A 230,686-nucleotide genomic window follows, 5' to 3' on the forward strand; every position below is an offset into this window, starting at 1 on the left:
CAGGAAGCCGGGCACGTCCACGAAAGTGAGGATCGGGATGTTGAAGGCGTCGCAGTTGCGCACGAAGCGCGCGGCCTTTTCCGAAGCCGCGATGTCCAATGTGCCGGCGAACTGCATTGGCTGGTTGGCCACGATGCCCACGGTACGTCCTTCGACACGGGCATAGCCGATCATGACGTTGGGTGCATACAGGGACTGCATCTCGAAGAAGTGCGCGTCATCCACAATGGATTCGATAATAGTGCGCATGTCATAAGGCTGGTTGGCCGAATCCGGGATCAGCGTATCGAGTTCCAGATCATCTGCGGTGATCTCCAGCTCTTCGTCGAACTCAGCGATCAGCGGATCGGCGAGGTTCGAGGAAGGCAGGAAGTCCAGCAAGTCCTTGCAGAAATCGATGGCGTCTTCTTCATCGGAAGCCAGGTAGGTAGCGGTACCGGTGTTGGCGTTGTGCTGGCGCGCGCCGCCCAAGGTTTCCATGTCGATTTCTTCGCCGGTGACGGTCTTGATGACGTCCGGTCCGGTGATGAACATGTGGCTGGTTTTGTCCACCATGATCACGTAATCGGTCAGTGCAGGGGAGTACGCCGCACCGCCGGCCGAAGGGCCCATGATCAGCGAGATCTGCGGGACTACACCGGAGGCGTGCACGTTGTTCCGGAAGATATCGGCGAACATGGCAAGCGAAGCCACGCCCTCCTGGATGCGGGCGCCGCCGCCATCCAAGATGCCGACTACCGGGCAGCCGTTGCGCAGCGCGAATTCCTGGACCTTGACGATTTTCTCGCCGTTGACCTGGGACAGGGAGCCGCCGTAGACGGTGAAGTCCTGCGAGTAGACGGCCACCAGGCGGCCATCGACGGTGCCGTAGCCGGAGACCAGGCCGTCGCCCAGCGGCTTCTTCTTCTCCATGCCGAAAGCGGTGGAGCGGTGGACTGCGAGGGCATCGAACTCGACGAAGGAGTCCTCGTCCATGAGCATTTCAATGCGTTCGCGGGCAGTGTGCTTGCCGCGGGAGTGCTGCTTTTCAATCGCTGCTTCGCCACTTGGTGCTTCGGAGAGCTTCTGGCGGCGGCGGAACTCAGCAAGCTTTCCGGCGGTGGTGGACAGGTCGATTGACTCGGCTGCCTCGGTTCTGCCCTGCGTCATGCCTTCGACTCCCTCGAGTTGTCTTCAATGTGTAGGAATGGCACAAAGAAAAATGCCATCCAAGCCAGTCTAGCTGGGCAAACAGCTCCAATGTTTGTAGGAACCTTACAAAGTGGCCCAGAATCTGGTGCGAGGCACGCCAGAATAAGTTACTGAACGGTAGCTTAGTGGCGGATCATCGCGTAATCTATATCACATGACTAGTGAATCGCGTACTCATATCGCACCTGAACCTGGAAACCTTAAAGGCCGCACTATTTTGATGAGCGGCGGCAGCCGCGGCATCGGCTTGGCCATTGCTCTTGCTGCTGCCAAGCAGGGCGCCAATCTGGTGCTGCTCTCCAAGACCGATACACCTCATCCGACTTTGGAAGGGACCATCCACACCGCTGTGGAGCAGATCAACGCCGCTGGCGGCAAAGGGATGGCCGTAGTTGGAGACGTTCGCGAGGACGCAGACGTGCAGCGCGCGGTTCAAGAAGCGGTAGTGAAATTCGGTGGCATCGATATCGTCGTCAACAATGCCTCGGCCATCAATCTGGCCAAGACCGACCAGGTAGACATGAAACGCTATGACCTGATGCAGGACATCAATGTCCGCGGTACGTTCCTGCTGTCCAAGACGGCACTGCCATACCTGCGCGACTCTGCGCACGCTCATATCCTCACTCTCTCGCCTCCCTTGAACCTCGATCCAAAATGGGCCGGGCAGCACCTTGCCTACACCATGGCCAAGTACGGCATGTCGCTCACTACCCTCGGCCTGGCTGAAGAACTGAAAGACGAGGGTGTTGGCGTGAATTCGCTCTGGCCAGAAACCCTGATTGATACAGCCGCCATCCGAAACCTGCCCGGCGGGCAGCAGATGGTCCAGGGAGCCCGCGACGCCTCGGTGGTCGCAGATGCTGCCATGGCCATTCTTGCAAGCCCACCAGCAGGCGTCAGCGGCAACTTCTTCACCGACGGCCAGGTGCTTACCCTGGCCGGTGAAACGAACCTGGAAAAGTACACCCTGAATCCAGAAGTCCCACTGGTCCAGGACATCTTCCTCTAAGTCGGAAGCCAGATCCGCCACGCGTAATATACGGTCGGTGCCATAGGGTTGGAAGCATGGAAAACCCGCATGGCACCGACCGCGCAGTGATCGATTCCCAACTTTTCACCAAGCTCACCGCTGAGTTGGGATTGGGATTGGTGGCGCTCAAGAAAACTTCCGGCTCCACCAACACCGAGCTGGCGCAGCTGGCCAGCACCGGAGAAGCCGGGCACCTGAGCGTGTACTTCACCGAGCACCAGCAAGCGGGCAAAGGCCGGCTGGGTCGAGAATGGGTGACTCCGGAGGGATCCTCGCTCACCCTCAGCGTCCTCGTCGCGCCCGGGGCGGGTTTCCCTGCCCAATCCTTGTCCTGGTACACCATGTTGGCAGCACTCGCATGGAGCCGGGCCGCTGAAAATATCTCCGGCGTTAAGCTGGGCATCAAGTGGCCCAATGATCTGTTGGCCGGTGAGCAGAAAGTCTGCGGCATCCTGGCCCAGATGGTTCCCACCGGAGATAGCTACGCAGTGGTGGTGGGCACCGGCGTAAATGTGAACCAAGAGCGAAAAGAGCTTCCGGTCCCTACCGCAACCTCTTTGCGCCTGGCCGGCGCCAAGGACCTCAACCGGACCGTGCTGCTTGCTGAGTATTTAAAGCAATTTGCCGCCTTGGATCAGAGTTTCCGCCAAGTTGCGGGCGTTGCACAGATGCCGTTGCCGGGAAATGGCGGCAAATCCTTGCTTGAGCTCGTAAGTGAAAAACTGGTCACACTGGGGCATGAAGTACGCGTGGAATTCCCTGATGGTTCCACGCTCGTTGGCAACGCGGTGCAATTGGGTTCCGATGGCTCGTTGGTTTTGGAGTACGGTGCCGGAGAGCGAAAGCACGTGCTTGCCGGAGATGTGCACCATGTGCGGCGCGCCGACGGAAAGTATGCCTAAGCGGTCTTGGGCATTGACCCGGGACTATTATTGAAAATGCTGACCGAAGCATGGAGCCTAGAACAGGAGGGGCGAGGAACACCGCGATGAAGTTGCCGTTGCATGAGAGGGAACGAGTGATTATCAAAACTCGCGAACATTCCCGAGTGTTGCGGCAGCCTGTGGGCGCATTCCTCTTCCTGACCGCCCTGTGCGCTTTCTGCCTGGGATATCTTTCGCGTGATGATCTCTCCGAATGGCTAGCAGCCAATGCTGATGTGTGGATGATCGTTTCAGTAGTCCTATGGGCCGCACTGGTGCTCATTTGGAGTGTCATTCCGTGGGCGCGGTGGTTGCGCAGCCAAATTGTGCTGACCACCGAACGAATCATGTTCCGACCCACGTACAACGATGGCAAGCTGCAATCTGTAGGATTATTTACAGTTCGAGACTTGGTTGCACATACCAAGGCGAAAAACGCGATGACGCGTGCAGGAACCTTGGACATTGTGCTCAATCAGGGATACGTGAGATTGGCACATGTTCCATCGGTACCGTATTTCCGTTCGCTGGCAATGGATGCGATGACGAACCTGCGCAGCAACCAGCATGTGGCGTACACCGAAACGACGAACAGTGAGGGCATGGGGGCATGAGCACCGAGCACACCAATACACCCCGAGCAGACTCTCCGCAGTCAGCCGCGGAGGCTGTCCGTGGCGCCAGGCAGCACCCTCCCGTAGCGACCCCTGCCGAATCGGACCCTATTCTGGAACTGGCCCAGGCCATGGAAGGCCCGCTGCGCATTCCAGCTCACACACCAGATGCCGTGCGCGATACCGTCGCTTCGCTGGAACGGCGGCTGATCGGTGGCCAACGCGAATTCCGCCGTCGCGAGGTAGCCTCCGAAGCCGGAGTCTCCTTGCACTCGGCACGCAAGCTGTGGCGCGCCATCGGCTTCCCGGAGCTGAGCGACGATGAAGTGTTCTTCACCCAGGCAGACAAGGAAGCGCTGGGAACCATGGTGGGCATGGTCCGTGAGGGCAAGCTGACCGAGGAAACCGCGATCTCATTGATGCGTTCGGTCGGCCAGATGACTGACCGCATGGTGGTCTGGCAGATTGAAGCCCTGGTCGAGGACATGATCGCCAACCAGAACATGTCGGACCGGCAAGCACGCCGCCAGCTGTTCAGCTTGCTTCCAGAAATCATTCCAGCCATTGAAGACCTGTTGCTCTACTCGTGGCGACGTCAGCTGAACTCTGCAGTGCACCGCATGGCCTTGCGCGTGGAAACTGGTGTGGCCGCCTACCAGCAAGACAGTGGCGAATCAGATGGCGGCACCCCGCTGCCATTGGCCCGTGCAGTGGGCTTTGCTGATTTGGTCTCCTACACCTCGCTTTCGCGCCGGATGAACGAACGCACCCTGGCTCAGCTGGTGCAGCGCTTTGAGGCCAAGTGCGCAGAAATCATCTCGGTTGGCGGTGGACGGCTGGTCAAGACCATCGGCGATGAAGTGCTCTATGTGGCAGAAACTCCGCAGGCCGGTGCCCAGATTGCGTTGTCGCTCTCGCGCGAACTGGCAAAGGATGAAATGTTCCCGCAGACTCGCGGCGCCGTGGTCTGGGGACGTCTGCTTTCCCGTCTTGGCGACATCTACGGCCCAACGGTGAATATGGCCGCTCGCCTGACATCCTTGGCAGAACCGGGTAGTGTGCTTACCGATGCGATTACCGCAAATACCCTGCGCAATGATGCACGCTTTGTGCTCACCGCCCAGGAAATTACCGCGGTACGCGGCTTTGGAGACATTCAACCCTATGAACTCTCCGCAGGTGAAGGAGAAGGGTTGGTGATCGACTAGTGAGCAAAGAACCAGCGCCGGTTCCATTCATTCTGGCCGCGGCAGGACTCACGGATGTGGGCCGGAAGCGAACAGAAAACCAGGACCGAATCCTGATGCATGACATCGTGTACGCGGTGGCTGACGGCATGGGCGGACACGAAGCAGGTGAAGTGGCCAGCCAGCTCGCAGTTGAAACCATGCAGGAGATCTGCGTTTTCGCCAATAAGACCTCGGTGCGGAAACTACCCACCGTGCCAGACGTCCAGCGCCAGGTGCAGCTGGCCGATGACCGAATCCGCGAAGCCCTTGAATCCCGGGGTGGAACCACCCTGTGCGCCCTGGTGCAGATCAAAACCCCAGGCAAGAGCCGTGACAGCGTCACAGCTCCCTTGGCCGCGGTACCGCCATGGACCTCAAGCTTCGCGATGACTCAGAACACCGATGTCATTTCCAAGATCACTCCGCAAATGCTGGAGCACCACCGTGCCAATCTGGCCCCGGCTACCGAGCCGATCACGGTGGTCACCGAAGAAATCCCGAGCTTGCTTCTGGTCAATGTGGGTGACTCGCGCGGATACCGCCTGCGTGATGGCGCACTGCAGCAGCTGACTCGGGACCACTCCGCCGTGCAGGAAATGGTTGACGCCGGACAGATCACCGAGTTGGAAGCCCGCAACCACCCGCATCGGAACCTGATTACCCGCGCACTTGGCGCAGGCGCTGAAAGCCAGCCCGATGTCACCGTCCTGCATCCACGCATTGGCGACCGCTACATGCTGTGCAGCGACGGATTATCTGGCGAGCTGACCGAAGATATTCTGCAGACCTTGCTGGTGAACTACAAGGACCGCGCTGACGCGGCCCGGGTTTTGACCGGGGCAGCACTGGAAGCAGGCGGCCGTGACAATATTGCGGTGATCGTCATCGACGTGCTGGCAACGCCGAGCGTGGAAACTGACGCACCGGAGAACTAGTAGTGCAAGCCAGCTAATCAGTGCTCCGGTGGGGCACAATTGAATACGTGAGTGAAAAAGACGTAGCACCAGTTGAGACCACCAACGTTCCGCCAGAGGCTGATAAGACCCGCTATGATCAGCTGGTCGAGCAGATCCGTGCGCACCGCGATGCGTACTATCAAAACGATGCTCCGCTGGTCTCTGACGTGGAATACGACGCGCTATTCCACGAGCTGCAACTGCTTGAAGCAACCTATCCCATCCTGGCCGGCCAGGACTCACCCACTCAAGAAGTCGGCGGTGAAGTTTCTGCAGCCTTCGCCTCGGTGACCCATGCCAGCCGCATGTATTCGCTGGAAGATGTTTTCTCGCTTGATGAACTCGAAGCTTGGCTAGAACGTGCCCAGGCCAATGCCGAACGACTGCACCCGCAGACACCGGTCAGGTGGCTGTGCGAGGTCAAGATCGATGGACTGGCGCTGAACCTGACCTATCGAGATGGCAAGCTGGTTCGCGCAGCGACCCGTGGCGATGGAACCACCGGTGAAGATGTCACCCACAATGCGCTGACCATCAGCGATATCCCGCAGCAGCTGGAAGGTTCGGGATGGCCCGCAGAATTCGAGGTCCGCGGCGAAGTTTTCATCGCCACCGAGGACTTCAACAAGTTCAACGAAGCTTTGATTGCCCAGGGCAAGGCACCACTGGCCAACCCGCGCAATGCCGCCGCAGGATCCCTGCGCCAGAAAGATCCAGCACAGACCGCCAAGCGTCCCTTGCGCATGTTCGTACATGGCCTAGGACGCAGCCGCGACTTCAAGCTGACTGAGCAATCGCAGGCCTATGAACTGATGCGTGGCTGGGGGCTGCCTGTTTCGCCTTACGGACGCGTTGTGGACAGCCGTCAGGCAGCCAAGGACTACATCGCCGAACACGGCGAGAAACGCCACGATCTGATCCACGATATCGACGGTATCGTGATCAAGGTCGATGACCTGGCTACCCAGGAACAGCTGGGCTACACCTCGCGTGTTCCACGCTGGGCCGTGGCCTACAAGTACCCGCCAGAGGAAGTGCACACCAAGCTGCTGGACATCCAGGTCCAGGTCGGACGTACCGGCCGTGTCACGCCCTTCGGCGTGATGGAACCGGTCCTTGTTGCCGGCTCAACCGTTGCCCGTGCGACCTTGCACAATCAGGAAGTCGTCAAGGCCAAGAACGTGAAAATCGGTGACACCATCATCCTGCGCAAGGCTGGTGACGTGATCCCGGAAATCGTGGGCCCGGTACTTCCATTGCGTGAAGGCAACGATGAGCTGCGCGATTTCATCATGCCTACCGAATGCCCTTCTTGCGGCCAGCCTTTGGCTCCGGCCAAGGAAGGCGACGTGGATATCCGTTGCCTCAATGCGGAGTCCTGCCCGGCACAGCTGACCGAGCGCGTGGCGTACCTTGGCGGACGCAGCGCCCTGGATATCGAGGCGTTGGGATATGAGGCCGCCGCTGCACTGACCAGTGGCCCTGGCGAAGACCCTGCGACGCTGGGCGGAATCATCTTGCCTGCCGGACCTGGACCGCTGAAGAATGAAGCAGAGCTGTTCAACCTCAAGGACAAGCTCGAAGAGCTCGGCGAGGTGAAGGTCTGGCGCGAAAAGCGGGTCAAGGGCGAAGGCACAGGAAAATTCGAGCTGGTCCCGTACTTCTATTCCAAGGCCACCGCTAAGAAGCCATCGGCACCGACCAAGAGCACCATGAAGCTGCTCGATGAGTTGGAAAAGGCCAAGGACAACCCGCTGTGGCGAGTCTTGGTAGCCCTGTCCATACGCCATGTCGGCCCCAATGCCTCGCGGGCCATCGCTACTCGGTACGGTTCCATGGACGCCTTGCTCGAGGTGCTGGACTCGGGCAATGCCGAAGCTGAACTCAGCGAAATCGACTCAGTCGGGTCGATTATCGCTGAAGCACTGGTGGACTGGTTCAAGGTGGATTGGCACCGTGAAATTGTCGCTTCGTGGCAGGCCGCCGGGGTCAAGATGCAAGACGAGCAAGACGAGAACATCACCAAGAACCTCGAAGGCTTGGCTATCGTGGTGACCGGAACGTTGGAAAATTACTCGCGTGATACCGCTAAAGAAGCCATTATTGTGCGCGGAGGCAAGGCGACCGGTAGTGTCTCGAAGAAGACCGATTTCTTGGTCGCTGGCGAAGCAGCCGGCTCAAAACTTGATAAGGCGCAGTCCCTGGGCGTTCCAGTATTGGATGAAGCTGGTTTCGGCGTCCTGCTGGAACAAGGTCCTGACGCAGCGCGCGAGGTAGCACTCGCCGCACCAACGGAAGGGTAGAAATGGAACGTGCAGTAACTCATGATCCGCTGGTATTGGTTGCCCGTCGGGCTGCTGCAGCCGGCGCTGAGGTGCTCGGCCGCCGCGATGAATCGCAGTTCAACCTCACAGACAAGTCCGCGGCCGGGGACTGGGTAACGGACTTCGACCGTGCTTCGGAAGAAGCCATTCGTGCCACCATCCTGACTTCCCGTCCCAACGATGAGTTGACCGGAGAAGAATACCCCAGTGCGAAGCCAGCGAACCCCAGCGGCTTTCGCTGGAGCATTGACCCGCTGGACGGCACCACCAACTTCGTTCGCAATATTGCCTATTACTGCTCCTCGGTGGGCGTCTGCCAGCGCAACGCTGATGGCAGCGAAACCTGGGTAGCGGCGGGAATCGTCGCACCGGCCTTGCAAGTTGAGTACTTCGCGGGGAAGGGGCTGGGAGCGTGGAAGCAGGACCTGCGCACCGGAAAGCTCACCCAGCTCGCCGGCCCAGCAGAATCGGAAGCCAAGATCCTGGCAACCGGCTTTGGCTATGATGCCCAACGCCGCCAATTCCAGGCCAACGTCCTGGGGCAGATGCTTGAGGACTACGTCAATGTGCGCAGGCTGGGTTCAGCTGCATTGGACTTGTGCCTGGTCGCTGAGGGGTCCTTGGATGCCTACGCAGAATACGGCACGCAGGAATACGACTGGGCTGCCGGCGCCTTGATTGCCGAGGAAGCCGGGTGCCTGGTAGGACGCCCCTCGACCAACCCCGGCTGGCAGTACGCCGGACTGGTAGATCCAGCCAAGCTCACCGAACCGGAAGCTTAACCAAGTACGGTTGCCAGCCCTTGATGGGCATAGTGGATCACCACGCCAACAGCCACACCGCCGCACACCTGTGTGGCGGTGTGCTGGAAGCTGCGGATGCGAGCCCAGGAAAGCACCGCGATGAAGCACAAGATAAGCGGCATCAAGGCGGACTGCGCCCCGGCGATCTGCAAAATTACGTAGGTGCCCACCGCCAGGTGCACCGAAACCTTCCACCGGAAGTTGATCACCGCCACCACTGCCAACCCCAGCAGGATGCTGAGGACCTCGATGAAAATCCCGGCACCGGCATCCATCAGCTGGAGCACGAGCAACCCGCAGAGGATCAAACCTGCGGTGTAGGCGTAGATGCGGTGCCTCTGATGGCGCACGGTCACGTGCATGTCGGTGACCTTGCCACGCAGTTTTGCCCCGGCCAGGATCAGCCACGGAATAATCGTGGTGAACAGGGCGGCAACAACCGATTCGCTCCAGCGCACCGAAGAATCGCGCCAGGGGGTTACCAGCAGCAAGATGGTCGCCAGGATAATGGGGGAGAGCAGGTGCGAAACCAGTAAGGCAATTTTTCGCACTGTGCTGGTCGAGCTGGCTGCCGTTCTCTGCTGCATTGAGGACTCAGGCCTTGGGTGTGGGGAGCGGTTATCAGTCGCCTATGCGACTTATCCACTGTACATGCGCGAAGATAGTTTCAAACCGCCTTGCCTGCATCCTTCCCCGCAGGTCCTTTCATGTTCCTACTGCGCTTCTGCTGCGGGGAAGGTGAATATACGCTGAACAGAACGACCCGAAAATTGGTCTCTGGAGGGTAGGTAGCATGCGCAGCGTTTCATCGCTGATCATCAGAAACAGCATGATTTCAGCGGTGCTTGTTGCCGTGGCTGCGACCGGGATCTTGCTAGTCATTGCCACACCGAAGAGCGTCGCAGACAAATATTGTGAAGCTGAGCAGCCGCAGCTGATCTATGAAGAAGGCAAGCAGGGAACCAAAGCCACTGTCATGGCCGTGGCTCCGGCCTGCGAGCTGGACCTGCCCGAGGGAACCGAATATCCGCTGGCCCTGGGGCCGAGCGAAACCGTCTCGCGGCACAGAGCGGATCTGATGATTCCCGTTAATTCCGATGGATCCTTCAGCCACGAACTTCCGCTGGATGCCAGTGATTTGACCGGATAGCTCACCGGACTGATCGAGATGGAATCATCTGGCGGTGAATGCGCTGGCTTCAACTCATGCGCGGTACGCCAGTGGACTGTGCTCATCGAGCAGCAGGACCGCTAGCCGGCAGGCTCAGCCTTGCATCTTGACCAAATACTCGTTGCGGATCCGAATGAGCTTGGGCATGTACCAGCCAAGTACGAGGCGTTCTGCCAGCCATCCCAACGGACCCAACGGGGCGCTGAAATGGATCTTGTCCACCATCAATGTTCCATGCTCCAGCTCATGGAAATCATGGACGTGGTGGAAGGACTTGAATGGCCCGCGCACCTGCTGGTCGGTGAAGGTGCGCGGGGCCTGCAGATCAGAAATCCGTGAAGTCATCCTGAATGGAATGCCGAAATGCTTGGCACGCCAGGTGACTTGTTCGCCCAAGCCGATGCTTCCGCTGGTAACCCCGGCCACGGCTTGTTCTCCAGACTCGGCCATGGAGCCGGTATGCGCGTCGATGCTCAACGATTTTTCAAAGAGCTCGGCGCAGGGGGCGTCTGCGTGCGTAACGCATTCAAAGTAAACGGCCATAGCTAAAGTATGCCAGTGACTTGGTGGTTAGTGGACGGCGAGGTCTACAATGGTCAGCTCTTCGGCCGCGTCATCGTAGTATTCACGCAGCTTCAGCCCTGCGGCTGCTGCTTCGTCGACAACCACCACGGCGTCCTGGTGCAGCTGCAGCACCGAACCTGGGCAAGAAGCCGAGATCGGTCCCTCTACCGCTGCTGCGATAGCATTGGCTTTGCCCGCTCCGATGGCAACCAGAACCAAGCGGCCGGCATCCAAAATGGTGCCCAGCCCCTGGGTGACGCAGTGGGTCGGGACGTGCTCGACGCTCGAAGAAGCGGGCATTGTCTTCACGCGTGTTCGCAGCCAGCCGCTTGATGCGGGTACGGCTGCGCAGGGCGCTGCCGGGTTCGTTGAATCCCAGATGCCCATTGGATCCGATGCCAAGGATCTGCACCTGGATGCCTCCGGCCTGGGCGATGGACGCATCATAGTTGCGGGCCGCTTCCTCAATGGCCTCCACCGATTCAGCCATGCCTTGCGGAACGTGCAGGGACTGGGCGGGCAGGCCGATGGTATTGCAGACCTCGTTGACCAGGGTCTGGCGGTAGGACTGTTCGTGGGTATCGGGAATGCCGATGTATTCGTCCAGGGCGAATCCCTGGGCCTGGCTGAAATCAGCCCGTTCTTCCTGAACCGCACGAGCAAGCTCGCGGTACAGTCCCAGCGGGGATGAGCCCGTGGCGAGCCCCAGAACCGGATCTGCTCCAGCGCCGTGACGGGCTAAACCAGCCAGCACGTTTTCGGCCGCGATTCGTGCAACTTCGTCAGGGGTGGAACCTATGAGTACGCGCATGGTGTGCACTCTCCGATCTGTGGCAGTGATGATTTTTGGAAAATAAGGGCAAAATGGCGGGGCGGCCGGGGAACTAGGCAATTCCCAACTCGTGGAACAGCACGTTTACTGCGCTGCCGCGAAGGACCAGATGCTCTGGATCTTCGCTGAGCACGAGGCGGAAGTCGGAAGCGCGCGCCGTATGCGATCGCAAGGCCAGGGCCTCGTGCAGTGCTTGGGCCAGCGCCTGGTCGACGACATCGCGGGGGCCGGTGAAAATGACATTGCGTATGTCCAGGACCGACAACAGCGGAGCGACAGCGCTGGCAAGGTAGGCCGCGACCTGCTGGTCCAGCTGGTTTTTCGGCTGTCCCTCGGAGAGCGCCTTCCAGATGGCAGGCAGCGAAATGCAGGTTTCCAAGCAGCCGATATTCCCGCAGCTGCATTCGGCGGTGTCTTGGGCGTGCAGCCGCACATGGCCCAGCTCGCCGGCGGCGAATCCGGCTCCTCGCACCAAGGTGTTATGGGTGATGACACCGCAACCCACGCCACGGCCCAGGCGCAGCAGGATCATATGGCCGCTGCCCTGGCCGAAAGTGTGCTCGGCGAGAATTGCGCAGTCCGCGTCATTGAGTACATGGGTGCTGATGCCGGTCGCCTGCTCGACTGCAGAACGCAGGTCGTAATCGCGCCAACCGAACTTTTCGGCTGAGAGGACAATGCCCTTATCGGTCACGACTCCGGGGGAGCCGATGCCGATGCCCAGTACGGGGACCTGGCATTGCGCTAATGCGGTGTCGAGCAATTCCAAGAGCTGGTCTGCCGCGTCCTGGCCGGTTGCTCCGCGTCCCTGGGACGAGAAGCTTTGCAGGATGACCCCGTCCAGATCCATGATGGCTGCCCTGAAGGGGATTATCCCGGAGAGGTCTACGCCGATAATCCGCAGTCCAGGGCGGTTCAGATCGACCAGGGTGGATGGCTTGCCCGGGCGCTTGCCTTCTTGCGTCCCGGTCTCGATGACGTGGGACCGGTGGAGCAGTTCGGCTACCAGCTCTGAGACGGTGACACGGGTCAGCCCGGTGGCGCGTGCTAGATCTGCACGGCTCAGGGCGCCTTGGTCTGCCAGGGTTTGCAGGACCAGCGAGAGATTGTGTTCCCGTCCATGGGAGGGCAAAATGGCGCTGCCGTGTGACAGCACATTCCAGTCCTTGCGTGGGGAAGTCACAGGGTTAGTTAACTCTATTAACAAACTTCTGGGCAAGTTTCCGCCTCCGGAAATTGCACAGTATTTTTCTCCCAGCTCACTTCACTACAGATCAGCGGGGTATCGACGGGCAAAAAAAGGTAAAAATCATCGACTGCGTCCGCTGCGTCCGCTGCGTCCGCTGCGGCAGAACGCGGAAAAGCGTGTGAAGCCGTGGCAAAATTAGAGCATCATGACTGACGCGCAAACCTTTTCATTCAGCACTGGCGATTTGTCGATCGAGCTGGCGGCTCCCGAGCACTACCAGCGTGTGGGGGAGCTGACCGCAGAATCCTATTTTGCTGCCGGTCATTTCGACAGCCCGGATAACCAATACCTGCAATTCGTGCGCAAGGTGGCCGAGCGTGCAGCCCAGACAGAAATCTATGTGGTGCGCAGGGCCGGCGAGATCATCGGTTCCATGACCTTGATCCGTGCAGGCAGCGAGTATGCGGACATCGCCAGAGCGGACGAGCTGGAAATCCGCATGCTCAGTGTAGATCCGGCAGTGCAGCGCAGCGGTGTCGGACGGTTCATGGTGCAGGCCTCCATCGAACGAGCCCGGCTTCTTCCCGGAATCAACGCAGTCTCCTTGACCACCGGCAGCAGCTGGAAAACTGCCCGCAACCTGTATGAGTCGATGGGTTTCACGCACTTTCCAGAACGCGACTGGGTCGTGCCCAACACCGAGATCAAATTGGTTGTCTACGCCTACAGCCTGTAGGCACTGAATCAATCCCGAATATTTAAGATCAGTTGATGTCATCGGCGGACATGCGTTGTTCTGGCTCACGGCGCATGAATAGAATGGCGCCATGAGTGCTATTCGCCGAAGTGTTGTTGCCCTTTCCGTAGCGTCCCTTGTCATGGGTTCGCTCAGCGCCTGCAGCGCAGGTGCTCCCGATCCGGCACCTTCGGCTGATGCTTTGGCCTCGGCTATGAACAGCGGTGATTTCAGCGGCGTGCAATTCGCCGGTTCCAACGCTGAAGAAGCAGCCAAGGCATTGGAGACCGCCTTTGGCTCCATGGGCGAGATCAAGCATACGAGCACCGTGAGCTCGGCGGCCGAGGATGAAGAAGAGCAAGACGGCGTCAAGACAGCGACGGTCAATATCACCACGGTGTGGGATGTCGACAAGTCAGACAAGGACCTGAGCTACGACACCCAAGCCGTATGGGAATTCGATTCAGAGGCGGAAGCCTGGAAACTGCGCTTGGATCCAGCGATCTTCGCCCCGGAGTTTGAAAGCGGGGACTACCTCAAGGCAAGCTTCGAACCAGCTGCACGAGGCAACATCACCGATGCAGAAGGTGCAAGCATTGTCACCAACCGACCGGTGATTCGTGTTGGCATGGATAAGACCCACACCGAAAAAGAGAACTGGGAAAGCTCGGCAAAGAAGCTGGCCAAGCTCGTGGACATCGATGAAAAGGCCTATGCGCAACGAGTGATGGCAGCCGGTGAGAAAGCCTGGGTGGAAGCGATCGTCTTGCGCGATGACGCAACCCGGGAAGTCACCGACGCTGAAATCAAGGATATTCCCGGTGCCAACTTCCACAACGATGAGCTGCCGTTGGCTCCGACTCGTTCCTTCGCACGCCCGCTGCTGGGCAGCGTCGGAAAGGCTACTGCGGAGAATATTGAGAAATCAGAAGGAAAGGTCAAGGCCGGGGAGCAGATCGGCCAATCAGGTCTGCAAGCCGCCTACAACGACACCCTCGCGGGAACTGCCGGAGTTTCCGTCTCGCAGTACACCGCTGAGCATGATGCCGTAGCGGAACTGTTCACCACCGCTGCAGCAGCCGGTGAGGATGTAAAGACCACCCTGGATGTGAAACTGCAAGACGCCGCCGATGATCTGCTGGCCGAAGCTGACTCGAACTCGGCCATTGTGGTTATCCGCCCTTCTGATGGCAGCGTCCTGGCCGCCTCCTCGGGCCCGGTTTCTTCGGGGTTGAATACGTCCTTGCAAGGCTCCTATGCCCCGGGATCTTCCTTCAAGGTCGTCAGTGCCTTGGCGATGCTGCGTGATGGCGCAACACCGAGCACCAAGGTCAAATGCCCAGCGACCGCAGTGGTCGATGGCAAGAGCTTCAAGAACTATGACGGCTATCCTGCCTCGGCAGTTGGCACCATCCCGCTGGCCGAAGCCATCGCCCAGTCCTGCAACACCATCTTCGTGAATCAGGGGCAGGATATCGGCGGCAAGAAACTGGCTGAGGCAGCTGCGGCCCTCGGCCTGTTGGCAGAAGACGGAACCGGTACCGGCGCTGTCTTCGGTTCGGTGCCCGAAGACTCTGAAGGCACCACCCAAGCGGCGAACATGATTGGCCAGGGCGTGGTGGAATCATCGCCGCTGGGCATGGCCACCGTGATGGCCTCGATCCAGGCAAAGTCCACGGTGCAGCCCAAGCTCGTGCTGGAACCGGCACCACAAGCACCAGCCAAGCCGGCCTCCACGCTGACTGAAGAGGAAGCTGAGCAGCTGTCCACCATGATGGCCGAGGTCGTGGACCACGGAACCTTGAAGGACTTGAAGTCAGCAGGCAGCGGCAAGATCATCGGCAAGAGCGGCACCGCTGAATACGACAGTGAGAAGAACGCGCACGCGTGGGCTATCGCAGCCCAAGGCGATCTGGCGATTGCCGCGTTTGTTGAGGACGGAGATGGCGGCGCCCAGTCCGCCGGACCGCTGGTGAAGTCCATGCTGGAAGAAGCCGCCAAGTAGCGCAACGAAGTGCTGCCTCAACCCTGCCGAGCGAAATATTCGTGGGACAGCAGGCTGAGCAACACCTGGTCATGGAATTGGCCGTTGTGGAAGTACACCTCGCGTTGGCGCCCTTCGAGGGTGAACCCGGCCTTTTCGTATGACCGGATAGCTCGGGGATTGAACACTGCCACGCACAGGCTGATCCGGTGCAGCCCCAGTTCGCGGAAACCGTATCCGGTCATGAGCTTGATCGCGCGGGTGCCGAACCCCTGGCCTACGAAGTCCGGGCCGATCATCACCGCCAGTTCGGCGGCACGATGCGGAAGCACGCCGCCGTGCAAGGTGATGTGCCCGATGAAGGTTCCGGTGCCGCGCTCGAAAATGCTGAACCCGGCATCACCTGAATAGGGGATGTTGCGGCTCCACTGAGCGAACATTTCCGCCAGCGGAGCTTCGGGGCGTGGCTTGATGGTGCGTTGCTGGAGCACTGCCCAAGCCGGGGCGTTCCACCAACCGGCCATGTGCGCGAAGTCTTCCTGCTCAGATTCGCGTAAATCAATGACGGCATCGCGCAAGAGATTTTCGCCGTACTGCTGGGCCTGATCAATGCTGTTCCATCCCTGGGATGTCTCCATGGGCCCATCTTAGGAGCAATCAGCAGGCCAAAGAACTATTGCGCCAACTCTTGTGCCTAATCTGCGCAATTGAGAGACTATGCTCATGGGAATCGTCTACAACACCACTATGTCTCCAACCAAGGTCGAACTTGTGACCCAGTGGCTTAAGGAGCAAGATTTCTATGCCGGCCAAGGCGCACCGGAACTGGAGAATATCGGGGGATTCCGACTAGAAGATCCCCGCGGAGAAGTGGGAATCGAACTGCTGATTTTTGCAGATCATTCCGACACCTCCGATGTGGTCTACCACGTGCCGTTGACCTATCGCGATGCGCCTTTGGAAGGTGCCGAGACATATCTTCTGGGCACCAGCGATCACGCGATCTTGGGGGAGCGTTTCATTTATGATGCTGCCGGAGATCCGGTCTTCGCCGCCCAAGCCCGTGAACTGCTCGCCGGCAAGGTCAGTGCGCAGCACCGCCACGAATCGTTCACCGAAGATCCGCGGATCACGCTGTGCGCCGACACCGCAGGGAAAGACGCTGTGATTATCCGCCGTCCCGTTGCCAGCAAACCTGCCCAAGCAGGGGTGCTGGGGATCTGGGAGAACGCACTGGGCCAGGAACTGAGCGGTTTGGTATTGCGCACAGCATAACTAATGCATCGCATATAGGCTTTGGGGTGCTCGGGTAAGGGATAGACTTGTCTATGAAACCCAACCGCAATTCTAGGGAGATATATGTCTGCCATCAGCCGTGAGGACATTGTGCATCTGGCACACCTTGCCCACATCGAGATGAGCGACGCAGAGCTGGACAAAATGACCGGTGAACTCGACGCTATCGTCGGTGCCATCGCGTCCGTCAGCGAAGTCGCCGCCTCCGACGTCCCAGCCACCAGCCACCCGATCCCGCTGACCAACGTGTTGCGTGAAGACACGGTGGGGCAGACGCTGAGCATTGAAGAAGTTCTGCTCAACGCGCCGGATTCGGACTCGGACCGCTTCAAGGTCCCGGCAATTCTGGATGGTGAATAATCCCGTGAATGAACTGATTAAGCTTTCCGCCACTGAGCTGGCCGCCAAGCTGCGCGCTGGCGAAACCACTTCCGTCGAAGCAGTCCAGGCCCACCTGGACCGCATCACCGAGGTTGATGGCACCCTGAACGCCTTCTTGCACGTGAACGCCGAAGAAGCGCTGGCGGTAGCCGCAGAAGTTGACGCCATCCGTGCCGCCGGCGGCTCCGAAGCCGAAGCACTGCACCCGCTGGCCGGCGTGCCCATCGCCATCAAGGACCTGATCGTCACCAAGGGACAGCCAACCACCGCGGCATCGAAGATGCTCGAAGGCTGGATGAGCCCTTACGACGCGACCGTGATCGAGAAGATCCGCGCGGCCAAGCTGCCAATGCTGGGCAAGACTAACTTGGATGAATTCGCCATGGGTTCCTCCACCGAGCACTCCGCCTACGGCGTGACCCGCAACCCGTGGGACCTGAACCGCATTCCCGGTGGTTCCGGCGGCGGTTCGGCCGCCGCGGTGGCTTCCTTCGAGGCTCCGCTGGCGCTGGGCACCGACACCGGCGGCTCCATCCGCCAGCCAGGGGCGGTCACCGGCACCGTGGGCGTGAAGCCTACCTACGGTGCGGTTTCGCGCTACGGTGCCATCGCCATGGCCTCTTCGCTGGACCAGATCGGCCCGGTCTCCCGTACCGTGCTGGACTCGGCCTACCTGCAGGAACTGATCGGCGGGCACGACCCGAAGGATTCCACCTCGCTGCCCAAGGACCTCGAAGGCCTGGTGTCCGCCGCTGAATCCGGTGCCGCTGGCGACCTGACCGGCCTGCGCATCGGCGTGGTCAAGGAATTGCAGGGAGAGGGCTACCAGGATGGCGTGCAGGCACGCTTCGACGAGTCCCTGGAACTGCTCAAGGCAGCCGGCGCTCAAATTGTCGAGGTTTCCTGCCCTAACCTGAAGTACGCACTGGGTGCCTACTACCTGATCATGCCTTCGGAAGTCTCCTCCAACCTGGCCAAGTTCGACGGTGTGCGCTTTGGGCACCGCGTGCTTCCAGAAGAAGGCCCGATGACCATCGAGCGCGTCATGGGTTCCACCCGTGCCGCCGGCTTCGGCGACGAAGTCAAGCGCCGCATCATCTTGGGCACCTACGCCCTGTCGGCCGGCTACTACGATGCCTACTACGGCTCGGCGCAGAAGGTCCGCACCCTGATCCAGCGCGACTTCGACGCCGCTTTCGAGCAGGCTGACGTGCTGGTTTCCCCGACCACGCCAACCGTGGCTTTCGAGCTGGGCGCGAACGACAACGACCCGCTGGCCATGTACCTCAACGACGTGGCCACCATTCCGGCCAACCTCGCTGGCATCCCGGGCATCACCGTGCCTGGCGGCCTGTCCGAGAACCTGCCGGTGGGCATCCAGTTCCTGGCTCCGGCCTACGAAGATGCCCGCCTGTACCGTGCCGGCGCAGCACTGGAAACGCTGCTGGAAAAGCAGTGGGGCCACTCGCTGATTTCGCAGGCACCAGCCATTGACACCGCTTCGATCGCGCAGGAGGCCTAGGCACCATGAGCAACTACACCGATGAACTGGTCGACTTCGATACGGCACTGGATCGCTACGATCCGGTCCTGGGCTTCGAAGTCCACGTTGAGCTGAACACCAAGACCAAGATGTTCTCCGATGCGCCCAACGCTTTCGGCGATGCCCCGAACACCAACGTCACCCCGGTGGACCTGGGCCTGCCCGGTGTCCTGCCGGTGGTCAACAAGACCGCCGTGGAGTACTCCATCCTGATCGGCCTGGCACTGAACTGCCAGATCGCGCAGAAGTGCGGCTTTGCCCGCAAGAACTACTTCTACCCGGATACCCCGAAGAACTTCCAGACCTCCCAGTACGATGATCCGATTGCCTTCGACGGCTACCTGGACATCGAACTGGAAGACGGCGAAGTCTTCCGCGTCGAGATCGAACGCGCCCACATGGAAGAAGACGCTGGCAAGCTGACCCACATGGGCGGCGCCACCGGACGCATCCAGGGTGCGGACTACTCGCTGGTGGACTACAACCGCGCTGGTGTTCCCCTGGTGGAAATCGTGACCAAGCCAATCGTGGGCGCCGGCAAGCGCGCCCCCGAGCTGGCCAAGGCCTACGTGGCCGCAGTGCGCGAAATCGTGAAGAACCTTGGCGTTTCCGACGCCAAGATGGAACGCGGCAACGTGCGTTGCGATGCCAACGTTTCGCTGATGCCAAAGGGCGCAGACAAGTTCGGTACCCGTACCGAAACCAAGAACGTGAACTCCCTGCGCGCGGTGGAGCACGCGGTGCACTTCGAGATCGAGCGCCACGCGGCAGTACTGGATTCCGGGGCGAAGATCGTCCAGGAAACCCGCCACTGGCATGAGGACACCCGTTCCACCACTTCGGGTCGCCCGAAGTCGGATGCCGATGACTACCGCTACTTCCCGGAGCCGGACCTGGTGCCTATCGTCACCACCGCCGAATGGGTTGAAGAGCTGCGCGGCCGTCTGCCGGAGCCTCCTGCTGAGCGCCGCAAGCGCCTGAAGGCCGAGTGGGGCTACGCGGACAAGGAATTCCGCGACGTGGTCAACGCTGGTGTGCTCGACGAGATCGAGCAGACCATTGCCGCTGGCGCCAGCGCCGCGGTGGCCCGCAAGTGGTGGATGGGCGAGATCGCCCGCCTGGCCAAGGCCGCGGACAAGGACATCGCCGATCTGGGCGTAACTCCTGCGACCATCGTTGAGCTGAACTCGCTGATCGAAGCGAAGAAGATCAACGACAAGATCGCCCGCCAGGTCCTGGAATTCGTCATCGCTGGCGAAGGCACCCCGAGCGAAATCGTCGAGAAGCGCAGCTTGGCTGTTGTGAACGACGATGGCGCCTTGGGCAAGGCCGTGGATGATGCCATGGCTGCCATGCCTGATGTGGTCGAGAAGATCAAGGGCGGCAAGATGCAGGCCATCGGTGCGCTGATGGGCCCTGTCATGAAGGCTACCCGCGGACAGGCCGACGCCGGCCGCGTGCGCGAAATCGTGATGGAGAAGCTGGGCCTCTAAGCCACAAACTCCAAAGCTCTGACGCCAGCCCCCGGGCCTTCCCAACAGAGGAAGTCCGGGGGCTGTCGCATTTCGAACCTTGGTTCCACTACTGGACCAAGGAAGCGGCCTCGAAGACCGCTAAGAAATAGAAATACGTATCTCTTTGTAGATGCGTACGTCCGATGATGACTTTCGAAAAACGATCCTCGTAAAAACGGAACTTCAGGCCGGTCTAGATGTACAGCCCGATAATGCCGCCCACACAGCTGAATGCGCCGGCAATGCCGATCCTGCGAATCACGAATTTGACCGCGTTCGCCGGGGTCGCGAGATAACGGACCAGGGCTTCGAATCCCATGCCGCCAGCGCCGCCAAAACCGAGGCAAGCACCAATGATTTTCTCGACTTGAGGGTGAAGCCATCCCGCAGGCTGAGCGACATTCAGCCCAGTTCACGGTTGAACGGTGATGGCGTTGGCCGTGCCCAGAGCGCGAACGGATTCTCCCGCAGCGTTCAGGGTGTGAATTCCAAACTGGTGATACATCAGGCATTTGAGGCTACCTGCATGTCATCAAACTGATTTCGCAATTCTCCTAGCGATCTACAATTTAGCGGGGTTTACCATTGGCATCAATAAACTGTATGTGAGATTTATGTATTATTAACTTTTCGCCGGAAGGTGAATAAAAAAACCCGACAGATGGCTGTCGGGAATTTTTCTACGAAGTTAGCGTAAATTGTCAGTCTCCCTCATTGCTCTTCTCATCTGGGGTTACTCTGGTGAGCGACCGCTCAGCAATTAGGGTGCTGATAAGTAGAGTGCCAGCGCTGATCAGGAGCGCAAGATAGGTGGGAGCGCTGGAAGTGCCTTCAAGGAGCCAATTCGTGATCAGAAAAGCGACAAAGGCAATGCCCATGCAGACGAGCAGAGAGCCCCATTTCGTTTTCTCGTCGACACCGTGCCAAAGCGGCAATGACTCATTGTTCTGCCTGTTTCCGAGTCCAAGCCAAGTTAGCATGCGTCCCACTGCTCCTTCATTGTGATTCGGTCAGTCCGCCACGAGGTTGCAATTTATCGGTAAGCCTCAAGACAATATCGGGCTCTTCAGGATTGAGGGTGTAAACGCCGTCTAAACCCACCGGTCTCCAACAACGACCGGGCGATATAGTGCGCCAGATTCTTGAACCCCAACGCGATACCTCGCAGATGCTCCAACCTGCCATTCAAAGCCTCGGTAGGACCATTCGAACTACCAATATGATCAAAGTACGCGAGAATGTCCGTCTTCCTCCTGCGCAGGGTGCCGCCGAGCTTTTTCAGCTCCGGCAACCCTTTCGGTACCTTCGTGCCAACTTCGTTGATCAGTTGCTCCAAGGCCCACCGTCCGACCTCGGGCTTCGGTTGCCGGTAGGCATCCACCATCTTCTGATACACGCTCCAGACCAATTGAACCGGCTCATACTCCGGCTCCTTGAACAGGTCTTCAAGCTTGGTCTTCTGCTTTTCCGTAGCCAAGGATAGTCCCGTGGTCAGCGTTCGCCTGCACTTGTAAAGCGGGTCATCCTTGCGTCCTCGACGCCCATGTTGCTCACGTTGAATCCGTTGCCGGGTCTGGTCCAGCGCCTCGGAACCTAGTTTGACTACATGGAATGGATCCAACACCTCCACCGCGTGGGGTAGCTCCTCGACGGCAGCTGTTTTGAAGCCGGTGAAACCGTCCATTGCGACGACTTCAATGCCCTGTTTCCATTGTTCTTCTTGATCAGCCAGCCAGGTTTTGAATACAGCTTTGGATCTTCCAGGGACCATGTCGATCAGTCGTGCGGTACCGGTGCCGTCACGCACCGCGGTGAGGTCCACAATCACGGTGACGTATTTGTCGCCGGTTCGGGTATGCCGCCAAACATGTTCATCGACTCCCAGCACTTTGACCCCGTCGAAGCGGGTTGGATCATCAATCAGTAAGCGTTGACCTTCAGCCAGCACAGCCTCATTGGCGGTATTCCAGGTGACGCCGAGGCCTTCGGCAATTCGGGAGACTGACAAGTGGTGGCAGACCAGTCCAACCAGCGCCCAGCGTAGCCCGGTCCTGCTGATTTTCTGGCGTGGCGCTACTGCTTGGGACAGCTCTTCACGCCAGACTCGTTGGCAATTGGCGCAACGGTAGCGGCGGTGTTTGATGACTAGGACAGTGGGACGCCAGCCCAATGGTTCGTGGGCGAGGCGGCGAGTGACGGTATCGCGTGGAATGCCTGCTGCTCCGCAGGTTTGGCACCAAGGGATCGGGTTGGTGACGTGGCAGAGGATTTCGGCTTTCGCTGCGCTCAGGTGTTGCCCGATTGCGGTCAGTCCCAAGCCGTCAAGATTGGTGAAAGTGGTGAGGTCTGGTGCGGTGAAGGTAGGATTGAGCAACGTCGAGGTCTTTCGAAAATGGCTAGTGTAGTAACTTCCATTCTTCTGGAAGACCTCGACTTTTTCGTGCTCGGCGACATGCCCGGGAATCGGGGTGTTGGTTTCAGGTGGTTACACTCTTATTCCTGAAGAGCCCAATATCGATGCTACATAGTTGGTCGAATGATGACTATGATCCATTCGGATGATCCTACTGACTAAAGTTTATTTAACCCTTTTCCGTAACTGGTAGATACTGCTACGGGATTCCTGAGCTTCTTCTCGCAAAGCTTCACGGTGCGGGGTCGATCAGCCATTGGTTAGAAACTTCGAACTCGTCGAGGCTGGAGGAATCGCAATGATCGAAATCAAACGGGTTGATGCACTGGGCCGCTTTGAGCCATCGGGCATTGCCTCGGTTCTCTTTGGCAGCATTGCATAGGACTCCGCCTACTTCACGAAAGATCAGGGAACTTTGGCGCCGACGTTTGCTCACATGATCATCCCGGAACGTTTCTACGTGGCGTTGTTGGACGGAGTTCAAGCCGCCATTGCAAGTCTCACCGAAGCTGTTCAGAAGGGCTTCGCACCAGGTCGAGTCGAATTCAAGAGCTATTTCGGAACATGGCACGGGCTGGTTTAGACGATCGCATACGCTGATTCGAATCTAGACTGGGACAAGTGCGTTGAGGGGGGGAAAATTAGCCTGTCTTGGATTCGACGTCATTGTCCCTCTCGACGCCACACGAACTTTCGATCTGGCGGGGCCCGATGGCACAGTCATTCCGGCAGCTACTCTGATGCAGGTGACAGCTACAAATCTTCACGGTGATGGCTTCGCGCAGGTGATTTCGACGCAAGACGTTTTGGAGTCATTGAAGGAAACCTGAAAGGTCAGCAGGTAGATGGCCGGGTACGGTCGCAATGGGATTCATATCGATGCTGACTAAGTCCGATTTATATTCCGTAGGCTTGCCCCCGAACATCTCGTTCAGGTAGATGCGCCCGGAAGGCAGCAGTGCAATTCTCGCGTTTTACCCAGCGCCGGCTTGCAGTTCCCGAATCGCCGGGGCTATGTCCGGGCACTTTCATGCTGTGGTAAATAAGTACCAAGGTCTTAGTGGCAGCCTGTAGATTATGCGCTTCGAGTGGCAAACCAGGGAAGGCAACATTGCGATGCGCAAGACCCTTCTCCGAGCTGGATTCATCATGGAGACACATTGTCGGATGGGATGGCCTTCAGGGGGCAGGCGGTATCTCTCATTGGTTGCCCATGCAATACTGCGCCAGGACTGGGCATCTGGAACCACAACCCGGTTCGACTGGGAAGACGTAAGATTCTAACCCCAATAATACCCACGCAGGTGGACGAATTTATTCCGCTGTCTCTATGAAAGAATTTTCTCCGATGCTATCCTGAGCAGACTTGCGTAGATGGTTACGCGGGAATCTGACAGTTGGAGTTGCGCTATGAAGTCATGGCCTAAAGTTGCGGCACTAGCCTTGTTGCTGGCAGCAATGCTCGCGCTGCTAATTTTCCAGTGGGTACCGGCCATAGGTTTCCTTCCTGCTGCTGGGGCTTTGCTCATGTGGGAGCGTAACTCGACGATGAATCCTGCGACAGCTAAGGGCGGCATGAAGCCGCCGCCCACAAATTGGCCCAAGTAATTCACCAAGGAGTTTTGCGTAGCAATTTCCGTACGCCGAGCAGATGAAGCAGATATCCCTGCTATCCAGGGAATCGGATTACTGACGTGGCCGGCAACTTATCTCCCTTTTACTTCGCCGGGATTTGTCCTAGCTAATCTGAATTCCTGGTGGACGGAAGAAGCGGTACGGCAGACCGTTGAAGAAGACCTGACCTTCGTGGCATGCGTCGGCGAAAAGGTATTGGGTACTTTGACTTTGGGGGAGTTTGAAGGCGAAGCAGTGATTTGGAAGATCTACGTTCTTCCTGAAGCGCAAGGCAAGCGAATTGGTCTTGCACTCATGAACACCGCGTTGCAACATGTCGGCGATCGTCACGATGTACGTCTTGAATTCGTCAAGGGCAACGAACATGCACAGGGATTCTATGAATCCGCGGGCTTCACTTTTGACTTCGAAGAAGACCCCGGGGACGGGAGCACGACAGTTTGGATGCGCAGGAAGGCTCCAGCCCCAGTCTCCTAAATCTCTCAGATACCAGCTCGGCGGATGGTCGAGCAATCAATACGGGATTAGGATTAAACGATGAGCAGGACATCCGCCAACAAGCCGGCAATGCCTGAAGCTGAAATCGCTATCGGCAGCGATCTGGTCCGCGACCTCATCAGCACCCAGGCCCCACAATGGGCTAGTGAAGAAATCACTTACCTGGCCACGGGCTGGGATAACGAAGTGTTCAGGCTTGGTTCGGAACTGATCATCCGGCTGCCTCGTCGAGTGCTGGGCGAAACCATTGGAGCGAAAGAACGCAAATGGCTCCCAGAACTCGCCTCGGCATCCGGACTTGAGATTGGAGTCCCGCTCTTTGAGGGCAAGCCGACTTCGGACTACCCATTCACGTTTTCTATTTGTCCTTTTGCGCACGGGAGTAGCGCCGCAGAAATGAAGCGTCGCCAAAGGGACGCGTACGCCAAAGAATTTTCCGGGCTTCTCAAAATGCTTCACCAACCAGCTCAGCCGGATGCTCCTGCCAGCGAATTCCGAGGCTGCCCGCTGGACACGGTCGATGCCCGAACACGCCTGCAAATCACACAGCTGGCAACAGAGTTGCAAGCACCGGCATCCAAGCTTTGGGACGAAGCTCTGGCAGCAGAAGTATATGCGGGGCAACCGGTCTGGCTGCATGGTGACCCACATCCGCACAACACGATCGTTGATGACTCGGGAAGTCAAGATTCCACGGTGACACTGGTTGATTTCGGAGATCTCTGCATTGGAGATCCGGCCAGCGATCTTGGCATGTTCTGGATGCACTTCAGCCCTGCCGGAATTTCGGAGGCATTCGACCAGTACGGAGCAGAACCATACAGCCCGATCTGGCGTCGTTCTCGTGGTTGGGGACTGCGATATGCAATGCTGACCGCCGGCCTCGGCCCTAATGACCTTTTGGGCATCGTTGGCCGAGAAACATTGGGAATCCTGCTAGCCGACTCCGATTCGCCTGCGATTGCCGGATAGAGAAGCTACTCTGTTACTGTCCCTCGACCAGTTCAGGTCCGGAGCACTAAGAAGCATACGACTGGATCATCGCGGGAATCGCAGCTAAAGTCGCGAACAGCCCAAGTAACCCAATTCCGTACCCCACTATCAGGGCGCTAATAGCTAGCCAACGGCCCCTCTGACCTGAGTGCGCAATCCGGTTCAATGCAACATGACCAGCGCCCACCGCAAAGACTGCCAACCCTGAAGTTGTAAAAAACCAAAGACCTGCCACAGCCATCACGGCGAATACGAGGGACATGACCGACAGCCTGTTCAGGGTGGTTGCTTCTGAACCAAGCACGTTCTCATGGGCAGGCATGGTGTTCCTCCGTGTTTCCGTGCAAAGTTCGTATTCTTTTAATTGAGCCTAGCCTTGACCTTCAGCTCAAAATTGTGACTATTGGTTTGCCAAGATCTTTCGTGCGGCTTTGGTTCCTTTGACTGTTCCATAGAGGATGCCGGCTAACAGCAATAAGCAACCGAGGATAATAGCCAATGATTGCGATTCTAGATTCGGTAGGAAAACTGCAACAATGGTGAGCACGATGGCTCCAATGGTACCGGCTAGAGACGGATTTCTGGCTGCTTTATGGCCAGCTAGCCAGGTCTGTTCGTCGGTCATGATCGTCGGCGTTCTGATTCCCGCTATGCTGTTGATGCCGATGCGTCCATCCGCGCAACGTACGATGACGAAGACGAGGAAAACGTAGCTGGCAACAAGTAGCAGTACGGCAAATATCATCTTTCCAGTCTAGATTGAGGATTGCCTGAGTAGGGAATTCGGCATTAGCTTGGCTCTTGGCTTGTCCGGCCATCCTTGGATTCTTCCGTGAGTTAGGCGGACGAGAGCATGCAACACGACAGCAAATTGCCTGGTTGGTCCGTAGGCCATGTGCTGACGCATCTTGCGAGAAATGCCGATGCACATGCACGGCGTTTGGAAGGAGCCTTGAACGGCGAGGACGTTCCCAAATACGCCAACGGTGCAGAGCAGCGTCGCCAAGAAATTGAGGTTGGTGCGCGGAATGCAGCATCTGAAATCTTGGCGGATCTTGAATCGAGCGTTCGTCGTTTAGACGGTCTTCTTGAGCAAAGCGAACAGGCTCACTGGCCTAACGTCGGTTTCATGGGCGGCGGGCACTACGGAGTTGGTGGTTGTCCAGCTCATCGCCTGCGCGAAGTCCAGATGCATCTTGTAGATCTTGGGCTGGGATACTCGCCAAGCCAGTGGCCCGAAGAATACGCAACGTGGGATCTGGACAACCTGCTGGCCACGGTTCCCGAACGCTTGGCGAGCTCGGAAGCGCGCACCATGATGGTTGTGTGGCTGGCCGGGCGTGGTCCGCGAGGCGAGGAATTCACCTTGGGCCCTGAGGCTGATCTGCATTGCTTGTGGCATCCAAATGGCCCTGGCCTCAGCTATTTTTGCGTGAGAAGCCCGGGTAGCTGATCCATGTTGGTAAATACTTCAGCAGCGCCCGCAGCCAAGAGCTTTTCCTCGGTGCTGCTGATGGGTCCACCCGGGCAGTAGCCGAAGACCGTAGCTCCTGCCGCAACACCGGCGGTCACTCCGGTGACTGTATCTTCGACAACTGCTGCTTGGCTCGGATCAATATGCAGGCCAGAAGCAGCTGCCAGATAGACATCGGGCGCAGGCTTGCTCTGGGCATACTCCATGCCGCTATAGACCCGGTTGCCGAAAAAGGGCGCCATCCGAGTTATCGATAGCTGCATCTCGACCTTGGCCCGGTCGGCTCCCGTGGCGCAGGCGATCTTTTCGCAGTAGGCGGCAGATATCTGCTTGACGGCTTCCAAGGCACCGGGCACGGCTTGCAAGTTTTCGCGCAAGGCCACATCGCGGCGTTGCCTGAACCCGGTAATCCACTGCTCATCAATCCGCACACCGGTATGCGCAAGGATGGGCTCCCACTGGTCCTTGAGGGCCTTGCCGATGAAGATACTGATGCATTCTTCCTGGCTGATGTCCCATCCCAATTCAATGAGCATCTCTCGGAGCACTGCGTTTGTGATGGACTCGGAATCCACCAGTACGCCATCGCAATCAAAGAGCACAGCGGAGAATTTTGGACGCGGCAAGTTTGATCCTTCCTGCGGAATCATCGATTGGCTAAGCGGCAGAGAACTCGTGGAGAATGCGGGCCAGCGGCGCCAGCTCGGGCTGCTCCTCGGCCTGCTTCAACACGCGTTCCAGCGTGGCATCGTGGATGGGCTTGGCCTTCTGGTACAGCTCGTGCCCAGCGGCGGTGAGTTCGGTGTAAATGCCGCGGCGGTCATCAGCGCACAGCACGCGCGAGAGCAGATTGCGATCTTCGAGCCGAGTGACCAGGCGCGTCGTTGCGCTGGGGCTCAGGGCTGTGGCGCGGGCCAGCTGCGCCATGCGCATATGCCAGCCATCCTGCCGGTTCAAGGCGTCCAATAATGTGTACTCGACCACAGAAAGTCCAGCCTGGGAGGTTAGGTCTTTTTCAAGTGCGGCATCGATTAATCCGTGTAATGACGCCAAAGTACGCCATCCGCGGGCACGGATTTCGACAGCATCATCTGCGATTCCCATGGGTTCCTCCAAAAATACTTGCTTGCGCTGGTTAGTTGCGCATGCAACGATAGTATTCTTCGCGCAATAACAAGCGTGTGCAACTAATTTATCTAGTCTATCAGGAGTAACGCTATGCCGCTCGGTCTTATTGCGTTAGCCATCATGGGACTCTTGCCGGACGTCGCAGCAGACTTTGCTGTCAGCGAGGCCGCAGCTGGCTGGCTCATTTCCGGATATGCTCTCAGCGTCGTGGTTGGTGCACTAGGCCTGACCGCAGCCACCGTCCGCTTGCCGCGCAAGCCGGTGCTCGTGGGCTTGCTGGTGCTCTTCATTCTCGGCAACTCGCTCACCGCCATGGCCTCGACCTACGAAGTGGCCATGATCGGCCGCGTCATTGCCGCCCTGTGCCACGGTGCGTTCTTCGGCATCGGCGCGGTCGTGGCAGCTGACCTGGTCCCAGCCAACAAGAAGGCCGGCGCCATCGCGATCATGTTCACGGGCCTGACCGCCGCCAACGTGCTGGGTGTTCCCTTTGGAACCCTGCTGGGGCAGCACTCCGGCTGGCGCTCGACCTTCTGGGCCATCTCCGGCATCGGCGTAATTGCCTTGATTGGCATCCTCGTCCTGGTGCCAGCCATCAAGCACGCTGCTGAAGGCATCTCGCTTCGCAAAGAACTTGGCGCCTTCACCTCACTGCAGGTTTGGCTCTCCTTGGCGATCACCGTCCTGGGCTACGGCGGAATGTTCGGCGCTTTCACCTACATCGCCTACACCTTGACCGAGGTCACCGGATTCAATGAGACCAGCGTTCCCTGGCTGCTGATGCTCTTCGGCATTGGCCTGTTTGCCGGCAACTGGATCGGTGGCCGCATGGCTGACAAGAGCATCGACCGCACCTTGCTGTTCTTCATTGCCGCCTTGCTCGCGGTACTGATCGCCTTCGCTGCATTGGCAAGCAACCCGGTGGCCACCATGGTGGCCCTGTTCCTGATGGGCGGCTTCGGCTTCGGCACCGTTCCAGGACTGCAGAGCCGCATCATGCAGTTCGCCGGATCGGCTCCGACCTTGGCCTCTGGTGCCAATATTGGTGCCTTCAACCTCGGCAACGCACTCGGCGCGTGGGCTGGAGGCCTAGGCATCGCCGCAGGACTGGGCTACACCTCGCCGATCTGGATTGGTGCCGCAATTACGGTCGCCGCACTGCTCGTGGTTTTGGTCGCCATGTCACTGGCCAAGAAGTCTGCAAAGACGCCCGAGTTGGTTCCCGCCTGCTAGGCCCAAAGATTTTCCACACCGTCAACAATTTCAAGGAGTTAAATATGACTACCGCCATCCCCACCATCACACTGAACAATGGCGTTGAAATGCCGCAGGTAGGTTTCGGAGTATTCCAGGTTCCCAACGAAGAAACCACCGCAGCGGTTAGTGCCGCGTTGAAGGCCGGGTATCGCAGTATCGACACCGCATCCATCTACGGCAACGAAGAAGGCGTGGGTGCAGCACTGGCTCAGTCCGGCATTGCCCGCGAAGACTTGTTCATCACCTCCAAGGTCTGGATCTCGGACATGGGCTACGAGCAGACCTTGGAAGCCTTCGAAGCCAGCTTGCAGCGATTGGGTCTGGACTTCCTGGATCTGTTCCTGATTCACTGGCCAGCACCGGAGAAGGATCTTTATGTTGAGACCTGGAAGGCGATGGAGAAGCTGTACACCGATAAGAAGATCCGAGCCATCGGGGTTTCAAACTTCCAGCCAGCGCACCTTGCCAAGGTGATCGCCGAGGGAAGCGTCATTCCGGCCGTGAACCAGGTGGAACTCCATCCGGCCCTTCAGAATCGCGAAGTGATTGCAGCCAACGCGCAGCACGGTATCGTCACCGAAGCATGGAGCCCGCTGGCTCAGGGCGCAATGCTCACCGATGAAACCATCGTGGGCATCGCTCAGGCGCATGAGGTGTCCGCGGCTCAGGTCATCCTGCGCTGGCATCTGCAGCAGGGCCGGGTGATCATCCCGAAGTCTGTCACTGAATCACGCATCATCGCCAACTTGGACCTATTCGGCTTCGAATTGACCAGCGACGAACTGGCAAGCATTGATGCCCTTGATCGCGATGGACGCACCGGCCCAAACCCGGACGCCTTCAACGGCTGATTTGATGACAACAACCTAGATGCTGCCCGTGCCCTCAACCGGCCACGGGCAGCAACTCTGGCTTGGATGGTCCGGGGCGTTGCGAACGCCGCGTTCTAGGCATCATCCCCATGTGGATCGGAATGACCGTCTAGTCGGCATCGGCACGAGCGGCCGGGTATGCCAGAACCTGGTTCGCCAAGTCGCCCCAGCCGATGGCCAGCATCGAACGCATTAGCGGCGACTACCTCATTGGCGAGGGCGATCATCAAATAAGGAGACCATCGACAGGGCCTGAGTAACAAAGTTGTTGCCTAGACCAATTTGCCCGGACTAGGCAACAACTGTAGCGGTCCTCCTATGGGACTCTGAACGTGTCATGTCCTACATGTCAGTCAGCCGCTGCGTGACTACTGCCTGAAGTAGGGGTCATTGGCAGAAGACGATCCTGCCTCTGTTGGTATCCAGCCGTGGAGTCGAGTCATGCCGATCCCGCCTTCATAGGTGTATTCGACCCAGATCACGGCGTAGCGGTCGTGGCGATTCGCTTCTGTCCACGCGAGGACGTCAACAATGCTTTCTGCGTCTTCAATTCGGTTCTCGTAGCAGACACGGTCCTCGTCCCAGAAGTCCACCCGATACACGGGATTCGGGTTTTCCTGACTGACGTATCGAGGATCAACGAGAGTTGCCCTGATCTTTTCTGCACTCATGCACACAATCTATCGCGCTCGAGCGTAATCAAGCAGGCGTTCTAGAGCCGTCCCAAAAAGGGAATCTCCTGTGGGACACTCGCCACAATGTATATGGGCTGTCCTGCATTGGTCACTCTCAGTATCGCCGGGGCGTCCACCCCGATGGCAGCATGCCAGTGATCTTTCCCCGTTCAGAATCAACCTCGGCTGACCAGCCTTACGCTGCCTGTTCCTCATCGAAGGCACCCCGGGCCATGCGCAGACCAAGGTCTGGGTGGCTCATCCCAGGCGCACCACCGCGACGCGTCGAAGCCCGCACGCTCCACGACTTATCAGCAAAACCTCCCCCACGGAAGACTCGGTAATCGTCGTAGCGGGCCGGATCGAGTAGATCCCAGCACCATTCCCAGACGTTTCCAAGGGTGTCGTGGAGTCCGAAGGCATTGGGTAGTTTTTGACCAACTTCCTTCGGGTTCTCTAGCTTGTCATCCGCTGTCCACCCAATGGCATCGAGGGAGCCATAATGTGGCCCCACGGTGCCAGCGCGGCACGCGTATTCCCATTCGGCTTCGGTAGGCAGGCGGTACCCGGAGGCGTTGGTCTGCCAACTTACCTCGCCTGCCTCGAAGATGTATGCAGGGGCAAGCCCTTCATTGATTGACGCTGCATTGCAAAACTTGATGGCTTCCAACCAATTGATATCTACCAGAGGTGCTTGGGAACCTGTTTCGCTAGTACCCATCAGTTGCCCGTACTGCGCCGTGGTGACGGAGATAGCCCCAATTTCGAAAGGTTCTAGATCGACGGTCCAGCGGCGTTTCCGCCGAGCGTCGTGCAATTCTACTTGTCCGGCCGTTAACGGACGGAGGTCAAAGGTAGGCATTCCATAATGTTCCCATACCGTCCCATAAGCCGAACCTCCAACGGGACAGAGTGTGGCGTCAAGCGCTGAATGGATGCTCGGGTCGCAAGTGGTGCCCTTCTTTGACGTGTGAGTAGTCTCGCGCCGTTGTTACTAAGCCTGAATCGTCGAATGAAAGCACTGTGCATCCTGAAACGGTCATTGGTTGGTCCTCGATGAACATGACGACCCAGTACTCGACTGAAGCAGAACTTCCATTGACGATTGGTTCGCTGAACCATGTTTCTGCCGGTTTGGTTTCCGCCGCGAAGCATTCCTCCAGATAAGCACGCAGACCGCTACGCCCACGCAATGGTCTGAACATTGAGGCCCAGTGCTCGCCGTCATCAGCTTGCAGCCCAACAATTGCATCCACGTTCTTGAATGGCCAAGCATTGGCCCATGTTGTCGCCCAGCGTTGCGCGGCTTCGATGGTTTGCATGTTGAATTCCTTTTGACGTAGATGATTGGTGACTGCCGGTTGCTCGGGCTGCGCGAGCAACCGGTTTCCATAAGACTTGCAATTGCTTGCAACACTACTATCGGCCGAGCAGATTCACGTTTTAGGTTCGTTCAGTGTTGCTCCGTACTGACTTTTCAAACCGTCCCGCAAGCGGGTCCCCGAGAGGAACGCCCGTAAGAGGAACGCTAACTGGGAAGCTGACGCCGCCAATCTGGCGCGTAGGATGACTAACTTTCGTAGGCGTTGAGTCTTTCGGCAAGCCCGAATTTCACGGTTGGCCATTCGGCTTCGACTATGGAGAACACCACGGTGTCCCTGACGGTGCCATTCTCGAAGATCGTGTGGTTGCGAAGAACGCCGTCTTGCTTGGCACCGAGTCGCTCGATTGCGTGCCGGGATTGGTGATTGTGCCAATGCGCCCGGAACTCCACAGCGATGCATCCCAGTTCCTCAAACGCTCGCTGGAGCAACAGCATCTTGGCTGCGGCGTTGATTCCCGTTCCTTGAGCTCTCGACCCGATCCAGGTTGACCCGATTTCAAGACGACGGTTGGCGGGTTCGAGGTTCAAATACGTGGTCATTCCCACCGCACGAGAAGTCCGTGGATCGATGATGGCCCAGGGAACAATCCGACCCTCGGTGTGCAAGGAAACCCGACGTTTGATTTCCTTTTCCATGGTCGCAGGAGACGGGATATGCGTGTACCACGTCCGCCAAAGCTCATCGGTTTCAACTGCTGTAACGAGGTCGTCATGGTGCGTCTCGGAAAGCGGTTCGAGTCGAACGAACGGGCTTTCAAGCACGGCTACGTCTGTAAAGTCCACCTCTTGAGTCTAGCGTCGCTCAACATCAAGACGTTTTTCGGAGTGAAGGCTGGATATGTCCCGTATGACGGTCCCCGAGAGGAACGCCCGTAAGAGGAACCCTCACCGGGACAGTTTCACTCAGATGCAGAATGACGAGCCAATCCATGTCATACGATGTCCTGATGACGACAAATATGGAACTCGCTTGGGATGGTTACGTCAATGCCCGGGATCTGGGCGGATTGCCAACCAGTCTCTCCCGCACGGGGACGACCGTACCGGGCCGGATCGCTAGGGGGCCACGTCGCGAGCGCCTCACTCCGGCAGGTTGGGAAGCCGCACGCGCTTGGGGCCTCACGTCGATTGTGGATCTACGCTGCTCCTATGAGGTGGGGAAACAAGACGGGGATCCAAGCACTTTGACCGAAATCCTTGCAGAACTGGCAATCACAAGCGCCCCGACAGAAGACCATAGTGATCGCGAGTTTCAAAAAGTCTGCTTTCCGATACTCGACTCTCCCGAGTATTGGAGCCACAACTGGCGGCTCCAACCTCACCTTGTGCGGGCTGCTCTGGAAGCCATCGCATCCGCAAATCCGGGGGTGCTGGTGCATTGCAGTGCAGGGCGGGACCGCACCGGAATGATCAGCGCATTGATTCTTGGGAATGCGGGTGTTGAGCCCCAGGCTGTCGCCAACGACTATGCCGCGTCAGTCCGCGCAATGGCGGGCATTGCCAGTCATGCCCCGACGGTTGATGACCAAGCGAAGTGGTCCCAAAAAACCGCAAATGAGTGGCTGAACGACAAGCTTCCTATCGTTCGTGATGTGGCAGTCAATGCACAGGACATTCTTGACTCACTCAATGTATCTGCTGCAACTCGGGAGTCATTACGGGCGAAACTTATTGACTGCTAGTGTCATTTTTCTCTAAGGCGAATGCACTGACAATCCAAAGCCCTCTACACTGCGCTGGGTCGTCCGCAGGGGGACCCTTCACCGGGCATTTTGTCGGGCAGGGTATACGGGAATTCAAAATATTTGAAAACTCGGAATTTCGTGCCAGTATCCGAAGCCGTCAGCACTTCTGCCCGTAGTCCTCCGCAACGCGTCGCACCGTCCGCTGTGGAATGTTCAACAGAACGGTGCTGCACTACTTGGGATTAAAATTTGGTGTTTAGGCCGTTCCTTCACTTTTGGTATTCTTCGCTAGCACGTCCGGTACAGGAGAGTCTTCTCCTGTACCGGACGGCCCATAAGCTAATTGTCCAAGGCGCAATTGACGAATGGAAGGCAGTAAAAGTGGCACCAATGCAGCGACCACTAGGATCCCGGACATGAGGCTTACCATCACGGTGTTGCTGAAGTATCTGCTGAGTAGCCCAAACAGCAGATAACCGATTGGAACGGGGAGCAGCTGCCCAAAAGTGCTAATCGAGGAGAGCCGAGACTGCAATCCTTCCGGTATCTGCTCTTGGAAGAATGCCGACCAGGAAACGATCGAAATATCCAGCGCGATGCCCGCCAATACGGTCGCCACGACAATCAGCCAAATCGGGGCGATAAAAGCCAGCACCACGAGTGGTAACGCCTGCGCCGCCAGACAGAGGGATACCGTAATTCCCACTCGCTGGGGACGAACTGCCACTGCGACCAGTGAGCCTCCGACCAGTCCGAAGGCAAATCCACCACTAATCAAACCCCAAGCGAAAGCTCCACCAAGAGACGAGTGAGAAACCACGGGGCCGAATAATTGGAAACCTACGAGCCACATGAGAACAACGATGGCTGATTGGACCACCATGATGACGTACCAACGTCTAGCGCTGAATTCTTTCCACCCAATACGGAAATCTAAGAGAGCAGAAGACTTGTTCTTGATCGGTTGCGGCAACCGAACGGAAGCGAGAAAGAATACGGATATCAGGAAGGTTAAGGCGTTAAAGGCCAGTGCCCATCCCGGACCAACCAGGGCGACCACTAGACCGCCAAGTGCCTGACCTAATACTTTTGCGACGTTCAGGGGTAGGCGGAGTACCGCGTTAGCGGCGACACGAAGTTCAGCTGGAACAAGCTGGACGATTGATCCTTGGGAAGCAGGCTGGAAGAACACCGATGCCACGCCAAGAAGGAATACGGAGGTGGCCAGCATCCAAAGTTCGGCTACGCCTGTCAGTATCAAGATGGCTATAGTCACTTGAACGGCGCCAGAGACGGCGTTCGAAGTAACCATCACTCGATCGCGGCGGACCCTGTCGCCCAACACGCCCCCCGATAAGCAGGAGAAGTACCTGCGGAGCGACGCTTAGCGCGAGGATAAAGCCCAACCACTCGACCCCGCCGCCTGATTCTAGGGCAGCAAATGCAATTGCTACCGGGGCAGCGGCAGAACCGAGGGATGAAACTACTCGTCCGGGCCAGAAGCTTCGAAACTGTCGGTGAAGTAGGACGGTAGTAGCTTCTTTGAGGCTGTTCATGTTTCGGGCGACTCCGCTTGTCGTTGCGTGTGACAGATCACTTAGTATCTCAGCTCGTGAATGACGAGAGTGCCTTTGACACTCGGTGCTGCAATAAACCAAATGCAGAGTTGAAACAGACTGTTGTTGCACGACCGCAAGAAGGGCCAAAGGAAGATTCGTCTTGACCAAGTCTCCGTACTCAGGTCCTATGGATGAACGCCCGTTAGGGGAACCTTGACTGGGACACCGGGCCTGACTGAGGGCAGTCGGACCAACTATCAAATTTGCTTGAGCAGGCGTCGTTCGATTTGGTCGGAAAATTCGTCGAGTTTCACCTGTTTCGTATCCGCAAATCCTGCCCTCTCGTAGACACCGAGGGCACGGTCGTTGTCATTGATGACCCAGAGTTCGAGAGCGGCCCGACCTAGGCTCCGGGCATGCTCTTCCGCGCCGACGAGCAAGGCGCTTGCCACGCCGCTGCCCCACGAATCTGGGCCCACTGCCAGGTAAAAGATTTCCAGATTTTCTGCCTGTGGTGCGAATAGCGTGAAACCCACGTACGTGTCGGCTTGCCTTGCAAGGAGTAGCCGGGATCCTTCCAAACTCAGGCGCCTTTGGATCCCTGGCATTTTTTCCTCGCCAGTTGCCGGCTCTGGAAGCCCGTCACGCAGTGCCGTGGCGCGAGCCCAAATCAATGCGGCACTCCTGACCGCATGTGGCTCAAGACTCACGGCCAGCTGTAATTCATCATTCAATTCCATCACCCCAACATCCTGCCACAACGCCCGCTTCCTAGTCAGGAACCTACTGCGGTACAGCCACAGTTAAGGTGCGCCTGCTGCTCAGTTAAGAATCTTGCGAATGAAGAAACAGTCGGGGAACCGGGTCGAAGCCGCTTCCCATCCGTCACTTGCAGCAGGCAGGGGGCGCAATGAGAAGATCGATACTCGCGTGACTTCCCAGGTGTCGTCATCGAGTTCGAGTGCGTGTTCGCCGTGTAGCGAACGGATTAGCTTCCAGCCTTGTCTTCCGGCCGCATTGATCTGCTCCACTTCTTCATTGCGCGAAACAGGACCCACGATCCGCATGGTCTCCATGGCTTGGATTGCCTCGGTTCGGCGGGTGTCGAAACGCTGCTGGGCAGCCTGGCGGGAAATCCCAAGCACTTTGCCGATTTTTGCCCAACTCAATCCAGAAGCTTGAGCAGTCGCAACCGCCTGCGATTGAAGCTGTGTGGATACACGGGCTATGTCGCCAAAAGCGGCTACGGATCGAAGGACGGCCTCTGGTGATTGCATGGAGTCCTCGTCCGAGGGGCTTGGCCCCAGGTCGGCCGCGAGTTTCGATAGTCGTACGGAAAGGGAGACGTCGGCTTCGTTGCTCATAGCTCTTCCTTGTCCGCTGGACGCCAAGGGTTTGCACGTGAAGCCGCGGTGGATTTCTGAACGAAAACCACTGCGAAGCCGATCAAGCTGGCTATCAGGGCAATCCACCCAGCCACGCTGATGATGAAACCCGGGAGTCCGAAGCCTACAAAAGCCGCGAACACTACCATGCAGATGCCGAGCACTAGGGCGACCAGAAAGACTTTTCTTGCAGTGCGAATTCTTGTTGATGTAGTCATGTGTCAAGGATAGATTGACGCACCGATGATGTCAATGAGTTGTTGACACTCTCGGGTCTCGCCCACTTGGCGACGAAAGGGAACCCCTGCACTCAGGTACAGGTTGCCATAAGCAGGCTGTCCCGTAAGCCGGTCCCCGAGAGGAGCGCCCGTAAGGGGAACGCTCTACGGGACGAAACCATCACCACGGCGTATCCCGAAGATAGATAGCACCTTTGCGGACACCGGCCCGGCACGTTGTTGTTGGGCAAAGCGTCATGCCTGATGTCGCGCTGGCTTCCTCGCCTGGAATGCTCCTGAGGAAACAAGACATAGACTGAGTCACTATGAGAGAGACCGATCAAGAAGTTGGTTACGTCCGGTTCGAGCATGTTGCCCCGGACGAGATTTGGGCTGAAGTCACAAGTCTCTTCGTCTTGTGTTTCGCAGCCCATCCTTACAATGAATCAGCAGATGAGCTACAAAGTATTGTTCAATGGGGCCCAGAGAAACTTGCTAGTCCTGGTGGGCGGCTTGTCGTGACGAGGCACGATGGTCAACTGGTCGGCTTTGCTTTATCTCAGAGGCTTGACCAGGACAGCTCTTGGTTGCAACGACTCAATGGGATGCCGCCAATGCTAGATTTGGACATCTTGCCTTCGAGAACCTTGGTTGTCCAGGAACTCGCTGTCAACAAAAACTTTCGAGGCCGTGGGATAGCCAAACAATGCATCCGTGAACTTCTCTCTAACCGAGCCGAACAAGATGCCGTCCTAGGTGTTTTTGGCCAAGCCACCCAAGTCCGAGAAATGTATAGGCACTGGGGTTTTTCGGAGCTCGGCACCTCTCCCATTTACGGCGGAACCGTGACCCTGCATGCCTTGCATCACAAACTTCCATGGACGGCCTAGGTTTCCAGCTTCAGACCAGTCCGTATGCGGGAACCCGCAAGCAATCATCTTCACCTCTGCAACAGTCGCATCGTCCCACAGGGGTATGTTGGGACTATCGTTCGGGACCGTCCCGCAAGACGGTCCCCGAGCGGAACGCCCGTAAGAGGAACCTCCTGCGGGCAGTCGAAGGGCTATGCCTCGAGAATAACGCTGGTTTGGGTTCCTACGTATTCGAATCCTGCGCGGAGTGCCGTGCGAATCGAAGCGGTATTGTCCGTGCGGGCGCGCCACTGCGGAATGAGACCGCAGTTCATTGCTTGTTCCATTGCGATTGCAACAGCATTAGAACCGAACCCACTTTGCCGTTTCTCGGGTGCTGTGAGGACTCCGAGGTGAGCCAGTTTTCCTTCCCAAATATCGTAACCGGCACCCGCCAGTGGTTGTGGCCCATTGTTGCAATCGCTGAGTAGGACAAAGGTACTCTCCATCTCGCTCAAGCCTACTTCCGCCGAATCGTCGGGCAGGCAGATGTTCTCCAGTGCAATAGCGTGCTCTTGCTGGCGGCTCGCTGTCGGTCGGAGACTTGGGGCCGGTGGTGCTGTGTCGCAGTAATACAGTTCCGCTTCGCCGAGAGCTTGGCCGCCATATGGAGCGCTGATTTCCATCAGTTTCGCATGACTGGCAAGTTCGGTGTCGGTCAAGTTTTGGGCAGCTTCTTTCGCCCAGGAAGGGCCTACCAGAATCCCAGTTCCGAACAAGGAAACAAACATGAGCAGGGCACTATCGTCCTTTTCGCGATACACCCGATTGCCTTCGATTTCCAGAGCTTCCGGGGGGACGCCAAGGATCTGCGCCCAAGCCAATTGAATACTTGTGATGGTGCTGGATTCTAGCTTCATCCAGAAAGACTATCCGATTCGAGAAGTAAGGATTGCTTAACTAATTTCAAGGAAAGAATATGAATAATGAATCCGGCCAAATATCAATGAACCCCAATTTAGTTTCCTAGCAGTCGACCTGAATTTGGGTGACATGCTCCTATAAGCCTCATGGCCAGCCAAGGATTTTTACATTCCCGTAAGACGGTCCCCGAGAGGAACGCCCGTAAGAGGAACCTTCTGCGGGACAACCACGACGACACCGGCATAGTTCCTGTCACGAAACGTCCCGAGCGCCGGACGGGTGCCCTGAGGTGCTTGCCTCAGTCCGTGTGGCGTACTGAGAGATGGGAAGTGAAGAACTCGACGGTCTCGGCTGCGACATGTGGTCGCACACCGGTGGCGTCCTCTCGGTCGCCAAGGAATACGTAGTGCCCGACATCCGAGCCAAGGCTCTCTCCATGAGCATGAGGAATAAGGTCCCGGTAAAGGTGAGCGTTGTCCTCTGGCGGTGTGTTGCTGTCGTCGTCGCCCCAGCGCACCAACACCGGGACAGAAATCTGCTGCAAGGACCGGGGGAGCAGGAGCCTCCCGATGGCGGGCGCCAGAAGGATACCGACCCGCACGCGCGTGTCGCTCATCGACCGCGCACCGGATTCCGCCAACGAGGTCAACTCGGCATCGGAGTACTTGCTCCGCAACGCCTTGATCAAGTCAGGGAACTCCGGAACCTCGGGCGCTGGGATTAAGCCGCGGAACATCGCACCCATGATGTCTACATCAATCCTGCCGCCGAGCAGCGCCGCGACGGTGTAGCCCCCGAACGAGAATCCAGCCGCCCCGATCCGGTCAACATCTATGTCATGCTCCGCCACAAGGTAGTCGAGTAGGAGGCTGATGTCCCGCGCTCGCTCCCACGCGAAGGAGAATCCTTCGACGAGGTATTCGTCGTTGTAGCTGTTGCCGGGATGGTCGACCGACGCCACGAGGAATCCCGCGTCGTTCAACGGCTTGGCGAGCCAGTCCAGGTCCTCTCCCGCGCCACCGGTGCCGTGCGAAAGTACGACAACCGGCGCGGGCGTTGGCCCATTTGTGGGCCAGATGCGCGCCTGCAGCAAACGATGCTGGGCCGGCGTTGACCAGCTTGGACGCGAGCGATCTCGAAGTTGTACCGTCTCTGGGCTCATTCTCACAGCCTAGTGCAACGGCTTCTGACGCTGTCCGCAAGCCGAACCTTCTGCGGGACGCCAGTGCGTCAACCCACGAAAAATAGAGTCAGTATCTAGATCGCAGCCAACGTAGAGCCGTGAAACTGGTAGATATTTTCGTGCTTATAACCGTACTCGCCGTCAGGTCGCTTAATATGCGGTTCGAAAGTGAAAAGTTCAGTTTCACCGAGTCGTCGTGTGTTCCCAGGCTCGATGTATACCCTGTCGGCACTATTCCGTTCAATTGAATGCCCGAGATTACCCAAGAAATCAATGTTCTCAAATCCAAGTTCAACGACATAGGCGTTCATCCGTGCATGTAGCTCCTCGAAAGTCATTTCTGGTCTGGCCACGCTGACGAGGATTGTGTGCAGTTGTTCTTCAGCAAGGATCCCTTCGCGCCACTCCGCGTTCTGGGTTGACTTCGAATTTTGTAGCGGTTCGCCGCCCTCAATGATGATGGTGCGAGCAAAATCTCCCCATATGCCGTCTTTCTGTGGACTGAGATCGATGGTGATAATGTCGTCCGACGCGATGGTTCGGTCTGCAGTTTCGTAGTTCTTACCCGGTACAGAAAGGGTCGTATCTTTTCCGCAGAAGACAAAGGCGCCTATTCCCCAATACCAAAATGAATCAGCACCCAGGGACAACATCGTCTCTTCGCAGAGGTCGCGAACTGCAGTTAGATGCTGCCCCGGATAAATGCTTTGCTGGGCAACGTTCATTGTTTCCCGAGCGATTGATTGAACTTTTCGATGAGACACGCTGATCCTGCTCTTTCCGCGACAATTGCACATACAGAATGGTTGTGTCGATCCTATCCGTCATGCCTGCGACGGCTTGGGAAGGCACTACATTAATCCCTCCGTAGGAGGAAGGTCTATCGAACAGTCCGGATCGCTTCGAGCCAAAGGGACTCGTTGTTCCTCACGAACTGGGTCACGGTGTTCCAGTGATCACCGTGGCCAGTCGTGAACATCGTCCCCCACGGTTCGATTCCCCTGGCATGGGAATTTTTGAGCAGTTCGTGCATAGCTGTTGTCCGTTGCCACATCGTGGAGGGCAGCGCTGCCCGGAGCTCTTCGTCGGCGTCGTAGCCGTCAATGAAGGCTGCCAGTGCTTGTGCGGCCATATGAGGGTCGGCCGATGCGTCGTTTAGCGTGAAGGACTGCGCGGCGTATGCGAGATCCCATAGGCGTGTACTAGGTGCGGCCGCGTCCCAATCGATGAACACCCATCGGTCTCCGATGAGGAGATTCCACGGGGCCAGATCGTTGTGGCAGATCAGGTCGGCCCCGGGCGCCGGAATGTGTGTGATCCAAGTTGAGCCGAAGTCCGTCTCATAGGCCGCACTGGCATCATGGATAGTGCGCACCAGGCGACCTACCCGGGAAAGCTCTGAGAGCGATAATGGCCCCGAGTCCATGGCAAGGCAACCGGGGACAAACTCTGTCACTTGTCGTCCCTGGGCGTCTTGCCCATATACCGCGGGCACATCGACGCCTGCGTTGCGCACAGCCCTCATATATGCGAGCACACTCGGAGTGGCTGCCGACCACGGTTTACGTACCGTGGAGCCGACGCGCACCACGCCATCGGTGGCGTTGCCTCCAGCCAGGTGAACCTCTTCCATCCCACAAGCCTAGCGCTCACGCCTTGCCGCTCCGCAGAGGGAAGCTCCACGGGGACGTCCCGCAAGCCGGTCGTCATACGGGACATACGTGTTCTTGACTCGGCTAATTTTTGAAACTCCGAGTTTTCAAACATTCCAGATTCCCATATACTCCGCCCGAGAAAATGCCCGGTGAAGGAGCCTTATGCGGGACATGGGAAATGAGCGAAAGGCGCCACATCGGTTCTGGGGAAGGAAACTTCTGTTGTTGCTCGATCGTGCGCTGGTGCTCGTGCGCTATTCGTGGGAAATGTTGATTCTTGGACACTCTCTTTTACGGAGACTAGCCCTCTGTTCATTTGGCCTGAAGCCCCGGTCCTGATGAAAACGTTCGCCAGGCTGTTGCCTGTTTCCACTGTTTGGAAGATGCATTGCCGACGGCCGACCAGCCGGTATATGCCAACAGCCGAGGCTATGAACGAAATAGATTAAAGAGGGTTCCGCTTGTTCGGCAATTCACTTCCAGAGTAGCCAGCCACTTCCGTTCGCAGGGCTTGGAAAGTGAAACGAAGCAGCGAACTGGCCGGCTTGCAGAACCCGAATTCCAAGGGTGGCCGTCGGTACGGAGCCGGAGACCGTCAGCCGCACGGTCTAGAACAAAATTGATGCAAGGCATGCTGAGCGAGGGCTTAGCTGTTCAAGGTGCAGCAGTTGGAGAGCGCGAGTTTCTCGATCAAGGGAGCTTGGTAGCCGCGTACTCGGAACGGTTGAAACCGCGTGTTGCCCGAGGTGCTGAATCAGTTGATGACCAAGCGTTTCACGGTGCTCCTGATCGCCTCGATGACATCATTGATAGTAATTCGATGCAGGTGCTCGGCTCTCAATAAAAGGTCGATTTGTCTCCCTGAATTCAATCCCTTGATTGGTCGTAAAGTCACCGTTTCATCCAAAGTCTTTCGTGCTGTGAAACGTGGGAGGATTCCCAGACAACCACTGGCTTCAACTAAGGCGCCGGCGGTGGCGTAATCGTTGACCCGGTGCTCGATCCGCGGGGCTTTACCGGCAAGCGCGGCGATGGTTTCCAGAACGTCAGCCGGTGAGAATCCTGAGCGGGAAACGACCCAGGGTTCGTCGATCACCTGCTCGGGGGAGAGCTCTCCGAATTTGGCCAGTGGATGATCTCGGTGGATCGCCACGTCCAGCGGTTCGAAAGCCAGAGGTATAACACTGATTCGGTCTTCGGGCCATGGGTCCGTGTGCGGCATCCGGTGCGCCAGCACCAAATCGTACGTCGAGGTCAGCGCCGGAAAATCCTGCTGCGAGACATCTTCGTCGGAAAAGTGCAGCGGGGGCAATTGGCCTTCCGGGTAGGTTAGCAACGGGGCGAAAATGGTCTGCCCAATGGAATGGAATCCCGCGATGCGAATGGGTGTGTCCCGCTCTTGCTCCTGGGTGCGGATCCTCGCCGACGCCTCGGCCAGGGTCGAAGCGACTGACGTCGCGGCGGAGGCCAGCAGTTTTCCCTCGGTTGTCAGGACCAGCCTGCGTCCGTCCTTCTGTGTCAGTGGCACAGGGAAATTGCGCTGCAGTTGGGCCAAATGCTGCGAGACCGCCGAGGGCGAGACAAAAAGGGCCTTCGCCACGGCGTTGACGCTGCCCAAATCCGCGAGTTCACGCAGAATCCTCAACTGATGTAATTCCATGAAGTAAATTCTAAATCGTTGGATCAGTAAATCAGTGATCTTCTAAGGTGTTGTACCGTGCTGTCGGGTGCGACACTTGAAGCGACCCCATGTCTGTGTTGCGCGCACCCAGGTGCCCAATCCAAAGGAACCCGCATGAAAGCACTGTACAAGTCCGGCCCGCACGCGGGGCTGGAACTCGTTGATCGCCCAGAACCAGAGACCGGCGCCCACGAGGTCAAGATCCGCGTCATGACCGCGGGTATCTGCGGTACCGATCTGCACATCGAAGCCTACGACGATGCAGCCAAGGCCATGATCAACACCCCGCTGGTTCCGGGCCACGAGTTCTACGGCGAAGTCGTGGAAATCGGCGATTTCGTGCACGGGGTCAAGGTTGGCGACCGTGTTTCCGGTGAAGGCCACGTAGTGTGCGGCCTGTGCCGCAACTGCCGCGCCGGACGCAAGCAGATGTGCATCAATGTCGACTCGGTCGGTGTGCAGCGCGACGGCGCCTTCGCAGAATTCGTCGTCATTCCCGAAAGCAATGTCTACATCCACCGCGATGAGCGCATCACCCCGCTGCTTGGCGCGATCTTCGATCCGTTCGGCAATGCCGTGCACACCGCACTGCAGTTCCCCATGGTTGGCGAAGACGTGCTGATTACCGGTGCTGGTCCTATCGGCCTGATGGCCGCGGCAGTTGCCCGCCATGTAGGTGCACGCAACATCGCCATCACCGATGTTTCCGAGCAGCGCTTGGAACTGGCAAAGACCATGGGCATCGACCTGGCCGTGAATGTAGCGAACACGCGCATCAAGGAAGCCCAGCAGAAGCTGGGCATGGTTGAAGGCTTCGACTACGGCATGGAAATGTCCGGCCACAAGACTGCCCTGCCGGAAATGATCGAGAACATGAACCATGGCGGCAAGATCTGCATGCTGGGCCTGCCAAGCACCTCGATCGATATCAACTGGGGCAAGGTTGTCACCCACATGCTCACCCTGAAGGGCATCTACGGCCGCGAAATGTTCGAGACCTGGTACGCCATGAGCGCCATGCTGACCTCTTCAGAGGTCATGCGCGAACGCATTTCCTCGGTGGTCACCGACTTCCTTCCAGCTACCGAGTGGCAGCAAGGCTTTGAAGCGGCCCGCAGCGGCCACGGCGGCAAGGTCGTGCTCGACTGGACTGTTTTCTCAGGCTAAGAATTTCCCGCATCAACAAGGAGCATTTGCAATGTACACGGATCTAAAAGGCCAGCTTGCCGCCGAACTCGAAGAGTTGAAGACCTCTGGCCTGTTCAAGGCAGAACGCCACATCGATTCCGCCCAGTCGGCCTCCATCATGGCCGGCTCGCTGGGCGATGACGCCCGTCAGGTGCTGAACTTCTGCGCCAACAACTACCTTGGCCTGGCTGACAACCAGCAGATCATCGATGCGGCCAAGAACGCCATGGATGAGCGCGGCTTCGGCATGGCCTCGGTCCGCTTCATCTGCGGCACCCAGGACCTGCACCTGGAATTGGAAGCCAAGCTCTCCGAGTTCCTGGGCACCGAGGACACCATCTTGTTCTCCAGCTGCTTCGATGCCAACGGCGGCGTTTTCGAATCGCTGTTCGGCAAGGAAGATGCCATCATTTCCGATGCGTTGAACCACGCTTCGATCATCGACGGCATCCGCTTGTCCAAGGCAGCGCGCTTCCGCTACGCCAACCAGGACATGGCGGATCTGGAAACCCAGCTGCAGGCCGCCGCGCAGCTAAATGACGGGGCTGGTGCACGCCGCACCATCATCGTCACCGATGGCGTGTTCTCCATGGACGGCTACCTGGCCCCACTGGAAGCCATCTGCGATTTGGCCGACAAGTACAACGCACTGGTCATGGTCGATGACTCCCACGCAGTGGGCTTCATGGGCGCAACCGGCGCCGGCACCCCGGAGCACGCAGGGGTTTCGGACCGGGTGGACATCTACACCGGCACCTTCGGCAAGGCCTTGGGCGGCGCTTCGGGCGGCTACGTATCCGGCCGCGGGGAAATTGTTGCGATGCTGCGCCAGAAGGCCCGCCCGTACCTGTTCTCCAACTCGCTGGCGCCATCGATCGTGGCTGCTACGTTGAAGGCGCTGGATCTGGTTGTTGATTCCGGGGACCTGCGCGAGAAGCTCTTCGAGAACGCAGCGCACTTCCGCCGCCGCATGAGCGAAGAAGGCTTTGAATTGCTCGAAGGCGAGCATGCCATCATTCCAGTGATGTTCGGCGATGCGGTCAAGGCCGCAGAAGTTGCAGGCAAGATGCTGGAGCGGGGCGTCTTCGTGACCGCCTTCAGCTTCCCTGTGGTGCCAAAGGGTGCCGCGCGTATCCGAGTCCAGCTTTCTGCTGCGCATTCGGCTGAGGATATCGAAGCCTGCGTGCAGGCATTCGTAGCCAGCCGGTAGCCGGCATTTGCACAGCTGTTGACAGTGCGCCCGTTCACTGACGTGTTTCAATAGAAGCTACGTAACTGCATGTTGAAGCGGAGGACAAATGGCTACAAGGGATGATGTTGCACGCCTTGCCGGCGTATCTCCCAGTACCGTTTCCTACGTGATCAGTGGACGGCGCACCATCTCAGATGCGACCAAGACCAGGGTTTTGGCCGCCATGCGGGACTTGAATTACACCCCGAACGCTTTTGCTCAGGGGCTGGCGGGTGCACGTCGCGGCATCCTTGCATTGCATTTTCCAACCAGTGTTGACGGCTACTCATCCACTGAGTTCGAGTATGTCACTGCGGCCATGGAGCGGGCTCGTGCCCTGGGCTATCACATGCTGCTCTGGTCCAACCCGATGACCGACGTCATGGGCATGGAAAGCCTTGTTGCCCAGAAATTAGTGGCCGGAGTGCTGCTCATGGAGGTTTCAGTTTCTGATCCGCGCTTTGATGTTCTGCGTCGCGCCAAAATTCCTTTCGCTTCCATTGGCCGGCCCGATGACAGCGATGACGTGATTTATGTTGACAATGATTTCGCTGAAGCAGGACGCCTAGCAATAGAGCATCTGGCCGGATTGGGTCACCGATCCATCATGTACATCAATGTTTCCCAACAAGATCAGGCCGCTGGCAATGGCCCGGCAATCCGTACCGCACGAGCCATCACCGAATCAGCGCAGGCACAGAATATGTCAATTGTTGAGATGCCCGTGGAGAATAACGCCCGCGGTGGCCGGCAAGCCTTGGACGGCTACCTGAAATTCAACCCGCGCCCGAGTGCGGTGGTAGGACTCAAAGAGTTCGCCACTGCTGGTTTCCTGAATGCTGCAGGAATGGCTGGCTTGTCGATTCCAGCGGACGTCTCGGTTGTCGCTTTGGGAATCGGTGACCGTTCGGCAGAAATGGTTTCGCCTGCGCTGACCACGGTGGCACCTTCCGGTGAAGTTATTGCCCACACCGCGGTTGACGCGCTGGTGGAACAGATCGAAGGCCGATCCAGCGACGTCATTCAACAGCTCTTCACTCCCGTCATGGTGATCAGGGAAAGTTCTGGAATAGCTCCCGTTTAGCCCCCTCTTGAGGATTTTCTCCGGGTCTCGTGCGCTCGGCAGTTGACGCGCGTCGATGATCTGCGTCACTATGGAGGGGATCACTCGTGCCAAGCTGGAACTTCCCGCAGGGTACAACTCAAAAGTGGAAGGCATCATGAAGAAAACAAAACGTGGGTTGAAGCTCGTTCCCGCTCTTTCCGTGGCCTCAATCGGTTTGCTGCTGGCCGGTTGCTCCGGGGGAGCAGATCCCAATGATCCCAATGCCCAAGGCGGGGAGACCCAGGTTGCCGAATCCGACGGCGTGGTGGATGTCTACGGACCAGTCACTGGCACCGAAGCTGAGCTGCTCGAGAAGTCCTGGGCCGACTGGTCTGAAGAGAACGGCATCAAGATCCGCTACACCGGCGACAAGAACTTCGAATCCCAGTTGGGCATCAAGGTCCAGGGCGGAGATACGCCTGACCTAGCAGTCTTCCCTCAGCCAGGTTTGCTGGAAGCTACCGTAGCTTCGGGCAAGGTGCAGAAACTTCCTGAAGGCGCCCAAGCTGAAGTGGGGAAGAACTGGTCTGAGGACTGGCAGAACTACGGCAAGGTGGACGGCGTCCAGTATGGTGCTCCGCTGATGGCCAGCGTCAAGGGCTACATCTGGTATTCGCCCAAGCAGTTCGAGGAATGGGGCGTCAGCGTTCCCAAGACTTGGGACGAAATGACCGCGCTGGGAACCGAAATTACCAAGAAGACCGATGAGCCTGCCTGGTGTGCAGGATTTGCCTCGGGCGAAGCATCGGGTTGGCCAGGCACTGACTGGATTGAGGACGCTGTCCTGCGCCAGTCGGGCACCGAAGCCTATGACAAATGGGTGTCCGGAGAACTGGAATTCACCTCGCCAGAAATCACCAGCGCATTTGATTCAGTTGGCGAGATCTTGCTGGATCCAAAGCAGGTCAACGCAGGCTATGGAGATGTAAAGTCCATTAATGCCACCGCGTTTGGTGACATCGGCACCGCAGTTGCCAAGGGCACTTGCCCGCTGACCCACCAGGCTTCATTCCTCGAAGGCTTCATCCTTGATGCCAAGAACGCAGACGGTGAAACACCTACGGTAGCTCCTGACGGAGATGTCTGGGCATTCATCGCACCACAATTCAACGAGGGTGATCCAACTTCGGTTGTCGGCGGTGGCGAATTCGTCGCGGCCTTCTCGAACGACGAAGACACTGCGAAGGTGCAGGAATACCTGGCCAGTGCAGACTGGGCCAATAGCCGAGTTAAGCTCGGTGGCGTGATCTCGGCAAACTCCGGCCTTGATCCAGAAAATGCCAGCAGTGATCTGCTGCGCTCTGCGGTGGAACTGCTGCAGGATCCAAGCACCACTTTCCGTTTCGACGGATCTGACCTGATGCCAAAGAGCGTCGGTGCCGATTCCTTCTGGAAGGGAATTGTGGACTGGATCGATGGGAAGCCCACCAAGGAAGTTCTAGAGAACATCCAAGCCGGTTACGACTCTTAGTCACCAGTGAATAAGTGGGGGAGGCCGGTTCAACCGGCCTTCTCCAGCTTTAAAGGAGATATGACTCTTGTCTGATTTTTTCCAGTGGCTTGCCGGCTTGTCACCGCTTCTTCAAATACCGGTAACTTTGCTTTCCTTTGCCGTGGTGATCGGCCTGGTACTTGCGTTCGTTGAGGTTTCTACGAACCGTGGACGTGGCTTCGCAATTCTTCGTTTGCTCGCCTCCGTGCTCGTTCCTGTAGTAATACTCTTATTGCTCGGGCTATATGCCTCGGTCATGTGGGTCGCCGCAGTGGCTGCCGTTCTCGGTCTTGCCGTGTATTTCTATGACCGCCGCTCACGGTCGGGGGCCGGCACTTTTCTTCAGCTAACAGGATTCCTGGCCCCGGCCATGATCTTGCTGGCAATAGGGCTGATTTACCCAACCATCCGAACAGCAATTAGTGCTTTCATGACCAACGACGGCTCCGGATTTGCCGGGCTGGCGAACTTCGCCTGGGTCTTTACCAGCCCCGATGGCTTGACCGCCCTGCTCAATACGCTGGTCTGGGTCTTGGTAGCCCCGGTGGTTTCAACGATTATCGGCTTGGCCTACGCCGCCTTCATCGACAAGAGCCGTGGTGAGAAGTTCTTCAAGCTGCTCGTTTTCATGCCGATGGCAATTTCATTTGTTGGCGCGTCGATCATCTTCAAATTCTTCTATGATGCGCGGCAAGGCGAACAAATTGGCGTATTGAACGCAATCATCACCGCCTTCGGGGCGAAACCGGTGGACTGGCTAGGACTGGAACCATGGAACACCCTGTTCCTGGTCATCATCCTGATCTGGACCCAAGCTGGCTTCGCCATGGTGATTCTGTCCGCGGCAATTAAAGCGGTCCCTGCCGAACAGCTTGAAGCAGCTGCCTTGGACGGTACCACCCCGTGGCAGAGCTTCATGAATGTCACGCTGCCGGGAATCCGCTCATCGGTCATCGTTGTGCTGACCACCATTTCCATTGCTTCGCTGAAGGTCTATGACATCGTGTCCTCCATGACCGGTGGACGCTCCGAGACCACGGTTCTGGCCTACGAAATGGTCCGGCAGTTCCAGCTGGGCAGCCGCACCGGTTACAGCTCCGCATTGGCAGTAGTCCTGTTTGTCCTGGTGCTTCCGATCATCATCTACAACGTTCGCCAGCAAAAGAAACAAGGAGGCACTCGATGAGTACGGTCAGTGATTCCTCGCGCCGCTTGCTTAAAGCCACCGAAAAAACCGGCGGGAAACTGCGCAAGGCCAGTTCGTCTCGAATTGCCACGGCCGCTGCGTTCCTTATCGCCGCGATCTGGACCATCCCGACATTTGGGCTTTTTGTCTCCTCATTCCGTGAAGCCAACGACATCAAAACCACTGGTTGGTGGACGGCCCTGTCCAACCCGTCATTTACGCTGGAGAACTACGCGCAAGCGTTCGTCTCGGGCGACAGCTTGCCGCTGTCCAAGGCGTTCTTGAACTCCTTGGTCATTACGATCCCGGCTGCCATCATCCCGATCATCATTGCCAGCTTGGCGGCCTACGCTTTTGCCTGGATCAATTTCAAAGGGCGCAACACTCTATTCATCTTGGTCTTTGCATTGCAGATTGTCCCGATCCAGATGGCGCTGGTTCCACTGCTGCAGATGTTTTCCGATGGCGTGAAAATCGGTGAGTTGTATATCCTTCCCGGGCTAGGCGTTAATGGGCTCGACGGCGCCTATGCCAAGGTTTGGATTGCCCATACGATTTTCGCCTTGCCTCTGGCGATCTTCATGCTGCATAACTTCATTTCGGAAATCCCGGAAGAAGTCATTGAAGCTGCACGAGTAGACGGTGCCGGGCACGGAACTATATTCACTCGTATCGTCCTTCCGCTGGCGACTCCTGCCATCGCGTCGTTTGGAATTTTCCAATTCCTCTGGGTATGGAATGATTTGCTGGTGGCCACGGTCTTCACCTCCGGTGGGGAACTTCCGATTACCAAGGCGCTTCAAGACCTCTCAGGTTCTTATGGCCAATCGTGGGAGCTGCTCACAGCCGGAGCGTTCATCTCGATGATCATTCCGCTGGTTGTCTTCTTCGCACTGCAACGATTCTTCGTGCGAGGTTTGCTGGCAGGAGCCAGCAAGGGCTAAGTCGAGCTCGTTCCAGAACCAGAGGGTGTCCGTCTGAAATCTCAGACGGACACCCTCTGGTTCTCTGTTCCCAAGCCATGGATCCTAGGTAGGCTCATGCCTAAAGGACCAGCAACACCACGAAGGCGGAATTCTCATGGCAACCCTGTTGCTTACCAACATTGGACAGCTGACTACGGTTGACCAAAACGCCCGGGTGCTGGAACACGCCGCGGTGCTGATCCAAGACAGCCTGATCGCATGGGTCGGTGACATGGGCCAGGCACCGCAAGCCGATGAATCGATTGATCTCGGCGGGCGTGCGGTTTTGCCCGGCTGGGTTGACTCCCACAGCCACCTGATTTTCGGGGGCGACCGGGCCGAAGAATTCGTGGCACGCATGGCCGGGCAGTCGTATGCCGCCGGCGGCATCGCGGTCACCACTTCAGCTACCAGCCAGCTTTCCGATAACGAGCTGAGCGAAGCTGTGGCTGCACGCCGGGCGGAAGCTCTGGCAATGGGCACCACATGGATGGAAACCAAGACCGGTTATGGCCTGGCAGTGGATGAAGAGACCCGGCATTCGGTGCTGGGCAAACCGCTGGTTGATTCCTTGACCTTCCTCGGTGCGCACTTGGTACCTGCAGGATGGGATGCCGATGAGTACACGGAGTTGGTAACTGGCCCGATGCTGGATGCCGTGGCAGATAACGTTGACTTCGTCGATGTCTTCTGCGAACGCGGAGCTTTCACTGAAGAACAATCGCGCCGGGTCCTGGAAGCGGCAAGGGCAAAGGGACTGGCGACCAAGGTCCACGGAAACCAGCTGGGTCCTGGCCCAGGAGTGCAGCTGGCAGTGGAGTTCGGCAGCCACTCTGTAGACCACGTGAATTATCTGGAGGAAGAGGACATCCAGGCGCTCGCCGGAAGTTGGGCCGGCTGGGACTCAGCCACACGGACAGGAACTCCGGGCACGGTAGCAACCTGCTTGCCCGCCTGCGACCTGTCTACGCGACAGCCGCTTGCCCCGGGCCGCGAACTGCTTGATGCAGGTGTGCGAATTGCTTTGGCCAGCAACTGCAATCCGGGTACCAGCTACACGAGCAATATGAACTTCTGCGTGGCTACCGCAGTGCTCCAAATGAACCTGTCGCTGGCTGAGGCAATCGAAGCGGCAACCTACGGCGGCGCCTTGGCCCTCGGAGTTGCCGGCCAAACCGGTTCCATCGAGGTAGGCAAACGTGCTGATCTGCATGTGCTTGACGCTCCGGTTGCTGCGCATCTGGCATACCGTCCCGGAATGAACCTGACCCACAGCGTATATCGGGCCGGCAAAGCAATCTAGCGGTTTGCCGCAGGCCACCGAGAACCGTGCTGCACCGGACACTATGCTCGGGGATTCCCGCCGGCGAGTGAGGAAGCCGATGAAATGGTAGCCGCCATTTCGACTCTCACTGTCCATGAGACTAGGACGGCAATACGAATATTCCGTCTGGGATCGGGAACCCGGAACGCTGCTTGATGTGCGCGTAGACGCTGACCGACCACGGGGAATCTGACTGGTAGGGAGATAAATGCCAGTCGGAGAATCGTTGCATCAGTTGCAGCGAAGTACCTTGGCGAAGCTCGTCCTGGTCTGCTGACCCGCCTTTGGTATGGCTGGTGGTGCCGATAATGAGCACGCCCGAAGAACTGAGCACCTGATCGGCCAAACTGAAAATTCCCCGTAGCTGTTCGCGTGGGATGAATGCCGGAACATTGCCGGCCAGCAAAATGGCGTCGTACTGTTCGGGCAGGCCATGGCTGCGCAAAGAGGCGCTCTCCAGCTGATTCGCTGACAGCTGCCTGAACCAGGTCCCGTCGAATAGCTCTGCAGCTACTTCCAGGACTTGGGGTGTGGGGTCTATGCCGTAGGCATGGTGTCCCATGCGGCGCAGCGCATTGACCGTATTGCCCACGCCGCAGCCGATGTCCAGAACCTGTGATTCACGGTGGCATAGCATGTCAGTGAATCGGGCGACTACTTCCAAATCAGTACCGTCCAGAGTCAGCGCTCGCATCTTGGCCGCATATGCATCGTAGTTCGTGCCCATCTCCACAGTCTTGCATGAGCACAAGGCGTGAGCGACTTGTTTGCGCTTGTTGGCTGAAAATATGGCTCCGGATTAGGCATCCATGATAAACAAGACCTATGGCTAATACTGCTTTTAAGGGAACTCCCGTACAGACCATTGGTGAACTGCCAGCCGTAGGCTCGCAGGCTCCAGCATTCACCCTCACCGACACCGGCCTTGCAGATGTCACCAGCGAGTCGCTGGCTGGCCGCCGCGTAGTCCTGAACATCTTCCCATCAGTTGATACCGGTGTCTGCGCTGCCAGCGTTCGCCGTTTCAACGAACTGGCTGCCGGCCTGGAGAACACCACAGTAGTGTGCGTTTCCGCTGACCTGCCATTCGCATTGGGCCGCTTCTGCGGTGCCGAAGACATCGAGAACGTCACCGCTGCTTCGGTCTTCCGCTCGGACTTCGGTTCGGACTACGGCGTGACCCAGATCGACGGTCCACTGGCTGGCCTGCTGGCGCGCTCGGTCATCGTCTTGGATGAGACCGGAAAGGTGACCTACACCCAGGTAGTCCCTGAGATCACCACCGAGCCAGACTACGATGCAACCATCGCAGCCTTGAGCTAAAGCTTTATTGCATCGGCGACGATGCACCGAAATGCCCACGCGAGCCGCGAACTCGGGTGGGCATTTTGCGTTTTCAACGCGTTGGAACAAAATAATGTTTCGCTAAAGCCTGATATACGAAGACAACGGGAAGGACCATCATCAAGTGCTAATTCGCAGTTGAGGCAATTGATACCGTAAGTTCGTATCCTTGCAACTCGCTGGTGACGAAAGTCAGCGAACTTGAGTAGCCGTTAAGAGAAATCTGTTCGCGGACATTTACGCCTTCAAATGTGCAAGGCACGCTGATTTCTCCGTTCTCCTTTTTATCATCGCTTTGCCATGCGATGGTGGACAACGTATCTTTGCCCGAGCATTCGAGCGCAACCGCGTAATCGCCGCCGCGGAGCGGAATCGCAAGGGAGATATTCTGGTCCTTCTGGTCAACTACCGTGGTGAGGGCAGCTAGCTCGTGGCCTTGCAACGGCATCATCGATTCGGTAGCTGGCGTAGCCGGGCTGCTGGAATCGCTGGCAGAACAACCGGTGAACGCCATTGAAGTTCCTACGATGATTGTGAGCGCGAATGCATTTTTCAGTGTCATAATTTCTCCTCGCCTAGGAAGCTACGACTCGAAACTGGATTCCGGTTGGGGAGAACACGGTTCCTGAGCCGCTCGAGGTTTTAATTTCCGCGGTGTACTTACGCCATTTGAAGACATAAAAAGTTCCTTGAGGGCGCACGACGTACATCTGACGCGAATTCATTTTAGGTACCAACTCTAAGCATAACCCTGCGGCAAAGCCTCCTGTGCCTGCGTGAAGCCTATAGAGCCTGCAGCAGGATCCGAACCCTATTGAGGAATACACTGGCAAGTTCTTCGTTCGGGCTCACCGAGGTGAAAACACCGGCCAGCATGAGAGCAGCATCCAGACGCAGCACCGCCCAAGCGGTCGTGGACTCATCGATGGTTCCGCCATAAGCACGGTAGCCGGCAAGGATGTCCATGTAGTCCAGAGCGTTTTCTGGTATCTGAGCGTATTCGCGAATACGCGCCATCTCGAGTTCTGGAGCAGCAGTGAGTGCGTTGCTCCAATCAAACAATGCCCGCGGTTCACCGGCAGCCACACGAATGTTCTGCCGGCGAATATCCAGATGCAGCTGGCTGACCCGGTGCAACGAACGTTGGAGCACCTTGGCCAGATGAGTTGGTTTAGGCAAGGCTGGCAGCTGATGATCGGTACTAATTCTCGAATGACGATCACCGATGCGCTGAGCCAGATAATCATAGATATCCGGGCATCGGGCTACTTCACTAGCTAGTGGCTCAACCTGGTGCATCTTGGCCAGGACAGCCCCCAACGCCTGCTGGTTTACCGGCGTCTGGTCGTCGTCGATAACTTCGGTGACCAGCACCGAATACCCGCCTTGATCCACCAGCTCCGTCGGATTCGCAGAAGGCACACCATGCCCCAAGGCCCAGGCGCTGAGCCGCAGTTCTTTGCGTTGGAGCTCCAAAGCCTGAATCCCTGGATTATTCACGGTGTCAAAAACACGTGCGCGAGGTACGCGGTAGCCTTCACGCCGTGTCCCTGCCCGCGTGCTGAAAAACAGGAACTCCACGCCTGCACCCAATAGCCTCAGCTCGTGCGCTCCACGATTCAGCGCAAGCTCTTCCGCTGCTTGCTGCGGGGAAGTGATCTGGGAATTGAACGTCAAACCAGAACAGCTTCCGCCGCATTCAGGATCCGCGGACCAATCTTGCGCATGAGCTTGCCCATCTTCGGGTTGTCGGTGCGCGAGAGGGTATCCGAAAGCCGTTCCAAACTCATCAACCCCAGCCAGATCTTCGCACGGCAGGCCTCATCCGGACTCGGCGCAATCAAGTCCACCATTTCCAGTCCATGCCACAGGCTCAGGTATGCGGTGTTAAGCGCAGGATCCCACGCCGCGGCCAGATCCCAGTCCAGAATGCCAATCAGTTCTTCGCCAACCCAGTGCATATTGTGCCCGGCCAGATCTCCGTGTACTAGTGCCGCGGGCACCTGTGCCAACTCATCAAGCTGTGCCCACAGGCTTCTGGCCGCCGGGCGCAGTTCATCGGGCAGGGCGTCGTAGCACTGCTGCTGGCGTTCTTCGGTCCATGGGCCGCGGAAGGCAAATGGCGTGGCCAGGTGATCGCTGATGGGTTCCAACGGAATCTCGGCCAAGTCCTTCACTACCTTGCCCAGAACTTGCGGATCTCCATAGTGCGGTTCGTGGGCACTGCCTGGAATGAATGACATCGCCACCGTACTCAAGCCATCAACGCTCAGGATCTGAGAGGTGGCCACCGGGATCTGGTAATCCAACTGGCTTTCGAGACGGTCCAGAAGGTCCAAGGTGCGGGGCATCTGCTCGGTGGCTTGCGGCGTGCGTGCCATGCGAATGGCTGCCTGCGGGTTGGCAATGATCACCTTGTGGAACTGTCCGCCCTCGTTTACTGCCGCGTCATCCCATGAGAGATCGGGGCAAAGCTGGCGGGCAATCTGCAATTCTTCTTTGGTGGCAGGTCGGCTCACTGGCACTCTTCTCATGTAGCTCGCTGGCGGTCTTGATCTCAGGCTATCGCAGGTTTGCCACGCGCTTCCTCAGTACGCGCACAGCCAGATCAGCCTATGATCGAAAACGTGAACGCTGAACAAATTGAGCAGAAGGCAACCCGCAAGACCTTCGGGTTTGAGATCGTCTTGGTACTTGCGCTGTCCTTGGGGCAAAGCGCGGTCTACTCGCTGCTCAGCTTTGCGGACAAAGTCACCCGGGCTCCATTGCGCGAGCAGACAACGTCGCTGAATAACCAGCTGAGCACCCGGGAATTCTTTGACTTCTCCTACCAGCTGCTGGACATCATCTTTGCCCTGGTTCCAGTGGTGCTGGCGTTGTATCTGATGAAGCGCACTACCGGGAGAACCATCCGCGATATCGGTTTCGATATACGCAAGCCGGGCAAGGACGCGCTGCTTGGAGCAGGACTGTTCTTGGCCATGGGCGTAGGCACGCTGGGAGTCTATGCCGCGGGGCGGGCTTTGGGCATCACGACGGCACTGTCTGCAGCGAACTTGGGAGATTATTGGTGGAGCGTGCCGGTGCTTCTGCTCTCGGCCGTACGCCATGCGGTGCTCGAAGAAGTCCTGATGCTCGGATTCCTGTTCACCTATACCAGGAAATTGAAAATGGGCCCGTGGTCCATCATCATCCTTTCCGCTGTCATCCGCGGCAGCTACCACCTGTACCAAGGTGCAGGTCCGATGATCGGCAACATGCTCATGGGCGTGGTGTTCGGCTGGATCTACCAGAAGTACGGGCGGGTCATGCCGCTGGTCATTGCGCACTTCCTGCTCGATGCCATCGGGTTCGTCGGCTATGCATTGATTGGGCCGGCCATCGGAATCGGCCAATAGTGCCGTTATGCTGGGCTGATGCAGATTACCGAGCTGAGCGAGAAATACCTCCACCAAGCTGTTGACTTGTGGGAAACCACCGGGCTGACTCGTCCGTGGAATGATCCGCTCGCTGACGCTCGACGGGCTTTGCGCGAACCCACCTCTACGGTGCTGGCCATGATCGAAAATGATCAGGTTGTGGGCACTGCGATGACTGGCCATGACGGGCACCGCGGTTGGCTCTACTACGTTGCGGTGGATCCGCGCAGGCAGGGCAATGGCCTGGGCAGGTCCTTGGTGGATGCGGCCAGCCGGTGGCTGCGAGAACGGGCAGTGCCCAAGGTGCAGCTCATGGTCCGCAGCGAAAACGCTAGCGTCATCGATTTCTATGAACCCCTGGGCTTTGAAGACCAGCAGGTCGTTGTCTTGGGCCGGCGTCTGGACCAGTCTGAGGCAAGAGCCGGAAAAGAATGAAGGCGGGGACGCCATTGTCCCCGCCTTCGTGAGTTCATTTTTGAACTTCTTACAGCACCACGGTGCCGGACTCGGTTTCAAAGGTTACCGACATGATGCCCGGAGTGCCATTCGGAGCTTCATATTGCATGGTGACAGCTCCCAAATTGACGTTCTGCGGCTGGCCGAGCCAATCCAGCACCCGTTCGCGCGAACCGGCGATGGCTATCTCGCTGATGGCACCAACCGGTTCAAGCGACTTGGACGGATGCAGGTCCTCAGTACCGTCATCCCATGAGATCAGGTATGGGCACTGCGGGTCGGCGATCAGGCCCTTGATGCCAATTTGCTGCCAGGTCAGTTCGCGGCCATCAGGGAACTTGCGGTTGCCAGGCACTGACTTGCGGCCCAGGCGGTCTTCGGCGCTGGATAGATCCTCCACCGAGACGCACCAGCCCATCCAGCCACCGCCGAGTTCCGAGCGGGCGCGAACAGCCTGTCCGAAGGGTGCCTTGTCGCTGGCCGGGTGGTTCAGCACCTCGACTACTTCCAAGTACTGGCCGTGCTTGAGCGGGAAGATGACATTGCGTGTTCCGAATCGTGGATGCACGCCACCCTTGACGAACTCCAAGCCGAGCGACTCGGAGATTCTTTGCGCGGTTGGCATCAGCCCATCAGGGCCGCATGCATAACTTACGTGATCTAGCCTCATCATGTGCCCATCATGGCAACATGTGATGACAGTCTCTACTTAGGCAACCCTAAGCGGGGTGAATGCTATCGAATAGTCTGCGGAAAAGTCCTCAAAAATACGGAATATGACCGATTGAGTCCAAGATCAAGCGCCTGCATTGCAAAGATCTTCGGTTCTCGGGCAAACTGGATGCAGGTCATGAGTCCCAGTAACAAGCCCCGGCTTACTGGGCGGCAACCCTCCACCGCGGTGGGGTGCCCCGGGTGAAGACCTGGCCCTTGAATGCGCAAGGCATCAAGGACAAGCGCGGGTTACCCCTGGAAGTTCTCTCGATACGGTGCTTCCTGTCGGTGTCTTTTCAGTGGCGTACCCCCATAGTCATGAAACGCTATTTGGAGGAAACCATGAGCAGCAACTGGTCATTTGAAACCCGTCAGATCCACTCCGGCCAGACCCCGGATCCGACAACTGGAGCACGAGCTCTCCCTATTTTCCAGACCACTTCTTTCGTCTTCCCTAGCGCCAAGAGCGCTGCTGCGCGATTCGCGCTGCAAGAATTGGAGCCGATCTACACGCGTATCGGAAACCCGACGACCGACGCAGTGGAAACCCGCATTGCCGACCTTGAAGGCGGTGTCGGAGCACTGCTGCTCTCATCGGGACAGGCAGCAACCACCTTCGCCATCTTGAACTTGGCCGAAGCCGGCGACCACCTGGTTGCCAGCCCAAGCCTTTACGGCGGAACGCAGAACCTGCTCAAGCACACCCTGAAACGCCTGGGCATCGAGGTCACCTTCGTCTCTGATCCGGATAACCTCGATGAATGGCGTGCCGCCGTCCGCCCGAACACCAAGGCATTCTTCGGAGAGAGCATCTCCAATCCGCGTCAGGATGTCCTGAATATCGAGGACATTTCGGCCATCGCCCACGAAGCCGGCGTGCCGCTGCTGGTGGACAACACCCTGGCCACCCCGTACCTGATCCGCCCGATTGAGTGGGGCGCGGATATCGTGATCCACTCGGCTACCAAATTCCTTGGCGGCCACGGAAATGCCATCGCAGGCGTCATCGTGGATTCGGGCAAATTCGACTTCGGCAAGGATGCGGAACGCTTCCCAGGATTCAACACCCCGGATGAGTCCTACAACGGCCTGGTCTTCGCCCGCGACCTGGGTGTCAATGGCATCCTGGGCGCGAATCTGGCCTACATCCTCAAGGCCCGTGTGCAGCTGCTGCGCGACTTGGGCGCCTCGGTTGCACCGTTCAATGCTTTCCTGATCGCCCAGGGGCTGGAAACCTTGTCGCTGCGCATTGAGCGCCACGGCCAGAACGCCGTCGAGGTTGCCAACTGGCTCGAAGCCCGCGGCGAAGTGCGCAAGGTTGCTTACGCAGGCCTGAAGTCCTCGCCTTGGTACGAGCGTGCGCAGAAGTACAGCGACCAGGGCGCTGGCTCGGTCATCGCCTTCGAATTGGAAGGCGGCTCAGAAGCAGGCCAGGCCTTCGTCGACGCGCTGGTGCTGCACTCCAACGTGGCGAATATCGGCGACGTGCGCTCCTTGGTCATCCACCCGGCCTCCACGACCCACGCGCAGCTTTCCGAGGCCGAGCAGGTTGCCGCTGGCGTCAGCCCGGGACTGGTGCGCCTGAGCGTTGGGCTGGAGAACATCAAGGACATTCTGGCCGATTTGGAACTGGGCTTCGCAGCTGTCGGCGCCCTTGAGAACAAGGAACTGCAGGAAACTCTCTAGGCATGGCATCCATTGTGACTACTGAAGATACTCTTCGCGCCGAAGAGCTCGCTGGCGGACAAGACGGCATTTTGCGTCGTAGTTCCGTGGGGGAGCACCGCTTTGAATTTGGCGGATACCTTCCCGAGGTGGAGCTGGGCTTTGAAACCTGGGGAACCCTTGCTGCCGACGGTTCCAACGCGGTACTGGTGATGCATGCACTGACCGGTGACGCGCACGTTGCCCAAGGCGATTCGCAAAGCGACGGCTGGTGGGAAGGTTTCGTGGGCCCTGGCGCCACGATTGACACCAATGAGTACTTCGTCGTGTCCATCAACATGGTGGGCGGTTGCAATGGATCCACCGGCCCGGCGTCCCTGGATGAGCAAGCCGTGCCCTACGGTTCGCGCTTCCCGTTCGTGACCATCAAGGACTCGGTGCGCCTCGAAGCGCGTCTGGCCAAGCAGCTGGGAATTGATTCCTGGCATGCGGTCATCGGTGGTTCGATGGGCGGGGCGCGTGCTCTGGAGTACGCGGTGCAGTTCCCGCAGCAGGTGAAGAATCTGGTGGTGATGGCATCCAGCGCGCAGGCAACTGCCGAGCAAATCGCCTTCGCCCAGGTGCAGACCCAGTCCATCCGCTTGGATCCGCACTTCTGCAATGGCGATTACTACGGCAATGAGGCCCGCCCGGACGCTGGTCTGGGTTTGGCCCGCCGCCTGGCCCACATCACCTATCGTTCTGAAGCCGAGCTCGAAACCCGTTTCTCGCGCAACCCGCAAGAAGGCGAGAAGCCAACGGGCCAGCTCGACGGAGCGCGTGGGCGTTACCAGGTGGAAAGCTATTTGGATCACCAAGCCAGCAAGCTGGTGAATCGCTTTGATGCCAACAGCTATCTCGTGCTCACCGAAGCGCTGATGAGCCACGATGTGGCTCGCGGCCATGAATCCTTGGAAGCTGCGTTGGCCCGCTTGGCGAAAGTCAACGTGGTAGTTGCAGCGGTGACCAGTGACCGCCTGTACTTCCCAGTGCAGTCGGTGAAACTGGCTTCGTCGCTGGCCAAGCCGAAGCCTGTGCACTACATTGATTCGCCCATCGGACATGATGGCTTCCTGACCGATGCCAAGCAGCTCGATGGAGTCCTTCGGACGTTGGTATTCGGAGACTGATCATCGGCCGCGTAGCCGTATCGCTTGTAAAGCCAGAAGCAGTTCCACCAGTTATCGGTGGAACTGCTTCTGGCTTTTACTAGCTAATTTGCGCTGTCGCCTGCACCGAGGGAATCATTGGGCATGGTGTTCGCAAATGGTGCAGCCGAAGGACGTTTCGCGGTGATGCCATCGCCGGAGGACTGGTGGCGCAAACGGCGCAATACCCACGGCGCCAGATGCTCGCGTGCCCACTGCAGATCTTCCTTGCGGGCTTCTCGCCAGCTGCGCTGCTCGACAACCGGGGCGATTTCGGTATCCAGCTGATGCGGGACATTCAGCGAGTCCAAGGCCATGGCGGCAATGCGCTGGTGGCCGATAGGGGAGAAGTGCAGGCGGTCCGGTGCCCACATCTGGGACTGGTGCAGCTCCTGCAGAGCCCACATATCCGCAACGATGGCGTCATGGCGTGCGGCTACGGTGCGCACGTTTTCGTTGTAGATTGCCACCTTGCCGCGGATGCTTCCAAGGACCGGGGTATCGCGGATATCGGGTCCGGTGAACAGCAGGAGCGTGGCGCCGGTGGAGGTGAGCTTGGCTACCGCGTTATCGAGGATGTCGGCAATCTTGTCGGGGTCGCCGCCAGGGCGCAGTACGTCGTTGCCGCCGGCGCAGAGGGAGATCAGATCAGGCTTCAGCTCAATGCAAGGATCAAGCTGCTCGGAAACGATTTGCCCGATGAGCCGCCCACGAATCGCGAGATTGGCATATGCGAAGTCCGGAACCGTGCTGCTCAGTTCATGTGCCAAGCGATCGGCCCAGCCAAGATGCCGGCCAACGTTTGCGGGATCCGGGTCCCCAATGCCTTCGGTGAAGGAGTCTCCGATGGCGACATAGCGGCGCCATGGATGGGCTGGGGTTTCTAGGGATTCTGTTGATTCAGGAGAAAATTCGTTTGGCACGAATCTATTGTTACCAATGGGTAACTTCTAGTCAATCATTCTCAAGGATGATTCCTGGGGCTGCTGCGCTACTCACTCAGCGCGTCCCGGCGAGCCTGCAAGTACTCATCGCGGGTAATGACTCCACGCGAGTGCAGGGATTCAAGTTCGGATAGCTTATCTTCAAGGGATTTTTTCGGTGCAAGCATGGCTGAATTGGCCGCCCTTGCCATCAGTTCGGTTTCCATCGTGAGTGGATCGAAGCCGGCACTCTTGGCCTTGCGGTAGTTTCGGACGCTGACGAAGATGATGAATCCGAGGACGGCCACAAAAAGGATGCCAAACAGGGGAAGTCCGATGGAAAATACAGTGTCTGCGCTCTCGTAGGGCGACGACGTGTTTCCAAGGTCGGATTCGATATATCCGAATTCTTCGATATACCCGAAGTCTTCGAGATCCTCGGGTGCAAGCCCGGGCAGTGCGATGCGGTATTCAATTTTTCCCATGGAGCTTTTCTCTCAATCGGACTTCGTCGCGTCCGGTGCGGGCGCGTTTCCAGTGGCCGTGATGCCATGGGATTAGCTAAGCATGAAAAGTTCAAAAAACTAGGGAATTTTTGAAGATTTATTATTTTGTAACATGTCACCTTATAAATGTGTGATCCTCCAACAAATTTTGTGACGAGGAGTGAATACTACATCGCGCCCGCTTGTGTCACCCTATTGACACAAGTCGGTGATATTGCTTGTATTGGTCTAGTGGTACAAGCGGAAAGCTGCCTGCCTTCCCAATCTCGAAGGGAACGACGATGAGTAATCTATTGCCGATTATCGTGATCGTTGGAATCGGAATTGTCCTTGTCGCGTTGACTCGACGCGGAGTGCTTTCGCAACGACGCGCACACCTCACGCTGCAATCCAGGGAAGCCTCGGGACCTGATAGGGAATTGGTGCTTCGAATACTCCGGGCAATCAGGACCCGCAATCTCACTGCAGTCGGAGCAGCAGTTCTTGGCGTTGTCCTGGCAGTTGTCGTGCATCAGGGTTTCACCAAAGCAGCGGGATTGCCCTTGGTTCTCGCGCCTGGGGCGGCGGGGGTCCTTTCTACGCTGGTATTTCTGTGGTGGCCGCTTCCCCATGAAGCCAGAAGCACCTCGCAGCTGAAGCATGACCAAATCTGTGCAGACCTGACGCCGCGAACCAAGGGGATGTTTGGCCCCGGCTGGGGAGTTGCTCTTCCAAGCGTGCTTTCGGCAATAACCGTCGTGGGGTTGCTTCTCGGTGGCATTTTTTCGTCGCCGGACGAGCGAGGACTCTACCGCCAGTTGCACTACGTCACGCATAGCGGAGCGTCAATAGATGCGAATTCGGTGGTTACCGAAAACTTGGTTGGATACGGAAGCAGTGGGCCATTCCCGGGCTGGTACTACGGGATCCCGGTGGGAGCGGTAGTGGTGCTCGGGTACATGCTGACGATGTGGGCGCTCAATAGCAACGTCCGGCGGCCCAGCCTGCGCAGCTTGGAGCTGCGCGAATTCGACAAGGCGGTTCGTACCCATAACGGATACGTGCTCAGTACCGGATTCAGCGCACTACTCTGTTTCCAATTGGTTCCACTGCTGGCCATGGCCGCCATCTCGACCTATGGGGCTTCCTATAACGCCATTTACGAGGTGGGGCAGAGGTTTGACGCGGGTGCCGACATATTCCGCGATCCCTGGCTAGCGACGCTCGGATGGACCATGGGTGGCCTGTGCATGTTGCTTTTGATTATTGGCGTCCTGCTTCTTGGGCATCTCGTTGGGTGGATGGCAGCTGCCTACGGAACCGAAGTCCAGCACCAATCCAAGGGTAGGGAGATGCCGGCATGATCACGCTGGAATCGGCTCACCCAGCGGGGCCTTCAGAACAGATCAGAGCTCAGCTTGCTGCCATGATTCGTAGCGGTGAACTGGCAGAAGACGCGAAGTTGCCTACAGTGCGACAGTTGGCCGGCGATCTTCGAGTGGCGGTCGGCACGGTGGCTAAGGCCTACAAGGAACTGGAAGCCGCCGGACTGGTTCGCACCGGCCGTGCCAATGGCACCCGAGTGAACGCCGGACACATGCTGGCACCAAGGCTGCTATCGGATGCCAGGGTATTGGCATCCAGCGCGAAGGAATCGGGAATGGGCCTGGAAGAACTGCAGAATCTCGTCGAGGCGGCATGGAAGTCAGCCCAGGCAACTTAGCGGGCGGAACCAGCGCTCAGTGCTTTTCAGGGCACTTATCCAATTACGCGGTCTTCGATAGTCTTGGGTCACTATGACTAACCAAGAACATGCGCCGGTGGCCATCATCTCCCGTAACGACGAAACCCGCCTGGGAACTCCGCTGCTGGTGTTCCTGCACGGCTATGGTTCGAACGAGCAAGACCTCATGGGGCTCTCGCAGCACTTGCCTGAAGAATTCACTTACCTCTCGGTCCGTGCACCGCTGCAGGCAGGCCCGGGCTACAGCTGGTTCCCGCTGACCCAGGAAATCGACTACTCCATCGACGCGGTGGCGCACAGCGTCCAAGCGCTCTGGGTCCTGCTAGAGCCTTTGGCCCAGCAGCATTCCTCGGTGACCTTGCTTGGTTTCTCCCAAGGCATGGCGATGGCCACCTCGCTGGCCCGCTACCAGCGCGATTCCATTGACGCTGTGGTGGGACTTTCGGGATTCGCGGTGGATCCGCAGCCATTGGAGATTTTTGACGATGCGAAGCTGGAGGAATATCCACTGCCGATGTTCTGGGGCCGGGACTTGGCAGATCCGGTGATCACCCAGGACAAGATCGAGTACACCTTGGCTTGGGTTCCGAAGCACACCGAACTGACCAGCGAAACTTATCCGCAGATTGGCCATTCGGTGTGCATGGAAGAACTGCAGGACGTTGCCGAATTCCTCAACACGGTCGTCCTGAAGAAAAACTAGCTACTGCTGGGCGGTGACTTTCACGCATTCACCGTTCACGCACACCACGTCGCCGGGGCGGATCTGCGCCCCGCGGCGGGTATCCACCTGGCCATTGACGGTGACAATTCCGTCGGAAATCATTTCCTTGGCGTGGATGCCGTCCTCAGCCAGGGAAGCAAGCTTGAGCAGCTGGCCCAAGCGAATGGACTCGTCACGGATTTCTAGGTCAAAAGCTTCATTGGCACTCATGGCTTCCATTCTTCCCTAAATATGCTGCTTTCAACGCGAATATCGGCCAAAGGCGTGGAAGTTCACGTCAGCGTTACCTGATTTCGCTTCGTTTGCAGGCCATGGAACCGATACCCTTGAAAGGTATGTATTTTTCTACGGACCGCAACCAGCGGCCTCGTAATTTCCATTGGAGTTGATATGGCGCCACAGTCCAAGCTAGACCAGGTTATTTCCCTCGCAAAACGTCGAGGATTCGTATTCCAGGCTGGTGAAATCTACGGTGGTTCCCGTTCCGCGTGGGATTACGGTCCCCTGGGTACCGAACTGAAAGAAAACATCAAGCGCGAATGGTGGCAGAGCTTCGTCCGCGGCCGTGAAGACATGGTTGGCCTGGACTCCTCGATCATCCTGCCAAAGGCTGTGTGGGAAGCCTCCGGACACGTGGCAACCTTCACCGACCCGCTGGTCGAGTGCATCCAGTGCCACAAGCGCCACCGCCAGGATCACCTCATCGAGGCCTTCGAAGCCAAGAAGGGCCGCGCACCCAAGGATGGCATGAGCGAGATCGCCTGCCCTGACTGCGGCACCAAGGGCCAGTTCACCGAACCACAGATGTTCTCCGGTCTGATGAAGACTTTCCTGGGCCCAGTGGATTCCGAGGCAGGTCTGGCATTCATGCGTCCAGAAACCGCACAGGGCATCTTCGTGAACTTCGCCAACGTGCTCACCGCCAGCCGCAAGAAGCCGCCATTTGGCATCGGCCAGATCGGCAAGGCCTTCCGCAACGAAATCACCCCGGGCAACTTCATCTTCCGCACCCGCGAATTCGAACAGATGGAAATCGAGTTCTTCACCGCTCCAGAAGATGCCCCGGCATTCTTCGACCAGTGGGTCAAGGACTGCTGGGCATGGTTCCTTGACCTTGGAATCAAGGAAGAGAACCTGCGCCAGTTCGACGTGCCAGAAGACGAGCGAGCACACTACTCGGCCGGCACCATCGACTTCGAGTACCGCTTCGGCTTCCAGGGCTCCGAATGGGGCGAGCTGATGGGCGTTGCCAACCGCACCGACTACGACCTGTCGTCCCACGCGAAGGCTTCGGGCGCCGAGCTGTCCTACTTCAACCAGGCCACCGGCGAACGCTACACCCCATACGTGATCGAGCCTTCCTTCGGCCTGACCCGTTCCATGATGGCCTTCCTGGTCGATGCCTACACCGAGGACGAGGCACCGAACACCAAGGGCGGCGTGGACAAGCGCACCGTGCTGAAGATGGATCCGCGTCTGGCACCAGTCAAGGCCGCCGTGCTGCCGCTGAGCCGCAACGAGAACCTCTCGCCAAAGGCCAAGGACTTGGCTGCCGAGCTGCGCAAACGCTGGAACATCGACTTCGATGACGCCGGTGCCATTGGCCGCCGCTACCGCCGCCAGGATGAGATCGGCACCCCATTCTGCATCACCGTGGACTTCGACACCCTCGATGACCAGGCCGTGACCATCCGCGAACGCGACACCATGGCCCAGGAACGCGTCTCCCTGGACCAGGTCACCGCCTACCTTTCCGAGCGTCTGAACGGAGCCTAGAGCCCGATGAACGAACTGGAATTCCGCCCATGGCGCTCCGGGGATGACCTGCAGCTGCTGCAGATCTTCGGTGACCCGCGCTCGCCGCAGGCCCACCAGGACCGCACCATGCTGCGGGAGAACAGCGATGCGCCGTTCTCCCGCACGCTGGTAGCCACCATTGATGAAGTGGCTATCGGCGCCGGCGTGGTGTTCGCCTCTTCGCTGCACCCGCAGCGGCTATGGCTCTATGTCGAGGTGGCTGCCGAACAGCGCCGCACCGGCGTAGGCACCGCGCTGGTTCAGCAACTGCGCAAGCAGATCCCTGCGGGCCAGGCTACGGAGCTCAAGGCCCGCTATACCGTGACCGCCGGAGATCCGGCGGCCGCGGCGGCAGGCTTCTGCCAATCGCTGGGCCTGGGCGAAATCCAGGTCTCGCGCGATGTCATCCTGGAACCGGGTGCCTTGGCTGAACCGGTTTTCGACACCAATGACCGGGTGATCGAGGACCTGTCCACCGGCAGCGTGGAATTGACCAAGCTGGTCATGGACTTCTACAACGCCGTGCACACCGATTGGGATCCGGCCAAGATGACCGTGGGTTCGGCCCAGAGGATGCTGCTCGACGAGCACACCGGTGCGCAGGGCGCGCTGGTGCTGCGCGACAAGCCCAAGCGCGATGGCGGCGTTCCGCTGGCCTTCGCCGTGAGCTACGTGCCGGCGCGTGAGAACGCCCCGACCGACGTGCTGGTAGGCCACAACCCTGCCTTCAGCGATGACGAAGTGGCCGAAGCGGTGCGCGACATGGTCGCCATGCTCATCCACCAGTACCCGGTGAAGCTGGAAGTCGACTCGTCGATGTTCGTTCTCTCATCGTTGATCGATGCGTTGGCAGTGGTTGACCAGGCCACCGTCATTTCCACCACGCATATCCTCGCCAGCGACGCGGCGAAGTAGTGCAAGCAAAGACGGGACTCGCCTAGCGGGTCCCGTCTTTTGCCATTTCCACTCAGACTTCTCCTCTTGAAAGAACACCGTTGACTACCACCACCATGACCGCGCAGGTACGTACCGGCGGAAAGTTCCTGTTCACCGTGCTGGCCATCGCCTCGGGCTTGCTGCTGTGCGTGCAGTCGCGCATCAACGGAGCGCTGGGCGCGAAACTAGGCGATCCCATCGCGGCCTCAACCATCAGCTTCGGTGTGGGGCTGGCGGCATTGATCCTGCTGGCCCTCCTTGTTCCCGCAGTGCGCAGCTCGGTACGGCAAGTGCCCCGCGCCTTGGCCCAAGGCAGGTTCCCGCGCTGGTATCTGGTGGCCGGAGCGGTGGGCGCCTTGATTGTCTTCAGCCAGGCCGCAGCAGTTCCGCTGATCGGCGTCGCGCTGTTCACCGTCTGCCTGGTCACCGGCCAGGCCATCGGTTCCATGTTCATGGACCGAGTGGGCTTCGGCGGAGCCACGCCGCGCAAAATCAATGCCTTGCGCCTGCTGGGCGTGGTGCTGACCATTCTCGGAGTGATTTGGGCTGTGAGCCCGCGTGGCGCAGATGCCCAGCTTTCCACGTTGCTGCTGCCAATGGCGTTGTCGATGGCGGTCGGGATGCTCATGGGCTTCCAAGGAGCGGCCAATGGCGTGCAAGCAGCAGCCTATGGCAGCGCAACCGCGGCCACCTTGGTGAACTTCGCGGTCGGCTTCGTGGTCCTGGTTCTCGTGATGATCGTGCGGCTGCCCGCTGGCGTAGAGCTGCATCCGCTGCCCAGTACCTGGTGGCACTACATCGGAGGGCTGCTTGGCTGCCTGTTCGTTGGCATCACGGCGATGGTGGTCAAGCGGCTCGGCGTGCTGGTCACCAGCCTGTCTGCCGTGGGCGGCCAGCTGGTGGGTTCGCTGCTGCTTGACGCGTTCTTCCCGGCCCCGGGTTCGGTCATCACCACGGCCACGGTCATGGGCACCTTGCTGACGTTGCTCGCCGTGGGCCTGGCGTCGGTTTCCGGGGCGCGGAACGCGAAGAAAGTGCACTCCCAAAGCTCAGCTGCGTGACGCGAAGAGCGCACCGCGATCTCGCCGTTTACCCTCCGTTTTCCTCGGCGACCTATGCTGGAATCCATGAACTCACAGCAGTTGGAAAAGGGCTCGGCCGGTGAAGTCTTCAAAGTCTTCCTCAAGCTCGGCCTGACCTCTTTCGGCGGTCCCATAGCCCACCTGGGTTACTTCCGCACCGAACTGGTTGACCGCCGTCGCTGGCTTGACGACCAGCAGTACGGCCAGCTGGTCGCGCTAAGCCAGTTCCTGCCCGGCCCCGCATCCAGCCAGGTCGGTTTTGGCCTGGGGCTGCATCGAGCCGGAATGCGTGGAGCACTCGCGGCGTTCCTGGCCTTCACCCTGCCTTCAGCGGTAGTCCTGGCGGTCTTTGCTTTCGGCGCGTCGCTGTTTTCCGGACCTGTTGGAACCGGGCTGCTGTCCGGATTGAAGATCGTTGCCGTTGCCATCATCGCCCAGGCGGTATTGGGCATGGCGAAGAACCTGACCCCGGATCGCACACGCGCTGCAATCGCTGTTGTGGCCGCCGGATCGGCGCTGCTCGTGGCCGGGACCTTCGGGCAGATCCTGGCCATTGTTCTCGGCGCGCTGGCCGGATATTTCTGGTGCCGCGACTTGGAGAATACTTCTGCCACGGCGTTGCACTTTCCAGTATCAAAGGCCATGGGCATCAGCTGCTTGCTGCTGTTTGCAGTCTTGCTCTTTGGGTTGCCGGTGCTCGCCTTGGCCACCGGCTGGGACCTGGTGGCCTTCATTGACGCGTTCTACCGTTCCGGCGCCCTGGTCTTTGGCGGCGGGCACGTGGTCCTGCCGCTGCTCCAAAGTGCAGTTGTCGATCCCGGGCTGATCAGTTCCCAAGAATTCCTCACCGGATATGGTGCAGCCCAGGCTGTGCCCGGACCGCTGTTCACCTTTGCCGCGTTCCTCGGTGTCCTGGTCGAATCCGGACCGGGCGGAGCGCTCGGTGCACTGATTGCCCTGCTGGCGATCTTCCTGCCCGGTTTCCTCCTGCTGCTTGGCGTTCTGCCTTATTGGAATCGGGTGAGCCACTGGCCTGCAGCGCGGGCCATCATGCGCGGCGCGAATGCGGCAGTGGTCGGGGTGCTCGCTGCCGCGCTGTACAACCCGGTCTTCACCTCAGCGATTACTTCCGCTTCCGCCTTCGTGCTGGCCTTGGCCTGCTTTGTGCTGCTCACCGCGTGGAAGATGGCCCCATGGATTGTCGTCGCCATCGGGGCTCTCGGGGGAATGCTGCTGGGTGTGGTTGCCTAGGCCAGCTCGGTGAACTGCACCGTCCCGTCCTCGTTGGCGATGGCCAGTACCGGGCCGGATTCGCACGCCAGGTATTCATCGATTCGGGCCAGCACCGATACCTCGGCCCGGTCATCCAACGCGGAGCCGGCCGAAGCAATCCATATTAACGACAGCTCGGGGCGTGCTTTGAGCTGTGCGGCCATCGGTTCGGAAGCCGCGGGAGCAACAATGACCACTGCCCGGCGCGTTACAGCGTCCCGGGTGGTGGTGGACTTTCCGGAAGACCCTGCCTTCGCATCCTTGTCCGTGCGCCACAGCGCAAAGTGGTAGCTGGCCACGGCTGCGGTCGCTACCAGCCAGCCCAGCGGCGCGCGTACCGTGTTCAGCAGCGAATCAAGACGCGATTCGGGTTCCAGATAGAACTCGAAAATCCGGTACCCGAAGACCAGCAGGGAAATCAGGGCAACGAGGGAACTGGCTCCGAAAAACAGGACCAGGTAGGCGCTGCGTGATTCTGCAGGGGAGGGTTTCCAAGGCTTGAAATGCCAGAGCCAGGCCGCGGTTCCGAACCCGAGCAATCCGAGGCCATGGCCTAGCAGGTCCGCGGAGTAGCTCACCGAGACGGTGGACCCGATTGCTGCGAAGAGCGCATTGACCACCATGCCCAAGCCGGTGGCCAGCACGGCCAAGCTGACGGCACTCAGCGCCAGCCGCGCAGCACTGATTACCGCGCGCGAATGCAAACCCGTATGAAGCTGGGATTGGTGGTAGATCCATACAACCGCGCTGGCTATGAGAATTGCCAAGAGGTTGGGGCCGCCCTCGTGGAAAAGGCCGGCGCGTTCCTGCGCGGTCCACGCTTGCGGCCAGACCCAGGAAAACAGCTCCGCGATCATCAGCAAGAATGCCAAGGCCGGTGCGGCCAGACCCAGAACAACCAGCAGAATATTGTTCAGGAGATCGGCCATCTGCTGGACTCGGCGCAGCTTCCAATGCCAAACCCACAAGCCCAGGGAACCTGCCAGCCAGATCAGCGCAGCCAGCAGATTCGGCATGCCGGTGGGGCCCGCCAGAGTGCCTTCCGGCCGGATCAAGATTTCCAGCGAGGCCTTCAGCGTCGCCACCAGCGACAACGCAAAGAGCACCAGGCTGAAGTAATTTCCAACAGTGGCCGCCAGCTGCGCGAACTGCCGTGGTGCGGTTCGCGCAGAAGTGATCTGGCGGTGCTGCCACAGGCACACCGCACCCCAGCCCAAGGCCACAGCCAGCGTCGACTGCCACGCATAGTTGGAAGAAGGAACAAATCCCGCCAGCAATCCCAGTAGGGCGCAGCTGCTGGCGGCCAGAGTGACAAGATAGACGGCCGAAGCCTGCAAAGACCAGATGGCTGAATCGAAGGCTGTTGGCCGGGCCAACCGCTTGCGGACAGAACGCCACAACAGCCATGCCAACGGGATGCCGACCAGGGTGAAGGTGAGGGCCATCGCCAGCTGATCGGTGCTCACCTGTTGCGCATTGAACCCATGGAAGACAGCAGTGAAGAGGGCGGATAGACCGGTGGCTGTGACCATGAGCAGCACGAACAGCAAGCTGTGCAGGATTACCGGACGCAGCACGCTGCTGCTTTGCGCGTTAAGTACCGGGGCGTTGGTGGCCATCAGTAACCCATCTCCTTCTCGGTGCACAGCCCGACCTGCCACGGCATGCGCTCAATCAACCAAGTTCCATTAATCTTGCGCAGTTCGAAGACATCGTCGTAGGCGGACAGATCCGGCAAGGGAAGGAATTGGCTGTCCCGGGTATCGAACCGTACATGGACGGTTGCGCTGTTCGTCCCGACCGAGCTGCGCAGCAGCTGCACGTCAAGGGGCTGGGTGTTGTAGGGTTCTGGATTGCATAAGGACCGGGACTGGCCATCAATGGTGTAGTCCTGCATAGTCTGCATATTCTCGGCCTCAAAGGCAATTAGATATCTTTGCACCACTCCTTCGGGGGTGCTTTCCTCGTAGGGCTGCGGGGCAGAGCGCAGGGACACTACGAGCAACGCGGCTATAACCAAAGCCACAATGGCGGCAGCCAGGGCGAGCAGGACAGCCCGAGCCGCCGAAAATTTACTTGTCATTGCACTATTCTGAGCCACCGGAGGGTATTAATCCAGTGCCGGGACATCAAGGTTTGATGAAGATCTCAGTTACTGATTTGCGTTCATGCGGGATAATGGATGGGTGACGACCCTGACTGATGCGCCAACCAACACTCCGACCCTCAAGCTGCCACCGTTGCAGCTGGGCAAGCTGACCATTGATACCCCGGTGGTTCTTGCCCCGATGGCTGGGGTGACCAACCGCGCCTTCCGCCGCCTGTGCCGCGAATACGGCGGCGGGCTGTACGTGACCGAAATGGTCACCGCCCGCGCGCTGGTGGAACGCAACCCTGAATCATTGCGCATCATCTCGCACGATCCCGACGAGGAAATCCGCTCCATCCAGATCTACGGCGTGGATCCTGGAACTGTGCGCGCTGCGGTACGCATGGTGGTTGATGAGAACCTTGCCGACCACGTTGACTTGAACTTCGGCTGCCCGGTCCCCAAGGTCACCCGCAAGGGCGGCGGCTCGGCCCTGCCTTGGAAATCAGACCTGTACACCTCGATCATCGAGGCAGCGACCTCAGAGGCGGCCAAGGGCGATATCCCGCTGACCGTGAAGATGCGCATCGGCATCGACAAGGACCACCTGACCTACCTGGAGTCCGCCAAGATTGCCCGCGACCACGGCGCCGCGGCAGTTACCTTGCATGCGCGCACCGCCGGGCAGTACTACGCTGGACACTCCGACTGGGACGCCATCACGACCCTGCGCGAAGCCATGGATGACATGCCGGTGCTGGGCAACGGCGACATCTTCAGCGCCGAGGACGCCATTGAAATGGTTGAGCAGACCGGTGCCGCCGGCGTCATGGTGGGCCGTGGCTGCCAGGGCCGGCCATGGATTTTCGGCGACCTGCAGGCGGCCTTCGAGGGCCGTGAAGACCGTTTCCGCCCGGGCGTGCGCAAGGTCGCTGACACCGTATACCGCCATGGCGAACTGCTCACCGAGTTCTTCGAAGACGAGGGCAAGGGCATGCGCGATATCCGCAAGCACATCGCCTGGTACTTCAAGGGCTACCCGGTAGGCGGCGAAATCCGCTCGCAGCTGGCCCAGGTGCCATCCCTGGCAGTGCTGCGCGAACTGCTGGACCAGCTCGACTTGGGCCTGCCGTACCCGGGCGAAGCCGCTGAAGGCACCCGTGGCCGTGCCGGGCATCCGAAGAAGACCCACGTGCCCGATGGCTGGCTGGATAACCGCGTGATGTCCGATGCCCACCGTGAAATGATCAAGGCCGCCGAGCTGGATATCTCCGGCGGCTAGCCAACGCCGGATAATCACGGCTACGCCACTAGTGGATAACTCCTCAATGCTGGCAAAGAGTTACTAGACTAGGAACTATGACTCAGATCCCCGGATATACCGAAGCCGACCAGCAGCGGTGGGTGCCTGAACCAGCAAAGAAGTCCTACCGTACTGCCTTTGAGCGTGACCGCGCCCGCGTGCTGCACTCTTCGGCCTTGCGCCGTTTGAGTGCCAAGACCCAGGTTGTGGCGCCGAACCAGAATGACTTCGTGCGCAACCGGCTCACCCACTCCTTGGAAGTGGCCCAGGTGGGCCGCGAGCTCGGTGCGGCACTTGGCTGTGATCCGGATGTTGTCGACACCGCCTGCTTGGCGCACGACCTGGGTCATCCGCCCTTTGGCCACAATGGCGAGAAGGCATTGGACAAGGCCGCCAAGGACATTGGCGGGTTTGAGGGAAATGCGCAGACCCTGCGTTTGCTCACTCGCTTGGAAACCAAGACCTTCCGGCATAACGGGCATTCTGCCGGGCTGAACCTCTCGCGCGCTTCACTGGATGCAGCGTGCAAGTACCCGTGGCTCAAAGCCGATGCGCCAGAGGTCAACGGCAAGAAAACCAAGAAATTCGGTGTCTATGAAGATGACGCGATCGTCTTCAACTGGCTGCGCAATGTTCCTGAAGCCACCGCCGGGACTGTTTGCATGGAAGGCCAGGTCATGGACTTGGCTGATGATATTTCCTACTCGGTTCACGACGTGGAAGATGCAATTGTCGGAGGCAAGCTGCAGCTGCGCTGGCTCAACCAGCAGCTGCAGCGCGAACGCGCGGTGCAGGTCACCCAGGAGTGGTATCTGCCCGGCATCGACGAGGCAGATATCGACGCTGCCTTGCGCCGGCTGGAAGCCAGCGAAGAATGGGTGGCGCATTACGACGGGTCGCGCCGGTCGATGGCGGCCCTGAAGGACATGACCAGCCAATTCATTGGCCGGTTCGCCTCGGCGGCAATGGATGCCACGCGGGCGCGCTTTGGCGAAGGGAATCTGACCAGGTACAACGCGAGCCTGATCGTGCCCGAAGAGACCGAGCATGAGATTGCAGTGATGAAGGGCATCGCGGCCAGCTATGTGATGACCGACGAGGTGCGCCAGCCGCTCTACGCGGATCAGCGCACGCTGCTGGCTGAACTGGTAGAGCTGCTCTTCGAGACCGGCAGGGACAATCTGGAGCCGATCTTCGCCGCGGATTGGGATGACGCAGCCGATGAGGCCGCCCAGCTTCGCGTGGTGATCGACCAGGTCGCCTCGCTGACTGACATTTCAGCCACCGAATGGCATTCGTATCTGGTCAAGGGCGAAGCCCCAGAGACCAAGTTGTTCTAGAAGGGAATCATGGCAGGGCTGATCAAGCGTGAAGACATCGACGAGGTGCGCAACCGGGTAGACCTGCGCGAGGTCGTCGAATCCTATGTCACGCTCAAATCTGCGGGCATCGGCTCGTATAAAGGCCTGTGCCCTTTCCATGATGAGCGCAGTCCTTCTTTCCACATCCGTCCGCAGCTGGGAACCTTCCACTGCTTCGGCTGCGGCGAGTCCGGCGACGTGATCGCCTTCATCCAGAAAATGGACCACTCCTCATTCACCGAGACCGTGGAACTGCTGGCCGCACGCATCAACTACGAACTGCATTATGAGGATGGGGGACCGGGCCCGCGCCGCGAGGACTACGGCAAGCGCCAGCGTCTGGTCGATGCGCACAAGGTCGCCGAGGAATTCTTCCGCGCCCAGCTGGCTACCGAGGAAGGATCCGCTGGACGCGAGTTTTTGGCCGGCCGCGGCTTCGACCCGGAAGTGACCGCCCAATTCTCCGTGGGCTATGCACCCAAGGGCTGGGACGCGCTGCTCAAGCACCTGCGGTCCAAGGGCTTTGCCGATGATGAGTTGAAGCTGACCGGCATGTTCTCCGAGGGCAACCGGGGAATCTATGACCGCTTCCGCGGACGAGTGATGTGGCCGATCCGCGACCTGTCCGGTGCCACCATCGGTTTCGGTGCACGCAAGCTCTACGAAGATGACCAGGGCCCGAAGTACCTGAACACCCCCGAGACCTCCTTGTACAAGAAGTCCCAGGTGCTCTACGGCCTGGACCTTGCCAAGAAGCAGATCTCCAAGAGCCGGCAGATTGTCGTGGTGGAAGGCTACACCGACGTGATGGCCTGCCATTTGGCCGGCATCACCACTGCGGTGGCTACTTGCGGTACCGCCTTCGGCACCGACCACATCAAGATCGCCCGCAGGCTGCTGCAGGATGATGGCACCGGGGGAGAAGTGATTTTCACCTTCGACGGCGATGCTGCAGGCCAGAAAGCCGCGCTGCGCGCCTTCGAAGAGGACCAGCGCTTCATTGCCCAGACCTATGTCTGTGTTGAACCAAGCGGCGCTGACCCTTGCGATCTGCGGCTGCATCGTGGAGATGAAGCGGTCCGCGAACTGATCGAGCTCAAGCGGCCACTGTTTGAATTCGCCATTCGTGCAGAGCTGAAGAAATTCAATCTGAACACCGTTGAGGGTCGAGTGCAGGCACTGCGCCAGACCGCCCCGATCGTCGCCCAGATCAAGGACTCGGCCATCCGCCCGGCCTATGCCCGTGAATTGGCTGGCTGGCTGGGCATGAACAACGAGGACGTCAACCGTTCGGTGGGTGCGTCGATCAAGCGTGCCCGACTGCCGAAGAACGCTGAAGCGCAGGCACCGCGCCCGCAGCCTGGAGAGGCTGAGCAGGCGCTCCCGGCTGCACCGGCATTCGAGCGTCCGGACCACCGCGACCCGGTGATGCGGCTTGAACGCCAAGCCCTGGAGGTCGTGATCCAGCAACCTCAGCGGTTGAAGGATGAGCAGTGGCAGGCATTCTACGAGGCCCGGTTCCTGGCCCCTGCGCACTCTGCTGTCCATGATGGCATCGTGGCAGCATCCAGCGCTGGGGCATCTGCGACCTCTTGGGTTGAAGTGATTCGCGACGAGGTTCCCGAGCAGTTGCGCAGCTTCGTTTCGGAGCTGGCGGTGACCAGCATTCCGGCCTCGGATGAACACAGCCTGAACCGCTACTGCGCCGACATCATCAACGGATTGATTGAGCTTCAAATCACACACCGCAAGGCTGAGCTGATTGGCCGGTTGCAGCGTGCTGAAATGATGCCCGAGGGTGAAGAATATGCCCAGATCAACCGGGAACTGATGGAATTGGAGATGCGCCGAAGGATCCTTCGCGGAACCTAGGGTGCCGATTTTGCATTAGCGGAAATCTTCGGTAAAGTTATATCTCGTTGCATTCCTCCATAGCTCAATTGGCAGAGCATTCGACTGTTAATCGAAGGGTTACTGGTTCAAGTCCAGTTGGAGGAGCTTACAGAAAAGTTCCGGCTCGCATCTGCGAGCCGGAACTTTTTATTTTCGGCTGAAAAGCCCGGAATCCACGAGCCGTGCATCGGGGCCATCTGCCGGGCATGCCGGTGCAATTTTTCCCAGTAGCAGTCAGTTCGCTGGGTTCCACAAGCGCCGGGATTCCAGATACCAGAAGTACGAGAACAACCCGATCTCGAACCATTCGACAATGAACAACGCTTCTTCAATGCCCAGCGCCAGCAGAATCGGCCAGCCAATCAGCCCGAGCAGCATCAGCACCAAGACGATTGCATAGTGGGTCTTCTTGCCGCCGCTGGTATCCATCGAGCACAGCGGCCTATGATCCAGATGGCTTGCAATGGCGATGCCCATGGAGAATATCAGCAGGAACGCGGCGCTGGCATGCACTCCGGCGAACTGCTCGCCTTCGATGGTCCGCCACAACAGCAGAAGGACAAAGGCGATCAGGAGCATGGTGCTGAGCAATCCCAGGATTTTGGTCAAGTTGCTCTGGAACAGCGCGCGGTGCGGAGCGTTGCTGGTCCGGATTCCCAGCCAGACGAAAACCACGCTGACGACGAGTACCGCAATGACCGATACCTGCACGGAGAAGATCAGCCGCCGTTGCTCGCCGATTGGCAGGTCTGCCAGCGTTTCTCCCAGCCTGGTGGGGACCACTGCAACGAACATGGCGTAGAAGCCGGCTAAATTCAGGGCCAAATCTTCCATCTCTTCTCCGGTATAGACCACCAGCAGCACCCCGGTAGTCACCAGCATTGCGACGAAGAGGTCTCGTGCCGGTCCCAGGTAGTAGGAACTCAGTGAGTCTTCGATGCGCTGGTTTGCAATGCCATAGATGACAATGGCGACGACGAGGAGCAGGGGCACCACGAGCAGCATCAGGCGCACATAGCGCAGCGTGCTGCGACCTGGAGAACGTTCAATTGAAGTGGCCATGACTGCATTCTGTAATTAATCGCCCGGGTTGTGCGAACGGCCCGCCAAGGGCACGAGAATTCTCGGCAGAATCGCAGGCAACGAACCGCGGAAAGCTAAATTGTCGGTGCGCAATGACAAGCTCTTGACGAGTCAATAAAGACTCCGAATCGGCGGGAGCAGTCATCCGCTTGAGCCGATCGTCGACTCGGCGCCAGCTTGGCGCCGTCTTCACTCGAAGGAAGCTTTCATGTCTGTACAAAATCCGCTCGACCCGAACGTGGTGCCGCCGGCGCCCCAGACCAAGACCACGGCAGGCAAGGGCCTCGGCATCGCGGCCCTGGTCGTCGGCATCGTTGCCTTGGCATTGTGCTGGGTGCCGATCGTCAACAACATCGCTGCAGTGCTCGGCTTCATTGCGCTGGTGCTCGGTGTCATCTCGCTCATCGTCGCCTCCAAGCGCCGTGGCAGCAAGGGCTTGGGCATCGCATCGAGCATCATCTCCATCGTCGCCATCATCCTGGTGTTTGCCACCCAGGCAGCCTACGTGAAGGCGATCGACGAGGTTGCCAACGATATTGCCGACGCCTCGGACGGCGAGGTGGCAGCCCCGGTGGAGGTCATCGAGCAGGCCAAAGATGAATCACAGGTACTGGCCTTGGGTGAGGCGGCTACCGTTGGCGAGTATTCGGTGAACGTCAGCGCAGTGGACCTGGACGCCGGAGCAGAGATCGCCAAGGCCAACGAGTTCAATGAGAAGGCCGAAGGGCAGTACGTCCTTGTGGACCTTTCGGTTGTCTACAACGGAGACGAAGAAGGTGATGCCTGGTTGGATCTGAATCCAGAACTCGTGGGATCGGATGCCAGCATCTACAGCACCGGCAGCGCGACCGTGATCCCCGCGAAGCCGGGCATGGACCTGCCTACCTTGGCCAACGGCGGCAAGGGAAGCTACCAGGTAGTCTTCGACGTGCCGGCCGAGGCCGTGGAAGATGCGAAAATCCGCGTGAGCGAGACGATCTCTTTCTCCGATGAATCGGTGCTCTGGGCTACGAAGTAGCTCGCATTCGCAGAGGCTCCGCCATCCAATCAAGGATGGCGGAGCCTCTTTTTTGTGCCGCTTTTCATTCGCGCCAACACCTCAAGAGCCTTGCATCCGCGGACCTCGTTGATTGCCTGCCTTCTTCAGTGGCCGAAGGCCAACCAACAATTGTTACAGCACCAAGAACATGGAAATCTGCGGGATTGAACAAATTTTCATGAAATTCTCCGCGACTCAGAGTCCGGGGGAAAGCGCGAGATCACGGGGTTTTTTAATGTTCAAAACATGATTCGTCGCATATTTCTCATCCTCGTCGTGCTGGCCGTGCCAGCGGGACTGGCAGGTGCCAGCCAGGCTCTTGCCGACAAGGCCAATCCGCCCATCCCGCATCATGAGCCAATCGTTGTCCAGCTCTCTACCGCCCCCGCGCCACATGCTGCAAAAGTGCAGGGCCAGGAGCGAGGCAGCCATGACTGACCTTCAGGAAAACCAAGGATCAACAGTTTCGGCGCGTCTGCGCATTGTCGGCTGGATTGTGCTGACTACTGCACTTGCGCTGCTGGCGGTGACAGCTTCGATGCGTTCGATCATGTCCGGCCAGGTTGCCGAGTCCGCCAACGTGGGCATCGCGCAGGAAATCGAGGAGTTCCGGACCTTCGCGGCTGAGGGGCTGGATCCGAAGACGGCCCGGCCATTTTCCTCCATGGACGAATTGATGGAACGCTACCTGGCCCGCCAGCAGCCAATGGCCGGGGAAGCGATCATCGGCCAGGCCAATGGCCGAGTGCTCGCCGCAGGAACCGCCGCAAACCAGGCCGGGAGCTGGCTCGCTGAAGATCCGGTGCTCCTGGGACGGATTCTCGATGACGCAAAGCCCTCTGGAATCCTGGAAAGCAACCACGGGACGGTCCGCTGGGCGAAAGCCGAGGCGAAGGATGCTTCCGGAGCCAACGGAGCTGGTCACCAGGCCCACCTGGTCGTTGCGCATTTCATCGGCGGTGCCCAGGAAGAAGCGGACCGGCAGGCAACCATGCTCTTTGGCGTAGCTGCCGGGGGACTGGCGCTGACGGCGGGAATCGCCTGGCTGGCGGCCGGCCAGATCATGCGTCCCATCCGCACCATGAGCGAAACCGCTGCATCGATTACGGCCAATGACCTCTCGGCCCGCGTTCCTGTGGAAGGACGAGACGACCTGGCGCAGCTGGCCAGCACGTTGAACGCAATGCTTGACCGGGTTGAAGCTTCGCATCTGGCCCAACGCCACTTCATTTCCGAAGCTCGCGAGCACCTGGGAAGCCCCCAGCGCAAGCTGGCTGCCGCCCTGCAGAAGCTCAACGAGGAAGAGGTGCCCCGGAAGCAACGCGGCAGGATCATCAGCACCGCGCAGGCGCACATTTCACTGATGGGGCAGACGCTTGCCGACCTGGAATTGCTGGCGCAAAGCTCGGACCCGGACTTCATCCAGCGCCGAATGGTGCCCGTCGGCGAAGTCACGGCGGACGTTGCCGCGGCAGCCGCCCGCCCGGGCGCCTACCCGGACCGCCAATTCCGCATAGCCGAGTCTGCCAAGGCCCAGGCGTGGCTTGATCCGCTGCGCGTTGCCCAGGCCATGCACCAACTGATCCAAAATGCCGTCGCGCATACCGAGGATGGAGAAAGCATCCGGATCGGTTCTGCCGCAGCAAAGGGCATGGCCAGCTTCTGGGTTGCCAACGATGGACCGGCGTTGGACCCGGACCAGGCCCGTGCCCTGCTGGAAAACTATCGCAGTGCCCCGGAAGCCGGCCAGCAGGGATCCGGCATGGGCTTGGGCTTGGCCGTGGTGAAAGCGGTCGCGCAAGCCCACGGCGGCACGGCCTGGGTGGAATCCGGAAACGGCCACGGGACCAGTTTCGGATTTTCCCTCCCGCAAGCTGATGCCGGACAAGGCATCCGCTGCGAAGAAGAATTCGCCCAATCCATGGCCAGCAGCCTGGGCGGTGAGTCATGAGCATCAAGCCAACTGCGCCACGCTCGGGATTCCGCTACACCGCCCAGCGGTCCATGGACCAGGCCGCGGAACAGGGCAACGCCGGTGCGGCACGAAGCCGCTGGAGCAAGCAGAACGCAGCGCGAATCATCGCCGCACTGGTCTTGCTGGGCTTTCTCGGCTGGTGCGCCTATGGAGCCTTCGGCCCAGATGCGGGGACAGTGCAGGCATTGCCAGCCCAAGGGGCCCTGACCCTGGCGGTCTTCGCCTTGGCCATCTGGCTCTGGGTCTTCTCGCCAGTAGGCGATACCTTTATCGCCTTGGGCGCAGCAGTGGTGCTGGTGCTCATGGGCGTGCTGCCCGAAGCCGACCTGTTCTCCTCGCTGGGAGAAGACACCATTTGGCTCTTGCTGGCCGCCTTCGTGATCGCGGCGGGGATCACCGCCACGGGACTGGCTACCCGCGCCGCAGCATGGATAGCCGCAGGGGCGAACACCCCGCGGCAGCTGATCCACCTGACTACCGGCGTGCTGGTGGCTACCGCATTCGCGGTGCCGTCCACTTCCGGGCGCGCGGCCCTGGCCATTCCGGTCTTCATTGCCCTGGCCAAGGCGCTGGCGGATCGCCGCCGCATCGTCCTGGCCCTGTCCCTGGTTTTCCCCTCGGTTATCCTGCTTTCGGCAGTGGCATCCTATCTGGGCGCCGGAGCGCACCTGATCACCAGCCAGATCCTCGCCACCGCGGGCCATGAAGGATTCTCCTTCGCCGGCTGGCTGGTCTACGGATTGCCGCTGGCTTTCGTTTCCTCCCATCTGTGCGCCGAGCTGGTGCTGTGGATGTTCACCCGCAAGGAGGACCGCGCAGAACCGCTGGCGGTGGGCATCGAGCGGCTGCAGCAGTATTCGCCGGTGCCGCTCTCGGGCCCGCTCACGGTGGGGCAATCCAGGGCAGCGCTGCTGGTCTCGGCTGTGGTGGTGCTCTGGTGCACCGAGCCCCTGCACCAGCTCCATCCCGCCATCGTGGCCCTGCTTGGTTCATTGCTGGTAGCCAGCCCGGGATATGGCTCTGTAGGCCTGGCCAAGGCATTGAAGGCGGTGCCGTGGTCGATGCTCATCTTCATGGCCGCGACCCTTACCCTGGGCACGGCGCTCGCCGGAAGCGGAGCCGCCGAATGGCTGGCCCGCAAGGTGCTTGGCCCCGTCGAGCAGCTCGGCGCTGCCGCACCCTGGGTCTTCACCGTCCTCGTGGTGGTGGTCTCTGCCACGGCGCATCTGGTCATCCAGTCCCGTTCGGCCCGCTCAGCGGTGCTGATTCCGCTGGTGGTCTCGCTGGCCCCGGGCGTCGGGGTCAACGCGGTAGCCATTGCCCTGGCTTCCACCGCCGCTGCCGGTTTCTGCCACACACTGACCAGCAGCTCGAAGCCGGTGAACCTGTTCTCCGAGATCGAGGGCATCGAAACCTATAAGCCGGCAGACCTGCTGCGCCTGAGCGCGGTGCTCGGACCGCTCATGGTCCTGCTGGTCCTGGTCTTCGCCTTCTGGATCTGGCCGGCCATGGGGCTGCCGCTGTTTCTCTGAACCACCTCGTAGCTTCACATCTCATCGCATTCATCCTCACTGAAAAGGACAACGAATCATGGCACACGCACTTCCACAACGCATCCTGGTCGCCCCTTCCGGATTCAAGGAATCCCTCGACGCGGCGGCAGTCGCGGCGGCCATCGGCGCCGGGGTTCGCCGGGCCTTGCCCGGAGCCACGGTCAAGGCAGTGCCCATCGCCGATGGCGGCGAAGGCACCGCAGAAACCTTGGCGTGCGCTACCGGCGGCCACCTGGTGCCAATGGCAGTCACCGGTCCGGTCGGACAGCAAGTCGAGTCCCACTACGCCATGCTCGGTGGCGAAGCGGCCGGAACGGCAGTCGTCGAAATGGCCGCCGCTGCGGGCCTGCGGCTGGTTCCCCGCGACCAGCGGGATCCGGGAACCACCACCAGCTACGGTGTGGGCGAGCTGATCGCGGCCGCCATTGATGCCGGGGCCTCCAAGATCCTCGTGGGCTGCGGCGATTCGGGTACCTCGGATGGCGGCATGGGGGCATTGCAGGCGCTGGGTGCACGACTCCTTGATGCCAACGGCCATGAGGTCAAGGCCGGCGGCAACTACCTCGGATCGGTGGACCGGTTGGATCTGTCCGGCCTGCACCCGGCCCTGGCTGCCGGGAATGTCCGGATCACCATGGCGCTGAACCTGCACAATGTGCTGACCGGCCCGCGCGGAGTGGCCCGCGTTTTCGGTCCGCAGAAGGGGGCAACTCGGAACAGGTCGAAATCATGTCAGCAGGTTTCGAACGCTGGGCCTCGACCCTGCGGCGCGATGCGCTGGAGTCCTCGCGCTCCACGGATTTCGCTTTGGCCCCGGGGACGGGTGCTTCGGGCGGGCTGGGCGCTGGCTTGGCGGCGGTGGGGGCGGTGCTCTTGCCTCGCTTCGAGGCGATCCTGGACTCGGGCTTGGCCGGCATCGATCTGGACTCGATGCTGCGCGGAGCGGATCTGGTCATCACCGCAGAAGGCGCCATCGACTTCCAGACGCCCAAGGGCAAGGTGCCGGCGGAGGTAGCGCGGCGCGCGGCGCTGCATGGGGTGCCGGTAGTGGCCCTGGCAGGAACTCTGGGCCGCGGCTGCCGAGACGTGCACGATATCGGAATTGACGCCATTGCCTCGATCATGCCGATCCCGATGACGCTGCAAGAAGCAGTGGATGACGGGGAACGGCTGCTGATCGAAGCGGCCGAACGCTTCATGCGCACCATCATTCTGGGTGCATCAATGGCAGCAGCCCGGCTCAGCCCGCGCGAGGCTTGGTAGCAGCCAGCGGACTCGCCCTGAATAGGAACAGGCGTGCTGTCTTGCTAGAGCACGTAGGAGGCGATGAGCTGAGAGAGGGCCCGGACATCAACTTTGCCCTTGAACTCCAGACGAACTTTGCCCAACCCGCTGAACCACAGGTCCAGCTCCGCATCCAGATCGAAGGTTCCAGCTGTTTCAACGGAGAACGACTGGACTTTCGAATACGGTAACGAGGTGTAATCCCGCTTTTTGCCGGTCATGCCTTGCACATTGACGGCGATGAGTCTCTTGTTGCTGAAGACCACGTAGTCGCGTGCACCCTTGAAAGCGCTTAGTAGCTCTTCGCCAGTGACCATCATGGGTACGATCTCCGGTGCGACTTGTGAAAGGTCCCATGGGCCCAATTTGAAGACAGAGGAATTATTGAAATCAATCATGTAAAGAGCGTACGAAGGATGAGGGACAAATAGGCGACGACTGATTTCCCGAATCATGGCTGAGAGCCCAACTTGTCGGTACTTTCAGGTACGGTGAAATAATCAAATCTTCAACCAACAATGGGGGTCAGCGTAAATGCAACTTCGATCAAAAGTAGACTTCAGCACTGCGGTAGAAGATGTAAGGGACTATTTCGGGACCATGGGAAACGGTCGGCCCAAGTATTCTGGATCGCGCTTTGAAACTCTTGGTGAAGGTGTCGATACTGATCCACATCGAATCACTGCGACCGACTTGGTGGCGGTATCGATGCTCTCCGTTGACGTGCCAGCGCAGGCTTCCTTGGGAATCCTCGAAACGCTAGCCGAGCAAATCAGCGAATTGCTGTCCCAGATTCCGCAGGACTTGAAGTTCGAGAATTTGACGCCAGAATTATTCGAGAAATATCTCGATGAGGGATCGCCTGCGGATAAATTGTGGTCGCTTCTACGGCAACATGAAGACCCTTGGAAGGTCGGCCAAACCACGGCAAGCAAGATCATGGCTCGCAAGCGGCCGGACTTGATTCCGGTTTACGATTCGGTTGTCAAAGCAGTTGCCGGGATCGAAGGCAGTGGAGAACAATGGATCGTTTGGTACTCCGCCTTCCACGACGGTTCTTCCGAGGCCGCGGAATTTGTAGGCAAGCTCAGAGCGATCAGGGCTGAGGCCGGCCAACCTCATTTGTCGTTATTACGAATTTTGGATATTGCATTATGGAAGCAAGGAAAGCGCGAAATAAGGCATTTGTAGATCGCGCCTAGGGCTTGGCCCTGAATAGAAACAGGCGTGCCGCCTTGACCGTTGACAACGGCGTTCAAGGCAGCCGCCTGCTTTTCGCGTATTCGCTAGAGCTCGATAGCCGCCACGGCTCGAACAGCGCGGGCAGCCTCGGCGCCCTTCTTGAGAAAGTGCTCGAAGTAGAAGGTCTGGTGCTCATCGTTCGAGTGGAAGTGATGCGGAGTCAGGCTGACCGAGAAGGTTGGCACATCGGTATCCAGCTGTACTCGCATCAAGCCGCCCACCACTGCCTGGGCAACGAAATCGTGGCGATAGATGCCTCCGTCAACCACGAGGGCTGCGGCTACCACGGCATCGTACTTCCCGGTCTTTGCCAAGCGCTGGGCCTGCAGCGGCATTTCGTAGGCGCCGGGTACGCTGACGACATTGATGCTGTATTCCTGCCCGGAAGCTTCCATCTCGGCCTTGAAGCCTGCCAGCGACTGGTCGACGATATCCGCATGCCAGCTGGCCTTGATGAAGGCGACGTTTAATGGCTTGCTCATGAGTTGCTCCCTGATTCTGCGTGCAAATGTCTAGGACTTTTGATCCAGCCTAGTGGCGTGGGTCTCCATGTAATAAATGGGGAAGGGATCTGCGTAACGATTGAGCCGGTTCAGCGCCAGCCCATCAGCGGAGCCACGTGCTTGAGCACTGATTCGATGACGTGGGCGTTGTAGTCCACGCCGAGTTGGTTCGGGACAGTCAGCAGCAACGTATCCGCCGCGGCGATGGCCTCGTCCTCGGCGAGTTTCTTGGCTAGTTCATCTGGCTCCCCGGCATAGGACTTGCCGAAGACCGCACGGGTCTTGGCATCGATGTTGCCGACCTGGTCCGAGCTGTAGCGGTCGCGTCCGAAGTACTGCCAGTCGCGCTCGTCGGTCAGCGCGAAGATACTGCGGCTGACCGAGACGCGTGGTTCGCGCGCGTGGCCTGCTTCCTTCCATGCATCGCGGTAGAGCTGGATCTGTTCGGCCTGCTGGACGTGGGAGGGCTTGCCCGATTCATCGTCCTTAAGCGTGGAGCTCTGCAGGTTCATGCCCAGTTTCGCGGCCCACACGGCCGTGGCATTGGACCCGGAACCCCACCAGATGCGTTCGCGCAAGGTGTCCGAATGCGGCTCGATGCGCAGCAGGCCCGGTGGATTGGGGAACATCGGCTTCGGGCTGGGCTCGGCGAAGCCCTCTCCGGAGAGCACCTCGAGCAGCCGCTCGGTGTGCCGTCGTCCCATGTCGGCATCCGACTCGCCCTCGCGCGGTTCGAAGCCGAAGTGACGCCAGCCGTCGATGACCTGCTCGGGCGAACCGCGGCTGATGCCCAGCTGCAAGCGGCGGTTGGAAATCAGGTCGGCGGAGCCGGCATCTTCAGCCATGTACAGCGGGTTCTCGTAGCGCATGTCGATCACGCCGGTGCCGATCTCGATGCGGCTGGTTCGCGCGCCGATGGCAGCCAAAAGGGGGAAGGGGGAGGCGTACTGCTGGGCGAAATGGTGCACGCGGAAGTAGGCGCCGTCCGCGCCGAGCTCCTCGGCAGCGACCGCTAGGTCGATGGCCTGCAGCAGGGCGTCCGACGCGCTGCGGGTGCCTGACTGGGGGTGGTCGGTCCAATGGCCGAAGGACAAAAATCCGATGTTCTTCATGCTTGAGGCAACAAGTAATCTCGGGAGGATATTCCGCCGTCCGGGGCGTTTGGCAATCAGTGCGCCAGGATAGGGCTTTCGGGTCGGTGCCACCCATTGGCCTCTTCCAGTGCGGACCAGATTGCGTCAAGGGAGAGATCAAGTACGGAAGCGACGGCAGCGATGGTGGAGAATGCGGGAGTGGCTACACGTCCGGTCTCTATTTTCCGCAGGGTTTCGGGGGAGAGTCCGGCTTGGAGCGCGACATCAAGGATGGTTCGTTCGCCGCGTGCCTCTCGAAGCAACGCGCCGAGGTTCTTGCCCTGTTCGATTTCCCGGGCGGTAAGCGGAAGTCTGACCATAATAAGATCATTATACCGGTATTAAAATACCGGTATAGTAATTGGAGTGATCGAGATTCTCACCGCCAGTGAAGTAGAGCGCGCCCGCGAGACCGGACGCCTTGTCGGAAACATCCTCAATACGCTCAAGCACCGCGTGCAGGTCGGCACCAACCTTCTGGAGATCGACGCATGGACCAAGGAAATGATCGAAGAAGCAGGAGCGGAATCCTGCTATGTCGACTACGCCCCGTCTTTCGGCAGCGGGCCCTTTGGCCATTACATCTGCACCGGCGTCAATGATGCCGTACTCCATGGCTTGCCTCGCGACTACCAGCTGGCCGATGGCGACCTGCTTACGCTGGATCTGGCCGTCACCTTGAAGGGCATCGCCTCCGATGCGGCCATCAGCTTCATCGTTGGCACCGCTGCGCGTGCAGAAGACCTGAAAATGATCGAAACCACTCAGCGCGCCTTGGATGCGGCCATTGCCCAAGCGCGTCCCGGAGCCAAGGTCGGTGACCTGTCCTTCGCCATCGGGTCGGTGCTCACCGCCGAAGGATACAAGGTCAACATGGAATTCGGTGGCCACGGCATCGGCAGCACCATGCATCAGGACCCGCATGTCTCCAACGATGGGCGCCAGGGCCGAGGCTACACGCTGCGCCCTGGTCTGCTGCTGGCTATCGAACCATGGGTCATGGCCGATACCAACAAGCTGGTGACCGACGGCGACGGTTGGACCCTGCGCAGCGCCACCGGCTGCCGCACCGCACACACCGAGCACACCATTGCGATCACCGAGACCGGAGCGGAGATTCTCACCCTGCCCAGTGGCCCGTTGGCCTAAGTCGCGGTGACCGGGGCGGCTGCTTGCCGCCATTCCAAGGAGCCGGCGGCCCGGTGCAATGCGCCGCGGCTGCCGGCAGGATCCGCCACCAGGTTCGCGGGCAGCGCCCCGGCGAAGTGCCAGCCACGGCCTGCCGCCAGCTGCCGCAAGTTATCCAAATTCCGGGCATGCAGGACCGAGGGCTGTGCCGGATAGCTGCCCAGCAGCAGTGTCCCGCGATCAAAGCCGCGCGCAAGGCAGGCCTCCAAAGTGAGCGCGCTGTGGTTCAATGTACCCAGATCCGGCCGGGCCACCACCACCAGCTCGGCACTGAGCGTTGCGGCGAGATCCGCAATGTTCTGCCCCTGCGCCGTCAGCTCCACCAGCAGCCCGCCGGCACCCTCGACGAGCACCGCATCGTGCCTTGCGGCCAATTCGCGGATCCGCTGCACATGGTTGTCCAGACTCGGCAGGGCTAGAACAGGATCCAATCCGGCGCATAGGGCCGCGTCCGCCGGTGCCATGGGTTCGGCTAGGCGCACACCCTCGGAAGCCGTCAGCCTCTCGGGATGCCCCAGCCAGCGGGCCGCATCCTGCGCATCGCCGGGTTCTTGGCCCTGCACCCCTGTTTGGGCCGGCTTGTAGATGGCCACGCTTTGCCCCAACTGCAGCGCCCTGGCGGCCAGCACTGCGGTGGATACGGTTTTGCCGACTTCGGTGTCGGTTCCGGTGATGACGTGGATCATGGGTGCCTCGATTCATTCGGGTAGCGGCAGAACACCGCATCCGGGGCTTGGAAAGATAACGAGTAGCCGAAACGCACGGCTTTCGGGTCGGCTACCAGCGTCGGCAGCAGCCGAGCAGTTTCGGCGAGGACCAGTTCAGCTTCCATCCGTGCCAACCCCGCGCCCAGGCAACGGTGGATGCCGTGTCCGAAGGCCAGCGAGGCATCAGCGGCAGTGCCCAGCTCTCCTCCAGACAGGCGCAAGACCAGTTCGTCCCCGGCCTGGAACTCCTGGTCACCGAGCCGGATGGAGCTAGTGGCAATCCGCCGCCAGGTCGGCACCGAGGAAGCGCGGGAAAGCACTTCGCCCACCAGCTGCCGTGCGGCAGCCATACCCGTGTCCCGGTGGGCCAAGGCGCTCCAGCGATGATCGCGAAGGCCTGCGTGCAACGCGGTGGAAATGAGCATGGAAGTGGTTTCCTGCCCGGCGATGCCCAGGAAATAGGCCAGGGAGCGCAATTGCCGCTCGCCAATCCCGGTCCGGCGCAGCTGAGCGAAAAGATTTTCGTCATCGCGTTGCACCGCCTCATGCACGGCACCGTCCAGCCAGGCATAGTATTGGGCTGCGCTGCGGGCCAGTTCAAGCTGTCGAGGCTCATCGGGCCAGCCCCAGAACAGCTCCAGCGAATCCTGGCTCCAGGCCTTCAAGCTGCTGCGCGGCGGCACCGGGAAGCCGGTCATCCGCGCCATGATTTCTACCGGGACCACCGCTGCCAGTTCGGTGCCCAGGTCCAGTACCTCGCCTCGGCGCAGCCGGGTATCCAAGCCTGCGCAGATTTCGCGCACCCGGGCCCGGACCTGCTCGCGTTGGGCGCGGACCTTGGCCGGGCTGAAGAACCCGGCGGTAATCCGCCGCACCGCCAGATGCTCCGGTCCCGAGGCACTGGCCAGCACCTCGGGCAACGCGAATTTCACCCGGCTCAGGATGCGCAGTGCCGCCGGGGCAAGGGGCACCGCGGTGGCCAGCGCATTGGCGGGGGAGAAGTGCTCGGGTCGGGCCAGGATGGCGCGCACCGTCGCAGGGTCCTCGATACTCCGGTAGCGCCGGTTGATGGCGGCCGGGTAGGCGGCCGGCAAGTCACCTGCCAGCGGGGCCTGGTCCAGGGCGCTCGCCGTGGCGGCATAGGGGCAGTTCATCAATCCTCCTCGGCGATGGTTCGGGCCACCGTACGGATGGCAATTTCAAGTTCCGGTCCCTGGTGCTGGGCATGGGCGGTGAGCCTCAACCGGGAAATCGAGTCGGGCACGCTGGGCGGGCGGAAGCAGGCCACAGCAATGCCCGCGGCCGCCAGCTTGGCCGTTGCCCTGAATGCCGCGGCGGAACTGGACATCCGCACCGAGTGGACCGCTCCAGCCCCGGCGTCTACGCGGTCAGCCAGATGCGAATAACTGCGCAACTGCTCGAAAACCAGCCGCGCATTGGACTGCAGGGCAGCTAGCCGCTCCGGGGTGGCCAAGCGCAGTGCGGCCAGTGCCGCGGCCGCGGCCACAGGGGACAGCCCCGTGTCGAAGATGAAGGTGCGTGACGCGTTGACCAGCTGCTCACGCAGCGCCTGGGCGCCGGATCCGCCCAGGAGCACGGCACCGCCCTGGGAACCCAGCGCCTTGGACAACGTGGCGGTAGACAGCACATGCGAAGCACCGGCCAGCCCGGCCGCATGCACCGCCGAACCCCGGGGCACGGCACCCAGCGAATGGGCTTCGTCCACCAGCAGCAGCGCCCCGTACTGCGCGCACAATGCTGCCAGCTTCGGCAGCGCCGCGGCATCCCCGAAGACCGAATAGATGGATTCGACCACCACCAGCACCCGCGGCTTGCCCTGCGGATCTTCGCGGTTGGCATGCAGCAGGCGGGCGACATCCTCCAGGTCATTGTGCGCCGCGGTAGCCACCGCGGATGCCGAAAGCTTGGCGCCATCGATCAGGCTGGCGTGGGCATGGGCATCGATGATGAACAGGCTGCCCGGACCGCCTAGGGCGCCGAGCACCCCCAGATTGGCGGTGTAGCCGCTGGAGAAGACCAGCGCCGACTGCCGGTGGGCGTAGCTGCAGAGCCCGGCTTCCAGCTCCCGGTGCACTGCGAAGGTCCCGCCGGCCACCCGGCTGGCACCGGCTCCCGCGCCGTGCTCCAGCGCCGCATCGGCCGCGGCTCGGCGTACCTGCCGGTGTCCGGCCAAGCCCAGATAGTCGTTGGATGCCAGATCGAAGACCCGGCCCCTGGGCGCATCGTTGCGCTGCAAGCCGCGCAGTTCGCGCACCCGGGCGCGGGTGCCCAGCCAGGTCTCCCAGCGTGGAGCGGGCTCAGCCATGAACTTGCTCCAACGCGCCGACCAGGCTCTGGCCCAGGGCGGCGATGTCGCTGGGGGTGCTGGTATACGGAGGCATGACATAGGCCAGGTTCCGGAAGGGCCGCACCCACAGCCCACGGTCCACCGCGGCCCGGGTTAGCGCCGTTACGTCCACCGGTCCGTCGAGTTCGATGGCCCCCACCCCGCCGAGTACCCGCACATCGATAACGTGGCCAAGCTGCGCGGCGGGTGCCAGTGCGGCGCGCAACCCGGCTTCCAGGGCGGAGACTTGAGCGCGCCACGGCCCCTGGGCTGGGGAACCGGTCCCGGGAGCGCCGGTGAGCAGATCGAGCGAGGCGCAGGCCACCGCGCAGGCCAGCGGGTTGCCCATGAAGGTGGGACCATGCAACAGAGCGGACCCGGTGCCACCGCGGCCGCTGGCCAGGGCCGAGGCGATTCTGGTGGTGCAGAGCATCGCGGCCAGCGTGAGGTAGCCTCCGGTCAGTGCCTTGCCCACGCACATGATGTCCGGAACGATCCCGGCATGTTGCACCGCGAACAGTTCCCCGGTGCGCCCGAAACCGGTGGCGATCTCGTCGGCGATCAGCACCAGGTCGTAGTCATCGGCCAGCTCGCGCAGGATCCGCAGCACCTCCGGTGGGTAGACGTGCATGCCGCCCGCGCCTTGGAGCACCGGCTCGCACACGATCCCGGCCAATTCAGGTGCGTGCGCCGCCAGCAGCCGGCGGGTTGCCTGCTCCCACTGCTGCATCCCGGATTCGCTATGCTCCCAGCTACCTTGCTCGGTGCGGCGTGCCGCAGGGGGCTTGGGCAAGAACACCTGTGCGGCGGACAGCGGCGCGAAAGCTGAATGCATGCCATCCACCGGGTCGCAGATGCCCATGGTGGCGAAGGTGTCCCCGTGGTAGCCGCCGCGCAGCGCCGCGAAACGGCTGCGTCCACTCCGGCCCTTGGCATCCTGGTATTGCAAGGCGAGCTTGAGCGCCACTTCGACGCTGATCGACCCGGAATCGGCCAGGAACACATGGCTCAACCCCTCGGGGGCCAGGGTGACCAGTCGTTCGGCCAGCTCGATCGCCGGGCGGTGGGTCAGCCCGCCGAACATCACGTGGCTGAAGCGCTCCAGCTGGCCACGCGCGGCGGCATCCAGCGCAGGATGGCGGTATCCGTGCACCGCGGACCACCATGAGGACATGCCATCGAAGACCTCGTGGCGTTCGCCCCGGGCGTCTTCCAGGGACAGCCGGGTACCGCGTGCTGCGGTGACCGCGTAGCGGGCCCCGTCATCCAGCGGTGCATAGGGGTGCCAGAGCAGCCCGGCATCCCGGGCGAGCAGCTTCGAACCGGTGGCGATCATGCGTTGGGGGTTTCCCGGGTCCCGGCGCCGCGACGGCGCAGAAGCGGCTGGGAGGCGGCGGGGCCGCAGCCCGAGGACCCGCTGCCGCAGGCAGGGGAAGCATCCGAAGAGCAGCACGATCCGCTGCACCCATTGGCCCCGGCGTTGCCCGCATCTTCCGGCTGGCGCGCGGCATGCGCGGCGGCTTCGCCTAGGGCGCGGGCGATGCTGGCTGGGTCCTGGTCCTCTTGGCCCAGCACAACGAATCCGGCATCGGCAATCATGGCCAGATCGGTTTTCGCATCCTGCCCTTCGCTGGTCAGGTAATCGCCGAGGAATAGCGAATTGGCAACTTCCAGCGCATTGGCCTGCAAGGAACGCAGGTGCATTTCGCGTCCGCCGGCCATCCGGATCTCCTTGTCAGGGCAGGCCATGCGCACCACGGCGAGGATGCGCAGGCACGCCAACGGGGTCAGGTTCCAGGTGCCTTGAAGCGGGGTGCCGTCGAAGGGCATCAGGAAGTTGACCGGGATGGAATCGGCGTCCAATGCGCGCAGGGCGAAAATCGCCTCAACCAGCTGCTCAGCGGTTTCGCCGAGCCCGACGATGAGTCCGGAGCAGGGGGAAAGCCCAGCAGACTTGGACTGTTCCACGGTGGAGACGCGCTCGGCGTAGCTGTGGGTGCTGCAGATGTCCGGGTAGAGGGACTCTGCGGTGTTCAGGTTGTGGTTGTAGGCATCCGCGCCGGCGGCCTTGAGCCGCTGCGCTTGGCCCTCTTTGAGGATGCCGATGCAGGCGCAGACTTCCACCTGCGGGTGTTCTTCCTTCAGGCTTCCGATCATCGCGGCGACGCGGTCGATATCCCGGTCGGTCGGGCCTTTGCCCGAGGCGACCATGCAGACCCGTGACGCTCCGCCGGCGATGCCCAAGCCGGCCTGGTGCACCGCCTCTTCGGGCTTGAGCCAGGTGTATTTCAGGATTTCGGCCTTGGAGCCCAAACGCTGCGAACAATAGGTGCAGTCTTCCGGGCAGAGACCGGATTTCAAATTGACCAGGTAATTGACCTTGACGGTGTTGCCGAAGTGCTTGCGCCGCAAGATGCCGGCGGCAGCGACGAGCCGGAAGACCTCTGCGTCATCCACTGACAATAATTCCAGCGCCTCCTCGGCGTTGAGCTCATGGCCCTGCTCGATGCGGGTGGCCAGTTCGGTGCAATCAATCGTGGTGCTGCGCTGCGGGGAGATGCTCATGGGTTCCTTCGCCTGGTTCCTTGGCCGCTGAGGTGACGCGACTTCGACTTGAACGGTGTTCAATTAAGGCACTAATGTACACGAAAAAGCCCCTGCATTGAACATTGTTCAATGCAGGGGCTTGAGTCGCGTCGCGTACAGCGGGTGGTGCTAGTTGATTCCGAAGCCGCCGGTCCATTCGATCTTCTCGCCTGCGGCCAGCGAGATCTGCATGAAGCCGATGCCCTCCAGCTCGCGAGCGCGCTTGGTGGCGCCGGCATCGATGGCGCGCAGTCCGCCGGCAGTGACCAGTGCGGACAGCTCGCCCTTGGCCGTTTCGTCGTCACCGGCGATCAGCACGGCGGTCTGGGTGCCACCGACCTGGCCTTCGGCGATGGTTGCGGCGAAGTTGGTGTTGAAGGCCTTGATGACCGTAGCTTCCGGTAGCGCCTTGGCGATTTCGGCCGTGGCTGAGCTGTCAGCTGGCACAGTGAGCGAGTCAAAGGTCTCGAAGTTCAGCGGGTTGGTGATGTCGACGACAACCTTCCCTGCGAACTGCTCGCCGCGTTCGGCGATGATGCTTTCGATGGCTGGGTACGGCACGGCCAGTACGATGATGTCGCCGTAGGCTGCGGTAGCCGAGTCGCCCGAGCCGAGCATCTGGATGGTGGCGCCGCCCTTGTTGAGGACCGATGAAATTGCCTGACCCATATTGCCGGTACCGATGATGCTGACGTTGACCATGAGGACTCCCTGAGTTGATTGGTTGAAGCTTTAACTAAATACTAAACCTACTAAAGTTGAAGTGTCAAGTATATTTGGGAAAATTCTTTTTACCTTTCCGCAAGTGCCCTCGTGCCGGCGCTGAAACAGGGTCGAGGAACAACAGATCCTGAGCAGAAACATAATGATCAGAAGCGACGTGAGGCCCCGAGAAATCGAATGAGGGTAGGATGGCAGAAACAACGAGAAGAGTGGGAAAGCGAGTAACTCGATGGACACAACGCAGCTGTGGTCGCTGGTACGCGCCGAACGCGAGACGCTATGCGAATTCTTGGGAAACCTGAACCAGAGCCACTGGCAGCAAGAATCTCTGTGCCCGCCATGGACGGTACGCCACATCGTTGCCCATATAGCAGCCGCGGGGTCTACGGCCACCGGGGCCTGGCTGGCCAATATGCTCCGCAGCGGCTTCAATACCGATCGGCACAATGCGCGGCTGCTGGAGAAGTTCCTTGGCGATTCCCCTGACCAGACCTTCGATAATTTCCAGAATTCTTGCGGCAACTCCATAGCGGCACTGAACTCGGTTCCGGCACTGCTGGGGGAAGTGGTGGTCCACAGCCAGGACATCGCGGTTCCCCTGGGGATCACACTGCAGCCGGGAGCCGAATCAATAAGGGAAGTGGCCGAATTCTTCGTATCCGATAATTTCGCGGTCAACAGCAAAACTTTGGCCAAGGGTCTGAAAATCGTTGCGGTCGATCAGGAATTTGCCGTTGGAACCGGTCCTGAGGTGCGTGGCAAGCTGCTGGATATTGTCATGGTTCTGGCTGGACGGAGGCACGGCTTGCCGCAGCTGGAAGGTGACGGCGTTCAGGAGCTGCAACGCCGGCTTGGCTGAGAGACGCATCAGATAGAAGCATCGCGCCGCACGAATACCGTGCGGCGCGATGCGGATCTGTCAGGGGCTAGCCCAGCGGGGCTAGCGCGCTAGCCAGTGGATTCTCCAAATCACCGGCGTAGAGCAGTCCGCCGGACTGGTCAGTGAGGTCAAGCATCTGCTGGTTATTGCGCAGCTGCAAGCGGTTCAGGCAGGACAGGGGGAAGCTCTGGGCAAACAGGCCCAACTCATCGAAGCGTTCGGTGAATTCTGGATGCCGGTCACGGTAATCCAGCAAGCGGCCAACGACGGACTTCCAGAACTCTTCCTCGCTTATCAGGCCCTCGGCATCCAGCAGCGGCGCAAGGAAGCGGAAGAAGGAATCGAAGACATCTGTGAAGACCGAGAGCACCGGGTCGCCGCCGGTGCGCACGCGGCGGATTTCTTCGGGCAGTTCCACCCGGTCCGAAAGCACCGCAATCTCTTCTCCCAGATCCTTGAGCAGCACCTTCTTGACGGCACCGTTTTCCAACACCATGATGACGTTCTCCCCGTGCGGCATGAACACCAAATCGTATGCTGCCAGGCAATGCACCAACGGGATGAGATAGGCATCCAGATATTGGTTGAGCCACGTCTGCGGGTCCAGGCCACTGCGCCGGATCAGCGCTCCGGCGAAGGACTTGCCGTGGACATCGACATGCAGCAAGCTCGCCATGGTGGCCAGCTTCTCGTTGTTGCCCAGCGTGCTGATCGGGGATTCGCGCCACAGGGCAGCGAACATCTTTCGCTGCGGCGCGCTCTTGTCCGTGGCGGCTTCGAACTGCGGGTTCCGGTAGCCCACCGCCGCGATTTCTCGCAGCAAGGCCACAGGCTGGCTGGAGAGCACCGGATCATTCTCGAATAGCTCGCCCAGCCATTGGTTGATGGCCGGTGTGACCTTCATGTATTCAGCGCTCAAGCCGCGCATGAAGCCCATGTTCAAGATGGACATGGCGGTCTTCACGTAGTTCCGGGTGGGATTGGAGAGGTTGAAGAAGGTGCGGATCGATTGTTGTGCCTGGTATTCGTCTTCGCTGGTGCCCAGCCAGATCAGCTGCTTGCGGGCAATGTCGTTGGCGAAGGTAATCGAGAGGCGGTTTTCCCACTGCCAAGGGTGCACCGGCATGAAGATGTAGTCTTCTGCAGATAATCCGGTGCCGAACAGGGCAGCCTCCAGCGCGTCGTCCAGGCGCTGGCGTTCTGCCGGGTGCAGCTCGCCGGAGAGCAGTGATTCGTAGTCCAAGGTGTCGATGGCATCGAACTGCGCCCGGGACTTGTGGGCCGCGGCCCAGCCGAGGCGCAGCGCAGCACCGGTTTCCGGTGCATAGCGCAGGTAGTCGCTGCGGCCCACGCCCATGCGGCCATTATTCGCAACGAAGCATGGATGGCCCTCGGTCATGGAGGATTCAATGAGCTGGAAGGACTGCGCTGCATCGCCGGGGAATTGCGCGAGCTGCGCGGCATCATGGGTGGCGTGGACCTGCTTGTAGCAGTGGCTGGACAGGGTAGAGGAGAGCTCTTCGAGGTAGGTGGGCAGCTGGGCTTCGGAGAGCGTCAGCTCCCGGTAGAAGAGAGTGATGAAATCAATGGCATCAACTTCGGCCTGGTGCCAGATCCCGTCGGCGAACTGCTGGTGTTCCAGCGAATGCGGATCAACCAGCCAGTGATTCAACTGGTAGCGGCGGGCGGTGAAGCTGTAGCGGTGTCCGTCCTTCTGCACCGAGTAGCGGTTCTCGCCGTGATCGGCCGGTTCCAGCAGGCGCTCGTGGGAGAACTCGCCCAAGGCCTTGGCCAAGACATGGCGGTTGGCGCGCTCCCAGCGTTCCGGGCTGAGGAAGGAAGAATCCAGGCTGCGACCGGTTGCGGTTTCAAAGTCGTTGCGGGTGCAGATCGAGAGCAGAGCCTGCTTGGTGGAACCATCTGGTTCAGCCAGCTGTACCGGGCGCACCGGGCGGAAACCGACTCGGGCGTTCAGGGCGTGAATCGCCTTATTGCGCTGGTCAGGTTCCACGATGATGCGTTCGGTGCCCGGACGGGAAAAGGCCTGCTGCACCGCAGCGCTCAGCGCATCGAGGGTGAAGCCAGGCTGCGGGGTGCTGGCGGCAGGGGCCAGGAAGTGCAGTCCGCGATCGCCGCGCACGTAATTGTAGGCTTCAGCGAGGGCAGAGGTCGCCGGGTTGTAGAGCTCCACGAGGAAGCGCGCGCTGCCGGCGCCGTCCAAGCCCAGCAGCACTTCGTAGTCATCGGTCTCCAGCAGTGAACGGTATTCGGCGGCAATTTCGGTTTCGCTTGCGGTGGGCATGCCCCAGAATGCTGCGTGCTCGGTGGCGATCCAGGAATGCAGCAGCGCGGTGTCTTCGGGCAGGGAGATGGTGCGGAAGGTGTAATTGGTCATTGGGCTTTGATCCTTAGGCGCGGGAGTTGGCAGTGTCGGCGGTTGGCAGGCCGGCGAGTTCGGCGGCGCCGAAGCGCTGGAAGGCAATTTGCGCTTCCACCGGGTAGACCGTGCGTCCGGCCACGCGGTTGATGATCACCGAATTGCGGTAGGCTCCCATCCCCAGATCCGGAGCGGTGAAGCCGTGGGTGTGCAGTTCGGCGTTCTGCACGAAAATGTCTTCGTCCAGCCCGATGGAGTATTCCCGATCCACGTTCAAGCGCCCGTCGTCCAGGTAGTTGATGCGCTCGGTGATGCCGTCCAGGAAGTCGGGGGTTCCGGCACGGTAGCCGGTGGCCATCACCAGATTGTCGGTGACGAATTCCAGATCCTGCGCGGTGCGTTCATGGCGCAGGGTCACGGCCAGCTGTTCGGCTGCGGCCTCGATGCTGGTCGCCGTGCACCCGGTGCGCAGGTGGACATTGGCCGCTCCGTTGACACTGCGCTGGTACAGCTCTTCATGGATTTCATTGATCAGATCCGCATTGATGCCCTTGTACAGGCCCTTTTGCTCCGCAGAGAGCACGTCGCGCTGTTCCATGGATAGGCCATGGAAATGGTCAATGTATTCCGGAGAGGTCATTTCCAAGGTGAGCTTGGTGTATTCCAGCGGGAAGTAGCGTTCCGAGCGGGTGGCCCAAATCAGGTGGCCGTCTTCGGGCAGGCAGCGCAGCAGGTCGAGGAAGATTTCCGCGGCGCTCTGGCCGCTGCCCAGTACACAGGTCACCTGCGGGCGGGATTCGGCTGCGCGTGGGGCCAGCAGCTGCTCGCGGTGGAACATGTAGTCGCTGGAATGCACCACCTTGCCCGTGCCGCGAGCTGCGTCGCTGACCACCGGCGGCAGATAAGGCTGGGTGCCGGTGCCCAGCACCAGCTTGTTTGCGGTGAAGCTGCTCAGCCCCGAAGCGGTGAGCACCGATAAGTGGTAGCGGCCCCCGCGGTATTCGACTTCCAGCACGCGGTGCCCGAAGCGCACGCTGTCGATGTTCGTTGCGGCCCACGCCAGATAGTTGGAATATTCTTCACGCAGCGCGTAGAAGTTCTCGCGGATGTAGAACGGGTAGATCCGTCCCTGTTCCTTCAGGTAGTTCAAAAAGGAGTGCTTACTGGTCGGATCGGCCATGGTGACCAGATCAGCCATGAACGGAACCTGCAGGTGGGTTCCGGGCAGCATCATGCCCGGGTGCCAGACGAACTTCTCGCTGGCATCCAGGACCGCGACCTTGAGATCGTCGAGACCGTCGGTGAGGGCGGCGAAGCCAAGGTTGAAGGGACCAGCGCCGATGGCGATGGCATCGAAGTGTTCGGCTGGTTGATTCATTTCTTCTCTCCAAGGGTGCGTTCGGCCAGGATGCTGGTGCCGATACGGCAGATCGCGTCGAGGATCTGGCTGATATCGGCCAAGGTGGTGTTGGGATTGAGCAAGGTGAGCTTGAGCATCCGCTTGCCGGCGACGGTGGTGGCGGCAATCATTGCTTCGCCGCTGGCATACAGGCGATGGCGGATCTGGTTGGCCAGCGCATTGTGCTCGGCCAGCTCCAGCGGGTGCTGCGGATCTTCGAAGGAGAAGACCAAAGTGCTGAGCTGGACATCGGCGGCCATATGCAGCTGGGTGCGCATGGCGACTTCCTGCTGGGCATCCTCGGCTAGGGCAATGACCTTATCGAACATGTCGCCGAGCCGGGTGGCACCCAGGGAACGCAGAGTGACCCAGAGCTTGAGCGCATCGAAGCGCCGGGTGGTCTGCAGCGACTTGGCCACCTGGTTGGGGACGGCTTCGGCCTCGGCACGCGGGTTGAGATACTCCGCGTAGTGCGCGATGGATTCAAGGGTTGGAGCGTTGCGGACCACCAGGGAGCTGGAGCCGATGGGCTGGAAGAAGGACTTGTGATAGTCCACGGTGACCGAATCAGCCTGCTCGATGCCGTCCAGCCGGTGGCGGTGCTTGTTGGAGATCAGCAGCCCGCAGCCATAGGCGGCATCGACGTGGAACCAGGCACCGGCTTCGGTGGCGATCGCACGCAATTCAGGCAGCGGGTCAATGGCGCCAAAGTCGGTATTGCCGCTGGTGGCGGAGATGGCCATCGGTACCAGGCCGGCGGCAAGGTCTTTGGCCAAGCGGTCGCGCAGTGCTTGCGCGTCCATGCGGTGCTGTGCGTCGGTGGGGATGGCGACGGCGGCGTCGTAGCCCAAGCCAAGCAGCATGGCGGCATTGCGGATCGAGAAGTGGGCATCCTGCGAGCAGTAGATGCGCAGGTTCGCCAGGCGTTCGGGCAGCGAGCCCTGCAGCTTCGCAGTGGCGGTGTTCCGGGCTATGAGCATGGCCTGCAGATTGGACTGCGTTCCGCCCGAGGTGAAGACGCCGTCGGCTTGTTCGGCATCGAAGCCAATGAGCCCGGCAGTGAAGGCGATGAGCTTGCGTTCAATCAGGGTGGCGCCGGCGCTCTGGTCGAAGGTGTCCATCGAGGTGTTGATGCTGGTGACGAAGTTTTCGGCGACAACAGCCGGGATGGCCACAGGGCAATTGAGGTGGGCTGCGTACTTCGGATCGTGGAAGTAGACCGCGTCCTTGAAATACAGCTCATGCAATTCGGAAAAAGACGCTTCGCTGGATCCCAGCGGCTGATGCAGATCGACTCGGTCGATCTTGGCTGCGAGCTGTTGCGGGGTCGGGCCGGTAGTTGGCGAAGTAACTGCGGCGAATTGCTGGGCTACAAGGGAGGCCGCCAGATGGGATGCGGTTTCGTAGCTTCGGGCGGTGTCTGCACACAGCAAGGCATCGTCGTAAAGCGGAAGGGGGAGATCAGGGATTTGCAGGGTAGGCAGTGAGGTACCCATGAGCATGCTCCTCAGATAGAGACGATTAAAATTTGGTCAGGCTCACCTAACAAGGATCTATCAACATCACAGGTAAGTTAGTTAATGCAAGCCGAGTAATCCGGGTTCTGCCGAAGATGGAAAAGTTTCGCCATTTTCCACTTACGCAGGGAAATGTTGTGGTAGCTTATGCACTGACCTGCTCATTGATAGTTGACAAGCGTGCCGCACTGCCTACTCAAGCGGAGTTCGATCCGCCGTTTATTGGCGCTTTCAGTTATCGCTAATCGTTTGATTGCTTTTTCTCTCGAAAAAGGTATGCTCAAACGGTTGGAGCAAGGAGTGACACGTGACCACCGAAAGTCAGGGGAAAATTCAGGGTGCCCAGCGCCTACTGCTGGGGTCCAACGCGACTGATGCCGCGGGACGCTCACTGGTGGACATCACCATTGACCTCGTGTTCGTCGGCACCTTGGGCGCCACCGCCATGCATATGGGGCTGCTCAATATGCTCAGCTCACTTGCTTTCGTCATTGCCAGCCTTCCCGCCGGACATTTGGTGGACAAGTACTCGGCGCTACGTGTCTTGCGTATCGGACTGGGCACAAAATTTGCGCTGTTGATCTGTCTGGCACTGCTGGCGTTCACCGGGACACTGTCGATCCCGCTGGGAATGCTGCTGTGCACCTTGCTGGGTATCTGCAATGTCTTCTCCGAAACCTCGCAAACCACCGCAGTGCCGCAATTGATCGAAGAAGATCCAGCCCATCGGACTTCGAGCATCAGCAAGCTCATTGCCCGATTGAGTGCCGCAGACCAAACCATGACCGTGGTCATCCCAGCAGTAGCTGGCACCGGGTTTACGCTCTTGGGAGCCCCCGCAATGCTGGGCCTGGCCACAGGCCTGGCCCTGCTCGGCCTGTTGCTGGCCTTGCGGGTTCGCAGCTATCGGCAGCAACTGGGTGCTGGACCAAGCGATGCGGCACCAAAGCAAAAAGCAAAGGTACTCTCCGGACTGCAATATCTGGCCAAGCACCGTACGCTGATGGCAATCACTCTCGCGGTAGCCCTGGCAAACCTCGGGCTGGCCATCGGCTCCGCGGTAGAAGCAATCTTCATCATCAAGGATCTGGGTTTCGGTGAACTCGGATACGGCCTGCTCGCCTCCGTTGGCGGCGCCGGCGGCCTGGTAGGTGCTGCGCTCGCCGGGAGAATTTCCGGTGCCTACTCTCCGGCGAAATTGCTGGTATTCACCGGAAGCGCCCAGGCACTGCTGGCCGGCTGCGTCCTGCTGGCAGCCTTCACCACCGAAGCCATCTCCCTGATCCTGCTCATCGTCCAAGCTTTGGGTTGGGGCGTGGCTGCTTTGATGTTCAATATTGCCTCTTCCTCGTGGGTGGTGGACATTGTCCCGGAGGAGTTGCTCGGGCGGGTGCTCAGCGCCCGGCGGCTATTCACATTCGGCGCAGTACCCCTTGGCGGCCTGCTGGGCGGATGGCTGGGATCCAGCTTTGGAACTACCGCAGGGCTCATCGGGTGGGTTTGCGCCACCAGCTTGGCGGTGCTCTGCTTCCTGCTGATGCGCAGCTCTGCGACCCGCTAGGCTGGAAAGCGTAAGCCCGACGAACCAAAGGCAACTGCGCACGTGAAACTCGTTATCGATGCCCGATACACCCGCATCACCCACCATGATGGAATCAGCCGCTACACCGCAGGCCTGATCGAGGCCACAAGCAAACTTGCCGATGTCACCATGCTGATCAATGACACTCGTCAATTGGCGATGCTGCCCGAAGTGCCGTATCTGAAGATTTCAGGCCCAACCAGCGTGCTGGAACCGCTGGTGGCCTTGCAGATCAACAAGCTCAACCCCGATGTCGTGTTCTCGCCGATGCAGACCATCGGAACGTTGGGACGCAAGTACCCGGTCATCCTGACGCTGCACGATTTGATCTACTACTCGCACCCGCATGCGCCGAAATTCCTTCCTGCCCCGATCAGGGCCGGCTGGTTCCTCTTCCACCAGGTGTACTGGCCACAGCGCCTGCTGCTGAACCGTGCCGATGCGGTCGCCACCGTTTCCAACACCACCGCAGATTTGATGCGCAAGCATCGACTGACCAAGAAGCATATTGGCCTGGTGTCCAATGCTCCAACCGGACACTTCGCCCGCCGCGATGTGGCGAAGAAACCCAAGAAAACACTGCTGTACATGGGCTCCTTCATGGAATACAAGAATGTGGAAACTTTGATCCGTGCCATGGAATACCTGCCGGACTATGAGCTGCATCTGCTCAGCGGTATCAATGAGCAGCGTTATGCCGAGTTGGCCGCGCTCGTCCCGGCCCCAGGCCGCGTCCATTTCCACAATGGTGTCAGCGACGCAGAGTACGAACGCTTGCTCAGCGAGTGCACTGCACTGGTCACGCTGTCCCGCGAAGAAGGCTATGGGCTGCCTTTGGTGGAAGCCATGAGCATGGGCACCCCGGTAGTAGTCACCGACATGCCGATCTTCAAAGAGGTTGCCCAGGATGCGGCCCTGTATGCATCGGCTGATGACGCGAAGGGCTTTGCGGACCAAGTACGCATTTTGGATGAGCAGGCTACGTGGCAGGAGTATTCGCAACGCGCCGTAGAACGAGCCGGGAGCTACTCCTGGCAGCGGTCAGCGCAGCAGCTGCTGGACTTGGCCGGATATGCGGCAGATCACAAAAAGTAGTTCGATGCTGCCTGGTTGGCAAGGTCCGGGTTTCTGCTGGATAAGGGCGGAAAATCAAGGGATGAGACGGGTGTTCTGCGGTGCTGGCCCCGATTTGAAAACCGGACTTGGCCAGTGCTAAAGTATTACTCGTTGCATTCCTCCATAGCTCAATTGGCAGAGCATTCGACTGTTAATCGAAGGGTTACTGGTTCAAGTCCAGTTGGAGGAGCCAAGGAAACCTCCCAGCTGCATTAGCAGCTGGGAGGTTTTGTTTTACCCGAAAACGATCGTTGCTGTTGGAAAAAATGAAGCGAAAACCCACCAACGCCCGAATCTCCTATAACCACAGGTGATTAGACGATAGACTTTCGAACCGTGAACAGATACACCCACAGCATGAGATAAGGCCGTGGGTTTTACGCCTGAAGACTGAGTCGTCCACGGCAACCGGGGTGTTAGCGTTTGATGTACCGGTTGCTGAGCGATCGAGAATATGGAGAAACCATGTCTGAAGCTGAATCGACGCAAGCTGACGAAAGCCTTAAGTCGAGCGTCAAGAGTGCTAAGGCGCAGGTTGATGGACTCAAGGAGCTTGTTCCTCAACAGCTCTCGGACGAGATCAAACTCGCGACTACTGTACTCAAAGGCAAGGGGATCAGCATTGGCATGGCGGCGGCGCTTGCCGGTGCCGCACTGCTGGTAGTGCTGCTCTTCGTAATTGCCGTTGTAGTAACACTGGTCAATGTTTTGGCTCTTTGGCTGCCAGGTTGGGCAGCTGCATTGATCGTTGCAGGATTCTTCTTGCTGATTGCTGTCATTTTGGGATTGGGTGGATACGCCAAGGTCAAGAAGGCACTGCCGTTGAAGCCGGAAGCAGCTATTCGTGGCCTGCGCCACGACTTGGGCGTGCTCAAGGATGGCAGCGCCTTCGACGTCAGCACTCTTGATGAGCCTCTGAAGAAGAAGCCCGCTGAGGACGAAGACGAGGCTGATAAGAAGAAGGAACCGAAGCCACCGGCACCAAGCGCTGACGAACTGCTGCTGCGTACCAAGCGCCGTCGTCGTCAGATCCAGGCTCTGCGCGACAACCTGGGCGAGAGCGTCCAGGCACCGCTGGCCAAGATCGACAAGGTTCGTTCCTTCACCCAGAGCGCTGGGGAAAAATTCTCCGGAGCTGCGGCCAAGGCCAAGGGATTTGTCCGCCCGTCATCCTCTTCGTCTTCCGAAGACCAATCGGAGGCTGACAGAGCCGGCTCAAACCGTTTAGAACAGGTCCGTCCGTATATCGTGATGGCCGGTTCTGGGGTAGCGCTGGCGGCTGTTCTCCGCGCATTGTTCAAGCGCTCCTAGGTTTTTGCCGACGGGGCGGTGCGCTGGCCAAGACCAGCGTGCACCCGCCCCGTCGTCATGAAAATTTAGGTTAGAAAGGCACTGACATGGTTTGGATCGCTATTGCAGCGGCACTATGCAGTGCCTTTTGTCTTGCCTTTGGCGCGCACTTCCAGTCGCAAGCCGTACGCAGCGCCGTTGGTGGCCTGGACCTGACAATCAAAAATGTCGGGAAACTAGCTAGCAACAAACGCTGGACGAGCGGTCTGGGACTGATGGGCCTGGGGATGGCCTTGAATGTTTTTGCCTTGGCCAGCGCACCGCTAACGGTGGTGCAGCCAATTGGTGCTATTGCGCTGGTGATCACCGCGATGGTTAATGCCAAGGAAACTGACCTGACGATGAATCGGCCAACGGTTGTTGCGATCATCAGCTGCATGATTGGTTCCGTGGGATTTGTGCTTTTGGCTGTGACGGTGACCAACGGCAATCAGTCGGTGTCCGAGGCTGAAGCGCACTTGATCGAAATGATCCTGGCAGTGGTCGTTGGCATCGTGGGATTGGCCACGATTTTCTTCCATAAGAAGCTGGGTGCCTTCTTCTACATCCTCAGCGCCGGCGTGCTTTTCGGGTTCGTCGCCGTGCTGGTGCGAACCATTGCAATTGCCGTACTCGGCCTTGGAGACAGCAGCTTCATGCAGCTGCCTTGGCTCGCTGGACTGGCAGTTGTCGTTGCAGGCCTGCTTGGTTCGTATTTTGTCCAGAAGGCCTACTCAAAGGGTCCTCCTGATCTGGTGATTGCCGGTCTGACGGTGATTGATCCGATTGTTGGCATTGCCATTGGAATCGGCATCCTTGGAGAACTTCGTCCTGATGTCCCAATGGTGGTTACCGTGCTGATGCTGGTGGCTGCAATCTTGGCCATCGTGGGCGTGACCGCATTATCCAGGCATCACCCGGACGTGATTGAACGCCGGAACCAGACTGAAGCTGGAAAAATCATGCCTGAATCCAAATAAACTGAAGATTCAGAATTCCTATCAAAACTACAACGCGTGTGAACGCCGAAGGATGCCCATGGCCAAGGAAAAACCGCTGACCATCGTCATTGCTGCTGACACCTATCCGCCAGACGTGAACGGTGCGGCGATGTTTTGCTACCGGTTGGCCACTGAGATGCACGCTCGTGGCCACCGCATGCATGTGCTGGCAGTACGTGGGGACAAGGGCAAGACGTATACCGAGGTCCGTGACGAAGCTATAGTGCACCGCCTTGAATCGCATTCGGTACCTACGCATGAATACTTCCGCATCGTCTTCCCATGGGAAGTCAACCAACAGATCGACAAGCTCTTGGCTGATATCAATCCCGATGTCGTGCATGCGCAGAGCCACTACATGATCGGCCAGCGAACCCTTGGGTGGGCCCGCAAAAACAAGGTGCGGTCCGTTGCCACGAATCACTTCATGCCAGAGAACCTCGATCCTTTTCTACCGTTCCCGCGATGGTTCAAGCGAATTGTCGCCCACAATTCGTGGAAAGACATGGGGAAAATTTTTGGACGTGCGGACTTTGTCACCACTCCAACCCCGCTGGCGGCCAAAGCCATGCGCGAACGTGCCAAGCTAAGCAAAGTGCTTCCGCTGTCCAACGGAATCGAGGTCGGCAACTACGAGCTGGCTGCGGGTGAAGTAATCACTAAAAATGAGTTCCCCACGATATTGTTCGCCGGCCGTCTCGCCGTTGAAAAGAACATCAACGAACTCATCGAGGCATTGCCTTTAATGAGCAAGGTGCCCAACGCCATCATCGAAATTGTCGGTGGGGGAGAGCAACGCACGCATCTGGAAAAGACTGCCGACGATTTGCAACTGCGCGATCGGGTTCGTTTCCTTGGACATGTCAGCGATGAGCAGTTGCGCCAGGCCTACCTGCGCTGCGATGTGTTCTGCCAACCGGGCACCGCAGAATTGCAGTCCTTGGTGACACTGGAAGCCCTTTCCGCTTCCAAGCCCGTCGTCCTTGCTAATGCGATGGCGCTGCCTCATCTGGTGGATGAAGGCGTCAACGGGTACATGTTCACTCCCGGGGACAGGCAAGACCTGGCCGACAAGCTGGACCGGATTCTGTCCATGGAGGAACAAGAGCGCGCCAAGATGGGTGAAGCGGGGCATAACAAGGTGAAGAACCATGCACAGGAAAAGACGATGAACTCATTCGAGGCCCTTTACCGCGGCCAAGAAGTCTCAACCCAATAGCCGCTTCGTCATCCTAAGGTGCGTCAAATCGATGTTTTGGCTAGTGATGCCCTAGAATATTTCGAGTGTGGTTACTTCCGCTGCGGTGGATGACCCATGTGGGGAGTTAGCTCAGTTGGTTAGAGCAGGGGACTCATAATCCCTTGGTCATGGGTTCAAGTCCCATACTCCCTACCGATGAAAATCGTCCGGTAACTTGTGTCAACGAGTTATCGGGCGATTTTTGTTAGTCCAGGGGATCTTTAAGGGGTCGCTGGAGATCATGTTGAACAATGCCGGGATGAAACTCCGAGTCTCGGCCTACCACTATATTCTCAAAAGCAGTGCTGGCATCTCTCAACGGTTCAAAACCTTCGCGAAGATTTCCCGCACGCCGTGCCACGATAAGCCTTCGAATGAAGCCTGCAGCTAACGCTATGCCGAACAAAATGAAGGGCACGATACCGAAACCGGGTTTCGTTCCGTCTTGCCACAAACCGTAGATCATGCCAAGACCTAACGCAGCGATGCACGCGGTCATGATCAGCGCTTTTTTCATGGACCGCCCGTCTCTCTGTGCCTGACTTGATGGCTTTCATCTTACCGAGGAACTAAAGGGAACTAGTAGTGCGGCGTTGTTCATTGATTCAACGGCAACAAGATGGACGGGCGCAGATCACGAATGAGCAGAACCGGATCAATATATTCGCCGTTTAATCGCACTCCCCAATGGATACATCGAGCAGAGCAGTGTGCTCCGGTTCCCACGTTTCCCACGTGGGCTCCGGCCTGAACCCAGTCGCCGACTTTCGCCTCGGCGATGACAGGTTCGATGCTCGTTTTGAAACCATTGCCGTGATCAATCACCAGCACAGGGCGGTCCACTACCCTCGAAGCGAACGTGACTTTCCCTCGCTGCGGAGCAAAGACTTTGTCTCCTTCACTGGCGCCTAGGTCAACTCCTCGATGCCCAGGAAGCCAATTTTCCGCTGGCTTATCAAAAGGCCCGACGATTTTAGGTTCACCGGCTAGTGGCCACCGCCAACCGTTACTGGCCGATAACGCTGCCGGCGCCGGTGGCTGTGGTTGGCTCGGTGGGACGGTGCTAACCGTTGTCAGCGCAACACTGACGGTCATCGTCAGGAGCCTTATGAGGCGCAAAAGAACTACTTTGGTTTTCATTCTTTCAGCGTCTGACGATGCAACGCTTGAGGCTTAGAGCCCGCGACGAATTGTGGGTAAGCCGATGGGCTCTAGATCACGGTACTAAGTGCCTTGAGTAGCGATGCGTGTAGTACACTTGAAACAGCAGTTTCCTGTCATTGTTGTGTCCAAAACTGGGTGCAATAGGTAGGAGATTGACTTCGCGTATGAGGTTCCACAGTCAAATATGTCTGTGGCCTGAGGTTCCAGTGGTCCGAGAGAATCGGTGGACTGACGGCGAGATGCCAAGCATCTTCGGGGCTCATACTAGGGCAGATATCCACAATGGCTATTTGCATCAACCCGAACAACTAAGAGCAGTTACCGCGGGCGCTTGTGCGCCCGGTCCGCCACTGCTGAAAGGAGTTGCGACATGCCAGTCGTAACCATGCGAGAGCTGCTTGACAGCGGCGTCCACTTCGGCCACCAGACCCGTCGCTGGAACCCAAAGATGAAGCGTTTCATCTTCACCGAGCGCAACGGCATCTACATCATCGACCTGCAGCAGTCGCTGTCGTTCATCGACCGCGCTTACGAGTTCGTGAAGCAGACTGTTGCTCACGGCGGCACCGTACTGTTCGTTGGTACCAAGAAGCAGGCTCAGGAAGCAATTGCTGAGCAGGCTAACCGCGTTGGCCAGCCATACGTGAACCAGCGCTGGCTCGGCGGTATGCTGACCAACTTCCAGACCGTCTCCAAGCGCGTTCAGCGCATGAAGGAACTGGAAGAGATCAACTTCGAGGACGTTGCTGGCTCCGGTCACACCAAGAAGGAACTGCTGCTGCTCAAGCGCGAGCTGACCAAGCTGCAGAACAACCTCGGTGGTATCCGCAACCTGACCCGCACCCCTTCGGCGATCTGGATCGTTGACACCAAGAAGGAACACCTGGCAATCGACGAAGCTCAGAAGCTGGGCATCCCTGTTGTCGCCATCTTGGACACCAACTGCGACCCAGACGAAGTTACCTACCCAATCCCAGGCAACGACGACGCTATCCGCTCCGTCAACCTGCTGACCCGCGTTGTTGCTGACGCTGTGGCCGAAGGCCTCATCGCCAAGAACAACAAGGCTGCAGGCAAGTCTGAGGGTGCCGCTGAGCCAATGGCTGAGTGGGAGCGCGAACTGCTCGAGGGTGAGAAGGCTAAGGCTGAAGCTCCTGCTGAGGAAGCTGCAACCAAGGCTGACGAAGCTAAGTAGTCACCTGCGTGACTCTAAGAGTTTGCCTTGAGACACTAGCGTGTTGATTGAGGCAAGTTCTACCAAGTCTTGTGGGACGGGCCGGAGAACCGACCCGTCCCACAAGCAAATCAAACTTGAAACTCCTAGCTGAATGGGATTGCACGTGGCAAACTACACCGCTGCTGATATCAAGGCACTGCGCGAGCGCACTGGCGCCGGCATGATGGACGTTAAGAAGGCTCTGGACGAGGCTAACGGCGACGCCGAGAAGGCCATCGAGATCATTCGCGTCAAGGGTCTGAAGGGCGCTACCAAGCGCGAAGGCCGCTCGACCGCTGAAGGTCTGGTTGCAGCTAAGGTCGACGGCAACGTTGGCGTTATGGTTGAAATCAACTGCGAGACCGACTTCGTAGCAAAGAACGATAAGTTCATCGCACTGGCTGACAAGGTTCTGAATGCCGCTGTTGCATCCGGTGCCGCTGACGCCGAAGCACTGTTGGCTTTCGAGCTGGAAGGCAAGACCATCGGTGACACCGTCATCGAAGAAGGCGCAATCCTCGGTGAGAAGATTGTTGTTCGTCGCGTAGCCCGCATCGAAGGTGCCAAGGTTGCTTCGTACCTGCACAAGACCAGCAAGGACCTGCCAGCTCAGGTTGGCGTTCTGATGGCTGTGGATGCTGACAGCGAAGCTGCTGCAACCGTTGCCCACGACGTTGCTGTGCACACCGCTGCAATGGCTCCTACCTACCTGTCCCGCGAAGAGGTTCCAGAAGATAAGGTCGCCGATGAGCGCCGTATCGCTGACGAAACCGCTCGCGCAGAGGGCAAGCCTGAAGCTGCATTGACCAAGATCGTTGAAGGCCGTCTGACCGGCTTCTTCAAGGAGATCGTCCTGGTTGATCAGGCTTTCGCTAAGGATGCAAAGAAGACCGTAGGCAAGGTCTTCGAAGAAGCTGGCACCAAGCCAGTTGCTTTCGCACGCTTCCGCGTTGGCGCCTAAGCTTTCAGCTTCAGGCACTACATAACACGCATTAAGCGACTCGCATTCAGAGAAATCTGAGTGCACAAGAACAAAGGGAGGTGAGCACCGAGAAATAACTCGGTGACTCGCCTCCCTTTTCTTGAGCCCGGATCACAAGATAACTTGGGAACTGGGAAGTACTACCCACAGCTTGATTCCGACCTCCAGGAGTAAGACAACTTATGCCAACCACCCCAGCAACCAAACGTCGTCGCGTCCTGCTAAAGCTTTCCGGTGAGGTGTTCGGCGGTGGCAAGGTCGGCGTTGACCCAGACACCGTTCGTGGCGTGGCTCGGCAAATCGCCGAAACCGTGGGTGAAGTAGAAGTGGCCATCGTCGTTGGCGGCGGTAACTTCTTCCGCGGCGCCGAACTTTCGGCCGCAGGCATGGACCGCTCCCGCGCAGACTACATGGGCATGCTCGGCACCGTGATGAACTGCCTCGCTCTGCAGGACTTCCTGGAACAGTGCGGTGTGGAAACTCGCGTGCAGTCCGCCATCGCCATGGCACAGGTCGCGGAGAACTACATTCCACGTCGCGCCATCCGCCACATGGAAAAGGATCGCGTCGTCATCTTTGGTGCGGGCGCAGGTCTGCCATACTTCTCCACCGATACCGTCGCCGCCCAGCGTGCGCTGGAAGTGGATGCTGACGAGGTATTGATGGCTAAATCTGGTGTTGACGGCGTATACACTGCTGACCCGAAGAAGGATCCAACCGCGCAGAAGCTGGACACCCTGACCTACAGCGAAGCACTGCTGAAGAACATTCGTGTGATGGACCAGACCGCCATGACCATGTGCCAGGATAACAAGCTGGATATGCTCGTCTTTGGTATGGAAGGCGAAGGAAACGTGGCTGCAGCTATCCGCGGTGAGCGGATCGGTACCACCGTCACCGTTTAATTGGCGATCGTGGCCTAGGATTGAAGTAGATTTATTTCCCGTTGCGGAAACACAGATGAAGAACTTGAGGAGTACCGGTGATTGAGGAAACGCTGGCGGAGACCGCCGAAAAGATGGAACGCACCATTGACGCTGCCAAGGAGGACTTCGCGACGATTCGTACCGGTCGCGCGCACCCAGGCATGTACTCGAAGGTCATGGTTGACTACTACGGTTCGCCAACCCCACTGCAGCAGCTGGCATCATTCGCAGTACCTGAGGCACGCACCATCACCATCACCCCATTCGATGTGACCGCTTTGCGCGAAATCGAAAAGGCTCTGGGTGACCCAGAGGTTGGTGCCAACCCATCATCGGATGGCAAGATGATCCGCGTGGTCCTTCCGGTGCTGACTGAAGAGCGCCGCAAGGAATACGTCAAGCTGGCCAAGGCCAAGGGCGAAGACGCTCGTGTTGCACTGCGTAACCACCGCCGCAAGGCCAAGGACACCATCGACAAGCTGGTCAAGGATGGCGAAATTGGTGAAGATGAGGGGACTCGCGCAGAAAAGGACCTGGACGCACTGACTAAGAAGCACGTCGATTCGGTCGATGAGATTCTGAAGAACAAAGAAGCCGAGCTGCTGGAAGTCTAATGCCGGGCTCGACAGAGAACACTGGGGGCAACGCTTCGGCGGTGCCCTCAGTGGCATCCGGTAACGCCCAGCCGATGACTCGCCGTGAGGCCCGCGCTCTGCGTGAAGCGCAGGAAAAGGCTGAGAAGCGTGGCGGCAAAAAACGTAGCGAGCCTGCACAGGCCCCTGCGCCACAGGCTTCCCAAGAGCAGCCTGCAGTTGACCTCGCACCATCGGCTGAGGACAAGGCCAAGACTGCCCATGCTAAACAGCGCACAAAAATAGTTTTTGGGGCCGATAAAGAGCAACCGAAGAAGGTGGCTCAACCGGCATCTGGGCAGCCGGTGTCAGTCCAGCCCGAGCCGCCGCAGAGCGATTCTGAGGACCTGGCCGAGACCGGGGAACCCGATGCGCAGGAAGCGGCGATTCCGCCGGAACTGCTGATCGGTAACCCGGAGCCGAAAAAGTCGCGGGCCGGACGCAACCTTCCCGCGGCTATTGGCGTGGGCGTGGTGCTACTTGGCATCGTGCTCGCCGGGCTGTTCCTCTATGAACCGCTGTTGGTTTTTGCGGTGACGGTGCTTAGCGGCATTGGTTGCTGGGAAGTAGCGCGAGCCACGACCCACGCAAAAACGGCGGTCCCGCAGCTTCCGTTGTACCTTGCCTCGGTGCTACTTCCAGCCAGTGCCGTGCTCGGTGGAGTGGAAGCCCTAGGATTCAGCTTTGTTGCCTGTATTCTCATTGCTTTGCTCTTCCGGGTCATGGAAGGGCTCAAGGGTGCCGTTGCCTCCGTGATGAGTAGTGTCTTTATCATCACCTGGGTGCCATTGTTGCTCTCCTTCGCGTTGTTGATGCTTGAAGGGGATAACGGTCAGTGGCTGATCGCCACCATCTTGTTGTTGGCGGTGGCCAACGATACCTTCGGGTACATCGTGGGTGTTTTGATCGGCAAGCATCCCATGGCACCAAAAATCTCACCTAAGAAGTCCTGGGAGGGCTTCAGCGGATCGATGATTGGATCGATGGCCATCGGCGCCTGCGCCATGTATTTCTGGCTTGATATGCCATGGTGGACCGGTGTCATTCTCGCCTTCTTTACCACCATCGCCGCCACCACTGGCGACTTCGCGGAGTCGATGGTGAAGCGCGAATTGGGCATTAAAGACATGAGCAATCTACTGCCTGGCCATGGCGGAATCATGGATCGACTGGATTCGGTACTATTTGTCATCCCGCTGGGATACCTGATTTCGCACCTACTTGCGTGGAGCGTTGCGGTTTTCTGATCCGTTGATGACGCTGCCTAGGTGTGGCCATTGAGCTAAGTATGGCTCGACCAAATAGAATGGAGTGGGTGCCGTCTTCGGGCGGTATTCCACTGACCTCTGACTAAAGAAAAAGGAACTGTCGTGTCGCAGCAGCAAGATGCTCCGTTTTCCCACGTACCGGATTCGGAATTCGGCTACAACGCAAAGCAGGTTGATGCGTTCCTCAGCCGTGCCCGGGCCACCTTCAACGGTGGGGGAAACGACGACAGCGTGGTCACCAGCCACCTGATCCGCCGAACCACCTTCGCCCCACAGAAGGGCGGTTATCAAGCCCGTGAAGTGGATGGCGCGTTGGACCGGCTAGAGGATGTTTTTGCCAAGCGGGAACGCGATGACCTCATCGCTCACCAGGGTGAGGAAGTCTGGTTGCAGCAGGTTGGACGCCTGGCGGCCATTCTGCGTGGCCGTTTGCACCGTTCCAAGGGCGAGCGCTTCCGCCGCCCTTCACGGTCCAATGCGTCGAGCTACAACGTCGAAGACGTCGACCGGCTCTGCGACCAGCTGATTGACTACTTCGAAAACGATGTGCCGATGGCCGTGGACGCCGTGCGCCGCGTTGAGTTCCGCTCCGCGCAGGGTACCGACGGCTACGAAGAATCCCAGGTTGATGCCTTCCTCGATCGCGTGGTCGAGTTGATGGCATCCATCGACTAGTTCAGGTACCACCAACTGAATATTTTCCGTGGGCACCGGATGTTATCGTTCGGTGCCCACGGTATTTAAGCTAAGTCGCATTTGGGATTCGCAAGCTGCGTGCGCAGTAGATGGCGCAGATGCCGCAGACCGCGGCGACTAAGGCAAGCGAAACCGCATAGGACATCAACGGAAGTAGCGTTGCCAGAAGGGTCGGAAGCAAGAACCCGCTGTAGGCAAGTGAGTAGTACAGGCCTGAGAGGCCGGCCAAATCTTGTGCTGTGGCGATAGTCTGCACCTGTATTAAGCCCGCAACCGTGCAGATGCCGTATGCGGCACCTAGCAACACGGCCGCACACAAGGCCAGTACAGGGGTATCGACCCACGCGACCAGTACTGAGAGTAACATTCCGATGGTCATCAATGTCATTCCCACGGGTAGTGCCCGACCGCCAGTGATTTTTGCGATCCACGGCACCAAATTCTGGCTCAACGCTCCGGTGCCCAACGTCAACACGGTCAGCACCGTGGCATAGAGCGTGCTCCAGGTACCAAGGCGATCTTGGACGGCGGCCGGAATGATCGCATAAGCGACTCCTGCAGCGGCAAAGATCCATGGGGCAGTGGGAATGATGACCTTGCGGAATCGATGATGAGATGCCGAGGGGATTCGTAAATCCTTATACCAAGCTCCTTCAGTCCGTTGTGCCGGAGCTAGGGATTCTTGGGCCCTGAGTAAGAAGGCCAGCGCTACGAGTGAGAGAACCAGATGAATGAAGTAGGGCGCTTGTTCTGGCATCGGGGCCCACTGAGCCATGGCCCCGCTGACGGCTGCTCCCAGACCGAATCCGAGCGTCAGAGTTAAAGATGAACGTTTTGCGCCGGCAGTGGGACCAGCATGAGTGTCGAAGGGGTGGCTTGAAAGTTCTTTGATCCAGCTTGAACCAACCGACATAGCCGCTCCCACGCCTACCCCTGACATAAGTCGCCCGAGGCAAAGCAACAGCAACGAATGAGAATCAAGGGCCAAAAGTAGGCTGGCAAAGATGCTGATAACCGTCCCAGCAATCAACACGGGTTTGCGCCCGTGCTGATCAGATAAGGGACCGAGCAACAACAGGCCCGGGATCAGGCCCCCAACATAGGTGCCCAGCAACAAATTGGCTTGCCACGGGTGGAAACCTTCAAGCACCTCATATAGGTGTAGTAGGGGCGTGAAGTGGTTTCCGCCCCAAGCGATCATGAATACAGCGCAGGCGACATAGAGATATCCGGTTTTGCCTCTGGTGGACGTGAACAATTAATTCGCCTTTTTCGGGAAATGAGCTTTGGTGAGGTGAGCGTTGAGGCATTGAGCAAATTCGGTCGCATTGGCCTGGCTAGCCAGATCGGCTAGTCTTTCATGCTCTTGGAGGTAGGTGGCTAGTTGCTCCGGGTGTTCAAGGGCAGCCTCGAAAGTAAGTCTTGCCAGCCGGGGCGCCAATTCGGTGAGCAGGTCAGTGATCACATAGTTGCCCCCAGCCTGAACAAGCGCAGCATGGAAAGCGAAGTCAGCACTGGCAAAACCCAAGAGATCTCCGGACGCGAGGGCTGCGCGCTGTGCTTGGAGCGGTTCGTTCAGCGAATTGGACAGCTCTGCGAGTCTGCCGGGTGTGGAGGTGAGTGCTTCTAATGCTCCACGCTCGAACAGGCCGCGTGTCGCAAGTAGGTCTCTGCGTTCTTCGAAGGTGATTGCGGTGACTACAGCGCCTTTTTTGGGCATGAGTCTGACCAATCCCCATCGAGCCAGCTGAAGCATCGCTTCACGAGATGGCGTTCTACTGACTCCCATTTCTATGGACAGCTCGGCCTCGGTGAGTAGATGTCCAGCGGGTATGGAGCGTTCGACAATACGTTGTGCAGCATGAGCTGCGACGCGACGGGCCAATGACCCATCGGCTTGATCGGGTTCCCAAGGTAGCAAATAGCTCATACATTCACTGTACTCCTTGATGCATGCATCAATAAATTCTTGTTTCAGACTATGAAACTAGCGCATGGGGGAGAGGGGGATCTGGCTCGTGGACATCAGGAGAAGATTTTTATGAATTTCTCGACGGATCAGGTACGTGCAGGAGTGCCATAACCCGATCGGTGTTCTGCGGAACCGCGCGTCGAGTGCGGCGCGACACCACGATCATCACCACAAAGGCCAGTGGTACGCTCCATGCTGCAGGCTGACGCAGAAGGTGAACCCACCACAGATCGATCGTGGGCAGGAAAATGCCGATGGATAGCGAAAGACCGCAGGTGATGGCGCCGGTGAGCAGGCCGGCGATCGCTCCCTTTGCGGTCAGCGAGCGCCACCAAATCCCTAGTAACAGTAACGGGCAGATGGTGGAGGCGGTAAAGGCAAAGACGTTGCCGATGGCTCCAGCAAGGGCCAGTGAACTGGTGAGTACCGCGATGAGCACGGGCAGGGCGGTGGCAAGAATCGTGGAGATCCTAAAACCACGTACGGTGCCGTTGAAGAATTCTTGGGAGATCGCGCCGGCTAAAGAGACCACGAGACCCGAGGTGGTGGAGAGGAACGCAGCAAAGGCGCCACCCACCACAATCGCGGTCAATGCATCGGCCACCACACCGTCAAGCAGTCTGCCTGGCAGTAACAGAATCGTCGCATCGGTCTCGTTGTTCGCGCCGAGCTCCGGGGTATAGAGAATCCCCAGGACCCCCAAGGTGGTGGGCAGCAGGTAGAAGGCCGAGAGCAGGCACAGCACGATCACCGTGGTGGTGCGGGCGGTCTGGCCGGTGGGGTTGGTGTAGAAGCGCACCAGCACATGCGGAAGGCCCAGGGTGCCGAAGAGCAGCGCGAGGATGATCGAGACCGTTTCGTACAGGTTCATCGTATTGACCGATTCCAGCTGCGCATACAGGCTGTGGGCGCGTTCGCCGGCTGACTGCTGCGGGATGGCGCGAACCAGCAGGAAGATCGTCGGAATCACCAGGGCGGCGAGCTTGAACCAATATTGGAAGGCCTGGACAAAGGTCACCGAGCGCATGCCGCCGGAGAGCACCGTCACGCAGACTACCGTCGCCACCACCACTGGCCCAACCCAGCCCGGAAGGCCCGTGGCGATCGACAGGGTCAACGCCGCGCCGTGCATTTGCGGAACGATGTAGAGCCAGCAGATCACCACCACCAGGTAGGTGGTCAGCTTGCGCAGCATCGGCGAATTCTCGAAGCGGATCTGCGCGAAATCCGGGATCGTATAGGCCCGGGAGCGGCGCAGCGGTGCGGCCACAAAAAGCAGCAGCATCAGATACCCGGCGGTATAGCCGATCGGGAACCACAGCCCTGATTGCCCCGAGAGCACGATCAGCCCGGCCACCCCGAGGAAGGAGGCAGCCGACAGGTACTCGTCGCCGATGGCCGAGGCATTCCACCACGGGCGCACGGTGCGCGAGGCGACGTAGAAATCCGAGGTGGTGCGTGAGATGCGCAACCCGTAGAAGGCGATCAGCATGGTGGTCAGGCAGACCACCACCAGCGCGGAGATCGACAGCGCGCTAGCCACGGCTGATGCTCCGATACCGTTGCTCATTGCGCGCCGCCGCCCGGTTGTAAAGCAAGCCGGCGACGATGATCAGCGGGTACATGCCCACTCCCAGCACCCACCAGGACAACGGGATGCTGAACAGCTGGATAATCGAGACCACCGGCCAGAAGACCAGCAGCGAGCAGATGCCCACCAGCAGGGCCAGAAGGCCCGCGGCCACCGCGCAGGCCAGGCGCAGCTGGGAGCGGATGAGCTGGCGGACGTAGAATTCCTCGGCGGTATGCTCCGGGCTCTGGTTCGGCGGCAACAGCGAAGCATCCTGGGGCGCCTGGACGCGCACGCGCTGCGGACGCTGCTGGGCAAAACGCCCGGGAGGCTCATGGGGCTGGGGCTGTGGCCCGGCGTCGGATCTGTGCACTGGCGGCTCGGGATCCTAGAGCGGGCGAACGCGGTTGGCGGCCAGGCGCTCGCGCAGGTAGGGCAGGGCGCGGCGCGAAATCGGCAGTTCCGCGCCATGGACGATCACCGCGGCCTTGCCGGTCTGCAGTCGCACCGTTTCGATCTTGTCCATGCACACCAGGTAGGAGCGGTGGATGCGCACGAAGCCGGATTCGCCCCACTGCTGCTCCAGGTCGTTGAGCGGGACGCGGATCAGGTAGCTCGAATCCTTGGTGTGCAGCCGGGCGTAGTCGCCCTGGGCCTGCACATAGGCGATATCGCTGCGCGGGATCAGCTTGGTGATCCCGCCCTGGTCGACGGTGATCATTTCGGGCTTGGCCGGGGTTTCCTCCACCAGCTCGCAGATGCGGCGCACGGATTCGGCCAGGCGCTGCGGGCGGATCGGCTTGAGCACGTAGTCGATGGCGGCCAGCTCGAAGGCCTGCAGGGCCTGGTCCTCGTCGGCGGTGACAAAAACGATCAGCGGGGGATGGGTGAAGCGGGAAATGACCCGGGCGATATCCAGGCCGGAGAGCGCAGGCATGTGGATGTCGAGGAAGAGCGCATCAACATCGTTTTCTTCCAGGGCCTTGAGGGCCGCGGCTCCGGAGGTGGCCCGGTGGATCTTGCCGATCCGCGAATCCTGGCTCAGCAGGAAAGAGATCTCTTCTACTGCCGGGAGTTCATCGTCGGCCACGACCACATTAATCATGCAAAAATTCTACCGTTTTCCGTGGTTTTCTAAACATCTTGGCCACTGGTGTCTGGCGCTCGGAATTTGGGAACGCGCAGGGTGATCAGGGTTCCGGCCCCCGGAGCGGTCTCGATCACCAATCCGTTGGAGTTCCCGTAGAGCTGGCGCAGGCGCAGGTCGACATTGCGCAGCCCCACATGCATGGTGGTGGTGGTCCCCGCCAGGACGCTGGCCAACTGTTCGGGATCCATGCCCATTCCGTCATCCTCCACCGAAATCACCGCATGCAGGCCATCCTCGGTGGCGGTGATCGAGATGACGCCGCCATCGGGCCGCGCTTCCAGGCCATGGCGCACCGCATTCTCCACCAGCGGCTGCAGGGCCAAAAACGGTATCTGGGTGGGCAGCACCTCGGGCGCGATCTGCAGGGAAACCTTGATGCGTTCGCCGAACCGGGCTTTTTCCAGCAGGAGATAGCGGTCGATCGCTTCCAGCTCTTCGGCCAGGGTCGTGAATTCGCCGCGGCGCCTGAAGGAGTAGCGGGTGAAATCGGCGAACTCGATCACCAGTTCGCGGGCGCGCGCCGGATCGGTATTGATGAAGGAAGCGATGGCGTTCAGCGAGTTGTAGATGAAGTGCGGGGAGATTTGCGCGCGCAGAGCCCGCATCTGGGCTTCGAGCAGCATGGCCCTGGATTCGTCCAATTGCGCCGTGGAGACCTGGGCGGAGACGAAGACCGCCACCTCCGATACCGCGCGCACGAAGCTGGCCCCGGCGCGCACGGACAGTGCCACGACGGTGCCCACGCCTTGATCGCCGACGGTGATCGGCGCGGCCACGATATCCATGCCGGCCGAATGCTTCACCTGGGTCTTCCCGGTGGCCAGGGTGCTGGCCGAGGCCTTGGAGGCATCTTCCTCCAGCTGCGCGGTGAAGTCGATGCCGGCATCCGTGGCCAGGATCCGCGAGGTGTCGCTGATCAGCAGCACCTGGCAGTTCAGCAGCCGGCGCAGGGCCTTGGCGCTCTTGGCCGCGCCTTCCTCGGTGAGCCCGCGCTCAAGGTGGGGGACCGCCACCGACATGTGGTGCAGCGTTTTATAGGTCGCCTCTTCGGCGTCCGTGCCCATCTCCCTGGTCGAGCGGGAGATCTTGAAGCCGAAGTAGCCGACGATGGTTATGCCAAGCACCACGGTGACCGCGATCAGGGTGACTTGCAACGCTGGAGACATGATCCCATCTTAGAGCCCCGCTGAGCGCGGACCGCTGAACGGTGCCCAATGCGCCGTTGGGCGCAGATTTCGCCCCGTTGAGCCACGCGCCACCGGATACCCCTAGTCGCGAACGGAATCTTCGCCAATAGTGAAATGAGTCACACAATAGATGTGCGCTCGATCACATCTCTAACTCGCTCAAGGAGGGCATCAATGAGTGCCAACCCGGAACACGACGTCACCGGCGACGTCGATTTTGTTACGGAGAGCCAATCCGAGGAATTCCAGGAACTGCGCAAGACCCACCGCAGCTTCGTCTTCCCGATGGCCATCTTCTTCCTCGTCTGGTATTTCGCCTATGTGCTGCTGGCCGACTACTTCCATGACTTCATGTCCATCAAGGTCCTCGGCAATATCAACATGGGTATTGTTCTCGGGTTGCTGCAGTTCGTGTCGACATTCGCGATCACCGCTGCCTACGTCAGCTTCTCGAACAAGAAGCTCGACCCGAAGGCAACCAAGATCCGTGAGCGCCTTGAGCGCGAGGGAGTGAACTAAATGAACCAGCTCAGCATCCTGGCCCAGGCCGCAGGCGAGTCGACCCAGGTCGGCAACCCCCTGGTCAATATCGCCATCTTCCTGGCCTTCGTGGGCGTCACCTTGGTGATCGTGCTCCGCGCTTCAAAGAACAACAAGACCGCAGCGGACTACTACGCTGGCGGCCGTTCCTTCACCGGAACGCAGAACGGCACTGCAATTGCCGGCGACTACCTCTCGGCAGCTTCCTTCTTGGGCATTGTCGGCGCTATCGCCATCAACGGCTACGACGGCTTCCTGTACTCCATCGGCTTCCTGGTCGCTTGGCTGGTCGCACTGCTGCTGGTTGCTGAGCTGTTGCGCAACACCGGCAAGTTCACCATGGCCGATGTGCTCTCCTTCCGCCTCAAGCAGCGCCCGGTGCGCATCGCGGCGGCAATCTCCACCCTGGCAGTTTGCGTCTTCTACCTGCTGGCGCAGATGGCTGGTGCTGGTGCGCTGGTTTCGCTGCTGCTGGGCATTGACGAGAAGCTGGGCCAGTCGCTGGTCATCGTGATCGTCGGTGCGCTGATGATCCTCTACGTACTGGTTGGCGGCATGAAGGGCACCACCTGGGTGCAGATCATCAAGGCCTGCCTGCTGATCGCCGGCGCGCTGATCATGACCGTGTGGACCCTGGCGCTGTTCGGCTTCAACTTCTCCGAGCTGCTGGGCAAGGCAGCTGAAGTTGCCGGCAACCCTGAGATCCTGAACCCGGGCATGAAGTACGGTGCTTCGGATACTTCGAAGCTGGACTTCATCTCGCTGGCGCTGGCCCTGGTACTTGGTACCGCAGGCCTGCCGCACGTGCTGATGCGCTTCTACACCGTGCCTACCGCGAAGGAAGCCCGCAAGTCCGTAGTCTGGGCCATCTGGCTGATCGGCGCTTTCTACCTGTTCACCCTGGTCCTGGGCTTCGGCGCTGGCGCACTGATCGGTCCAGACCGGATCGCGGCTGCACCGGGTGGCGTGAACTCGGCTGCACCACTGCTGGCCTACGAACTGGGCGGCACCGTCCTGCTGGGTCTGATCTCGGCAGTAGCCTTCGCAACGATCCTTGCTGTGGTGGCCGGCTTGACCATCACCGCGGCGGCTTCGTTCGCACACGATGTCTACGCTTCGGTGATTGCCAAGGACAAGTCCACCCCGGAGAAGGAAATGAAGGTGGCCCGCCGTACGGTACTGGTCATCGGCGTCTTCGCTATCGCCGGCGGCATTGGTGCCCAGGGCCAGAACGTGGCCTTCCTGGTAGCACTGGCCTTCGCAGTGGCCGCATCGGCCAACCTGCCAACCATCTTGTACTCGCTGTTCTGGAAGGGCTTCAAGACCCGCGGTGCAGTCTGGTCCATGTATGGCGGCCTTGGTTCGGCACTGCTGCTGATCATCTTCTCGCCAGTGTTCTCCGGTTCCGAAACCGCGATGATCCCGAGCGTCGATATGGTCATCTTCCCGCTGGCTAACCCGGGCATCGTCTCGATCCCGCTGGCCTTCTTCCTGGGCTGGTTGGGTTCGGTTACCGATAAGGGCATCGAAGATGTCACCAAGCAGGCGGAAATGGAAGTTCGTTCGCTCACCGGTGTCGGCGCTGAAAAGGCAGTCGATCACTAAGCGGATAAATCCAGAAACTGCATAGCAAAAGTCCCGGGAACCAGCCATCAGGCTGGTTCCCGGGACTTTGTGCTGTGCTGCCAATTAGGCGTCAGTGGACAACGAGTGCTTGATTAACGCGGTGGTGCGGTAGGGGACCAGTTCGGCCATGGACAGTGCCGAGTCGGCACGGTTCACCCCTTCAATGTGCAGCAGCTGGCCGTGAACCCGGAACAGCTCCTCGGCGTCCTTGGCGGCAACGCGCACCAAGATGTCGGCCGAGCCGGTCAAGCCGTGGGCTTCAAGCACCTCGGGGATGGTTTCCAGTTTGGCCGCTATCTCTTCGAGGCAGCGTTGTTCAACGTGCAGCTCGACAAAGGAAAGCAGCCCATAGCCCAGTGCTTCGGGCGGGATGCGGCGGTCCACCGAATCCAGGACTTCATTCTCCAGACGGGTCATGCGTGTCTGCACGGTGTTGCGTCCAAGGTTCAACGCGGTGGCGATTGCTGAACCGGTACGCTTGGCCGTCGTGGATAGGGTGAGCAGGATGCGCCGGTCGGTACTGTCCAAGAGTTGCATAATGTGCACGTTAGCACTGGTTGGGTCACAGAAACAGTGCGTTTTGCTCTAATTTTAAAATCACCATTGTGCATCCTGCCTTGCGTGAGTAGCATCACATTTAGCGGTGTTTGTGAATAAAAACCCGCAACCGACTACGTGAGAGTAAGGATGCCGATCGTGTCCACACAACACATTGACGTAGCCGCCGGATGCCTACCCACGCATCAGCTGCTGAACGTCGACGGGAAACGAATCCCGGACGAAGAACTTGACCACTATCTCAAGGACCTCAAAGAGGCGGACCTTGCAGATTTCCTGCGCGACATGGTTGTCCTGCGTCGCATGGATAATGAAGCCACCGCCCTGCAGCGACAGGGCCAGCTGGGCCTATGGGCTCCGCTATTGGGACAGGAAGCCGCGCAAATCGGCTCGGTCCGCGCCACCGAGGATGATGACTTCATCTTCCCTTCCTATCGTGAGCACGGCGTTGCCTGGGCCAGGGGAGTGAAGGCCGAGGACCTGCTCAGCGTCTGGCGCGGAGCCCAGGCCAGTGGTTGGGATCCCAACGAAGTCAACATCGCCTGCCAGCAAATTGTGATTGGTTCCCAAGCGCTGCACGCAGCCGGCTACGGCATGGGCATCAAATTCGACGGCGGCAAGCAGGTCTCCGTGGCCTACTTCGGCGACGGTGCCACCAGCCAGGGTGATGTGAATGAGGCGATGGTCTTCGCCGCCAGCTACCAGGCGCCGGTGCTGTTCTTCTGCCAGAACAACCAGTGGGCTATTTCCGAGCCTGTGCACCTGCAAAGCCGCACTCAGATTGCTGACCGCGCCCACGGTTTCGGGCTGAAGACCTGGCGAGTGGATGGCAATGACATCCTCGCCGTCTACGCGGCAACCAAGGCGGCGCTGAATCACGCCCGCAATGGCTTGGGTCCGACCTTCATCGAGGCGGTCACCTACCGCATGGGTTCGCACACTACCGCCGATGATCCGACCCGCTACCGGAAGAACGAACAGCTCGAAGAGTGGAAGGCCAAGGACCCCATTGACCGTCTGGTGAAATACCTGCACGAGATGGGTGCCGATGTGCAGTCCTACGAGCAGCGGGCACAGAATGCAGCCGATGAACTGGCCGCGAAGCTCCGGGCTGCAATCACCACCATGGAAGACCCCAAGGTGGAAGAGCTGTTTACCAACGTCTATTCCGAGAAGCATGAACCAACCGAACGCGCAGCCCGGGATTACCTTGGCTACTTGGCAGAATTTGAAGGTGGAGAATAACCGTGGCAACCACCATGCTCAAAGCGCTGAACAAGTCGCTGCATGACGCACTGGCCGAGGATGAAAAGGTCATCCTGCTCGGCGAGGATATCGGCACGCTTGGCGGAGTCTTCCGCGTGACCGACGGGCTGAAGAACAAGTTCGGCGAGCACCGGGTCGTGGATACCCCGCTGGCCGAATCCGGCATTGTCGGCAGCGCCATTGGCCTGGCCTACCGTGGCTACCGCCCGGTGGTGGAGATCCAGTTCGACGGGTTCACCTACCCTGCCTTCGATCAGCTGGTATCCCAGCTGGCCAAGATGCACTACCGGTCCAAGGGCCGGGTAAAGATGCCGGTGACCGTACGTATTCCTTATGGCGGTGGCATCGGTTCGCCTGAACACCACTCCGAATCCCCGGAAGCCTACTTCGCGCACACCGCCGGACTGCGTGTTTTCGCGCCCTCCAGCGTTGAAGACGCCTACACCATGCTACGCCAGGCCATCGACTGCGATGACCCGGTCATCTTCTTCGAGCCCAAGCGCCGCTATCACGAGAAGACCGACGCGGAACTTGCAGCCCCGGCCCCCGATGGGTCGCCCAAGGCCAAGGTCATCCGTTCAGGTGAAGATGTCACCGTGGTTGGCTACGGTCCGACCACCTACACCCTGATCGACGCCGCTATGGCGGCTGAAGATGAGGGGATCAGCATGGAAGTCATCGACCTGCGGACCCTGGACCCGCTGGATATTGATACCGTCGCCGCTTCGGTGCAGCGCACCGGCAAGCTGGTAGTGGTCCATGAAGCCAGCCGCACCAGTGGCATTGGCGCCGAAATCTGTGCCGAGATCACCGAACGCTGCTTCGACTATCTGGAGCATGCACCGCTGCGCGTGACCGGATTCGACATCCCGTATCCGCCATCGCGGCTCGAAAGCCATCATCTGCCCGATCTTGATCGAGTGATGCACGCGGTGGACACCGTGATGCGCCACCACGAGGCAACCGAAGGAGCTGCCAAGTGATGACCGCCCAAACGTTCAAACTCCCAGACCTCGGCGAAGGGTTGACCGAGTCCGAGGTGCTGAATTGGAAAATCAAGGTTGGCGAGCATGTGGCGCTGAACCAGATCATCGCCGAGGTGGAAACCGCCAAGGCAGTGGTGGAGCTGCCCTCGCCTTTCGCTGGATTCGTCCAGGTGCTGCACGCCACCGAAGGTGAAACCGTGCAAGTTGGCGGTGCACTGGTGACCTTTGACGATGCACCTGGGGGAGCCGAGAGCCAAAGCCCAGGCGAAGGCCAGAAAATCGCTGAACGCACCCCGACCCTCGTGGGCTACGGTGCACCTGCGGCCACCGGGAGTCGCCCAACGCGCAAATCCCGTACCGCTCCAGCCGCCCGCCCGGCCCCGGCTTCGACACCAGTTCCGGCAGCAAGCCCGGCACCAGCAACGAAGATGCCAGCGGCTCATAAGGCCGCAGGAAGTGCTGTCGCGCGCTGCACGCCACCGGTTCGCAAGCTGGCTCGTGATCACGGCATTGATATTTCGTCGTTGTCCGGTAGCGGTGAGGATGGATTGGTTCTGCGGCGCGACGTGGAACAGGCTATTGAATCAGGCGGTGCTGCTGCGCCGGCCTCGTCGGCTTCAACCGCCTCAGCGCTGGCTGCACAAGAAGGCGATCGCCATGTGAAGATCACCGCAGTTCGACGAGCCACCGCCAAAGCCATGGTGCAGTCGGCCTTCACTGCGCCGCACGCCACAGAATTCTTGACCGTGGATGTTACCGACTCCATGGATTTGGTTGAGCGGATGCGCGCGCACCGCTTGCTCAAGGACGTGAAGCTGAATATCACTACGCTTGCCGCCTTGGTGGTGACGCGGTTGTTGAAGACCTATCCGGCGTTGAACTCGACGTGGGATGAAAAAGCTGACGAAATCATTGAGTTCGGGTCAGTTAATTTGGGCATGGCTGTGGCAAGTGACCGCGGCCTGCTGGTTCCGGTGCTGAAAAATGCTCAGGCCAAGACGTTGCCGGTGCTGGCAGCGGAACTGAGCGAGATTATCCTGCAGGGCCGTGAAGGGACTCTGTCTCCAGCGCAGCTGACAGGCGGCACCTTCTCTATTACCAACGTGGGAGTCTTCGGCGTTGATGCCGGAACTCCAATTCTTCCTCCTGGGCAATCCGGCATCTTGGCTCTAGGCCAAGTCAAACGCAGGCCTTGGGAATACCAAGACCAAGTGGCTCTTCGCCATACCATGACACTGGCTCTATCTTTCGATCACAGAGTGGTCGACGGGAAGGAAGCAAGTGAGTTCCTCGCAGGTGTCGGGAGCGTTCTGGAAGACCCCAGAATGACGAATATTTTTATTTGACGATAACAACTAGCTGGCGAGGCTGGAATATATTCAGTCGGGTTAGAAAACCAATTTCAAGCATTGCTTTCATGACTATTCATTGGTTGTTTCGCATTATTTGATGTAATCTCATTCACTACGTGCCATGGCTCACGCCTGAACGCACGGCTCTGCGAAATGCAGAAGCAGCAACGATCTGTTGAGGAGAAATAGGATGCGATACTCGCACGCATCTAAGGCTGTCGTATTATCCGCAGCCTTGGCGTTGACCCTGTCGGCTTGCGGCGGCGGTTCCAATGAAACCGCTGGCGGCGAAGGTGACGGCTCGTACGTCGTTACCGCAAACACCACTGAGCCGCAGAATGGCCTTCTGCCGGCTAACACCAACGAAGTTGGTGGCGGACGTGTCATGGACCTGATCTTCACCGGCCTGGTTAGCTACGACGCAAACGGTGCACCAGTCAATGAACTCGCTGAGTCCATTGAGACTGAAGACTCCCAGAACTACACCATCAAGCTGAAGGCCGATCAGACCTTCTCCGATGGTTCTCCAGTAACCGCTGCTTCGTTCGTAGACGCCTGGAACTTCGGTGCAGCCGCGAAGAACGCACAGCTGAACTCGTACTTCTTCGAGTCCATCAAGGGCTTCGACGAGGTCAATAAGGAAGGCTCCAAGAAGGAAGAGATGGAAGGCCTGAAGGTCGTGGATGACACCACCTTCACCGTCGAGCTGTCCCAGCCGGAATCGGACTTCCCGCTGCATCTGGGCTACACCGCCTTCATGCCGCTGCCTGAAGCTGCATTCGAGGATCCAAAGGCCTTCGGCGAAAAGCCAGTGGGTAACGGACCATACAAGCTGACCGAGTGGAACCACGACGTCAACCTGAAGCTGGATGTCAACGAGAGCTATGACGGTCCTCGAAAGGCAGCCAACGGCGGCATCGACTTCAAGGTCTACCAGTCCACCGATTCGGCATACAACGATCTGCTCTCGAATAACCTCGACGTGCTGGATCAGATCCCGCCTAGCTCGCTGGCTTCCTATGCCACGGATCTGGGCGATCGCTCCGTCAACTCGCCTTACGCCGGTAACGCGACCATCACCATCCCGGGTTACCTTGATCATTTCAAGCAAGGCGAAGAGGGCAACCTCCGCCGTGCAGCGATCTCCCGTGCCATCGACCGCCAGCTGATCATCGATAAGGTGTACAGCGGTGGCAAGGTCAAGGCTGATGACTTCACCGCGCCGGTGCTTGAAGGCTACAAAGCCGACATCCCAGGCAAGGAAGTCACGGACTTCGACGCGGATGCAGCGAAGAAGCTGTGGGACGAAGCAGACGCAATCAGCGAGTGGAAGTCCGGCGATGAATTCTCTATCGGCTACAACGTTGATGGCGCCGGCAACAAGGAATACGTCGAAGCCGTCGTGAACCAGCTGAAGAGCAACCTCGGCATCAACGCCGTGGCAAAGCCATTCTCTTCCTTCAAGGAACTGCGCGAGAAGGTCACCAGCCACAAGATGACCGGTGCGTTCCGTACCGGTTGGCAGGCTGACTACCCATCGCTGTACAACTTCCTGGGCCCGCTGTTCGGCACCGGTGCAGGTTCCAACGACGGCCAGTACTCCAGCGAAGAATTCGACAACAAGCTGAGCGAGGGCCTTGCGGCTACCGATCCAGCTGAAGGCGCGAAGATCTTCAACGAAGCCCAGGAGATCCTGTTCAAGGATCTGCCAGCTATTCCACTGTGGTACCTGGCGGTCCAGGGTGGTTGGAGCGAAAACGTGGATAACGTCGAGTTCGGCTGGAACGGCGTTCCGTTGTACAACGAGATCACTGGCAAGTAAGTTTCTTTCGGTTCTCCCCTGCTCACTGGGTGGGGAATGGGCTGAAAACATGTCAAGGGAGACCCGAGCACCTCAGGGTCTCCCTTTGGCGTGTTTGTCCTGCCTCGCAATAATAAACGTCGATTAATTATTCGACGGAAAGAGGATAATTATGGCCCTGTGCCCTCACGTATCTCGAGGTGAGATGCAAGCATGTTAAGTTTTACCCTGAAGCGAATCGTGCAGTTGTTCCCGGTATTCCTCGGCGCAACACTGCTGGTGTACTTCCTGGTTTTCGCAACCCCTGGCAATCCGATTGCCGCCTTGTCAGGCGGCAAGCCGATGAGTCCGGCAACCGAGGCCGCACTGACCGCGCAATATAACTTGGATAAGCCATTCTGGGTTCAGTATGGCCTCTACCTGAAGAACCTGGTGACGTTGGACCTGGGAACCTCGTTCTCCGGCCAAGAAGTCCGCGACCTGCTGGCTCGCGCCTTCCCCGTAACCGCTCGTCTGGCAATTCTTGCCCTGCTGATCGAATCGGTTTTCGGTATCCTTTTCGGTGTTATTGCCGGTATGCGCAAGGGCAAGCTGTTTGATTCCACTGTGTTGGTTGCATCGCTGCTGGTAATCGCAGTTCCAACCTTCGTACTTGGCTTCTTGCTGCAGTTCGTTGTCGGCGTCAAGCTCGAATGGGCCAAGCCCACCGTTTCCGGCGCTGCGACCTGGGGCGAGCTCTTCTTGCCTGCGTTGGTACTGGGACTCGTATCGCTGGCCTACGTTTTGCGCCTGACGCGCACTTCGGTCATCGAGAATAAGACAGCTGACTACGTGCGCACCGCCACTGCCAAGGGCCTTAGCCGCAACCGCGTCGTTACCGTGCACATCCTGCGCAACTCATTGATCCCAGTCGTAACCTATCTAGGTGCAGACTTGGGCGCGTTGATGGGCGGCGCCATCGTCACCGAAGGCATTTTCAACGTCCCTGGCGTCGGACATCTTCTCTACCAGGCAATCCAAAAGGGCGAAACCCCTACGGTGGTCGCGGTCGTAGGCGTTCTGGTGATCGTCTTCGTGCTCGCCAACCTCATCGTGGATATGCTGTACGCACTGCTTGACCCAAGGATCCGTTATGCCTGAGAACCAGAATTTTAACCCAGAAGACGGTCTGCCCATCCGCAGCAACCGCGCCGGCAAGGTTTCCAAGTACAAGATCGAGCACTATGTTGCTCCGCTGGATGAGGCTCCGCTGCAGGCAGTGGACTCGGTGAAGGAAACCGGCAAGCCGCTGTCCATGTGGGCCGAAGCATGGCGCTCCCTGCGCAAGCAGCCGTTGTTCATCATTTCCACGGTCATGATCCTTGCGGTCGTCATCGTTGCCGCTTTCCCGCAGCTGTTCACCTCCATCGACCCGAATGGCAATCAGGCCTGCCTGCTGGAAAACTCCAATGAGCCCGGCCGTGCCGGGCACTTCATGGGCTTCAACCTGCAAGGCTGCGACATTTACGCCCGTACGATCTACGGCACGCGTGCTTCGCTGCTCGTAGGCCTGTTCACCACCATCATTGTGGTGCTCCTCGGCGGTGCGATCGGCGCCTTGGCCGGCTACTACGGCGGCTGGATCGATATCATCCTGGCTCGCCTGGGCGATATCTTCTTCGCTTTGCCTCTCATCCTTGGTGCCATCATCGTGATGCAGCTTCCTGCATTCCGCGAGAACCGCAGCGTATGGACTGTGATCGTCACGCTGTCGATCTTCGGCTGGCCGCAGCTGGCTCGCATTACCCGTGGCGCTGTGATCGAGGCCCGCAATGCGGACTTCGTGAAGGCCTCGCGCGCGCTGGGGCTGTCCAAGTTCAGCGCACTGGTCAAGCACGTCATCCCGAATTCGCTGGCCCCGATCATCGTGGTTGCCACCGTGAACCTGGGCGTGTACATCGTGGCTGAGGCTACGCTGTCCTTCCTCGGTGTCGGACTTCCACCTGACGTCATGAGCTGGGGCAATGATATTTCCTCGGCGCAAACCCAGCTGCGTAACAACCCGACGATGCTGATGTGGCCAGCGCTGTTCCTTTCGATAACAGTCCTGAGCTTCATCATGCTTGGCGATGCAGTGCGTGATGCGCTGGATCCCAAGGCCCGGAAGGGAGCCTAAGCAATGACTGAAACTGCAACTCCAAAACCGCTGCTGGAAGTCAAGGATCTGGCGATTACCTTCTCCACTCCTGACGGCCCGGTCCATGCAGTGCGCGACGCCAACTTCACCGTGATGCCTGGCGAGACCGTGGCCATCGTGGGCGAATCCGGCTCGGGCAAGTCGACTTCGGCGTTGGCTGCTATCGGATTGCTGGCAGGCAACGGCAGGGTTTCCTCCGGACAGATCCTCTTTGACGGCGAAGACATTTCCAAGGCCAGCGAAAAGCGCTTCGTTGAGCTGCGCGGCAACCACATCGGCATGGTGCCGCAGGACCCGATGTCCAACCTGAACCCGGTTTGGAAGATCGGTTTCCAAGTCAAGGAAACTCTGAAGGCAAACGGCTTGGCGGGAGACAACCCGAACAAGCGCGTGGCGCAGGTCCTGGCAGACGCAGGTTTGCCTGATCCTGAGACGCGTGCACGCCAGTACCCGCACGAGTTCTCCGGCGGCATGCGCCAGCGTGCGCTGATCGCCATCGGTCTTGCTTGCCGTCCGCGCTTGCTGATTGCCGATGAGCCAACCAGCGCCCTGGACGTCACCGTGCAGCAACAGATCCTGGATCACTTGGACACCATGACCAGTGAGCTGGGCACCGCGGTGCTGCTGATCACCCACGACCTGGGCTTGGCAGCAGAGCGCGCCGAGAAGGTTGTCGTAATGTACAAGGGACGCGTTGTCGAATACGGCCCGGCCTTGGAAATCCTGCGCAACCCGCAGCACCCTTACACCAAGCGCCTGATCAATTCCGCCCCTTCGCTCTCTGCACAGCGCGGGGACAAGCATGAGGCGATCGTTGACGAGGTAGTGCCTGGCAAGGCCGAGCCGCTGCTGAAGATCAGCAATCTGACCAAGGTCTTCGACATCCGCAAGGGCTTCGGGAAGAAGGAGAAGTTCACTGCGGTGGACAACGTTTCCTTCGAGATCCCCAAGGGCACCACTACCGCTGTGGTGGGAGAGTCCGGTTCGGGCAAGTCGACCATCGCCCAGATGGTGCTGAACCTGCTGGACAAGACCGCGGGCGAGATCATTTTCGATGGCGAACAAATCGGCAATCTGAACGAGAAGCACTTGTTCAAGTACCGCCGACGCGTGCAGCCGATCTTCCAGGATCCATATGGTTCCCTGGACCCGATGTACTCGATCTTCCGAACCATTGAAGAACCGCTGCGCATCCACGGCATTGGCAACGCAGCCTCGCGCGAGAAGAAGGTCAAGGAGCTGCTGGAACAGGTCTCCATGCCGGCTTCAACCATGCACCGCTTCCCGAACGAGCTCTCCGGTGGCCAGCGCCAGCGCATCGCCATCGCGCGCGCTCTGGCTTTGCAGCCGGAAATGATTGTTTGCGACGAGGCGGTTTCGGCGCTGGACGTGCTGGTGCAGGCCCAGGTGCTGGAGCTGCTCGACGAGCTGCAGCGCGAGATGGGCTTGACCTACCTGTTCATTACCCACGACTTGGCTGTCGTACGCCAGATCGCAGACAACGTTTGCGTGATGGAACGAGGCAAGATCGTTGAGCAGGGAACGGCGGATGAGATTTTCGCTTCGCCGAAGAGCGCCTACACCCGCAATCTGCTGGCTGCGATTCCAGGTGCTTCGCTGATCTAGCATCCGGCGATTACCTGCAATGGGCTGGTGGAACCGAAAGGTTCCACCAGCCCATTTTGCGTACGCCCAGCATGGGCATTTACTTGGAGGTGAAAGTCCTCTGGCCGGGAAGATGGTTTAAGGCCTAGCTGAAGGCAACTGCGTCACCGCGAGGTGGGGTGGGAAGGAAGCCGGAGGCAAACCTCTGCACTGAGGAACACGAATCACATGTGAGGCATGTCTGTCGGGGTAAGCCAGCGCAAGATGGTGAAGCCCGCTCCATCGAAACGGCAGATGTGTATATGTGGCGGGCGCAGGGAGAAAGTGAATGCTCTTATCTGGGGAGGTCTGTCCTAGTGCACCACCTGTCTTCTGACTGAGTGGGGCGGTTCTGGCCGCGAGGTCAGTAACTGATGGGGCAGAAGTCAGCAGAGGTTATAGTACCTGCCTAGGAATCGCGTCGGGTGAGGAACCTGATCGTTTGCCTGAGACCCATTGTGGTTGATGAGGGAGGCAGGGAAGGGCTGAACGCTGGGAATTGATGGACTGAAGCATGAGTTCTCGTGCTCACGTGATTATCGCAGAAAACCCACGGACGTGGTGGGGCAGAGAGGGGATGGTACCGGTGAATCCGGGAGAGTATTTTCTTGCGTGTAGCGTTGAGCCGGCGGCTGATGGGAAAGACATCAGGGATCAACAAGTTGATCTGTGGGAGCAAGTGTTCTCGCGAGGTAATTTGTTGATTGCATTGAAACGTGTTGAGCGGAATAAGGGTTCTGCTGGTGTTGATGGGCTTGAAGCGCATGAATTGCGTGATTGGTGCCGTGAGCATTGGATCGAGACTCGGAAGTCGCTTGATGCTGGAACGTATGCGCCGTTGCCGGTGCGTCAGGTGATGATTCCGAAGCCTGATGGTGGGGAACGGATGCTGGGTGTTCCGTCTGTGTTGGATCGGTTGATTCAGCAGGCTCTCGCGCAAGTGCTTTCCCCGATTTTCGATGAGGGGTTCGCACCGATGTCTTATGGATTTCGGCCGGGCAAAAGCGCCCATGACGCTGCTTCGATGGCTCGTAAGGTTATTGAGCAGGGGTATCGGTGGGTTGTGGAGGTTGATCTGGATGCATTCTTTGATCGGGTGAACCATGACGTGCTGATGTCCAGGATTGCGCGGAAGGTGAAAGACAAGCGGGTTCTGAAGCTTGTTCGGAAGTATTTGACGGCTGGGATCATGGCGCAGGGTGTTCGTCGGGAAACGGCGGAGGGTACCCCGCAGGGGTCGCCTTTATCGCCGTTGCTCTCGAACATCATGTTGGATGATTTTGATCAGGAGTTCTGGTCGAGGGATCACCGTTTTGTGCGGTATGCCGATGACATCAGAATTTTTGTGAAGTCGAAACGTGCTGCCGAACGGGTGTTGGATCAGGCGACGAAAGTCCTTGAACAGCGCCTGAAGTTGAAGGTTAATCGGCAGAAATCAGTGATCAATCCGGCGAGTGTTGCAACGTTGCTGGGTTTTGGTTTCTACTTCGTCAAAGGTTCGAAGGTCAGGATCAGGGTTGCTCCGAAGGCGTGGATACGCATGAAGGAGCGGATTCGGAGGTTGACTTCTCGGCGGTGGAGTGTGTCGATGGAGTACCGTATCGAGCAGTTGAATCGTTTTGTTCGGGGTTGGATGGGTTATTTCCGGTTGTCGATGACGGCGGATAAATTTGCCACACTCGATCAATGGTTTAGACGTCGGTTGCGTCAGATCCGTTGGGTTGAATGGAAGCGTCCTCGTACTCGGGTGGCGAATCTTCGCCGTCTGGGGATTGTCAAGGATAAGGCTTACCAGTGGGGAAACAGTTCACGTGCGTATTGGCGTGTGGCGAAGTCCCCGATTCTTCATCGTGCCTTGCCAACTTCTTATTGGGAGGAGTTGGGTGTGCTGTTCTTTCGCCGTGCTTGGGATCGTTTTCAGTGACTTGGCGAACCGCCGGATGCGGGCCCGCATGTCCGGTGGTGTGAGAGGCGGGGGCTAGACACCCCCGCCTACTCGATGCTTAACCTCCGTTGAACGATCGTCATATTCAACGAATATTTCAGATTTAATCAATCTGAAACAAACGTTGCAAAAGTGTTATAAACCACCCTTCGTGTCAACGTGCGCGAAACATGGATCCGATTGATTTTTCCCAATCTGAAAGAAATCCTTGAAATCTAGGGGGTGTGAGCTACATCTCGTGAACTGGTGGGTAACAAGCGCGTTGCGAATGACTCTCAAGGATGTCGACATCCCAATATCTGAAGCGCTTCTTTCTATATCCAAGCCAGCAAATTCGGGTTAGTCTATTGCTCAATGGATTGATCCTGTGATCTGATCCACAAAGGATCTTCTGATCCTCAACTCGTATCATTCAAGAACTCAAGGAGGCGAAATGCGGTTTCAGCGCGTTTCGAAAGCAGTAGCTGTAGGCGCCGCTCTGGCCCTGGCCCTTTCGGCCTGTGCACCAGGCGGCGGGGACACTGGCGCCGATGCATCCAAGGATGCTGGTGCCGGCAACGGCTCAGCAGAAGCAGCAAACAGCGGCAAGGCCGATCTCGGTGATATCAAAACTGCTGAAGACAACATCAATGTCACCGTAGGCGCTGTGGAGTTCATCAGCTACAACGGCTTCACTCCAAACACTTACTCCACGTACAACTCGGCAATCGTTGACCGCATGTTCAGCGGCTTCGCCTACACCGGCACCGATGGAAAGCTGTACCCGAATGAAGACATGGGCAGCTACGAGAAGATCAGCGACGATCCTCTGACCATCAAGTACACCATCAACGAAGAAGCCAAGTGGTCCGATGGCACCCCGATCACCGTTGCGGACTCGGTACTGGCTTGGGCTGTGCAGAACCTGAACCTCAACGAAGGTTCCAAGGATAAGCCACTGTTCAACTCGGTCTCCGTTGACCTGGGCGACACCGTTCCTGAAGGTCCGCAGGGCGACTGGGATGGCAAGGAATTCACCGTTGAGTTCACCGATCCAGATCCTGACTGGGCATTGCAGTCCTGGATGCTTCATCCTGCGCACGTCGTCGCTGAAGAAGGCGGCCTGAGCACCGAAGAACTCGTCACCGCGATTCGTGAAGGCGATTCCAAGAAGCTGGAGAAGGCTGCCAAGTTCTGGAACGAAGGCTGGATGACTGATCCAGGTACCTTGACAGACGAGAAGATCGCCCCAGTTTCCGGCCCATACAAGCTGGGTAGCTGGAAGGCCGGCGAATCGGTAACCCTGGTCGCCAACGAGAACTACTACGGCACCCCACCTGCAACCAAGGAACTGACCTTCCGCTTCATTGAAGACGCAAGCATGGTCCAGGCATTGCAGAACAAGGACGTCGACGTCATCAACCCGCAGCCAACGGTGGATACCCTGGCACAGCTGGAGAACCTTGGCGACGCGGTAGCAATCCAGAAGGGTGACACCCTGACCTGGGAGCACCTGGACTTCAACTTTGCTGAAGGCAACGCCATGACCAACCTGGAACTGCGCAAGGCCTTCGCCATGTGTGTTCCTCGCCAGCAGATTGTGGACAACCTGGTCAAGCCGCTGAACCCTGATGCCGTTGTGATGAACGCCCGCGAAGTCTTCCCATTCCAGGAAAACTACCAGGAAGTCGTCGACGCAGCCTATGACGGCCGCTACGACGAGGTAGACATCGAAGGCGCCAAGAAGATCCTCGAAGAGCAGGATGCTGTTGGCACCGAAGTACGCATCGGCTACTCGGCACCTAACGAACGCCGCGCCAACCAGGTCTCAACGATCAAGTCCTCCTGCGACGAGGCTGGCTTCAAGATCTCCGACGAAGGCTCAGCTGACTTCTTCTCGCCAAACGGTGCACAGGATCGTGGCGACTACGAAGTAGCACTGTTCGCTTGGGCAGGTTCGGGCCAGATCACTTCTGGCCAGAACATCTACGCAACGGGCAAGCCGCAGAACTTCGGCAAGTACTCGAACGAAGAAGTTGACGCTGCTTGGAATACCCTGGCAACCTCGCTGGACCCAGCGGTCCACGCAGAGCAAACCAAGAAGATCGAGAAGCTGCTGTGGGATGACCTGTTCGGTATCCCGGTATTCGCCCACCCAGGCCTGAGCGCCTCGGGTTCGGATATCCAAAATGTCCGTCACACCGCCGCCCAGGACCAGATCGTCTGGAACGCCGAGCAGTGGGTACGTGCAGAGTAGTTGCCACTAGGCAACGAACCAGCACAATGTGAGTGAGCACTCGTGGGGCCCGATCAAAAAATCGGGCCCCGCAGTGTGTTCAAAGGTCCCCAACCTCAAGGACCTGCTCACCTCCGTGAGATGAAAGTAGGACATTAGAACCGTGTGGAAATTTATCGCCAAGAGATTAGGCTCAGCCATTGCCGTGCTGTTTGCCGCCTCGCTCTTGCTCTATGTACTGGTGATCAATTCAGGTGACCCGCTCAAGGACCTGCGTGAAAGCAACGCAGATAACCGCGAGTACCTGATGGCCCAGCGTATGGAATACATGAACCTGGACGAGCCTTGGTACGGGCGCTACTGGGACTGGCTGACCGGTGCCAGCAAATGCCTGATTGGCCAATGCGACCTCGGGCGCAATATCAACGGCGTTGAAGTCTCCGGGCTGCTGGCCAACGCCGCTTCCTCCACTTTGCGCCTGGTCGTCCTCGCGACGGTCATCGCTGCGGTTCTAGGTATCGCCATCGGTGTCTTGACTGCAATCCGCCAGTACTCTGGCCTAGATTACATCGTGACGTTCATGACGTTCCTCTTCTTCTCACTTCCGGTTTTCTGGGCAGCAGTCCTGCTCAAGGAATACCTGGCCATCAGCTACAACGACTGGTTAGCTGATCCGCAAATTTCGGTGGGGACGTCAATAGCCATAGGCATAGTTGTCGGTCTCACCCTGCAGATGTTCCTCGGCGGCTCGCTCAAGCGCCGTGGCATCACCTTCATTGCCGCCGCCGTGTTTGTTCCGCTGGTGCTGCAGTACAGCCTGTGGCTGAACTTCTACCGCTACCCGCAAATGGGACCGGCAATCATCGTGGTACTGACCGCTTTGGTAGCACTGAGCGCCACCACCATGAGCGTTGGCCTGAAGGAAAAGCGCGTGCTGTACCCGGCACTGATCACCGTCGTGCTGGTCCTGGCCATGTACTACGCAACCTTCTACATGCTTCTGGAACCGAACTCCTGGATCCTGCTGTTCGGACTGATCCTTGCAGTTCTCATCCCGGCAGCTATCGGCCGCTTCATGGGTGGACGCCTGCGCAAGGCCGCCATGTCGGTCTCCATCGCCACGGGCGTCGTCGGTGCAGGCCTGACCATCATCGACCACATGTTCCGCGCCTGGCCAGGATTCCTCGATGTCAAGGGCCGCCCCATCGCAACCATCGGTTCCTCCACCGCGAACCTCGAAGGCGGATTCTGGGATCACTTCCTGGATAACGGCACCCAGCTGCTGATGCCCACCATCCTGCTCGCAGTGATCTCGTTAGCCAGCTACTCCCGCTACACCCGTTCCTCCATGCTGGAAGTGCAACGCCAGGACTACATCCGCACTGCACGCTCCAAGGGCCTGAGCGAACGCACCGTGATCTTCCGCCACGCATTCCGCAACGCGATGATCCCCATCGCCACCATTGCCGCTTTCGACTTCGCCGGCCTGATCGGCGGTGCGGTGATCACCGAGCGCGTCTTCGGCTGGAAGGGCATGGGCGAAATGTTCGCCACCGGACTGGACCACGTCGACCCGGCACCGGTGATGGCATTCTTCCTGGTTACCGGTACCGCCGCGATCCTCTTCAACTTGCTGGCGGATATCGTTTACGCCCTGCTTGACCCACGAATCCGAGTCTAGGAGGCATGAACTGATGAACTTCCTTCATGCCTGCAACCCTAAGGACCAGCGATGAGCACTACGAATAAGAACTTGAACGAGCGCGAGCCACAGAACCTGACATCTGTCGCCGAGGTGGAAGACGCCAAGCTCGCCCGGATCCACGAAAAGCCCAAGAGCCAGGGACGCATTGTTCTTGAGCGCTTTGTCAGCCACAAACCGGCGATGGTTTCCTCGGTTATCCTGATTTTCATCACCGTTTTTGCCTTCAGCTCGATCGGCTGGGGGCCGCTACCGGGCTGGTGGGGGCAGAACTTCTACCAGGCAGGCGCCGTCATTGACGGTGGCAAGCCGACTTTGAGCCTGGTCCCTACCTGGCTGGGCGGGGAAGGCATCCGCATCGGCGAGCACCCCTTCGGGCAGGACTCGGTAGGCAAGGACTACTTCGCACTGGTCATGAACGGGACGCAGAAGTCCATCATCATCGGTGTGGTCGTCGGCTTGGTCGCCACCTTCCTGGGAACCGTTATCGGTGCAGTTTCCGGCTACTTCCGCGGCTGGGTTGATGAAATCCTGATGCGCATCACCGACCTGTTCATCGTGATCCCACTGCTGGTTCTGGCAGCTGTCCTCGGTAAGATGGCCGGCGCATCCACCGGTTCCATCATTATCCTGGCCCTTGTCCTGGGCCTGGTCACCTGGACCGGCCTCGCCCGATTGGTGCGCGGTGAGATCCTCTCGCTGCGCGAACGCGAATACGTTGCTGCCGCCCAGGCCATGGGTTCGAAAACGAGCCGCGTGATTTTCAAGCACCTGATCCCGAACACCATGGGCGTGATCATCGTGAACGCGACCTTCGCAATCGCCGGCGCGATCCTGCTCGAATCCTCGCTGTCCTACCTGGGCTTCGGTGTGAAATCACCAGAGTCCTCGCTGGGACTGCTGATCAGCCAGTACCAGAATGCCTTCACCACCCGTCCGTACCTGTTCTGGTGGCCGGGCATGATCATCGTTACGATCGCACTGTCGGTGAACTTCTTAGGCGATGGCCTGCGCGATGCGTTTGACCCGCGCCAGGTTGGAAAGAAGCGCCGTCGTCGTGCAGGGATGTTTGCCCTGCCAACCCGCAAGGAGAAGCCATGAGCCACGCAGCACCAATGAATGAACAAGGCTCCGAAGACTTCGCGCTGAGCTTCGATGACCTCAACGTTGTTTTTGAAACCTCCGGTCCGGAAGTCCACGCCGTCAAGGGCTTGTCCCTGGCCGTGCGCCCCGGACAGGTGGTGGCGCTGGTAGGCGAGTCCGGTTCGGGCAAGTCGGTTACCTCCACCGCGGCGATGGGCTTGCTGCCAGGCAACGCCAACGTTACGGGTGTGGCCAAGGTCGGCAATGTCAACGTGGTGGGCCTGGATGAAGGCAAGTTGCGCAAGATGCGCGCCACCGACATTGCAATGGTCTTCCAGGAACCGATGACCGCACTGAATCCGGTGCTGACCATTGAGCGCCAGCTGACCGAAGCACTGGAACTGCACGACATCGCCTACGGCAAAGAGGCAACCGATCGAGCAGTGCAACTGCTTGAGATGGTTGGCATCCCAGATCCGGCCAAGCGCATTAAGCAGTATCCGCACCAGTTCTCCGGTGGACAGCGCCAGCGCATCGTTATTGCCATGGCGATCTCCTGCGATCCGAAGGTGATCATCGCCGATGAGCCGACCACCGCACTGGACGTGACGGTTCAGGCCGAGATCCTTGACCTGCTGCGTGAGCTGAAAGACCGCTTGAACACCGGTATCTTGCTGATCACCCACAACATGGGTGTGGTTGCGGATATGGCTGATGAAGTCGCGGTGATGTTCCAGGGAAACCTCGTGGAGACCGGGACCGTGGAGCAGGTGCTGCTGCATCCAGAGCATCCATACACCCAGCGACTGCTGTCGTCGGTTCCGCGCTTATCTGCTCCGGCAGTGACCTCCGTGCAAGGAACGCACAGCTCCGAAACTGCACCGGCAGGACGGGAATTGGTGTTGGAAGCCAAGGACCTGGTGTTGGAATACGACATGCGGGGAAAGATCTTCCGTGCCGTTGAAAACGTCAGCTTTGATGTTGCCAAGGGCGAGGTTCTGGGCATTGTCGGTGAATCCGGTTCGGGCAAATCCACCATCGTCAAAGCCGTGCTCGGCCTGCTGCCGGTAGCCAGCGGTACCTTGTCGGTGAAGGGGCATGATCTTCCCAAGCTCTCGCCGAAGGAAGCACGCAAGGTCCGCAAGCAGATCGGTGTGATCTTCCAGGACCCTGCCGCATCGCTGAACCCGCGTTTCCCTATTGGCGATTGCATCACCGAGCCCATGGTGGTTCATAAGGTGGGCACAAAGGCCGAACGCATCAAGCGCGCCGAAGAGCTGCTTGATGCCGTCAAGCTCCCGCGCAACGTGATCAACCGCTACCCGCACGAGCTCTCCGGCGGCCAGCGCCAGCGCGTTTGCATTGCGCGTGCATTGACCTTGAATCCGGAGCTGCTGATCGCTGATGAGCCCACGAGTGCTTTGGACGTTTCGGTTCAGGCAGTTGTCTTGGAAATGCTCCAGGACCTCCAGCGCGACTTCAACTTCGCCTGCTTGTTCGTCAGCCACGACTTGGCTGTGGTGGACATGCTCGCTGACGCGGTCGTAGTGATGCGGTCCGGCAAGGCAGTGGAACAGGGCATGGTTGAGTCGGTGCTGCACGCACCAACGCACGACTACACCAGGCGCCTGTTGGCAGCGGCTCCAGTTCCGGACCCGCATGAGCAGGCATTGCGCCGCGAAGCTTGGCGCGTGCTGAACAGCACCAAGTAGCAGTCGCCAAGGAGCCGGGTATTCGCAGGATCATCTGCGAATACACGGCTCCTTCCATTTTCCGGCTACCGAGGGCTAAGCTGAAAATGAGGCTGGGTGAAGGCGCCAGCCAACAAGGGAAAAGAGAATGACATGTCCGCACCGAACTCCGGTACTGCTGCTGGCCGGCTTGCCCAGGCGTTCACCCGCGAGCATCATCAAATTGATGAGGGCATCGAGAATTACATCGCGAATGCGGGCGCAGATCCTCACGCCCGGGCACAATCCCTTCTCTCCGGCATCGATGCGCTGCGCCGGCATATCTATCTTGAGGAAGCCATCGTCTTCCCGCATTTGCCGCAGGATACGCTGATGATGCCACTGATGGTGATGCACCGGGAGCACGGCGAGCTGTGGCGCAGGATGAATGCCTTGGAAGCTTCCCTCAGGGCCACTACGGCACCGGAACAGCTGGAAACCAGCTGCCAAGAGCTGCTGTCCGTTCTGGAACAGCACAATTCCAAAGAAGAGCCTATTATCTATCCGTATATGGATACCGCCCTGAGTCCCGAGGAGCAAAGCCATCTTGAAAGCTTGCTCGACGGTGGAGGGCTGCCCGAGGGCTGGGTTTGCAAAGCTGCATGAACTCACGGAACTGAAAGCGAGTAAACGCCAATGGACCTTGCCTCGATTCTCATTGTGCTGGCAATTATCGTGTTGTGTGCACTTCCATTCATCTTCGGCTCATTCAGGGGATTGGATCGCACCGCAGATGACTTGGAAGGCCGCGATCCGCAGACCGCCCGGGCGCTGCGCAAGGCCCGCAAGGATATAGATCACGGCAAGGGGTACTACGGCCCAAGACAATAATTCGGCGTTAACGCACCAAGAGCTGGCCCTCTTCGTTGAGGGCCAGCTCTTGGTGTTTTTCGTTGGAAACTAGTCCAGCTGCATGATGTTCTCGGTAACGACCTCTGCACGGGCGTTGGAGAAAATCTGCTCGGTACCGACGGTTTTGAATCCGCGGCGTTCCAGTACCTTGATGGAGCCAAGGTTGTCCTGGACCACGTGCGCAGTCAGCGGACGCTTGGTGTACTCAGCGAGGAATGCATCTACGGCGCTGGTGGTCAGACCCTTGCCCCAGTACTTGGTGGATGTCCAGAAATTGATCTCAGGCATGTCTCCGTCGAAGACCAAAATGGAGCCAACAACATCGCCTTCATGCTCAATGGTGCGAACCAGAATATTTGGATCGTTCAGAATCGAATTCCAATGGTGGTCGAATACCGCGCGGTCGGCTGGGTTACGCGCCTGATAAGCGGCCATGAGGTTCGCCTCAGGTTCTTGCTGGTGAGCGAAGAATGCGTCCAAGTCGGAAGGGTGGACTTCACGTAGCTGCACGATAAAGGCCTTTCAGTCTGATGGGGCAGCGTGCCGGTTTCGGCACGCCAATAAACAATGGCTTGAAACCTACACTACCGGGGAAGTGAGCGCCGCGAGTGCCATGTTGGACAATAACGGCTTCAGCCCGGACTTTTTGGTCCTCGGCGAGTGGGCGGAATGAGCGGTTGAGTTCAGCAAGCCGAAAACAGCATGGGCGCGGAATCGGTGGGACTGCTTGCTTCCGCTGGGATGCAATTTGGCCAGTTCGGTAGTCCAGAGCCCAATGTAGGAGTTCTGTAGTTTACGAACCAAAGCCAATTCGGCCTTCGGCAATGATTTCAAATCGCGGTCTTGGACCTGCAAGATATCCGGGCGGGACAGCGAGAAATCAGTATGGAAATCAACTAGGCGCGAAAGAATTTCCAAGGGAGTGCCGCCAGCTTCGGTCGCCGCGCAACCGCCAGCATAGATGTCTTTAGACATATCCACTAACAGTGCGATGAGCACTGCCTGCTTGCCGGCAAAATGCCTGTATACCGCTGGACCTGAGATACCGCACGCAGCGCCCAGATCTTCGAGAGAAACCCCGGCATAGCCGTTCAAAGCGAACAACCGAGTGGCTTCGCGCAAGAGAGCTTCACGTCGTTCAGCTTTGGCGCGCTCACGATCAGTTGGTTCGTTGAGCGACTGATATTTACTCGCCAACACCATCATCTCCTTACGTTTGCCAAGGACTGCTCTGGACAACTGTGACGGCTGCCACTAGTGTCAAAAATGCAGCTGTTTGCAGACGCGCAAACAGAAGCCAGTTAATAAATATTAACCATACTCGTCAGGCACCGTGCTTCCAAGAAAAGCACGTGTCCCGAGACTTAAATGACCTACACCGGAATCTCCAAGAAACAGTTGCAGGGTGTTGGTTTGTCCATCAACAAAGAGAGAGCCTCATGATTGACCTCGAACTCGATGATCAGCACCAAGACCTGGTCGACATGGTCCGCGAATTCGCCCAGGAAGTTGTTGCGCCGCAAAGTGCGCAGCACGATGCAGACCATACTTTCCCCTACGACATCGTCAAGCAGATGGGGCAGATGGGTCTCTTCGGCCTGCCGATCTCTGAAGAACACGGCGGATCCGGCGGAGACTACTTCCACTTGGCGCTGGCCCTGGAAGAACTGGGCAAGGTAGATCAGTCCGTGGCCATCACCTTAGAAGCCGGTGTGTCCCTCGGGGCCATGCCGATCTATCGTTTTGGCAATGAAGCGCAGAAGCAGAAGTGGCTGCCGGCATTGGCAACCGGTGAACGTTTGGCTGGTTTCGGCCTGACCGAACCCGGCGCGGGTTCTGATGCCTCAGCGGCCTTGACCAAGGCAAAGCTTGAAGATGGCCATTGGGTCATCGACGGAGCCAAGGAATTCATCACCAACTCCGGAACCGATATCACTTCCCATGTCACCGCCACCGCAGTGACCGGAGTGGATGAAGCTACCGGCAAGAAGGAAATCTCGGCGATTATCGTGCCAACCGGCACCGAGGGGTTCACTGCTGAAAAGGCCTATAACAAAGTGGGCTGGCATGCCAGCGATACTCATCCACTGAGTTTCAATGGTGCGCGCGTTCCCGAGGAGAACCTGCTTGGAGAGCGAGGCCGCGGCTACGCCTACTTCCTGGAAATTCTTGATGAGGGACGTATTGCCATCGCCGCCCTGGCAACAGGTGCAGCCCAAGGCTGCGTGGACGAATCGGTGAAGTACGCAAAGACCCGTACTTCCTTCGGCAAGACCATTGGCCAGTACCAGAGCATCTCCTTCATGATCGCCCGCATGCAGTCCCGTGCTCACGCCGCCCGTTTGGCCTACTACGCCGCTGCAGCAAAGATGCTCGCTGGCAAGGATTTCAAGATCGAGGCCGCGCATGCCAAGCTCATCGCCAGCGAAGCGGCCATGGATAACGCACGCGAAGCGACCCAGATCTTTGGCGGCTATGGTTTCATGAACGAAACGCTGGTGGCGCGGCACTACCGCGACTCGAAGATCCTGGAAATTGGCGAAGGCACCACACAGGTTCAGCAGATGCTGATCGCCCGCGGCTTGGGTCTCTAGGACCCATCCGTTCAAAGAGCGCCATACCCCTTTGGCTGGGGGCGTGGCGCTCTTTGGGCGCTCACAGTAAAACGGCCCATAATGGATTGGGTGAGCTCCCAGAAAACTTTCATTCCAGCCGGACACCCACGCCGGGTCAGCCTGATCGGTTCCACCGGTTCCATCGGCACCCAAGGGTTGGACGTCATCGACGGCGCCCCAGAACTCTTCACGGTGGCTGCCATCAGCGGTGGCTACAACCTTGAACGGCTCGCGCAGCAGGCAGTCAAGCACCGTCCCGCCTTGGTTGGCAGTGCTGTTGAATCCAAGGAAGAGCTCGCAAGAGCAATCCAGCAGGCTGCAGAACAGGCTTCCGTGAGCGGCTATGCACCGGAACTGGCGGTCGGCGAGCTCGCTGCCACCGAGGTGGCGGCGTACACCGAAGCCGATGTGGTGCTCAACGGAATTACCGGTGCCATTGGACTGGCTCCGACCATCGCAGCTTTGGAAGCAGGGCATTTGCTGGCCCTGGCCAACAAGGAATCCCTGATTATCGGCGGACAGGTAGTCAAGCAGATCGCGGCCCCCGGCCAGATCTCACCGGTGGATTCGGAGCATTCGGCGTTGGCCCAGGCGCTGCGTTCTGGTGCTCCTGAAGAAGTAGCCAAGTTGCTGGTCACCGCCTCCGGTGGCCCGTTCTTCGGCTACAGCTACGAGCAGCTGCGCAACGTCACCCCAGCGCAGGCACTGGCTCACCCTACTTGGGACATGGGACGCATGGTGACCACTAACTCGGCCACGATGGTCAATAAGGCACTGGAAGTCATCGAAGCCCACCTGCTCTTTGACGTGCCGCTGGAAAAGATTGAACCTGTTGTGCACCGCCAATCCATCATCCATTCCATGGTGGAGTTCATCGACGGATCGGTCATCGCGCAGGCCTCGCCGCCGGATATGCGCCTGCCAATCGCCTTGGGCATCAATTGGCCCCACCGTGTGCCCGGGGCTGCCAAGGCCTGCGATTTCTCCACCGCGGCAAGCTGGACTTTCGAACCGTTGGATGAGGAAGTCTTCACCGCCGTCAAACTGGCTAAGCAGGCCGCCTCTGCTTCCGGTACTCACATGGCCCTCTACAACGCAGCCAACGAAGTTGCCGTGGATGCGTTCCATGACGGAAAGATCGGCTTCACCGACATCGTGGAAACCATTGAACGCGTACTGAACGAATACACTCCGGCCAGCGATGAGCTATCGGTTGCAACGGTGATGGACACGGACCGTTGGGCCCGAGCCCATGCCGCAAAGATCGTGGAGGCCAAGGCGTGAGCGCACTGCTATTCATTGGCGGGGTCCTGTTCATGGTCGTGGCCGTAGGCCTATCCATTGCCCTGCACGAGATCGGCCACTTGGTCCCCGCGAAACTGTTCAAGCTGCGCGTGCCGCAATACATGATCGGCTTCGGCAAGACCCTGGTTTCATTCAAGCGCGGAGAAACCCAATACGGCATCAAGGCCTTGCCCCTGGGCGGTTACATTTCGATGGTGGGCATGTACCCGCCACGTGAGCAGGTAGCTTCCGAGAAACCGGGCAAGAAGCCGAACCTCTTCCAAAAGGTTTTCGGCCAGATGGTTGATGATGCGCGCTCGCAGGCCAATGAAAACGTCCTGCCCAGCGACGAAGGCCGGTTGTTCTACCAGCTGCCAATCTACAAGCGGATCATCATCATGCTCGGCGGGCCCATCATGAACCTGATCATCGGGTTCGTGGTCATCACCATTGTGCTGACAAGCTTTGGCCAGGCTACGCCGACCACCACGGTCGCCGAGGTGTATCAGTGCATCGCCAGTGCGCAGAACGCGAATCAGACCGAATGCACCGATGAGGATGTCACGGCACCAGCCTATGAAGCTGGATTGCTGCCGGGAGACACGATCACCGCCGTAAACGGTGCCGCCGTCGCACAGGCTGAATGGAACAAGCTCACCGACGTCATCCGGGATCATCCTGGAGAACCCATCACCCTTGACTACGTCCGCGACGGGCAGAGCCACTCTACAGAGCTGACTCCGTATCTGACCGAGCGCCCGGCCACTGACGAAAATGGTTACGTACTGCTCGATGAGCAGGGCGAGTACATTATGACCAAGGTCGGTTTCGTTGGCATGGGATCCTTGCAGCAGGACCTGACCCAGCCCTTGAGCGCGGTTCCCGGAGTGATTGGGGATCAGCTGCTGAAAATTGGCGATGTCATCTTGCATCTGCCGCAGCGCATGGTGGATGTCGCCCAAGCCGCGTTTGGCAGCGAGGAACGCGACCCCAACGGTCCGGTGTCCATTGTGGGCGTAGGACGCATCGCAGGCGAGATCAGCGCCGAGGGGTCCATTTCGGTCGCCGACAAGTTCGCAACCTTGCTTTCACTGGTCGGCGGGTTGAACCTGGCCCTGTTCGCTTTCAACTTGATTCCGCTCTTGCCACTTGATGGCGGCCACGTCGTAGGCGCGCTCTATGAAGGACTCAAGCGCATGGTCGCGAGGATTTTCAAGATCAAGAAGATCAAACCCGTTGATACGGTCAAGCTCTTGCCGCTGACTTACGTGGTCGTGGTGGCAATGCTGGTCATGGGCGGGCTCTTAATATATGCAGATATCTTCAAGCCAATACAGCTGTTCTAAGCGTAGAGAAATATCATGTAGGCATGACTGTTTTTGCTGTTGAATACGCATACGCTGAGAACTCGACCGAGCTGCGCAACGAACATCGTCCAGCGCACCGGGAATACCTCGGCGGCTTCTTGGGCGAAGGCGCTGTACGCCTGCTGGCTTCGGGTCCAACCCCGGTCAATGACGGCGCACTGCTGATCTTTGCGGCAGAATCACCAGAGGCGCTGAACGAAGTGCTCCTGAACGATCCATTCAAGAAGGTTGGCGGTGTCGGCAAGGCTACTGTCACCGAATGGAACCCAGTGATGGGCTTGCTGAACGAATTCGCTTCCTAAAAGCTCGGTGCGGTGCGCTGGCCTCCGTTGTTCTCCCGGGAGAACAACGGAGGCCAGCTGCGTTAACCAGCGTTCATGGCTCAGAATGATAGGGGAGAGGAAGTGGGAAACACCATGGATGTTCAGATCACCGCTACGCTGGCGATCCCTGCGGCAGAGCTGAACTGGCAGTTCTCCCGTTCCTCCGGCCCGGGCGGGCAGCATTTGAATACTACTGACTCCCGTGTGGAGCTTTCCTGGGTCATTGGCGCTTCACGGGTCCTGTCTGACTGGCAGCGCCAGCGGCTACTGAGCAAGCTCGGCTCCAAGCTGGTGGCCGGAGCGCTCGTCGTAACCGCGGCTGAAGAACGATCGCAATGGCGCAACCGCCAGATCGCCCAAGAAAAATTGGCGCACCTCATCCAGCGGGCGCTGGCCCCTGATGCGCCGGTGCGCAAGGCGACAAAGCCTACACGCGGTTCGCAACGGCGGCGGTTGAGCTCCAAGGCCAATCGCTCGGCCACGAAGGCACTGCGCCGCAAGCCCGGGATGGAATAAACTCCTAGCACCCCACCGTGTCCCATGTCACTTGAAATGGTGGAATGCATTGGACTGGCATGGTGGTTGAAAGTAGGTGAAGCGTCAGCTTTCTATGCTTTCTAATCTTAGGAGAACGCCAATGGCCACCAAGGTCCTCACTCTCGTCGGTTCCCTGCGCGAGGGATCGACTAACCAGCAGCTGGCAGAGGCCGGCTCCCGTAACGCACCTGAAGGTGTTGAGGTGGCCGTGTTCAGCGGGCTGGAGAACATTCCTTTCTACAACGAGGACCACGACATTGAGGGCGGCGTACCTGCTGCCGCCCAGGCCCTGCGCGATGCAGCTGGCGACGCCGACGCATTGATGTTGGTCACTCCTGAGTACAACGGCACCATGCCGGCAGTCTTGAAGAACGCCATCGACTGGCTGTCCCGTCCTTTCGGCGCTGGCGCGCTGAAGGACATGCCAACCGTAGTTGTCGGCACCGCTTTCGGCCAGTATGGCGGCGTCTGGGCCCAGGATGAAGCCCGCAAGGCCCTGAACATCGCCGGCGCAAACGTGCTGGAAAACGTCAAGCTGGCCATCCCTAACTCGGTAGTGCGCTTCGCCGAACTGCACCCAAAGGATGACGTTGAGGTTGTTGAGCAGGTTTCTGGCGTGCTCAAGAGCATCCAGGAAATCGCGGAAGCCAACTAGGCTTTGGCGGCACCAACTGCTAAATAGTGCGAGATAGGCCACGGTAACACCGTGGCCTATCTCGCATGAGTACCCGCTCACCGCGATACGGTGACATACTTGGACTAGAGAAATACCCACAATCTATTCGGAGGCGTCCATTGACTTCGGTCAGCCTAGGCATGCCGGCAGGCCCACCGCCGGTACTCGCACCACGTCGTAAGACTCGCCAGTTCCAGGTTGGATCCGTAGGTGTCGGCTCCGACTCGCCGATTTCGGTTCAGTCGATGACTACCACCAAGACCTACGACATCAACGCCACCTTGCAGCAGATCGCTGAGCTGACCGCTGCAGGCTGCGACATTGTTCGTGTTGCGTGCCCAACTGATAAGGATGCGGAAGCGCTGAAGATCATTGCGATGAAGTCGCAGATCCCGGTCATTGCCGATATCCATTTCCAACCAAAGTACGTCTACGCTGCCATCGAGGCCGGCTGTGGCGCGGTGCGCGTGAACCCGGGCAATATCCGCCAGTTCGATGACCAGGTCAAGGAAATCGCCCAGGCTGCCAAGGACCATGGCACTTCCATCCGCATCGGCGTTAACGCCGGTTCGCTGGACCGCCGCCTGCTGGCCAAGTACGGCAAGGCCACTCCTGAAGCGCTGGTTGAATCAGCCGTTTGGGAAGCCTCCCTGTTTGAAGAGCATGGCTTCCATGACTTCAAGATCTCGGTGAAGCACAATGATCCGGTGATCATGGTTCGCGCCTATGAGATGCTCGCAGAACGTGGCGACTGGCCACTGCACCTGGGCGTGACCGAAGCTGGTCCAGCATTCCAGGGCACCATCAAGTCAGCTACCGCATTCGGCGCTTTGCTCTCCAAGGGCATCGGCGACACCATCCGCGTATCGCTGTCGGCTCCTCCGGTTGAAGAGGTCAAGGTCGGCAACCAGATTCTGGAGTCGCTGAACCTGCGTCCGCGCAAGCTGGACATCGTTTCCTGCCCGTCATGCGGGCGTGCCCAGGTTGATGTGTACACGTTGGCCGAGCAGGTCACCGCTGGTCTGGAAGGGATGAAGGCACCACTGCGCGTGGCCGTCATGGGTTGCGTTGTCAATGGTCCGGGCGAAGCACGCGATGCCGACCTCGGCGTCGCCTCGGGCAACGGCAAGGGACAGATCTTCGTCAAGGGTGAAGTCATCAAGACTGTTCCCGAAGACCAGATTGTCGAGACTTTGATTGAAGAAGCCAACCGTTTGGCAGCAGAAATGGGACTGGACAATGACGAGAATCCTTCCTCGGGTTCTCCCGTGGTCTCCGTCAGCTAGAATCAGCCGGCGAAGCGCCGAGGGGGAGCCGCGCACCTTGGGTCGTCATGATACGACAGCCCTCATTGAGCTGCTCGATCGCGACCCCGTCGCCAATATCTTCACCCGTTCCCAGATGAGCCTGCACCGTTCAGCCGTACCAGATGGGTTCTCCCACATCATTGGGCTGGACGGCGATGATGGTCTTGAATCGGCATGCTGGGTGGGCGCCAATTTGGCGCCCACCGCCATGCCGGCCGAAGACGCCAAGAGGTATGCGGCGCATGCCCTTGAATCCCGGCAGCGTTTCGCCTCGGTCTTCGGGCCGGCAGAAACCGTTTTGGCGATGCATGACGTTTTGCAAGGCGGTCAGCTAGAAATTTTCGACGTCCGTGATAATCAGCCGTTGATGGCGATCACGGAATGCCCGGCGAGTATTCGCCGTAACCAGCTTCGCCCAGCGCAAGTTCAAGAATTCGATCTGGTGCTGCCGGCCAGTGCTGCGATGTTTGAAGAAGAACTTGGCTACTCGCCGTTGGAAAACGGCGGAAGCTTTTACCGAAACCGAGTCCGGCAGCTCATCCGTGATGGGCATACCCTGATCGACTGCGATCAGCGGGGCAACATTATTTTCAAGGCTGATCTAGGCACTGTCACTGACAAAGCAGTCCAGATCCAGGGTGTCTGGGTTAACCCGAAATACCGCGGGCAGGGCCTCGCCGCCGGCTATATGGCTGCCACCGTGGACTATGCCAAGCAGTTCGCCCCAATTGTGAGCCTGTACGTCAACGATTACAATACCGCGGCGATCAAGACTTATCAGCGCATCGGTTTCGAGCAGGTCGGCACCTTCGCCACGATCCTGTTCTAGCACTTGCCCTCCGGGTGATTGTCTCGAAGTTTTCTTAATTTGCGTGAAGTGCGTCAGGATCTCTTAGACTCGTAGGTATTGCAACCACAGGCAGGGAGAATTGTGCCAGCAGTATTTACCGGCAAGAAGATCATGGCGGTGTCCTGCGTATTCTCCGTACTGCTCTTGGCTTCCTGCTCAGAAGATGGTCCAATCGAAGGCAACAACAGTAATTCCACGGCGGTAGTGCTGGATGCAAAGCAGTTGGAGACTGAATTGCAGGAGTTCGCTGAATCCATGCCTGAGGCCAAGGTGTTCGGGGACAAAGCGTTGCGTTCCAGCATTCCAGCTGCACAGGACTGGATGGAAAACATTGAAGTGAATCCCAGCAAATGCGGCGTTACTTTTGCCGCGCCTATTGCCGAGCAACTGGAAAATGCCACCATGGGCGCTATTGAATATCCCGGCGGTTACCTGACCGTTGCCCTATTCAAGGACGAAGAAGTCCTGAAGGAACAATGGCAGGCCAAGAGCGAAGAAAGTTCAGGCTGCTCCCGCTATACGGTGAAATCCGGAGATGAATCCCGCGCCTACCACCTGGCTAAGCAACCTGTAGATACCCAGGCCGCGCTGAACGAAAGCTATGTAGTGACCAGCAGCGACGGCTCAACTACAGAACAGCAACTTATCGTTCGTTCGGCCAACTCGAACGTTCTTATCGGGCTGCAAGAGAAGCGGAAATCCGGGACAGCTGCCGAACAAGTTTCATCAGCAACCGTGGCTGTGCAAACTCTCCTGGGCCAACTCAATCAGTGACCGGCGCCAACCTCCCAATGCAAGCCCCGGAGAAAACAACAGAAAGACCGAGATGACTAAGCGTTTGACCCTATGGACTTTGCCGATTGCCTTCATGCTGGCTGTAACCGGCTGCTCTGCAGAACAAAGTTCGGAAAGCACTGATAGTGCAAGCGGGCAAGCACAGTCGCAAAAAGCATCCCCACCGGCGGGAGAAGGCAAGGCCGGAAAATTGTCGGGGGAGCAGATTGAAGCCATCGCCAAAAATCTTCTCGACGGAGACCAAGCAGTACAGGTCATTGGCAACGCGCAAATGCAGCAACAACTGAAAATCGCCAAGGAAGCGGATCTGCCCAGCGGAATCAAGCCGGAAAAATGTGCTGAGCTGAACGCCAAGTACACGGTGACCGATTTGACCGCATCGGTATCGGCAACGGCAACCAGTTCCTCGCAAGCCGTCGGTAAAGTTGTGCAGATATTCGCTTTGACCGATGACGCTACCCGCCACAACATCTCGAAGGCCTTGAAGCTTGATGACCTGGAGGGCTGTGAAAAAGTGAAGTTGCAGCTCGGTGGCGAGCAGATCGAAGCTGAACGACAGATCCTGCCACTGGATGTCAAAGCCGACCAGTCGTTGACCATGTCTACCTCGATGGATGCAGGCGGTGGACAAACTTTGACTTCGGTAGCTGTGCAGGCCTTGAAGGGTGACAAATTCGTGTTGGTTACCTTGCAGACCGGAACACAGCAAGCAGCCGAGCTGTCCGCCCAGGCAGTTCAGCTGACTGATCAGGCATTCGCTGGGCTTGAAGCGGCACAGTAGCTTCTATCCGATGACAGCAGTTCCCCTGAGTGCGCGGTGGTTTAGCAACAGGTAGCAGTACCGCGGCCATTCGAATCAAGGCTCTTCTAGTCATAATAAAATCCCCGGCGATGGAATCATTTCCAACCCGTCGGGGATTTTTCTGCGCGCAGGGGGAAGAATCTCGTTTGACTGGTGGATTCCTGGGGCTCTGTACAAGGGGCTAAACTTTTGACCCTTCAAATTTAAAGTTGGTACTATTCAATTCGCTGTAACACTCCTTGGTAGTGCTTTTATTTCCAACATATTGTGAAATGCTGTAACTGGCTATCCAACCACAACGTGAGGAAAACACCATGAAGAAGCGTTCACTCTGGGTGCTGCCTGTTGCAGCTGCCTTTGTCTTGGCCGGTTGCGGCTCTAACGCAGGAACCGAAGCAGAAACTGGCTCGTCCGAAGCTCCTCAGCAGTAGGAAAGCACTGGCGTCCCGGCATTGAGCGCTGAGCAGGCCGCTGCAGTTGCCAAGACTTTGGGTGGCGAGGGCGAGAATGTGCAGGTATTGGATAGCGAAGCGCTCAGCGGCTCGTTAGAAAGTGCCAAGGGCCTGATTGATCAGATGGAGATCAAGCCTGAAAAATGCGCTGAGTACGTCTCCCAGCAAGGAACCCAGGATCTTGAGGGTATCAATATGGCTGTAGCGATCGAGGTGAATGCAACTGGTGAGAGCAACAGCTACTCCGTGGCCGGCTACGAGGATGCCTCCAAGTTGGATACGGTCAAGAAGATGATTGATGCCAAGGACTTGCAGGGGTGCGATGAGTTCGCGATGAGCGTTGCGGGCCAAGAGGTTTCCGCTTCCGCCCAGATCCTTGAGGCCGACTCCGATGCTGACTCGACCATCGCGACGCACACGGCTGTGGTGATGAACGGAACTGAAGTACCTGGTGGTTCGTACCAGATTCAGGGTGTTGTAGGCGAGAACGTGGTTTCCGTTTCGCAGACCATAACTGCCGAACAAAGCGGCTCTTCACAGATGAGGGTGTAGTTGAGGTCTGAATCCGCCGGACTCGAGCAGGGATCTGGCGATGTAGTTGGTCAGGTTGCGGAAGCCCAGGGCCGAGCCGCGCAGGTGCTCCAGGCGTCCGTTGATCGCCTCTGTGGGGCCATTGCTGGTGCCAGGCCGCTCGAAGTAGGCCAGCACGTCGGTGGCGCGAGCCTTCAGGGTCCGACCGAGCTTGCGCAACTCGTCCAGCCCGGCGGGGACGTCTTGGCTGACGGCGTCGATGAGCGCCTCCATCGCCGCGCGGCCGAGGGATCGGTCCTTCTCGCGGTAGGCCGCGATCATCCGCTGGTAGATCCCCCAGGTCGCCTCGACGGGCACGTGCTCCTCGAGCACGAACAGCTCCTGCAGGCGGGTCTGCTGCTTGTCGGTGAGCAGGCCCGCGCCGGTGTGCAACGTTCTACGCGCACGGTAGAGCGGGTCGTCTTTGCGGCCGCGGTGCCCGTGCAGTTCCTGCTGGACTCGGCGTCGGCACTGGTCGAGGGCATCACCGGCAAGGCGCACGACGTGGAAGGGATCCATCACCGCAGCCGCGTCGGGCAGTTCCTCGGCGGTGGCGCTCTTGAACCCGGTGAAGCCATCCATCGCGACGACTTCGATGGCCTCACGCCATGCCTGAGGGCGAGCGGCGAGCCACTCCTTGAAGACTCGCTTGGAGCCGCCAGACGTGCTCGTCGACGCCGAGCACGCGGACGCCCTCGAAGCGGTTCGGGTCCTCGATCAGGACGCGTGTGCCCTGGGCCAGGACGGCATCGTTGGCGGTGTTCCACGCAACCCCGAGCCCCTCAGCGACCCGCGCGACCGTCAGGTGGGCGATGACGATGCCCTCCAGCGCCCACGCCAGCCCTCGCCGGGAGAGCTTCGCGCGTGGCTCGGCCGCCAAAGACGTGTCTTGGCGCCACACGTGGCCGCAGCCGGTGCACCGGTAGCGGCGGACCGTGACCTCCAACGTCGTCGGACGCCACCCCAACGGCTCGTGGGCCAGCCGGCGGACAACCGTGCCGCGCGCGGTTCCTTCACAGCCACAGCGTCGGCACCAGCGGTCGGGTTCGACGACTCGACAGGCCAGGACCGCACCGGCGGGCTCGAGGCGCTGACCGGTGGCCTCAAGGCCGAGCTCATTCAAGCGGCAGAACATGGTCAGGTCAGGGTCGGTGAAGGTAGCGTCAGGCACGTCGAGGTCTTCCAGATGGGCAGTGTGAGAACTTCCATCATCGGAAGGCCTCGATGCCTACCCGGGCAGCGCCACGCCGTTCGATCCTTGACTACGCGCTACACCCTCATCTGTGAAGAGCCAACAAAGCGACGATGAAGCCGTGAAGGCTCTCGTTGAAGAACTGAATAAGGCCGTTGAAGAGGTCAAGGCCGCGGCCAAGTAAGAACTCAACAGTCAATCTAAGCCCTTCCTGTTCCCAGAACCGGAAGGGCTTTGACGTCTTTGAACAGCAGAACGCTTCCCAAAGATGCGCAAACCGTGGCATTCTCAGTAAATGACTCTGGAACATGGGATAACGCGCGAGCCCATACAAGCTGCCTTGACAGCCGGCGAAGACCCGGCAAGCAAAGTGCGCAGTCTCAAGAACCTGTATCAGCATTGGGCTCAGGGCGCTAGCATCCCGGAACTGGTACGTCCCGTAGTGGCCCGCTCATGGTCGCGTGCCGGTTCGCTAGGAAAAGGCATCGTGCCGCTGGATTCTGCGGCCATCGGCGAACGCAGGGAGTCCAATCAAGAACTCAACGGACTGGTAGGGCTCTTCAGGGACCGTTTGCTCTCCATGGCCACGCAAGCCGGAAACCAACTGGTGATATCTGACCAGCAGGGCTATGTGCTGTGGGTCCATGGCCCCTCGACGGTACGGCGCCGCAGCGACGGCATTGGATTCATCCCCGGGGCGCGATGGCGCGAAGCCGATGTTGGAACCAATGGAATCGGTGCCGCCATGGCCGAAAGGGCGCCAGTCCAGATCTTTGGTCCCGAACATGCCCGCGAAGAACAGCATTCATGGGTCTGCACCTCTGCGCCGGTCATCAATCCTTGCACGACGGGCTTGGTTGGCACGATTACCCTGGCAGGATCTTTCCGCACAGCGCACCCGCATTCGCTGGCCCTGGCCACATCCGTGGCCCGAGAGGCCGAATCCATGCTGCGCGCCGCACATGCATTGAAAATGCAGCATCTGGCGCTGAGTGCCGCAGTGCCGAAGGGTGAATACCTGCTGGTGGATGCACAGGGATCAGTGGCCGCCGCCCATGGGTATAGCGTCGGTTCCCGCGTTAGCTTGCCGCGGTCCATGAGCGAAGGGCAGAACTGGATCGCAGGAGTGGGACTGGTCGATGCGCGCAGCACCGCTGGAGGCTGGGTGCTGCTGCGAACCCAAGAGGATGCCAGTTTGGAATTGATCGCTGGAACAAATCCGCAGGCCGTGGTGCATTCGCCCAGCGGAGCAACTCGCATTCCGCTCAGTGCAAAGCACTGGCAGATCCTGGCTTTGCTCGCTTCCTGCCCGTCTGGGGTAGCACTGCAGGAATTGCAACAGCTGTGGCCAGCTGGAACGCCCAACGTCACCATTCGCGCTGAAATCTCCCGGCTGCGCTCTAAACTGCATGGGCTGATCGTTTCCCGCCCCTATCGTCTGGTTGTGCCGGTGCTGCCTTAACCCCATCTGGAGTGCAACGTTTTGCAACGCTTCTTATTTGTGGCGTGGATCATAGTATTGCTCTCACGCGGCCTCCCGTCGCATAGATTCTCCTCCGGCGATGAAGTGAAGTGATGAGCATGTCCAGCAATGAACTACAAGCACAAGCCCAAGCTTGGGCCACCCAGTTGCAGCAAGCCTTGGAAGTGGGTGACGTGCAAAGCGCCACCGAGCTCTTTGGTGATGAATGCTATTGGCGGGATCTGACCGCACTGACATGGAACTTGCACACCAGCGAAGGCAAAGAGGACATTGCCAAGATGCTTCTGGGTATAGAGCGGGGCGCTTGGCCCAGGAACATCCAGGTGACCAGCGCGGCAGATGCTGACGGGGTCATTGAAGCCTGGTTTAGTTTCGAAAACGACCGGATGGAAGGGCTAGGGCTCTTCCGGCTGCGCGATAACAAGTGCTGGACCCTGCTCAGTACCGCACAAGGGCTGCGCGAGTTTCCGGAACCAGCCGGGCTCCGGCGCGAACTCGGCGCGGAGCACGGTTCGTCAATGAGCAAGGAAAACTGGCTGGATCGGCGCATTGCGCAGCAGCAATCGTTGGGCATTACCGAGCAGCCCTACACGCTGATTATCGGCGGCGGTCAAGGCGGCATCGGTCTGGCGGCTCGGCTCAAGCGCATGGGAGTGCCCGCGCTGGTCATTGACAAGCATCCGCGCCCGGGCGACCAATGGCGTTCGCGCTACCACTCCCTGGCCCTGCACGATCCGGTCTGGTACGACCATATGCCGTACATCGAATTTCCCGACCACTGGCCAGTCTTCACGCCCAAGGACAAAATGGGGGATTGGCTCGAAAGCTACACCAAGCTCATGGAGCTGGACTATTGGCCGCTGACCGAGGCTACCAGCGCCCGCCAGGATCCAGAAAGCGACGGGTGGATCGTTGAGGTTCAACGAGATGGCGTCCCATTGACCCTGCGCCCTACGCAATTGGTCCTCGCCACCGGCATGTCCGGAATTCCCAACATCCCGCAGTACCCCGGTGCCGAACAGTTCACCGGGGAGCAGAACCACTCTTCGACGCATCCGGGCGGTGAACGCTACGCAGGCAAGAACGTCGTGGTGATCGGCGCAAACAATTCCGCACACGACATTTGCGCCGACCTGGTGCAAAACGGGGCCCATCCCACCATGGTCCAGCGCTCCAGCACGCACATTGTGCGTTCTGAATCGCTGATGAAGCACGTACTTGGCGGACTGTATTCCGAAGAAGCGCTCGCCTCCGGAATCGACCACAACAAGGCAGATTTGATCTTCGCGTCGATCCCGTACAAAGTCCTGCCCGAGTTCCACAAACCCGCCTTTGCGCAGATCCGCGAACAAGACGCTGGGTTCTATCAGTCCTTGGAGAATGCAGGATTCGACCTGGACTTTGGAGACGACGACTCCGGGTTGTTCCTCAAGTACCTGCGCAGAGGCTCGGGCTACTACATCAATATCGGAGCCAGCGAGCTGGTAGCCGACGGATCCATCGCCCTGGCCAAGGGCGAGGTCTCCCATTTGACCGAGAGCTCCGTCGTCCTGGCAAATGGCACGCAGCTGCCGGCCGATGCGGTGGTCTACGCGACCGGCTATGGGTCGATGAACGGATGGGCTGCGAAGCTGATTTCGCAAGAAGTCGCAGACGAAGTGGGCAAATGCTGGGGCTTGGGATCTGACACCGCCAAGGACCCCGGCCCATGGCAAGGTGAACTGCGCAACATGTGGAAGCCCACCAAGGTCAAGAACCTGTGGTTCCACGGAGGGAACCTGCACCAGTCCCGGCACTATTCCAAGTATTTGGGGCTGCAGCTCAAAGCCCGGTTTGAAGGAATTCCGACACCGGTCTACGCGCTCGCCGAAACCCACCATCGCGCCTAACCAGGCCGCTGCTTGGCGAGCAATGGCACTAGCGGACCCGGAAGATCATGCAACTTTGCAGATCCTCCGGGTCCGCTGTGCATCAGCCGCGTGGTGGCCACAAGGCTTTATCTCGAAATTCTTTTGAAATAGAGTGGCCTGAATACCTCTCCCAACTTGAAATGAATGCAATGAAAATGCGCGCACTGCCGGTGAATTCAGCGATCGTTGCCTTCACCCTTGGGGCGGATGCACCGGCCGGCAATGTTCGGCCTGCTCTGACTTCTGCTCCAAAGGCTCCCTGCGCTCCAAGGTCATTGGCTGATCACGCCGTGGGCGGCGCGATCCCTCGCGGACAGCGCGCGTGCACCGGTTGCATGGGGAGCAAGGAATCGGGTTTCGGCCAAGTGGGCGGGAAAATTCCACACCATGCGATCAGCTTTTTGTTGAATCCGTCTCAACGGCCACCACCCCGAGAGGCTGCAGGATCAGTCGCATTGGCTCGAATCCCAGAGACCGGAATATCAGCCATATCTGTTGCAATCCCGGGGCTGAACAGGAAGAAACCGCGTCGCTGGGGCAGCAATGCACGAAGAGACTCCCAGTGGTAGCGGGATTCAGGACGGCCGCCATGTAGCCAAGGCCACGAATTCCACGGTGCGAAAGCACCTGAACTATCGCAACACGATCCCGCTAATGCCCTTGAATTTATTGGGAAGTCGTGGGAAGCGGTAGCATTGATCCAGGCCGGCTTTGCGGCCAAAACCCATTTGATTTTGCATAGCTAGTCGGCACCCGAAAACGATTCGGGAGTCGACGGACGGAAAAGGACACCCCGAGTGGTTTTGAAGCTTTCCACTACCTTCTTGCGCACCTTGCGTGAAGATCCGGTTGACGCCGAAGTCGCCAGCCATAAGTTGCTGGTACGCGCTGGTTACATCCGTCGTGCGGCCCCGGGTATTTATACCTGGTTGCCGTTGGGTTTGAAGGTCCTTGCGCGAGTTGAAGCTATCGTTCGCGAGGAAATGAACGCTATTGGTGCACAGGAAGTTCACTTCCCGGCACTGCTGCCACGTGAACCTTATGAGCAGACCGGACGTTGGGCTGAATACGGCGATGGCCTGTTCCGCCTCAAGGACCGCAAGGATGCGGACTACCTCCTGGCTCCAACCCACGAGGAAATGTTCACGCTGCTGGTTAAGGACCTGTACAACTCGTACAAGGACCTGCCGGTTTACCTGTACCAGATCCAGAACAAGTACCGCGACGAAGCACGCCCACGCGCTGGCCTGCTGCGCGGCCGTGAATTCATCATGAAGGATTCCTACTCCTTCAACATCGATGATGAAGGTCTGGATGAGGCCTACATGGCCCACCGCGGTGCGTACCTGAAGATCTTCGAGCGCTTGGGCCTGGAAGTTGTTCCAGTGTTCGCTCAGGCAGGTGCCATGGGCGGATCCAAGTCCGAAGAATTCCTGCACCCTACCGCTATCGGCGAGGACACATTCGTGCGTTCGCCAGGCGGCTATGCTGCCAACGTGGAAGCCGTCACCACCGTGGTGCCAGAGGCTATCGAGTACACCAACGCACCGGCGTTTGAGGTACTCGATACCCCTGATACCCCAACCATCGAGACCTTGGTCGCAGCAGCCAATTCGCTGCGTCCACGAGAATCCGGTGCTTGGGAAGCCAAGGACACCTTGAAGAACGTGGTTCTGGCTGTCATCGATCCAGAAGGCAACCGCCAGCTGGTCGTTATCGGTGTACCAGGTGACCGCCAGGTCGACCTCAAGCGCGTTGAAGCAACGGTTGGCATTGCACTGGACATCACCGGTGAAGTCATCGTCGAGGCAGCGAACGCCGCAGATCTGGCCAAGCACCCAGAACTGGTTGCCGGGTACATCGGCCCAGGCAACGGCCTGGATAACGCTGTCCTGGGTACCGAAGGCACCAGCGGCATCACCTACCTGGTTGATCCTCGCGTGGTTTCGGGCAGCTCGTGGATCACCGGCGCCAACGAAAAGGGCAAGCACGTCTTCGGCCTGGTGGCAGAACGCGACTTCAGCTTCGATGGCACCATCGAGTCGGTCAACGTGGTTGCTGGCGATCCAGCACCGGATGGTTCCGGCCCGCTGCGCACCGAGCGCGGCATCGAGATGGGACACATCTTCCAGCTTGGACGCAAGTACGCTGAAGCGCTGAACCTGAAGGTCCTGGATCAGAACGGCAAGCAGACCGTGGTGACCATGGGCTCCTACGGCATTGGCGTAACCCGTGCGGTCGCAGCGCTGGCTGAGGCATACCACGACGAGAACGGCCTGGCCTGGCCAAAGCAGGTCGCCCCGGCCGACATCCACATCGTGGTTACCGGCAAGGGCCCGGAGCTGCTGGAAGCTGCCGAGAAGCTGGCTGGCCAGTTCGAAGCCGCCGGCAAGGAAGTCATCCTCGATGACCGTCCGAAGGTCTCGGCCGGCGTGAAGTTCTCAGACGCAGAACTGATCGGTATTCCAACTATTGTCGTTGTGGGCCGCGGCCTGGCTGACGGTGTCGTCGAGGTCAAGGACCGCGCCACCGGCGAACGCCGTGACGTCAACGTCGAGAACGTCGTTGCTGAACTGACCGCCTAGGCCGAAACAGCACACAACTGAATAGGGAGCAGCGCGGTGCAAGAGATCCTGGAATTCCTCTCCGTCAACGGCGAACCCGTCTCCATCTGGCCCTTGGTCCTCCTGCTTTTGGCGGCCTTGGGTGCGGGATGGATCGACGCGGTGGTTGGCGGAGGCGGCCTGATCCAATTGCCCGCGCTGCTTCTATTTCCCGGTGTTACCCCGGTCCAGGCGTTGGCAACCAATAAGCTGGGGTCCATTTTCGGCACCACGACCAGTGCCGTGACCTACTATCGGCGCACCAGTCCGGATCTGAAGACCGCTATCCCAATGGCCATAACTGCGATGGCAGGAGCCTTCGGCGGAGCCGCGTTGGCCACGATCCTGCCGGCTGAAGCCATCCAGCCGATTATCATCGCGGCATTGATCGCGGTGCTGCTTTTCACCATTCTCAAGCCCAAGGCGGGGGAGCTGTCCCGGCTGCGCTACACCGGTCGTGCGCATTACCTGCGGGCGATCATGATTGGCCTGGTCATCGGCGGATACGACGGCATGATCGGACCGGGCACCGGTTCATTCTTGATCATCGCGATGGTCACCGTACTGGGGTACAACTTCCTGCAGTCCTCAGCCAAGGCCAAGATCGTGAATCTGTGCACCAATATGGGTGCGCTGCTGCTCTTTGTTCCGACGGGGCACGTGCTGGTGGGGCTGGGGCTTGCCATGGGCGTGATGAACATGCTCGGCGGCTATCTGGGCGCACGCATGGCAATTTCCAAGGGCAGCGCCTTCATCCGCATAGTCTTTGTAATTGTCGTTTCCGGTCTGATCCTCAAACTCGGATCGGACTTGATTCTGGCCGGCCGCGCGTAGCTAGCGGCCGTTGACTGCGGAAATATTGACGGGCCGGTAACCGGCATGGTTCCTGACCCGCTGCGGTTCCATTGCATGGACCACTGAACTTGTTGGCATCTGGGCAATCCTGAAGGTCAAGAAGCTGGAGCCCACGGCCATTTTATAGAGTTCTCCGATGCTGGTGTGCTCTTCTAGCGGATCTTCGACCTTCAACGCCGTGCAACCAATGGCAACGTACAAGAACCACAACTCGTTGTCTTCGGGATTGAACGTAGCAACAAGCACCGGTGGCTGGTGTGCGGCCACAAGCGACATCACATCCTTGACGATTTCTTCGGGTTGCGCGATCACAATCGGCATTCCCTGTACCCACCCGTGCGCGCTGAGTTGCTCGCGGCCCTGGCGCGAACCGATTGCTTCGCTAACCAGTTCAGCTATCTTCGAACGCATGAATCGACCTGGCATTATCCAACCTCCAATTGACGACCTAGCTGCATATTGATATGGCGGGCACAGTTCAAAATCGGATTCGATAACCTAAACCCGACCGGCGCGTTAATCCTCTAACGCCGACCAGAGAATGTTAATTTTTGGGTATGCGAAACCCCGAGGTCACCGATAAAGAACGCCAACAGCTCAAAGACTACAAAAACACCGCACCACACAAGCTCGTCGTGAAGAAAGCAGAAGCTTTACTACTGCTGTCTGCTGGTGTTGATCCGGTGATTGTTGCTGACTTCGTGGACCGTGAACCTTCCACGTTGGAGGACTGGGTCCGAGACTGGTGCACGCAGCGCATGGCGTCCTTGTTCACTGGTCACGCGGGAAATCTGAATCGAAGCTTCTTGACCGCGGAGCAAAAAGAAGCCGTGGAACAGGTGCTTTCCCAGCCGCCGGGTGATGAGTATTTGCCGGCGCAGTTCTGGGATGTTCCTAAACTAGATCGCTGGTTATCGACTACGTTCAACGTTGAGTATGCTTCGCCCACGTCGTATCAGTTCTTGTTGCGTATGGCGGGGTTGTCTTTTCATAAGCCGGAGAAGTTTGACCGGCGGCGAGCCGATGACAAGCTCATTGACCAGCGAATCAAAGAGATCCGGGAAGAACTCGCGGTTCCTTTGGCTGATGAGGATACGTTGGTGTCCGCTGCGGACGAGGTACGTATTGATCAGGAAGCTGTGGTGCGGCGGGCTTGGTATGAGAAGAATACGAAAACGGTGTTGCAGGTGGACCGGCAGAAGGCTTCGCAGTCGTTTATTGGGTTCTTGGATCAGAACACTGGGCAGTGTTTGACGTTGAGGTTGGATTGGCAGAATAGTGCCACGATCTTAGAGGCGGTGCAAACCTTGGTGGGGTTGTATCCGGGGAAGAAGATCGTGATTGTGTGGGATAACGCGACGTGGCATAAGAATCAGTTGCTGCGTGCTGAACTGGGCCTGGGGCAGTCGTTACGGGATGTTCATTTGATCAATTTTCCGCCGTATGCTCCGGATCATAATCCGATTGAGCATGTGTGGAATGATGCGAAGAACGCGATTAGCAATGTTCAGCGGGATGATTTTGAGTCGACGGTGACGGCGTTTGAGGCGCATACCCGGTCGCGGTCGTTTGATTACAAGATTTGAGGGTTGGCCGACCGTTTTTGAAATAAGAGAGCCATAGTTCCTCAATAAAGTGGCGGGAAGCGGAGAATTGCAATCCGAATCTTCGGATTGAAAACCAAACCTCGAGCACTTGTAATTCACGATAAACCTTTTCCCTGAGAATTTCGAGGGCAGGGAAATTGGAGCGTCATTCATTTATCGCTGCAGTCATTGAAATAAGGAGTGGAAATTTATCCCCTAAAATTTAAGTTCGTTTCCGAATTCTAATATACGCATGTGAAGTACCAGTTTTACGAATCTTCGGAGATGGGACTGCATGAGCAGGAAAAGCATCCCATGGACCTTGGAACTTCGTGGCAGCTTTGAAGGTTGGACTGATTCCCCGGTGGATAAATAGTCCTTGTGATTATTTTGTAATAATTTTTTGTGACCACTAAGCATTCAAGGCCGGTCGCTTCGGGTTTATTCTCCGGCGGCGGCGTTTTTCAGTATGCGGTTCGCTGGATCGGAGCTGTGCAGAGCTTGAACGACGCTAAAGGCTGTAGCGGAGATCTGTGTTCCGGCCTCTCCATCGGTATTTCCTGCCGCGATGACCAGCGCATCGGCGAAATCCTGCTCGGCGCCCTGGGCTAGCGCAGCTAAATTGGCTAAACCATCTTCCGGCAGGGCATAGGCAGGTTCACGCAGATCCGCGCACTGTCCATCAACAATGCTACGCAGAGCGTGAAGCTGCCGGCCCAATTCACTACGTCGAGCCTCAATGGCATCCTTGGCTGCATCCGCCCCGCGGGCGGCCTTGAGCTGCAACAGGAAATCAAGTGCGTAGCCACGATCCAAAGCCCGGGCTACTGCCGTTGGCTCGATGTTCTGCGCTTCGGTGATCTTCTTCGCCGGATCCAGCAAAGCGGCATCGGGCAGGCATGCTACCGGTTGATCATTCTGATCTGCTTCACCCGAGACTTCGCTCAGCGGCAAGGCCAAGCCGAGATCCTGTTCTTCGCCAAGGGCGGCGACGGTGCCGCGCGCATCGAGATTAATTTGGAAAGCTATCTGAGCCAGCATCGAGTCCCTGCCAAGTTCGGCCTGGGAAAAATCAGGCATCGAAGCGGACACGGCACTGACCTTCGAAGCAAGCTCAACCACTGCTTCGGGGGAGTAGCTTTGCGCAAGTGCTACGGGCTGCTGATCATCGAAGCGCAACTGGCCCAGCAGAGCCGAACCCTGAGATAGGGAACTTGCCAACGCAGCCACGCTCGACGCGGATTCCCCCGGAGCCAATTCGGCTAACTTCCGGGCTTGGGAAGCCAGATCCTCCAGCTGTGTGCCCAGCTCCCACATCGTGCGTTCATCGTCGCTGGCCTCGTTGACAGTCTCGGGCAGTCCACGCTCAACCAACGCACTGCGAAAGACTGTGCTGCCGATGCCCCAAGTCACTGCCGCGACTAGCACCCCGGACAAAACTGGAGCGATCCAGCCTGGAGCGCGGCGTACAGACGTTGTGGTGCGAGAAGGCGAATGCGGCGATTTTTCAGTCATAGCGATTCGATCATGCCATGCTCAATGCGCAGAAATGGGGCAAGTACGGTGCTGCGCGCCACGATGAAGGGAAATTGGGCGTGAGTTCCTTCACCTGAGACCGTTTAGATGTTCTCAATGAGCGCAACGCAATATAGGCTTAACGGACAACATCGAATAGCGTGGGAGGATATCCATGACCGGAATGCCGGCCGATACCGAACAGGAAGCGCAGCGCCTGACTGCATTGCTCTCCAAGGAAGTAGAATCCCACGGGCTTCTCTTAGAAGAAGTGAGCCTGCGTCCCTCCGGCAAGCAGATGATCGTGCAGATCATTGTCGACAAGGCCGACGGACATGAATCGCTGAACCTAGATGAACTCGGTGAAGTTACCACCACCATCTCCAACGCCCTGGACAAGGATGCCGTCTACGCGTCGGCCGCTCCATATGAGCTCGAAGTTAGTTCCCCAGGTCTTTCCCGCCCGTTGACCGCCCAGCGCCACTGGATCCGCGCCATCAACCGCATGGTCAAGATTTCGCTGGCCGACGGCACGAAGCTTCGTGGACGCCTGCTTGAGGTCAACGACAGCGACGTTTTGGTTGCTGAACACCGCGAGCCGGCCAAAAAGGGCATGAAGGTCAAGGTGCTTGATCCTGCCACCCATGCCTTTGAAAATATCCGTAAAGCTGTTGTCGATCCAGAACTGAACTTCGATGACGCACTATTAGACACCATCGATACTGAAGATTTGGAGGGCTAAGCGTGGATATTGATCTGAATGCGCTGCGCATCCTGGAAAAAGACCGAGACATCCCAATGGATGTCCTGATTCCAACCATCGAGTCCGCCCTGCTGCTGGCTTACAACAAAACCGAAGGCGCAATGCCCGGTGCCCGCGCACACATTGAGCGCAGCAACGGACACGTAGCGATCCTGGTTGAGGACCGTGACAATGCAGGCGTGCTGCTGGGCGAATTCGACGACACCCCGCACGGCTTTGGCCGTATCGCGGCATCGACCGCCCGCCAGGTAATCATGCAGCGTTTGCGTGAAGCAGAAGACGCACAGGTTGTTGGCGAATACGCAGCCCGCGTTGGCACCTTGATTTCCGGTGTAATCCAGCAGGGCTACTCCTCGCACATGGTGCAGGTCAAAATCGGTGATCTGGAAGCACTGCTGCCACCAGTGGAGCAGTCCCCGGGTGAGAAGTACCAGCACGGCAACCGCCTGCGCGCCTACGTTGTGTCCGCAGAACGCGGCAACAAGGGCCCGGCAGTGACCCTGTCCCGCTCGCACCCGAACCTGGTTCGCCTGCTCTTCGAAATGGAAGTTCCAGAAATCGCCGACGGCACCGTTGCCGTTGAAGCACTGGCACGCGAAGCTGGCCACCGTACCAAGATTGCCGTACATGCAACCAAGGCCGGCGTTAACGCCAAGGGCGCTTGCATTGGCGAAATGGGAACCCGCGTTCGTGCAGTGATGAATGAACTGAACGACGAGAAGATCGACATCGTTGACTACAACGAGGATCCAGCGAAGTTCATCGCAGCTGCCTTGTCCCCATCGAAGGTCATCTCGGTAGAGATCCTGGATGCAGAAGAACGCCGTGCCCGCGTGGTTGTTCCTGACTCCCAGCTCTCGCTGGCCATCGGCAAGGAAGGGCAGAACGCCCGCCTGGCCGCGAAGCTCACCGGCTGGCGCATCGACATTCTCGCTGCGTCCGGCGGCAAGGAACCACAGCTCTAAGGAGCTCGTGGTATAAATCCAGTTCAGCGTATTGGCCGCCTAGCTTCGTGTGAGCCACAACTCATGCGTGCTATGGCGTTCAAACGCGCTAGACTAGTAGTTGGCTCGTAATAACTTGGGAAGGTGGGGACGGCGCTCGCATGAAGCTGCATCAGCAACGCACGTGCATTGGCTGTCGAACCGTAACCAGTAAAAATGAGCTGATCCGTTGGGTCTTGAAAGAAGGTGCACCGCTGCGCGCGGTGAGCCTGGACCAACAAGGTTCCGCCTCCGGGCGGGGCACTTGGACCCATGGAACACAAAAGTGTGTGCAGCAAGCAGTGCAGCGTCGGGCGTTCGCGCGGGCTTTCAGGTCCGCGGTAGACGATTCGCAGGTACTGCAGGAATTCACTGCATACGAAGATCAGCTGGCAGGAAACCAGCTATCTGGCAAACATGATGAAAGCGGGTCAGAAATCTGATGGCAACCCGATGAGTCGGCAATGCTGAGCGCACAACGATGAACAATCAGTTCTGCGTGATCCACCGTGCGACGGAAGAATTTCACGAATTACACAGCTGATCTGCCAGACCGCTGATCCTAAGATTTATCTTTTGATACCGGGGTTTGAGCAGATCACATCGACACAGGAGAGATGTGGCTAAACCCCGCGTTCACGAGCTCGCGAAAGAGCTCGGAATCACTTCAAAAGAAGCACTAACCAAACTGCAGGACATGGGCGAATTCGTTCGCTCGGCATCCTCGACCGTTGAACCACCAGTAGCGCGCAAGCTGCGCGATGCATTCCCAGGTTCCAACGGCGCCGCTAAGCCAGCAGCTGCGAAGCCAGCCGCTGCCAAGCCAGCAACCCCTGGAGCACCAAAGCCTGCTTCCAAGCCAGCTGCCTCGGCTCCGAAGCCTGGCTCCAAGCCAGCTCCGGCCGCGCCAGCAGCCCCTGCAGCACCAGCTCCAGCTGCGCCAGCTGCGCCAGCTGCGCCAGCTGCGCCAGCTGCTCCAGCTGCTCCAGCAGCTCCAACCGCGAAGGCAACCCCCGGTGCACCATTGCCGGGCGCAGCCCCAGCACCGAAGCCAGGCGCCAAGCCAGCTCCAAAGCCAGGTGCACCACGCCCAGGCAACAGCCCGTTCTCGTCCCAGCAGGGCATGCGCGGCGCTGAGTCCGGCGAACGCCGTGGCGGAGGCAACCGCGAAGGCGGTCGTGCCCCACGTCCAGGCGCACCACGTCCAGGCGGTCCACGCCCGGGCAACAACCCATTCTCATCGCAGCAGGGCATGCGCGGCGAAGGTGGCCAGGGCGGTCCTCGCCCACCACGCGACGGCCAGCGCAGCCCACGCCCAGCACGTGACGGCCAGGGCGGTCCACGCCCACCACGTGACGGCCAGCGCGGTCCACGCCCAGCAGGTGCAGGTGGCCCACGTCCAGCAGGCCAGGGCGCACCACGCCCAGCCGGCGCAGGCGGCCCACGCCCAGGTGCCGGTGCAGGAACCACTGCAACCCCACGCATGATGCCTAACCGCACCGATCGTCCAGCGCCAGCAGGTGGCGGACGTCCAGGTGCAGGTGCCGGTGGCCGTGGACGCCCAGGTGGCGGCAACGGCGGCGGTACCGGTGGCGGCTTCCGCCCAGGTGCACCACGCGGTCGCGGTGGCGTTGGCGGTGCTTTCGGCAAGGGAGGCGCCGGTCGCGGCAAGCAGCGCAAGTCCAAGCGCGCAAAGCGCCAGGAATTGGAGCAGATGAGTGCTCCGTCATTGGGCGGCGTGAATGTTCCACGCGGCACCGGTGACACCGAGATCCGTCTGCGCCGTGGCGCGTCGATCACCGACTTCGCTGACAAGATTGGTGCCAACCCGGCAGCACTGGTAACCGTACTGTTCCACCTTGGTGAAATGGCTACCGCTACCCAGTCGCTTGACGAGGCAACCTTCGAGGTCCTGGGCGAAGAGCTGGGCTACAAGGTACTTGTCGTCTCCCCAGAGGACGAAGACAAGGAACTGCTCGAAGGCTTCGGCCTGGACCTGGAAGCCGAACTTGAGGCTGAAGGCGAAGATGTGCTTGAAGAGCGCGCCCCAGTGATCACCATCATGGGCCACGTTGACCACGGTAAGACCCGACTGCTGGATGCTATCCGCAAGTCGAACGTTATCGAGGGCGAGCACGGCGGCATCACCCAGCACATCGGTGCTTACCAGATCACCCACGAGCACGAAGGTCGCGAACGCGCAATGACCTTCATCGATACCCCGGGCCACGAGGCGTTCACCGCCATGCGTGCCCGTGGTGCCGAGGTCACCGACGTGGCCGTACTGGTTGTTGCAGCCGATGATGGCGTCATGCCACAGACCGTGGAAGCACTGAACCACGCTCAGGCTGCTGGCGTGCCAATCATCGTCGCAGTGAACAAGGTCGATAAGGAAGGCGCCAACCCTGACAAGGTCATGGGCCAGCTGACCGAATACGGCTTGGTTCCCGAGGAATACGGTGGCGACACCATGTTCGTGAAGGTTTCGGCACTGCAGAAGCTGGGTATCGACGAGCTGCTGGACGCTGTCCTGCTGACCTCCGACGTCCTGGAGCTGAAGGCCAACCCAGACAAGTCCGCTCGCGGCGTTGCCATTGAAGCGAACCTGGATAAGGGCCGCGGTTCGGTTGTTACCGTCCTGGTCCAGTCCGGTACCCTCTGCGTTGGCGACACCATGGTTGTGGGCACCGCCCACGGCCGCGTGCGTGCAATGTTCAACGAGAACGGCGAAAACCTCGACGTGGCACTGCCATCGCGTCCGGTACAGGTCCTGGGCATGTCCTCGGTCCCACGTGCAGGCGACGGCTTCTTGATCACCGAAGACGAGCGCACCGCCCGTCAGATCGCTGACAAGCGCGAAACCGCAGAGCGCAATGCAATGCTGGCCAAGCGCCGTAAGCGCATCACGCTGGAAGACTTCGATAAGGCTGTTGCAGACGGCAAGATCGATACCCTGAACCTGATCCTCAAGGGTGACGCTTCCGGTGCTGTCGAGGCACTGGAAGACTCGCTGATGAAGATCGAGGTTGGCGACGACGTGCAGCTGCGCGTGATCCACCGCGGTGTCGGTGCGATCACCCAGAACGACGTCAACTTGGCTACCGTGGACAACGCCATCATCATTGGCTTCAACGTCCGCCCAGCCGAGCGTGTGGCAGAACTGGCCGATAAGGAAGGCGTTGACATGCGCTTCTACTCGGTCATCTACTCCGCCATCGACGACATCGAGAATGCGCTCAGGGGCATGCTCAAGCCAGAGTACGAAGAAGTGGCCCTCGGTACCGCCGAGATCCGCATGGTCTTCCGCTCGTCGAAGTTCGGCAACATTGCCGGCTCGATCATCCGCTCGGGCACCATCAAGCGCAACACCAAGGCTCGCCTGGTACGCGACGGCAACGTCGTGGGCGACAACCTGGCGATCGACTCGCTGCGCCGCGAAAAGGACGATGTCACCGAGGTCCGCGAAGGCTTCGAATGTGGTATCGGCCTGGGGTCGTTCAACGACATCAAGGAAGGCGACATCATCGAGACCTTCGAGATGCGCGAAAAGCCACGCGACTAATTGCCGACAAGCAATTAGCAGTGTGACTCACTGATTCGTGGGCGCTTGACCGATAAGCTTTGGTCAAGCGCCCACGAATTTTGAACCATTAGGAGAAAACCATGGCTGATTCAGCCCGCGCCGCACGCCTGGCTAAGCGCGTACAGGTCCTCATGGCCCAGTCGTTGCGCACCGTCATCAAGGACGAGCGCATCGACAACGTCACCGTGACCGACGCCCGCGTCACCAACGACCTGCAACACGCTACGGTGTACTACACCGTCTTTGGCGATGACGAGATGAAGAAGGACATCGCAACCATGCTGGAAAAGCGTGGCGGTGCCCTGCGCAAGGAATTGGGCCGCAACCTGACCATCCGCCTGACCCCGACGTTGGCTTTCGTAGCCGATGAGATCCCAGAGGGTGCATCGCACCTGGAGGAACTGCTGGCCAAGGCCCGTGAGAAGGACGCCGAGGTTGCAGCCCTGCGCGAAGGCAAGGACTTCGCCGGTGACCAGGACCCGTACAAGAAGGACGAGGACGCCGAAGAAGCCTAAGGGCTTGTGGAGCCGGCCTCTGCCTGGAACTACGCCCCGGCCAGCACGCACTGCGTGCTGGCCGGGGCGTTGTGCATTAATCCCGGTTCCCCTCACAGCGAAGCGCTAATCCTTGCCGTACTCTGGTCGCCGCACCCACGGTGGGATAGCGTGAGCAGAAACCATCGGATCCGATCAAAGGTGCAGTCAATGCCAGAATTCACCACCACGCTCAGCGCTGTTGTCGGGAACAACGTGGGCATCATCGTTCCTGATGACATCGTGTTCGGGTTTGGCCGCGGCAAGCGCGTGCCGGTCACCGTCTGCATCGACGGGGACTACACCTACCGCAACACCATTTCTTCCATGCACGGGCAGTTTCTGATTTCATTCAACGCCGAGACGCGGACGGCCACCGGCAAGGGCGCCGGCGATGAAATCAGTGTGAAACTCGAACTGGACGAAGAGCCGCGCACCGTCGAAGTGCCCGAACCGCTAGCGGTGCTGCTCGCCGCCGAGCCGGAACTGCTCGATGCGTGGAACCAGCTGTCCTACAGCAAGCAGCGAGGCCATGTGGATCCCATCATTTCGGCCCGTGGCGAGGACACCAGAACGCGCCGGGTGGAGAAAGTCATCAAGACGCTTCGCACGAATATAGGGGAAGATACACGAGATTAGTAAGCAGCGGTAAAGAAGCCGCTGCCCTCAATAATGGGTTCTGTCGCTGGTGAGAATGCGACTTGAAGCTGGCTGATTGAACTGCCCGCTTTGAAAATGAAGAAGCTTCCGGATATTGAATTACACAACCAGATTTGGAAGACGCCGCATAGGCAACAGCAAAGCCCTGCCAGGTTCGCCTAGCGGGGCATTGCTGCGCCCTGCCACGGTCAGTAATCGGGGAACAGCCTGGCTAGGGCCACCTCTGACCCTCGTTGATTGAAGTGAGGTAAGTTCCGTTCGAAGTGCGGGTATACGACCGAACCGAAGGATCATAATTGGGTTCACTTAGCAGTTGAGCGTTCGTGCTGTCTCATGGCGTTAGCGAGATATCAGTTTTCTGTGGACCAAGTTTTGCTCAAAACTCACCGGACAGAACTATCTCAAGGGGAGAACGAAGACAGCGCTGTCGCGTTGGGTCAGCGTCGGTGGCATCGTGAGCTGCAGGCGGTACCAGAGCTAATCCCGTGGAACACGCAGATGCCTAGTCTGAATCGCCCTGATGCCGATCCAGATGCGGACGCAGGTCTTCCAGGGCGCTTTTAAGCCGCGCGAAATTTGCGGCGCCGATCAACTGCGCCCAGCGGCGTTCGATGCCCTGTTCAATACCGCGAGCGGCCTGCTGGGCGGCCAGTCCTCGAGTAGTCAGCAGTACGCGTTGGGCGCGCGCATCGCTGGGGTCCGGCTGCCGCAGCACCAGGCCGGATCTTTCGAGCTCCTTGAGCAGATAGGCCGCGCTTTGCTTCGTGATTCCAGCGGCGTCTGCCAGTTCCGTGAGCCGGCTGCCCTGCTGGGCAATGCGCGCTGCCAGTCGGCCCTGCGCCAAGGTGAATTGGAAGCCTTGTTCGTGCAGGGCTGTGGCGATTTCCTCTTCGAAAGCACGCTGGGCAATGAACAACAAAGTTCCGACCGAAAGTTGTTGAGGGGGATCCATTGACATAGTAGTCAGAATACCTGACTGTTTAGTCAGAGTCACTGACTGCTTTGGAGGATGTGTGGGCGATGAACGAAGAACAGATCTGGGAAGCCATTATTGAGCAGCGCCTGCAGCTGGCAGAAATACTGCGGACGCTGGGTCCGGAATAATAGGGAAGTCCATGGCTGTGCGATGGGTGGACGGTGCAAGACATTGCGGCACATGTCATCAGTGCCCCGCAGCTAACCGGCGGTGCCATGCTTAACCCAGGACATCGTGCGTCCGCTGTCAATCGAGCACAGCATGCCACCGGAGGCAGCCACCGAAGTGGCCCACCGGCTTGCCCGCACCGGAATAATGCTGGGCAGCCGAGCAATCCTCAAGAGGGTGCGCATGAGCGCAACTGACGTCCAATACAACCAGGGCACCGGTGAAGAAATCTCCGGGCCGATTGCTGAACTGGTCATGCTGCGCGCTGGAAGAGCACCTCGCTGGGACCAGCTGGAAGGAGCCGGCGTGGAGCTGGCCCGGCAGATGTGGCTTAAACGCCAGCGGCATTCTGCCTAGCGCAACGTCAGTGGAACGAGTTGCCGGTATGCTCACTGCACCGTGAACTGCAGACGCTGCCAGCCGCTGGCGCCATTGGGCACCGGGTTGGCTTTTTCGCTGGTCTGCAGCTGTCCTTGCGCGTCATAGGCCCGCACTGTGGCTGAATGCATGCCGGGGGCAGCATCTTTCCACGCGAACCGCCACTGCCGCCAGGTATCCACCGAGGCCTCGGCTGCCAGCTCGGCATCTTCCCACGGAGAGTCATCGATCTGCACCTGAACGCGCGAGATGCCCCGGGTCTGCGCCCACGCGGTTCCGCCCAGCACCACTTCGCCGGCAGGGACCTTGGCGAACGGGCGGGGCGTGTCGATCCGGGAGGACATCTTGATTGGACCGCGCTCGGACCAGCCACGGGTAGTCCAGTAGGCAGCCTTGTCCTGGAATCGGGTGACTTCCAAATCCACCACCCATTTGGTGGCCGAAACATAGCCATACAGGCCCGGAACCACCATGCGCACCGGGAACCCGTGCTCAAAGGGCAACGGTTCGCCGTTCATGCCGATGGCCAGCAGCGCCATCCGGTCATCGGTCAGGGCCTGGATCGGAGTGGAAGCACTGAAGCCGTCATGCGAGGCCGAGAGAACCATGTCAGCCCCGTCCTGCGGCACCGCACGCTCAAGCAATTTGCGCAGCGGATAGCCCAGCCACTTGGCATTGCCTACTAGATCGCCGCCAACAGGATTCGAGACGCAAGTCAGCGTCAGATAGGTTTCCACCAGCTCTTGGTTCAGCAGTTCGTCGAAGCTCATGGTGAATTCGTTCTCCACCATGCCGTGAATTCGCAAGGACCACTGTGCCGGGTCGATTTGCGGTACCGAAAGGGCTGTATCGATTCGGTAGAAATTCTGGTTCGGAGTCACGAATCGGGGCATATTTGCCTCAGCAACCTGAACCCCAGCGGGCAGGGCTTTTGCCTTGGTTCGGGCTGCAGGCAAGCGTAGTGCCTTTCGTGCAGCATCGGCCATGTTGCGCGAAGCGGAGAGGGATGTCGAAACGCCGGTAGCAATGGCAGCGGCAGCCAGCGACAAGGCTGAGCTGAGCAAGAAAGTTCTGCGGCTAGGGCCGTGGCTGCCGGCATCTTCGCCTGGACGTGCTGCAGTGGCTGAGGCCAGCCGGTTGAGCCACTGCAGAACACCCATGCCGGCAACCGCGCCGAGCACCGTCGGCAGGACATCGATCAGGCTGGTGGAGGCACGAGTGACCACAGCGCTTGCCATCACCACGGCTAGACCGATAATGGCGGCGCAGGCCAATGCGAAACTTCGCTTGGCCAGAAGCCCGACCAACACGGACAGTGCCGTTGCCACCACACCTATGGAAATGAACAGCGCCAGCTTGTCGTTGGTGCCGAAAGTTGCAATGGCGAAGTCCTTGAGCCATGGAGGAGTCAGATCGATGATGGCCGAGCCCAGGGCGAAAAATGGTGATGAGGCGCTGTTGAAAAATGCCGAGGCGAATTGGGCGACAGCGAACATGACTGTCGCTGCACAGAATCCAGCCACCGCGTGGAATACGAGAACTCTGCTGTTGCGTTTCTTGGAAATGCCCACTGCCACTCACCTCATGCGTTGCGATCCATGTTCCCCTGCGGAATACAGGGGAACAACCACTCATAGTGTTTTCGGAACAGGCAGCGCTGCGGATTGGAATCGGCTACAAGAAATTGTGCAGATTTACAGCGACTGGACCATGATGGGATCTGTTGTCGGGGCAGGGGAGCCGGTGGCCGGCTCGACAGTGATCCCGAAGTGCGTGACTCCCTGCATGGGATCTGAAAGCATGATCATGCCGTCGGCATCGCCACCAGCGAGCATACCCGCAGGAATCGCCCCATCGGACGAAATCAGCCACAGCTCGTAGCCTTTGTCGCTCGACAGCTCGGGCATGCCAGAAGTGGATACTGCCATCAGGCCCTCAGCAGCGGAGTAGGACAATGTGATGCGAGCCCCGTCATCCAGTGTCTGGGTTTTCGACTTGGCATCGGGAGCGCTGAGGATCTTGGTGAGCTCTTCTTGATGCGAGGCCATGGCAGCCAACTTGTTTTCAAGCTCGCGCTGCTGGGAGGTTTGGTTAATAGCTAATCCGCCCAAGGCCACCGCTGCTAGCAGCAGCACGCCTGCTGCCAAGGCGAAGAAGCGTTGCGTACCGCGTCCTGATCCTGCCTGCGGGGCCGGAGGTTGCACCGGGGAACCGGATTCAATTTTAGCGTCACTAGTTGGAGCGCTCACGGGGGCGCTGTCCATGGCAGGCTCCTGGTCCTCAGCGGGAGGCAACTGCTCGGTGGTGCGGATGGCGGCCATAACGCTGCTCTTCAGCCGTGCCGGAGGAGCGATCGGCTGTGCATCAAGGCCTAGCAGCCCAGCAGTTTCCTGCAGGGCATCGAGCTCGTGGCGAGCCGGGGCGGAATCAGGATACTGGTTCAGCTCTTCGCGTTCATGTTCTCCCAAAGCATCCAGGGCGAAGGTATCGGTCCGCTCGTTCTCATGCTTGTCCATTACGCCACTCCCATCAGGTCTCGAAGTTTGCTCATTCCATCGCGTATTCGCGTTTTGGCGGTTCCCACCGGTATTTTCAGCATCTCGGCGACTTCCAGGTGGGTATATCCGCCAAAGTAAGCCAGGTGTATGGCCTCGCGCTGCGGTACGGTGAGCCGTTGCAGTGCTTGGGAGACGCGCTGGGCTTCATCTTGCAGGATGGCGTTTTCTTCCACGTCATCGTAACTGTCTTCGAAGTCCTTGATTCCAATGCGCAAATCCCGTGCCTGGCTTGCTTGGCTCGAACGCACCCGGTCCACGGCCCGGCGGTGGGCAATGGTCAGTAGCCACGAAGCGGCGGTGCCTCTTGCCGGATCAAATCGCCGGGCCTGTTGCCAGGCTTCGACGAAAGCTTCCTGGGTGACTTCTTCACTCTGTGCCCTGTCGCGAAGCACCCGCAGCACGAGTCCGAAAACTCGGGAAGCCATGGCATCGTAGAGCAATTCGAAGGCAGACTCTTCTCCCAGCGCGACCTGTTGCATCAGGGCGTCTGGTGTGCGAACGGAATCGTCTTCCATGGCGTCGAGTCTATTTGAACTCATGAATCCTAGAGTCTCACGCATCGGTGTCAATCGGGTTGTTTGCTCAGGCGTGGCGTTTCGCGAAAAGTCCAGCCTCGGGAATCAATCACTCATTGCACCAGCGAAGGTGATGCCTGGATTAAACTCCACGCATCACCTTCATGCCGGCGGCCTTGCGATTCTGCTGATGCTACTTCTTGGCTGGCGGCATCAGGACGGTGTCCACCAGGTACACGGTAGCGTTGGCGGTCTGCACGCCACCGCAGATGACCGAAGCGCCATTGACCTCGAGGTCGTCGCCGCTGCCGGTGACTTCTACATCCTCGCCCTGGACGGTTGCATGGGTTCCGGGAAGATCATCTGGTGCGATCTGGCCGGGAATCACATGGTAGGTCAGGATGCTGCTCAGGGTGTCCGCGTCCTTGGCCACAGCGGCCAGGTCATCCTTCGGGATTGCGGCGAATGCGTCATCAACCGGAGCGAAGACGGTGAATTCGTCGCCATTGAGGGTGTCGACCAGGTCAACGTCCGGGTTCAGCTTTCCGGAAACTGCGGAAGTCAGCGTGGTGAGCAACGGGTTGTTGGAAGCTGCAACGGCCACTGGATCCTTGGCCATGCCTGCTACCGAACCGTCACCGGTTGGCACTGCTTCGGCGTAGGCGGCGCAGCCGCTGCCCACGAGATTGCTTGCCGGATCCATTGCAGATTCGCTTGCCATCGGCGAGCTGCTTTCCGATGCGGAGGCGGTGGGTGATTCCATGGTTTCCGAACCGGTCGAGCAGGCGCTCAGTCCCATGGCGGCGACTGCGATGAGCCCGAATGCTCCAGCGACTTTGCTGTATGTGCGCTTCATGATTTTCTCCTTGCTTCGCCGCGACTGATGTCGTCGGTCCTTTTCCTGTCCGTGCGGATCAGGTTGTCAATGAGCATTCGGGGCTGGATGCTCCACGGATTGGATTCTTTTGAAAATATTCTTGCTTCCTGCCGAAAACCCGAGAAAACCGCAGGTACTGCTTGCTGGCGAACCGGGTCTCGGGCACTTGAAGCCCGCATTCTGGGCGAAGGCCGGAGCGTTGCCGGCCGCTGGGAATGGGCAGCGAGTGGGATCTGCCACGCTTGTTCCAGCGGGCAGGCTAATTTCCGGTACAGCCCATATACTGGAAGGCGTGAGTAAAGCCGGGCAGAACACTGAAGAGCAGGCCTCAGGCCTCGTATTAGTCGACAAAGACCAGGGAATGACGTCCCACGATGTGGTGGGCCGCATCCGCAGGCTTGCCGGGACCCGAAAAGTGGGCCACGCAGGTACCCTGGACCCGATGGCCACCGGCGTGCTGGTTATCGGCGTAAACAAGGCAACCCGGCTCCTTACCTACATCGTCGGACACGACAAGACCTACACCGCCACCATCCGTCTGGGACAGAACACCGTCACCGATGATGCCGAAGGCGAGATCATTTCCGAGCGCATTGCTGCTGCGGTCAGCGACGAAGACATCGAACGCGAAGTAGCAAAGCTGCGCGGCGACATCGAGCAGATCCCCAGCTCGGTCTCGGCGATCAAGGTAGATGGCAAGCGCTCGTACGCCCGCGTGCGCGCTGGCGAACAAGTGGAGCTCAAGGCCCGGCCGGTAACCATTTCGCGATTCGAGATCCATGAAGTGCGCCGCGAAAACGGCGGCAAGATCCTGGACGTGGATGTCACCGTTTCCTGCACGTCGGGAACCTACATCCGTGCACTGGCCCGCGATCTGGGCGAGGCGTTGAATGTTGGCGGACACCTCACCGCCCTGCGCCGTACCGAGGTCGGTCCGTACAAGATCGAACTCACCCGTACCTTGGAGCAGCTGGCCCAGGAATTCGAGATTCTCCCGATTGAAAAGGCCGCAGCTGCGCTGTTCCCCAACCGCACGGTCAGCGTCGATGAAGCAGTGGAGCTGTCCTTCGGCCGTACGATCCCTGCCTCGCACCTGAGCATGGATGTTGCTGAAGGCCAGACCGTTGCCGCTTTCGCTCCCAACGGCGTGCTGGTTGCCCTGTTGGAAGACAAGGGCGAGAAAGCGCGCACCGCCTTGGTCTTCACCGCCAAGTAATCCTGAAAGGACCTAGCTTGATTTCCTTGAATGGATTCTTCATCGCCGGTGCGGTGATCTGTGCGCTGGCACTGGTGGTGGCGGTTATCGCTACCGCCATTCGAAAGCACCCCGATGACTGGGCGCTCATCGGTGCGGCTGCCACCGAGCTTTTCCTGGTTGTCTATGGGATCTCGGCTGCCATCCGCCAAATTGGCGGTAATCAGGTCCAGGGCGATCCGGTGGAATTCTGGGGGTATCTGATCACGGCGTTGGTCATGCCGCCGGTGGCCTTCTTCTGGGCTATCAGCGAGAAGAGCCGCTGGTCCAACTCTGTGCTGGCCGCATCAGCCGCCGTCACCTTCGTAATGCTGTTCCGCATGGAACAGATCTGGCAGTAGGAGTACTTTGATGGGCGAGAAGCCACGCAACTCACGGATCATGCAGGCCGCGCAGAATCGGAACGCCGATAAAGCTCCGAAACCGAGCCGGACCACTGGCCTGGGGCGAGTGATCATTGCCGTCTATGGCATCCTCGCGCTGGCCGCCACCGTGCGGGCGGTGTACCAGATCATGAGCAAATTCGATGAGGCGCAGGTAGCCTACAGCTTGTCCCTGATTTCCGGATTGATCTATATCGTTGCCACGTTCTCACTGTCTTCAGCCAAGCGTGGCGCCTGGCTGGTCTCGCTGTACGCGGTGGGCATTGAATTGGTTGGCGTTATCGTGGTGGGCATCTTGTCGCTGACCCATCCCGAAGTTTTCGCGCATCCATCGGTATGGAGCGGCTTTGGCGAGGGCTATGGATACATCCCACTAGTCTTGCCGATTGTTGGTTTGTGGTGGTTGTACCGTAACCGTAGTGAGCGTCACGCTTAAAGACGTGCAAGAATTACTTCGGTGGGTTTTCATTCACCACAAGAGTTTTGTGTAAGGAGCAAAGTGCACTATTGGAAGGGCTTGGATGCCGTCCCCGCGGATATGGCTCCCACTGTCGTGACCATTGGCAACTTTGATGGCGTCCACCTTGGGCACTGCGAAGTGCTGGACGCAGCTGTCACGCAGGCCAAAGCACGCTCTGCTCAATCAGTGGCGATCACTTTTGACCCGCATCCGGCCTTAGTGCACCGTCCCGACGATGCTCCCGAACTGATCATGGGCATCGCAGATCGCGTCGATACCTTGGCCAGCGTTGGCTTGGATGCCACGCTGATGATCCACTACACGCTGGAATTCGCTGATCAAAGCGCTGAAGATTTCGTGCGCTCGATCATTGTGGAAAAGCTCAATGCCGTAGCCGTAGTTGTCGGACACGATGTGCGCTTTGGACATGGCAATTCCGGGGACTTCAGCTACATGCAGGAGCTGGGAACCAAATACGGTTTCGACGTAATTGGCGTGGAAGACGTGGGGGACAAGCGCCGCTTGTCTTCGACCTGGGTTCGCGAAGAACTGGCAGCCGGCAATGTCGAAGCCGCCGCCGCGATCCTTGGCCGCCCGCACCGCATGCGCGGGGAAGTAGTGCATGGGCATGCCCGGGGTCGCGAGCTTGGATTCCCTACTGCGAATCTTGATCCCGAAGCCACAGGCATTATCCCTGCTGATGGCGTGTACGCCGGTTGGGTCATCGACGAGGCCGAAGTGCGGTGGCCAGCGGCAATTTCCGTGGGCTCAAACCCGACCTTTGAAGGAGTGAAGCGTGTGGTTGAAGCCCATGTGATTGATCGCCCGGAAGAAGGCGTGGAAGACTTCGACCTATACGGGCAGCAGATTGTTGTGGAGTTCATTTCCCATTTGCGTCCCATGGTGGCTTACCGGGGCATCGAAGCCTTGATTGAACAGATGACTGAGGACGTTGACCAGGCACGCGCGGTCTTAGCTACCGAACGCCACTGAATTCATGGCTGAAATACCTTCGTTGCCGCAGCGGGCTTTCGTGGTGGGCGCGCAGCGCCGCACTGAACTAGCTTCTGCGTTCCAAACAGATGCCGAAAGCTACGATAAGATCCGGCCTTCCTATCCGCAGGAATCCTTGGACTTCACGTTGCAGCACCAGCCGTCCACGGCGATTGATATCGGTTGCGGTTCGGGGATTTTCACCGAACAACTGGTCAGCGAGGGGCTGGAGGTCAGGGCTGTAGATCCATCGGCAGAAATGCTCTCGGTGCTTTCCCAGCGACTGCCTCAAATCCAGATCACTTGTGCTCCGGGCGAGGACACCGGGCTGGCTAGCGACAGCGCGGATCTGGTGACCTATGCGCAGGCTTGGCATTGGGTGGACCACCCGAAAGCCAGCGCTGAGGCCGCCCGCTTGCTTCACGATGGCGGCTGGCTGACCCTGTTGTGGAACCAGCTGGATGTTTCCATTCCGTGGGTGCACCGTCTGGCTCGCATCATGCATGCAGGGGATGTGCACCGGCCAGAGCTGGAACCACCGCTGGGTGCGCAGTTCCAGAAACCGGAACATGGCATCTGGCACTGGTCCATGCCGCTGGAATTCCAAGAAATTATTGAACTGACCAAGTCCCGCAGCTACTACCGCAGGTCGTCGGAGGCTACCCGCGCCAAAGTGGAAGCAAATTTGGATTGGTATTGGCACGAGCATCTGGGACATGAGCAAGGTGAAAAGGTGCAGGTGCCGTATCTCACCCATGCCTGGAGGTCCCGCCGGCGCACACGTCGGTGATATGATTGACGATGGTTCTCGCTGCAGTCCGCGGTTGCGAGTTTCCACCGCGAACGTTTTGGCGTTCGCACTGACTTATGAACGCGGTCCAACTCTAGGAGTTTGTTATGGCATTGGATGCCACTATCAAGAACGAAATCATCAAGGCTTACGCTACCCACGAGGGTGACACCGGTTCGCCTGAGGTTCAGATTGCCGTCATGTCCCGCCGTATTTCGGACCTGACCGAGCACCTGAAGATGCACAAGCATGATCACCACACCCGCCGTGGCCTGATGGCTCTGGTTGGTCGTCGTCGTCGTATGCTCGGCTACCTGAAGAACACCGACATCGAGCGTTACCGTTCGCTGATCGAGCGTCTGGGCCTGCGCAAGTAGTCCTCTGCTTCAGAGCAAGAAAAATCCCCGTCTCCGCTTCAGGAGACGGGGATTTTTCTTAACCTCCAGGCCGTGGGACCGCGTCATCGGCTCCTGAGTCGTCGGCACGAATCTCGAATAATGATCTCCAAAACAGCATTCGCATAGATCTCTGCACCCCAGATACGGCATTGCCGGCAGGAAAAAGACGGAGTTGGCTTCCGAAAGGGCCCTGAAGCTACTCGAAAGGTTAACACCGCAATTTATTACCTGGCTGTCGGTGCTGCCTTTGTTATCGGAGGAGCCCTCGTTCTCGTAGCCGGTAGGGCTATCTCCAAGACCATCAAGGAGAACAGCAAGAAGAGCAAGCCGAAGAAGCGCGACTGCTACCTGGCAACGTGCAAGGGCAATATGATCTTCATCAGCGCCAAGTGCCTGACCAAAATCAAGAATGTCACCCGCGGCAAGAAGGGGTGCAGGTGGCGCTACCACCCGAACAAGCGGAACACTAGCGTTCATCTCTTCTACGGAATCTCGACCTAAGAAATAACCTGCACGAAGCACTGGTGTCACCAGCTACTGTTGGCGGCACTAATCGTGTTTCAATTGTGAAACTATGACTGACTACCAAGAACTCCTGCAAGCCACTCGTGCGCACTACGGGGTTTGTGCTGCTCCACGCGTGTCGGAAGCTGCAGCACTTCTCACCTCGTTGGGTGGCAAGACCTTCGACTACTCCAGGTTCGCCGGCAACCTCATCGATGAATACGTAGACTCGGCACGTGTAGTTGCAGCCTACGATATTTCCGACCCAGAGCTCCTTGCTTCCCGGTCATTGCCGGTTGAACGCGAAATGATGGAATGGCCTCCCGAAGAAGATGAAGACATCTACGACGTTGTGTTCACTAAGGATGAAGAGTTGTGGAACGTCATTCAGGACGAGCTCGGTGGGATGAGGCGAGCAATTGTCTTGCTTGAGCATGCTGAAGGGGATGCAGGCGCTGTAGGCAACTTCCGTGTAGCTGGATTCGCACAGTGGCTAAGGGAGACGCTCTGGGCTGCTACCGGTGTCGTTCCGCGAGATCCAGGCTGGCCGGATGAGAGCGCCACTCTGTATGAGAAGGCTTTTGCGATGCATGGACGGCCAGGTTGCGAACCAGACCCAATCGATTGACGAGCATTATCGGGCTCATACGGGACACCTGCCAAGCTGCTCGCATCACCAGTCTTGCCTTCGGTAAGGGCACAGCTAGTGCCGCATTTATTTTCCTTGCGCAGCTGCTTTCGCTGGTGTCCGCCGGGAGCCGTCATATACACCTGACCAGTAACAGGTTGGGCGTTTTCGTGCTGCTGCGCAACAGACCGGTGCCGGCTCTGCTCCGATTGTGCTTGTTCCTCGTAGCATTATGCGTTCCAGCTTTGCTGGCTCTAGCCGTTCGTTTCTTGCAGGTTGGAAGTGCCTGGGTTCAAATTGCCGGATTCGGCATCAGCGCTTTGCTGATGATCTGGTTGGCTGCCGGCATGGCAACCATGGCGCGTCAAGGAGAAGTAGCTCTGGGCATCCGTGGTCTACCTGTAGGGGAGCTCTACATTCTCTCTTCGCTTGCTCAAATACCAGGTTCAACCTCCGGAGTGTTAGCCGATCTTCGCTCAGCCATTTCGGTCTTGCCGTCTAAGTCCGTGGTGGCAGCCATAGCTGCGGATGAAACCATGGCGATGCGATACGAAAAACTGGGGTTCACACGAGGAAGCGGACTGCAGGTCTTCGTTCAGCGGTAGCCCGCTTCCATACCTCCCGGTTCAGCCTTCCAGATGGCTGGGCTCAAATCTGCTTGTACCTTGATGCGCCCGGTCAGTATTGCTTCAGCTACGGGATGCGTCATATCAAGGCCAGTGGAAGTTAAAAACTCTTGGATCCGCGAAATTACGCGGATCCAAGAGTTCTTTATGAATCTTCAGGCTGCATTACATTTTTGCTTATTCGGCTCCGTCTTGAGCGGCTGCTTCGGCTTCAGCGGCCTTCTCTTGGTGGATCACTTCGGCCAAGAGCTTTTCCATTTCCTTGGCGACACCGGCCGCGGAGGCCGGGTTCTGTCCGGTGACCAGGCGTTCGGAGACTTGGACATTCTCTTCGAAGTTATCGGCGGCAATATGCGTGGCGCCTTGCTCGGTGAGCTTGTCGGCCAAGAAGAACGGAATGATCTTGTCCTTGCCTACGGCGACCTCTTCATCGTTGGTGAATGCCGCAACGGTTTTGCCACTCAAGAGCTTCAAACCATGATGCAGTTCGACATCAAGCAGACCGGCCGGGCCGTGGCAGACCGCACCGACAACGCCGCCCTTGTTGTAGATGGCGCCGACCAGCTTTTGCAGTCCTTCATTGTCCGGGAAGTCCCACATGGTGCCGTGGCCTCCAACGAGATACACCGCGTCATACTGTTCGGGATCGACGACTCCCACCCGGGCGGTGTTGTACAGGCCGGCTCGGGTCGTTTCGTCTTGGGTGAATTGCACCTGGATCGGGTCATCCTGATCCACGGTGTCGCGTGGCGGCTGGCCACCCTTGATTGATGCGAAGTCGACGAAGTGACCGGAATCCCGGAACACCTTCCAAGGATGGGCGGCTTCTGCGACGTTGTATCCGGTGGGCTCCTTGTCCTCACCGATTTCGGAAACGCTGGTCAGGACCATGAGGATTTTCTTCAAGGCGTGCTCCTTTCGCATTCGTACCTCCACCCTTGTACAAAGGGCGGGCCGTTGCAAGGGTTGCACGCCAGTTCCCAGAATTCCTTATCGAAGTCCCAGCGTGTGCTAAGTTCGGCGTCGGCGCAGAAACACAAAGGCCAAAGCGGCAATCACCACAACGAGTACGGAAAGAACCCAAAGCCCCGTCGCGAGACTGGCCGCAGCAGCAATGGATCCGACCAGCAACGGACCACCGGCATCGCCCATTTCGCGGCCCAGCTCGGCAGATCCCATGGTGCGTCCCATGCGTTCCGGGGCCGTTGACGCGGCTAGATGCGCGAAGCCCAGAGGGGTGGCGATACCGATGCCGAGGCCCGCTAAAACCGCGCAGGCAAAGAGCGCCGACGTGCTTGGCCACGCAGCGGCAACAGACAAGCCCGCAGCGATGAGCAACAGCCCGCCGACCATGCCGGCATGTGAGGAAATCAGGGCCTCATCCTTCAGCTTTCCAGCCCAAGGCTGGATCGCTGCGGAGCTCAATGCCAAGACCGAAACGATGCCCGTGCTCAGCCCATTGTCCAGACCCAACTCGGTGCCCAGCAAGGGCAGGAATCCGACAGCTGTTCACAGCGCGCCGGTGGCCGCTGCAAGGACGAGGGTGGGCATGAGAAAACCCGGTTCCATCGTTTGGCGGGCAAGATCCTTGATGGTGTAGCGGGTCTTGGGAAGAACCGGGAGCGCCGGCATGCTGCGCCATACCCACAGTGAGGCAACAAGAGAGATTACGGCCATGGCCGCGAACAGGGCAGGGAAACCGCCGAAGTGGATTAGCAGTGCGCCAAGCAGCGGGCCAGTGACATATCCCAGGGTTTTCCAAGCCCCGTAGCGTCCGAAGTAACGACCGGTGTTCTATCCCGACATTCGTGCAACGGCGGCCGACGCGGCTGGTGAGAAGGCCGAGGCCGCGGCTCCTTGCCCGAGTCTTACCAGCCCCAAAGCCAGTGGCGTCTGCGCGAAGATGCCGATGGACGGCATTAGGGTGAAGACGATCAGCCCACCGATGATGATTGGTTTGGAGCCGATCCGGTCGCTGAGCGTACCGAAGATCGGTTTGAGGATGACTTCGGCGAGATCATATACGGCCAGCAAAATTCCCAAGGTGAGCAAACTGGTGCCCAGAGTACCGATTTCGGAACCGAGGCCTGCCGCGATGCTATGGGCGCCGAAAGCCGTGGTGAAGCCGGCTGCATATAGGGGAGCGGCCGTGGTTTTCTTCAACGCGGGAGTGCTCATATGAAATGTCGTCCTGACTCACCGAGCGAGGCGCCGTCCCGGGTACGGGACAAGGTCTGTGGTGTTGTCGGTGATGAAGAAATGTCAGTCACGAATAGAACTTAACAGCTGTTTAGCCCTGGTGGAAGATCCGTGACTTGCATCGACATTTTTTGGACGTTATCGCGAAATAGGAATGCCAGCAGGGAAGGCACAGTGAGAAGCGCTGCGGTGAAAGATCAGACAAGCGAAAGTTTCATTTTCAGCCAGCTCCTAGGACTGAAAAGTGTAAGCGAATCCGGAAGTGAAATTCCCCTGACGTCGCGATGAAAAATTCTGTAATGCGGAACTAATCTTTCGTTTTCCTCCTATTGAGAGGATATGCTGAGGTCTAGTTGGAACATCCCATTGAGATGAAAGAGAGTCGTCATGAGCAAGACTGTTCTTCAGCGCCACCTGTTCGGACCAGGTCCATGCAATCCCTATCCAGAAGCAACGGCGGCTCTCGGCCTGCCATTGCTGGGACACCTGGATCCGGAATTCATTGCACGCATGGATCGCGTCGCCAATGGCTTGCGCACTCTCTGGGGCACCGAGAACTCGCGTACCTTGCCGTTGAGTGCCACCGGCTCGGCCGGCATGGAGGCGGCTTTCGTCAGCACCATCAACCCTGGCGATGTCGCTGTCATTGCGATCAACGGCCTGTTCGGCGAGCGCATGTGCGAAGTTGCATCCCGCGTCGGAGCCGAAGTGGTCCGTGTAGACCATGAGTACGGCACCCCGATTAATGCCCAGCGCGTTGCCCAAGCGCACCCGAACCCAGCTGTCATCGCCGGCGTCCACGCAGAAACCAGCACCGGTGTGGTTTCAGACATTGCCGCGCTGGGTGCAATCAAGGGCGATGCCTTGCTGATTACCGATGCAGTGACCTCCATCGGCGGCATGCCAGTGCTGGCCGATGAATGGGGTATTGACGTTGGCTATGCCGGCACGCAGAAGTGCATTGGCGTTGCCCCTGGTCTGGCACCGTTCACCATTTCGGATCGGGCTTTCGAGCGCCGTGTCGAAAAGCCGCAGTCCTGGTACTTGGATCTAGGGTTGCTCGGCGGCTATGCCACCGGTGCTACCGGAGGCCAGCGCACCTACCACCACACCGCGCCGGTATCGATGGTGGCTTCGCTGGAAGCCGGTATTGACCGTATCTTGGCTGAAGGCCTGGATGCTGTGACCGCACGCCACCAGGAAGCTGGCACCTTGCTGCAGGAGGGCCTGCAGGAAGTGGGGCTGGAGCTTTTCGCCCAGGAAGGCTTCCGTCTGCCGCAGCTGACTACGGTCAACGTTCCTGAAGGTGTTGACTCGGCAAAGGTCCGTGGGTACCTGCTGGATCGCTTCAACATTGAAATTGGCGGTGGCGTCGGCAAGTATGCCAGCACCGTATGGCGCATCGGCATGATGGGCCCTAATGCGAATCCGGGATCGGTAGCACTGTTGCTGACTGCGCTTAAGGAAGCGATCGACAAGGCCTGAGCGTTTTAGGGCCTGCGATCCTTTGACATGAATCGAGGCGGGACCGACCAGGAATTCCTGGTTGGCCCCGCCTCGTGTTTTTTGTGGTCAGCTCAGCCCAACTGTTCCTGCTCATGGGCAAAACGCAACTGCACTGAACCATTATTGGATGACAGTGCGGCGTATCCGCCGATTGGCAATGTGAACATGGGCGAGGTGTGCCCGAAATCGAGGTTGGCCACGACCGGGATGCGCTGCAGAATCGGGTGCTTAGCGATAACTTGCTCCAAAAGACTGCGGGTAATGCCGGATTCCAACTGGAAACGTCCAATTGCCAGCCCGGTGATGAGGGCGCCAGCAGGCGATTGCAGAATGGAAGCAAGCTTCCGAGCGACTTCGTGGATGTCTTCTGAGCTATCTTCTTCGATGAACAGTATTGTTCCGTCCAAGGACGGCATGAATTCGGTGCCCTGCAGCAGATGGAGGGTTCCCAGGTTTCCGCCAATGACCTTGCCGGTTGCCGTTCCCGGGGTGAGGACCCATGGACCTTCGGTCGTGTGTACAGTCCTGTGGTCTTGATCCATGAACCACAAGTCATCGGTGAACTCGCTAGTGTGCTCAATTGACCATGAATGCTCGTGGGTTGCGGTTTGGAACCATTGTCCAGTTGGTTCAAAATGATCGCGCATGCCAAAAGATGACCAATGCGCACCGACGTAGGTGACCAATCCGGTTTTGGCGTGCACCGCATTAGCTAGAGCGGTGAAATCGGAATATCCGCAGAAGACCTTGGGGTTCGCTGCGATGAGCTCCCAGTCGAGGTGGGGGAGCAGTTCGTTTGAATTGAAGCCTCCAATCACCGAGATGATTCCCGCCACCGATGGATCGGCAAAGGCCGCGTGCATGTCGGCTATGCGAGAAGAGATTGGCGAGCTGTCGAAACTATCATTCTCATCAACGTGCTTGCCGAATTCCTGCTTGAGTCCCATGGCAGCGAAGCGTTCATTGATCCACTTCCTGTTGTCGAACTCCAGCACAAACGTGCGCGAGCAAGATGGTGCGATGGCCCGGAGGGTGTCTCCGGTGCGCAGTCGAGCAGGAACTATCGATGGTGACACTTGAGTTTGCATGCATTTAGTTTAGGCGTTGACATGGTTCATGAAAATGGTAAGTGCAAATTAATAGGCGCTGAACTGAAGAACTTTTCGCAAAGATTAGTAGTATTCGGCGTCAAGGACTGGGAGATCTGCGAAGAATTCGCTAACGTGGGGCGGGATAGATCTATTTCTCTAAGGAAAGTTGGAAATCAAGTGAAGTCTCTCTTCGACTTGGAATTCAAGCGCTTCATTACTCCGTCGATCATCAAGATCGTTTACATCCTGGTCATGATCTTGCTGGCCATCGGATACATTGGACTTGTCGTTACGTCCTTCCAAGCTGATGCCTTGCTCGGCTTCTTGATGTTCTTGATCGTGGGACCGCTGTTCGTCCTGATCTACTTGGTGATGGTTCGTGCAGGACTCGAGTCCTTGATTGCGCAGATTCGTACCGCGGAGAACACCGCTGAGCTTGTTCGCTTGGCTGGTGGCACCCCGCCAGCAGATGGCGGCCCGCGCCCATTCCCAGGTAATCCTCCAGCTCCACAGCAGCCTCAGGATCCAACCGCCAATGGCGGCCACACGCCACCGGCTAATCCATACCAGAAGTAATCCCAACAAAGACTGGCCCGCACCAAGGTGCGGGCCAGTCTTTTATGTGCAGTCCGGTAGAACAAAGATTTACCAGTTGCTGGACGCCTTCAAGGACAGCACAGGACAAGAGGCCTGGAGCAGAATCCGTTGGGCGTTGCTTCCCATGAGGAATTTGCCCATGGGGGTCCGCTTGCGCATGCCGATTACGATGAGCTCCGCTCGTTGAGCGCGAGCTATATCGAGAATCTGATCAGCTGCATCGGCACCTTGCGGATGGCGTTCAATCCAGAAATCGATACCGGCTTCGGAAAGCCGAGCTTCCAAATCGTGGAATTGTTTCGCATCAATGAGCTTGTCATCAATGAGCTGGTCGCCTTTTGACGTGTTCACCACGATGAGTCGGGATTCACGGCATTTAGCTTCGAGAATGGCCCGGGCTAGGGCGCTTTCACCTTCAGGCGAGGGAATGTAACCCACTACGATCGTCATGATTCATCACTTTCAGCAGCGTTGGCATGCTCTGTTCTCTTTGCTGATGGCTCCTGCTCCGATGCAGAACCGGTACCGTGCAAGACTGGTTTCGCAGTCTCTGCCGCAGTGCCTGCCAACAGTGCGTCGCTGGCTGCGGTGCCAGTGCCGCGCTTGCGTCGAATACTGGAAATCACGACAGGCAAAAGCAACAGGATTGCAATGAGCACATAGATGCCAACTGCAAGCGGCTCGCTCCACAACCCAGAAACTTCACCGGCGGAAAGCTGGAACGACTTGCGCAACTGCTCCTCGGCCATGGGGCCAATAATGACACCCAAGATCAGTGGCAGCACTGGAAGCCCGAAGCGGCGCAGGGCAAAGCCCAGCAAACCGATTAGCAGCAGCAACCAGAGATCCGCGACTTGCATGTTCACGGAGAATGCACCCAGTGTTGCGAAGAACAAGATCCCGGCGTACAGATACGGGCGAGGAATCTTCAGCAGCTTGGCCCACAGCGGCGCCAACGGCAAGTTGATCAGCAACAGCAAGGTGTTGCCGATGAACAAGCTGGCAATCAACGCCCACACCAAATCTGGCTCATTTTCGAACAACAGAGGACCGGGCTGGATTCCTTTCATGGTCAAGAAAGCCAGCATGACCGCAGCAGTAGCGTTGGTCGGCAGGCCCAAGGCCAGCATTGGAGTCAAGGTGCCAGCGGCCGAAGCGTTGTTGGCCGCTTCAGGTCCTGCAACGCCCTCAATGGCGCCGTGGCCGAACTCTTCAGGATGCTTGGACAGCTTCTTTTCCGTGACGTAGGAAAGGAAAGTCGGAACTTCTGCGCCGCCGGCCGGCAAGGCACCAAAGGGGAAACCGAACGCGGTGCCGCGAAGCCACGGCTTCCACGAACGCTTCCAATCCTCTTTGCCCATCCAGGGGGCTCCTACGGGGATGGTACGTGCCGGGCTGGTACGCAGGTGGGCGGCAATCCACAATGCTTCACCGATGGCGAAGATTGCGACGGCCACCACCACGATGTCCAAACCATCTACCAGTGGTGCGAATCCAAAGGTCAGGCGCTGCTGCCCGGAGACCGGATCCATGCCGACCAGGCCAAGGGCCAACCCCAAGCCAAGGGCTGCAAAGCCGCGGATCTTGGAGGAACCCAAAACAGCAGTCACGGTCACCAAAGCCAAGACCATGATGGCAAAGTAGCTCGGTGCGCCAAGGCTCACCGCGAACTTCACCACGATCGGCGCGACCGTTACCAGCAAGGCAGTGCCGATAGTGCCGGCGACGAAGGAACCAATGGCAGCAGTGGCCAGTGCCTGAGCTGCACGTCCAGCTTTGGCCATTTTATGGCCTTCAATAGCCGTGATCACCGTGGCAGATTCACCGGGGGTATTTAGCAGAATCGAAGTGGTTGACCCGCCGTACATGCCGCCATAGTAAATGCCGGCAAACATGATCAGCGCGCTGGATGTTTCCATTCCGAAGGTCAAAGGCAGCAGCAGTGCCACAGCCATGGCAGGCCCGATGCCAGGCAACACGCCAACGGCGGTTCCCAAGATCACGCCGGCGAAAGCGAAAAGCAAGTTGACAGGGGTCAGCGCCGAAGCGAATCCGCCCATCAGTAAATCTAGAGTTTCCATTTAGAGCACACCCGAGAGTATTCCGGCTGGAAGCTTGATGCCCAGACCTAGATAGAAGCCGTAGAAAGAACCGAAAGCCAGCGCCAGGGAAATGACCAGCGTCAAAACCCAGCGCCGGGCACCCAGGCAGGTGGCTGTCCCAAAGAACATGATCGTTCCGGAGATAACCCAACCAACCCAGTTCACAATCAGCAGGTTCAGCATGAAGATGCCGATCAGCGGAATCAGGACTTTCCAATCCGAAGGCTGCCTCAGATCCACATCCTCGCCTTCTTCGCCCGTCGCGAGGTTTCCTCGCAGCACGGTGATAGCCAAGGCAATGGCCGAAAGAACCAGAATGCCCGACACGACGTAAGGCAGGGCCTTGGGACCAACAACGTCTGCCTGGGAGTACGTCACATGGAGCTGCGACGCATCAACAAACACAATGATGCCGACGATAAGAAGAAACGCGGCGAACAGGAGTTCGACGCGTTTCATCTTTGCGGTGCTTACTTCGCTCACGCCAGACCCAGGGTCTTCAGAACGCTGGCTACGCGCTCATCCTGCTCAGCGAGGAACGTAGAGAACTCTTCACCGGTCATGAAGGCATCGCTCCAGCCGTTGGTGGCCAATGCTTCCTTCCATTCGGCCGAGTCATGCATTTCGGTGATCAGCTGGACCCACTTGGCCTTGTCTTCTTCGGAGATCTCAGGTGGTGCGACCAAGCCACGCCAGTTTGAGAAGACCAGATCGATATCAGACTCGGTCAGGGTTGGGGCATCCACGCCCTCCAAGCGTTCTTCACCACTGGTGGCCAGTACGCGAACCGAGCCCTCTTCGATCTGCTGCATGTATTCGCCGGCGCCGGATGCCGCGAACGCCAGCTTGTTGCCCAGGATGGCTGGCAGCAGATCGCCACCGCCGTCGTAGGATACGAAGTTCACGTCCTTGGGATCAACGCCCACAGCTTCGGCCAGCTGCATTGGCAGCAGGTGGTCCGGACCGCCTGGGGACGAGCCGCCACCGACCGAGAGCTTGCTCGGGTCTTCCTTCCAAGCCTTGACTAAGTCGTCAATGGTCTTGTACGGAGAATCCTTGGAAACCATGATCGCTCCTGGCTCTTCGATGAGCTTGGCGATCGGCGTGGTTTCGGTCAGCTTGGCTTCGGTCTCGTTGGTGTAGCTGGCGCCCACGACGCCCAGGCCCATGAGCATGGCCAGGTCGCCATTGCCCTTTTCATTGATCATGCGGGCCAAGCCGACGGTGCCGCCGGCACCTGCAAGGTTGAAGACCTCTGGGTTGCTGGCCAGCGATGCGTCATCCATGACCTTGGCGGCAACACGGGCAGTGGTGTCGTAGCCGCCGCCTGGGGTGTTCGGCACCATGATGCGGAGGTTCGCGATGGGGCCCTTGGACTCTGCGGCGTCAGTGCTGGAAGACTCTGATGTCACGCCGCAGCCAGTGGCGGTCAGGGCCAGTGCAGCGGCAGCTGCCAGCGCGCTCAGCGCACGGAACGGCTTGAAGGGTTTCATGGGGATTCAGCCTCTTTGCTTTCATCGGGGTTGCGAGTGATACCAACTTACGTGTCATCGTGAGCCGGGTCACTCTTGCGTACTCAAAGAAAATACTGTTCATTGTGTAACCGGAAATTGTGATCTGAACCATTCGAATCTTCGGTAAGGTAGCACAGTGCCCGGATGCAGGTGCCAGCAAGGACCTGCCGGGTGCAACGTGGATTTCTGGAATATTGGGGGCGAGGCAATGGGTGCCGTGCGTTTCTGGCTCGCTAATCTGTACACGCGCCGCAAGCTGACACTTGCAGGGCAGTACCTGATACTGCAATTGCTCATTATCGCGGTGGTGCTGGCCGGGGTCATCACGGTATCGCTGACCCAGGCCACCAATAACTTCGAAAAAATCGAGGGGCGCCGCAGCCTCTCGGCCGCCGAATCGCTGGCTGCGAACCCCCTGCTGCGCGTGCTCCTGCCCGAGGCGGAGCCGGAAATGGGTTCGGCGTTGCCTGCCATGGGCGAATCGGTGCGCAGCACCTCGGGTCTCCAATTCGTGACCATTGCCGATCCCCGGGGAACGGTCGTCACCTCCAGCTACCCGGATGAAGTCGGAACCTCGATACTGCACCCTGAATCCGCCGTCACCGAAGGCCGCGGATGGACCGGGGAAATCTGGCGCAATGGCAACCACGTCTTGATTGCGCAGGTTCCGGTGCTGGACGACGAAGGGAAGATGGTCGGCATCGTCAGCGCCGGCCAAAGCTATCCCAGCACCGGCGAGATGATCCAGGAGATCGCTCCCAACGCCTTGTTCACCCTGGTCATTTCCCTGCTGCTGGGCACCTCCGGCTCAGTCTTGCTGGCCCGCTGGGTCAAGCACCAGACCCGTGGGCTTGAACCGCGGGAAATTGCAGAGCTTTTCGAGCATCGCGAAGCCCTGCTGCACGGAGTCAAAGAGGGAATCATCTCGGTGTCGCCGGATAGCCGGGTGATGCTGGCCAATGATGTCGCCATCGAGCTGCTCCAGCTGCCCAGCCACTGCGTGGGCAAGACCCTGGACGAATTGGATGTTGTTCCGCAGGTGCGCCATGCACTGACCACCAGCCAAGAGCTGCCCGACCGGCAATTCCTTGTCGGCGAGCGGGTATTGGTCTTCAACCGGATGCCGGTCAAGACCGCCAGGCGGGATTTGGGATCGGTCACCACCTTCCGCGACAAGACCGAACTGACCCTGCTGGAACAAGAACTTGGGGACAGCAAGGCCACCGCCGACATGCTCAGGGCGCAGACCCACGAATTCGCCAACCAGCTGCACGCAATTTCCGGGTTGATCCAGCTCGGGGAATACGACGAGGTCGTGGGCTTCATCGATGGCGTGAGCTTCAGCCGGAGCAAGATCTTCGAGGACGTCTCCGCGTGCATCGCCGAACCCACGATTGCCGCGTTGCTGATTGCCAAGTCCAGCGTGGCCGCCGAGCGAGGGGTGCACCTGAAGATGGCGCCTAGCTCAACCTTGGGCAGGTGCGAGGACCAGCTGGCTCGGGATCTGACCACCGTGATCGGCAATCTCGTCGACAACGCGATGGACGCGGCCGCTGCGGCTGCCAATCCGGAAATCCAGGTCAGGATCGAGGAAACCAGCGAGCTGGTGCGAATCACCGTGAGGGACAATGGAGAAGGCATCGCGGAAGATGCCATGGACGAGATCTTTACCCAAGGTTTCTCCACCAAGGACAGTGCGGTTTCCGGCGGCAGGGGCTTCGGCCTTGCCATCAGCCGCCTGGTTTGCCGCCGCCGCGGTGGAGAGCTGGCCGCGGCCAATGTCCAAGGCGCCCGGTTTACCGCCACGCTCAGGAAGTAGGAAGCAAGAAGTGATCAAAGTACTGGTGATCGACGATGACTTCATGGTCGCCAAGGTGCACTCTGGATTCGTCAACAGCGAACCGGGGTTCACCGTGGTCGGCGTGGCGCACTCCGCCGGTGACGCGATCAAGGCCGCCGGCGCGCTCTCGCCGGATCTCATCTTGCTCGATATCCATTTGCCGGACATGAACGGCCTGGACCTCTTGCAGCGCCTGCGCGAAGTCCAGCCGGAGCTCGATGTCCTGGTGATCAGCGCGGCGCGGGAAATGGATACCGTGCGCCGCGCGCTTCGTGGCGGCATCGTCCACTATCTGATGAAGCCCTTCTCGCGGGATGACCTGCGCGAACGGCTGGAGCACTACGCGAAGGCCTACCAGCCGCTGGGCGAAGCAGCGGACCAGGAATTGCAGCAGGCCGATGTGAACATGCTCTTCGGGCTCGGCGGACAAAAGCGCCGGCCTCTTCCCAAAGGCTGCAGCGCCGAAACCATGGAACTGGTTGAGAGCATCGTCAAGGAAGCCGCCGAACCCATCTCGGCCACCGAAACCGCGCAGAAGCTGGGCACGTCCCGGGTGAGCGCTCGCCGGTATCTGGAATACCTGGCAGAGGAAAACCTGGCTCAGGTGAACCTGCGCTACGGGGGAGTCGGCAGGCCCGAGCGCCGCTACTCATGGAGGGGCTAGCCCCGGAACTTGGGTTTTGCAGATCAGAAAGCACTGTGGCTGCGTCCAAAAGCACGCAGCCACAGTGCGCGGTTCTGCTCAGCGCTACTTTGACTTGGCCTTTTCAGTGGCGGCCAAGTCTTCCACGCTTTCGGACGGAACGGGAGCCATGTAGCGTTCCAGGCTGTCGTCCAATTCGCTGAGCCACGGCGTATGGTGCGTGGCTGCCATGGTACCGGTCATGACCGAAGGATAAACCTTGTCCCGGTAGGTCATGATGTTTTTCTTCTTGTCGTTCTTCCACGCCATGAAGGTACGGGTGACCTCATCCAGATCGAACATGGGGTAATCGGTCTGCTCGATGAGATCGCGAATGTAGTCGGCCTGGAACTTCACTTCGTCTTCAGCGGTTTCAATGGCATTAAAACGCTTCAACCACGCATCGATGCTGATCCGCTGGTCGCCCGCTGCGGGGATCGAGGCCTTCCCGGTAATCAGATCACGGACGTACCATGCTTGGGCATCGAACATGTTGAAGGTGAACCACTGGTCCTGGGCGCCCAGGTAATACAGCTTGTTGTTGTTCTCGGATGCGACACCACGGTACAAGGTATCCGGATATACGTTGTTCGGCGAGTCCAGAGCCAACCCGGAGGGCAAGAACGGGTAATGGTGGAGGTAGCCGGTACAGAGGATTACCGCATCGAACTTGCGTGATACGCCATTGCTGAAATGGGCCGTGGACCCTTCGAAGCGATCGATGAGCGGAAGCTCCTCAATGCCCTGGGGCCAGTCGAAGCCCATCGGAGCGGTGCGGTAGCTGTAGGTGACCGAGCGCGCACCCATCTTGAAGGACTGGACGCCGATGTCCTCGGCAGAGTAGCTGGCGCCGATGAGCAGGATGTCCTTGCCGGCGAAGCGCTCGGCTCCACGGAAATCGTGGGCATGCATGAGCTCTCCGGGAAAAGTGCCTATTCCTGCGAATTCAGGAACGTTAGGGAAACTGAAGTGGCCGGTTCCGACCACGACATGGGTGAAGTCGCTAGACGCAGTCTTGCCGGTTTTCAGATCTTCGGTGGTGACGGTGAAGAGCTCGGTGCTTTCGTTGTAATCTACCCAGCGGACCACGGTGGCAAAGCGCACGTACTTCTTTATATCGGATTTCTCTGCACGGCCATTGATGTAATCCCAGAGCACTGCTCGTGGCGGATAAGATGAAATCGGCCTGCCGAAATGCTCATCGAAGGTGTACTCGGCGAATTCCAGGGCTTCCTTCGGGCCATTGGACCAGAGATTGCGGTACATGCTCGAGTGCACTGGTTCGCCGTATTTGTCGATCCCGGAGCGCCAGTTGTAGTTCCACTGGCCTCCCCAATCATCCTGCTTTTCGAAGCAGACGATTTCTGGGATATCCTGCCCTGTTTTCTTGGCAGAATCGAAAGCCCGCAGCTGGGCGATGCCGCTGGGTCCTGCTCCAATGATTGCGACGCGTTGAGTCAAGCGTTCCTCTCCGGCCTGTAAGCCTTGAAAATCTCGCGCCGGCCGCAGTACCGGAATCCGGGATATTTGGCCGCGCGTTACAACAAATGTGCTCTAAACCAGTTCTCTAGCCGTGCGGACGGGAGGTGCAGATTTCTATATGAAAACCTTCCATAGGCACAGGCTATAAATCCCCATTCTACCAGCCGTCAATTATATGGATCTTGAATGCAGAGGTCAGTGGGTATTTTCGGAATGAGTCAGCCGGAAGAATAGCGTGCAATCGAATGCCAAAGAGGGTGGTCAGGAGTTGGTACAGAGCAGAAGGGAACGCTGTGGTGCAGCCCCGATGGACCCCGGATCAGCTGCACAGCGGAATGCGGGTGCTGGAACTTTTGCGAGAGTCTGAAAATACAGGGGCGCAACGTTGAAAACCGCGCGTAATCATGTCGTTGAAAGGGGAGCTGTGGCAGGACTGAAGAGTCCAGTAGCTTCGTCGCGGTGCCGGGACCTGTCCGGAGGAATTAGCTCCAGGGATTAAACGAAGGACGCTACAGTATTCTGTCGGTGCTCGCTGGCCGGATAGGAGCCGAGGATCTTGATTTCCCAGGTGAAGAAGTCCAGCTCCTCTAGGGCTCGGCGTACCGGAAGATCGTCGGGGTGTCCTTCGATATCAACCATGAAAGTTGTGGCCACGAAGCCGGAACCCACCATGTAGCTTTCCAAGCGGGTGAGGTTCACGCCGTTGGTAGCGAAACCGCCCAGGGCTTTGTATAGGGCGCTGGGTACGTTGCGAGCCTGGAAGACCAATGTGGTGATCACGGATTCTGGCATGGTGGAGCGATTCGGGAGATCCTGCCGGCGTGCAAGTACAACGAAACGAGTTGTATTGGTCTGGTCATCCTCCACTCCTGTAGCCAGCGCTTCCAAGCCATAGAGTTCTGCTGCCAGAGGTGGCGCCAAGGACAGCTTGGTGGGATCATTCCAATCGCGTACCTCGCGCGCGGAACCTGCGGTATCCCCGGCAATGACCGGGGTCAGCTGGTGCTCGCGGATGATCTTGCGGCACTGGCCCAGCGCATGGATGTGGCTGTGCACTTCAGTAGCGCCCGCAATGGTGCTGCCTGGCAGCCCCAGCAGATCGAATCGGATTCGCAGGTAGTGCTCGGCCACGATCTGCAGCTGCGATTCGGGCAGCAAGACATGGATATCGGCAACGCGTCCGGCCAGCGAATTCTCGATAGGGATCATGGCCAAGTCCGCTTCGCCGTTTTCCACCATGGAGAAAGCATCTTCAAAGCTGGCGCAGGGCACCGCTTCCTTATCGGGGAAAAGTTCTGTGCAAGCCATATTCGAGTTGGAACCGGCTTCGCCCTGATAGGAAATCTTGTTGCTCATTAAAACAACATAGCCCAGCGCTACCGGAGGGCAGAAAAGCAAGTACCAAGGTTTCGTACGCGTATCGGGAAAGTGCTTCTGGAGTGCGATGGACGTTAAATCGGCTCCCTGTTGGGCAGCAACATCACTGGGGTATGATGTGGATCACTGATGAAGCAGTGGGGTCTTCTTCTATTCTTGGGGGTGCAATTTGGCGGAACCTACCTTGATTGGTTCGGTGCAAAAGGCGCTTCGCCTGCTTGAAGCTGTGGCATCCAGCGCTATGCCGTTGCCAGCGAAAAAGTTGGCACGCATGACAGAGCTTCCTTTGCCGACCACTTACCATCTGCTGCGAACTTTGGAGTTCGAGGGGTATCTGTCCAAGGTAGACGGCGGGTATGCGATAGGCGCCTCAGCGCTAACCGTCCAGAACGAGACCGTGCAAGAATTCCTTCCTCGGATAAGGCCAGTTTTGCGCTCACTTAGCGCCGAGCTGGGTGCGGCCACCTATTTGACTACCTACCAAGAAGGCGAAATCCATTTGCTCGCCATGGTCGAAGGGCCTGAAGGTCGCAGTGTGGATCTGTGGGTGGGCATCCATGAATCGGGCCATGCCACGGCATTTGGCAAGGCGATCCTGGCCAACGTGAGCGAGGAATTGCGCGATGCCTACATCAACAGCCATGACCTGCATGACCTGACGCCCCACACCATCACCAGCAAGGGCAACCTGGAGCGCAGCCTGGCCGAGAATGTTCCCATCTGGTCGGATAAGGAAGAGTACCTGCTGGGGATCAGCTGCCATGCCGCCCCGATCCGTTCCAATGGCTTGGTTGGTGCTGTTGCTGTTTCACTACCCTCGCAGCGCACGTTGGCTGCGGAAGAAACGGTGAGCCTGAAGCGCGCCGCTCGCAGGTTGGGATTGGCCATGGGGACACCTCTTATCACCATTTGAAATTCCTCCTCTTGTTGAGCATATGACGTGGGTTGCATGATTGAGTCCTCGGCCCAAGGAGGGGACATGGACTCGAACACTCAACGTGAGCTTTACCAGCAGATGGTAATGATCAGGACATACGAAGAGACGATCTTGCGTGAGTATCACGCCGATAAAAAGCCGGTATTCGATATTGGCGCTGGCCTGATTCCCGGCGAAATGCACCTGGCCGCAGGACAGGAACCAGTAGCCGCCGGAGTCTGCGCGCATGCAACCGAAGGCGACTCCGTCACCGCGACGCACCGTCCGCATCACTTCGCACTGGCCCACGGTGTGGAGATCAATGCGATGACCGCCGAGATCTTCGGCAGGGTTGACGGGCTGGGCCGCGGTCGAGGCGGACACATGCACCTGTTTGATCCGAAAGCCAAATTCTCCTGTTCCGGAATCATCGGCGAAGGCTTGCCAGTAGCCGTCGGCCAGGCCCTGGCCATGAAGCGCCGAGGCACCAATAATGTAGCCATCGCGGTAGCCGGCGAAGGCGCCGCCAACCAGGGTGCCTTCCATGAATCGCTGAACCTTGCGGCCCTATGGAAGCTGCCAGTGATCTTCGTGGTGGAAGACAATGATTGGGGAATCTCGGTTCCGCGCTCGCAGTCCACCTCGGTGCCATCCAACGCGGTGCGAGCAGCCGCCTACGGCATTCCCGGAGTCCGGGTTGAAGACAACGCTGTTGAATCCGTCTACGAAGAAGCCGGCAAGGCATTTGAACGGGCGCGTAATGGCGGGGGACCGAGCTTGCTGGAAGTGAGCACGCTGCGCCTGTGGGGCCACTTCGAAGGCGATGCCCAGGGATACCGCTCCGATCTGGAAGGAGTTCCGGGCCGCGACCCGATTCCGACCTACGAGCAGACCTTGCGCGATGCACGGGTCATTGACGATTCCTTCGTTGAGCAAACCCGCAGTGAAGCGGTCAAGCGGGTGGAAGCAGCAGTGGAATTCGCCAAATCCAGCCCTGAACCTGATCCATCCACCGCCGGCGACTACGTTTTCGCATAGCGAATAAGGAGCATGAAATGGCTACGGATGCGACAGGCACTCGCCGCCTGAATACTGCCAAGGCCACCGTTGAGGCGATCGCCCGGGAAATGGAACGCGATGAAAACGTGTTCGTCATGGGTGAGGATGTGGGACCCTACGGCGGCATCTTCTCCTCGACTACCGGCTTGCTGGAACGTTTCGGGCCAGAGCGGATCATCGATACGCCCATCTCCGAAACAGGCTTCATCGGCGCTGCGATCGGTGCTGCCACCGAGGGCATGCGCCCGATTGTGGAATTGATGTTCGTGGACTTCTTCGGAGTCTGCATGGATCAGATCTACAACCACATGGCCAAGATCCACTATGAATCCGGCGGCAACGTCAAGGTTCCGCTGGTGCTGACCACCGCAGTGGGCGGCGGCTACTCCGACGGCGCGCAGCACTCACAATGCCTGTGGGGCACTTTCGCCCACCTGCCGGGAATGAAGGTCGTGGTGCCCAGCAACCCAGCGGATGCAGCTGGACTGATGACCGCGGCGATCCGCGACGACAACCCAGTGGTGTTCATGTACCACAAGGGCATCCAAGGCTTGGCGTGGATGAAGAAGAACCGACGTTCGATTGGCCCGGTTCCTGGAGGGGACCACGTCGTGGAGATCGGCAAGGCCGCGGTACCGCGTAGCGGCAAGGATGTCACCATCGTGACGCTTTCGCTTTCGGTGCACCACGCACTTGACGTGGCCGAGGAGTTGGCCGGTGAGGGCGTGGATGTCGAGGTCATCGACCTGCGCAGCATTGTTCCCATGGATACCCAGGCGATTATCGACTCGGTAACCAAGACCGGACATCTGGTCATCGTAGACGAGGACTACCAATCCTTTGGCCTTTCCGGTGAGATCGCTGCCCGGATCGCGGAGCATGATCCAACCATCTTGAAGGCGCCGATTGGCCGCGTGGCCAATCCAGATCTTCCAATCCCATACGCTCGGACGCTGGAATACACGGTACTGCCGACGCCGGCACGAATTAAGGAAGCAGTATTGAAGCAGGTGGGACGATGAGCCAGGTACTATTCCCCGTACTTTCCGAGAAAGACCCCGATGCTGAAGGCACCGTTGCCACCTGGTTTGTGGATAGCGGAGCCACCGTGGCCGAAGGTGAACTGATTGCAGAAGTTGCCGTGGACAAGATTGACATGGAAATCAACGCACCGGCCGCCGGCGTCTTGACTCACCTAGTCGAGGAGGGTGCCGTCGTTATCCAGAACTCGGCGATTGCCAGCATCGCCTGAAAAGACCTGCAGGCTTTTCACCCGTTCCCCCCCCAAAAACGGAGAAACGCCAGCTAAGCAGGAATGCAGCCCCGAAGCTTCCCCCAAGGCTTCGGGGCTGCATCGCGCTGGTCGCTAAGCGGTGTCAGGATGCGCGGTAATGCTCCGCCAGCTTCTGCAAGCCTTCATCGATGCCCACTTCAGGTTTCCAATCGAGAACCTCGTGGGTTTCGCGCTGGTCGAACCAATGCGCGGTGGACAGCTGCTCGGCTAGGAAGCGGGTCATCGGAGGTTCATCGTGCACCAGGTTGCGCGAACCGGCGGCAAGCCACAGCTTCTCGATGACCGAGCCGGCGCCGCGGGCCAGCCAGCCTGGAACGTTCAGCTTGGGAGCCGGGGCGCCGCCTGCTTGGCAGATGCCGGCGATCAGCTCGCCCACTGGCCGCGGTTCGCCGTTGGTAACTACCAGGGCCCGCCCATGGGCGTGATCCATGCGTTCCAGTCCGCGGACAATTGCTGCAGCAGCATTGTCGATATAGGTGGTGTCGATCAGTGCAGCACCCTGATCCAGCAACGGCAGCCGTCCGGCTTTGGCTCGTTGGATGACACGTTCCACCAGCTGGGTGTCGCCCGGACCCCACACCACGTGCGGTCGGATCGCGGTCACGCGAAACGCTGGCGAATCCGCGCCCAGCGCCTGCAACTCAGCGGCGGCCTTGGATCGCGCGTAGGATCCATGTGCCTTATCCGGATCAGCTTGGCCCGCACCGGCGCCGGCCAGTGAATCGCCAAAGTGGGCCACGGAAGGCGAAGAGACGAAGACGAAATCCTTGACCCCTGCATCCTTGGACGCTTCGAGCAGGTTGCTGGTACCCGTGATATTTGTGGCGACGAAGTCTTCCCACGCACCGGTGAAGGAGACCTTGGCCGCCAGGTGGATGACCGCGTCCATGGACTCAACGGCGGCGGCTACAGCTTGCTGATCGGCCAGCGAGCCGCGGACTTCATCGGTGGCTGATGCGGAAGCTCCACGCTGGAAGGTGCGCACATGGTGGCCCTTGTCGCGCAACAGCTGGGCCACAGCGCCGCCGAGCATGCCGCTGGCGCCGGTGACCAGAACACGACGGGCAGTGCCAGTATTTTCCGATGAATTCATGGCTTGCGGATCCTTCCACCGGCGAGGGTCGCGGTAGCCCAGTCGGCGAGCGCGGCCCGGTCAATCTTGGAATTATGGCGGATATCCGTTGGCAGGTTGGGCACCACCAGGACGGCGGCCACCTCGGTGCCGGTGGCACCGACCGCGGTGCGTACCTGGCGGGCCAGATCATTGGCGGCCGGGCCCGGCTTGCGGGCAGGGGGCACGGTTTCCATGACCACCACTGCAGCCTGGGTACCGGCAGGACCGACCCCGACCAATGCGGCACGACCAGCGCCGGCAACCGATTCAACCGCATGCTCGGCAGCTACCGGGGTAATGGCTCCCTTGGAGGTGCGCAGCACGTGGCCAAGGCGGCCCTCGACCCACAGGCGTCCGGCCTCATCCAGATGCCCGACGTCGCCGGTGCGGTGCCAGCCGGGGATGGAGGTACTGAGCTGCTCGGTAATCCACAAGCGGTCATAGCGGTCCTTGACGTGGGGTGCGCGAACCAGGATTTCACCGGTGGCATTCGGGGTGTATTCCGGCTGATCGCCGGCCACGCCCAAGGCGTCAATCGGTGCGATGGCAACAGTGGCCCCGGCCACGGCGGTGCCCACGCACACTCCATTACCCGCTCCGGCAGCGCGGATCCCGGGCAAGTCGATATCGGTGACCGGCAGTGCTTCGGTCATTCCGTAGGGGGTATGGACCCGGGCGTTGGGAACCAGATCCTGGACCTTGGCCAGCAAGTGCTCGGGAATCGGGGCGCCGGCCGAGAGCATCAGCGAGACCCCTTCCAAGGTCTCTCGCTGGGCTGGGTTCAGCGCATCCTGGGTTTCCAGCACGTTAGCCAGCGCGGCAGGGGAGGCGAAGACCGTGGTTGCGTCCACCGCGAGAGCGGCATCGGCCAGTGCAGCAGCAGTTAGCGTGCGCGGAGCGGTCACATCCATATCGGGGGTGACCGAGGTGGCGCCCAAGGCGGGGCCTAGCAGCGCGAACGGGGCAAAGCCCGCCACCAGCGCGGAACCGGCCTTGAGGTTGTAGGTTTCGCGCAGGGTATCGCGCATTGCAGCCAGTTCGCGGTGCGTGTACACCACGCCCTTGGCCGGGCCAGTGGAGCCGGAAGTGAACAGTACCGCAGCGTCTGCATCCGGGGTGGCCGGTTCAAAGGCCAGTTCCTGCGCAGATGCCTTGCCGCCAGCTGCGTAGAGTTCGGGCAAGGTATGGGCGACACCCAGCAGCTTGCGCTTGGCAGTTGGCAGGTCTTCGGCAGCAATCTTGATTCCGGGCCAGCCAAAGAGCCGGGCTCCGGTCAGGGCGCGGTCGATGCCAACCAGGTAGCTTGGTCCAGCGCCCTTGATGGCTCGTCCCATGCCCTTGGTGCCAAGACCCGCATCGGCCACCACGATCACTGCGCCCAAGCGCAGGCAGGCGTAGATCAGTGTGGTCAGTTCGATGCCCGGCGGAACCAGCAGGTTCACCCGGTCCCCGGCCTTCACGCCGATCTGCTGCAGGCCTGCTGCCAGTGCGTTCACGCGTTCGCCAAGCTCGGCCCATGACAGCGAGCGTGCGGGGTTGATGTCCACGACCGCAGTTGTTTGGTCTTCGGTGCGCGAGTCCAGCTCGGCAAGCATTGGGCGGTATTCACCCAAGGCTTCGGCGCGCGAGATGTTCTTGGAATTCTGCTCGCCGGCAAGCCACTGGAAGATCGGGGTGGCGATGTCGTTGTCTTCGCCTACCAGGTGGCTGGAGCCTTCGAAGCGGTGCACCTGGGCGTGTGGCAGCCGGGACATCAAATCGCGCAGGTAGCGGTCGGAGAAGACCGGGTCCTTCGGTCCCCAGAGCATCAGTGCCGGGACCTTCAAGGAGCGCACTGCTTCGGAGATCTCATCCAATGCCGGACGGCTCGGGTGCTCTTGGGAGAACGGGATGTCGGCAACGAAGTTGGCGACGCCCTCACGCTTGTCAGCGCTCGTGTAGGGAGCCATGAAGGCCTTGCGCACTGCCGGAGCCAGCGCAGGCTGCGCCAATGCATGGGTCACCTGCAAGAAGGCGGGAGAAGTCTTGGTGCCCCAGCCATGCACGGCAGGGTGCGAGGCGAGTTTCAGGGCGGATGGAAGCTCAAAGCCTGCCGGATGGATTGCGGTGTTGGTCAGAACCACGTTTTCCAACTGGTCCGGGTGGGCGACAGCCCAGCCCAAGGAGATGATCCCGCCCCAGTCGTGGCCCACAGTGGTGATCTTGCCGGTCAGGTCCAGGGCTTGGGTCAGGTCGTTGAGATCATTGACCCGGTCAGCCAAGCGGCGGAACTTGCCGGTCCTCTCCGAGAAGCCCATATCCAGCTGGTCCACGGCCACTACGCGCCACGGCAGCTGGTGCTCGGAGACATGGTTCAGCAGGCTGCGCCAGATGTAGGACCAGGTGGGGTTGCCATGTACGCACACCAAGGTGCCTACCGGCTTTATTCCGCGTTGTTCAAGTTCTTCGTTGTTATCCAGGAAGTGCCACCGGTGCTCGGTGCCCGGGCTGTCCACCTGGGAAGTGGACGGCACGTCCAGATACTTTGAATAAATTGCATTTACACCGGGGAAAAGCTCGGTCACCAGGCAATCTCCATCATCGCGGTGTTCAGGCCCGAGCCGACGCCCATGCACAGCACCCGATCGCCCTTCTTCAGCGAATCGGCTTCCTGGGACAGGGTCATCGGCAAGGATGCAGGGCCAACGTTGCCCCATTTGGAGAACGTGATCGGCACGCGGTCCTTGACCAGGCCCACGGCCTTGATAATGGCGTTGGTGTAGGACTTGGAAACCTGGTGGGTCACATAGCGATCCATGGACTTCCAGTTCCATCCGGATTGATGGGCTTCATCCCAGGCATCCACGACCAGTTCGAGGCCGTTATCCAGCAAGCCCTTGGTGTCCGTGTACATGCCCGAGGGACCGCCGACACACAGCTCGTGGTGCTCGGTGCCGGCACGCGATACGCCGCCGACGATGCGGTGCGCTTCCGGGTGCGCATCCGCTGGGCCAATGACCGCAGCGGCGGCGCCGGAACCCAAGGTCAGCGTGGCGAATTCACGCATGTAGTCATCGCGCGTGGAAGTTTCAGCGTTCAGCCGCTGGAAAGTGGTTTCCTGCGTTGGCTTGGCGTCTTCGCCGGCAACAATCAGGGCGTACTTGATCTGGCCCGAATCGATCATGTTCGCGGCCAGGCTCATGCCGTTGACGAAACCGAGGCAGGCATTGGCTACGTCGAAATTCATGGCGGAGGATGGCAAGCCCAAGCCGTTGTGCACCTTGGAAGCCACCGATGGCTCCAAGTTGCGGCGGGTGACCGAAGTGTTGATCAGCAGGCCGATTTCGCTGGCATCGACACCGGCCTGGGCCAGCGCCTTCTTGCCGGCAAGAATTGCAGCGTCGTCGAATTCAACGCCATCGGACCACCAGCGGCGTTCCTTGACCCCGGAAACTCGTTCCAGAAGCTTCTTGGACAGGCGAAGACGTTTCAGGCTAGGAGCAAGTCGCTCGTCGAATTCTGCAGAGCTCACCACCTCGGGTGCGAGGACGCTGTTCACTGATAAAAGCGCAACGTTGTGGTGCTTAAAGGTGGCATTGCCGTTCAAAATGGTGCCTTCGTTTCTGCTGGACTATCTATGTGCTGCGTGCTGCATTGAAACGTCGTGGCCGATGAGGTGAGTGCCATCGGCTGCGTATGTTGTTCTCCCTAGGTTATTCCCTGCATGACGCCAAGACCTATTTGAGCGCGTGTTTTCAGCCGAAAGCTGGAATCAGTGCCTATGCAGACTATATCGATCCTACAGACTAGTCCTTTGAGAATCATGGAAAGGAGGCGGTTCGTGAATTGGGCTTGCTTCCATCGGGGCAAGGCAGGTGTGCGCCAAGAAGCGATCATCAGGGTCAAATCTGAAACCCCGAACATGAAAAGCGAGGTGGTTCACATCCCGGTATGGATCTCGGGTTTCATAGATGAAGCATCAAACATATTGATGCACCCGAGCCCTCATCGACTGAAGCGGTGTCTCATGACCTCACCTGCAGTAGAAACGAAAGCAAAGTTTCCTGATGTACTGCGATTCCTGGCGTACAGCCTGATCGGCATCTTTTTCTTCTTCGTCCCCCGTGGCACTTAACGGCAAGAGCACCATCCCACTGGACCACCGAGTGACCTGGGTGCAGAACGCGGCTGCACCGGCGGTGCCGGCCTACGCGCTGCTGGTGCTGCTGGCCGGAACGATCATGCCCTTTGCCACCGGCGGTTGGAAGGCTTCCAAAGTCCGCGGACTGTTCGCCTTCTTGAACGTGCTGGGTCTGCTCGTAGGCTGCGCTCTGGTCTTCGGCTTTGCGCCGGCCTGGCTGATGGAGCCGGACATGGGTCCATTCCTGTTCGAAAAGCTCGTAATTCCTGTGGGCCTCATTGTTCCCATTGGCGCGATCTTCCTGGCGCTGCTGGTCGGATATGGCCTGACGGAATTCCTGGGCATCTTCTGCCAGCCCGTGATGCGCCCAGTGTGGCGCACCCCGGGACGCTCAGCCGTTGACGCGGTGGCCTCGTTCGTGGGCAGCTACTCTCTGGGCTTGCTGCTGACCGACCGCATGTACCGCGCCGGACGCTACACCGCCCGCGAAGCGGCGATCATCGCCACCGGCTTTTCCACCGTGTCAGCAACCTTCATGATTATTGTTGCCAAGGCGCTGGATCTGATGGATCACTGGAGCCTGTACTTCTGGCTGGCGCTGTTCGTAACTTTCGCAGTCAGCGCCGTCTCGGTGCGCATCCCGCCCTCGAGCCGAATTCCTGACACCACCTTCCTGGGCGTAGAGCACGACAAGGAACAGCCTGTAACTGGAAGCCGTCCGCGCGCAGCGTGGGCAGCGGCCATGGTTTCGGCGAAGTACGCGCCATCGCTGGGCAAGAATATTCTGATCAATGTCTGGGACGGTCTGAAAATGGCAATGGCCATTCTTCCCTCCATCTTGTCTGTGGGCTTGATCGGCTTGGTCCTGGCCGGTTACACTCCGATCTTCGATTGGCTAGGCTACCTGTTCGTTCCATTCGCCTGGGTTGTCGGGCTCGACGACCCGCTGCTGGCTGGCAAGGCTTCGGCTACCGGTATCGCAGAAATGTTCCTGCCAGCTACGCTCGCCGCCGGACATGAGTCCTTGGAACTGCGGATGGTCATTGCCATCGTTTGCGTTTCGGCGATTATCTTCTTCTCCGCACTGTTTCCATGCATCTTGGCCACGCAGATCCCGCTGAGCATTCCGCAAATGGTTGTCATCTGGTTCCAGCGCGTCGTGCTGACCAACCTGATCGCCACTCCACTGGTGCGCATGATCTTATAGCGCTCGCCGATCACCAGCCATGGAAGCTTGAAGGCGCTATTACCACCGCATCTGCCTGGTGGTAAGGGCGCCTTTGGCATTTGAAGCCAATGCGCATCCCTGCACGGGCGCGTAGCTTGGCGAATCCTGAACGCTGTTGCATCCTCATGCGCTTCAACGTTGAATGGTCGGATCACGACGAGGGAAAGCAGGCTTACATGAATCATATTCACGAATCAGTTGCACCCACGCAGGGGGATCCGAGTATTCCTCAGCAACCCGATCCACCAGCGCAGCCACCGGCTCCCGATGCTCCACCTAGCCCATCGCAACCTGATGGACCGCCCAGCCCGTCGCAGCCAGATGGTCCGATTGCGCCTCCTGGGCCGTTGGATCCTTCTGAACCAGCACCGGGGCATCCGGTTGATCCGACAACTCCACCGGCACCTGCAATCCCGTGAGATGGTCCCCGAAAGGTGGACTAGCTGAGAAATAGATCCGAATCAAGTTGCAAGGGTATGGCACCGATGTTCTATCGGTGCCATACCCTTCTTCCGTTCCTGACGCTTTTACGTATCCCGGCAGCGGGTGCACCAGCTTCGGGTGCTGTTGCTGAACGGGCTAACCCTGAACGGGCTAACCCTGAACGGTTGTTTTCCTTTATGCATGGCGAGCAACCCGAGAAGCAAAGCTGAGCATTATCCTGTCAAGAAGATGATCTATCTGGAAAACAGCAGATTGCCGGCGGAGGGGACTGTACGTGCATCTATAGTGTCGCTGGGCATCGCTACATTGGGTTCAAGCAAGTTTCCCTGCGTTGGCATCCAACCGTCGAAAGGCACAAATGGCATATCCATTACAGGCGCAAGATCGAATTCGTGGAGTTCTGACCGGAATGGCGTCTGGCGATGCTCTCGGTGCTGGGTACGAATTCAACGCTCCCATGCCTGAATCCGCAGAAATTTCCATGATCGGTGGCGGATTGGGGAATTTCGCACCGGGGGAGTGGACTGACGATACGTCGATGGCAATAGTCATTGCTCGCGGCTTGTTGGGATCCGGCGGCAGGTTTGATGCTGCGGCCAGCGACTACATGATTCGAGAATGGGCCAAATGGGCAGTCCAGGCTCCAGATGTCGGTAACCAGACACGGGCCGTTCTTTCCCATGCCCAGCGAGTAGCGAGCGAAGGAGGACGAACCGAACCAAACACTGCTGACGCGCTGTCGGGCTCAGAAGAACTACATCGCAGAACTGGACGTTCCGGAGGAAACGGCAGCCTCATGCGTACAGCCCCGGTAGCCCTTGCCTATTTGTCGGAACCACCAGCTGCGGCCTTTCACGCGGCTGTGGAGATCAGCAAGCTAACTCATTTTGATGACGAGGCCGCCGAAGCATGTGGCCTGTGGACGGTAGCCATTCAGCACGCGATACTTACCGGCGAACTAGAGATCCGTGCCGGACTGCCCCTGCTCAATCCAGAACGGGCAATGACTTGGGAACAGCGCATCGAGCAGGCCGAAAATCGACAGCCTAGGGAATTCAGCAGGAATGGTTGGGTGGTCGAAGCGTTCCAGGGCGCTTGGAGTGCAATCACCAACGCCAAGGAAACTAGCAAGGAGCATCATCTGGTTTCGGCATTGGAAGCGGCAGTTCGCGGAGGTGTAGACACCGACACCGTGGCAGCAATTGCAGGATCGCTGCTTGGTGCAGCTAGAGGGTATTCGAGCATTCCCTTGCCATGGATGGAAATTGTTCATGGTTGGCCGAGCCTGAGGATTCAGCACCTATTAGATATTTCTACTGAACTAGCCGGTTGAGGTCCAGCGGCGGATCTAGCGTTTAGTCCTTACCTGAGCGTCGTTGTTCAAGCTTTTGCGGTGGCACGACGCTGACTTCATGACGCACTCCTCGCACGTTAAGGCCAGCCACGTCTATCGCTAAGAACCAAGGGCCGGAATGGGGCACTTTAATGCGGTACGGAGCACGGCGGGCGAGCCCGCCGAAGGCATCGAATTCTTCGCCGTCCTGGAATGCCGCAAAATTTTCCGGATCCATCAACCTGAGGTGAGCCGGACCGCTGAGAATTACGACCAAGATGCTTCCCCGTTCAAGGAAGTCCCAGGAGTATTCGGCAAATTCAGGTTCCGTCATTGCTAGTCTCCTTGGTTTCAGATGGTTTGCTCGGTAGCGAGCCCAGTCCCAATTAACTCAGATTTAGGATGAAAGCGACAAGACAGCTCATCATGCGTGCTCCGAGCTGCAGTGCGCGTTCATGCACCTAACGGTGGCGAGCCGGCAATCTGACCCCGATGCAAGATCCCGAGCAGCTCTGGAATCGACGGGGACGTCGGCGCGATCATTTGAAAGCCGTAAGTAAGTGAGCCGCTTCGTAATAAGTTGCGGCATCTGGAAACCTGAAGCCGTCTATTCACAGGGGTGGGGTAACGTTTCGTACAACTCGGGCTCTGCGGGCCACAAGCGACAGGGTAGGATGCATGGATATCTTGAGCGGGATTGACCTAGAACAGCTTCGAATGTGGATTTGGATTCTGGCCATAGGTTTTGCCGTAGGAATGGGGCTCTGGCGTAGGCATCAGCTCGCGCTTGTTGGATTCGCCTCCACGCTGTTATTCGCTACTTTAAACGCTGGCGCTGGAATCTATGTGCTGAAGCGCTTAGGTGATTCGCGGTGGACCGTTGGAGACCCTCCGATGAGCGCTCCGGAACTTTCCAACGTCCCATTTGCTGGCCAGTATTTGGAACCTTTGGAATCCTCGTTGGAATCGATCACTGGGCGGGTGAATTCCTTCTGGGAATTCAGCCAGGCACTGCCTGTTGCCCTCGATTTCTTCACACGCAGCGGCTGGGCCCTGGTGGTGGCAATCCCCTTGATCGTCATCGTTTTGGTTAGAAGCTATAGGACTGCCAGCAGGCGTCGAAAAGACCTGCAAAATCTCAACGGCACAGTGGCACAGCTCCAATCGGAGCTGGCTGCAATCAAGTTGGCTTTACCCGCAGAGAGTTATCTAGCCTTGCCACCGGAAAACGAAGAGCAGCCACGGCAGCAACGGACACGACGGAAACAATAGTCGTTGGCCAACAAGATGAGAACGGCACCGCATTTGCTCTGCACATCAGGGCAAATGCGGTGCCGTTTCGTTCTTTGAGACTACTAACAGGCTATGCCAGGGTCGCGGTGTCGATCACGAAGCGGTAGCGTACATCAGACTTCAGAACACGTTCATAGGCGTCATTGATCTGGTCTGCGGAAATGACTTCGATTTCTGCGCCCAGACCATGCTCCGCACAGAAATCGAGCATTTCCTGGGTTTCTTCGATGCCCCCGATTTGCGAGCCGGCAAAGGAGCGGCGGCCGCCGATCAAGGCGAAGGCGTTGACCGGTAGCGGTTCAGCTGGGGCACCCACATTGACCATCGTTCCATTGACACGCAGCAAGCCCAAGTAGTCGCTGATGTTGATTGATGCGCTGACCGTGTTGATGATCAGGTCGTAGTGCTTGTGAAGATCTTTGAAGGTACTCTCGTCGCTGGTGGCGCGGTAGTCGCTGGCACCGAGCTTCAGTCCGTCGTCCTTCTTCTTGAGCGACTGCGAGAGCACGGTGACCTCTGCACCCATGGCGCTGGCGATCTTCACTGCCATATGCCCCAGTCCGCCCAGACCTACTACTGCAACCTTCTTGCCCGGCCCGGCGCCCCAGTGCTTCAGCGGGGAGAACGTGGTGATGCCGGCGCAGAGCAGCGGTGCGGCTACATCGAGGTTGATTCCTTCCGGGATTTTCAACGCGAAGTTTTCGGTGACTACGACATGCGTGGCGTAGCCGCCCTGCGTCATCGTTCCGTCACGGTCAGTAGAACCGTAGGTTCCTACGCTTTGCTCGCAGAACTGCTGGTCGCCTGCGAGACAGTTCTCGCACTCCATGCAGGAATTGACCAAGCAGCCAACGCCGACTCGATCACCGATTTTGTGCTTGGAGACCGCGGAACCAATTTCAGCGACGATACCGGCAATTTCGTGGCCAGGGACCAGTGGGAAGGTGGGTGGTCCCCATTCACCTCGAACCGTATGGATATCGGAGTGGCAGATGCCCGAGAACTTGATGTCTATCAAGATGTCATGTGGGCCAAGTTCTCGACGCTCAATTTGAGTCGGCACGAGCCCCTCAGTTGCAGACGGTGCCGCATAGGCGTTAACCATGGTTGTCATGAGGTACTTCCTTTAAAGTTCTGGGCAAAAACAGATGCTGCGGCGATCCATGCCGTTTGGCGATAGCGATGAAGCCTTATGGAAAGAATCCGCAAAGCTAGCAGTTTGTCCTCGTGGCCTAAGAATTTAACGGTACAACAGTTTGAACCGCCGACTGCTTCTGCCAGCAAATTTCAAGGGAACGACAGTCCGTTGCCGTGGAAGGTAGCCTGCCGGCGCTTTCTCATGCAAAGAGCGACTGACGGACCGACAGGGGTTGTCGTTCTATCAGCCGCTCAATCGCGGGCTACGGTTTGACGCCGTTAGCTATGGCGACTGCGACGGCGGATAGCCATGGCGATGCCGCCCACAATGATCAGGCCCAGCGCGAGCCCGCCAGCAATTAGCAGAGCACTGTTTACACCGGTGTCAGCCAGTTCATCGCGTTGCTTCTTCTGGTTGTCATCCTCATCAGGAGCTTCCTGGGTGGCGCTAGCCGTCGGAGTATTCTCCTGAGTCGGTTCTACTGAGGGCGAAGCGCTCGGTTCCGCGGTTGGTTCTGCCGAAGAAGACTCAGTTGGCTCTTCAGTTTTTTCTTCATTTGGCGAAGATTCGTCTGACGGAGCGTAGAGGCCGACCCATGTTGAGACAGTGAGCCCGGTTTCCTCTGCAGCTGGGTTCACGAAGGCCGCAGCTGCGGCTGCCGTGTCGCTGGTTTCTTCCTGCTGCTTGCCACTCAAGTAGTAGGTGCCTGCGGTAAGACTGGAAACTCTGGAATCATTGATTACCAAGGTTTCGCCGTCAACGACGTAATCGGCATCCGAGAGAACAGCTGGCGTTCCGTCTGCTGCCACGTATTCCAAATCGAAACTGAAATTATCGCTAGCCACGGTTGGGAATCCTGCAGGGATATCGAAGCGCAGGGCATCGGATCCTGCCTCAGAAAGCAAGACTCCCAAGCGATCATCGATGATCTCAGACTGCAGTTTCAGGACATTCTCACCGGATAGGAGCGCAGAAATGGCGTTTCCCTTTGGGTCCTCCACGGTGACCAGAATCTGGTTGAAGTCCTTGACGTTGTTGCCGAAGGAATCACCATCCTTGATAACAAGCTGTCCGTCCTTCACGGTGCCCTCGATGGTCTGAGGTTCCGAACTTGGCGAAGTGCGGTAGGTGACAACTGTTTCGCCTTCTTCAACATCTGCGTCGACGTTGAATGCGTAAATTCCTTCAGCAGGATTCGACGGATCGCTGTCGTAGGCTAGTTCTTCTTCGCCTGGAGCTACTTGGTCGCCGGACTCTGGAGCTACTGCTTCGGGAACTTCGGTTGGCTCCGTAGTTGGTTCAGCCGTTGGTTCCTCTGTCGGCTCGGCTGTTGGTTCCGCTGTTGGTTCCGCTGTTGGCTCAGCCGTTGGTTCCTCGGTCGGTTCCGCTGTTGGCTCAGCCGTTGGTTCCTCGGTCGGTTCCTCGGTCGGTTCCGCTGTTGGCTCAGCCGTTGGTTCCTCGGTCGGTTCCGCTGTTGGCTCAGCTGTGGGCTCTTCTGTTGGTTCAGGCGTCTCGCCATAAAGCCCCATATAGACCGATGCGTTTTGTTCTTCCGTGGTGCCGCGGAAAGTTACCTGATATGCATCGCCTTCGACAAGCTCAGAAAGAATGGGGTCCGAGATGGTGAGTTATCCGTCCGAGATGTCCACGTCAGTCAGCTCGACGTCAATGAATCCTCCGTTGGGGGCGTCGGCGGCATCACTGTAGTAATTGATGGATACAGTCGCCTGGCTAAGCCACGAAAGGCCGGAAGGAATATCGAAAGACCAAACTTCTGTTCCAACTGGCAAAAACGGAACGGCATACTTTTGCCCTACTTCGTTGGTGACCAGCGAGATGCCTTGCTCAGGAACGTAGGGGACTCCACCGTGCTGCACCATATCCGGGCCGACTTCTGGCCCGGTCGAAACGCTAAAAGATACCTGTCGTAATTGATCAGGCCACGTACTGTAACCATCTGGCGAATCGAGTGGACCGTTGAGAACAACCTGGCCGTTTTCGTGCTTGGCTTCTTGGGTGCTGCCGGTGTTGGGTACCGAGGAAGAACTCAGCCACACCTTATCGCCTGATGAGACCAAACCAGTGTTGTCAGTGAGTACGACTACGCCGTTTGCAGGATCGGATTCGTCATAGTTGAAGGTCCAGAATTCTTGGCCCTTGTCAACGAGGGTAAATTCTTCGTCGTTGTAAATCGGGTAGGCTGCCTGTTCTGCTGCGACTTGGCTCGATGTGGTTTGAGGAGCCGCGACGGCTGGGGTGAACATTGTGGTTCCGCCAACAACACCACCTAGGGCAAGGGATCCGGCTGCTACGACAGCTAGTGGCAAACGTGCTTTGCGCACGATACTTTTTCGAGTCTGATACACAATAAAACCTTCAGAGTCAAGAAGAGGCGCGCAATGCTGAATCTGCGACATTGCAGACTAAATCCCTAGCCAGCAGATCACGATTCAATGACCCTTTCAACCAGCAAGTGGATTTTTAATATAAAGCCATGCCGGCGGAGTATCGGGACAATCATCCACTCCTACACCACGGTAAACAGGGTCTTTACTGGTCAGAGCGAAGATCGGCAAGCCTCAGGTGCGGCGAGCTGAAAACCGCTTAAAAGTCTTCATTTCTTAACCCTCCGTGGAGTCATCGCCATGCTGGCACAAAGCTTCCCGGCAACAAGCTGTATGGGCAATGGCAGTCACAAGTACCTGTTGCGCATTCCCGCAGCGGGCCGTCTTGGAGCAGCCGCTGGCGCGGGACGAACATTGGGGAACTGCGTCTTTTGCCAATTCCCGGTAGGCTAGTACTTGGGTCTGCATATTCTATGCGGGCCCCGACAGAAAATAACTCCCAGGGCTGACTGACCGTTGGTCCCGACCGCCAGTTTCGCGGTCCTCGGTAGTGGCTTTCGCTAGGACGGATTTGCGTCCCAGCGCGGGTCTCGATCGAAGACCAGATCTGGGTAGGGCCACACGGTTCGCTCATCCACCACGTGGGAGCGATCGAAAGGAGCACCCCCTTAATGGAGGGTCCAGAAATCCAATTCGCCGAAGCACAGATCGACAACGGTCGCTACGGCACCCGCACCATTCGCTTCGAGACCGGCCGCATTGCCAAGCAGGCTGCAGGTTCGGCAATGGTCTACATCGATGACGAGACCGCACTGCTCTCGGCAACCACCGCTGGCAAGCACCCACGCGAAGGCTTCGACTTCTTCCCACTGACCGTGGACGTTGAAGAGCGCATGTACGCAGCCGGACGCATCCCAGGCAGCTTCTTCCGCCGCGAAGGCCGCCCATCGACCGAAGCCATCCTGGCTTGCCGACTGATGGACCGCCCACTGCGCCCAGCTTTCGTCAAGGGCCTGCGCAACGAGGTTCAGGTTGTTGTCACCGTTCTGTCCATCGAGCCAGATGAGCTGTACGACGTCGTAGCGATCAACGCTTCGTCGATGTCCACCCAGCTGTCGGGCCTGCCATTCTCCGGCCCAATCGGCGGCGTTCGCGTTGCACTGGTTGACGACGGAAACGGCGCGCAGTGGGTTGCTTTCCCTAAGCACTCCGAGCTGAAGAATGCTGTCTTCAACATGGTTGTTGCCGGCCGCATCGCTGGCGACGACGTTGCCATCATGATGGTGGAAGCTGAAGCTACCGACAACGCTTGGGAACTGATCAAGGAACGCGGCGCCCAGGCTCCAACCGAAGAGGTTGTGGCTGAAGGCCTTGAGGCTGCCAAGCCATTCATCAAGGTTCTGTGCGAGGCCCAGGCTGACCTGGCTGCACGCGCTGCCAAGGAAACCGTTGAGTTCCCAGTCTTCCGCGATTACGAAGAAGATGCCTACACCGCCGTTGAAGCTGCTGCTTCGACCCGCCTGGCAGAGATCTACACCATCGCTGACAAGCAGGAGCGCGACAACGCTGCAGGCGAATTCAAGGACGAGATCGTCGCTCAGCTCACCGCCGAAGGCTCTGCCTTCGCCGAGCGTGCCGGCGAGATCTCCAAGGCCTTCGGTGCTGTCACCAAGCACATCGTGCGCCAGCGCATCCTGACCGAGCAGGTCCGCATCGACGGCCGCGGCCTGGCTGACATCCGTCAGCTCTCCGCCGAGGTCGAGGTCCTGCCTCGCGTTCACGGTTCGGCAATCTTCGAGCGTGGCGAAACCCAGATCATGGGCGTAACCACCTTGAACATGCTGAAGATGGAGCAGCAGATCGACTCGCTGTCCCCAGTGAAGTCCAAGCGCTACATGCACAACTACAACTTCCCTCCATACTCGACCGGTGAAACCGGCCGTGTTGGTTCGCCTAAGCGCCGCGAAATCGGCCACGGCGCACTGGCAGAGCGCGCACTGGTTCCAGTGCTGCCAAGCCGCGAGGAATTCCCATACGCAATCCGCCAGGTCTCCGAGGCATTGGGCTCCAACGGCTCGACCTCCATGGGCTCGGTTTGCGCTTCGACCCTGTCGCTGCTGAACGCTGGCGTACCGTTGAAGGCTGCCGTTGCAGGTATCGCCATGGGTCTGGTTTCGGACACCGTTGACGGCGAAACCCGTTACGCTGCCCTGACCGATATCCTCGGTGCCGAAGATGCCATGGGCGACATGGACTTCAAGGTTGCAGGTACCTCCGAGTTCGTGACCGCGATCCAGCTGGATACCAAGCTGGATGGCATTCCAGCTTCGGTACTGGCTGCCGCGCTGACCCAGGCTCGCGAAGCACGTCTGCACATCCTGAACGTTCTGAACCAGGCTATCGACGCTCCGGACGAGCTGAACGTCAACGCTCCACGAATCATCTCCGTGAAGATTCCAGTGGATAAGATCGGTGAGGTCATCGGCCCTAAGGGCAAGATGATCAACCAGATCCAGGAAGACACCGGCGCTGACATCTCGATCGAGGATGACGGCACCGTGCTGATCGGCGCAACCAACGGCGAGTCCGCTGAAGCTGCCCGTTCGGCCATCAACGCCATCGCCAACCCTCAGGTTCCTGAGGTCGGCGAGCGTTACCTGGGCACCGTCGTGAAGCTGACCACCTTCGGTGCGTTCGTTTCGCTGACCCCGGGCAAGGATGGTCTGCTGCACATCTCCGAGCTGCGCAAGATCAACGGTGGCAAGCGCGTTGAAGACGTTGAAGACGTCGTCGGCGTTGGCCAGAAGCTGCAGGTGGAGATCACCAAGATTGATGACCGTGGCAAGCTGTCGCTGGCACCAGTCGTAGAAGATGAAGAAGAAGCCGAAGAAGCAGTTGCTGCTGAGTAGTCTTTAGATTCTTGCAGAAAGCCCCGGTCCACCTCTGTGAACCGGGGTTTTCGCTTAATCTCCTGCAGGCAGCTAGCCCTGCCCAGCGTCTTTGCTGATCCCGTTCGAGGACAATGCCTGACGATGCATGAGCCGAACCTCGCGCAGATCTTCTTCTAGTTCCAAGCAGAGTTCAGCCCGGCGCAGAGAATCAACGGCTAGAGCTTTCAACGCCTCGTCCCAAGAAGAATCGGCAATCGCGATCAATGCCCCTAACTCCTTTTGGATCCGCATCATGACTTCAACGTTCGCTGCACCGTCACGAGAAGTAGCGCGGAATGCATCCTCCAGTAGATCACGCGGGTCCAATTGACGAACATGGACCAGGGGAGCCGAAGGTGTTTCAGTGGCCTTCGCGGTGAGCGCGATGTCCAGAACTTTATGAGTGGCGGCCAGCACTTCGATCACTGTTCCAGGATCATTAATGCCCGGCGAGAGAGCCTTGCTGGAAATTTCTGACAATGACGTCAGTCCCAGACGAGGGTCCTGCTCAAAGGTCCGGTGCGCAGCAATGGTGAACGCGCGCTGCACCGCCTGGTGGCTTTCTTGCGACACGGGCTTGCTCAGGTACGCCACAGGGTGCTGGGCGAAGATCCTGGAACCGGTACGGCGCTCAACCCAGATCTGGCAGCCTTCTGATTCCGCGATACGCTGCAGTTCGGCCACGTGCACTTTGACGATGAATCCAGAGCCAGTACCTTCCACGGGGATCGCACTGGCCGGAGGCTGCACCCAGTGCTGTCCACCGAGCAGTGGCTGGCTCGCGTATTCCTGCATGGCTTTGGAAGACGCCTTGCCGACGCGGTCGATAATGTCCGACATCCGGCCAAAAATCGTGAGGAACGATATCCAACGCAGAAGCGTCACCAAGACCATGGCGATGACCAAGATGGTGCCTAAGAGCAAAAACGCCCGCTCGGAATCTGAATAGACTCCAATGGACAACGCGATGATTCCCACGATGGAGAATGCGAAGGCGCCGACGTATGTCGATAGGGCATTTTGCGAAGTCCGGTCCGCAATCAGCAGCTGAATGGAACGTGGAGTGCCAATCTGCGTCGCAGTAGAGTAGGCCGAGACCATGGTGGTAAGCGAGAACGTGGTAACCGCAAGCATCGAGGACGCCAGAATCTGCAAGAGCGTCCCGGCTGCATCATTTCCGAATGCATTGGAGAGCCCCTCGGGAATGAGACCGCTGAGCAGAGGTGCGGACATGGCTAGGACAATGCCCGCAATGGTGAAAACAGTGGCACGGAACCATATGCCGCGAAGCGACTCCCGCACGTAAGTCATTAAATGAACCATGCATCCCCCTCATACTCCACTGTCGCAGTCGGAGTCTTTTCTAATTCCCAGACTGATCAACGTCGCTTACCAGCTAGGAAAAAAGTACCTGAGCTGAGTTTACGTCAAGCGTCCAGGTTCCTGAGACCTTCGGGCAGGCAAGGGTCCCCTGTATTTCTCCGGATAAAAACCGTCCAGCTAAGTGTTTCAATTGGACGGTCATTGATCCGCGCCTGCCTCGTGGATAATCGCTCGGAACTACTACATCGAAATGATCTGCATGGTCGCTCCAAAGACCAACCCTGAAGCAATGAGCACGATTGTGATGTAGCCGAGGATATCGCGCATTTTGAGTCCAGCGATCGCCAAAAGGGGCAAAGCCCAGAACGGCTGGATCATATTGGTCCACTGGTCCCCGTACGCGATGGCCATGATGGGAATGGACGGATCTACTCCGAGCTGAGAACCAGCCGAGAGCATGATCGGTGCCTGTACGGCGAACTGCCCACCACCGGAGGGAACGAAGAAATTTACGACACCGGCAGAGAGGAAGGCCAGCAAGCCAAAAGTCTGCGGAGTGGAAATGGAAATCATGACTTCAGAAATAACCTCGATGAGTCCGGTTCCGGTCATGATGCCCAAAATGCCTGCGTAGAGCGGGAACTGCAGCAATGTCTCACCGACGTTAGATGCCGCATTCTTCGTTAGCGCCATCAGTTCGAATGGATTGCGGACCAAGAGCAGAATCAAGCATAAGAAGGACCAATTGACCACGTCCAAGGTCAGCGTGCCGTCCTTGGTGAAATGAATGATCAAGTAGGCCAGCAGCATCAGGCCCAGTAGCAACGTTGGAATGCGGCTCGCGTCGACACGGTCCGCAGGCGTGCTGACCTCATCGTCTAATTCGATGAGCTTTTCACGAGCATCAGTAGCCAGTTCGAAAATCTTGTCATCTCCGCGAGGTGCCACCAGGTATAGCGCCAAGCCCACCACAACGATGGTTGCGACGATTGCGATGAGATTCCAGGTGGAGAATGTGGTTTCCGAGATCGGTAGAGGAGCACCTAGCTGCTTGGAGATAAAGGAATCAGGGGTCGCAGCGGTAAGCGGCCCTGATCCCGAATAACACATATGTCAAATGACAAAGCCTGCGAAGCCGGAAGCAACCAGCATCGGAAAATGCACGCGGTATCCACGTTCCCGGGCCTGGGCAGCGATTTCGCGGGCGAGCAGACCTCCTACGACCAAACCCAAACCCCACGTGATCAACGATGCGACCGCAGAAACTATGAAGACAAAGGGATAGCTGGACAATGCAGACTAAGGCAGGCTGCTCAACGCGCGCAGGAGCTTGCGGACCGGGCGAGTGTTGGCGAGCATGAACCCGAGCATCAGAACCAAGGCCATTTGGGTCATGAAGCTGAGCAAACCTGCCAAGCCATCGCCCCAGCTTTGAACGATGAGAACTGGACCGGAGCCCGTGGCAAAGAATGCCATGAGTGCGACGATGAACGTCAGCACGATGGCGAAAACCAGTGCCGACGGAATGAACTTTTCAACCAAATTATTGACCGGGCGCATTGCCCGTGAAGCTGCGGTGCCGCTTCGTTTTGAGGGAGCTGTGCTCATTAGTCTGGTACCTCGTGCCTAGGTGAAGGTCGGAGCGCTGATGGTTCGTTGTGAACTTCTATGTTGCGTGCTTCATAATACCTAGTGAGGTGCGTCATATTGGGGATACTGTGCCTCAAGCGCGACGGACGCCAGAACAGGGCATCATCAAGACAAGAGGCCTAAAAAGCTGGGCACCCGGTTGGATTCAACCGGGTGCCCAGCAAAGCTTGCGCATGGCCTTAACGCCATATGCTGATGCTTAGCTCAGGTGCTTGTCGTAGAACTCGCGCAGCTGAACGCTCTTCTGCTTGGCAATCTCATCCCACTCGTCGATCGACGCCGAATCATCGGCGTAGTCGGAAGGGATCTTGAAGATCTGCAATGGCACGTTGAAGCGCTGGCAGATGCTCGCGTAGGCATAGCCTTCCATGTCGACCAGCGAGGCGCCCAGCGACTTGATGTGGATGCGCTGCTCGCCATCGGAAACGAAAACATCACCGGTAGCCATGGTGACCTTGTTATCTGGAAGCAATACTTCACCAGTTGGGTCGACATCGGCCGAAGGCAACGGGAAGTCATGCTGAATGAGCTTGGTGATCTGGTAAATGGTATCCAGGCTGGGGCGGTCTTCACCGGCATGGCCAACCACGCCAGCAGTACCAAGAACAACTACGTTCTTGATATCCCCGCTGGCGAGAGCGCCAGCCAACGCTACCGAGGCATTGACCTTCCCGACACCAGAGATCAGGTGCTCGACATCTGCGAATGCTACGGCTTCGTCTGCGTGTGCAAAGACGAGCAAGGACTTCTGGTCCGACATGAAATTCCCCTCTGAAGAAATCAGTCCGGGCGTTGCACTGTCCCGAACATCAGAAGTCTATCGGTTACGACTCGCCTGCAGCCCTCGATTCGCTCTACGGTGAGCAGATAGACTCTATGCATGAGTGATATTGAACTTGCTGAAGTTGAAAGTTTTGCCCTTGACCACACCAAGGTCAAGGCACCGTACGTGCGCAAGATCGCTGTGGAGCATGGGCCTAAAGGCGATGCCATCACCAACTATGACATCCGTTTTGTGCAGCCAAACCACGGTGAGATCCCGACTGCCGGCCTGCACACGATCGAGCACACCATGGCTGGATTGCTGCGTACCCGCATGGAAGGCCTCATCGATTTCTCGCCATTCGGCTGCCGCACCGGCTTCCACATGATCCTGTGGGGCGAGCCAACCCCGGAGGTCGTCGCCGCTGCCATCAAGAGCTCGCTGGAAGACATCGCTGAGAAGGTTACTTGGGAAGATGTTCCTGGAACCGAAGCGGTAAGCTGCGGCAACTACCGCGACCACTCCCTGCACTCGGCTCGTGAATGGGCCAAGGTTATCTTGGAGCAGGGCATCAGCCTTGATGCATTTGATCGTTCCAAGCTTGCCTAGGCGCTAGCTGAAAGTCGAAAGTCCCGTGCGTTCCGTTTGGAGCGTGCGGGATTGCCTTGTCTCGTTGGCTCAACGGACAGAGGAACCGAAAGCGGCCGAGTCAGCGATTCAAAGGATTACATCGGTAGCATGAATAGCATGCGCAAAGTTCATTCCTTAGCAGCAGTACTAGCCGCCATAGCAATATCCATCAGTGGTTGTGCAAATTTCGATGCAGTAAGAACATCGACCATCAGCGAGGAATGCCAGAGCGCAATTCAAAAGCAGAACGAAGCCTGGTCTGATCCTGAAACACCGGAAAAGCAGATCAAGGAAGCTGAACAGGCCTCTCTGGGTGCATGCAAAAACCTCGATGAGTGGAGCAGTGCTGTCTCCTCCAACCCCGGATCAATGGGATATCAAGAACTAGATACAGAAGCAGCAGCGAATACCGTTTACCTTTCCTGTGCCTCTAATGATCCAGAGCGCCAGACCCCTGTATGCGCCGATGCCGCGCAACGTGGATACCTTGACGCATCATAGTTAGCCCGCGGTTCGACAAGTACGGCCGGGACAACGCTTCGAACTCGTAGCGGAGCAGAATGTGATGGCTCCGTCACCGCTGAGCTATTGCTTTATCTCCGCGCCACTATGGGAGAATGAAAGACAGTGCACTGAGCCTGAAAGGCTCTTCTCAAAGAATTAAGGACGTATCTACGTGGCCATGATTCCATTGCCGTTGCATTCGGTGGAGACCACCCAGTTTTCCCCGATTGACCCCGCGGACCCAACACTGGTCCACCGCGGCGAAGGCGGCTCTGAAGTCCGGCGCAGCATCCTGCCAGGCGGCGTACGAGTACTGACCGAGGCAATGCCCGGGCAGCGGTCAACCACCGTGGGCTTCTGGGTGCCCGTGGGTTCCCGCGACGAGGAAGCTGGCCACTACGGCTCCACGCATTTCCTCGAGCACCTGCTGTTCAAAGGCACTGCCAAGCGCACCGCGCTGGAAATCGCGCAGTCCTTTGACGCCGTTGGCGGCGAATCCAACGCAGCTACGGCCAAGGAATCGACCTGCTATTACGCTCGCGTGCTAGACACCGACCTGCCAATGGCACTGGATGTCATTGCCGACATGGTTACTTCTGCCGTGATCGACCCGCAGGAACTGGAGCAAGAACGTGGGGTGATCATTGAAGAACTGGCTATGGACGCCGATGACGCGATGGATGTCGCCCACGAACGCTTCGTAGCCAACGTGCTGGGCGACCATCCGTTGGGACGCCCCATCGGGGGCACTCCTGAAGAAATCATGGAAATCTCCCGTGAGGCAGTCATGGAGCACTACCGTGCCCACTACCGTCCAGGCGAACTGATCATTACCGCTGCCGGTTCTCTGGAACACGACAAACTCTGCGAACTTGTACTCAAGGCACTGACTGAAGCCGGTTGGGAACTGGACCCAATGGCCGTTCCAGAACCGCGCCGGATGGGCGAACCAGCGAAGATTAATTCGAAGGCTGGTCTGGAAGTTATCAACCGCCCCGGCGAACAAGCCAACATCATCATTGGCTGCGCAGGCATCACCGGCCATGATGACCGACGTCAGGTACTCGCAGTGCTCAACGCTGTGCTTGGTGGCGGCATGAGCTCGCGCTTGTTCCAAGAAATTCGCGAGAAGCGCGGTCTGGTCTACTCGACCTATTCCTTCTCAGCGGCCTACACCGACGCCGGCTACTTCGGCATGTACGCAGGTTGCGCCCCGGCTAAGGCCGCCCAGGTTATTGGGCTGTTGGGCGCCGAACTTGATCGACTGGCCAAGGACGGGATCACTGAAAGCGAATTGGCACAGGCCAAGGGCCAGCTCTCTGGTGGAACGGTTTTGGCTTTGGAAGATCCAGGAAGCCGCATGTCGCGTTTGGGCCGCGCAGAAATGATCACCGGCGAATTCCAAGACATCGACGAAGCCCTAGCTCGCGTCAATGCGGTTTCCGCCCAGGACGTGCAAGACCTCGCTCGCGAATTGGCCGCTAAGGACCGCGTCATTACCGTGGTGGGACCATTTGAAAATGAAGCTGCACTAGGCCTCTAGAACACGCTATTTTGCCCCTGGCATCTGACTGTCTCAGTTGGATACCAGGGGCAACTGCGTTGGTAGCGGCTTAGGGCACTGCGTCGATGAGGTCCGCAAGCTCGGGTGCATGGGAGAAGTTGAAGCCATGCGCTCCCTGGCGCATGACGGTGAGGTTGGCTTGCGGTGCTTTAGCAACAAGGCGAAGACCGAATTCTGGGGGAGATAAAGGATCTCGGGTTCCGCACACAACATCTATCGAACAGCGCACCGTCCTCAGCATTTCGATAGTGGAGTACTCCAGCATCTGTGCGCAGCTCTTAGCCCACCAGGGGATCCCGCAACGCAGGTAATCGACCAGAAGAATTGCTTTCACAGAGTTTAATTCGTGCTGGAAATCTTCAATGATCCGTCGTGCTTGCCTGACGAGCGTAGCTTCCCGATCATTGACTGCCGGAGCTGCAATTATCAGATGCTTGACCAAGTCTGGCCACGCGCGTGCCAGCTCAATAGCAAGTTGCGCTCCCATGGAATGCCCCAGAACAATAGCGTTCTCAACTTCCAACTCACGCATTGCCAGCGCTACTTCATGGGCAAATCGCACCACCGTTACGGGACGGCCGCCGTCGAGATTCTTGCCGTGTCCTGGAAGCTCGGGGACGATGACACGATACTTTTTTGCCACGATGTTGGCTAGGGGAGTGAAATACCGGCTAGATGCTCCCAGACCGTGAATGAGCACCACGTCAGGGCCCCGGCCAGCTATCCGTACTGAGAGCCTGGTCTTCAGGGTCTCGGGCAGTTTCCCGAAGTACTTATGCCGCACGCCGGCCTTTCATCGTGCGATTAGCGCGCACAAGCTACTGGTTAGGGTAACGACCCGGCGCACCACAAATGGTGTGCCGGAGCGGAAAATTAGCTGCCTGCTCCGGTGGCATGCTGATTGATTGCAGACCGAAGATCTTCGGGGAAGAGCTCTTTGACATCTTCATCAAATTTGGACCCGTCGTCCGGACGGCGAAGATCTTGCCCGTCGATGCGGAACGGGAAGGCATCAACTTGTGCCATGGCATCGGCCGATTCGTTGCTGGATGGCGCGCAACTAGCCCAGCCGTAAGTCGTGGAATCCTCAATACGGAAAACCTCGACGCTGCAGGTCGGTGCTTCGATGACTGTTCCTTGCTCCTGGACGAGTTCAACAATCGAGGCCTGGTCTTCGTCGGACAGGGCGGTCGGTTCGCTGGCTAAACCGCATGACGTGATCGCGAAGGCTACGGTGAGCGCTGTGCCCACACCGAAACCAAAACGCTTAATTTTCTGTCCCATGGCCCTGCTTACTACTTGGCGACTACTGAAACATATTTTTCCCCTATTAGCTGGGCAAAACAAGTCGGACTGGCCGTAAGGCACGAGCCGATATCCGCAACTGGCGACTTGCTGCAGTTTGCCCGGTGCAAAACTCGGGGCAGATCACGTAACCGTTGGTAAGGCTGATGGTGTCATGGCGATAGGCTTAAGCCTATGAGTGCACAGATCAAGGTAGCCGTGCTCGGCGCGGCCGGACGAATGGGCTCAGAAGCGGTTAAAGCCGTGACTGAGGCTGCAGATATGGAATTGGTAGCAGAGCTGGGACGAGGCGATGACCTGTCTCAGATCCTTGAATCCGGAGCAACCCACATCGTTGATCTGTCCGTTCCAGCATCAACCGTTTCCAACGTTCGATTCGCCGTTGAGAACGGACTTCATGCTGTTGTCGGAACGACCGGCTGGGATGATGAACGCCGTGCAAATCTGGAAGCGCTGCTCGCTGAGCACCCGGAAGCAGGCGTGCTGATTGCACCGAATTTCGCCCTTGGCTCCGTGCTCGCCAGCGCTTTCGCCGCCACGGCCGCAAAGTACTTCGAATCCGTGGAAATCATTGAACTCCATCACCCGAACAAGGTCGATGCACCCAGCGGCACCGCTGTGCGTACCGCAGAGCTGATTGCCAAGTCGCGTGAAGCCGCAGGGGTGCCTGCCAGCCCGGATGCTACGGAAACCCAGATAGATGGCGCACGAGGGGCCGTGGTAGATGGCATCAACGTGCACTCGGTACGTCTTCGTGGCCTCGTAGCTCACCAGGAAGTCCTGTTTGGCGGACCAGGCGAGCAGCTGACCTTGCGCCATGATTCCTATGACCGTGCTTCGTTCATGCCAGGAGTGTTCTTGGGCCTGCGCACCGTAGCCTCGCGCCCTGGGCTGACTTATGGCCTTGACGGATACTTGGAGCTGGGCAAGTGAAAACCAAACTGTGGGTAGGCGGCATTCTGCTGCTGTTCACGCTGTACATCGGCATGACCTTTACCCAAGCAATCCGCCTGCTGAAAACCGGGGAATTGGTCGCACAGATCATGGGCATCGCCATTTTGGTTATTCCTGCATTGTGCGTCTGGATTCTCATCCGTGAAGTGCTTTTCGGTCTGCGCACCGAGAAGATGGGCAAGTCATTGGCTGCCTCCGGCGAATTGCCAGAGGACCTGCCTCGGATGCCATCGGGCCGGTTCATTCGCTCGGCTGCTGATGCTGATTTCCCAAGGCATCAGCAAGACGTCGAAGAAAATCCAGAATCTTGGAAATCCTGGTACAGGCTGGCGTTGGCTTATGAGGCTTGCGGCGACAAGCCACGTGCGCGCAAATCGCTGCGTACCGCGATCGGTTTCTGGCGTACCGACCAAAACGTTAACCAGCGGTAGCGCATACCAAGAACATAACGATAGTCCGGGCTCATCAGAGCCCGGACTATCGTTTTAAAGTTTGTCCTTTGCCGCGGCGTCGACATCTGCTCCGCTGAGCACTCGAACGCCATATTCAAGCGGTCCAGATGCTTTGCTGAAGCCAAGCCATATCCCGAATATGGCTGTGGCTGCCACCAAGATCCACCAGATAGTCGAAGGCTCCAGATAGTCCTGCATTGCCGGCAACAAGATGAGATGCCCGACGTACAGCGTTAGCGGTGCTCTGCCCGCTCCGGCCACAATCCGTCCCAGTGGACCGAGATAGCCAATGATCAGCAGGAGCAGTCCAATGATCGCCACAGCGCAGGCAGCATTGTGCAGTGTGGAAAGCAACGAATTGCTGTGGCCAGTAGGCAGCCAGAGGTAGGCACTGTGGTCGAGCAGAGGTTCTAGATTCATGCCGGGCAGGCGGCCGGTGGTGATCATGGTGGGAACCAAGGATGCTTTGAGGTTCAATTCGCGGGCAATGAGCTCTGCGTTCTGCAGGCTGATAAGACGAGAACCGATGTAGGTCAGAATCGCAATGAGTGATCCGACTAAGGCGAGCAGTCCCGCCGTCTTCTTGCTGCGCAAGTTGCAGCTTCCCAGGGCGACCCCGAGCAAGCCAAAGCCTAACCAAACAAGCAAGGGGTAATACCCGGTGACGGTGAGGTCCTTGAACAGCAGTTGGGGATTGAGCAGGTCGCCGAAACTTGGATTGTGTCCCAGCGACTGTCCCAAAGCGGCTGCTGCCAGCGGCCGCCAAAGAATTGGCATCAAGACCAGCCAAAGGGCTGAGACTACCCAAATGGTTATCCTTGGGAGCTTTAGAACTAGTGGAAGCAATAGAAAAAGTAGCCCATAGTGGACAAGTATGATCGCAATGCCTTCATTTATTGACCCAATCGCCATTCCGAGCACGGCAATAATTAATGCTCTCAAGACGAGGACTGAGTAAACCTTAGGGTGGGAAAACCTCTTCCGAGTCAAAGAAGTTGACAACAAAGTCAGCGATAAACCAGCTAGAACCATGAACAAAACTGATGCTCGGCCAGAGGCGAAAGTCCCAGTAAACGTTGGGGAGTAGGCGGGTATGCCACTGGTTTCGTACAGTGGAAAAATATGCGCGGCGAACATCCCGAGGATCGCAACAAGCCGGGCTGCATCCACGCCCAGCAGCCGCCGGGAACTACGCGTTTCGTTCATGAAAACATCGCACCACGAATTGCACCAAGGATGCCATTGCAACATGCGCGAGTGTAGATTTAAACCCATGGCTACAAGTGCAATTGATAATCAGGCATACCCGTTCGGCACCGTGTTGACCGCCATGGTCACGCCCTTCGACGAAGCGGGTGAAGTCGATTACGCGTTGGCGGCGAAGCTGGCCACAAAGCTGGTTGACGATGGCTGCGACGGACTGGTTGTTACCGGCACCACCGGCGAGACCTCGACGCTGACCGATGAAGAGAACATTGAAATGTTCCGTACCGTCGTCAACGCAGTCGGAGATCGTGCTGCGGTATTGGCCGGTTCCACGACCAATGACACCCGGCACTCGATCAAGCTGTCGCTGGCCGCCAAGGAAGCAGGGGTCGACGGTGTGCTGTTGACCACTCCTTACTACAACAAGCCAAGCCAGGCTGGCGTCATTGCGCACGTGAGAGCCATCGCCGAAGCAGTTGAACTGCCAATCATGCTTTACGACATCCCAGGGCGCGCGGGCATCTCGCTGGCACCGGAGACCATCATTGAGCTCTCCAAGATTCCTCAGGTCATTGCCCTGAAGGATGCCAAGGCCGATTACCAGTCCACCACCACCGTGCTGGCCAACACCGACCTGCACGTCTACTCGGGCGATGACGGGCTGACTTTGCCACTGATGGCCGCAGGTGCTGTCGGCGTGGTTTCGGTAACCGCTCACGTTGCAGCGGCTAAGTACCGTACGCTAGTTAATGCAATGCATGCAGGAGATTTGGCGACTGCACGCACCACACACTTTGAGCTGGACGCGATCCAGCGCGGCATCATGGGCCACATTCAGGGCGCCGTGGCCGCAAAATATGGACTTCACTGGCAGGGTGTCCTGCCGAACACCGTCGTCCGACTGCCGCTGTTGGCACCGTCGGACGCAGAGCTCGATGCCATCCGCGCGGACTTACGTGAAGGTGGATGGGATCTGTAACGAAAGGGACTAACCACTTATGACTGAGAGTTCAGTAGGCAAGGCCGACGCTGCACGCATGCAGACTCCGGCCAAGCTGAAGAAGGGAACGATGCGCATCGTTCCCCTCGGCGGCTTGGGCGAGGTCGGCCGAAACATGACCGTCTTCGAGCTCAACGGGAAACTGTTGATCATTGACTGCGGCGTGCTCTTCCCGGAAGAGCACCAGCCTGGCGTGGATCTGATCCTGCCGGACTTCTCTTACATCAAGGACCGCTTGGACGATGTGGTTGGCGTTGTGCTGACCCACGGCCACGAGGACCACATCGGCGCTGTTCCGTACCTGCTGCGCCTGCGCGAAGACATCCCACTGTACGGGTCGAAGCTGACCCTGGCCTTCGTTGAAGCAAAGCTGGCAGAACATCGCATCAAGGCCAACAGCAACATCGTTGTAGAAGGCGAAGTCGCGCAGATCGGGAACTTCGAATGCGAATTCGTTGCTGTGAACCACTCGATCCCGGACGCACTGGCAGTATTCCTGCGCACCGAAGCCGGCACCGTGCTGCACACTGGCGACTTCAAGATGGACCAGCTGCCACTGGATGGCCGCATCACCGACCTGCGCCACTTCGCACGCTTGGGCGAGGAAGGCGTGGACCTGTTCCTGCCGGACTCCACCAACGCCGAGGTGCCAGGGTTCACCGTGGCAGAACGCGAAATCGGCCCGGTCCTGGAAGCGAAGTTCTCCCGAGCCCGCCGCCGCATCATCGTCGCTTCCTTCTCCTCGCACGTTCACCGCGTGCAGCAGGTGCTGGATGCCGCTGCAGTGCACGGCCGCAAGGTGGCCTTCATCGGCCGCTCGATGGTGCGCAATATGGGCATCGCCGAACGCCTGGGCTACCTCGAAGTGCCGCAGGGCGTGCTGGTTGACCTCAAGCAGATCGACTCGCTGCCAGACCACAAGGTCGTTCTGATGTCCACCGGTTCGCAGGGCGAGCCGATGGCAGCACTGTCGCGCATGGCCAACGGCGAGCACAAGGTGCAGATCAACCCGGGCGACACCGTCATCCTGGCCTCCAGCCTGATCCCGGGCAACGAGAACTCGGTCTTCCGCGTGATCAATGGCTTGATGCGCTTGGGCGCCGAGGTCATCCACAAGGGCATGGCCAAGGTCCACGTTTCGGGCCACGCTTCGGCCGGCGAGTTGCTGTACTGCTACAACATCCTGCGCCCGAAGAATGTGCTTCCAGTGCACGGCGAGACCCGCCACCTGATCGCCAACGGCCGCCTGGCTGCGCAGTCCGGTGTTCCCGAGGAAAACGTGCTGCTGGCAGAAGACGGCTCGGTCATCGACCTGAAGGACGGCGTTGCAAAGCTCGTTGGCCAGGTCGAATGCGGCTACGTCTACGTTGACGGTTCCAAGGTCGGTACCATCACCGATGATGACCTCAAGGACCGCGTCACCCTGGGCGAGGAAGGCTTCATCTCGGTCATCACCGTGATCAACCGCCAGAACGGCACCATCATCTCCGGTCCGGATATCCACGCCCGCGGCGTGGCCGAAGAAGACTCGGTCTTCAACGAGATCAAGCCGAAGATCGCAGCTGCGATTGTGGAAGCGGTTAGCAATAACCCGAACCACTCCACGCACCAGCTGCAGCAGATCACCCGCCGTGTGATCGGCTCGTGGGTTTCGCGCAAGTTGCGCCGCCGCCCAATGATCGTTCCTGTAGTGCTCGAAGCCTAAGCTCGTACCGGAAATGCCCCGGGCCATTTATGGTCCGGGGCATTTTCGTATCTGCCAGCAGGCAAGGACACAGAAGTCCTTTAGTGCCAACCGACGAATTGAAGGTATGGGTGTGCCGCAGTCGTCGAGTCCTCTACGGCTGGAGAATTCTCGTAATTCAGCACTTCTCCGGTTTCAGCGTCCATCAAGATCACGGAATTCCACTCACCAGTTTGTGCGGGCGCATGCTGGCCGGCGGTAGCTGGCGTTGAAAGTGCTAAGCATCCCAGAATCACCGGGGCAGCGGCTAGGCCCAGCATTCGTTTGCGCAATGTTTTCCTCCAAAGTAGATAGTAAAGTTCCATTCGATCCTATGCGCAAGCTCCCCGGAACCAGGGGAGGCAGTGAAATTACCGACATGGGTAATCGCTGGCATTGGATGCTGTCAGAGCACTTTTGAGGCAGAATTAGGCTCAACGCCACCTCAAGGAGACGACATATGCCAAGGCATTACCCAACGATTCGGAACGAAGCAACCGAGCCGAGGTGCGCATGATTGAGTTCGAAAACATCTCCAAGCGGTATCCCGATGGCACCGTAGCGGTCGATGATTTCAGCCTGCAGATTCCCGCGCATCAGACCACAGTCTTCGTCGGGTCATCGGGTTGCGGCAAGACCACGCTGCTGCGGATGATCAACCGCATGGTGGAGCCGAGCCAAGGAACGGTACGGATCGACGGTGAAGACATCGAGTCCAAACCAGCCGTTCAGCTGCGCCGCAGCATCGGATACGTCATGCAGAATTCGGGCCTGCTGCCACATTTCACGGTGGCCGAGAACATCGCCACGGTGCCACGGCTCATGGGGAGCACGCGCCAGGATTCACACAAGCGGGCGCTGGAGCTGATGGAGACCGTGGGGCTGCCCGCCTCCATGGCGCAGCGTTACCCCCATCAGCTCTCCGGCGGCCAGCAGCAGCGCGTGGGTGTTGCCCGCGGACTGGCAGCGGACCCGAATATCCTGCTCATGGATGAGCCTTTCGGAGCGGTGGATCCGATTGTCCGTGCCGAACTGCAAGAAGAACTGATCCGGCTCCAAAAGGAACTTGGCAAGACCATCGTCTTTGTCACCCACGATATTGATGAAGCGTTCCTGCTTGGCGACCAAGTAGTGATCCTGGCTGCCGGAGCGCAGAAGCTCCAAGTCGGTAGCCCGAGCGAAATCATCGAGCACCCCGCCGATGATTTCGTGGCTTCATTCATCGGGGCCCAGCGCGGCGCCCGCGCGCTGCGCGTGAAGCACACCGAACATGGTGCGGTGCTGGTCGATGGCCAAGGCCGCACCCAGGGCCGGCTGGTGGATGGCAGGGACAGCCAGTGAATTGGATCATGGAGAACTTGGGCCTGATCGGATCGCTGTCGGTGGAGCACCTGCGCCAGTCGGCAATGGCGATCCTCATCGGCTTCGCCCTCTCAATTCCGCTGGGATGGGTTGCCTGGCGGTACAAGCTGGTGCGCGGACCGCTGGTGACCCTGACCGGATTGCTCTATACGATTCCTTCGCTTGCTTTGCTGATGATCCTGCCGGTAATTACCGGCATGAGCGCCATCAGCGAAGCAAACCTGGTTGTGGCACTGTCGATCTACGCGGTGGCCATCATGGTCCGCGGCGTCGTTGACGGGCTGAACTCGGTAGACCCCGCCACCCGCTCCGCGGCAACGGCAATGGGGTACGGTCCAGCACGCCGCTTCTTCGCGGTGGATCTGCCTCTGGCCGGCCCGGTGATCCTTGCCGGCCTACGAGTGACAGCGGTCAGCACGATTTCCCTGGCTACGGTGGGCATCCTGGTTGGCGTGACCAATCTGGGCTACCTATTCACCAATGGACTGCAGCGGCGCATCATCGCCGAGGTCTTCGCCGGCATCCTGGCAGTGGCACTGATTGCCTTGGTCATCGACCTGCTCTTGCTCCTGGCAGGACGCTGGCTGATGCCGTGGAACTCCAGCGGTTCCAAAACCAAGCGCTCCGTGCAGCAAGCCAGCGGGGAACAGGTGGACGCATGAACCTGATTGCCAAAGCCCTTGAATGGATTTTCGACGCCGAGCAGTGGAACGGCGATTCGGGACTGCAGGTGCTGCTTGGACAGCATCTGCTGTACACCGCGCTTGCTGTCCTGCTCGCTTCGCTGGTGGCCATCCCGGCTGGTTGGGCCATCGGACATACCGGCAAGGGCCGGGAAATCGCGGTGGCCGCCGCCGGGATTGCCCGCGCCGTGCCATCCTTCGGCCTGCTGATCCTGCTGGTGCTGCTGTTCGGGGTCTTGCACAAGCCCGAAGCGGCGCTGGTGACCTTTGTCGTCTTGGCGATCCCATCGCTGCTGGCAGGAGCTTATACCGGTTTCGAAGCTATCGACCGCAAGACCATCGACGCGGCCCGGGCCATGGGCATGACCGAATGGCAGATCCTGTTCAAGGTCGAAATCCCCTTGGGACTGGGCTTGCTGGTTGGCGGCATCCGCTCAGCGGTTCTGCAAGTGGTGGCAACGGTGACCATTGCCGCCTACGTGAACCTCGGGGGACTGGGCCTGCCAATTATCAGCGGTCTGAACCTGCGC

Annotated in this window: 215 protein-coding genes, 3 tRNA genes, 6 pseudogenes and 1 riboswitch (2 of these 225 cut by a window edge); of the genes and pseudogenes, 134 read left to right on the plus strand and 90 right to left on the minus strand. The window is 58.8% G+C overall.

From position 1 onward, the window contains the following. A protein-coding gene (locus tag AARI_RS04880; protein WP_013348225.1) for an acyl-CoA carboxylase subunit beta crosses the window boundary here: on the minus strand, positions 1-1,149 show its 5' portion. It extends 462 nt beyond the left edge of the window; 1,149 of the gene's 1,611 nt are visible here — the first part of the coding sequence; it begins with the start codon at positions 1,147-1,149; the stop codon falls past the left edge of the window. 196 nt (positions 1,150-1,345) lie between these two features. On the opposite strand from AARI_RS04880, the gene AARI_RS04885 reads away from it, so the two are divergent. The 7 genes from AARI_RS04885 to AARI_RS04915 all read left to right on the plus strand — a co-directional run bounded on the left by AARI_RS04885 (position 1,346) and on the right by AARI_RS04915 (position 9,052). Continuing rightward, complete coding sequence (locus AARI_RS04885) at positions 1,346-2,203, plus strand: SDR family oxidoreductase (RefSeq protein WP_013348226.1); 858 nt, start codon at positions 1,346-1,348, stop codon at positions 2,201-2,203. A 56-nt stretch (positions 2,204-2,259) separates the two neighbouring features. Beyond that, on the plus strand, positions 2,260-3,126 hold the full coding sequence (locus AARI_RS04890; protein WP_013348227.1) for a biotin--[acetyl-CoA-carboxylase] ligase: 867 nt from the start codon (positions 2,260-2,262) through the stop codon (positions 3,124-3,126). Positions 3,127-3,242: 116 nt separating this feature from the next. Further along, positions 3,243-3,761 (plus strand): hypothetical protein, encoded by a 519-nt coding sequence (locus AARI_RS04895; RefSeq protein ID WP_157867096.1) that lies wholly within the window; start codon positions 3,243-3,245, stop codon positions 3,759-3,761. After that, complete coding sequence (locus AARI_RS04900) at positions 3,758-4,969, plus strand: adenylate/guanylate cyclase domain-containing protein (RefSeq protein WP_013348229.1); 1,212 nt, start codon at positions 3,758-3,760, stop codon at positions 4,967-4,969. Before AARI_RS04895 ends, AARI_RS04900 begins: the two co-directional genes overlap by 4 nt. Then, positions 4,969-5,925 carry a PP2C family protein-serine/threonine phosphatase gene (locus AARI_RS18485; protein WP_013348230.1) on the plus strand — a complete coding sequence of 319 codons (957 nt, stop codon included), beginning with the start codon at positions 4,969-4,971 and terminating at the stop codon, positions 5,923-5,925. Before AARI_RS04900 ends, AARI_RS18485 begins: the two co-directional genes overlap by 1 nt. A gap of 47 nt (positions 5,926-5,972) precedes the next feature. Then, positions 5,973-8,249: an NAD-dependent DNA ligase LigA gene (gene ligA, locus AARI_RS04910; RefSeq protein WP_231849444.1), complete on the plus strand. Its 2,277-nt coding sequence runs from the start codon at positions 5,973-5,975 to the stop codon at positions 8,247-8,249. A gap of 2 nt (positions 8,250-8,251) precedes the next feature. Continuing rightward, complete coding sequence (locus tag AARI_RS04915) at positions 8,252-9,052, plus strand: inositol monophosphatase family protein (protein WP_013348232.1); 801 nt, start codon at positions 8,252-8,254, stop codon at positions 9,050-9,052. On the opposite strand, the gene AARI_RS04920 is transcribed toward AARI_RS04915, so the two are convergent. Then, positions 9,049-9,660, minus strand: a complete 612-nt coding sequence (locus AARI_RS04920) for a hypothetical protein (protein ID WP_013348233.1) — start codon at positions 9,658-9,660, stop codon at positions 9,049-9,051. The genes AARI_RS04915 and AARI_RS04920 overlap by 4 nt on opposite strands. 206 nt (positions 9,661-9,866) lie before the next feature. On the opposite strand from AARI_RS04920, the gene AARI_RS04925 reads away from it, so the two are divergent. Next, entirely contained in the window at positions 9,867-10,223 is a 357-nt protein-coding gene (locus AARI_RS04925; protein WP_013348234.1) for a hypothetical protein, read from the plus strand. Positions 10,224-10,337: 114 nt separating this feature from the next. On the opposite strand, the gene AARI_RS04930 is transcribed toward AARI_RS04925, so the two are convergent. The 4 genes and pseudogenes from AARI_RS04930 to AARI_RS04940 all read right to left on the minus strand — a co-directional run bounded on the left by AARI_RS04930 (position 10,338) and on the right by AARI_RS04940 (position 12,796). Continuing rightward, the gene (locus tag AARI_RS04930) at positions 10,338-10,787 is read right to left on the minus strand and encodes an SRPBCC family protein (protein WP_013348235.1); all 450 of its coding nucleotides are present in this window, start codon (positions 10,785-10,787) and stop codon (positions 10,338-10,340) included. A gap of 27 nt (positions 10,788-10,814) precedes the next feature. Further along, on the minus strand, positions 10,815-11,117 hold the full coding sequence (locus tag AARI_RS20345) for a sugar phosphate isomerase family (protein WP_322786118.1): 303 nt from the start codon (positions 11,115-11,117) through the stop codon (positions 10,815-10,817). Positions 11,118-11,244: 127 nt separating this feature from the next. Then, positions 11,245-11,619: pseudogene (locus tag AARI_RS20350) on the minus strand (6-phosphogluconolactonase); the annotation flags it as partial. A gap of 73 nt (positions 11,620-11,692) precedes the next feature. Continuing rightward, positions 11,693-12,796, minus strand: a complete 1,104-nt coding sequence (locus AARI_RS04940; protein ID WP_041649390.1) for an ROK family transcriptional regulator — start codon at positions 12,794-12,796, stop codon at positions 11,693-11,695. A gap of 238 nt (positions 12,797-13,034) precedes the next feature. Between AARI_RS04940 and AARI_RS04945 the strand changes: the two genes are divergently transcribed. Beyond that, positions 13,035-13,565, plus strand: coding sequence for a GNAT family N-acetyltransferase (locus AARI_RS04945; protein ID WP_013348237.1), 531 nt, complete (start codon positions 13,035-13,037; stop codon positions 13,563-13,565). Positions 13,566-13,656: 91 nt separating this feature from the next. Next, a complete protein-coding gene (locus tag AARI_RS04950; protein ID WP_013348238.1) occupies positions 13,657-15,570 on the plus strand; it encodes a penicillin-binding transpeptidase domain-containing protein in 1,914 nt (637 codons plus the stop codon). Between the two features lie 17 nt (positions 15,571-15,587). On the opposite strand, the gene AARI_RS04955 is transcribed toward AARI_RS04950, so the two are convergent. After that, entirely contained in the window at positions 15,588-16,187 is a 600-nt protein-coding gene (locus tag AARI_RS04955) for a GNAT family N-acetyltransferase (RefSeq protein ID WP_013348239.1), read from the minus strand. A gap of 85 nt (positions 16,188-16,272) precedes the next feature. Between AARI_RS04955 and AARI_RS04960 the strand changes: the two genes are divergently transcribed. The 4 genes from AARI_RS04960 (at position 16,273) to gatB (ending at position 20,262) form a co-directional block, all read left to right on the plus strand. After that, positions 16,273-16,824: a maltokinase N-terminal cap-like domain-containing protein gene (locus tag AARI_RS04960; protein WP_013348240.1), complete on the plus strand. Its 552-nt coding sequence runs from the start codon at positions 16,273-16,275 to the stop codon at positions 16,822-16,824. An 84-nt stretch (positions 16,825-16,908) separates the two neighbouring features. Beyond that, a complete protein-coding gene (gene gatC / locus AARI_RS04965; RefSeq protein ID WP_013348241.1) occupies positions 16,909-17,205 on the plus strand; it encodes an Asp-tRNA(Asn)/Glu-tRNA(Gln) amidotransferase subunit GatC in 297 nt (98 codons plus the stop codon). Then, positions 17,195-18,748 (plus strand): Asp-tRNA(Asn)/Glu-tRNA(Gln) amidotransferase subunit GatA, encoded by a 1,554-nt coding sequence (gene gatA / locus AARI_RS04970; RefSeq protein WP_041648519.1) that lies wholly within the window; start codon positions 17,195-17,197, stop codon positions 18,746-18,748. Before gatC ends, gatA begins: the two co-directional genes overlap by 11 nt. 5 nt (positions 18,749-18,753) lie before the next feature. Then, positions 18,754-20,262 carry an Asp-tRNA(Asn)/Glu-tRNA(Gln) amidotransferase subunit GatB gene (gatB, locus tag AARI_RS04975; RefSeq protein ID WP_013348243.1) on the plus strand — a complete coding sequence of 503 codons (1,509 nt, stop codon included), beginning with the start codon at positions 18,754-18,756 and terminating at the stop codon, positions 20,260-20,262. Between the two features lie 214 nt (positions 20,263-20,476). On the opposite strand, the gene AARI_RS20265 is transcribed toward gatB, so the two are convergent. Both AARI_RS20265 and AARI_RS04990 read right to left on the minus strand, forming a co-directional pair. Next, positions 20,477-20,602, minus strand: a complete 126-nt coding sequence (locus AARI_RS20265) for a hypothetical protein (RefSeq protein ID WP_013348244.1) — start codon at positions 20,600-20,602, stop codon at positions 20,477-20,479. Between the two features lie 747 nt (positions 20,603-21,349). Beyond that, on the minus strand, positions 21,350-22,657 hold the full coding sequence (locus AARI_RS04990) for an ISL3-like element ISAar19 family transposase (RefSeq protein ID WP_013347368.1): 1,308 nt from the start codon (positions 22,655-22,657) through the stop codon (positions 21,350-21,352). 1,785 nt (positions 22,658-24,442) lie between these two features. On the opposite strand from AARI_RS04990, the gene AARI_RS20040 reads away from it, so the two are divergent. Continuing rightward, the gene (locus tag AARI_RS20040) at positions 24,443-24,808 is read left to right on the plus strand and encodes a GNAT family N-acetyltransferase (protein ID WP_226910938.1); all 366 of its coding nucleotides are present in this window, start codon (positions 24,443-24,445) and stop codon (positions 24,806-24,808) included. 60 nt (positions 24,809-24,868) lie between these two features. Next, complete coding sequence (locus tag AARI_RS05005) at positions 24,869-25,801, plus strand: aminoglycoside phosphotransferase family protein (RefSeq protein WP_013348246.1); 933 nt, start codon at positions 24,869-24,871, stop codon at positions 25,799-25,801. 421 nt (positions 25,802-26,222) lie between these two features. Here the strand turns inward: AARI_RS05005 and AARI_RS05015 are convergent, their stop codons facing one another. Then, positions 26,223-26,567 carry an SdpI family protein gene (locus tag AARI_RS05015; RefSeq protein WP_013348247.1) on the minus strand — a complete coding sequence of 115 codons (345 nt, stop codon included), beginning with the start codon at positions 26,565-26,567 and terminating at the stop codon, positions 26,223-26,225. Positions 26,568-26,675: 108 nt separating this feature from the next. On the opposite strand from AARI_RS05015, the gene AARI_RS19155 reads away from it, so the two are divergent. Then, complete coding sequence (locus AARI_RS19155) at positions 26,676-27,275, plus strand: maleylpyruvate isomerase N-terminal domain-containing protein (RefSeq protein ID WP_081461100.1); 600 nt, start codon at positions 26,676-26,678, stop codon at positions 27,273-27,275. On the opposite strand, the gene AARI_RS05025 is transcribed toward AARI_RS19155, so the two are convergent. Further along, a complete protein-coding gene (locus AARI_RS05025; RefSeq protein ID WP_226910937.1) occupies positions 27,245-27,922 on the minus strand; it encodes an HAD family hydrolase in 678 nt (225 codons plus the stop codon). The genes AARI_RS19155 and AARI_RS05025 overlap by 31 nt on opposite strands. Before the next feature lie 31 nt (positions 27,923-27,953). Further along, entirely contained in the window at positions 27,954-28,400 is a 447-nt protein-coding gene (locus AARI_RS05030) for a MarR family winged helix-turn-helix transcriptional regulator (protein ID WP_013348249.1), read from the minus strand. Positions 28,401-28,514: 114 nt separating this feature from the next. On the opposite strand from AARI_RS05030, the gene AARI_RS05035 reads away from it, so the two are divergent. Together AARI_RS05035 and AARI_RS05040 are read left to right on the plus strand one after the other, a co-directional pair. Continuing rightward, positions 28,515-29,657: an MFS transporter gene (locus AARI_RS05035; RefSeq protein WP_013348250.1), complete on the plus strand. Its 1,143-nt coding sequence runs from the start codon at positions 28,515-28,517 to the stop codon at positions 29,655-29,657. Positions 29,658-29,701: 44 nt separating this feature from the next. Beyond that, positions 29,702-30,532 carry an aldo/keto reductase gene (locus AARI_RS05040; RefSeq protein WP_013348251.1) on the plus strand — a complete coding sequence of 277 codons (831 nt, stop codon included), beginning with the start codon at positions 29,702-29,704 and terminating at the stop codon, positions 30,530-30,532. Positions 30,533-30,921: 389 nt separating this feature from the next. On the opposite strand, the gene AARI_RS05045 is transcribed toward AARI_RS05040, so the two are convergent. From AARI_RS05045 to AARI_RS05060, 4 genes are all read right to left on the minus strand, one after another. Further along, positions 30,922-31,224 carry a hypothetical protein gene (locus AARI_RS05045; protein ID WP_013348252.1) on the minus strand — a complete coding sequence of 101 codons (303 nt, stop codon included), beginning with the start codon at positions 31,222-31,224 and terminating at the stop codon, positions 30,922-30,924. Positions 31,225-31,423: 199 nt separating this feature from the next. Further along, the gene (locus tag AARI_RS05050) at positions 31,424-32,089 is read right to left on the minus strand and encodes a formylglycine-generating enzyme family protein (RefSeq protein ID WP_013348253.1); all 666 of its coding nucleotides are present in this window, start codon (positions 32,087-32,089) and stop codon (positions 31,424-31,426) included. Positions 32,090-32,147: 58 nt separating this feature from the next. Beyond that, positions 32,148-32,549: a nuclear transport factor 2 family protein gene (locus AARI_RS05055; RefSeq protein ID WP_013348254.1), complete on the minus strand. Its 402-nt coding sequence runs from the start codon at positions 32,547-32,549 to the stop codon at positions 32,148-32,150. 248 nt (positions 32,550-32,797) lie between these two features. After that, positions 32,798-33,394, minus strand: coding sequence for a GNAT family N-acetyltransferase (locus AARI_RS05060; protein ID WP_013348255.1), 597 nt, complete (start codon positions 33,392-33,394; stop codon positions 32,798-32,800). Between the two features lie 146 nt (positions 33,395-33,540). Here AARI_RS05060 and AARI_RS05065 point away from each other — a divergent pair, with 146 nt between their 5' ends. Beyond that, on the plus strand, positions 33,541-34,293 hold the full coding sequence (locus AARI_RS05065) for a tyrosine-protein phosphatase (protein WP_013348256.1): 753 nt from the start codon (positions 33,541-33,543) through the stop codon (positions 34,291-34,293). A 259-nt stretch (positions 34,294-34,552) separates the two neighbouring features. Here the strand turns inward: AARI_RS05065 and AARI_RS05070 are convergent, their stop codons facing one another. The 3 genes from AARI_RS05070 to AARI_RS05080 all read right to left on the minus strand — a co-directional run bounded on the left by AARI_RS05070 (position 34,553) and on the right by AARI_RS05080 (position 37,219). Then, positions 34,553-35,608 (minus strand): MFS transporter, encoded by a 1,056-nt coding sequence (locus AARI_RS05070; protein ID WP_013348257.1) that lies wholly within the window; start codon positions 35,606-35,608, stop codon positions 34,553-34,555. A 504-nt stretch (positions 35,609-36,112) separates the two neighbouring features. Then, positions 36,113-36,616: a GNAT family N-acetyltransferase gene (locus AARI_RS18490; RefSeq protein ID WP_013348258.1), complete on the minus strand. Its 504-nt coding sequence runs from the start codon at positions 36,614-36,616 to the stop codon at positions 36,113-36,115. Between the two features lie 60 nt (positions 36,617-36,676). Beyond that, on the minus strand, positions 36,677-37,219 hold the full coding sequence (locus AARI_RS05080) for a hypothetical protein (protein ID WP_013348259.1): 543 nt from the start codon (positions 37,217-37,219) through the stop codon (positions 36,677-36,679). Between the two features lie 565 nt (positions 37,220-37,784). On the opposite strand from AARI_RS05080, the gene AARI_RS05085 reads away from it, so the two are divergent. Then, positions 37,785-38,348 carry a GNAT family N-acetyltransferase gene (locus AARI_RS05085; protein WP_013348261.1) on the plus strand — a complete coding sequence of 188 codons (564 nt, stop codon included), beginning with the start codon at positions 37,785-37,787 and terminating at the stop codon, positions 38,346-38,348. A 173-nt stretch (positions 38,349-38,521) separates the two neighbouring features. Here AARI_RS05085 and AARI_RS05090 read toward each other — a convergent pair whose 3' ends face one another. The 5 genes from AARI_RS05090 to AARI_RS05115 all read right to left on the minus strand — a co-directional run bounded on the left by AARI_RS05090 (position 38,522) and on the right by AARI_RS05115 (position 43,731). Further along, a complete protein-coding gene (locus AARI_RS05090; RefSeq protein WP_013348262.1) occupies positions 38,522-39,229 on the minus strand; it encodes a GNAT family N-acetyltransferase in 708 nt (235 codons plus the stop codon). Positions 39,230-39,531: 302 nt separating this feature from the next. Next, positions 39,532-40,395, minus strand: a complete 864-nt coding sequence (locus tag AARI_RS05095) for an alpha/beta hydrolase family protein (RefSeq protein ID WP_013348263.1) — start codon at positions 40,393-40,395, stop codon at positions 39,532-39,534. 95 nt (positions 40,396-40,490) lie between these two features. Further along, on the minus strand, positions 40,491-41,180 hold the full coding sequence (locus AARI_RS19165; protein WP_231849445.1) for a M24 family metallopeptidase: 690 nt from the start codon (positions 41,178-41,180) through the stop codon (positions 40,491-40,493). Between the two features lie 116 nt (positions 41,181-41,296). Further along, positions 41,297-42,049 carry a phosphotransferase gene (locus AARI_RS05110; RefSeq protein WP_013348264.1) on the minus strand — a complete coding sequence of 251 codons (753 nt, stop codon included), beginning with the start codon at positions 42,047-42,049 and terminating at the stop codon, positions 41,297-41,299. A gap of 776 nt (positions 42,050-42,825) precedes the next feature. Then, positions 42,826-43,731: a LysR family transcriptional regulator gene (locus tag AARI_RS05115; protein WP_013348265.1), complete on the minus strand. Its 906-nt coding sequence runs from the start codon at positions 43,729-43,731 to the stop codon at positions 42,826-42,828. Positions 43,732-43,866: 135 nt separating this feature from the next. Here AARI_RS05115 and tdh point away from each other — a divergent pair, with 135 nt between their 5' ends. From tdh to hutI, 7 genes are all read left to right on the plus strand, one after another. Continuing rightward, positions 43,867-44,919: an L-threonine 3-dehydrogenase gene (gene tdh, locus AARI_RS05120; RefSeq protein WP_013348266.1), complete on the plus strand. Its 1,053-nt coding sequence runs from the start codon at positions 43,867-43,869 to the stop codon at positions 44,917-44,919. Between the two features lie 31 nt (positions 44,920-44,950). Beyond that, entirely contained in the window at positions 44,951-46,150 is a 1,200-nt protein-coding gene (locus AARI_RS05125) for a glycine C-acetyltransferase (RefSeq protein ID WP_013348267.1), read from the plus strand. A gap of 88 nt (positions 46,151-46,238) precedes the next feature. After that, positions 46,239-47,255 (plus strand): LacI family DNA-binding transcriptional regulator, encoded by a 1,017-nt coding sequence (locus AARI_RS05130; protein ID WP_013348268.1) that lies wholly within the window; start codon positions 46,239-46,241, stop codon positions 47,253-47,255. A 136-nt stretch (positions 47,256-47,391) separates the two neighbouring features. Then, positions 47,392-48,747 (plus strand): ABC transporter substrate-binding protein, encoded by a 1,356-nt coding sequence (locus AARI_RS05135; RefSeq protein ID WP_041649406.1) that lies wholly within the window; start codon positions 47,392-47,394, stop codon positions 48,745-48,747. A gap of 67 nt (positions 48,748-48,814) precedes the next feature. Next, on the plus strand, positions 48,815-49,954 hold the full coding sequence (locus AARI_RS05140; protein WP_013348270.1) for a carbohydrate ABC transporter permease: 1,140 nt from the start codon (positions 48,815-48,817) through the stop codon (positions 49,952-49,954). Next, complete coding sequence (locus AARI_RS05145) at positions 49,951-50,898, plus strand: carbohydrate ABC transporter permease (RefSeq protein WP_013348271.1); 948 nt, start codon at positions 49,951-49,953, stop codon at positions 50,896-50,898. The genes AARI_RS05140 and AARI_RS05145 overlap by 4 nt, the downstream gene beginning before the upstream one ends. A gap of 136 nt (positions 50,899-51,034) precedes the next feature. Further along, positions 51,035-52,222 carry an imidazolonepropionase gene (gene hutI / locus AARI_RS05150; protein WP_013348272.1) on the plus strand — a complete coding sequence of 396 codons (1,188 nt, stop codon included), beginning with the start codon at positions 51,035-51,037 and terminating at the stop codon, positions 52,220-52,222. A 121-nt stretch (positions 52,223-52,343) separates the two neighbouring features. Here hutI and AARI_RS05155 read toward each other — a convergent pair whose 3' ends face one another. After that, positions 52,344-52,970, minus strand: coding sequence for a class I SAM-dependent methyltransferase (locus AARI_RS05155; RefSeq protein WP_013348273.1), 627 nt, complete (start codon positions 52,968-52,970; stop codon positions 52,344-52,346). Positions 52,971-53,068: 98 nt separating this feature from the next. Here AARI_RS05155 and tpx point away from each other — a divergent pair, with 98 nt between their 5' ends. After that, on the plus strand, positions 53,069-53,566 hold the full coding sequence (gene tpx / locus AARI_RS05160; protein WP_013348274.1) for a thiol peroxidase: 498 nt from the start codon (positions 53,069-53,071) through the stop codon (positions 53,564-53,566). A gap of 148 nt (positions 53,567-53,714) precedes the next feature. On the opposite strand, the gene AARI_RS05165 is transcribed toward tpx, so the two are convergent. From AARI_RS05165 to AARI_RS05175, 3 genes are all read right to left on the minus strand, one after another. Beyond that, complete coding sequence (locus tag AARI_RS05165) at positions 53,715-54,149, minus strand: hypothetical protein (protein ID WP_013348275.1); 435 nt, start codon at positions 54,147-54,149, stop codon at positions 53,715-53,717. 221 nt (positions 54,150-54,370) lie between these two features. Further along, the gene (locus AARI_RS05170; RefSeq protein WP_013348276.1) at positions 54,371-55,264 is read right to left on the minus strand and encodes a phosphotransferase; all 894 of its coding nucleotides are present in this window, start codon (positions 55,262-55,264) and stop codon (positions 54,371-54,373) included. Then, positions 55,261-56,106 (minus strand): phosphotransferase family protein, encoded by an 846-nt coding sequence (locus tag AARI_RS05175; RefSeq protein WP_013348277.1) that lies wholly within the window; start codon positions 56,104-56,106, stop codon positions 55,261-55,263. The genes AARI_RS05170 and AARI_RS05175 overlap by 4 nt, the downstream gene beginning before the upstream one ends. Positions 56,107-56,202: 96 nt before the next feature. Here AARI_RS05175 and AARI_RS05180 point away from each other — a divergent pair, with 96 nt between their 5' ends. Together AARI_RS05180 and AARI_RS05185 are read left to right on the plus strand one after the other, a co-directional pair. Further along, complete coding sequence (locus AARI_RS05180) at positions 56,203-56,985, plus strand: CPBP family intramembrane glutamic endopeptidase (protein WP_013348278.1); 783 nt, start codon at positions 56,203-56,205, stop codon at positions 56,983-56,985. A gap of 18 nt (positions 56,986-57,003) precedes the next feature. Continuing rightward, positions 57,004-57,441 carry a GNAT family acetyltransferase gene (locus tag AARI_RS05185; protein ID WP_013348279.1) on the plus strand — a complete coding sequence of 146 codons (438 nt, stop codon included), beginning with the start codon at positions 57,004-57,006 and terminating at the stop codon, positions 57,439-57,441. Positions 57,442-57,490: 49 nt separating this feature from the next. On the opposite strand, the gene AARI_RS05190 is transcribed toward AARI_RS05185, so the two are convergent. Then, positions 57,491-58,135: a VOC family protein gene (locus AARI_RS05190; protein ID WP_013348280.1), complete on the minus strand. Its 645-nt coding sequence runs from the start codon at positions 58,133-58,135 to the stop codon at positions 57,491-57,493. Between the two features lie 173 nt (positions 58,136-58,308). After that, positions 58,309-58,427: riboswitch (SAM riboswitch) on the plus strand. A 91-nt stretch (positions 58,428-58,518) separates the two neighbouring features. On the opposite strand from AARI_RS05190, the gene AARI_RS05195 reads away from it, so the two are divergent. Beyond that, entirely contained in the window at positions 58,519-59,862 is a 1,344-nt protein-coding gene (locus tag AARI_RS05195; protein WP_013348281.1) for a bifunctional o-acetylhomoserine/o-acetylserine sulfhydrylase, read from the plus strand. A 2-nt stretch (positions 59,863-59,864) separates the two neighbouring features. Beyond that, on the plus strand, positions 59,865-61,010 hold the full coding sequence (gene metX / locus AARI_RS05200; protein WP_013348282.1) for a homoserine O-acetyltransferase MetX: 1,146 nt from the start codon (positions 59,865-59,867) through the stop codon (positions 61,008-61,010). 83 nt (positions 61,011-61,093) lie between these two features. Here the strand turns inward: metX and AARI_RS05205 are convergent, their stop codons facing one another. Together AARI_RS05205 and AARI_RS05210 are read right to left on the minus strand one after the other, a co-directional pair. Continuing rightward, positions 61,094-61,951 carry an SGNH/GDSL hydrolase family protein gene (locus AARI_RS05205; RefSeq protein ID WP_013348283.1) on the minus strand — a complete coding sequence of 286 codons (858 nt, stop codon included), beginning with the start codon at positions 61,949-61,951 and terminating at the stop codon, positions 61,094-61,096. Between the two features lie 68 nt (positions 61,952-62,019). Continuing rightward, the gene (locus AARI_RS05210; RefSeq protein ID WP_013348284.1) at positions 62,020-62,436 is read right to left on the minus strand and encodes an SHOCT domain-containing protein; all 417 of its coding nucleotides are present in this window, start codon (positions 62,434-62,436) and stop codon (positions 62,020-62,022) included. 302 nt (positions 62,437-62,738) lie between these two features. On the opposite strand from AARI_RS05210, the gene AARI_RS05215 reads away from it, so the two are divergent. From AARI_RS05215 to AARI_RS05225, 3 genes are all read left to right on the plus strand, one after another. Next, complete coding sequence (locus AARI_RS05215) at positions 62,739-63,800, plus strand: hypothetical protein (RefSeq protein WP_013348285.1); 1,062 nt, start codon at positions 62,739-62,741, stop codon at positions 63,798-63,800. After that, on the plus strand, positions 63,797-64,159 hold the full coding sequence (locus AARI_RS05220; protein WP_013348286.1) for a GntR family transcriptional regulator: 363 nt from the start codon (positions 63,797-63,799) through the stop codon (positions 64,157-64,159). The genes AARI_RS05215 and AARI_RS05220 overlap by 4 nt, the downstream gene beginning before the upstream one ends. 73 nt (positions 64,160-64,232) lie before the next feature. Beyond that, positions 64,233-64,883 carry an alpha/beta hydrolase gene (locus AARI_RS05225; RefSeq protein ID WP_013348287.1) on the plus strand — a complete coding sequence of 217 codons (651 nt, stop codon included), beginning with the start codon at positions 64,233-64,235 and terminating at the stop codon, positions 64,881-64,883. Here the strand turns inward: AARI_RS05225 and AARI_RS05230 are convergent, their stop codons facing one another. Beyond that, entirely contained in the window at positions 64,884-65,114 is a 231-nt protein-coding gene (locus AARI_RS05230) for an RNA-binding S4 domain-containing protein (protein WP_013348288.1), read from the minus strand. A 180-nt stretch (positions 65,115-65,294) separates the two neighbouring features. On the opposite strand from AARI_RS05230, the gene AARI_RS05235 reads away from it, so the two are divergent. The 4 genes from AARI_RS05235 to chrA all read left to right on the plus strand — a co-directional run bounded on the left by AARI_RS05235 (position 65,295) and on the right by chrA (position 69,970). Then, positions 65,295-66,680: a glycine--tRNA ligase gene (locus tag AARI_RS05235; protein WP_013348289.1), complete on the plus strand. Its 1,386-nt coding sequence runs from the start codon at positions 65,295-65,297 to the stop codon at positions 66,678-66,680. A 6-nt stretch (positions 66,681-66,686) separates the two neighbouring features. Further along, the gene (locus tag AARI_RS05240; RefSeq protein ID WP_013348290.1) at positions 66,687-67,616 is read left to right on the plus strand and encodes a GNAT family N-acetyltransferase; all 930 of its coding nucleotides are present in this window, start codon (positions 66,687-66,689) and stop codon (positions 67,614-67,616) included. A gap of 80 nt (positions 67,617-67,696) precedes the next feature. Next, entirely contained in the window at positions 67,697-68,698 is a 1,002-nt protein-coding gene (locus tag AARI_RS05245; protein ID WP_013348291.1) for a DMT family transporter, read from the plus strand. 66 nt (positions 68,699-68,764) lie between these two features. Beyond that, positions 68,765-69,970: a chromate efflux transporter gene (gene chrA, locus AARI_RS05250; protein ID WP_013348292.1), complete on the plus strand. Its 1,206-nt coding sequence runs from the start codon at positions 68,765-68,767 to the stop codon at positions 69,968-69,970. On the opposite strand, the gene AARI_RS05255 is transcribed toward chrA, so the two are convergent. Next, entirely contained in the window at positions 69,967-71,610 is a 1,644-nt protein-coding gene (locus AARI_RS05255) for a DUF5671 domain-containing protein (RefSeq protein ID WP_013348293.1), read from the minus strand. The genes chrA and AARI_RS05255 overlap by 4 nt on opposite strands. Then, entirely contained in the window at positions 71,610-72,074 is a 465-nt protein-coding gene (locus AARI_RS05260) for a hypothetical protein (RefSeq protein WP_013348294.1), read from the minus strand. Before AARI_RS05260 ends, AARI_RS05255 begins: the two co-directional genes overlap by 1 nt. An 85-nt stretch (positions 72,075-72,159) precedes the next feature. Between AARI_RS05260 and dusB the strand changes: the two genes are divergently transcribed. The 4 genes from dusB (at position 72,160) to AARI_RS05280 (ending at position 76,742) form a co-directional block, all read left to right on the plus strand. Next, a complete protein-coding gene (dusB, locus tag AARI_RS05265; protein ID WP_049862570.1) occupies positions 72,160-73,362 on the plus strand; it encodes a tRNA dihydrouridine synthase DusB in 1,203 nt (400 codons plus the stop codon). Positions 73,363-73,439: 77 nt separating this feature from the next. Further along, a complete protein-coding gene (locus AARI_RS05270) occupies positions 73,440-74,723 on the plus strand; it encodes a deoxyguanosinetriphosphate triphosphohydrolase (protein WP_013348296.1) in 1,284 nt (427 codons plus the stop codon). Positions 74,724-74,732: 9 nt separating this feature from the next. Next, positions 74,733-76,616 (plus strand): DNA primase, encoded by a 1,884-nt coding sequence (dnaG, locus tag AARI_RS05275; RefSeq protein ID WP_013348297.1) that lies wholly within the window; start codon positions 74,733-74,735, stop codon positions 76,614-76,616. Between the two features lie 53 nt (positions 76,617-76,669). Next, positions 76,670-76,742, plus strand: a tRNA-Asn gene (locus AARI_RS05280). A gap of 129 nt (positions 76,743-76,871) precedes the next feature. On the opposite strand, the gene AARI_RS05285 is transcribed toward AARI_RS05280, so the two are convergent. After that, a complete protein-coding gene (locus AARI_RS05285; protein ID WP_013348298.1) occupies positions 76,872-77,699 on the minus strand; it encodes a hypothetical protein in 828 nt (275 codons plus the stop codon). 229 nt (positions 77,700-77,928) lie between these two features. Here AARI_RS05285 and AARI_RS18495 point away from each other — a divergent pair, with 229 nt between their 5' ends. The 5 genes and pseudogenes from AARI_RS18495 to AARI_RS05310 all read left to right on the plus strand — a co-directional run bounded on the left by AARI_RS18495 (position 77,929) and on the right by AARI_RS05310 (position 83,550). Then, positions 77,929-78,738: a DUF4352 domain-containing protein gene (locus AARI_RS18495; RefSeq protein ID WP_013348299.1), complete on the plus strand. Its 810-nt coding sequence runs from the start codon at positions 77,929-77,931 to the stop codon at positions 78,736-78,738. 267 nt (positions 78,739-79,005) lie between these two features. Next, the gene (locus tag AARI_RS19840) at positions 79,006-79,197 is read left to right on the plus strand and encodes a hypothetical protein (protein ID WP_162094119.1); all 192 of its coding nucleotides are present in this window, start codon (positions 79,006-79,008) and stop codon (positions 79,195-79,197) included. Further along, complete coding sequence (locus tag AARI_RS05300; protein ID WP_013348301.1) at positions 79,190-80,710, plus strand: ATP-binding protein; 1,521 nt, start codon at positions 79,190-79,192, stop codon at positions 80,708-80,710. Before AARI_RS19840 ends, AARI_RS05300 begins: the two co-directional genes overlap by 8 nt. Further along, entirely contained in the window at positions 80,707-82,266 is a 1,560-nt protein-coding gene (locus AARI_RS05305) for an SLC13 family permease (RefSeq protein ID WP_013348302.1), read from the plus strand. Before AARI_RS05300 ends, AARI_RS05305 begins: the two co-directional genes overlap by 4 nt. Before the next feature lie 58 nt (positions 82,267-82,324). After that, positions 82,325-83,550: pseudogene (locus tag AARI_RS05310) on the plus strand (glycerate kinase family protein). A gap of 44 nt (positions 83,551-83,594) precedes the next feature. On the opposite strand, the gene AARI_RS05315 reads toward AARI_RS05310, so the two are convergent. Next, on the minus strand, positions 83,595-83,969 hold the full coding sequence (locus AARI_RS05315) for a PH domain-containing protein (protein ID WP_013348303.1): 375 nt from the start codon (positions 83,967-83,969) through the stop codon (positions 83,595-83,597). A 136-nt stretch (positions 83,970-84,105) separates the two neighbouring features. Between AARI_RS05315 and AARI_RS05320 the strand changes: the two genes are divergently transcribed. Then, a complete protein-coding gene (locus AARI_RS05320) occupies positions 84,106-84,762 on the plus strand; it encodes a DUF6308 family protein (protein ID WP_013348304.1) in 657 nt (218 codons plus the stop codon). Positions 84,763-84,857: 95 nt separating this feature from the next. Here the strand turns inward: AARI_RS05320 and AARI_RS05325 are convergent, their stop codons facing one another. From AARI_RS05325 to AARI_RS05335, 3 genes are all read right to left on the minus strand, one after another. After that, a complete protein-coding gene (locus AARI_RS05325; protein ID WP_013348305.1) occupies positions 84,858-85,295 on the minus strand; it encodes a 6,7-dimethyl-8-ribityllumazine synthase in 438 nt (145 codons plus the stop codon). A gap of 110 nt (positions 85,296-85,405) precedes the next feature. After that, the gene (locus tag AARI_RS05330; protein WP_041648544.1) at positions 85,406-86,428 is read right to left on the minus strand and encodes an LLM class flavin-dependent oxidoreductase; all 1,023 of its coding nucleotides are present in this window, start codon (positions 86,426-86,428) and stop codon (positions 85,406-85,408) included. A gap of 56 nt (positions 86,429-86,484) precedes the next feature. Next, positions 86,485-86,769 carry a helix-turn-helix domain-containing protein gene (locus AARI_RS05335; RefSeq protein ID WP_013348307.1) on the minus strand — a complete coding sequence of 95 codons (285 nt, stop codon included), beginning with the start codon at positions 86,767-86,769 and terminating at the stop codon, positions 86,485-86,487. A 46-nt stretch (positions 86,770-86,815) separates the two neighbouring features. On the opposite strand from AARI_RS05335, the gene map reads away from it, so the two are divergent. After that, entirely contained in the window at positions 86,816-87,598 is a 783-nt protein-coding gene (gene map / locus AARI_RS05340) for a type I methionyl aminopeptidase (protein WP_013348308.1), read from the plus strand. Here map and bioD read toward each other — a convergent pair. The 6 genes from bioD to AARI_RS05370 form a co-directional block, all read right to left on the minus strand. Next, a complete protein-coding gene (bioD, locus tag AARI_RS05345; protein ID WP_013348309.1) occupies positions 87,595-88,323 on the minus strand; it encodes a dethiobiotin synthase in 729 nt (242 codons plus the stop codon). The genes map and bioD overlap by 4 nt on opposite strands. Beyond that, a complete protein-coding gene (locus AARI_RS05350; protein WP_013348310.1) occupies positions 88,320-89,498 on the minus strand; it encodes a cytochrome P450 in 1,179 nt (392 codons plus the stop codon). Before AARI_RS05350 ends, bioD begins: the two co-directional genes overlap by 4 nt. Then, positions 89,498-90,670: an aminotransferase class I/II-fold pyridoxal phosphate-dependent enzyme gene (locus tag AARI_RS05355; RefSeq protein WP_013348311.1), complete on the minus strand. Its 1,173-nt coding sequence runs from the start codon at positions 90,668-90,670 to the stop codon at positions 89,498-89,500. The genes AARI_RS05350 and AARI_RS05355 overlap by 1 nt, the downstream gene beginning before the upstream one ends. Continuing rightward, a complete protein-coding gene (gene bioA / locus AARI_RS05360; protein ID WP_013348312.1) occupies positions 90,663-92,027 on the minus strand; it encodes an adenosylmethionine--8-amino-7-oxononanoate transaminase in 1,365 nt (454 codons plus the stop codon). The genes AARI_RS05355 and bioA overlap by 8 nt, the downstream gene beginning before the upstream one ends. Then, the gene (gene bioB, locus AARI_RS05365; RefSeq protein WP_013348313.1) at positions 92,024-93,256 is read right to left on the minus strand and encodes a biotin synthase BioB; all 1,233 of its coding nucleotides are present in this window, start codon (positions 93,254-93,256) and stop codon (positions 92,024-92,026) included. The genes bioA and bioB overlap by 4 nt, the downstream gene beginning before the upstream one ends. A 150-nt stretch (positions 93,257-93,406) precedes the next feature. After that, positions 93,407-93,979: an NADPH-dependent F420 reductase gene (locus AARI_RS05370; RefSeq protein ID WP_013348314.1), complete on the minus strand. Its 573-nt coding sequence runs from the start codon at positions 93,977-93,979 to the stop codon at positions 93,407-93,409. A 250-nt stretch (positions 93,980-94,229) separates the two neighbouring features. On the opposite strand from AARI_RS05370, the gene AARI_RS05375 reads away from it, so the two are divergent. Further along, complete coding sequence (locus AARI_RS05375) at positions 94,230-94,859, plus strand: maleylpyruvate isomerase family mycothiol-dependent enzyme (protein ID WP_013348315.1); 630 nt, start codon at positions 94,230-94,232, stop codon at positions 94,857-94,859. Positions 94,860-94,926: 67 nt separating this feature from the next. On the opposite strand, the gene AARI_RS05380 is transcribed toward AARI_RS05375, so the two are convergent. Genes AARI_RS05380 through AARI_RS05390 form a run of 3 tightly spaced genes read right to left on the minus strand, consistent with a single transcriptional unit; the run spans position 94,927 to position 100,152 of the window. Beyond that, positions 94,927-97,275 (minus strand): GNAT family N-acetyltransferase, encoded by a 2,349-nt coding sequence (locus AARI_RS05380; RefSeq protein WP_013348316.1) that lies wholly within the window; start codon positions 97,273-97,275, stop codon positions 94,927-94,929. Between the two features lie 13 nt (positions 97,276-97,288). Continuing rightward, positions 97,289-98,635, minus strand: a complete 1,347-nt coding sequence (locus tag AARI_RS05385) for a lysine N(6)-hydroxylase/L-ornithine N(5)-oxygenase family protein (RefSeq protein ID WP_013348317.1) — start codon at positions 98,633-98,635, stop codon at positions 97,289-97,291. Next, a complete protein-coding gene (locus tag AARI_RS05390) occupies positions 98,632-100,152 on the minus strand; it encodes a pyridoxal phosphate-dependent decarboxylase family protein (RefSeq protein WP_013348318.1) in 1,521 nt (506 codons plus the stop codon). Before AARI_RS05390 ends, AARI_RS05385 begins: the two co-directional genes overlap by 4 nt. Positions 100,153-100,480: 328 nt before the next feature. On the opposite strand from AARI_RS05390, the gene AARI_RS05395 reads away from it, so the two are divergent. From AARI_RS05395 to AARI_RS05425, 7 genes are all read left to right on the plus strand, one after another. After that, positions 100,481-101,734: an MFS transporter gene (locus AARI_RS05395; RefSeq protein ID WP_013348319.1), complete on the plus strand. Its 1,254-nt coding sequence runs from the start codon at positions 100,481-100,483 to the stop codon at positions 101,732-101,734. A gap of 42 nt (positions 101,735-101,776) precedes the next feature. Continuing rightward, the gene (locus AARI_RS05400) at positions 101,777-102,850 is read left to right on the plus strand and encodes a glycosyltransferase family 4 protein (RefSeq protein WP_013348320.1); all 1,074 of its coding nucleotides are present in this window, start codon (positions 101,777-101,779) and stop codon (positions 102,848-102,850) included. 138 nt (positions 102,851-102,988) lie between these two features. Further along, positions 102,989-103,064: transfer RNA gene (locus AARI_RS05405), tRNA-Asn, on the plus strand. Between the two features lie 272 nt (positions 103,065-103,336). Further along, positions 103,337-104,182 carry a phage holin family protein gene (locus tag AARI_RS05410; protein WP_013348321.1) on the plus strand — a complete coding sequence of 282 codons (846 nt, stop codon included), beginning with the start codon at positions 103,337-103,339 and terminating at the stop codon, positions 104,180-104,182. An 86-nt stretch (positions 104,183-104,268) separates the two neighbouring features. Further along, on the plus strand, positions 104,269-105,180 hold the full coding sequence (locus tag AARI_RS05415) for a DMT family transporter (RefSeq protein WP_013348322.1): 912 nt from the start codon (positions 104,269-104,271) through the stop codon (positions 105,178-105,180). Between the two features lie 58 nt (positions 105,181-105,238). Further along, positions 105,239-106,420, plus strand: coding sequence for a glycosyltransferase (locus AARI_RS05420; protein ID WP_013348323.1), 1,182 nt, complete (start codon positions 105,239-105,241; stop codon positions 106,418-106,420). Between the two features lie 100 nt (positions 106,421-106,520). Beyond that, positions 106,521-106,594, plus strand: a tRNA-Ile gene (locus AARI_RS05425). Positions 106,595-106,646: 52 nt separating this feature from the next. On the opposite strand, the gene AARI_RS05430 is transcribed toward AARI_RS05425, so the two are convergent. Together AARI_RS05430 and AARI_RS19170 are read right to left on the minus strand one after the other, a co-directional pair. Beyond that, complete coding sequence (locus AARI_RS05430; protein ID WP_041648549.1) at positions 106,647-106,958, minus strand: hypothetical protein; 312 nt, start codon at positions 106,956-106,958, stop codon at positions 106,647-106,649. Between the two features lie 80 nt (positions 106,959-107,038). Further along, positions 107,039-107,581 carry a M23 family metallopeptidase gene (locus AARI_RS19170; RefSeq protein ID WP_287031443.1) on the minus strand — a complete coding sequence of 181 codons (543 nt, stop codon included), beginning with the start codon at positions 107,579-107,581 and terminating at the stop codon, positions 107,039-107,041. Between the two features lie 394 nt (positions 107,582-107,975). Between AARI_RS19170 and rpsB the strand changes: the two genes are divergently transcribed. From rpsB to AARI_RS05465, 6 genes are all read left to right on the plus strand, one after another. After that, complete coding sequence (gene rpsB, locus AARI_RS05440) at positions 107,976-108,800, plus strand: 30S ribosomal protein S2 (RefSeq protein ID WP_013348325.1); 825 nt, start codon at positions 107,976-107,978, stop codon at positions 108,798-108,800. Positions 108,801-108,945: 145 nt separating this feature from the next. Then, on the plus strand, positions 108,946-109,782 hold the full coding sequence (gene tsf / locus AARI_RS05445; RefSeq protein WP_013348326.1) for a translation elongation factor Ts: 837 nt from the start codon (positions 108,946-108,948) through the stop codon (positions 109,780-109,782). 203 nt (positions 109,783-109,985) lie between these two features. Then, positions 109,986-110,708 (plus strand): UMP kinase, encoded by a 723-nt coding sequence (gene pyrH, locus AARI_RS05450; protein WP_013348327.1) that lies wholly within the window; start codon positions 109,986-109,988, stop codon positions 110,706-110,708. Between the two features lie 77 nt (positions 110,709-110,785). After that, positions 110,786-111,343: a ribosome recycling factor gene (frr, locus tag AARI_RS05455; RefSeq protein WP_013348328.1), complete on the plus strand. Its 558-nt coding sequence runs from the start codon at positions 110,786-110,788 to the stop codon at positions 111,341-111,343. Further along, complete coding sequence (locus AARI_RS05460) at positions 111,343-112,608, plus strand: phosphatidate cytidylyltransferase (protein ID WP_013348329.1); 1,266 nt, start codon at positions 111,343-111,345, stop codon at positions 112,606-112,608. The genes frr and AARI_RS05460 overlap by 1 nt, the downstream gene beginning before the upstream one ends. Positions 112,609-112,731: 123 nt before the next feature. Continuing rightward, entirely contained in the window at positions 112,732-113,304 is a 573-nt protein-coding gene (locus tag AARI_RS05465) for a DivIVA domain-containing protein (protein WP_013348330.1), read from the plus strand. 70 nt (positions 113,305-113,374) lie between these two features. Here the strand turns inward: AARI_RS05465 and AARI_RS05470 are convergent, their stop codons facing one another. From AARI_RS05470 to AARI_RS05495, 6 genes are all read right to left on the minus strand, one after another. Continuing rightward, on the minus strand, positions 113,375-114,583 hold the full coding sequence (locus AARI_RS05470) for an MFS transporter (RefSeq protein ID WP_013348331.1): 1,209 nt from the start codon (positions 114,581-114,583) through the stop codon (positions 113,375-113,377). After that, positions 114,584-115,210 (minus strand): GntR family transcriptional regulator, encoded by a 627-nt coding sequence (locus tag AARI_RS05475; RefSeq protein WP_162094120.1) that lies wholly within the window; start codon positions 115,208-115,210, stop codon positions 114,584-114,586. Positions 115,211-115,364: 154 nt separating this feature from the next. Next, positions 115,365-116,867, minus strand: coding sequence for a sodium/solute symporter (locus AARI_RS05480; RefSeq protein WP_049862574.1), 1,503 nt, complete (start codon positions 116,865-116,867; stop codon positions 115,365-115,367). Further along, positions 116,833-117,240 (minus strand): hypothetical protein, encoded by a 408-nt coding sequence (locus AARI_RS05485; protein WP_013348334.1) that lies wholly within the window; start codon positions 117,238-117,240, stop codon positions 116,833-116,835. Before AARI_RS05485 ends, AARI_RS05480 begins: the two co-directional genes overlap by 35 nt. A 15-nt stretch (positions 117,241-117,255) precedes the next feature. After that, complete coding sequence (locus AARI_RS05490; RefSeq protein WP_013348335.1) at positions 117,256-117,972, minus strand: LytR/AlgR family response regulator transcription factor; 717 nt, start codon at positions 117,970-117,972, stop codon at positions 117,256-117,258. Positions 117,973-118,001: 29 nt separating this feature from the next. Beyond that, positions 118,002-119,183: a sensor histidine kinase gene (locus AARI_RS05495; RefSeq protein WP_013348336.1), complete on the minus strand. Its 1,182-nt coding sequence runs from the start codon at positions 119,181-119,183 to the stop codon at positions 118,002-118,004. 195 nt (positions 119,184-119,378) lie between these two features. Between AARI_RS05495 and AARI_RS05500 the strand changes: the two genes are divergently transcribed. Then, positions 119,379-119,723: a DUF485 domain-containing protein gene (locus AARI_RS05500; RefSeq protein ID WP_013348337.1), complete on the plus strand. Its 345-nt coding sequence runs from the start codon at positions 119,379-119,381 to the stop codon at positions 119,721-119,723. Further along, the gene (locus AARI_RS05505; protein WP_013348338.1) at positions 119,724-121,349 is read left to right on the plus strand and encodes a solute symporter family protein; all 1,626 of its coding nucleotides are present in this window, start codon (positions 119,724-119,726) and stop codon (positions 121,347-121,349) included. A gap of 84 nt (positions 121,350-121,433) precedes the next feature. On the opposite strand, the gene AARI_RS05510 is transcribed toward AARI_RS05505, so the two are convergent. After that, positions 121,434-121,907: an Lrp/AsnC family transcriptional regulator gene (locus tag AARI_RS05510; protein ID WP_013348339.1), complete on the minus strand. Its 474-nt coding sequence runs from the start codon at positions 121,905-121,907 to the stop codon at positions 121,434-121,436. Between the two features lie 150 nt (positions 121,908-122,057). Between AARI_RS05510 and pdhA the strand changes: the two genes are divergently transcribed. From pdhA to AARI_RS05580, 14 genes are all read left to right on the plus strand, one after another. Beyond that, positions 122,058-123,173 carry a pyruvate dehydrogenase (acetyl-transferring) E1 component subunit alpha gene (gene pdhA, locus AARI_RS05515; RefSeq protein WP_013348340.1) on the plus strand — a complete coding sequence of 372 codons (1,116 nt, stop codon included), beginning with the start codon at positions 122,058-122,060 and terminating at the stop codon, positions 123,171-123,173. A gap of 14 nt (positions 123,174-123,187) precedes the next feature. Continuing rightward, positions 123,188-124,177, plus strand: coding sequence for an alpha-ketoacid dehydrogenase subunit beta (locus AARI_RS05520; protein ID WP_041649437.1), 990 nt, complete (start codon positions 123,188-123,190; stop codon positions 124,175-124,177). Further along, a complete protein-coding gene (locus tag AARI_RS05525) occupies positions 124,177-125,526 on the plus strand; it encodes a dihydrolipoamide acetyltransferase family protein (RefSeq protein ID WP_013348342.1) in 1,350 nt (449 codons plus the stop codon). The genes AARI_RS05520 and AARI_RS05525 overlap by 1 nt, the downstream gene beginning before the upstream one ends. 196 nt (positions 125,527-125,722) lie before the next feature. Then, positions 125,723-127,354 carry a peptide ABC transporter substrate-binding protein gene (locus AARI_RS05530; RefSeq protein ID WP_013348343.1) on the plus strand — a complete coding sequence of 544 codons (1,632 nt, stop codon included), beginning with the start codon at positions 125,723-125,725 and terminating at the stop codon, positions 127,352-127,354. 192 nt (positions 127,355-127,546) lie between these two features. After that, entirely contained in the window at positions 127,547-128,473 is a 927-nt protein-coding gene (locus AARI_RS05535) for an ABC transporter permease (RefSeq protein WP_013348344.1), read from the plus strand. Next, positions 128,466-129,488 carry an ABC transporter permease gene (locus tag AARI_RS05540; RefSeq protein WP_013348345.1) on the plus strand — a complete coding sequence of 341 codons (1,023 nt, stop codon included), beginning with the start codon at positions 128,466-128,468 and terminating at the stop codon, positions 129,486-129,488. The genes AARI_RS05535 and AARI_RS05540 overlap by 8 nt, the downstream gene beginning before the upstream one ends. Before the next feature lie 3 nt (positions 129,489-129,491). After that, the gene (locus AARI_RS05545) at positions 129,492-131,135 is read left to right on the plus strand and encodes an ABC transporter ATP-binding protein (protein WP_013348346.1); all 1,644 of its coding nucleotides are present in this window, start codon (positions 129,492-129,494) and stop codon (positions 131,133-131,135) included. Positions 131,136-131,667: 532 nt separating this feature from the next. Beyond that, the gene (gene ltrA / locus AARI_RS05550) at positions 131,668-133,077 is read left to right on the plus strand and encodes a group II intron reverse transcriptase/maturase (protein ID WP_231849448.1); all 1,410 of its coding nucleotides are present in this window, start codon (positions 131,668-131,670) and stop codon (positions 133,075-133,077) included. Positions 133,078-133,531: 454 nt separating this feature from the next. Beyond that, positions 133,532-135,334, plus strand: coding sequence for an ABC transporter family substrate-binding protein (locus tag AARI_RS05555; protein WP_013348348.1), 1,803 nt, complete (start codon positions 133,532-133,534; stop codon positions 135,332-135,334). 142 nt (positions 135,335-135,476) lie between these two features. After that, positions 135,477-136,994: an ABC transporter permease subunit gene (locus AARI_RS05560; RefSeq protein ID WP_013348349.1), complete on the plus strand. Its 1,518-nt coding sequence runs from the start codon at positions 135,477-135,479 to the stop codon at positions 136,992-136,994. A 51-nt stretch (positions 136,995-137,045) separates the two neighbouring features. Next, positions 137,046-138,116 (plus strand): ABC transporter permease, encoded by a 1,071-nt coding sequence (locus tag AARI_RS05565; protein ID WP_013348350.1) that lies wholly within the window; start codon positions 137,046-137,048, stop codon positions 138,114-138,116. After that, on the plus strand, positions 138,113-139,810 hold the full coding sequence (locus AARI_RS05570; protein WP_013348351.1) for an ABC transporter ATP-binding protein: 1,698 nt from the start codon (positions 138,113-138,115) through the stop codon (positions 139,808-139,810). Before AARI_RS05565 ends, AARI_RS05570 begins: the two co-directional genes overlap by 4 nt. Before the next feature lie 132 nt (positions 139,811-139,942). Then, complete coding sequence (locus AARI_RS05575; protein ID WP_013348352.1) at positions 139,943-140,434, plus strand: hemerythrin domain-containing protein; 492 nt, start codon at positions 139,943-139,945, stop codon at positions 140,432-140,434. Positions 140,435-140,464: 30 nt separating this feature from the next. After that, positions 140,465-140,659 (plus strand): hypothetical protein, encoded by a 195-nt coding sequence (locus AARI_RS05580; protein ID WP_013348353.1) that lies wholly within the window; start codon positions 140,465-140,467, stop codon positions 140,657-140,659. 69 nt (positions 140,660-140,728) lie between these two features. Here AARI_RS05580 and AARI_RS05585 read toward each other — a convergent pair whose 3' ends face one another. Both AARI_RS05585 and AARI_RS05590 read right to left on the minus strand, forming a co-directional pair. Further along, on the minus strand, positions 140,729-141,190 hold the full coding sequence (locus AARI_RS05585; protein ID WP_013348354.1) for a GNAT family N-acetyltransferase: 462 nt from the start codon (positions 141,188-141,190) through the stop codon (positions 140,729-140,731). Positions 141,191-141,259: 69 nt separating this feature from the next. Then, the gene (locus AARI_RS05590; protein WP_134780907.1) at positions 141,260-141,883 is read right to left on the minus strand and encodes a TetR/AcrR family transcriptional regulator; all 624 of its coding nucleotides are present in this window, start codon (positions 141,881-141,883) and stop codon (positions 141,260-141,262) included. Between the two features lie 236 nt (positions 141,884-142,119). On the opposite strand from AARI_RS05590, the gene AARI_RS05595 reads away from it, so the two are divergent. The 11 genes from AARI_RS05595 to AARI_RS05645 all read left to right on the plus strand — a co-directional run bounded on the left by AARI_RS05595 (position 142,120) and on the right by AARI_RS05645 (position 152,240). After that, on the plus strand, positions 142,120-143,274 hold the full coding sequence (locus AARI_RS05595) for an acyl-CoA dehydrogenase family protein (RefSeq protein WP_013348356.1): 1,155 nt from the start codon (positions 142,120-142,122) through the stop codon (positions 143,272-143,274). Positions 143,275-143,355: 81 nt separating this feature from the next. Beyond that, positions 143,356-144,579, plus strand: a complete 1,224-nt coding sequence (dxr, locus tag AARI_RS05600; protein WP_013348357.1) for a 1-deoxy-D-xylulose-5-phosphate reductoisomerase — start codon at positions 143,356-143,358, stop codon at positions 144,577-144,579. Further along, positions 144,576-145,925 carry a M50 family metallopeptidase gene (locus AARI_RS05605; protein ID WP_013348358.1) on the plus strand — a complete coding sequence of 450 codons (1,350 nt, stop codon included), beginning with the start codon at positions 144,576-144,578 and terminating at the stop codon, positions 145,923-145,925. Before dxr ends, AARI_RS05605 begins: the two co-directional genes overlap by 4 nt. A gap of 23 nt (positions 145,926-145,948) precedes the next feature. Next, positions 145,949-146,248, plus strand: a complete 300-nt coding sequence (locus tag AARI_RS05610) for a YciI family protein (protein WP_013348359.1) — start codon at positions 145,949-145,951, stop codon at positions 146,246-146,248. A 114-nt stretch (positions 146,249-146,362) separates the two neighbouring features. After that, a complete protein-coding gene (arfB, locus tag AARI_RS05615; protein WP_013348360.1) occupies positions 146,363-146,785 on the plus strand; it encodes an alternative ribosome rescue aminoacyl-tRNA hydrolase ArfB in 423 nt (140 codons plus the stop codon). A gap of 121 nt (positions 146,786-146,906) precedes the next feature. Next, positions 146,907-147,461, plus strand: coding sequence for an NAD(P)H-dependent oxidoreductase (locus tag AARI_RS05620; RefSeq protein WP_013348361.1), 555 nt, complete (start codon positions 146,907-146,909; stop codon positions 147,459-147,461). A 140-nt stretch (positions 147,462-147,601) separates the two neighbouring features. Then, a complete protein-coding gene (gene ispG, locus AARI_RS05625; protein ID WP_013348362.1) occupies positions 147,602-148,768 on the plus strand; it encodes a flavodoxin-dependent (E)-4-hydroxy-3-methylbut-2-enyl-diphosphate synthase in 1,167 nt (388 codons plus the stop codon). Between the two features lie 37 nt (positions 148,769-148,805). Then, the gene (locus AARI_RS05630) at positions 148,806-149,618 is read left to right on the plus strand and encodes a GNAT family N-acetyltransferase (RefSeq protein ID WP_013348363.1); all 813 of its coding nucleotides are present in this window, start codon (positions 148,806-148,808) and stop codon (positions 149,616-149,618) included. A gap of 102 nt (positions 149,619-149,720) precedes the next feature. Then, positions 149,721-150,413 carry a hypothetical protein gene (locus AARI_RS05635; RefSeq protein WP_013348364.1) on the plus strand — a complete coding sequence of 231 codons (693 nt, stop codon included), beginning with the start codon at positions 149,721-149,723 and terminating at the stop codon, positions 150,411-150,413. Positions 150,414-150,465: 52 nt separating this feature from the next. After that, on the plus strand, positions 150,466-151,215 hold the full coding sequence (locus AARI_RS05640) for a hypothetical protein (RefSeq protein ID WP_013348365.1): 750 nt from the start codon (positions 150,466-150,468) through the stop codon (positions 151,213-151,215). A 473-nt stretch (positions 151,216-151,688) separates the two neighbouring features. After that, positions 151,689-152,240, plus strand: a complete 552-nt coding sequence (locus tag AARI_RS05645) for a hypothetical protein (RefSeq protein ID WP_013348367.1) — start codon at positions 151,689-151,691, stop codon at positions 152,238-152,240. Here AARI_RS05645 and AARI_RS05650 read toward each other — a convergent pair. Further along, a pseudogene (locus AARI_RS05650) lies at positions 152,223-153,429 on the minus strand (ISL3 family transposase). The gene AARI_RS05645 and the pseudogene AARI_RS05650 overlap by 18 nt on opposite strands. A 316-nt stretch (positions 153,430-153,745) precedes the next feature. Between AARI_RS05650 and AARI_RS05655 the strand changes: the two are divergent. The 4 genes from AARI_RS05655 (at position 153,746) to AARI_RS05670 (ending at position 160,280) form a co-directional block, all read left to right on the plus strand. Then, positions 153,746-154,912 (plus strand): helix-turn-helix domain-containing protein, encoded by a 1,167-nt coding sequence (locus tag AARI_RS05655; protein WP_013348369.1) that lies wholly within the window; start codon positions 153,746-153,748, stop codon positions 154,910-154,912. A 119-nt stretch (positions 154,913-155,031) separates the two neighbouring features. Continuing rightward, entirely contained in the window at positions 155,032-156,822 is a 1,791-nt protein-coding gene (locus AARI_RS05660) for a flavin-containing monooxygenase (RefSeq protein WP_013348370.1), read from the plus strand. A gap of 818 nt (positions 156,823-157,640) precedes the next feature. Continuing rightward, positions 157,641-159,428, plus strand: coding sequence for a proline--tRNA ligase (locus AARI_RS05665; protein ID WP_013348372.1), 1,788 nt, complete (start codon positions 157,641-157,643; stop codon positions 159,426-159,428). Between the two features lie 36 nt (positions 159,429-159,464). Beyond that, positions 159,465-160,280, plus strand: a complete 816-nt coding sequence (locus tag AARI_RS05670; RefSeq protein WP_013348373.1) for a TSUP family transporter — start codon at positions 159,465-159,467, stop codon at positions 160,278-160,280. On the opposite strand, the gene AARI_RS05675 is transcribed toward AARI_RS05670, so the two are convergent. Beyond that, positions 160,281-160,712 carry a hypothetical protein gene (locus AARI_RS05675; protein WP_013348374.1) on the minus strand — a complete coding sequence of 144 codons (432 nt, stop codon included), beginning with the start codon at positions 160,710-160,712 and terminating at the stop codon, positions 160,281-160,283. 140 nt (positions 160,713-160,852) lie between these two features. Here AARI_RS05675 and AARI_RS05680 point away from each other — a divergent pair, with 140 nt between their 5' ends. Further along, positions 160,853-161,887, plus strand: a complete 1,035-nt coding sequence (locus tag AARI_RS05680; RefSeq protein WP_013348375.1) for an IS630-like element ISAar31 family transposase — start codon at positions 160,853-160,855, stop codon at positions 161,885-161,887. A gap of 441 nt (positions 161,888-162,328) precedes the next feature. Here AARI_RS05680 and AARI_RS05685 read toward each other — a convergent pair whose 3' ends face one another. Then, on the minus strand, positions 162,329-163,402 hold the full coding sequence (locus AARI_RS05685) for a hypothetical protein (protein ID WP_013348376.1): 1,074 nt from the start codon (positions 163,400-163,402) through the stop codon (positions 162,329-162,331). Positions 163,403-163,577: 175 nt separating this feature from the next. On the opposite strand from AARI_RS05685, the gene AARI_RS05690 reads away from it, so the two are divergent. From AARI_RS05690 to AARI_RS05710, 6 genes are all read left to right on the plus strand, one after another. Then, positions 163,578-164,144 (plus strand): ribosome maturation factor RimP, encoded by a 567-nt coding sequence (locus AARI_RS05690; RefSeq protein ID WP_013348377.1) that lies wholly within the window; start codon positions 163,578-163,580, stop codon positions 164,142-164,144. A gap of 2 nt (positions 164,145-164,146) precedes the next feature. Next, positions 164,147-165,130 (plus strand): transcription termination factor NusA, encoded by a 984-nt coding sequence (gene nusA, locus AARI_RS05695; RefSeq protein WP_013348378.1) that lies wholly within the window; start codon positions 164,147-164,149, stop codon positions 165,128-165,130. Between the two features lie 140 nt (positions 165,131-165,270). Further along, a complete protein-coding gene (locus AARI_RS20400; RefSeq protein WP_013348379.1) occupies positions 165,271-165,591 on the plus strand; it encodes a YlxR family protein in 321 nt (106 codons plus the stop codon). 176 nt (positions 165,592-165,767) lie between these two features. Then, on the plus strand, positions 165,768-168,710 hold the full coding sequence (gene infB, locus AARI_RS05700) for a translation initiation factor IF-2 (protein WP_013348380.1): 2,943 nt from the start codon (positions 165,768-165,770) through the stop codon (positions 168,708-168,710). A gap of 101 nt (positions 168,711-168,811) precedes the next feature. Further along, the gene (gene rbfA / locus AARI_RS05705; protein ID WP_013348381.1) at positions 168,812-169,246 is read left to right on the plus strand and encodes a 30S ribosome-binding factor RbfA; all 435 of its coding nucleotides are present in this window, start codon (positions 168,812-168,814) and stop codon (positions 169,244-169,246) included. Positions 169,247-169,435: 189 nt separating this feature from the next. Further along, positions 169,436-169,903, plus strand: coding sequence for a YdeI/OmpD-associated family protein (locus AARI_RS05710; RefSeq protein ID WP_013348382.1), 468 nt, complete (start codon positions 169,436-169,438; stop codon positions 169,901-169,903). 523 nt (positions 169,904-170,426) lie between these two features. On the opposite strand, the gene AARI_RS05715 is transcribed toward AARI_RS05710, so the two are convergent. After that, positions 170,427-170,882, minus strand: coding sequence for a MarR family winged helix-turn-helix transcriptional regulator (locus tag AARI_RS05715; protein WP_013348383.1), 456 nt, complete (start codon positions 170,880-170,882; stop codon positions 170,427-170,429). 369 nt (positions 170,883-171,251) lie between these two features. On the opposite strand from AARI_RS05715, the gene AARI_RS19845 reads away from it, so the two are divergent. Next, positions 171,252-171,425, plus strand: coding sequence for a hypothetical protein (locus AARI_RS19845; RefSeq protein ID WP_162094121.1), 174 nt, complete (start codon positions 171,252-171,254; stop codon positions 171,423-171,425). 32 nt (positions 171,426-171,457) lie between these two features. Here AARI_RS19845 and AARI_RS05725 read toward each other — a convergent pair whose 3' ends face one another. From AARI_RS05725 to AARI_RS05740, 4 genes are all read right to left on the minus strand, one after another. Then, positions 171,458-172,942, minus strand: a complete 1,485-nt coding sequence (locus tag AARI_RS05725) for a molybdopterin-dependent oxidoreductase (protein ID WP_013348384.1) — start codon at positions 172,940-172,942, stop codon at positions 171,458-171,460. Between the two features lie 198 nt (positions 172,943-173,140). After that, entirely contained in the window at positions 173,141-173,962 is an 822-nt protein-coding gene (locus tag AARI_RS05730; protein WP_013348385.1) for an anti-sigma factor, read from the minus strand. Further along, on the minus strand, positions 173,962-174,519 hold the full coding sequence (gene sigK, locus AARI_RS05735; protein WP_013348386.1) for an ECF RNA polymerase sigma factor SigK: 558 nt from the start codon (positions 174,517-174,519) through the stop codon (positions 173,962-173,964). Before sigK ends, AARI_RS05730 begins: the two co-directional genes overlap by 1 nt. Positions 174,520-174,712: 193 nt before the next feature. Then, positions 174,713-175,375: a fasciclin domain-containing protein gene (locus AARI_RS05740; protein ID WP_013348387.1), complete on the minus strand. Its 663-nt coding sequence runs from the start codon at positions 175,373-175,375 to the stop codon at positions 174,713-174,715. A gap of 313 nt (positions 175,376-175,688) precedes the next feature. Between AARI_RS05740 and truB the strand changes: the two genes are divergently transcribed. The 8 genes from truB (at position 175,689) to AARI_RS05780 (ending at position 181,412) form a co-directional block, all read left to right on the plus strand. Beyond that, positions 175,689-176,612, plus strand: a complete 924-nt coding sequence (gene truB, locus AARI_RS05745) for a tRNA pseudouridine(55) synthase TruB (RefSeq protein WP_013348388.1) — start codon at positions 175,689-175,691, stop codon at positions 176,610-176,612. Positions 176,613-176,629: 17 nt separating this feature from the next. Continuing rightward, a complete protein-coding gene (locus AARI_RS05750; RefSeq protein ID WP_013348389.1) occupies positions 176,630-176,992 on the plus strand; it encodes a hypothetical protein in 363 nt (120 codons plus the stop codon). A 10-nt stretch (positions 176,993-177,002) separates the two neighbouring features. Then, positions 177,003-177,470: a hypothetical protein gene (locus AARI_RS05755; protein ID WP_013348390.1), complete on the plus strand. Its 468-nt coding sequence runs from the start codon at positions 177,003-177,005 to the stop codon at positions 177,468-177,470. Between the two features lie 63 nt (positions 177,471-177,533). Next, a complete protein-coding gene (locus AARI_RS05760; RefSeq protein WP_013348391.1) occupies positions 177,534-178,487 on the plus strand; it encodes a bifunctional riboflavin kinase/FAD synthetase in 954 nt (317 codons plus the stop codon). A 4-nt stretch (positions 178,488-178,491) separates the two neighbouring features. Then, positions 178,492-179,277, plus strand: coding sequence for a class I SAM-dependent methyltransferase (locus AARI_RS05765; RefSeq protein WP_013348392.1), 786 nt, complete (start codon positions 178,492-178,494; stop codon positions 179,275-179,277). A gap of 107 nt (positions 179,278-179,384) precedes the next feature. Then, positions 179,385-179,654 (plus strand): 30S ribosomal protein S15, encoded by a 270-nt coding sequence (rpsO, locus tag AARI_RS05770; RefSeq protein WP_013348393.1) that lies wholly within the window; start codon positions 179,385-179,387, stop codon positions 179,652-179,654. A gap of 595 nt (positions 179,655-180,249) precedes the next feature. After that, complete coding sequence (locus AARI_RS05775; protein WP_013348395.1) at positions 180,250-180,807, plus strand: hypothetical protein; 558 nt, start codon at positions 180,250-180,252, stop codon at positions 180,805-180,807. Next, entirely contained in the window at positions 180,804-181,412 is a 609-nt protein-coding gene (locus AARI_RS05780) for a hypothetical protein (RefSeq protein WP_013348396.1), read from the plus strand. The genes AARI_RS05775 and AARI_RS05780 overlap by 4 nt, the downstream gene beginning before the upstream one ends. Positions 181,413-181,610: 198 nt before the next feature. On the opposite strand, the gene AARI_RS05785 is transcribed toward AARI_RS05780, so the two are convergent. The 3 genes and pseudogenes from AARI_RS05785 to AARI_RS20360 form a co-directional block, all read right to left on the minus strand. Next, positions 181,611-182,339 (minus strand): type 1 glutamine amidotransferase domain-containing protein, encoded by a 729-nt coding sequence (locus AARI_RS05785; protein WP_041649460.1) that lies wholly within the window; start codon positions 182,337-182,339, stop codon positions 181,611-181,613. Between the two features lie 105 nt (positions 182,340-182,444). Further along, on the minus strand, positions 182,445-182,927 hold the full coding sequence (locus AARI_RS20355) for an MFS transporter (RefSeq protein WP_338085488.1): 483 nt from the start codon (positions 182,925-182,927) through the stop codon (positions 182,445-182,447). A 15-nt stretch (positions 182,928-182,942) separates the two neighbouring features. After that, a pseudogene (locus AARI_RS20360) lies at positions 182,943-183,611 on the minus strand (MFS transporter). 408 nt (positions 183,612-184,019) lie between these two features. On the opposite strand from AARI_RS20360, the gene AARI_RS05795 reads away from it, so the two are divergent. Next, a complete protein-coding gene (locus AARI_RS05795) occupies positions 184,020-185,117 on the plus strand; it encodes a pyridoxal-phosphate-dependent aminotransferase family protein (RefSeq protein WP_013348398.1) in 1,098 nt (365 codons plus the stop codon). 92 nt (positions 185,118-185,209) lie between these two features. On the opposite strand, the gene AARI_RS05800 is transcribed toward AARI_RS05795, so the two are convergent. Beyond that, entirely contained in the window at positions 185,210-186,214 is a 1,005-nt protein-coding gene (locus tag AARI_RS05800; protein ID WP_231849449.1) for a S66 family peptidase, read from the minus strand. A 192-nt stretch (positions 186,215-186,406) separates the two neighbouring features. On the opposite strand from AARI_RS05800, the gene AARI_RS05805 reads away from it, so the two are divergent. After that, positions 186,407-186,805, plus strand: coding sequence for a DUF4282 domain-containing protein (locus AARI_RS05805; RefSeq protein ID WP_013348400.1), 399 nt, complete (start codon positions 186,407-186,409; stop codon positions 186,803-186,805). A gap of 69 nt (positions 186,806-186,874) precedes the next feature. Here the strand turns inward: AARI_RS05805 and AARI_RS19180 are convergent, their stop codons facing one another. The 4 genes from AARI_RS19180 to AARI_RS05825 are packed head-to-tail and all read right to left on the minus strand — an operon-like array spanning position 186,875 to position 190,421. Further along, positions 186,875-187,276, minus strand: coding sequence for a universal stress protein (locus tag AARI_RS19180; RefSeq protein WP_013348401.1), 402 nt, complete (start codon positions 187,274-187,276; stop codon positions 186,875-186,877). Next, a complete protein-coding gene (locus tag AARI_RS05815) occupies positions 187,273-188,907 on the minus strand; it encodes a tripartite tricarboxylate transporter permease (protein ID WP_041648573.1) in 1,635 nt (544 codons plus the stop codon). Before AARI_RS05815 ends, AARI_RS19180 begins: the two co-directional genes overlap by 4 nt. Next, positions 188,908-189,411 carry a tripartite tricarboxylate transporter TctB family protein gene (locus AARI_RS05820; protein WP_013348403.1) on the minus strand — a complete coding sequence of 168 codons (504 nt, stop codon included), beginning with the start codon at positions 189,409-189,411 and terminating at the stop codon, positions 188,908-188,910. Beyond that, complete coding sequence (locus AARI_RS05825; protein ID WP_013348404.1) at positions 189,408-190,421, minus strand: Bug family tripartite tricarboxylate transporter substrate binding protein; 1,014 nt, start codon at positions 190,419-190,421, stop codon at positions 189,408-189,410. The genes AARI_RS05820 and AARI_RS05825 overlap by 4 nt, the downstream gene beginning before the upstream one ends. Positions 190,422-190,650: 229 nt before the next feature. Here AARI_RS05825 and AARI_RS05830 point away from each other — a divergent pair, with 229 nt between their 5' ends. Both AARI_RS05830 and AARI_RS05835 read left to right on the plus strand, forming a co-directional pair. After that, positions 190,651-192,261, plus strand: a complete 1,611-nt coding sequence (locus tag AARI_RS05830; RefSeq protein WP_013348405.1) for a sensor histidine kinase — start codon at positions 190,651-190,653, stop codon at positions 192,259-192,261. Between the two features lie 10 nt (positions 192,262-192,271). Continuing rightward, entirely contained in the window at positions 192,272-192,946 is a 675-nt protein-coding gene (locus AARI_RS05835; RefSeq protein WP_013348406.1) for a response regulator, read from the plus strand. A gap of 84 nt (positions 192,947-193,030) precedes the next feature. On the opposite strand, the gene AARI_RS05840 is transcribed toward AARI_RS05835, so the two are convergent. Both AARI_RS05840 and AARI_RS05845 read right to left on the minus strand, forming a co-directional pair. Beyond that, positions 193,031-194,425 carry an NAD(P)-binding domain-containing protein gene (locus AARI_RS05840; protein ID WP_013348407.1) on the minus strand — a complete coding sequence of 465 codons (1,395 nt, stop codon included), beginning with the start codon at positions 194,423-194,425 and terminating at the stop codon, positions 193,031-193,033. A gap of 516 nt (positions 194,426-194,941) precedes the next feature. Then, on the minus strand, positions 194,942-195,802 hold the full coding sequence (locus AARI_RS05845) for a prephenate dehydratase (RefSeq protein ID WP_013348408.1): 861 nt from the start codon (positions 195,800-195,802) through the stop codon (positions 194,942-194,944). A 217-nt stretch (positions 195,803-196,019) separates the two neighbouring features. Here AARI_RS05845 and AARI_RS05850 point away from each other — a divergent pair, with 217 nt between their 5' ends. From AARI_RS05850 to AARI_RS05865, 4 genes are all read left to right on the plus strand, one after another. Next, the gene (locus AARI_RS05850) at positions 196,020-196,736 is read left to right on the plus strand and encodes an IclR family transcriptional regulator (protein WP_269446611.1); all 717 of its coding nucleotides are present in this window, start codon (positions 196,020-196,022) and stop codon (positions 196,734-196,736) included. A gap of 66 nt (positions 196,737-196,802) precedes the next feature. Continuing rightward, positions 196,803-197,777, plus strand: a complete 975-nt coding sequence (locus AARI_RS05855; protein ID WP_013348410.1) for a thiamine pyrophosphate-dependent dehydrogenase E1 component subunit alpha — start codon at positions 196,803-196,805, stop codon at positions 197,775-197,777. A 17-nt stretch (positions 197,778-197,794) separates the two neighbouring features. Then, entirely contained in the window at positions 197,795-198,820 is a 1,026-nt protein-coding gene (locus tag AARI_RS05860; RefSeq protein ID WP_013348411.1) for an alpha-ketoacid dehydrogenase subunit beta, read from the plus strand. Next, the gene (locus tag AARI_RS05865; protein ID WP_013348412.1) at positions 198,817-199,050 is read left to right on the plus strand and encodes a biotin/lipoyl-containing protein; all 234 of its coding nucleotides are present in this window, start codon (positions 198,817-198,819) and stop codon (positions 199,048-199,050) included. The genes AARI_RS05860 and AARI_RS05865 overlap by 4 nt, the downstream gene beginning before the upstream one ends. A gap of 124 nt (positions 199,051-199,174) precedes the next feature. Here the strand turns inward: AARI_RS05865 and AARI_RS05870 are convergent, their stop codons facing one another. From AARI_RS05870 to AARI_RS05880, 3 genes are read right to left on the minus strand one after another with little or no spacing between them, the layout of a single operon-like run. Then, entirely contained in the window at positions 199,175-200,185 is a 1,011-nt protein-coding gene (locus tag AARI_RS05870) for an NAD-dependent epimerase/dehydratase family protein (RefSeq protein WP_013348413.1), read from the minus strand. Next, positions 200,182-202,773, minus strand: a complete 2,592-nt coding sequence (locus AARI_RS05875; RefSeq protein ID WP_041649466.1) for an alpha/beta fold hydrolase — start codon at positions 202,771-202,773, stop codon at positions 200,182-200,184. The genes AARI_RS05870 and AARI_RS05875 overlap by 4 nt, the downstream gene beginning before the upstream one ends. Next, positions 202,767-203,792: a 3-oxoacyl-ACP synthase III gene (locus tag AARI_RS05880; RefSeq protein WP_013348415.1), complete on the minus strand. Its 1,026-nt coding sequence runs from the start codon at positions 203,790-203,792 to the stop codon at positions 202,767-202,769. The genes AARI_RS05875 and AARI_RS05880 overlap by 7 nt, the downstream gene beginning before the upstream one ends. Positions 203,793-204,212: 420 nt before the next feature. Here AARI_RS05880 and AARI_RS05885 point away from each other — a divergent pair. Both AARI_RS05885 and AARI_RS05895 read left to right on the plus strand, forming a co-directional pair. Beyond that, positions 204,213-205,533: pseudogene (locus AARI_RS05885) on the plus strand (YjiH family protein). A gap of 796 nt (positions 205,534-206,329) precedes the next feature. After that, entirely contained in the window at positions 206,330-207,331 is a 1,002-nt protein-coding gene (locus AARI_RS05895; protein ID WP_157867102.1) for an ADP-ribosylglycohydrolase family protein, read from the plus strand. A gap of 22 nt (positions 207,332-207,353) precedes the next feature. Here the strand turns inward: AARI_RS05895 and AARI_RS05900 are convergent, their stop codons facing one another. Next, positions 207,354-207,665 (minus strand): DUF1883 domain-containing protein, encoded by a 312-nt coding sequence (locus AARI_RS05900; protein WP_013348418.1) that lies wholly within the window; start codon positions 207,663-207,665, stop codon positions 207,354-207,356. A gap of 344 nt (positions 207,666-208,009) precedes the next feature. On the opposite strand from AARI_RS05900, the gene AARI_RS05905 reads away from it, so the two are divergent. Continuing rightward, positions 208,010-208,603 (plus strand): hypothetical protein, encoded by a 594-nt coding sequence (locus tag AARI_RS05905; RefSeq protein WP_013348419.1) that lies wholly within the window; start codon positions 208,010-208,012, stop codon positions 208,601-208,603. A gap of 91 nt (positions 208,604-208,694) precedes the next feature. Here the strand turns inward: AARI_RS05905 and AARI_RS05910 are convergent, their stop codons facing one another. The 3 genes from AARI_RS05910 to AARI_RS05920 form a co-directional block, all read right to left on the minus strand. Further along, positions 208,695-209,738 (minus strand): NAD(P)-dependent alcohol dehydrogenase, encoded by a 1,044-nt coding sequence (locus AARI_RS05910; RefSeq protein WP_013348420.1) that lies wholly within the window; start codon positions 209,736-209,738, stop codon positions 208,695-208,697. A gap of 302 nt (positions 209,739-210,040) precedes the next feature. Beyond that, positions 210,041-211,291, minus strand: a complete 1,251-nt coding sequence (locus AARI_RS19915) for a PT domain-containing protein (RefSeq protein WP_013348421.1) — start codon at positions 211,289-211,291, stop codon at positions 210,041-210,043. A gap of 99 nt (positions 211,292-211,390) precedes the next feature. Continuing rightward, complete coding sequence (locus AARI_RS05920; protein WP_146040949.1) at positions 211,391-212,179, minus strand: hypothetical protein; 789 nt, start codon at positions 212,177-212,179, stop codon at positions 211,391-211,393. 599 nt (positions 212,180-212,778) lie between these two features. On the opposite strand from AARI_RS05920, the gene AARI_RS05925 reads away from it, so the two are divergent. After that, on the plus strand, positions 212,779-215,016 hold the full coding sequence (locus AARI_RS05925; protein WP_013348423.1) for a polyribonucleotide nucleotidyltransferase: 2,238 nt from the start codon (positions 212,779-212,781) through the stop codon (positions 215,014-215,016). 72 nt (positions 215,017-215,088) lie between these two features. Here the strand turns inward: AARI_RS05925 and AARI_RS05930 are convergent, their stop codons facing one another. The 3 genes and pseudogenes from AARI_RS05930 to AARI_RS05940 form a co-directional block, all read right to left on the minus strand. Beyond that, a complete protein-coding gene (locus tag AARI_RS05930) occupies positions 215,089-216,348 on the minus strand; it encodes a DUF2254 domain-containing protein (RefSeq protein WP_041648582.1) in 1,260 nt (419 codons plus the stop codon). Between the two features lie 252 nt (positions 216,349-216,600). Continuing rightward, positions 216,601-217,968 (minus strand): annotated as a pseudogene (locus AARI_RS05935) (short-chain fatty acid transporter). Between the two features lie 241 nt (positions 217,969-218,209). After that, complete coding sequence (locus tag AARI_RS05940) at positions 218,210-218,770, minus strand: phosphorylase family protein (RefSeq protein ID WP_013348425.1); 561 nt, start codon at positions 218,768-218,770, stop codon at positions 218,210-218,212. Between the two features lie 120 nt (positions 218,771-218,890). Between AARI_RS05940 and AARI_RS05945 the strand changes: the two genes are divergently transcribed. The 3 genes from AARI_RS05945 to AARI_RS05950 all read left to right on the plus strand — a co-directional run bounded on the left by AARI_RS05945 (position 218,891) and on the right by AARI_RS05950 (position 221,450). Then, positions 218,891-219,382 (plus strand): S-ribosylhomocysteine lyase, encoded by a 492-nt coding sequence (locus AARI_RS05945; protein ID WP_013348426.1) that lies wholly within the window; start codon positions 218,891-218,893, stop codon positions 219,380-219,382. Between the two features lie 129 nt (positions 219,383-219,511). Continuing rightward, positions 219,512-219,904: a hypothetical protein gene (locus tag AARI_RS19605; RefSeq protein WP_157867103.1), complete on the plus strand. Its 393-nt coding sequence runs from the start codon at positions 219,512-219,514 to the stop codon at positions 219,902-219,904. Positions 219,905-220,079: 175 nt separating this feature from the next. Then, positions 220,080-221,450 (plus strand): M16 family metallopeptidase, encoded by a 1,371-nt coding sequence (locus tag AARI_RS05950; protein ID WP_013348428.1) that lies wholly within the window; start codon positions 220,080-220,082, stop codon positions 221,448-221,450. A 70-nt stretch (positions 221,451-221,520) separates the two neighbouring features. Here the strand turns inward: AARI_RS05950 and AARI_RS05955 are convergent, their stop codons facing one another. Continuing rightward, positions 221,521-222,255, minus strand: coding sequence for an alpha/beta fold hydrolase (locus tag AARI_RS05955; RefSeq protein WP_013348429.1), 735 nt, complete (start codon positions 222,253-222,255; stop codon positions 221,521-221,523). An 89-nt stretch (positions 222,256-222,344) separates the two neighbouring features. Next, positions 222,345-222,755: a hypothetical protein gene (locus AARI_RS05960; RefSeq protein ID WP_013348430.1), complete on the minus strand. Its 411-nt coding sequence runs from the start codon at positions 222,753-222,755 to the stop codon at positions 222,345-222,347. A 195-nt stretch (positions 222,756-222,950) separates the two neighbouring features. On the opposite strand from AARI_RS05960, the gene dapB reads away from it, so the two are divergent. Together dapB and AARI_RS05970 are read left to right on the plus strand one after the other, a co-directional pair. Continuing rightward, entirely contained in the window at positions 222,951-223,709 is a 759-nt protein-coding gene (dapB, locus tag AARI_RS05965; protein ID WP_013348431.1) for a 4-hydroxy-tetrahydrodipicolinate reductase, read from the plus strand. Continuing rightward, positions 223,706-224,161 carry a tetratricopeptide repeat protein gene (locus AARI_RS05970; RefSeq protein WP_013348432.1) on the plus strand — a complete coding sequence of 152 codons (456 nt, stop codon included), beginning with the start codon at positions 223,706-223,708 and terminating at the stop codon, positions 224,159-224,161. The genes dapB and AARI_RS05970 overlap by 4 nt, the downstream gene beginning before the upstream one ends. 54 nt (positions 224,162-224,215) lie before the next feature. On the opposite strand, the gene AARI_RS19185 is transcribed toward AARI_RS05970, so the two are convergent. Next, a complete protein-coding gene (locus AARI_RS19185) occupies positions 224,216-225,388 on the minus strand; it encodes a heparan-alpha-glucosaminide N-acetyltransferase domain-containing protein (protein WP_157867105.1) in 1,173 nt (390 codons plus the stop codon). Between the two features lie 67 nt (positions 225,389-225,455). Between AARI_RS19185 and dapA the strand changes: the two genes are divergently transcribed. The 5 genes from dapA to AARI_RS06005 all read left to right on the plus strand — a co-directional run. Further along, complete coding sequence (dapA, locus tag AARI_RS05980; RefSeq protein WP_013348434.1) at positions 225,456-226,367, plus strand: 4-hydroxy-tetrahydrodipicolinate synthase; 912 nt, start codon at positions 225,456-225,458, stop codon at positions 226,365-226,367. Between the two features lie 19 nt (positions 226,368-226,386). Beyond that, positions 226,387-228,093 (plus strand): ribonuclease J, encoded by a 1,707-nt coding sequence (locus tag AARI_RS05985; protein WP_013348435.1) that lies wholly within the window; start codon positions 226,387-226,389, stop codon positions 228,091-228,093. A 531-nt stretch (positions 228,094-228,624) separates the two neighbouring features. Then, positions 228,625-229,452, plus strand: coding sequence for an ABC transporter ATP-binding protein (locus tag AARI_RS05995; protein WP_013348437.1), 828 nt, complete (start codon positions 228,625-228,627; stop codon positions 229,450-229,452). Further along, complete coding sequence (locus AARI_RS06000; protein ID WP_041648594.1) at positions 229,449-230,135, plus strand: ABC transporter permease; 687 nt, start codon at positions 229,449-229,451, stop codon at positions 230,133-230,135. Before AARI_RS05995 ends, AARI_RS06000 begins: the two co-directional genes overlap by 4 nt. Further along, positions 230,132-230,686 carry the 5' portion of an ABC transporter permease gene (locus AARI_RS06005; RefSeq protein WP_013348439.1) on the plus strand. It continues 177 nt past the right edge of the window, so 555 of the gene's 732 nt are visible here — the first part of the coding sequence; its start codon is at positions 230,132-230,134; its stop codon lies beyond the right edge, outside the window. Before AARI_RS06000 ends, AARI_RS06005 begins: the two co-directional genes overlap by 4 nt.

This window comes from Glutamicibacter arilaitensis Re117 (genome assembly GCF_000197735.1).
Lineage (GTDB): Bacteria > Actinomycetota > Actinomycetes > Actinomycetales > Micrococcaceae > Glutamicibacter > Glutamicibacter arilaitensis.

Bases quoted from the DNA above. Each gene is read 5' to 3' on its own strand.
- AARI_RS04885 (WP_013348226.1), top strand. From the start codon at position 1,346: ATGACTAGTGAATCGCGTACTCATATCGCACCTGAACCTGGAAACCTT.
- AARI_RS04890 (WP_013348227.1), top strand. From the start codon at position 2,260: ATGGAAAACCCGCATGGCACCGACCGCGCAGTGATCGATTCCCAACTT.
- AARI_RS04900 (WP_013348229.1), top strand. From the start codon at position 3,758: ATGAGCACCGAGCACACCAATACACCCCGAGCAGACTCTCCGCAGTCA.
- AARI_RS04915 (WP_013348232.1), top strand. From the start codon at position 8,252: ATGGAACGTGCAGTAACTCATGATCCGCTGGTATTGGTTGCCCGTCGG.
- AARI_RS04920 (WP_013348233.1), bottom strand. From the start codon at position 9,660: ATGCAGCAGAGAACGGCAGCCAGCTCGACCAGCACAGTGCGAAAAATT.
- AARI_RS04925 (WP_013348234.1), top strand. From the start codon at position 9,867: ATGCGCAGCGTTTCATCGCTGATCATCAGAAACAGCATGATTTCAGCG.
- AARI_RS04930 (WP_013348235.1), bottom strand. From the start codon at position 10,787: ATGGCCGTTTACTTTGAATGCGTTACGCACGCAGACGCCCCCTGCGCC.
- AARI_RS04945 (WP_013348237.1), top strand. From the start codon at position 13,035: ATGACTGACGCGCAAACCTTTTCATTCAGCACTGGCGATTTGTCGATC.
- AARI_RS04950 (WP_013348238.1), top strand. From the start codon at position 13,657: ATGAGTGCTATTCGCCGAAGTGTTGTTGCCCTTTCCGTAGCGTCCCTT.
- AARI_RS04955 (WP_013348239.1), bottom strand. From the start codon at position 16,187: ATGGAGACATCCCAGGGATGGAACAGCATTGATCAGGCCCAGCAGTAC.
- AARI_RS04960 (WP_013348240.1), top strand. From the start codon at position 16,273: ATGGGAATCGTCTACAACACCACTATGTCTCCAACCAAGGTCGAACTT.
- gatC (WP_013348241.1), top strand. From the start codon at position 16,909: ATGTCTGCCATCAGCCGTGAGGACATTGTGCATCTGGCACACCTTGCC.
- gatA (WP_041648519.1), top strand. From the start codon at position 17,195: ATGGTGAATAATCCCGTGAATGAACTGATTAAGCTTTCCGCCACTGAG.
- gatB (WP_013348243.1), top strand. From the start codon at position 18,754: ATGAGCAACTACACCGATGAACTGGTCGACTTCGATACGGCACTGGAT.
- AARI_RS20265 (WP_013348244.1), bottom strand. From the start codon at position 20,602: ATGGGATTCGAAGCCCTGGTCCGTTATCTCGCGACCCCGGCGAACGCG.
- AARI_RS05005 (WP_013348246.1), top strand. From the start codon at position 24,869: ATGAGCAGGACATCCGCCAACAAGCCGGCAATGCCTGAAGCTGAAATC.
- AARI_RS05015 (WP_013348247.1), bottom strand. From the start codon at position 26,567: ATGATATTTGCCGTACTGCTACTTGTTGCCAGCTACGTTTTCCTCGTC.
- AARI_RS19155 (WP_081461100.1), top strand. From the start codon at position 26,676: ATGCAACACGACAGCAAATTGCCTGGTTGGTCCGTAGGCCATGTGCTG.
- AARI_RS05030 (WP_013348249.1), bottom strand. From the start codon at position 28,400: ATGGGAATCGCAGATGATGCTGTCGAAATCCGTGCCCGCGGATGGCGT.
- AARI_RS05035 (WP_013348250.1), top strand. From the start codon at position 28,515: ATGCCGCTCGGTCTTATTGCGTTAGCCATCATGGGACTCTTGCCGGAC.
- AARI_RS05040 (WP_013348251.1), top strand. From the start codon at position 29,702: ATGACTACCGCCATCCCCACCATCACACTGAACAATGGCGTTGAAATG.
- AARI_RS05045 (WP_013348252.1), bottom strand. From the start codon at position 31,224: ATGAGTGCAGAAAAGATCAGGGCAACTCTCGTTGATCCTCGATACGTC.
- AARI_RS05050 (WP_013348253.1), bottom strand. From the start codon at position 32,089: ATGCCTACCTTTGACCTCCGTCCGTTAACGGCCGGACAAGTAGAATTG.
- AARI_RS05055 (WP_013348254.1), bottom strand. From the start codon at position 32,549: ATGCAAACCATCGAAGCCGCGCAACGCTGGGCGACAACATGGGCCAAT.
- AARI_RS05065 (WP_013348256.1), top strand. From the start codon at position 33,541: ATGTCATACGATGTCCTGATGACGACAAATATGGAACTCGCTTGGGAT.
- AARI_RS05070 (WP_013348257.1), bottom strand. From the start codon at position 35,608: ATGGTTACTTCGAACGCCGTCTCTGGCGCCGTTCAAGTGACTATAGCC.
- AARI_RS05080 (WP_013348259.1), bottom strand. From the start codon at position 37,219: ATGAGCAACGAAGCCGACGTCTCCCTTTCCGTACGACTATCGAAACTC.
- AARI_RS05085 (WP_013348261.1), top strand. From the start codon at position 37,785: ATGAGAGAGACCGATCAAGAAGTTGGTTACGTCCGGTTCGAGCATGTT.
- AARI_RS05090 (WP_013348262.1), bottom strand. From the start codon at position 39,229: ATGAAGCTAGAATCCAGCACCATCACAAGTATTCAATTGGCTTGGGCG.
- AARI_RS05095 (WP_013348263.1), bottom strand. From the start codon at position 40,395: ATGAGCCCAGAGACGGTACAACTTCGAGATCGCTCGCGTCCAAGCTGG.
- AARI_RS05110 (WP_013348264.1), bottom strand. From the start codon at position 42,049: ATGGAAGAGGTTCACCTGGCTGGAGGCAACGCCACCGATGGCGTGGTG.
- AARI_RS05115 (WP_013348265.1), bottom strand. From the start codon at position 43,731: ATGGAATTACATCAGTTGAGGATTCTGCGTGAACTCGCGGATTTGGGC.
- tdh (WP_013348266.1), top strand. From the start codon at position 43,867: ATGAAAGCACTGTACAAGTCCGGCCCGCACGCGGGGCTGGAACTCGTT.
- AARI_RS05125 (WP_013348267.1), top strand. From the start codon at position 44,951: ATGTACACGGATCTAAAAGGCCAGCTTGCCGCCGAACTCGAAGAGTTG.
- AARI_RS05130 (WP_013348268.1), top strand. From the start codon at position 46,239: ATGGCTACAAGGGATGATGTTGCACGCCTTGCCGGCGTATCTCCCAGT.
- AARI_RS05135 (WP_041649406.1), top strand. From the start codon at position 47,392: ATGAAGAAAACAAAACGTGGGTTGAAGCTCGTTCCCGCTCTTTCCGTG.
- AARI_RS05145 (WP_013348271.1), top strand. From the start codon at position 49,951: ATGAGTACGGTCAGTGATTCCTCGCGCCGCTTGCTTAAAGCCACCGAA.
- hutI (WP_013348272.1), top strand. From the start codon at position 51,035: ATGGCAACCCTGTTGCTTACCAACATTGGACAGCTGACTACGGTTGAC.
- AARI_RS05155 (WP_013348273.1), bottom strand. From the start codon at position 52,970: ATGGGCACGAACTACGATGCATATGCGGCCAAGATGCGAGCGCTGACT.
- tpx (WP_013348274.1), top strand. From the start codon at position 53,069: ATGGCTAATACTGCTTTTAAGGGAACTCCCGTACAGACCATTGGTGAA.
- AARI_RS05165 (WP_013348275.1), bottom strand. From the start codon at position 54,149: ATGACACTGAAAAATGCATTCGCGCTCACAATCATCGTAGGAACTTCA.
- AARI_RS05180 (WP_013348278.1), top strand. From the start codon at position 56,203: ATGATCGAAAACGTGAACGCTGAACAAATTGAGCAGAAGGCAACCCGC.
- AARI_RS05185 (WP_013348279.1), top strand. From the start codon at position 57,004: ATGCAGATTACCGAGCTGAGCGAGAAATACCTCCACCAAGCTGTTGAC.
- AARI_RS05190 (WP_013348280.1), bottom strand. From the start codon at position 58,135: ATGATGAGGCTAGATCACGTAAGTTATGCATGCGGCCCTGATGGGCTG.
- AARI_RS05195 (WP_013348281.1), top strand. From the start codon at position 58,519: ATGAGCAGCAACTGGTCATTTGAAACCCGTCAGATCCACTCCGGCCAG.
- metX (WP_013348282.1), top strand. From the start codon at position 59,865: ATGGCATCCATTGTGACTACTGAAGATACTCTTCGCGCCGAAGAGCTC.
- AARI_RS05210 (WP_013348284.1), bottom strand. From the start codon at position 62,436: ATGGGAAAAATTGAATACCGCATCGCACTGCCCGGGCTTGCACCCGAG.
- AARI_RS05215 (WP_013348285.1), top strand. From the start codon at position 62,739: ATGAGTAATCTATTGCCGATTATCGTGATCGTTGGAATCGGAATTGTC.
- AARI_RS05220 (WP_013348286.1), top strand. From the start codon at position 63,797: ATGATCACGCTGGAATCGGCTCACCCAGCGGGGCCTTCAGAACAGATC.
- AARI_RS05225 (WP_013348287.1), top strand. From the start codon at position 64,233: ATGACTAACCAAGAACATGCGCCGGTGGCCATCATCTCCCGTAACGAC.
- AARI_RS05230 (WP_013348288.1), bottom strand. From the start codon at position 65,114: ATGAGTGCCAATGAAGCTTTTGACCTAGAAATCCGTGACGAGTCCATT.
- AARI_RS05235 (WP_013348289.1), top strand. From the start codon at position 65,295: ATGGCGCCACAGTCCAAGCTAGACCAGGTTATTTCCCTCGCAAAACGT.
- AARI_RS05240 (WP_013348290.1), top strand. From the start codon at position 66,687: ATGAACGAACTGGAATTCCGCCCATGGCGCTCCGGGGATGACCTGCAG.
- chrA (WP_013348292.1), top strand. From the start codon at position 68,765: ATGAACTCACAGCAGTTGGAAAAGGGCTCGGCCGGTGAAGTCTTCAAA.
- AARI_RS05255 (WP_013348293.1), bottom strand. From the start codon at position 71,610: ATGGCCACCAACGCCCCGGTACTTAACGCGCAAAGCAGCAGCGTGCTG.
- AARI_RS05260 (WP_013348294.1), bottom strand. From the start codon at position 72,074: ATGACAAGTAAATTTTCGGCGGCTCGGGCTGTCCTGCTCGCCCTGGCT.
- dusB (WP_049862570.1), top strand. From the start codon at position 72,160: ATGCGGGATAATGGATGGGTGACGACCCTGACTGATGCGCCAACCAAC.
- AARI_RS05270 (WP_013348296.1), top strand. From the start codon at position 73,440: ATGACTCAGATCCCCGGATATACCGAAGCCGACCAGCAGCGGTGGGTG.
- dnaG (WP_013348297.1), top strand. From the start codon at position 74,733: ATGGCAGGGCTGATCAAGCGTGAAGACATCGACGAGGTGCGCAACCGG.
- AARI_RS05285 (WP_013348298.1), bottom strand. From the start codon at position 77,699: ATGGCCACTTCAATTGAACGTTCTCCAGGTCGCAGCACGCTGCGCTAT.
- AARI_RS18495 (WP_013348299.1), top strand. From the start codon at position 77,929: ATGTCTGTACAAAATCCGCTCGACCCGAACGTGGTGCCGCCGGCGCCC.
- AARI_RS19840 (WP_162094119.1), top strand. From the start codon at position 79,006: ATGATTCGTCGCATATTTCTCATCCTCGTCGTGCTGGCCGTGCCAGCG.
- AARI_RS05300 (WP_013348301.1), top strand. From the start codon at position 79,190: ATGACTGACCTTCAGGAAAACCAAGGATCAACAGTTTCGGCGCGTCTG.
- AARI_RS05305 (WP_013348302.1), top strand. From the start codon at position 80,707: ATGAGCATCAAGCCAACTGCGCCACGCTCGGGATTCCGCTACACCGCC.
- AARI_RS05315 (WP_013348303.1), bottom strand. From the start codon at position 83,969: ATGATTGATTTCAATAATTCCTCTGTCTTCAAATTGGGCCCATGGGAC.
- AARI_RS05320 (WP_013348304.1), top strand. From the start codon at position 84,106: ATGCAACTTCGATCAAAAGTAGACTTCAGCACTGCGGTAGAAGATGTA.
- AARI_RS05325 (WP_013348305.1), bottom strand. From the start codon at position 85,295: ATGAGCAAGCCATTAAACGTCGCCTTCATCAAGGCCAGCTGGCATGCG.
- AARI_RS05330 (WP_041648544.1), bottom strand. From the start codon at position 86,428: ATGAAGAACATCGGATTTTTGTCCTTCGGCCATTGGACCGACCACCCC.
- AARI_RS05335 (WP_013348307.1), bottom strand. From the start codon at position 86,769: ATGGTCAGACTTCCGCTTACCGCCCGGGAAATCGAACAGGGCAAGAAC.
- bioD (WP_013348309.1), bottom strand. From the start codon at position 88,323: ATGATCCACGTCATCACCGGAACCGACACCGAAGTCGGCAAAACCGTA.
- AARI_RS05350 (WP_013348310.1), bottom strand. From the start codon at position 89,498: ATGAACTGCCCCTATGCCGCCACGGCGAGCGCCCTGGACCAGGCCCCG.
- AARI_RS05355 (WP_013348311.1), bottom strand. From the start codon at position 90,670: ATGGCTGAGCCCGCTCCACGCTGGGAGACCTGGCTGGGCACCCGCGCC.
- bioA (WP_013348312.1), bottom strand. From the start codon at position 92,027: ATGATCGCCACCGGTTCGAAGCTGCTCGCCCGGGATGCCGGGCTGCTC.
- bioB (WP_013348313.1), bottom strand. From the start codon at position 93,256: ATGAGCATCTCCCCGCAGCGCAGCACCACGATTGATTGCACCGAACTG.
- AARI_RS05370 (WP_013348314.1), bottom strand. From the start codon at position 93,979: ATGGTCAACGTCAGCATCATCGGTACCGGCAATATGGGTCAGGCAATT.
- AARI_RS05375 (WP_013348315.1), top strand. From the start codon at position 94,230: ATGGACACAACGCAGCTGTGGTCGCTGGTACGCGCCGAACGCGAGACG.
- AARI_RS05380 (WP_013348316.1), bottom strand. From the start codon at position 97,275: ATGACCAATTACACCTTCCGCACCATCTCCCTGCCCGAAGACACCGCG.
- AARI_RS05385 (WP_013348317.1), bottom strand. From the start codon at position 98,635: ATGAATCAACCAGCCGAACACTTCGATGCCATCGCCATCGGCGCTGGT.
- AARI_RS05390 (WP_013348318.1), bottom strand. From the start codon at position 100,152: ATGGGTACCTCACTGCCTACCCTGCAAATCCCTGATCTCCCCCTTCCG.
- AARI_RS05410 (WP_013348321.1), top strand. From the start codon at position 103,337: ATGTCTGAAGCTGAATCGACGCAAGCTGACGAAAGCCTTAAGTCGAGC.
- AARI_RS05415 (WP_013348322.1), top strand. From the start codon at position 104,269: ATGGTTTGGATCGCTATTGCAGCGGCACTATGCAGTGCCTTTTGTCTT.
- AARI_RS05420 (WP_013348323.1), top strand. From the start codon at position 105,239: ATGGCCAAGGAAAAACCGCTGACCATCGTCATTGCTGCTGACACCTAT.
- AARI_RS05430 (WP_041648549.1), bottom strand. From the start codon at position 106,958: ATGAAAAAAGCGCTGATCATGACCGCGTGCATCGCTGCGTTAGGTCTT.
- AARI_RS19170 (WP_287031443.1), bottom strand. From the start codon at position 107,581: ATGAAAACCAAAGTAGTTCTTTTGCGCCTCATAAGGCTCCTGACGATG.
- rpsB (WP_013348325.1), top strand. From the start codon at position 107,976: ATGCCAGTCGTAACCATGCGAGAGCTGCTTGACAGCGGCGTCCACTTC.
- pyrH (WP_013348327.1), top strand. From the start codon at position 109,986: ATGCCAACCACCCCAGCAACCAAACGTCGTCGCGTCCTGCTAAAGCTT.
- AARI_RS05460 (WP_013348329.1), top strand. From the start codon at position 111,343: ATGCCGGGCTCGACAGAGAACACTGGGGGCAACGCTTCGGCGGTGCCC.
- AARI_RS05480 (WP_049862574.1), bottom strand. From the start codon at position 116,867: ATGAGCAACGGTATCGGAGCATCAGCCGTGGCTAGCGCGCTGTCGATC.
- AARI_RS05490 (WP_013348335.1), bottom strand. From the start codon at position 117,972: ATGATTAATGTGGTCGTGGCCGACGATGAACTCCCGGCAGTAGAAGAG.
- AARI_RS05495 (WP_013348336.1), bottom strand. From the start codon at position 119,183: ATGTCTCCAGCGTTGCAAGTCACCCTGATCGCGGTCACCGTGGTGCTT.
- AARI_RS05500 (WP_013348337.1), top strand. From the start codon at position 119,379: ATGAGTGCCAACCCGGAACACGACGTCACCGGCGACGTCGATTTTGTT.
- AARI_RS05505 (WP_013348338.1), top strand. From the start codon at position 119,724: ATGAACCAGCTCAGCATCCTGGCCCAGGCCGCAGGCGAGTCGACCCAG.
- AARI_RS05510 (WP_013348339.1), bottom strand. From the start codon at position 121,907: ATGCAACTCTTGGACAGTACCGACCGGCGCATCCTGCTCACCCTATCC.
- pdhA (WP_013348340.1), top strand. From the start codon at position 122,058: ATGCCGATCGTGTCCACACAACACATTGACGTAGCCGCCGGATGCCTA.
- AARI_RS05520 (WP_041649437.1), top strand. From the start codon at position 123,188: ATGCTCAAAGCGCTGAACAAGTCGCTGCATGACGCACTGGCCGAGGAT.
- AARI_RS05525 (WP_013348342.1), top strand. From the start codon at position 124,177: ATGACCGCCCAAACGTTCAAACTCCCAGACCTCGGCGAAGGGTTGACC.
- AARI_RS05530 (WP_013348343.1), top strand. From the start codon at position 125,723: ATGCGATACTCGCACGCATCTAAGGCTGTCGTATTATCCGCAGCCTTG.
- AARI_RS05535 (WP_013348344.1), top strand. From the start codon at position 127,547: ATGTTAAGTTTTACCCTGAAGCGAATCGTGCAGTTGTTCCCGGTATTC.
- AARI_RS05540 (WP_013348345.1), top strand. From the start codon at position 128,466: ATGCCTGAGAACCAGAATTTTAACCCAGAAGACGGTCTGCCCATCCGC.
- AARI_RS05545 (WP_013348346.1), top strand. From the start codon at position 129,492: ATGACTGAAACTGCAACTCCAAAACCGCTGCTGGAAGTCAAGGATCTG.
- ltrA (WP_231849448.1), top strand. From the start codon at position 131,668: ATGAGTTCTCGTGCTCACGTGATTATCGCAGAAAACCCACGGACGTGG.
- AARI_RS05555 (WP_013348348.1), top strand. From the start codon at position 133,532: ATGCGGTTTCAGCGCGTTTCGAAAGCAGTAGCTGTAGGCGCCGCTCTG.
- AARI_RS05565 (WP_013348350.1), top strand. From the start codon at position 137,046: ATGAGCACTACGAATAAGAACTTGAACGAGCGCGAGCCACAGAACCTG.
- AARI_RS05570 (WP_013348351.1), top strand. From the start codon at position 138,113: ATGAGCCACGCAGCACCAATGAATGAACAAGGCTCCGAAGACTTCGCG.
- AARI_RS05575 (WP_013348352.1), top strand. From the start codon at position 139,943: ATGTCCGCACCGAACTCCGGTACTGCTGCTGGCCGGCTTGCCCAGGCG.
- AARI_RS05580 (WP_013348353.1), top strand. From the start codon at position 140,465: ATGGACCTTGCCTCGATTCTCATTGTGCTGGCAATTATCGTGTTGTGT.
- AARI_RS05590 (WP_134780907.1), bottom strand. From the start codon at position 141,883: ATGGTGTTGGCGAGTAAATATCAGTCGCTCAACGAACCAACTGATCGT.
- AARI_RS05595 (WP_013348356.1), top strand. From the start codon at position 142,120: ATGATTGACCTCGAACTCGATGATCAGCACCAAGACCTGGTCGACATG.
- dxr (WP_013348357.1), top strand. From the start codon at position 143,356: ATGGATTGGGTGAGCTCCCAGAAAACTTTCATTCCAGCCGGACACCCA.
- AARI_RS05610 (WP_013348359.1), top strand. From the start codon at position 145,949: ATGACTGTTTTTGCTGTTGAATACGCATACGCTGAGAACTCGACCGAG.
- arfB (WP_013348360.1), top strand. From the start codon at position 146,363: ATGGATGTTCAGATCACCGCTACGCTGGCGATCCCTGCGGCAGAGCTG.
- AARI_RS05620 (WP_013348361.1), top strand. From the start codon at position 146,907: ATGGCCACCAAGGTCCTCACTCTCGTCGGTTCCCTGCGCGAGGGATCG.
- AARI_RS05640 (WP_013348365.1), top strand. From the start codon at position 150,466: ATGACTAAGCGTTTGACCCTATGGACTTTGCCGATTGCCTTCATGCTG.
- AARI_RS05655 (WP_013348369.1), top strand. From the start codon at position 153,746: ATGACTCTGGAACATGGGATAACGCGCGAGCCCATACAAGCTGCCTTG.
- AARI_RS05660 (WP_013348370.1), top strand. From the start codon at position 155,032: ATGTCCAGCAATGAACTACAAGCACAAGCCCAAGCTTGGGCCACCCAG.
- AARI_RS05675 (WP_013348374.1), bottom strand. From the start codon at position 160,712: ATGCGTTCGAAGATAGCTGAACTGGTTAGCGAAGCAATCGGTTCGCGC.
- AARI_RS05685 (WP_013348376.1), bottom strand. From the start codon at position 163,402: ATGACTGAAAAATCGCCGCATTCGCCTTCTCGCACCACAACGTCTGTA.
- AARI_RS05690 (WP_013348377.1), top strand. From the start codon at position 163,578: ATGACCGGAATGCCGGCCGATACCGAACAGGAAGCGCAGCGCCTGACT.
- AARI_RS20400 (WP_013348379.1), top strand. From the start codon at position 165,271: ATGAAGCTGCATCAGCAACGCACGTGCATTGGCTGTCGAACCGTAACC.
- rbfA (WP_013348381.1), top strand. From the start codon at position 168,812: ATGGCTGATTCAGCCCGCGCCGCACGCCTGGCTAAGCGCGTACAGGTC.
- AARI_RS05710 (WP_013348382.1), top strand. From the start codon at position 169,436: ATGCCAGAATTCACCACCACGCTCAGCGCTGTTGTCGGGAACAACGTG.
- AARI_RS05715 (WP_013348383.1), bottom strand. From the start codon at position 170,882: ATGTCAATGGATCCCCCTCAACAACTTTCGGTCGGAACTTTGTTGTTC.
- AARI_RS19845 (WP_162094121.1), top strand. From the start codon at position 171,252: ATGAGCGCAACTGACGTCCAATACAACCAGGGCACCGGTGAAGAAATC.
- AARI_RS05725 (WP_013348384.1), bottom strand. From the start codon at position 172,942: ATGTTCGCTGTCGCCCAATTCGCCTCGGCATTTTTCAACAGCGCCTCA.
- AARI_RS05730 (WP_013348385.1), bottom strand. From the start codon at position 173,962: ATGGACAAGCATGAGAACGAGCGGACCGATACCTTCGCCCTGGATGCT.
- sigK (WP_013348386.1), bottom strand. From the start codon at position 174,519: ATGGAAGACGATTCCGTTCGCACACCAGACGCCCTGATGCAACAGGTC.
- AARI_RS05740 (WP_013348387.1), bottom strand. From the start codon at position 175,375: ATGAAGCGCACATACAGCAAAGTCGCTGGAGCATTCGGGCTCATCGCA.
- AARI_RS05755 (WP_013348390.1), top strand. From the start codon at position 177,003: ATGGGCGAGAAGCCACGCAACTCACGGATCATGCAGGCCGCGCAGAAT.
- AARI_RS05765 (WP_013348392.1), top strand. From the start codon at position 178,492: ATGGCTGAAATACCTTCGTTGCCGCAGCGGGCTTTCGTGGTGGGCGCG.
- rpsO (WP_013348393.1), top strand. From the start codon at position 179,385: ATGGCATTGGATGCCACTATCAAGAACGAAATCATCAAGGCTTACGCT.
- AARI_RS05775 (WP_013348395.1), top strand. From the start codon at position 180,250: ATGACTGACTACCAAGAACTCCTGCAAGCCACTCGTGCGCACTACGGG.
- AARI_RS05795 (WP_013348398.1), top strand. From the start codon at position 184,020: ATGAGCAAGACTGTTCTTCAGCGCCACCTGTTCGGACCAGGTCCATGC.
- AARI_RS19180 (WP_013348401.1), bottom strand. From the start codon at position 187,276: ATGACGATCGTAGTGGGTTACATTCCCTCGCCTGAAGGTGAAAGCGCC.
- AARI_RS05815 (WP_041648573.1), bottom strand. From the start codon at position 188,907: ATGGAAACTCTAGATTTACTGATGGGCGGATTCGCTTCGGCGCTGACC.
- AARI_RS05825 (WP_013348404.1), bottom strand. From the start codon at position 190,421: ATGAAACCCTTCAAGCCGTTCCGTGCGCTGAGCGCGCTGGCAGCTGCC.
- AARI_RS05830 (WP_013348405.1), top strand. From the start codon at position 190,651: ATGGGTGCCGTGCGTTTCTGGCTCGCTAATCTGTACACGCGCCGCAAG.
- AARI_RS05845 (WP_013348408.1), bottom strand. From the start codon at position 195,802: ATGAGCAACAAGATTTCCTATCAGGGCGAAGCCGGTTCCAACTCGAAT.
- AARI_RS05855 (WP_013348410.1), top strand. From the start codon at position 196,803: ATGGACTCGAACACTCAACGTGAGCTTTACCAGCAGATGGTAATGATC.
- AARI_RS05860 (WP_013348411.1), top strand. From the start codon at position 197,795: ATGGCTACGGATGCGACAGGCACTCGCCGCCTGAATACTGCCAAGGCC.
- AARI_RS05865 (WP_013348412.1), top strand. From the start codon at position 198,817: ATGAGCCAGGTACTATTCCCCGTACTTTCCGAGAAAGACCCCGATGCT.
- AARI_RS05870 (WP_013348413.1), bottom strand. From the start codon at position 200,185: ATGAATTCATCGGAAAATACTGGCACTGCCCGTCGTGTTCTGGTCACC.
- AARI_RS05900 (WP_013348418.1), bottom strand. From the start codon at position 207,665: ATGACGGAACCTGAATTTGCCGAATACTCCTGGGACTTCCTTGAACGG.
- AARI_RS05905 (WP_013348419.1), top strand. From the start codon at position 208,010: ATGGATATCTTGAGCGGGATTGACCTAGAACAGCTTCGAATGTGGATT.
- AARI_RS05910 (WP_013348420.1), bottom strand. From the start codon at position 209,738: ATGACAACCATGGTTAACGCCTATGCGGCACCGTCTGCAACTGAGGGG.
- AARI_RS19915 (WP_013348421.1), bottom strand. From the start codon at position 211,291: ATGGGGCTTTATGGCGAGACGCCTGAACCAACAGAAGAGCCCACAGCT.
- AARI_RS05920 (WP_146040949.1), bottom strand. From the start codon at position 212,179: ATGTCGCAGATTCAGCATTGCGCGCCTCTTCTTGACTCTGAAGGTTTT.
- AARI_RS05925 (WP_013348423.1), top strand. From the start codon at position 212,779: ATGGAGGGTCCAGAAATCCAATTCGCCGAAGCACAGATCGACAACGGT.
- AARI_RS05930 (WP_041648582.1), bottom strand. From the start codon at position 216,348: ATGACTTACGTGCGGGAGTCGCTTCGCGGCATATGGTTCCGTGCCACT.
- AARI_RS05940 (WP_013348425.1), bottom strand. From the start codon at position 218,770: ATGTCGGACCAGAAGTCCTTGCTCGTCTTTGCACACGCAGACGAAGCC.
- AARI_RS05945 (WP_013348426.1), top strand. From the start codon at position 218,891: ATGAGTGATATTGAACTTGCTGAAGTTGAAAGTTTTGCCCTTGACCAC.
- AARI_RS19605 (WP_157867103.1), top strand. From the start codon at position 219,512: ATGAATAGCATGCGCAAAGTTCATTCCTTAGCAGCAGTACTAGCCGCC.
- AARI_RS05960 (WP_013348430.1), bottom strand. From the start codon at position 222,755: ATGGGACAGAAAATTAAGCGTTTTGGTTTCGGTGTGGGCACAGCGCTC.
- dapB (WP_013348431.1), top strand. From the start codon at position 222,951: ATGAGTGCACAGATCAAGGTAGCCGTGCTCGGCGCGGCCGGACGAATG.
- AARI_RS19185 (WP_157867105.1), bottom strand. From the start codon at position 225,388: ATGAACGAAACGCGTAGTTCCCGGCGGCTGCTGGGCGTGGATGCAGCC.
- dapA (WP_013348434.1), top strand. From the start codon at position 225,456: ATGGCTACAAGTGCAATTGATAATCAGGCATACCCGTTCGGCACCGTG.
- AARI_RS05985 (WP_013348435.1), top strand. From the start codon at position 226,387: ATGACTGAGAGTTCAGTAGGCAAGGCCGACGCTGCACGCATGCAGACT.
- AARI_RS05995 (WP_013348437.1), top strand. From the start codon at position 228,625: ATGATTGAGTTCGAAAACATCTCCAAGCGGTATCCCGATGGCACCGTA.